At 54.3% G+C, this 181,349-nt stretch carries 147 protein-coding genes and 1 tRNA gene; 102 read left to right on the forward strand and 46 right to left on the reverse strand.

The genetic code is table 11. From position 1 onward, the window contains the following. Positions 1-150 precede the first annotated feature (150 nt). Positions 151-822 carry a tRNA (guanosine(37)-N1)-methyltransferase TrmD gene (gene trmD, locus EI77_RS19350; protein ID WP_133796961.1) on the reverse strand — a complete coding sequence of 224 codons (672 nt, stop codon included), beginning with the start codon at positions 820-822 and terminating at the stop codon, positions 151-153. A 335-nt stretch (positions 823-1,157) separates the two neighbouring features. On the opposite strand from trmD, the gene EI77_RS19355 reads away from it, so the two are divergent. The 4 genes from EI77_RS19355 to EI77_RS23630 all read left to right on the forward strand — a co-directional run bounded on the left by EI77_RS19355 (position 1,158) and on the right by EI77_RS23630 (position 4,051). Further along, positions 1,158-1,634, forward strand: coding sequence for a hypothetical protein (locus EI77_RS19355; RefSeq protein ID WP_133796962.1), 477 nt, complete (start codon positions 1,158-1,160; stop codon positions 1,632-1,634). Between the two features lie 55 nt (positions 1,635-1,689). Then, a complete protein-coding gene (locus tag EI77_RS19360; RefSeq protein WP_133796963.1) occupies positions 1,690-2,253 on the forward strand; it encodes a hypothetical protein in 564 nt (187 codons plus the stop codon). Positions 2,254-2,344: 91 nt separating this feature from the next. Continuing rightward, positions 2,345-2,911 (forward strand): hypothetical protein, encoded by a 567-nt coding sequence (locus EI77_RS19365; RefSeq protein WP_133796964.1) that lies wholly within the window; start codon positions 2,345-2,347, stop codon positions 2,909-2,911. Between the two features lie 651 nt (positions 2,912-3,562). Beyond that, a complete protein-coding gene (locus EI77_RS23630) occupies positions 3,563-4,051 on the forward strand; it encodes a hypothetical protein (protein ID WP_208300420.1) in 489 nt (162 codons plus the stop codon). Between the two features lie 211 nt (positions 4,052-4,262). On the opposite strand, the gene EI77_RS19375 is transcribed toward EI77_RS23630, so the two are convergent. Both EI77_RS19375 and EI77_RS19380 read right to left on the reverse strand, forming a co-directional pair. Then, positions 4,263-4,979 (reverse strand): hypothetical protein, encoded by a 717-nt coding sequence (locus EI77_RS19375; RefSeq protein ID WP_133796965.1) that lies wholly within the window; start codon positions 4,977-4,979, stop codon positions 4,263-4,265. 607 nt (positions 4,980-5,586) lie between these two features. Next, positions 5,587-6,036, reverse strand: a complete 450-nt coding sequence (locus EI77_RS19380) for a pyridoxamine 5'-phosphate oxidase family protein (protein WP_133796966.1) — start codon at positions 6,034-6,036, stop codon at positions 5,587-5,589. Between the two features lie 448 nt (positions 6,037-6,484). Between EI77_RS19380 and EI77_RS19385 the strand changes: the two genes are divergently transcribed. The 3 genes from EI77_RS19385 (at position 6,485) to EI77_RS19395 (ending at position 10,308) form a co-directional block, all read left to right on the forward strand. Beyond that, positions 6,485-8,875 carry a Tex family protein gene (locus EI77_RS19385; protein WP_133796967.1) on the forward strand — a complete coding sequence of 797 codons (2,391 nt, stop codon included), beginning with the start codon at positions 6,485-6,487 and terminating at the stop codon, positions 8,873-8,875. 91 nt (positions 8,876-8,966) lie between these two features. Beyond that, the gene (locus EI77_RS19390; protein ID WP_133796968.1) at positions 8,967-9,296 is read left to right on the forward strand and encodes a hypothetical protein; all 330 of its coding nucleotides are present in this window, start codon (positions 8,967-8,969) and stop codon (positions 9,294-9,296) included. A gap of 43 nt (positions 9,297-9,339) precedes the next feature. Beyond that, entirely contained in the window at positions 9,340-10,308 is a 969-nt protein-coding gene (locus EI77_RS19395) for an endonuclease/exonuclease/phosphatase family protein (RefSeq protein WP_166647376.1), read from the forward strand. 3 nt (positions 10,309-10,311) lie between these two features. Here the strand turns inward: EI77_RS19395 and sufT are convergent, their stop codons facing one another. Beyond that, positions 10,312-10,869 carry a putative Fe-S cluster assembly protein SufT gene (gene sufT / locus EI77_RS19400; RefSeq protein ID WP_133796970.1) on the reverse strand — a complete coding sequence of 186 codons (558 nt, stop codon included), beginning with the start codon at positions 10,867-10,869 and terminating at the stop codon, positions 10,312-10,314. Positions 10,870-11,217: 348 nt separating this feature from the next. On the opposite strand from sufT, the gene EI77_RS19405 reads away from it, so the two are divergent. Then, positions 11,218-11,535, forward strand: coding sequence for a 4a-hydroxytetrahydrobiopterin dehydratase (locus EI77_RS19405; RefSeq protein WP_133796971.1), 318 nt, complete (start codon positions 11,218-11,220; stop codon positions 11,533-11,535). On the opposite strand, the gene EI77_RS19410 is transcribed toward EI77_RS19405, so the two are convergent. The 3 genes from EI77_RS19410 to EI77_RS19420 are packed head-to-tail and all read right to left on the reverse strand — an operon-like array spanning position 11,532 to position 16,292. Next, the gene (locus EI77_RS19410) at positions 11,532-12,884 is read right to left on the reverse strand and encodes an AsmA family protein (protein ID WP_133796972.1); all 1,353 of its coding nucleotides are present in this window, start codon (positions 12,882-12,884) and stop codon (positions 11,532-11,534) included. The two genes, EI77_RS19405 and EI77_RS19410, sit on opposite strands and share 4 nt — an antisense overlap. Positions 12,885-12,929: 45 nt before the next feature. Then, on the reverse strand, positions 12,930-14,240 hold the full coding sequence (locus EI77_RS19415; RefSeq protein ID WP_133796973.1) for a c-type cytochrome domain-containing protein: 1,311 nt from the start codon (positions 14,238-14,240) through the stop codon (positions 12,930-12,932). Positions 14,241-14,267: 27 nt separating this feature from the next. Continuing rightward, the gene (locus EI77_RS19420) at positions 14,268-16,292 is read right to left on the reverse strand and encodes a DNA gyrase/topoisomerase IV subunit A (RefSeq protein WP_243838945.1); all 2,025 of its coding nucleotides are present in this window, start codon (positions 16,290-16,292) and stop codon (positions 14,268-14,270) included. Between the two features lie 234 nt (positions 16,293-16,526). On the opposite strand from EI77_RS19420, the gene EI77_RS19425 reads away from it, so the two are divergent. The 15 genes from EI77_RS19425 to EI77_RS19495 all read left to right on the forward strand — a co-directional run bounded on the left by EI77_RS19425 (position 16,527) and on the right by EI77_RS19495 (position 35,733). Beyond that, on the forward strand, positions 16,527-18,125 hold the full coding sequence (locus EI77_RS19425; protein WP_133796974.1) for a DUF1311 domain-containing protein: 1,599 nt from the start codon (positions 16,527-16,529) through the stop codon (positions 18,123-18,125). Between the two features lie 89 nt (positions 18,126-18,214). Then, complete coding sequence (locus EI77_RS19430; protein WP_133796975.1) at positions 18,215-18,619, forward strand: (R)-mandelonitrile lyase; 405 nt, start codon at positions 18,215-18,217, stop codon at positions 18,617-18,619. Positions 18,620-18,753: 134 nt separating this feature from the next. After that, positions 18,754-19,395, forward strand: a complete 642-nt coding sequence (gene paoA, locus EI77_RS19435) for an aldehyde dehydrogenase iron-sulfur subunit PaoA (RefSeq protein WP_133796976.1) — start codon at positions 18,754-18,756, stop codon at positions 19,393-19,395. Then, complete coding sequence (locus tag EI77_RS19440) at positions 19,392-20,351, forward strand: FAD binding domain-containing protein (protein ID WP_133796977.1); 960 nt, start codon at positions 19,392-19,394, stop codon at positions 20,349-20,351. Before paoA ends, EI77_RS19440 begins: the two co-directional genes overlap by 4 nt. Next, a complete protein-coding gene (paoC, locus tag EI77_RS19445) occupies positions 20,348-22,609 on the forward strand; it encodes an aldehyde oxidoreductase molybdenum-binding subunit PaoC (RefSeq protein ID WP_133796978.1) in 2,262 nt (753 codons plus the stop codon). Before EI77_RS19440 ends, paoC begins: the two co-directional genes overlap by 4 nt. Positions 22,610-22,680: 71 nt before the next feature. Beyond that, positions 22,681-23,232 (forward strand): sigma-70 family RNA polymerase sigma factor, encoded by a 552-nt coding sequence (locus EI77_RS19450; RefSeq protein ID WP_208300421.1) that lies wholly within the window; start codon positions 22,681-22,683, stop codon positions 23,230-23,232. Next, a complete protein-coding gene (locus EI77_RS19455; RefSeq protein ID WP_133796979.1) occupies positions 23,229-24,203 on the forward strand; it encodes a hypothetical protein in 975 nt (324 codons plus the stop codon). Before EI77_RS19450 ends, EI77_RS19455 begins: the two co-directional genes overlap by 4 nt. A 46-nt stretch (positions 24,204-24,249) precedes the next feature. After that, positions 24,250-24,846, forward strand: a complete 597-nt coding sequence (locus tag EI77_RS19460; protein ID WP_133796980.1) for a hypothetical protein — start codon at positions 24,250-24,252, stop codon at positions 24,844-24,846. A gap of 41 nt (positions 24,847-24,887) precedes the next feature. Continuing rightward, positions 24,888-27,092, forward strand: coding sequence for a c-type cytochrome (locus EI77_RS19465; protein ID WP_166647377.1), 2,205 nt, complete (start codon positions 24,888-24,890; stop codon positions 27,090-27,092). A gap of 37 nt (positions 27,093-27,129) precedes the next feature. Further along, the gene (locus EI77_RS19470) at positions 27,130-27,897 is read left to right on the forward strand and encodes a 3-keto-disaccharide hydrolase (protein ID WP_133796982.1); all 768 of its coding nucleotides are present in this window, start codon (positions 27,130-27,132) and stop codon (positions 27,895-27,897) included. Positions 27,898-28,066: 169 nt separating this feature from the next. Further along, positions 28,067-30,514 carry a DUF1592 domain-containing protein gene (locus EI77_RS19475; RefSeq protein WP_133796983.1) on the forward strand — a complete coding sequence of 816 codons (2,448 nt, stop codon included), beginning with the start codon at positions 28,067-28,069 and terminating at the stop codon, positions 30,512-30,514. 29 nt (positions 30,515-30,543) lie between these two features. After that, a complete protein-coding gene (locus tag EI77_RS19480; protein ID WP_133796984.1) occupies positions 30,544-31,926 on the forward strand; it encodes a DUF1552 domain-containing protein in 1,383 nt (460 codons plus the stop codon). A gap of 162 nt (positions 31,927-32,088) precedes the next feature. Further along, the gene (locus tag EI77_RS19485; RefSeq protein ID WP_133796985.1) at positions 32,089-33,351 is read left to right on the forward strand and encodes a hypothetical protein; all 1,263 of its coding nucleotides are present in this window, start codon (positions 32,089-32,091) and stop codon (positions 33,349-33,351) included. Between the two features lie 69 nt (positions 33,352-33,420). Then, positions 33,421-34,416, forward strand: coding sequence for a leucine-rich repeat domain-containing protein (locus EI77_RS19490; protein WP_133796986.1), 996 nt, complete (start codon positions 33,421-33,423; stop codon positions 34,414-34,416). A gap of 54 nt (positions 34,417-34,470) precedes the next feature. Next, positions 34,471-35,733, forward strand: coding sequence for a hypothetical protein (locus tag EI77_RS19495; RefSeq protein WP_243838947.1), 1,263 nt, complete (start codon positions 34,471-34,473; stop codon positions 35,731-35,733). A 20-nt stretch (positions 35,734-35,753) separates the two neighbouring features. On the opposite strand, the gene EI77_RS19500 is transcribed toward EI77_RS19495, so the two are convergent. After that, positions 35,754-36,107, reverse strand: a complete 354-nt coding sequence (locus tag EI77_RS19500; protein WP_133796988.1) for a cupin domain-containing protein — start codon at positions 36,105-36,107, stop codon at positions 35,754-35,756. A gap of 49 nt (positions 36,108-36,156) precedes the next feature. Here EI77_RS19500 and EI77_RS19505 point away from each other — a divergent pair, with 49 nt between their 5' ends. Continuing rightward, entirely contained in the window at positions 36,157-36,966 is an 810-nt protein-coding gene (locus EI77_RS19505) for an SDR family NAD(P)-dependent oxidoreductase (protein WP_166647378.1), read from the forward strand. Positions 36,967-36,990: 24 nt separating this feature from the next. Then, positions 36,991-38,667, forward strand: a complete 1,677-nt coding sequence (locus tag EI77_RS19510; protein WP_133796990.1) for a glycoside hydrolase family 75 protein — start codon at positions 36,991-36,993, stop codon at positions 38,665-38,667. A gap of 26 nt (positions 38,668-38,693) precedes the next feature. Here EI77_RS19510 and EI77_RS19515 read toward each other — a convergent pair whose 3' ends face one another. Then, positions 38,694-39,083: a hypothetical protein gene (locus EI77_RS19515; RefSeq protein WP_133796991.1), complete on the reverse strand. Its 390-nt coding sequence runs from the start codon at positions 39,081-39,083 to the stop codon at positions 38,694-38,696. Between the two features lie 200 nt (positions 39,084-39,283). Here EI77_RS19515 and EI77_RS19520 point away from each other — a divergent pair, with 200 nt between their 5' ends. Then, positions 39,284-40,714 (forward strand): hypothetical protein, encoded by a 1,431-nt coding sequence (locus EI77_RS19520; protein WP_133796992.1) that lies wholly within the window; start codon positions 39,284-39,286, stop codon positions 40,712-40,714. Positions 40,715-40,859: 145 nt separating this feature from the next. Continuing rightward, positions 40,860-41,810 (forward strand): hypothetical protein, encoded by a 951-nt coding sequence (locus EI77_RS19525; protein ID WP_133796993.1) that lies wholly within the window; start codon positions 40,860-40,862, stop codon positions 41,808-41,810. Positions 41,811-41,827: 17 nt separating this feature from the next. On the opposite strand, the gene EI77_RS19530 is transcribed toward EI77_RS19525, so the two are convergent. The 3 genes from EI77_RS19530 to EI77_RS19540 all read right to left on the reverse strand — a co-directional run bounded on the left by EI77_RS19530 (position 41,828) and on the right by EI77_RS19540 (position 45,547). Beyond that, positions 41,828-42,295 carry a pentapeptide repeat-containing protein gene (locus EI77_RS19530; protein ID WP_133796994.1) on the reverse strand — a complete coding sequence of 156 codons (468 nt, stop codon included), beginning with the start codon at positions 42,293-42,295 and terminating at the stop codon, positions 41,828-41,830. Between the two features lie 48 nt (positions 42,296-42,343). Further along, complete coding sequence (locus EI77_RS19535; protein WP_133796995.1) at positions 42,344-44,167, reverse strand: protein-disulfide reductase DsbD family protein; 1,824 nt, start codon at positions 44,165-44,167, stop codon at positions 42,344-42,346. A gap of 69 nt (positions 44,168-44,236) precedes the next feature. Next, positions 44,237-45,547 carry a hypothetical protein gene (locus EI77_RS19540; protein ID WP_133796996.1) on the reverse strand — a complete coding sequence of 437 codons (1,311 nt, stop codon included), beginning with the start codon at positions 45,545-45,547 and terminating at the stop codon, positions 44,237-44,239. A gap of 158 nt (positions 45,548-45,705) precedes the next feature. On the opposite strand from EI77_RS19540, the gene EI77_RS19545 reads away from it, so the two are divergent. Both EI77_RS19545 and EI77_RS19550 read left to right on the forward strand, forming a co-directional pair. Continuing rightward, complete coding sequence (locus tag EI77_RS19545; RefSeq protein ID WP_133796997.1) at positions 45,706-48,417, forward strand: AsmA-like C-terminal region-containing protein; 2,712 nt, start codon at positions 45,706-45,708, stop codon at positions 48,415-48,417. A gap of 464 nt (positions 48,418-48,881) precedes the next feature. After that, a complete protein-coding gene (locus EI77_RS19550) occupies positions 48,882-50,771 on the forward strand; it encodes a TonB-dependent receptor plug domain-containing protein (protein WP_133796998.1) in 1,890 nt (629 codons plus the stop codon). 54 nt (positions 50,772-50,825) lie between these two features. Here EI77_RS19550 and EI77_RS19555 read toward each other — a convergent pair whose 3' ends face one another. Next, a complete protein-coding gene (locus EI77_RS19555) occupies positions 50,826-51,863 on the reverse strand; it encodes a threonine aldolase family protein (protein ID WP_133796999.1) in 1,038 nt (345 codons plus the stop codon). Positions 51,864-51,876: 13 nt separating this feature from the next. Further along, on the reverse strand, positions 51,877-52,245 hold the full coding sequence (locus tag EI77_RS19560; RefSeq protein WP_133797000.1) for a Dabb family protein: 369 nt from the start codon (positions 52,243-52,245) through the stop codon (positions 51,877-51,879). A gap of 73 nt (positions 52,246-52,318) precedes the next feature. Here EI77_RS19560 and EI77_RS19565 point away from each other — a divergent pair, with 73 nt between their 5' ends. Beyond that, the gene (locus EI77_RS19565) at positions 52,319-54,268 is read left to right on the forward strand and encodes an ABC-F family ATP-binding cassette domain-containing protein (protein ID WP_243838948.1); all 1,950 of its coding nucleotides are present in this window, start codon (positions 52,319-52,321) and stop codon (positions 54,266-54,268) included. A gap of 167 nt (positions 54,269-54,435) precedes the next feature. Here EI77_RS19565 and EI77_RS19570 read toward each other — a convergent pair whose 3' ends face one another. From EI77_RS19570 to dnaA, 6 genes are read right to left on the reverse strand one after another with little or no spacing between them, the layout of a single operon-like run. Next, positions 54,436-55,275 (reverse strand): hypothetical protein, encoded by an 840-nt coding sequence (locus EI77_RS19570; RefSeq protein WP_133797001.1) that lies wholly within the window; start codon positions 55,273-55,275, stop codon positions 54,436-54,438. An 8-nt stretch (positions 55,276-55,283) separates the two neighbouring features. Further along, the gene (locus tag EI77_RS19575; protein WP_133797002.1) at positions 55,284-56,156 is read right to left on the reverse strand and encodes a metallophosphoesterase family protein; all 873 of its coding nucleotides are present in this window, start codon (positions 56,154-56,156) and stop codon (positions 55,284-55,286) included. A 6-nt stretch (positions 56,157-56,162) separates the two neighbouring features. Continuing rightward, entirely contained in the window at positions 56,163-57,452 is a 1,290-nt protein-coding gene (locus EI77_RS19580; protein WP_133797003.1) for a hypothetical protein, read from the reverse strand. 28 nt (positions 57,453-57,480) lie between these two features. Beyond that, entirely contained in the window at positions 57,481-58,464 is a 984-nt protein-coding gene (locus EI77_RS19585; protein ID WP_166647379.1) for an MDR family NADPH-dependent oxidoreductase, read from the reverse strand. Positions 58,465-58,511: 47 nt separating this feature from the next. After that, positions 58,512-59,609, reverse strand: coding sequence for a dienelactone hydrolase family protein (locus EI77_RS19590; RefSeq protein WP_133797005.1), 1,098 nt, complete (start codon positions 59,607-59,609; stop codon positions 58,512-58,514). Between the two features lie 43 nt (positions 59,610-59,652). Continuing rightward, positions 59,653-61,134: a chromosomal replication initiator protein DnaA gene (gene dnaA, locus EI77_RS19595; RefSeq protein ID WP_133797006.1), complete on the reverse strand. Its 1,482-nt coding sequence runs from the start codon at positions 61,132-61,134 to the stop codon at positions 59,653-59,655. A gap of 582 nt (positions 61,135-61,716) precedes the next feature. Between dnaA and EI77_RS19600 the strand changes: the two genes are divergently transcribed. The 9 genes from EI77_RS19600 (at position 61,717) to EI77_RS19635 (ending at position 70,101) form a co-directional block, all read left to right on the forward strand. Beyond that, positions 61,717-62,568 (forward strand): hypothetical protein, encoded by an 852-nt coding sequence (locus EI77_RS19600; protein ID WP_133797007.1) that lies wholly within the window; start codon positions 61,717-61,719, stop codon positions 62,566-62,568. Positions 62,569-62,577: 9 nt separating this feature from the next. Next, on the forward strand, positions 62,578-63,438 hold the full coding sequence (gene hpnD, locus EI77_RS19605) for a presqualene diphosphate synthase HpnD (RefSeq protein ID WP_133797008.1): 861 nt from the start codon (positions 62,578-62,580) through the stop codon (positions 63,436-63,438). A gap of 143 nt (positions 63,439-63,581) precedes the next feature. Next, positions 63,582-64,565 (forward strand): polyadenylate binding domain-containing protein, encoded by a 984-nt coding sequence (locus tag EI77_RS19610; protein ID WP_133797009.1) that lies wholly within the window; start codon positions 63,582-63,584, stop codon positions 64,563-64,565. Positions 64,566-64,711: 146 nt separating this feature from the next. Continuing rightward, on the forward strand, positions 64,712-65,089 hold the full coding sequence (locus EI77_RS19615; protein ID WP_133797010.1) for a DciA family protein: 378 nt from the start codon (positions 64,712-64,714) through the stop codon (positions 65,087-65,089). Positions 65,090-65,100: 11 nt separating this feature from the next. Beyond that, positions 65,101-66,540, forward strand: coding sequence for a DUF2868 domain-containing protein (locus EI77_RS19620; protein ID WP_133797011.1), 1,440 nt, complete (start codon positions 65,101-65,103; stop codon positions 66,538-66,540). Positions 66,541-66,587: 47 nt separating this feature from the next. Continuing rightward, positions 66,588-66,719: a hypothetical protein gene (locus tag EI77_RS24025; RefSeq protein ID WP_279586928.1), complete on the forward strand. Its 132-nt coding sequence runs from the start codon at positions 66,588-66,590 to the stop codon at positions 66,717-66,719. A gap of 1 nt (position 66,720) precedes the next feature. Beyond that, a complete protein-coding gene (locus EI77_RS19625) occupies positions 66,721-68,091 on the forward strand; it encodes a sulfatase family protein (protein WP_166647381.1) in 1,371 nt (456 codons plus the stop codon). Between the two features lie 72 nt (positions 68,092-68,163). Next, positions 68,164-68,724, forward strand: coding sequence for a 16S rRNA (guanine(966)-N(2))-methyltransferase RsmD (gene rsmD, locus EI77_RS19630; RefSeq protein ID WP_133797013.1), 561 nt, complete (start codon positions 68,164-68,166; stop codon positions 68,722-68,724). A 72-nt stretch (positions 68,725-68,796) separates the two neighbouring features. Beyond that, positions 68,797-70,101, forward strand: a complete 1,305-nt coding sequence (locus EI77_RS19635) for a 3-deoxy-D-manno-octulosonic acid transferase (protein ID WP_166647382.1) — start codon at positions 68,797-68,799, stop codon at positions 70,099-70,101. Between the two features lie 52 nt (positions 70,102-70,153). On the opposite strand, the gene EI77_RS19640 is transcribed toward EI77_RS19635, so the two are convergent. From EI77_RS19640 to EI77_RS19655, 4 genes are all read right to left on the reverse strand, one after another. Next, positions 70,154-73,270, reverse strand: a complete 3,117-nt coding sequence (locus EI77_RS19640) for an efflux RND transporter permease subunit (RefSeq protein ID WP_133797015.1) — start codon at positions 73,268-73,270, stop codon at positions 70,154-70,156. After that, complete coding sequence (locus tag EI77_RS19645; RefSeq protein ID WP_133797016.1) at positions 73,267-74,487, reverse strand: efflux RND transporter periplasmic adaptor subunit; 1,221 nt, start codon at positions 74,485-74,487, stop codon at positions 73,267-73,269. The genes EI77_RS19640 and EI77_RS19645 overlap by 4 nt, the downstream gene beginning before the upstream one ends. Positions 74,488-74,599: 112 nt before the next feature. Continuing rightward, positions 74,600-75,583 carry an SAM-dependent methyltransferase gene (locus EI77_RS19650; protein ID WP_133797017.1) on the reverse strand — a complete coding sequence of 328 codons (984 nt, stop codon included), beginning with the start codon at positions 75,581-75,583 and terminating at the stop codon, positions 74,600-74,602. A gap of 104 nt (positions 75,584-75,687) precedes the next feature. Continuing rightward, entirely contained in the window at positions 75,688-75,882 is a 195-nt protein-coding gene (locus tag EI77_RS19655) for a DUF4032 domain-containing protein (protein ID WP_243838949.1), read from the reverse strand. Positions 75,883-76,029: 147 nt separating this feature from the next. Here EI77_RS19655 and EI77_RS19660 point away from each other — a divergent pair. The 4 genes from EI77_RS19660 to EI77_RS19675 all read left to right on the forward strand — a co-directional run bounded on the left by EI77_RS19660 (position 76,030) and on the right by EI77_RS19675 (position 79,711). Further along, positions 76,030-76,104: transfer RNA gene (locus EI77_RS19660), tRNA-Thr, on the forward strand. Positions 76,105-76,183: 79 nt separating this feature from the next. After that, positions 76,184-77,017, forward strand: a complete 834-nt coding sequence (locus EI77_RS19665; RefSeq protein WP_133797018.1) for a hypothetical protein — start codon at positions 76,184-76,186, stop codon at positions 77,015-77,017. A gap of 4 nt (positions 77,018-77,021) precedes the next feature. Continuing rightward, positions 77,022-78,464, forward strand: a complete 1,443-nt coding sequence (locus tag EI77_RS24030) for a histidinol-phosphatase HisJ family protein (protein ID WP_279586930.1) — start codon at positions 77,022-77,024, stop codon at positions 78,462-78,464. 101 nt (positions 78,465-78,565) lie between these two features. After that, on the forward strand, positions 78,566-79,711 hold the full coding sequence (locus tag EI77_RS19675; protein WP_133797019.1) for a 6-phosphofructokinase: 1,146 nt from the start codon (positions 78,566-78,568) through the stop codon (positions 79,709-79,711). Between the two features lie 83 nt (positions 79,712-79,794). On the opposite strand, the gene obgE is transcribed toward EI77_RS19675, so the two are convergent. Next, positions 79,795-80,838, reverse strand: a complete 1,044-nt coding sequence (gene obgE, locus EI77_RS19680; RefSeq protein WP_133797020.1) for a GTPase ObgE — start codon at positions 80,836-80,838, stop codon at positions 79,795-79,797. A gap of 115 nt (positions 80,839-80,953) precedes the next feature. Here obgE and EI77_RS19685 point away from each other — a divergent pair, with 115 nt between their 5' ends. From EI77_RS19685 to atpC, 23 genes are all read left to right on the forward strand, one after another. Continuing rightward, positions 80,954-82,417 (forward strand): glycoside hydrolase family 183 protein, encoded by a 1,464-nt coding sequence (locus EI77_RS19685; protein ID WP_133797021.1) that lies wholly within the window; start codon positions 80,954-80,956, stop codon positions 82,415-82,417. Between the two features lie 86 nt (positions 82,418-82,503). Next, positions 82,504-84,201 carry an SGNH/GDSL hydrolase family protein gene (locus tag EI77_RS19690; protein ID WP_133797022.1) on the forward strand — a complete coding sequence of 566 codons (1,698 nt, stop codon included), beginning with the start codon at positions 82,504-82,506 and terminating at the stop codon, positions 84,199-84,201. Positions 84,202-84,285: 84 nt separating this feature from the next. Further along, positions 84,286-87,816 (forward strand): FAD-dependent oxidoreductase, encoded by a 3,531-nt coding sequence (locus EI77_RS23635; protein WP_208300423.1) that lies wholly within the window; start codon positions 84,286-84,288, stop codon positions 87,814-87,816. Further along, positions 87,817-89,298 (forward strand): right-handed parallel beta-helix repeat-containing protein, encoded by a 1,482-nt coding sequence (locus EI77_RS19705; RefSeq protein ID WP_133797023.1) that lies wholly within the window; start codon positions 87,817-87,819, stop codon positions 89,296-89,298. Then, positions 89,295-90,761, forward strand: a complete 1,467-nt coding sequence (locus tag EI77_RS19710) for a hypothetical protein (protein ID WP_133797024.1) — start codon at positions 89,295-89,297, stop codon at positions 90,759-90,761. The genes EI77_RS19705 and EI77_RS19710 overlap by 4 nt, the downstream gene beginning before the upstream one ends. An 11-nt stretch (positions 90,762-90,772) precedes the next feature. After that, positions 90,773-92,704, forward strand: a complete 1,932-nt coding sequence (locus EI77_RS19715; protein WP_166647384.1) for an FAD-dependent oxidoreductase — start codon at positions 90,773-90,775, stop codon at positions 92,702-92,704. A 3-nt stretch (positions 92,705-92,707) separates the two neighbouring features. After that, the gene (locus EI77_RS19720; protein WP_133797026.1) at positions 92,708-94,126 is read left to right on the forward strand and encodes a right-handed parallel beta-helix repeat-containing protein; all 1,419 of its coding nucleotides are present in this window, start codon (positions 92,708-92,710) and stop codon (positions 94,124-94,126) included. Further along, the gene (locus EI77_RS19725; protein WP_133797027.1) at positions 94,123-95,598 is read left to right on the forward strand and encodes a hypothetical protein; all 1,476 of its coding nucleotides are present in this window, start codon (positions 94,123-94,125) and stop codon (positions 95,596-95,598) included. The genes EI77_RS19720 and EI77_RS19725 overlap by 4 nt, the downstream gene beginning before the upstream one ends. A gap of 12 nt (positions 95,599-95,610) precedes the next feature. Beyond that, positions 95,611-97,479, forward strand: a complete 1,869-nt coding sequence (locus EI77_RS19730) for an FAD-dependent oxidoreductase (protein ID WP_133797028.1) — start codon at positions 95,611-95,613, stop codon at positions 97,477-97,479. Between the two features lie 209 nt (positions 97,480-97,688). Next, a complete protein-coding gene (locus EI77_RS19735; RefSeq protein ID WP_425606562.1) occupies positions 97,689-99,350 on the forward strand; it encodes an FAD-dependent oxidoreductase in 1,662 nt (553 codons plus the stop codon). 81 nt (positions 99,351-99,431) lie between these two features. After that, the gene (locus EI77_RS19740) at positions 99,432-100,937 is read left to right on the forward strand and encodes a glycoside hydrolase family protein (RefSeq protein ID WP_133797029.1); all 1,506 of its coding nucleotides are present in this window, start codon (positions 99,432-99,434) and stop codon (positions 100,935-100,937) included. A 30-nt stretch (positions 100,938-100,967) separates the two neighbouring features. Beyond that, positions 100,968-102,539 (forward strand): family 10 glycosylhydrolase, encoded by a 1,572-nt coding sequence (locus EI77_RS19745; protein ID WP_133797030.1) that lies wholly within the window; start codon positions 100,968-100,970, stop codon positions 102,537-102,539. Between the two features lie 78 nt (positions 102,540-102,617). Further along, positions 102,618-104,492 carry an FAD-dependent oxidoreductase gene (locus tag EI77_RS19750; protein ID WP_166647385.1) on the forward strand — a complete coding sequence of 625 codons (1,875 nt, stop codon included), beginning with the start codon at positions 102,618-102,620 and terminating at the stop codon, positions 104,490-104,492. A gap of 41 nt (positions 104,493-104,533) precedes the next feature. Then, complete coding sequence (locus tag EI77_RS19755; protein WP_133797032.1) at positions 104,534-105,823, forward strand: alpha/beta fold hydrolase; 1,290 nt, start codon at positions 104,534-104,536, stop codon at positions 105,821-105,823. A gap of 23 nt (positions 105,824-105,846) precedes the next feature. Next, positions 105,847-107,802 carry an FAD-dependent oxidoreductase gene (locus EI77_RS19760; protein ID WP_133797033.1) on the forward strand — a complete coding sequence of 652 codons (1,956 nt, stop codon included), beginning with the start codon at positions 105,847-105,849 and terminating at the stop codon, positions 107,800-107,802. Positions 107,803-108,173: 371 nt separating this feature from the next. Then, entirely contained in the window at positions 108,174-109,076 is a 903-nt protein-coding gene (gene atpB / locus EI77_RS19765) for a F0F1 ATP synthase subunit A (RefSeq protein ID WP_133797034.1), read from the forward strand. Positions 109,077-109,175: 99 nt separating this feature from the next. Next, positions 109,176-109,418: an ATP synthase F0 subunit C gene (gene atpE / locus EI77_RS19770; protein ID WP_208300425.1), complete on the forward strand. Its 243-nt coding sequence runs from the start codon at positions 109,176-109,178 to the stop codon at positions 109,416-109,418. Positions 109,419-109,487: 69 nt separating this feature from the next. Continuing rightward, positions 109,488-110,009 carry a F0F1 ATP synthase subunit B gene (locus EI77_RS19775; RefSeq protein ID WP_133797035.1) on the forward strand — a complete coding sequence of 174 codons (522 nt, stop codon included), beginning with the start codon at positions 109,488-109,490 and terminating at the stop codon, positions 110,007-110,009. Between the two features lie 21 nt (positions 110,010-110,030). Continuing rightward, positions 110,031-110,426, forward strand: coding sequence for a F0F1 ATP synthase subunit delta (locus EI77_RS19780; RefSeq protein ID WP_133797036.1), 396 nt, complete (start codon positions 110,031-110,033; stop codon positions 110,424-110,426). Positions 110,427-110,481: 55 nt separating this feature from the next. Further along, positions 110,482-112,011, forward strand: coding sequence for a F0F1 ATP synthase subunit alpha (gene atpA, locus EI77_RS19785; protein ID WP_133797037.1), 1,530 nt, complete (start codon positions 110,482-110,484; stop codon positions 112,009-112,011). A gap of 106 nt (positions 112,012-112,117) precedes the next feature. Further along, positions 112,118-112,999: an ATP synthase F1 subunit gamma gene (gene atpG, locus EI77_RS19790; RefSeq protein ID WP_133797038.1), complete on the forward strand. Its 882-nt coding sequence runs from the start codon at positions 112,118-112,120 to the stop codon at positions 112,997-112,999. Positions 113,000-113,035: 36 nt separating this feature from the next. After that, entirely contained in the window at positions 113,036-114,493 is a 1,458-nt protein-coding gene (gene atpD / locus EI77_RS19795) for a F0F1 ATP synthase subunit beta (protein WP_133797039.1), read from the forward strand. 99 nt (positions 114,494-114,592) lie between these two features. Continuing rightward, on the forward strand, positions 114,593-115,009 hold the full coding sequence (atpC, locus tag EI77_RS19800) for an ATP synthase F1 subunit epsilon (protein ID WP_133797040.1): 417 nt from the start codon (positions 114,593-114,595) through the stop codon (positions 115,007-115,009). Between the two features lie 96 nt (positions 115,010-115,105). Here the strand turns inward: atpC and EI77_RS19805 are convergent, their stop codons facing one another. The 8 genes from EI77_RS19805 to EI77_RS19840 form a co-directional block, all read right to left on the reverse strand. Then, positions 115,106-115,450 carry a VOC family protein gene (locus EI77_RS19805; RefSeq protein ID WP_133797041.1) on the reverse strand — a complete coding sequence of 115 codons (345 nt, stop codon included), beginning with the start codon at positions 115,448-115,450 and terminating at the stop codon, positions 115,106-115,108. Between the two features lie 43 nt (positions 115,451-115,493). Next, a complete protein-coding gene (locus EI77_RS19810) occupies positions 115,494-118,454 on the reverse strand; it encodes a PSD1 and planctomycete cytochrome C domain-containing protein (RefSeq protein WP_166647386.1) in 2,961 nt (986 codons plus the stop codon). Between the two features lie 70 nt (positions 118,455-118,524). Continuing rightward, positions 118,525-118,875 carry a gamma-glutamylcyclotransferase family protein gene (locus EI77_RS19815; RefSeq protein ID WP_133797043.1) on the reverse strand — a complete coding sequence of 117 codons (351 nt, stop codon included), beginning with the start codon at positions 118,873-118,875 and terminating at the stop codon, positions 118,525-118,527. Between the two features lie 16 nt (positions 118,876-118,891). Further along, complete coding sequence (locus EI77_RS19820) at positions 118,892-119,614, reverse strand: lipoyl protein ligase domain-containing protein (RefSeq protein ID WP_133797044.1); 723 nt, start codon at positions 119,612-119,614, stop codon at positions 118,892-118,894. Between the two features lie 9 nt (positions 119,615-119,623). Beyond that, complete coding sequence (locus EI77_RS19825) at positions 119,624-120,196, reverse strand: hypothetical protein (RefSeq protein ID WP_133797045.1); 573 nt, start codon at positions 120,194-120,196, stop codon at positions 119,624-119,626. After that, the gene (locus tag EI77_RS19830; RefSeq protein ID WP_133797046.1) at positions 120,180-121,526 is read right to left on the reverse strand and encodes a coproporphyrinogen-III oxidase family protein; all 1,347 of its coding nucleotides are present in this window, start codon (positions 121,524-121,526) and stop codon (positions 120,180-120,182) included. Before EI77_RS19830 ends, EI77_RS19825 begins: the two co-directional genes overlap by 17 nt. 491 nt (positions 121,527-122,017) lie before the next feature. Continuing rightward, positions 122,018-122,437, reverse strand: coding sequence for a thioredoxin family protein (locus tag EI77_RS19835; RefSeq protein ID WP_133797047.1), 420 nt, complete (start codon positions 122,435-122,437; stop codon positions 122,018-122,020). Between the two features lie 51 nt (positions 122,438-122,488). Next, the gene (locus EI77_RS19840; RefSeq protein ID WP_133797048.1) at positions 122,489-124,267 is read right to left on the reverse strand and encodes an ABC transporter ATP-binding protein; all 1,779 of its coding nucleotides are present in this window, start codon (positions 124,265-124,267) and stop codon (positions 122,489-122,491) included. 223 nt (positions 124,268-124,490) lie between these two features. Here EI77_RS19840 and EI77_RS19845 point away from each other — a divergent pair, with 223 nt between their 5' ends. The 3 genes from EI77_RS19845 to EI77_RS19855 all read left to right on the forward strand — a co-directional run bounded on the left by EI77_RS19845 (position 124,491) and on the right by EI77_RS19855 (position 128,011). Continuing rightward, a complete protein-coding gene (locus EI77_RS19845; RefSeq protein WP_133797049.1) occupies positions 124,491-126,101 on the forward strand; it encodes an NAD(P)/FAD-dependent oxidoreductase in 1,611 nt (536 codons plus the stop codon). A gap of 96 nt (positions 126,102-126,197) precedes the next feature. Beyond that, positions 126,198-127,409: an AAA family ATPase gene (locus tag EI77_RS19850; protein ID WP_133797050.1), complete on the forward strand. Its 1,212-nt coding sequence runs from the start codon at positions 126,198-126,200 to the stop codon at positions 127,407-127,409. Continuing rightward, entirely contained in the window at positions 127,406-128,011 is a 606-nt protein-coding gene (locus tag EI77_RS19855) for a DUF4276 family protein (RefSeq protein ID WP_133797051.1), read from the forward strand. The genes EI77_RS19850 and EI77_RS19855 overlap by 4 nt, the downstream gene beginning before the upstream one ends. A 35-nt stretch (positions 128,012-128,046) precedes the next feature. Here EI77_RS19855 and EI77_RS19860 read toward each other — a convergent pair whose 3' ends face one another. The 3 genes from EI77_RS19860 to EI77_RS19870 all read right to left on the reverse strand — a co-directional run bounded on the left by EI77_RS19860 (position 128,047) and on the right by EI77_RS19870 (position 131,192). After that, complete coding sequence (locus EI77_RS19860) at positions 128,047-128,583, reverse strand: DUF4112 domain-containing protein (protein WP_166647387.1); 537 nt, start codon at positions 128,581-128,583, stop codon at positions 128,047-128,049. A 132-nt stretch (positions 128,584-128,715) separates the two neighbouring features. Next, a complete protein-coding gene (locus tag EI77_RS19865) occupies positions 128,716-129,381 on the reverse strand; it encodes an RNA polymerase sigma factor (RefSeq protein ID WP_133797104.1) in 666 nt (221 codons plus the stop codon). A gap of 131 nt (positions 129,382-129,512) precedes the next feature. Continuing rightward, positions 129,513-131,192 (reverse strand): ribulokinase, encoded by a 1,680-nt coding sequence (locus EI77_RS19870; protein WP_133797053.1) that lies wholly within the window; start codon positions 131,190-131,192, stop codon positions 129,513-129,515. A gap of 112 nt (positions 131,193-131,304) precedes the next feature. Here EI77_RS19870 and EI77_RS19875 point away from each other — a divergent pair, with 112 nt between their 5' ends. Next, the gene (locus tag EI77_RS19875) at positions 131,305-132,078 is read left to right on the forward strand and encodes a HesA/MoeB/ThiF family protein (protein ID WP_133797054.1); all 774 of its coding nucleotides are present in this window, start codon (positions 131,305-131,307) and stop codon (positions 132,076-132,078) included. Here the strand turns inward: EI77_RS19875 and EI77_RS19880 are convergent. Further along, positions 132,075-133,232 (reverse strand): superantigen-like protein SSL4, encoded by a 1,158-nt coding sequence (locus tag EI77_RS19880; RefSeq protein ID WP_133797055.1) that lies wholly within the window; start codon positions 133,230-133,232, stop codon positions 132,075-132,077. The genes EI77_RS19875 and EI77_RS19880 overlap by 4 nt on opposite strands. Positions 133,233-133,492: 260 nt before the next feature. Here EI77_RS19880 and EI77_RS19885 point away from each other — a divergent pair, with 260 nt between their 5' ends. The 3 genes from EI77_RS19885 to xseA all read left to right on the forward strand — a co-directional run bounded on the left by EI77_RS19885 (position 133,493) and on the right by xseA (position 136,531). Beyond that, entirely contained in the window at positions 133,493-133,750 is a 258-nt protein-coding gene (locus EI77_RS19885; protein ID WP_133797056.1) for a hypothetical protein, read from the forward strand. Between the two features lie 564 nt (positions 133,751-134,314). After that, positions 134,315-135,145: a hypothetical protein gene (locus EI77_RS19890; protein ID WP_133797057.1), complete on the forward strand. Its 831-nt coding sequence runs from the start codon at positions 134,315-134,317 to the stop codon at positions 135,143-135,145. A 48-nt stretch (positions 135,146-135,193) separates the two neighbouring features. Beyond that, a complete protein-coding gene (gene xseA, locus EI77_RS19895; protein WP_133797058.1) occupies positions 135,194-136,531 on the forward strand; it encodes an exodeoxyribonuclease VII large subunit in 1,338 nt (445 codons plus the stop codon). A 28-nt stretch (positions 136,532-136,559) separates the two neighbouring features. On the opposite strand, the gene EI77_RS19900 is transcribed toward xseA, so the two are convergent. Then, entirely contained in the window at positions 136,560-137,465 is a 906-nt protein-coding gene (locus EI77_RS19900; RefSeq protein ID WP_133797059.1) for an RluA family pseudouridine synthase, read from the reverse strand. 97 nt (positions 137,466-137,562) lie between these two features. Here EI77_RS19900 and EI77_RS19905 point away from each other — a divergent pair, with 97 nt between their 5' ends. After that, positions 137,563-139,962, forward strand: coding sequence for a serine/threonine-protein kinase (locus tag EI77_RS19905; RefSeq protein ID WP_133797060.1), 2,400 nt, complete (start codon positions 137,563-137,565; stop codon positions 139,960-139,962). Positions 139,963-140,002: 40 nt separating this feature from the next. Here EI77_RS19905 and EI77_RS19910 read toward each other — a convergent pair whose 3' ends face one another. Continuing rightward, on the reverse strand, positions 140,003-141,670 hold the full coding sequence (locus tag EI77_RS19910) for a formylglycine-generating enzyme family protein (RefSeq protein WP_243838957.1): 1,668 nt from the start codon (positions 141,668-141,670) through the stop codon (positions 140,003-140,005). A 273-nt stretch (positions 141,671-141,943) separates the two neighbouring features. On the opposite strand from EI77_RS19910, the gene rfbA reads away from it, so the two are divergent. The 20 genes from rfbA to EI77_RS20010 all read left to right on the forward strand — a co-directional run bounded on the left by rfbA (position 141,944) and on the right by EI77_RS20010 (position 163,874). Beyond that, the gene (gene rfbA / locus EI77_RS19915; RefSeq protein WP_133797062.1) at positions 141,944-142,843 is read left to right on the forward strand and encodes a glucose-1-phosphate thymidylyltransferase RfbA; all 900 of its coding nucleotides are present in this window, start codon (positions 141,944-141,946) and stop codon (positions 142,841-142,843) included. Next, on the forward strand, positions 142,840-143,808 hold the full coding sequence (gene rfbB / locus EI77_RS19920) for a dTDP-glucose 4,6-dehydratase (protein ID WP_133797063.1): 969 nt from the start codon (positions 142,840-142,842) through the stop codon (positions 143,806-143,808). The genes rfbA and rfbB overlap by 4 nt, the downstream gene beginning before the upstream one ends. Before the next feature lie 12 nt (positions 143,809-143,820). Beyond that, positions 143,821-145,365 (forward strand): lipopolysaccharide biosynthesis protein, encoded by a 1,545-nt coding sequence (locus EI77_RS19925; RefSeq protein ID WP_133797064.1) that lies wholly within the window; start codon positions 143,821-143,823, stop codon positions 145,363-145,365. Next, positions 145,362-146,057, forward strand: coding sequence for an FkbM family methyltransferase (locus EI77_RS19930; protein ID WP_133797065.1), 696 nt, complete (start codon positions 145,362-145,364; stop codon positions 146,055-146,057). The genes EI77_RS19925 and EI77_RS19930 overlap by 4 nt, the downstream gene beginning before the upstream one ends. An 11-nt stretch (positions 146,058-146,068) precedes the next feature. Continuing rightward, complete coding sequence (locus tag EI77_RS19935; RefSeq protein ID WP_166647390.1) at positions 146,069-146,971, forward strand: glycosyltransferase family 2 protein; 903 nt, start codon at positions 146,069-146,071, stop codon at positions 146,969-146,971. Positions 146,972-147,036: 65 nt separating this feature from the next. After that, a complete protein-coding gene (locus tag EI77_RS19940) occupies positions 147,037-148,281 on the forward strand; it encodes a glycosyltransferase family 4 protein (protein ID WP_133797067.1) in 1,245 nt (414 codons plus the stop codon). Next, positions 148,278-149,048 carry an FkbM family methyltransferase gene (locus tag EI77_RS19945; RefSeq protein WP_133797068.1) on the forward strand — a complete coding sequence of 257 codons (771 nt, stop codon included), beginning with the start codon at positions 148,278-148,280 and terminating at the stop codon, positions 149,046-149,048. The genes EI77_RS19940 and EI77_RS19945 overlap by 4 nt, the downstream gene beginning before the upstream one ends. Positions 149,049-149,229: 181 nt before the next feature. Further along, positions 149,230-149,901 (forward strand): FkbM family methyltransferase, encoded by a 672-nt coding sequence (locus tag EI77_RS19950; protein ID WP_166647391.1) that lies wholly within the window; start codon positions 149,230-149,232, stop codon positions 149,899-149,901. 266 nt (positions 149,902-150,167) lie between these two features. Beyond that, positions 150,168-151,004 carry a glycosyltransferase family protein gene (locus tag EI77_RS19955; protein WP_133797070.1) on the forward strand — a complete coding sequence of 279 codons (837 nt, stop codon included), beginning with the start codon at positions 150,168-150,170 and terminating at the stop codon, positions 151,002-151,004. A gap of 1 nt (position 151,005) precedes the next feature. Then, positions 151,006-152,100 (forward strand): glycosyltransferase family 4 protein, encoded by a 1,095-nt coding sequence (locus EI77_RS19960; protein WP_133797071.1) that lies wholly within the window; start codon positions 151,006-151,008, stop codon positions 152,098-152,100. An 18-nt stretch (positions 152,101-152,118) separates the two neighbouring features. Further along, complete coding sequence (locus tag EI77_RS19965) at positions 152,119-153,393, forward strand: hypothetical protein (protein ID WP_133797072.1); 1,275 nt, start codon at positions 152,119-152,121, stop codon at positions 153,391-153,393. 49 nt (positions 153,394-153,442) lie between these two features. Further along, positions 153,443-154,636, forward strand: coding sequence for a glycosyltransferase (locus tag EI77_RS19970; protein WP_133797073.1), 1,194 nt, complete (start codon positions 153,443-153,445; stop codon positions 154,634-154,636). Beyond that, positions 154,636-155,829, forward strand: coding sequence for a glycosyltransferase (locus EI77_RS19975; RefSeq protein ID WP_133797074.1), 1,194 nt, complete (start codon positions 154,636-154,638; stop codon positions 155,827-155,829). Before EI77_RS19970 ends, EI77_RS19975 begins: the two co-directional genes overlap by 1 nt. 23 nt (positions 155,830-155,852) lie before the next feature. Continuing rightward, positions 155,853-156,419 (forward strand): LbetaH domain-containing protein, encoded by a 567-nt coding sequence (locus EI77_RS19980; protein ID WP_133797075.1) that lies wholly within the window; start codon positions 155,853-155,855, stop codon positions 156,417-156,419. Then, a complete protein-coding gene (locus EI77_RS19985) occupies positions 156,416-157,054 on the forward strand; it encodes a class I SAM-dependent methyltransferase (RefSeq protein WP_133797076.1) in 639 nt (212 codons plus the stop codon). The genes EI77_RS19980 and EI77_RS19985 overlap by 4 nt, the downstream gene beginning before the upstream one ends. Beyond that, entirely contained in the window at positions 157,054-157,893 is an 840-nt protein-coding gene (locus tag EI77_RS19990; RefSeq protein WP_133797077.1) for a glycosyltransferase family 2 protein, read from the forward strand. The genes EI77_RS19985 and EI77_RS19990 overlap by 1 nt, the downstream gene beginning before the upstream one ends. Continuing rightward, the gene (locus EI77_RS19995) at positions 157,890-158,630 is read left to right on the forward strand and encodes a glycosyltransferase (protein ID WP_133797078.1); all 741 of its coding nucleotides are present in this window, start codon (positions 157,890-157,892) and stop codon (positions 158,628-158,630) included. Before EI77_RS19990 ends, EI77_RS19995 begins: the two co-directional genes overlap by 4 nt. Positions 158,631-158,634: 4 nt before the next feature. Then, complete coding sequence (locus tag EI77_RS20000; protein ID WP_133797079.1) at positions 158,635-159,849, forward strand: glycosyltransferase family 4 protein; 1,215 nt, start codon at positions 158,635-158,637, stop codon at positions 159,847-159,849. Continuing rightward, positions 159,846-161,330 (forward strand): MraY family glycosyltransferase, encoded by a 1,485-nt coding sequence (locus EI77_RS20005; protein WP_133797080.1) that lies wholly within the window; start codon positions 159,846-159,848, stop codon positions 161,328-161,330. Before EI77_RS20000 ends, EI77_RS20005 begins: the two co-directional genes overlap by 4 nt. A 45-nt stretch (positions 161,331-161,375) precedes the next feature. Further along, on the forward strand, positions 161,376-163,874 hold the full coding sequence (locus EI77_RS20010; protein ID WP_133797081.1) for an O-antigen ligase family protein: 2,499 nt from the start codon (positions 161,376-161,378) through the stop codon (positions 163,872-163,874). A gap of 10 nt (positions 163,875-163,884) precedes the next feature. Here the strand turns inward: EI77_RS20010 and EI77_RS20015 are convergent, their stop codons facing one another. Both EI77_RS20015 and EI77_RS20020 read right to left on the reverse strand, forming a co-directional pair. Then, positions 163,885-164,586: a metallophosphoesterase gene (locus tag EI77_RS20015; RefSeq protein WP_133797082.1), complete on the reverse strand. Its 702-nt coding sequence runs from the start codon at positions 164,584-164,586 to the stop codon at positions 163,885-163,887. A 63-nt stretch (positions 164,587-164,649) separates the two neighbouring features. Next, positions 164,650-165,954 carry an SGNH/GDSL hydrolase family protein gene (locus EI77_RS20020; protein WP_133797083.1) on the reverse strand — a complete coding sequence of 435 codons (1,305 nt, stop codon included), beginning with the start codon at positions 165,952-165,954 and terminating at the stop codon, positions 164,650-164,652. Positions 165,955-166,069: 115 nt separating this feature from the next. Between EI77_RS20020 and queA the strand changes: the two genes are divergently transcribed. Further along, a complete protein-coding gene (gene queA / locus EI77_RS20025) occupies positions 166,070-167,047 on the forward strand; it encodes a tRNA preQ1(34) S-adenosylmethionine ribosyltransferase-isomerase QueA (protein WP_243838953.1) in 978 nt (325 codons plus the stop codon). 50 nt (positions 167,048-167,097) lie between these two features. Here queA and EI77_RS20030 read toward each other — a convergent pair whose 3' ends face one another. The 4 genes from EI77_RS20030 to EI77_RS20045 all read right to left on the reverse strand — a co-directional run bounded on the left by EI77_RS20030 (position 167,098) and on the right by EI77_RS20045 (position 170,698). Further along, a complete protein-coding gene (locus tag EI77_RS20030; protein WP_133797084.1) occupies positions 167,098-168,237 on the reverse strand; it encodes a DUF2156 domain-containing protein in 1,140 nt (379 codons plus the stop codon). 42 nt (positions 168,238-168,279) lie between these two features. After that, a complete protein-coding gene (locus tag EI77_RS20035; RefSeq protein WP_133797085.1) occupies positions 168,280-169,191 on the reverse strand; it encodes an alpha/beta hydrolase in 912 nt (303 codons plus the stop codon). Between the two features lie 122 nt (positions 169,192-169,313). Further along, entirely contained in the window at positions 169,314-169,661 is a 348-nt protein-coding gene (locus EI77_RS20040; protein ID WP_133797086.1) for a diacylglycerol kinase family protein, read from the reverse strand. Beyond that, a complete protein-coding gene (locus EI77_RS20045) occupies positions 169,658-170,698 on the reverse strand; it encodes a hypothetical protein (protein ID WP_133797087.1) in 1,041 nt (346 codons plus the stop codon). Before EI77_RS20045 ends, EI77_RS20040 begins: the two co-directional genes overlap by 4 nt. A gap of 173 nt (positions 170,699-170,871) precedes the next feature. On the opposite strand from EI77_RS20045, the gene EI77_RS20050 reads away from it, so the two are divergent. From EI77_RS20050 to aspS, 7 genes are all read left to right on the forward strand, one after another. Then, on the forward strand, positions 170,872-171,849 hold the full coding sequence (locus tag EI77_RS20050) for a type I phosphomannose isomerase catalytic subunit (RefSeq protein WP_133797088.1): 978 nt from the start codon (positions 170,872-170,874) through the stop codon (positions 171,847-171,849). A gap of 64 nt (positions 171,850-171,913) precedes the next feature. Then, on the forward strand, positions 171,914-173,224 hold the full coding sequence (locus EI77_RS20055; RefSeq protein ID WP_133797089.1) for a tetratricopeptide repeat protein: 1,311 nt from the start codon (positions 171,914-171,916) through the stop codon (positions 173,222-173,224). Between the two features lie 30 nt (positions 173,225-173,254). Continuing rightward, positions 173,255-173,767, forward strand: coding sequence for an LPS assembly lipoprotein LptE (gene lptE / locus EI77_RS20060; protein ID WP_133797090.1), 513 nt, complete (start codon positions 173,255-173,257; stop codon positions 173,765-173,767). Next, positions 173,767-174,663 (forward strand): 16S rRNA (cytidine(1402)-2'-O)-methyltransferase, encoded by an 897-nt coding sequence (gene rsmI, locus EI77_RS20065; RefSeq protein ID WP_133797091.1) that lies wholly within the window; start codon positions 173,767-173,769, stop codon positions 174,661-174,663. The genes lptE and rsmI overlap by 1 nt, the downstream gene beginning before the upstream one ends. Positions 174,664-174,825: 162 nt before the next feature. Beyond that, the gene (locus EI77_RS20070; protein WP_133797092.1) at positions 174,826-177,291 is read left to right on the forward strand and encodes a glycogen/starch/alpha-glucan phosphorylase; all 2,466 of its coding nucleotides are present in this window, start codon (positions 174,826-174,828) and stop codon (positions 177,289-177,291) included. A gap of 182 nt (positions 177,292-177,473) precedes the next feature. Next, positions 177,474-178,667 carry an NlpC/P60 family protein gene (locus EI77_RS20075; RefSeq protein WP_133797093.1) on the forward strand — a complete coding sequence of 398 codons (1,194 nt, stop codon included), beginning with the start codon at positions 177,474-177,476 and terminating at the stop codon, positions 178,665-178,667. Between the two features lie 157 nt (positions 178,668-178,824). After that, positions 178,825-180,651, forward strand: coding sequence for an aspartate--tRNA ligase (aspS, locus tag EI77_RS20080; protein ID WP_133797094.1), 1,827 nt, complete (start codon positions 178,825-178,827; stop codon positions 180,649-180,651). A gap of 8 nt (positions 180,652-180,659) precedes the next feature. Here aspS and EI77_RS20085 read toward each other — a convergent pair. Then, on the reverse strand, positions 180,660-181,349 hold a 690-nt coding region (locus EI77_RS20085), incomplete at its 5' end, for an IS5 family transposase (protein ID WP_133797095.1).

The raw sequence follows: 181,349 nt of genomic DNA on the forward strand, positions 1-181,349 counted from the left end.
CTCCAGCTCTCCAGCTCTCCAGCTCTCCAGCTCTCCAGCTCTCCAGCTCTCCAGCTCTCCAGCTCTCCAGCTCTCCAGCTCTCCAGCTCTCCAGCCCTCCAGCCCTCCAGCCCTCCAGCCCTCCAGCCCTCCAGCCCTCCGCCACCCCCCCTACTCCAGCAAATCCGGCCGCATCCTCCGCGTTCGCTCCAGCGCCTGCTGCTGCCGCCATTCCGCGATCTTCCCGTGATTCCCGCTCAGCAAAATATCCGGCACCCGCAGCCCCGCATACTCCGCCGGTTTCGTGTAATGCGGCGCCTCCAGCAGACCACTCGGGCCAAAGGACTCCTCCACCGCGCTCAGATCATCCCCCAGCACTCCGGGCAGCAGCCGCACGATCGCATCCATCACGATCACCGCCGCGATCGCCCCGTTCGTCAGCACATAGTCCCCCAGGCTCAGCTCCTCATCCACCCAGTGGTCCACCACCCGCTGGTCCATCCCCTCATAGTGACCGGATAGGAAAACCAGGTGCTCCTCCCCCGCCAGCCGCTGCGCCGCCGCCTGATCAAAACGCTTCCCCGCAGGCGACATCAAAATCACCCGCGCTTTCTCCGTATGCACCTTCTCCAGCGCAGCAAAGAGCGGCTCCGGCCTCAGCAGCATCCCTTGCCCACCGCCATACGGCGTATCATCCACCTGCTTGTGCCGCCCCAGCCCATGATCCCTCAAATCATGCACCCCCAGCGTCACTGCCCCCTTCTCCTGGGCCCGCCCCATGATGCTCGTGCCCATCGGTACAGTGATGAGTTCAGGAAAAAGAGTGATGACGTCCAGGCGCACAAACCAGCTATGCCGTGCAGGGCAGGGGAGTGCAAGTGATGGAAGCCGAACTCTGCCGATTGGCATCCTCACCACCGTCCTGGAAGGACGATGGAAAGTAGCCGGAGGTGGAGGTCGCGTAGCGACCGAGAACCACCGGATGCGAGTCGAACAAATCACCAACCTGCGTCGCGTCCCGGAGGGACGCCGGAAGCTTCCTCAAACCCCATGCCCAACCCGGCCGACCCATCCTGCTTCAAAAGTAGAGCGACGACTAAACTCCTCCATTGCTTCATCCTCGACATTCTATCCCCGGCGCGTCACACTTCCAGCGTTCATCCCCGAAAACCCCTTCTATGAAACGCTCGATCATATTCGCAACGTTGTCTATTCTGGCGCTCTTCAGCTTAACCCAAGCCAGCGAATTTTCCTCGGTCCCCGCCACGGTAAACGAGCTAAAAGACGTCATCGATCTAGATGTCAAAAAGTATAAAATCGATTTTGATCATACGGGAGAGATTTCTTTGGAGGTGAAAGGGCTTGGCGTATCAGAGACTTATAAACTCAAAGCGCCCTCCAAATCCGCAACTCTGACCTTATACTATGAGCGCGGCCCCAAATCTGCAGGCTCCACCATACCGGGCCATGGCACATTGCATTTCTGGATAGGCAATGATCAAGGCTCCACCTCCAGTTATCTCCCCTTCGAGGTGGCAAAGGCTCGGGTCACGACGACTGGCTTTCAGAACGACATTTTTCAGGTTCTTGCAACGTCTGCAAAAGACCGGCCAGACGATAGCGGCTATTCCCTCCGCGTGATCAACAAACCGTAAATGCCTAACAAGGCATCTTCAACTCCCCCTCTCTTACGCAACCCCTTTTCCCGGCATGCACCTCTCCAAAATAAGAACTGCTCTTCTTGGTCTTTCTCTCGTGGCCTCTCTATATGCCGGGGAAGTTCCTGCAGACGTGAGAACGACATCTCCAGACGGTGCTTTTCAGGTGAGCGTAGCCAGAGTGGGCGATACGAACACAACTCGGTTAGAGATAAAGGACAAGGAGGGGAATCTTCTTTTCACCTCCCCACCACAGATTGACGGAACTGACATTCTTCATTTCTATCCCGATCACCTCCGGTGGAACTCAGACTCAAAGATTCTGGCGATTGCAGCTGGCTTCCCTAAGTTATTCCAGACCTACCTCTTTGCTTGGGACGGCAGGAAATTTCAATCCATTGCCATGCCAAAAATAGCCTCAGGAGAAGACAATCCTTGGATTTATCCGGTTGAGTGGAAGGGAAATCATACTCTGCATCTGACCATCAGTGGTCCACATGCGGGTAAGGCTCATGACCGTGGCTACAACGGAACCGCTGTCGTGCAGGTTGATCTTGAAACGAAGACTTCACAGAAGATCTCAGAGAAAGTCACGCACGATGGCCCAACCCAATAACACCATCGAATGAGCCAGTGGTGGCAATGGCCGACAACGCCACTAATTTGTTTCGTTCGCGCCTCATCATTAACCGCCCCCCCCCAACACAATGCGATACCTCACCCTCTTCATTCTCTTCCTCATGCTGGGCAGTCTTTCTGCGACTGAAAAAGTGCCCGCAGGTTTTGTCATGCAGGTCATGGAGCCCACGGGTGGAAAGATCCTTCGCCCGAAGGGTTGGTTCTACAATGAAGGTCATCGTTCAAACGCCTGGATGTGGACCATTTCCAAGGAAGATACCCACGACGGGAAAGACCCATACGATACAGGAGTCAGGATTCAGGCAGTTGCTGGAGTGCAGGAAAGAACAGGCAAGTCTCCAGAGGTCTTCCTGAAGGAGTTTATCGCCCAGAAGAGAAAAGCCGCTGACAAAGTTCACAAAAACTGCGACGCGGTTGACCAAGGACTGTTTACCCGGACCTGCATTGAAGTCACTGAACGTGAATACCGGATTCTTTATTCCGTCTTCTGGAGCAACGAAATAGATATGATCGTCATCAGCATCGCCGGAGCCAAAACGACTGACTGGGAAGCGAATTCAAAGTTCTTCGACACGATGAGTGCCTTTGAACTTATCGATATGAAACGTTTTCCCGATGACCCCAAAAAGAAGTAGGAAAACACGGTGTGAGATCGATAAAATAACGGCAAATTCTACGCATCGCAAAACCAGCCGCAGAGCGGCGACCGTCCATTAGCCCGGCCTTTCAAGGCCGGTAATCCCGCCCCGTCCGCAACACCTGCCGGACAGTCGCAGAGCGAAGGCCGAACCCTTTCGGGACCCATGAGAGATCAGACAAACCACACATCTGAGCTGGATCCTTTTCAAAGAAAGAATCAGGCAAAAGTCAGCCAGCAGCGAGGCCAAATCGGAAGAGGCCTCAACTGTGTGCCGTTCTCGCCTGACATCTTATTTTGAAACGAGAATCTAAGTAAAAACTTCTACGCTTAGATTGAAAAAATAAAGATCGATGCTACAAACGTGCTATGGGATTTACTAGACCTTATAAAAGAACATGTCGTCAATTCGTGGGCGGTAGTTATGCCGAGGGCGGTCGTGCCGAATACATTCAGGATGAGCGTTACGCTGAGGTTCCTGGACACTATGTGAGAGCTTTCCTGATTATTTTAAAAGATCTGCAAGAGTTATTTGATTTCATTGAACCTGACGATGAGAATCTTGCATGTTATTCTTACCGGATCCATGCCTTACTGCTTCGTACGTGTGTAGAAGTGGAAGCAAATTGCGTGGCAATATTAAAAGAGAATGGATACCCGAAGCCTGAAAAAAAAACTAACGATGGAAGACTATAGGAAAATCAATAAGACCCATCGTCTCTCATCGTATCAGATTAAAGTCCCCCACTGGAGCGGGACGAAGAATATTCGAGCTCCTTTCGAAGCCTGGGGACAGACACCCCAACAGCGATTGCCATGGTACATTGCTTACAATGTGACAAAGCATGATCGGCAAAAGACTTTTAAACACGCCAATTTTGACCATTTATTGGATGCCTGCTGCGGGTTATTTGCGCTTTTAAGTTCTCAATTCTATAACAATGATTTTGGACCCGGTTTGGATTTTTATTCTGTTGAGAGACGGGCCGATGGTATGGAAAGCGGAATAGGAGAATATTTTCGGGTAAAATTTCCCGATGACTGGCCTGTGGACATGCTATACGACTTCGATTATCAAAAATGGCAGGTATTGAAATCGGAACCGGAACCATTCTTGAAATACGATTACACGAAGTGAAATTCACTTAGTTGCGGCCCGCTTACTGAAATCCAGATGTTCAATGAATTAGTGAACTAACTGGTGCTCAAATAAGATGTCAGGCGAATAGTATAGCTCCGCCTCATGTCTGAGGCCCGGCATTAAATGCTCGTCTGGTGAACGGCACCCACCTCGTCAAACCTGCCCAGATGCGTGCCGCCAGCCTCTAACTTAATGACCTCATTCGACCTTATTTCCAAAACTCCCACCAGCTATTCCGGCTAGGAAGGATGGGTTCCGGTTTGCCAGGCGAGCCGGGGTCATCAATGGACACGGTTTGCGTTTCCAGATGAAGAATGAAACTGGGATGTTTGAATGCGGGGTAGAAAGGGTTAATGGCTGCGCTGATGTGTACGCGGCGTTGTTCCGAATCAAACCAGGCTTCTCCCCGCCACTGCACGCTACTGGTTGATCTGGGAAAGGTATCAATCCTGGTTTGAGGCAGAAAATCTGCCAAATCCAGATGTCTGGCGGTCCCTGCTTTAAGGTCATGGATGACGATGGTGTTTCTGTCACCACGCCCGCCGTGCCACTCGGCGAAAGTGATCACACACCTTCCATCATCAGGGATCATCACATCCCCTGGAGCTATTCTGTTGGGCAGCAATTTTTCAAACTTCTTCTCATATTCGGAGGTTTTTTCATTGTAGAAATAGACCAGCGCCCTGCACCTTGCTGGAACTTGGGGATCCCCCATTCCAGCAGGCTCCACACGCACAATCGCTGTCCCTGAAGGAGATGCATAAGTTTTTGATCGTGGCGGAGCATAAGAGTCGGCCAGCAGAGTGCCCGCTGCTCCCAGCACGGACACAATAAGGAGGATTTTCATACCTCTATCCAAAATCATTCGCAGCACCATTGCAATCCGCCAATGAACCGTTACCTCCCAAAAAAATTCTCCTGCCATCGCCATTTGCCCGGTGATCCCAGCGCGTGGATCAAAACCTGCTCATTCTAAATTCTTCGGGGCCTCAAACAAAAGTTTTGCTTCCCCTCGGTCATGAGTTGCCCCGACTCCAAGAATCACCTGGATTTTGCCATATCCTATAATAGTGTTTACCACTATCAGAACAAGCCCTTCCTTTCGTGTTATACACGAGGCTTCAAAGCCTTCCGCCATCCTATGGATTCTATGAATAAACAACCCGTCCCATCCCCAGGATTTCCCCATGGGGAAATCGATCCCCACCAAATCCCCATCCACAATCGACTGAAAATGAACGGTAAACACCCTAAAATCCCCAAATGGGGAAAAATTGAATTTCATCCCCATGCCCTTTGAGGAGGTTTCTTTTCAATATCGAATGCCTTATCCATAATAACCATGATTTACCGATCAAGACCTCTTCGTGGAGCGCGCGCGTCTCGCGTGCAGACAGTCGCGTCCCGCGGCTGTCCGTTCTTGAAGGTCGCTCCATCTATGCAAAGCCGCCGACCGCTCATGCATCCTGGATGGGTTTTACCCGAGGACATGGAAACCGGCAGGCGAGACGCCGCGCACCCAATTCCTCATTTTAAATAGCTGCCTCCAAATCCACCTCATGATACTCCAGCGCCCATTCCTTCATGTACCGCACCCGGCTGGGAATGAAGCGGTAGATGATCAACTCCGGGTTGTTGATGTCCCGCAGATACGCGCGGAGCAGGGCATTTCCATTCCAGATCTCCTCAATCAACCCCCGGTCCGTGAGGATCTCGGCGCTGGCGGTGATGCGGACCTGGTTGTGATCGTCGTCCGTGTAGCACAGCTCTGCATTCGGGTTCGCCGCCAGTTCAGCCGTCTTGCCATACCGGCGCAGGTTGGCCACATAAACGACAAAACCGTCCGTTTTCACCGGCGATACCGGCCTCACCCGCGGCTGGTCACCGTCCATCGTCGCCAGCACAGGGAACTTGGCCGCTTTCATCGTCACCAGCGCCAGGGCAGGCAGTTCAGCAGGATCAATGGGGGCAGGCTGGGGCATGGGAAGAAAGAATGAGTCCGGGGAAACAAGGCACTGTTTTTTAACAGGATTTACAGGATGGCAGGATTAACAAAATTCAGAAAGGGGACAACTTAGGAAACGGCGCGCTGAAAGAGGATTGGCAAAAAGATGTTGGGTAAAAGATTTTGAATCCATGGAATGAATTGGATGAAGACCGCTTTGACCAGCTCTGCTCTTCCATCTTTAACCCAACATCTTTTTGCCAAAACGGTTTGGAAATCATAAACCCCCTCATCCCGCCACACCCCGAACGCCCTTGTCAAGCTTGAGGCACCAACAAAAGTTTCGCCGGAAACGTCCTCCAGGGTTGCCCCGCCTCCCCCCTTTCGTTAACTCACTTCTCAGTCACTGCCAGCCTTCCTCTTGACCTCTGCCTTGACCTTTGACTCTCTCCTTCTGACCCTTTCCCTCCGATCCTCTTCCAACCATGTCCGCAACCACCGAACTCAAGATCAACATCGCCCACGTCGAACGCGTCGCCAAGGAACTCGGCCTGCGGGCCATCCAGGTGGGGGCCACGGCCCAACTCTTCGCCGACGGTGCCACGGTGCCCTTCATCGCCCGGTATCGTAAAGAAGCCACCGGGTCCATGGATGAAGTGCAGATCCAAAACGTGAAGGAGCGCATGGACCAGCTCGTGGCCCTGGATGATCGCCGGGCCGCCATCGTGAAGTCGCTTGAGGAGCGTAACCTCATGACCGATGTGCTGCGCGCCAAGATCGAGAAGGCAGAGACGCTGAACACCCTGGAGGACATCTTTGCCCCCTTCCGGCCCAAGCGTCGCACTCGCGCCACCATCGCCAAAGAAAAGGGCCTGGAGCCGCTGGCAGATTTCATTGAGGCAAACCTCTTCACTCACGGCGTGGACCTGGACGGCGAATCCGCCAAGTTTGTAAACCCGGACGCGGAAACGGAAGAGTTGAAGGTGAAGGATGCTGCCGAGGCCCTCAGCGGTGCCCGCGACATCATTGCCGAGCGCATCAGCGACAATGCCGATGCCCGTGCTGCCCTGCGCAAACTGTTCAGCGAGCAGAGCACCGTGGTCTCCAAGGTGATGTATGGCAAAGAGAAGGAAGAAGACGCGCAGAAATTCCGCGACTACTTCGACTGGTCCGAGCCGCTGAAATCCATCCCCTCTCACCGCATGCTGGCCATCCGGCGTGGTGAAAAAGAAGGCTTCCTGCTCATGCGCATCAGCCCGCCAGAAGATGCCGGTACGCAGATCCTGACCAACCTGTTTGTGAAAGGCGCAAACGCCTGCTCTGACCAGATGAAACTGGCCTGTGCGGACAGCTACAAGCGCCTGCTCAGCAGCAGCATGGAGACTGAAACCCGCCTAGAGTCCAAAAAGAAAGCCGATGGTGAAGCCGTGCGCGTCTTTGCCGACAACCTCCGCGAGCTGCTGCTAGCAGCCCCCTTGGGCCAGAAGCGCGTGCTCGGCATTGACCCCGGCTTCCGCACCGGATGTAAAGTCGTCGTCCTGGATGCCCAGGGGCAACTCCTCTTCAATGATGTCATCTATTTGTTAGGCGAGGGCAACAGCCTCATGCAGGCGAAGACGCTCATCATGAACTTGGTGGAGCGTTATAAGATCGAGGCCTTCGCCATCGGCAACGGCACCGCTAGCCGTGAAACGGAAGCGTTTATCAACAAGATCGGCGTGCCCAAGGCCATCCCCGTGCTGATGGTGAATGAAAGCGGTGCTTCCATTTACAGCGCCAGTGAAGTGGCCCGCGAGGAGTTCCCGAATCACGACATCACCGTGCGCGGTGCCGTCTCCATCGCCCGCCGTCTCATGGACCCATTGGCCGAACTGGTGAAGCTGGACCCCAAGTCCATCGGCGTCGGTCAGTATCAGCACGACGTCGATCAAAACCAGCTCAAAGGCAGCCTGGACAACGTCGTCATCAGCGCCGTGAACGGCGTCGGTGTGGAGGTGAATACCGCCAGCAAGCAACTCCTTAGTTACGTGTCCGGACTCAATAGCACCCATGCGGGAAACATCGTCGCCTTCCGCAATGAGAACGGCCCTTTTAAGACCCGCAAGGACCTCCTGAAAGTACCGCGTCTGGGTGACAAGGCCTTTGAGCAAGCCGCCGGATTCCTCCGCATCCGTGGCGCGGCCAATCCGCTGGATGCCAGCTCGGTACACCCAGAACGTTATCCCCTGGTGGAAAAGATGGCCGCTGACCTTGGCTGCACCGTAGCCGACCTCATGCAGAGGGCCGAGCTGCGCCAGAAGCTGGATTTGAAAAAGTATGTCAGTGAAGATGTCGGTCTGCCGACCCTTCAGGACATCATGAACGAGCTGGCCAAACCCGGCCGCGACCCTCGTAAGCAGTTTGAGATCTTCAACTTCGCTGAAGGTGTCAACGACATGAAGGACCTCACTGTCGGAATGAAGCTGCCGGGCATTGTCACCAACGTCACCGCCTTTGGTGCCTTCGTGGACATCGGCGTGCACCAGGACGGCCTCGTCCACGTCAGCCAGCTCAGTGATACTTTTGTACGCGATGCCGCCGAGGTCGTGAAGGTGGCTCAAAAGGTCATGGTCACCGTCACCGAAGTGGACATCCAGCGCAAGCGCATCGCCCTCAGCATGAAGTCCAAGCCCGACTTCGAGAAGAAGACCGGCTCCGGCGGCCCCCGTCCCGCAGGCCAGGGTGGAGGCGGGCAGGGAGGTGGCGGCAACCGCAGCTTCAGCAGTGGTGGTGGCGGCGGAAACCGCAGCAACTCCGGCGGCGGAGGCGGCATGGGCAATCCCTTCGGCGGCGGTGGCGGCGGCGACTGGTTCACCGCAGCCACGAAGAAGAAATGAATACGGCTTTTGGTTCTTTATAACCAAGGGCTGCTGTCCGGCCTAACAAAATCTTATTCGCTACATGGCCTGCACTGGTTTATACCCGTGTATGGCCGACCTAACTCCAGATTACCATAAGCGGGATTGTTCACTACCGTTGGGTTGCAAGGATTTGCTCGATGTGCTCAACCTGCCACCCGACCCCAGTGGGGAGTCACTCCCCATCACGGAGGACATGGCGAAGCCGAAGACCATTGAGATTGCCGATGAGATCACTGTCAAGAAGCTGGCGGCCTTGCTAGGCTGCCCGCCCCATATGGTCATAGAAACCTTAGTCACGCTGAAGGTCTTCGTTCCAAATGCAGATACCCGGCTGCTGTTTGATGTCGCCGCCCAGGTCGCACATTTGCATGGAGTTCAGGTCCGCAGGGGAAACTGAATCCAGGCTTCACTTTCCGTCGGCCTTGTTATTAAATACCAGCATGCCGGATCAGCGTCGTTTCCTCTCCTCCAGTATCCACATCTCTGGGTGCGTTGATATACTGTTACTGCTGGCTCTCAGCGGCACCTGGCTGGGTCTGCTGGGCGGGCTGCATTGGGCATTGGATTTGTTCATCCACTTCCCCTGGCAGTATCTGTTCATCTGCGTGGCAGGAACAGTGTGGTGCTTTGGCATGAAACGTTCCATCGTCGTGAAGCTCGTGTGCATCTCATCGCTTCTGATGAATGGAACCTCCTTATACCGTGTGAAAGGCGATCCATCCTTTGCAGAGGTTGAAGGGGAGCGCTTGAGGGTCGTGAGTCTGAATGTACTCACGGGAAATCCGGATAAACAACGGGTGTTCGAATACCTGGTATCCGCGAATGCCGATGTCATCTTCCTCATGGAGGTGGATTCTGCCTGGGCCACCGCACTGGATTCGTTGAAGGAGACTCATCCGCATCACCTGTTGCGCACACAGGAGGATAACTTTGGTGTCGCGCTCTTTAGTCGGGTGCCTTTACTGCAAGCGGAGGTGTTTCAGACCTCGGATGAAGCAATGCCGTCTGTTATCGCTCGTCTGATGCATGCGGGCCGTGAGATGACCCTTGTGGGCACCCATCCACTACCCCCTATAGGCCCCCGGTTGTCCGCTAGCCGGGATACTCAGCTCCTGGCCATTGCCGGATACGTGAAGGAACTGAATACTCCGGTCCTTGTGATCGGCGATCTGAATGCCACCCCCTGGTCCCAGGGTATGCGTATGCTCCGCCGGGGCAATGCTTTGGGGTATAGATCGGCGACTTCCCCGAGCAAGCCGACTTGGAAAGTCGGGACGATCTTTGCTGTCCCTATAGACCACGCATTGTGTACACCGCCACTGACCATTCCACGGCGGGTGATCGGGCCGGATGTAGGATCCGATCACCGCCCGCAGGAATTGGAGGTAGGCTGGCAGCCGGGGGCCTGATCCTCAGATCATCCCCAGTTTCATTTTTCCTTCCACTGAGATCATGCCTTGGTTCCAGGCAGGTTCCCATACCAGTTCCACGGCGGCATCGTCCATGTCCTCAATGGTCATGATACGGCTCTGAGCATCCGCAGCAATGGTGGGACCCATGCCACAGCCGGGGGCGGTGAGAGTCATTTTGACCACGGCGCGATTTTTTCCCTCTTCAGTCTGTTCCACCGCACAGTCATAAACCAAGCCGAGGTCCACGATGTTGACCGGAATTTCCGGGTCGTAAACGTTCTTGAGCTGGTTCCACACCTGGGCTTCCAGGTCGCTTGCACCTTCAGGAATGTTGGATGAGGCACTTTCGGCATCCTTTTTGGAGGCTTCCGGGTCGATGCCGAGGGCATCCACATCTTTAGCACTGATCCGGGCGAGGCCGAAATCTGTTGCTACCGTATAGGTGCCGCCCAGAGACTGGGTAATGATGACCTTCATGCCCAGAGGCAGTTTGATGGCATCACCGCTGGGGATCTGGATGGCCTCAACTTCGCGTTTCAGTTCAAGAGAAGAATGCATGGAAAAAGGGGACTTGTGGTTCAGATGAGCATGGAGGCGGCTGGCGCAGTGTCAACTTTTGACCGAAAGGAACTCCTTTGTCTAAATTGTCAGATAAGCGGAATTACATGCCACTTAAATACATCTATGTTTGCCTATTAATATCACTAAGATATAAATTTAACATAATTTGATGGTTAAAAACATCATCATTGAGTCCACCATCAATTCCTGGTTTGATCGAAAATTGTTCTGGGAAAGTGGATACTTTTGATTCAAATTTTATAAATTATGAAATTTATCGTATAAAAGTCTCAACTTTACGATATTAGACAAATAGCACTCGAACTTCCTCCCCTCGAATTTTCCATGCGCTTGCTGCTCTCCCTTGATAATATTGATTCTGCACTCTCCTCCCTTCCTGGCTGGAAACGTGAGGGGGCTGAATTAGTGAAAACCTACCGCTTTTCAGCTTATTTGAAGGGCATCGAGTTTGTGAATCTATTGGCAAATTCCGCTGAATCTCTTAATCACCATCCAGATTTAGATGTGGGTTGGTGTAAGGTGAAGGTTCATTTGTCCACACACAGCGCCGGCGGAATCACTTCCTTGGATTTGGACATGGCTCAAGCGGCTGAATCTGCCAGTAAAGCGGTGGAATCCACCGCTACAGCCCCTGAAAGTTAAAGCTTTTTCAGGAGTCCTTCTAAGAGGTCTCCCAGTCCTTCTCCGCGCATCAGGTTTTTCAAGACCCGATCGGTCTTCGGTTTGACCTTCGGATCTGAAAGTGAGCCCGTGGATTCGATGTCAAAGGTCATGCGTCCCTGGTCATCTGATAAGGCCTTGGTGACGGCTCGTGCAATGGAATCGCCCAGTTTGGCGTGGGAAATACCGCTCAGCAGGCGGGCCTGCAAATCAGGTCCGCATGACAGCCTGAATTCAATTTCGTGTTTGTCCTGAGCCGCATTCAGCCAGGACTTCGGCTCAATGGCCACTTCATATTCCGGAAAGACAAACCGGGTAAGACTGCGAGTGATGAAGCGATCCGCTGCGAAATTTCCCATGACGGTGGCATCTTCCATGAGCGGCCCACCAATGACGACCGGGGCCAGATCAATGCCGTATTCTTCCAGCTTGCGGAGTTCTTTACCTGCCGCATCGCCGATGGTCATATGCCCAGCCAGGACGGAGCCTTTAGCCAGGGTGAGGGTCAACTGACTGACGGGTTCCCAATCCAGGGTTACGGGATGGATGGGGCGAATGTCGCCTGTGCCTGAAAGGACAAGATGCGCCAGTTCTGCGGGACGTTTGGCTCCGTCGATGCGTGCCATGCCGGTGACATCAATCCGACTGCTGAGTGTGGCCTGGATACGGTTGTGATTGGCCAGGTCGTTTTTGTCCACGTCAATGCCGGTCAGGTTGAAGTCGAGATCCTGGATCATGACCTGGGTGGTGCCTGTGGTGATGTCAAAACGACCCTTTTCAATGCTGGCCGAGCTCACCGCGAAAGAAAAGGCTGGGCTGGAGTCCACAGATGCATTGCTATCCACATCCGGGGGGAGTGGCTCGGTGCTTGGCGTGGCTGCCAATGCTTCCGGTGAGCCGGGTTTTTTGAACAGGGCCTCCAGGCTGCTGTTGCCCTGAGCATCCTGGATTTCTGTTACCGATGGCTCCACAATGCGCACATGCTCCACAAAAAGGCGACGGTTGAGCAGGTCGTCCAATTTTACCTCCAGAGTGATTTCTGGGATATCCACGATGGCACTGCCTTCAGGCAAAGGCGTTCTGCTGGCATAAGGTTTGGCCACTTCCAAATCGCGTGGTGCCAGACGTACGCCAGTGAATTTAAGGGTGGCCGGGCGTGTGAGCAGGCTCAGTTTGGCATCATCAATGTGGGCGCGGCAGTTCCAGTTTTTTTCTGCCATCTCCACCCAGGTTTCTGGCCCCATTTTCTGCATGATCCACCACGAAGCCGCTCCCAGGCATGCGCCTGCCAGCACAAAGAGGATAACAAAAACAAACAACAGCTTTTTCATGTCAACACCTTAGGCTGGATTCTGCCATGAGGCAAGAAACTGCTGCTAAGGGGGGAGGTGGCCGGATTGTTTGCCACTGCCATCCCATATCCATACTTTACCATCGTCAGCACCGGCAAAAATGAGCTTTGCATCATCTGTCAGAGCCACGCTGTAGAGCATCGTTCCTGTCCCGGCCAGTTTTGTCTGCTTGGCGGTTTCACTCCGCTGGGCACCATCATGTTTTTTGAGGTCGGTGAAGATACTGCCGCCGCCTTTTTCAGTCACCGCCACCAGCGCCTTGCCATTCTGCGTCCAGGCCAGGGCGGTGAATGCGGTCTTTTTATCGCCCAAAGTCACATCTTGCTCGCGGCTTTTCACATCCCAGACCTTGATTTCACGATCAGCTCCAGCGGTAGCCATCTGTGTAGCATCCTTGTTGAATGCCACGGATAGTACGTGGTTCGTATGCCCCTCATAGGTGGAGGTCAGGCTGCCTGTCGTTACGCTCCAGACGCGGGCCAGCTTATCCGCCGCAGTGCTGGCCAGCGACTTCCCATCGGGTGACATTTTCAGAGAATAAACCGTGTCATCATGGGCCTTCCATGAGGTGAGAGGTTTTCTGGTCCCTAGGTCTATCCGGTGGATGAATCCTGCGCCAACGGTTTCCCCATCAGCCGCAAACAGGGTGCTGCCATCTGGAGTAAGCGCCAGTGCGGTGATATTCCCCACGAAGGTGTCCGTTATCTTTCCAGATTCCTGCTGCGTCTCTGCATCCCAAAACCGGATCTGCCGAAAACCGCCCGTGATCACCGTTTTGCCATCGGGGCTCCAGGCCAGGGACTGCACGGCTTCGTCATGGCCTATCAGACTGCCTATTTGGGGACGTCCAGGCTTGGTGAGATCATACAAATGCACCTTTGATCCGGCGGAACTGGCCAGCCTTTTTTCATCTGGAGAAATCGCCAACGCCAGCACTGGCTGATAAGCGGAGGGCAGGGGAGACAAGGCCACTGGAGTGGCTGTGGGCAGTTCATCAAAAACCTTCGCGTCCCACGGTGCCCCCTCCCTGATCCATCCCTGCAAGGCTTCGACCTGCGTCTTGGATATTTGTTTTTTGGGCGGCATGTGAGGATCTGCGTCCTCCAGAACAAGCTGGTAGAGGAGGCTGTCCTCCGGTTGGCCAGCTATGATGGCCGTTCCGTTGTCACCACCCAGTACCATTTTTTCACGAGTGGTGAGCAGCAGCCCACCTTTGGCCTTGCCCGGCTTATGACAGCCCAGGCATTCATCCCGTAACACACGCATTGCCGTCAGGGTATCGGCCTGGCAGCAGAGGGTGGGGAACAGGATGAAGATCGATAAACAACGGCGCATAAAGGGCTACTGCCCTATACGCTGCGGTCAGGCGCTTTCTCCCGAGGCTTTGCGCTCATTCACGATCCGGTCCACCGCGTGTTTGGTCACGATGTTCCCTTGTGAATCACGGCCTTTGATGGCCAGGGCTGCCACTGGAAATTTCAGGGACAGAGTGCGCAAATAGAGGGCGGGTTTCAGATGGACCAGCAGGTTTTGCGCATCGCTCTCTGCCTCCGTTTCGTGGCGGGCAAAGAACAGGACCTTGGTGCCTGGAGTGCCCTTGGCGAGACTGTACGTTTTATCCCGGGTGATGCCGCCGATCCTGAAGCGCTTGGCCATCACTGGTCCATTTTTGCCATCGCGATAGATGAGTGTGTAAACTGCTTCCTCGTCCTTTTTGAAAAGATTGATGTATTCCAGGTTTTTGCCGACGTGGATCTTCGGTGCCACCTTGGAAACTGTCATCGTCCCCTCCTTATTGAAGTAGATGATGTCATCAAGGTGTGAGCACTTGCAGAGGGGTTCTCCTTCCTTCTTCAGGCCCGTGCCGGCGAAGCCTTCCTTGGCATCCAAATACAAGGTTTCATTGGCAATGATCACCTCTGCTGCCGTCACCCGGTCGAAACTGCTGACGACGGTCCGCCGTTCCCGCCCAGGACCATAGGTTTTTTTCAATCTCTCAAAGTGAGCGATCGTGAAACGTGTGAGCTGTTTCAAGTGTTTCTGCACCTGGTCAATGTCCTTCTCCAGCGAGCGGATATGGTCATCCGCTTCGAAGCTGTTGAATTTCGAAATGCGCTTGATCTTGATCTCTGTCAGACGGGCCACATCGTCATCGGTGACGGGCCTCTTTAAAACACTGAGGTGCGGTTTTAGGCCCTTCCAAATATTGGCCATCACCTGCTCCCAGGTCTCCGCCTCCTCGATCTTCCGGTAGATGCGGTTCTCAATAAAGATCTTCTCCAAGGAGCTGAAGTGCCATTTCTCCTCCAACTCATTGAGCTGAATTTGCAGTTCATCCCCAAGGATCTTTTTCGTGTTCTCCGCGCTCTCTTTCAGCAGGTCGTTGACGTTGACGAAACGGGGCTTGTCATTCTGGATCACCACCGCATTTGGAGCAATGGACACCTCACAATCGGTAAACGCATAGAGCGCCTGGATGGTCTGGTCCACATCCGTTCCCACGGGCAATTGCACGAGAATTTCGACAAATTCAGCGGTGTTGTCATCCACGCGGGCGATTTTGATTTTTCCCTTGTCATTGGCGGCCACAATGGAGTCCATCACACCGCCGGTAGTCGTTCCAAAAGGGATCTCTGTGATGCGCAGGGTATTCTTTTTCGGACCTTCTTCGATCTTTGCACGCACGCGAATACGGCCACCCCGGAGGCCACCGTTATAGTCGCTGGCATCCATGATGCCGCCCTGGATAAAGTCCGGCACGAGGTAAACTTCCTCCCCCCGCATCGCGGCAATGCTGGCATCGCACAGCTCATTGAAATTATGGGGCAAAATGCGGCAGCTCAAGCCCACTGCGATGCCTTCGACACCCTGCGCTAGCAGCATGGGAAACTTTACCGGCAGGGTCACAGGCTCCTTGTTGCGCCCATCGTAACTGGCCGACCAGTTCGTCACCTTCGGACTGAAGACCACATCCAGGGCAAATTTGGAGAGCCGGGCCTCAATGTATCGCGGAGCTGCGGCATTGTCCCCGGTGAGGATGTTTCCCCAATTTCCCTGCATATCAATCAACAGGTCCTTTTGACCGATCTGTACCATGGCATCGCCAATGCTGGCATCCCCGTGCGGGTGATACTTCATGGTATTCCCCACGACGTTGGCCACCTTATTATAACGACCGTCTTCCAGCTCATCCATGCTGTGAAGGATGCGCCTTTGCACCGGCTTGAAGCCGTCATTGATGTGCGGCACCGCGCGTTCCAGGATCACGTAGCTGGCATAATCCAGGAACCAGTCCCCATAGAGATCATCCACCGGCTTGATCTCAATAGGAGCACTGTCCGCCAGGATAGGGGAGGAATCTTCGGTTTTGGTTGATTTCTTGGCCACGATAAAAAAGAAAGGTTACGACAGGAGTCCCTGGTCACATGCATGCCCTCGGCACTCCTGTCAAAACGGGTTGCGAGAATAGACGCTCAGCCCCCGCTGGCAAGCCTGGGTCTTGATCACCCTGGTTTTACAAAGGTTAAAGCAGGCCTACAGATCCTGCATTTGCTTAATCATCAGGTCATCTCAAGATGATAATCAAGGAAGGTCTGCGCCATGAGTGGCGTTTTTGTTGGCATGATTCGCCGTCGCCATCTTTTGCTGACTTTCCTCGCCCTTTTACCATGGAGCCTGAATGCCCAGGCCTTTTCCCTGGATACACAGCTCATCCGGGAGGGGGCACCCGACGGGAGCCGCTGGACCATTCCACGAATGGCTGCAATCCCGACGGAGGGAAAGGACTCTGGGGCGGACCTTCTCATGACCCTGGCTAAACTCAGCACTACGGGGACGGATGTTTATCGCGGGATCGGCTTCTGCACCAGCCATGACGGTGGAAAAACGTGGTCCGCCCTGACTGAACTTCCTTATCAAGCCAAACCCCTGCGCGATGACATCCGGGGCATGTTTGGTGCGGTGGTCCCCGTTTTCCATCGCCAGACAGGTAAGATCCTCCTGCTGGGGAACTGTGTCGGATACACGAACTACGGCAATTCAAAAGTGAAGCTCACAGGGATGCGTTTCCCTGCCTATGCGGTCTATGATCCAGTGACGAAAAAATGGTCTGCCGACTATGCAGTGCTCATGGATCAAGAAGAGGCCAACACCACCAGTGGTATCCCCTGGATCCAGGAGGACGGCAGCCTGCTTTGGCCCTGTAATGGTGGGCAAGTGCTTCGGGCCACCTTTGATGGAACCAAGCTGTCCGTCATTGGCCGCAGCCCCCGGATCGAAGGTCTGGGCAAAGCTCCCAAAAACACGGGCGAATACCATCTGACGAAATCAGGAGACAAGTTTTTTCTCACCCTCCGCTGCCCGGATCAAAACCGCATCGCGGTGAGCCAGGATGGCCAGAATTTTCAGCCAGCTATTCCGCTCACCTGGGATGACGGAACTATTGTGCCCTCCGTGGCCACCCAGATGCGGTGGGTCCGTCAACAAGGCCGACTTTACCTGGTTTATACCCGTGCCGATGACAGCAGCAAAGGCATCTTCCGCAGCCGTGCGCCTTTATGGATGGCTGAGATGGATACGACGACTTTGAAATTGAAGAAAAAGACGGAGGTGATTGCGGTGCCGATCTCCCCTGCTCGTGATGACCTGGGCAATTTCGGAACCGCCTTCGTCAATGATGGCTTGTCCTATGTGACCACATCCGAATTTGGCCGCACCAAAGGCAGCAACAGCCGGGTATACATCACCCGCATTGAAGCAACGGGCCAGTCGTTGCCCAGCTCGACGCCAGATAAAACAACCGCAGTGGACATGACTCCCGCGCCATCTGCGGAGCCGGTCTATCCTTTGGATCTTCATGGCCAGACTCCTGAAGACTTTGATTGGAAGGCCCATTTTGCCAAAGGTGACGGCACCAGCAGTGACCAGCTGCAGCAGATGCTGGTGGCCTCCAGAATTTTCAGGAAACGGATGGATGAACTTAGCGGGCAGTATCGCAAGCTGATGACTGACCGAGGAAATGACGAGGGTGTGAAACTTTATAACGTCATGCAGGAGCATTGGGAAAATCTGGCCCAGGCGGAACTTGCCTTTGTGGGAGCCTCCTGGAGTGAAGGTTCTGGTAAAAAAGAGGCCCTCGCGAAGCATCGTTTTAAGATCTATCTTCGAAGGCTGAAGGAAATGAAGGAGCTGAAATCCGACAGCCTGTTCTTGAACGAATAAGCAAAGTAAATTCGGATTTCTGAACTGACGGGCCCGAGCTTACATGCGGCGGTCCCCGTGCGTTTTTTTATCCGTATCCATCATCTATCATGAACATCACCCGAATTGGCTCTCAACCCTCCGGCAAAGGCCCTGCCGAATGGTTCACTGGCACGGTGCGCTTGGATCCTCTTTTCCAGGCACCAGCCCCGGCACGCGTTGCAGGTGCCAGCGTCACCTTTGAGCCGGGTGCGCGCACTGCCTGGCATACTCATCCACTGGGCCAGACGCTCATTGTGACCTCCGGGTGCGGCTGGGTGCAGCGGGAAGGGGGGAGCATTGAGGAGATTCATCCCGGTGACGTGGTCTGGTTTCCACCTCACGAGAAACATTGGCACGGCGCAACAGCGACAACAGCCATGACTCATCTGGCCATCCAAGAAGCTCTCGACGGCAAGGTGGTGGACTGGATGGAGCCTGTGACTGAAGAGGAATATCTGGCGGGATCGCAGTGACTTGGGATGGCGCTTGTTTGGCTGATGATGGTGGCCCGAGGTCTGAATATTTTCAGAACCGATTTTGGAAACGCGGACGAATCGTTTTGTAATCCGACCCTTCTGTCACGTGAATTCAAACGGAGGCCCACCCTATGCAAGACCCTGACGCCACCGAGATCAGCCGCCGAGGATTCATCGTCCTTGGAAGTTCTACTGTCGCAGCGACAGCCCTCCCGCAGGCTGCCCAAGCCCAGAAAGCGGTGGCTGAACCATCATTACCACCCCCATGGAAAGTCTCTCTGAAGGTGAATGGAAAAGCCTGCGAACTGGAGTTGGATGCACGCACCACTTTGCTGGATGCTTTGCGGGAGCATCTGCACCTGACGGGTAGCAAAAAGGGCTGTGATCAAGGTCAATGCGGAGCCTGTACGGTGATCGCTGGAGGACGCCGGATTAATTCGTGTCTTACCCTCGCGGTGATGCATCAAGGAGATGAAATAACCACCATTGAGGGATTGGGCACGCCTGATGACATGCATCCGATGCAGTCTTCATTTGTGAAATGCGATGGCTATCAATGTGGCTACTGCACTCCAGGACAGATTTGCTCCTCCGTAGCGATGCTGGATGAAGTCAAAGCCGGTATTCCAAGCCATGCGACGGCGGATTTAATGGAGCCGCCGAAACTAACACCTGAGGAGCTGCGGGAACGAATGAGCGGGAATATCTGCCGCTGCGGTGCCTATTCCAATATATTTGATGCAATCAATGAAGTCGCGGGAGGAACGGTATGAAACCCTTTACTTATGAACGGGCTAAATCGCCTGCTGAGGCTGCTGCGGCAGCAACGCGCAACCCGGCTGCCAAATTTATCGCTGGAGGTACGAACCTTCTGGATTTGATGAAGCTGGAGATCGAAACGCCAACGCATCTCATTGATGTCAATGGTCTGGATCTTGATAAGATCGAGTCGATGGATGATGGCGGGCTGCGCATCGGCGCGCTGGTGCGGAACACGGACCTGGCTGCGGATGAGCGTGTACGGCGTGACTATGGAGTGCTCTCACGGGCGCTTGTTTCTGGGGCTTCGCCGCAGTTGCGCAATATGGCCACCACTGCGGGTAACTTGTTGCAGCGCACCCGGTGTCCTTATTTTTATGACACTAACCAAAGGTGTAACAAGCGGGTTCCGGGCAGCGGATGTAGCGCCATTGGTGGTTTCAGCCGACTGCATGCAGTCATAGGTGTGAGCGATGCCTGCATTGCCACGCATCCGAGTGACATGGCTGTCGCCTTGCGTGTGCTGGATGCGACGGTGGAAACCATCCACCCTGACGGCTCTGGCCGCAGTATCCCCATCGCCGAATTTCATCGATTGCCTGGGGAGAAACCCGAAATCGATACGGTGTTAAAGCCTGGTGAGTTGATCACTGCAGTGCAGCTGCCTAAGCCGGTGGGTGGTATCCATATTTATAGGAAAGTGCGTGATCGCGCCTCGTATGCGTTTGCTCTGATTTCAGTCGCAGCGATCGTGCAACGTGACGGCAGCGGGCGGGTCGCCTTAGGCGGCGTGGCGCATAAGCCATGGCGTGTCGAGGAGGCGGAGGCAGCGCTGCCGCAAGGTGCAAAAGCCGTGGTGGCGCGTTTGCTGGCGGAAGCAACTCCGACCTCTGAAAACGCCTTCAAATTAAAACTCGTTGAACGTGCGCTCAGTTCAGTGCTGGCGGAAGCGAAAGGATCACAGCTATGAAATTTGATTCTCCTGCAACGACCAATCCGATAGATCAAATGAAGGTCGTCGGCAAACCTGTTGATCGAGTTGATGGTCCATTGAAGACAACTGGACAAGCCCCCTATGCGTATGAGCGGCATGATGTGGTGCCTAACCAAGCGTATGGTTACGTTGTGGGATCGGCCATTGCCAAAGGCCGGATTCTATCCATGAATCTGGGTCCTGCAAAAGCGGCTCCAGGTGTGCTGGCCATTGTCACTGCCAAAGAAGCGGGCAAGCTGGCAAAGGGCCCGCGTAATATTGCTGCATTGCTCGGGGGACCTGAGATTCAGCATTATCATCAGGCTATTGCTGTCGTGGTGGCGGAGACTTTCGAGCAAGCCCGTGCTGCGGCTGGCCTGATCCGCGTGAAGTATGAACGTTCCAAGGGCGTTTTTGATTTGGCCTCGGTGAAGGATAGTGCCCCCTTGGCGAAGGCGGAACGTGATGCATCCGAGAGCAAGGTGGGTGACTTTGAGGGGGCCTTTAGCTCGGCCCAGGTGCAATTGGATGCTACGTATCAAACGGCCAACGAGTCGCATTCCATGATGGAGCCGCACGCTACCATCGCCGCCTGGGAAGGGGACCGGCTTAAGCTATGGACCTCAAACCAGATGATCGCTTGGGCAGTAGATGATATGGCGGAGACGCTGGGAATTCCAAAAGAAAAAATCCATGTCATGTCGCCCTACATCGGTGGCGGTTTCGGTGGGAAGTTGTTTTTGAGGTCGGACGTTTTGATGGCTGCGCTGGGGGCTCGTGAAGCGAAGAGACCAGTCAAGGTGACGCTGCAACGCGCATTGATCCCGAATAACACCACCCATCGCGCAGCGACAATCCAGCGCATCAGAATGGGAGCCGATAAGGCGGGCAAAATCACCGCCATTGGTCATGAGAGCTGGTCTGGGAATCTATCTGGCGGCGGACCAGAAACCGCAGTGATGCAGACTCGCTCCCTCTATGCCGGGGCTAATCGAATGACAGCTTTGCGTCTTGCTGAGCACGATTTGCCGGAGGCCAACGCCATGCGGGCACCGGGCGAGGCACCGGGCCTGGCCACTTTGGAAATCGCAATGGATGAGATGGCGGAAAAGCTGGGCATGGATCCTATCGAGTTTCGCATTCTCAATGACACGCAGGTCGTGCCGGATTCCCCGCCAAAATCGACTGCAGAAGGGGAGGCTCCCGAAGCTTCGAAGGCAGCTCCCAATCCTCATCCGCCTTTTTCCATGCGGCCACTGGTGGAATGTTTTCGAGTGGGCGCTAAACGCTTCGGCTGGGAGAAGAGACAACCCAAACCCGGTCAGGTGAAAGATGGAAATTGGCTTATCGGCATGGGGGTGGCCGCTGCCATTCGAGACAATTTGCTGATGAAGTCCGCAGCAAGGGTACGGCTGGATTCTCAAGGTGGCGTGACCGTGGAAACGGATATGACGGACATCGGCACCGGCAGTTATACTGTCCTGGCCCAGACTGCTGCGGAAACCATGGGGGTGTCTTTGGATAAAGTTACCGTGCGTCTTGGGGATTCCTCCTTTCCTGTCTCCTGTGGCTCAGGTGGCCAGTGGGGCGGCAACAATGCCTCCGCCGGTGTTTATGCGGCCTGCATGAAACTGCGCGAAGCCGTGGCACTGAAAGCTGGGATTAAGGCTGATGAAGCAATCTTTGCTGCGGGTCTTGTAAGCGCGGGGGAGGTGAGCTTGTCACTTGCCGAAGTTGCTGGTAAAAAAGGACTCGTCGCTGAGGACTTGATCGAATACGGAGACATCGACAAGCGTTTCCAACAAGCCACCTTTGGAGCTCATTTCGTTGAGGTTGGTGTGGACGCTTATACGGGTGAAACGCGTGTGAGGCGCATGCTTGCCGTTTGTGCAGCCGGGCGAATACTCAATCCCAAAACGGCACGCAGTCAGGTGATTGGTGCCATGACTATGGGAGCTGGGGCGGCCTTGATGGAAGAACTCAAAGTGGACAAAAAGCAGGGCTTCTTTGTGAACCATGATCTCGCAGGCTATGAAGTGCCCGTTCATGCTGACATCCCTCATCAAGATGTGATCTTTCTGGAGGAGACTGATCCCATGTCATCGCCCATGAAGGCCAAAGGGGTGGGAGAACTTGGCATCTGTGGTGTCGCCGCCGCTATCGCCAATGCCATTTACAATGCCACTGGAGTACGCGTCCGGGACTACCCAATCACTTTGGACAAGCTGCTGGATGGGCTTCCAGAAGTTATTTAGCAAGGGTTTGATCTTTTCCGAAAATAATTCGTTAAATTCACGGGTCAGAGGCAGCTATGAGATGACGACGAATGCCGATCATCGAACCTGTAATGCCCGCACCCGACCCTAACGAAGCTTTCCTGCGCTTGTGGACTCACCACGAGCCGGAACTGCGCGCATTCGTGCGGAGCTGTGTGCCACGTGCGCAGGAGGTGGATGAAGTGATGCAGGAGGTGAGCTTGGTGGCGTGGCGAAAATTCGCTTCGCTAGAGGATCCGGCGCTGTTTCCTCGCTGGGCATGCCTGATTGCACGGTATGAGATTCTGATGGCCCGTCGGCGAAATGCCCGGGACCGGCTGCTGCTGGATGATGACATCATTGAGCGCCTCGCTGAGGAAGGCGCGGAAGAGATGTCCCTTCGTCATCATCAGCTCAATGCGCTGGATGACTGCATAGACAAGCTGCCGTCAGAGCGTCGTGAACTGGCGCTCGCCGCTTATGCAGTGGGGACTTCGATGAAGGCCCTTGCGGCGCGTTTAGGGCGCTCGGAAGGCTCTCTCTATCAGTTGCTAGCACGCATCCGTCTGGATCTGCTGCGCTGCGTTGAACGTTCGCTTGCACAGGAGGCGCATACACCATGACCCAAGACGAACTCAAACTTCTCAATGGCTATCTCAATGAGACGATTTCGGATGAAGAGCTGCCAGTTCTGCAATTTCTTCTTCGTGAAAGCGTAGAGGCGAGAAAGATGTTTCGATCCCTTTGCACGGTGGATGCAAAGTTGCAGGAACGTGCGGCAGGTGATCCGGCAACATTGCATCTTATTGGCGTGTCAGCAGCTAAGTCACCCGCGTATAATTCCCGCGCCAGTTTGCGAAGTTGGCTTGGTAAACTGCGTCCGTTGACTGCTGCCGCAGCAGGACTGGTGATTGGTTTGTTCAGTGCCACGATGGTGTTTGCGTATGCATCACCGTCATTCAATCCCGTGAAGACTGCGGTGCGGCGGCTGTGGAGTGACAGCTTCGAATCCGGCACCCTGCGGACCTTGCCAGGGCTCCCGCGTCAGACGGGTGTCTGGACAGGTGACGAAGCCAGTGTGGTGGAGGCGGAGATGGGTTTGAAACCCAAGCGCGGCGTTAAAATGATGCGCTTTATCAATGCCACCTTTACTGGTGAAAATGCTGAACACAGTGTTTGGGGGGATGTGTATCGCCTCGTGGATGTGAGTGGACAAGTGAGCAGCGGGAAAGGGGTGTTAAGACTTGCCGCAGTCTTTAATTGTGTGCCTTTTCCCGAGGGTGAAGAATATTCTGGCAAGCTGGAACTTTGTGCGCTGGAAGATGATCTGAAGGAAGCACCTCAGCCGCTGACACTGCCATGGGTACATGAAAACAGTGCTGCCATTGGATTGCGAAAAATTTCACTAAAAGGTGATGGTTCCTGGCAGGGCGGAACGGTGGAGGTGCCTGTGTCGCCGAGAACACGCTTCGTGCTCGTGCACTTGGCCGTGCATCGCCAACAGCCCCTTCTTCCTGGCAAGACCGCACATTTCAGTGGCCATTATCTCGACGACGTGAAGATCGATCTGCACGTCCAGCCCATTCAAGAATGACTGGCCTGTGATTGCCCAGTCATCCTAATCCCGTTTAATTCTTTCCATGAATCGCCGCCATTTTCTAACCGCCGCTGCCACTGTGCCTTTGAGTACCTGGGCATTGCCTTTCGACCCTGAGGTCATCAGCCGATTGAGCCTTGATGGCAAGCCCAGGTCGTTGTCGGTACGTCAGGGGGCGGATGTGTGGTTAGGTTATGATTTGGAGCGGGCTACGGTATTCAAGGCGTGGCAGGCACCGAAGGCGAAGACTGGCTTGATCAAAAACGGGTTTATGACGCGTTCGGCTGGAACAGTCTGGTTTGAGGATACCACGAATGATCAATGGACTTTGCAGCGCGGAGAAAAACATCTGCCGTTAATCATTCGTTACCTTGGGTGCACTCACGTACAGGATCACATCGACCTGCGCTGGGATCTTGGTCATGACGGTGGTGTGCTAAAGCTGTATGAGCGCATCCCGCTTGGGGCTGCCCCCGCTTCGGACCGCGTCGTGCGAGAACTGAGGGTGGAGTCACTGGATGCAGGAGACGCGGTCGTGCTCCCGGCCTCAATTCAAAAGGCGTGGAAACTCCAGACGAACCAGGGTGATGCCAAGCCTGCTCTTACCAGCACCGCACTTTATCGCCTGACACTTCCATGAAGAACACGATTTTTTATTTCTTGTGCGGGTATGTATCATGCATGTCCGGACTGAACGGGCTGGTTGCCGCACCTTCTTCAGAGCTCGATTTGCCAGCCACTCTGATCTTCTCCAAGGGATCAAATGAGTATGCTGGAGAGGTACTGGAGATAACAAAGGGCAGGGGGGCTAACCTTGGATGGTATGTGCAGGCGAAAGAAGCGGAAGAGGTCAGGATTTCTATTGAGTATGCCTGTGAGAAGCCGCTGGATCAGCCTTACCAGCTTTCCTTTGATGGTCAGGATCACTTTTGGGATGTGCCAGTAACAAAGAAGGGCGAATGGGGCCGGGCCGACCTCGGTAGGTTTCGTGCGCGTCCAGGGTTGCCCTTGCTGGTCATGCTCGTGCCGCCTTCGAATCGCAAGTACGATCATCCATTGAGCTTTCGCAAGCTGGTGCTGAAGGGCAGCACCCTTGGTAATCTGTCGCTGATCAGCATGCCGGTGGAGCCTGCTGCGCCGGATGCCAAGAGCGGCTTTGGCCAAAAACTGGCTTCACTGCACCCGGCGCTCGAATCCCGGGATCTGCGTGATGATCCGAGGACCCTTCGCGTCAGCGGCATGGCGATGAGAGGAGAGCGAGAGTTGATCTTTACCACGTGGGATGGGGATCTGTTTGCCTTGGATCTGGAGGCAATTCCAGTCACTGGCCCGCCGCCACTCCGTCGCATTGCCCAGGGGCTCTCGGAGCCGATGGGCTTGGCTGTTGAGAATGGGCGTATCTTTGTCACCGAAAAGAATGAGGCCACCGAGCTTATTGATGAGGATGGTGATGGTATCTTTGAGACTTACCGCTGTCTGTCGCACGACTGGCCCTGCACCATGGACAGCCACGAATACCTGTTCGGAGCAGTGGTGCAGGATTCCCACCTTTATTTTTCCTCAAGTACGGCCATGGGTACGCGCAACAGTGACAACCGTCAGGCCCCCTTGCGGGGCAGTGCCATCAAGGTGCATGTGGACACGGGTAAAACTGAGATCGTGGCTGGCGGTTTGCGCACACCTGATGGCATCGGCCTCGGTCCGCGCGGGTCCATCCTCATCACTGACAATCAGGGGGAATGGCTCCCTGCGGACAAGCTCATCCATTTGCAAAAGGATGCCTTTTATCAGTTCCGCAGCCGCGAGCCTTGGCATCCTTTCGACCGTCAGGAGCCTACACCTCCCGCTGTCTGGCTACCCCATGGAGAGATCGCCAATTCGCCTACCGAGCCGTTTCTTTTACCATCGAGCTGGGGTCCTTATGCGGGGCATGTCATGTTTGGCGATGCGACCTTTGGAGGCTTGCAACGGGCCTGTTTGGAAGAAGTGGATGGGGTAATGCAAGGCGCGGCATTTCCTTTTTCACAAGGTTTTCGGCATCTGTTTCATCGATTCGAATTTGCACCTGATGGCACTCTTTTTGCCGGTGGCATCGCGCGGGGCAGTGACCATGAATTCATCAACCGGGTAAGCGGTCTCACTCAGATCCGCTACACGGGGAAGGCGGTCTTTGAACCCCTGTCTGCCAGTCTGCGCACGAACGGATTGGAACTCGAATTTACGCAGCCTCTGGCACCCGGCACGGGTTGGAATCCAGCCGCCTATCACGTCACGCAGTGGGGTTATCAAGGTACCCAAACCTACGGTGGGCAAAAGGTCCGGCATCGCTTGTCTGAGGTACGCTCGGCAACAGTGTCCGCAGACCGTCACCGTGTCTTTTTGGAGCTCCCCGGCCTCGTCACGGGTGAAGTCGTCCATGTGCGTCTGCCTAAATCATTTACTTCAGAAACGGGGCTGAAGCTCTGGGCCGGGGACATCTGGTACACTGTTAATCGTATCCCTAAAGACCGCTTGGGTGAAGTGCAACCAGCTCCGGTAGGGGCTCTGGCAGAGGCTGCCTTTTTCACTTATTCGAAAGGGGATGCAGGTCGTGTGCTTTACCAAAATTTCTGCGCTGCCTGCCACAGCCTTGACGACACCAAACTGGTGGGCCCCAGCTTTAGAGGCCTGGCGGGTGCCACCGTGAAAGTACGCGACCCCGCCACCGGAAAGACAAGCGAAGTGAAAGCCACTTCCGACTACCTTCGCCAGTCCATTCTCGAACCCAACGCACTGCTTGTAGATGGATACCCAGAGAACCTCATGCCACCCATTGGTGCGGTCCTTACCCCTGCTCAAATCGACGAGCTGGTGGACTACATTGTCAAAGCCTCAAAAAAGAAGTGATCCAACTCTTCAACACCTCTCCCTTTTTTCCAATACCATGAATCTTCCAGCCACACTCGCTCTTGTCACCCTTCTCATTCCCCAATTCACCTCCGCGTTGGAGCCGGAGGAAACACGTCTCGGTTTCATCGCCCTGTCCGATGGCAAAACCTTCGATGGCTGGAAACAGGATGGCAACTGGGAGATCCAGGATGGGGCCTTTGCCCGCGTTCGTCCGAAAGGGGGGATGGTGTATGAGAAAGCACTCGTCCCGGATGACTTCGAACTGCGCTTTGAATGGAAGGTTTCCGCCCTGTGCAACAGCGGTGTTTACTACCGTCCTGGACAGGTTGAGTATCAGATCCTCGATGATGCGCATCCCGGTCATGGTGATAACCCGCGCCAGTCTGCCGCCTCCATTTTCTTCTGCATGGGGCCGAGCAAGCGCGCCACCCGCCCTGTCGGCGAATGGAACACTGCCCGCATCATTTGCAAAGGCAGCGTTATCGAACATTGGCTCAATGAAGAGCGCGTGATCTCCTTTGATTATAACGATCCTAAATGGGCGGAGGAAGTCGGGCTGCTACGCATCCGTGGTGGCGACCTCACCGGGCGCGGCGGTAAACTTTCCCTGCAAGACCACGGTCACGATGTGGCCTTTCGCAACCTCCGCATGCGTACCATACCAGCCGAAGAAAAGCTCACCCCAGATCCAGCTTTCAAGCCCTTGCCCGTGACGGGTGCAGCTTTGGAAAAAGAACAGGGCAGGGTCCGAGGCATGTTGGAGAAGGCCAGTAAATCCAACGCCGATAAAAAAGCTCAATAGGCCCTCTGCAGATTCTACGCCTGAGGAATGAGCTTTTAGGACGCTTGTCATGTTGAGAAGGAGAGCATTCGGGTAACCGTCGTTGCAACTCTGCTGCTGCCTGCCCCACCCCCGAGAACTCGGGGTCGGTGCACGAACGTTGCGTGAACTGCGTATTGCTCCCTATACCATGATACGTTGCTTTTACAGCCTGCCAGCCATCCTCGTCGCAAGTCTTAGCGTTAGCTTTGCCGATGTCGTCCGTGCAGCCGAGCCCTTTGATCTCTTCTTGGAGAAGCACTGCATCAGTTGTCATGGCCCTGAGAAGACGAAGGGTGACTTGCGGATCGACCAGCTTTCGCGCGATTTCAAGCTGGGCGCGGATGCTCATCATTGGGCGGAGGTGATCGAGCAGGTCAACTCCGGCGAGATGCCTCCGAAGAAAGAGAAGAAACCGACGCAGGAGGAGATCGAGTCGTTCGTCACGAATCTCGACTCACGAATCAAAGAGGGGCGGGCGGGGAGAATGGCGGCGCGACCAGCGGTGTCTCATTACCGCCTGAGCCGGAAAGAGTATCAAAACACGGTCTATGACCTGCTCGGTGTACGATACGATCCGGCCAAGCCAGGGGAGCTGAATGAAGACACGCTGTGGCATGGATTTGAGCGCATCGGTTCGGAGCTGTCACTTTCGCCGTCGCATATGGATCGTTATTACCGCGCAGCGGGGACGGTGCTCGACCGCGCCTTCCCCGTCACGTCAGGCGAGGCTCGCAAAGTACGCAAGACTGCGGCAGACCTGCGGTACAATGGTGGGAAGGAACAGCAGGCGGCGCTGGACCGGTTCGGCATCAAGCGTCCTTTACGGTTTCTGCTCTTCCCCGGTTCTATCCAGAACGCGCTCTCCCCCAATTGGTTCGAGAAGGCAGGGCAGGAGTATAGCGGGCTCTACAAACTCCGCATCCAGGCCAGCGGTATCCGTCCTCCCGGTGGCCAGCCAGCGCACCTGAGCATTGGCAAACGCACTGGTGAGGAGACGGTGGATGGCATCCTCGACATGGACATCACAGCACCTGAGGACAAGCCGCAGGTTTATGAATTCGAGGTGTTGCTGGAAATGCCCACGACGCTGGAATTTTGCATCGTGGCTACCGATGTGGTGGACCGAAGGAGTGGTGCGGCCTTCCGTAATGCGCTCTCCAGCAGAGGTGGCTACATTTTTACCCATAGCAGCGAGACCCTGCTCCTGAACCCGAACGCCCCGCAGATGTTCGATGACAAAGGCAACGGTCTTTTCTCAACAGTCCTCCTCGATTGGATCGAATGGGAAGGTCCGCTGGAAACAGAGGCGGAAAAATCCCGGCGCAAGGATTTCGTGCCTCCCGATGACGCGACACCTGAAGTAGTCGCTGAGCATCTGCAACGCTTTGCCGAACGCGCCTGGCGGCGGTCGGTCAACAAGGAGGAGTTGGACGGGTATCTGCAATCTTACCGCGACGAACGTGAGGCCGGCGAAAAGCCGACTGATGCCTATCGGGTGGCGATGCAGGGCGTGCTGACCTCCCGGAATTTCCTCTACATCGTCGAGGGCGATCCCACGGCCCGCGAGCATCTCACTGATTTGGAGCTTGCATCGCGGCTCTCTTATTTTCTTTGGAGTTCGATGCCGGATGACGCCCTCTTTAGCGCAGCCCAGAGCGGCACCCTGAACGGTGAAGGACTGAAGAAGGCGGTGAATCGGATTTTGGCGGACAGCAAAATCAACCGCTTCGTTGACGACTTTTCACGGCAGTGGCTGCAACTGCACCGCGTGGGCATGTTTCCGCCGGACAAGAAGCTTTACCCCAAATATGACCGGTGGCTGGAGACGAGCATGCGGGCCGAGCCGGTGGAGTTTTTCCGCGAAATGCTCACGAAGAACCTGCCTATGGAGAGCTTCATCGATTCGGACTGGACCATGGCTAATACACGGCTCTGCGATTTCTACGGACTGCCAGAGCCAAAGACGACCCGCTTCCAGCGCGTCTCCCTCAAGCCTGAAGATCGTCGCGGCGGGCTTCTAACAATGGGCGCGACGCTCGGCCTGACCTCGGACGGAACGCGTCATCGGCCAGTGCATCGCGGCGTTTGGCTCAGCGAAGTGATCTTGGGAAAGACGCCTCCGCCGCCGCCAGCCAACGTGCCCGCCATCGAACCCAATCCGCCCCAAAGCCCCAAGGCCACTCTCCGGGATAAACTGGAGGCGCACCGCAACGATGTGAACTGCGCTGCCTGTCACGCGAAGATTGACCCCCTAGGACTCGCCTGGGATAACTATGATGCCATCGGGCAGTGGCGCACTCATGAAAATGTCGCAGCGGGAGTCGGGGCAAACCCATTGGTGAATCCCAGTGGCGAGATGCCTGACGGACGTTCCTTCAAGGATGCCAACGATTTTAAACGGTTGCTGATCGATGATCGTGAAAAGTTCGTGCGCGCCTTTATCGAACATCTCTGCACCTACGGCCTCCGCCGCGTGCTGACCGTTGATGACGAGGAAGACATCAATGCCATCGTCGCAGAAGCGAAGAAAAGTCAATACCGGGTCAAGGACATCGTGCGGACGGTGGCTTTGTCTGAACTCATGCGCAAACGCTAACAAGCTCCAGCACTCCAACTATCCATTCTATGAGCAACTACCTTTCCCAATCCTGGCTAATCGACCGTCGGCATGCCCTCAAAGCACTGGGCTCGTTTATCTCTCTGCCACTGCTGGAATGCATGGTGCCGCTACGTGCGGCAGCGGCGGAGAAGATTACTGCCACACCTAGGCGCAGCGCGTTCATCTATTTGGCGAACGGCGTGCATTCGCTGAATTACCAGATCACTACAACAGGGAAGGACTATAAGTTTTCCCGCTCACTCATGCCTCTGGAGAAGCATCGCCAAGTGATCACGCCCATCAGCGGTCTGCATCATCCGGGAAGCCTCAGCCATCATCATAATTGCATCAACGTTTGGCTGACGGGTGGAAAGCTTGGGCCTTCTGATAAAAACACCATATCGGTGGACCAGAAGATGGCCGAAATCACCGCGTTGCATACTCGCTACCCGTCTCTGGAAGTCGCTATCACCCAGGAATCTCTCGCCTGGACTGCGGATGGGGTGAGGCTGCCAGCGATGCGCCGTTGCAGTGAGATCTTTGCGTCCATGTTCGAGGAACCGAAAGGCGGCATCGCAGCCCAGCGGCGGGCCTTACGCCGTAAAGGCAGCGTCCTGGATGACAACCTCGCCGAGGTGCGTCGGTTGGAGAAAAAAATGGGTTCCCAGGACAAAGGCCGCATGGATCAATACCTCACCTCCGTCCGCGAGGCGGAGATCCGCACGCGGAGGGCCGATGCTTGGCTGGACACGCCGCTGCCCGCCGTCTCCGATGAAGATCGCAAACGCACGAACCGCGATATCGCTGCCACCATGGCGGGTGATTATTTCCGCACGGTTTATGACCTTATGGTGCTGGCGTTTCAGACGGATATGACACGTGTGGCCACATTCAGCTTAGGCGGCGAGGGCCAGGCCATTGCCATCCCTGAAATCGGCATCACGGAATCACGTCATCAGCTCAGCCACCACGGTGGAGATCAGGGCTACATCGAAAAGCTCACCAATTATGACACCTTTGCCATCGAGCAGTTCAGCTACTTCCTTACCCGGCTGGCGGAGACCAAGGACCTGAATGGCAAGTCCTTACTCGGTTCCACCATGGCACTCTTCGGCAGCGGCATGTCTTACGGCCATAGCCATGGTAACGCCAACCTCCCTCTGGTGCTCGCCGGAGGCTCGGACCTCGGTCTGAAGCACGGGCAGCATCTGGATTTCAACAAGATGGCCCCAGGGTTCCAAGGCTACGCGCTCGGCGAGGACGGTGCGCTCACCACCGCGCATTACCAGCTCTGCAGCCGCCCTGCGAACACTGATGCCCACATGAGCAATCTGCTCCTGCTGATGGCCCAGCGCATGGGTGTGGAGACAGACCAATTTGGCGACAGCAACAAGGTGATCGCGTTATGAGTTAGGCCGTGAAGGACGGGGAATGGAGCGATGGAGTCGTGGAATGTTGGAGTAATGGAAACTTCTCCGACTCATCTCTCGCACCCCTTCATTGCTCTCGTCCCATCCACGCCCCGCACTCCATTATTTCAATACCTTATCACTCCTTCCTTCTACCCTCCCATGAACCGAGCTCCCTGGCTGGTGGCCTTTTGCATTAGCCTCTTCTTCTTCACAAATACCATCGCCGCAGATGAACCGTATCGTCCCGAGGCGGGGAAGTTTCCCCCAATCGAAAAGGCGCACTCCTACCGGGGGGAGCTTGTGTTTGTGGACCATGCCAACCGTCGTGGCAGCCTCCGGGTGGAAGGGGCAGGTACGTATTTTCGTAACGCCCCGCACCCCTTTGCCATGCTCCCTTACGGCGTGGTTCGCTATCATGGCGCACCGGCGGATCTTCGGGATATTCCGCTCGGCACTGTGCTGCACGTCCGGGCCTTTCTTCCCCCAGACCCAAAGATCTCTGCCGTGCCGGTCCTCCCGGTGGATAACAAAATGAAAACTGCGGGCTATAGTGGTGCCGGTATTGCACCGGCTGAGAACCATGTGCTCCTCCTCGAAGATGAGCCCAGCCACTGCCAGCGCGAGGGCTTGGTCTGGAAGCTCAAAGAATTGGACCTCAAAAACAACGCGGGGATGATCATCGCCAGTCGCGAACCGAAGGACGGCGACGACAGCAAGGCTAGCGAGGAAAAGCTGACCATTGATGCAGCCACGCGTATCTGGCGTGGTCGCGAATGCCTCGCAGTTGCCGATATGATCACTGACGGCATTTGGCCTGCCAGCGGCAAGAAATCGCTCGGGGACCAGGCCGTCCTGTTGGGCATTACGTGGAAGCCCACGCCGGATGGTGTGTTCACCCGCTTTCACATTTCTGACATCTGGTTGGACGACGCTGCGATGCAACGCGCCGCCCACATCCAGACCGAGACGCATAAGGCCTTTATCCGCAGCCGTTGGATGCCTGCCTGGGTCGATTCTGTTGAGTATGGCAAGTTTGGCCGCGCCATTGTGACCGCGACCTTATTCGGCGGCATGGACGCATCTCTGTATGCCGATTTCCAGAAAGACAGCCCGGTGCTGATGAATGGAGCGGAGAATACCCTGAAGCATGCCGGAGGCGGATACGGTCCCGCGCATATGGCTTCGAAAGGTCCCATCCTCAACGTCATGAAGGTGTCTGGAGAACCCCCTCTCGGCAGCAGCGGCATCCAAATCCAATTTGAAACGGACCTCGTCATCGAAGGCATCCGCTCTGCCAGAGTCGTCCGCGTCCGCCCTGCGGCCTGGCCCCAGGTGCAAATACCCCGCGAGGAATATCTGGGCGATGGCAATTTCAGCCACGAAGACCGTTTCCCGACCCCGGCCATCTTTCCCAAATACTAATCACCGAGTGAGTGATCTTCATTCCCCCATCACTCCAGTCTTCCATCATTCCACCACTCCGTTCCTCCCATGAGACCCGTCATTACACTGTTTACTATCCTCGCTTTCTCGGTCCCAGCCTTCGCCCTAGATCCGCATGTCGAAGCCGTGATTCGTACCGTCGAAGCTGCCAAAGGCAAAGTCGTAAAGACAGAGGATGGCCAGAGCCTCAAGCTTGTCGATCTCTCCGTGCCAAACGCCGGCCCGCATGACCACCGCAAAGAAGATCCCTATGACGCGGCTTTTTTCGAGCACCTCGGCCACATCACTCCGCTCGAGTCGCTGAACGTCATTTCCACCAAGTTCAACGATGAGTGGATGCCGCACATTGCGAAGCTCATTCATCTCAAGTCCCTGCGTTTCACCAACAATGGCAAGCTCACGGATGCAGGCATGGTGCAACTCGCTGGCTTGAAGGATCTGGAGAGCTTCTCCTTCGTCGGCACCACCATCACTGGTCGGGCGTATGCGAAGTTTGAGGGCTTCACCAAGCTCACACGTGTCAGCCATCGCGGTAGCAAAATCGATGACGAAGGACTCAAAGAACTCTGCGATCACCTGCCTAACCTCGAAAGCCTCAGCCTAGCACACGCGAAGTTTACCGATGCCGGGGCTCCGAACCTTGCAAAGCTGTCCAAGCTGAAGGGACTCGAACTGGGAGCGCATGCCACGCCTGCCGCGCTGAAAAACATCACCGCGCTGCCGATCGAAAGTCTCCAACTCGGCGAAGGTTTCAACAAATCGGAATCACTGCCCATCATCAAGGAGATCAAAACGCTGAAGCGGCTCACGCTTATCAACTTCAATGTCACCGATGGGGATCTCGACTTGCTCGCCACCATGACGCATCTCGAATCCCTCGAACTCGGTGGCTTCGAGAATCCCGAGGCACATCTGCCGCAACTGGCGGCCTTCTCCTTTCTTAAAGAACTGAAGTTCTATTTCCCCAAACGTTACTCACCTGAGACACAGGCCAAAATCAAAGCCCTCCTGCCAAAGGTCGAGGTGAAATTTACTCCGCTCTAGTTTTCGGCCCTTGGTTGCCCAAAAAGACGCCTAACCAAGAAGCATGACATGAACATGAAACTTACCCTGCTTACCGCCCTTTTGTGTGTGCTCACCACCGCCACACCTGCCGCAGACGAGCCATTCCGGCCCGAAGCAGGGAAGTTTCCCCCTTTGGAAAAAGCGCACACCTATCGGGGCGAGCTGGTATTTGTGGACCACCCCAATCGCCGCGGCAGCCTCCGCGTGCAAGGGCAGGGCGTATTTCGCCGAAACGATCCGCATCCTTTCGCCATGCTTCCTTATGGTATGGTCCGCTATCATGGCGCACCGGCGGATCTCCGGGATATTCCGCTCGGCACCGTGCTGCACGTCCGGGCCTATCTGCCACCCGACCCGAAGATCTCCTCCGTGCCTGTGCTGCCGGTTAACAACAAGGATAAGGATGCAGATCACAGGCGTGGTGTGGGTGTTGCACCCGCCGAGAACCACGTCCTCCTCCTTGAGGACGAGCCCAGCCATTGCCAGCGTGAGGGAATGGTCTGGAAGCTCAAAGAATTGGATATCCAAAGCAACGAGGGGATGATGATTGCCACCCGCGAACCGAAGGCTGGGGCAGACGGCAAGACCAAAGAGGAAACGCTGACCTTCGATGCGGCAACTCGCCTCTGGCGCGGTCGCGAATGTCTCTCGCTTGCGGACATGATCAGCGAGGGCCTCTGGCCTGCCAGCGGCAAGAAGTCGCTCGATGGCCAGGCCGTCCTGCTGGGGATCACCTGGAAGCCAACGCTAGGCGGAGTGTTTACCCGCTTTCACATTTCAGACATCTGGCTGGATGACACTGCCATTCAACGCGCCGCCCATCTCCAGGCTGAGACGCACAAAGCATTCATTCGTAGCCGCTGGGTGCCAGGTTGGGTAGATGCCGTCGAGTATGGAAAGTTCGGTCGCGCGACCGTGACCGCCACCTTGTTCGGCGGCATGGATACCTCCCTCTATGCCGACTTCAAGAAGGGTAGCCGGGTTCTGATGAATGGGGCAGAGAACACACTGAAGCATACCGAAGGGGGCACTTCCGGACCCTCACAAATGGCTTCACAAGGGTCCATTCTCGAAGTCACAGACACGTCTAGAGACGCCCCTCCTCTTGGCAGCAGCGGCATCCAAATCCGTTTTGAGACAGACCTCATTACCGAAGGCATCCGCCCGACTCGAGTCGTCCGCATCCGTCCCACAAACTGGCCCGATTTCCACATGCCCCGAGAGGAATACCTCGACAGCGGAAAATTCAGCCACGAAGACCGCTTCCCGACGCCCGCCATCTTTCCTCAATACTGAAGAACCGATGAATGCGGGGTTTATACAAAAAACGTGTCCTCATGCGCATACGGCGGGGCGCAGCAGCAGAGGAAACGTAGTGTCTGCGTGGCGGTGATCTGGTGCCAAGTGCCGGGCGGGATGAGGATGGCATCACCGGGGGCCACGGGTTTTTCTTCGCCATCGATTTCCATGGTGCCGGTGCCTTCCAGGATGAAATAAAATTCTTCGCTCAGCTTGTGAAAATGGCGTTCGGTCGGCTGCCCTACAGGGACGGTGGCCTCGGCCAGGGACTGGTTTTGCACGGGGGCATTGGTCCGGTCCAGGATGCTGCGGATGGTGCTGCCGTCCTTCGTGGTGAAGGGTACTTGTTCAGAAAGGGAGTTGATGGTCATGCGGATGCACGCATGGTCAGTCAGCGTGCGCCTCGCGCAAGTCCTTCGCATGAACTTTGATACCCAACATTGCCGGGCCCTGATCACGGGCGCATCCTCAGGCCTCGGTGCGGAGTTTGCCCGCCAGCTTGCGCCTGGAGCCAACGCCCTTTTTTTGACGGGGCGTCGTGTAGACGCTCTGGAGGCCGTGAAAGCTGAATGTCTGGTGCTGAATCCGGCCCTAAAGATTTATCTCCATGCCTGCGATATCGCTACCGATGAGGGCAGGGGGACCTTGCTGGAAAGCGTGCGTCAGAATGGTTTCCAGCCCAATCTGCTGATCAATAATGCCGGGATGGGTGACTATGGCACAGTGGCCAGTGCAGAGGCAGGAAAGCTGCGTGCACAAATGGATCTGAACATGACGTCCCTGGTTCTGCTGACACACGCCTTCATTCCGCTTCTTCAGCGGCCCGGCGGCATCATCAACATCAGTTCTCTGGCCAGTGCGCTCCCCCTTCCGGCGATGGCTGTTTATGCGGCCAGTAAGGCTTTCGTCACCAGTTTTTCGGAGGCCCTGGCGGTCGAATTGGCTCCAGAGCGGATTGTCGTCACGTGTGTCTGTCCCGGCCCCACACCCACCGGGTTTGGCAAAACGGCCCGCCGCCCCGAGGGGGAGGATACAGATCGCGATGGACAGGACTTCTTGCGTATCCTCCCGCAGCAGGTCGTGGCTGAAGCTTTGAACGCTTTGCATTCTGGCAAGGCTTGTGTTTACCCTGGCCTGGGAGTCAAAATAGCGTCACGACTTTTTCGTTATCTACCTCGTACACTCCTGCGTCCTTTGTTGCGGCGTCGGTATGCCAAAGGTACAGTCTAAAAATTTCACCCCCTTTTTTCTGGTATGTTTAAGCGCCCCGATCCCTCTCTGACGCCTATGGACCAGCGCGGTCCCAGCCCCTGGCAGTCCAAGAAGCAATCTCAGCGTGGCAGCGTCTTGGGAAACCTCATTCGCTTCCTGCTGCTGTCCATCATTGCTATTCTGCTGGTGCTGCCGTTTACCCCTTTTGCAGGAAGGATCAAAAATGGGCTCAAGGAACTCATTGCCGCCGCCCAGGAGGAGCGTACCAAGATCATCACCCAAGAGGTGGAAAAGCGTGTCGAAGTGCCCACTCAAATCATCAAAGAGGTGGTCAAGGAGGTCATTAAAGAGGTGCCGGCACCGCCGCCGCCTCTGCCTGAGGGGTATATTCCTCGCAAGGAAGTGGATGTTTCCACTTTCTACAATGGCATCACTATCGAGACCGAATTGCTGACAGAGCAGGGGACCTATGCCAGCCTTGAGCGGTTGGATCCAGATGCCTACAAAGCCGAATTCAAGCTCTCAGTTCGCGTCCCCAAGGCCAATCAGGAATTGAAGGAACTTTCGCGGATCAATTCACAGTTGCCGACCCTGCTGCCAGGACTCCAGGCAATGCTGCCGACGGCCAAAGTCTCCGGATTCTACCATCGGCTGTATGAAAACAAGACGAACGGCATTCAGCGCGATATCACCCGTCTTAACCGCATTCTTGATCGGCATAATTTCTTCGATTGCGAGACGATCCTGGAGATGACCCATCCCACCACCAGCCGCAAGGTGCTGCTCATCCAGTCCGAGATGGATGTCGTGGCCGACGGTTCCGATGGGGATCGTATGGCGACATTGGACGAGTACATCTACATGTCTGATTATTATCAGCCGTTCACCAGCTATGCGTGGGCTAAAAAAACTCAAACACCGAATCCGCTCCTTGCGCGCTGGGAAGAGCGTCTGAAAAAGGCCAAGGAACAGTTTAACGTCAAAGGACTCAGTGCTGACCGTAACCGTGAACTCAAAGCGCTCATCAGCCAGCTGGGTCTTGAGATCGGGGAAATGAAGGCCCGCAGCAGTCTTATTGCTGAAAAGGATCCCTTCATCGTTCTTTCCCTCCTTTTCCGCGGTTATCCGGCCAATAAGCACACGCCAAACATGGGGGATTATGCTGTCGTGATTCATGAGGGAAAAATGTATCCCGCCATCTGTGGTGACTATGGACCCAGCCAAAAGATGGGTGAGGCCTCTCTCATGATGGCCAAGACCATCAATGCCAAAGCCTCTCCCTACCGGCGGCCAGAAAGTGATCTCAAGGTAACTTATGTTGTCTTTCCAGGCACTGCTGAAAAGCCCAATAGCCCGCCAAACCTGGACCGCTGGCATGAGAAGTGTGCTTCTTATCTCCAGGAGATCGGAACCGACAATGCCGGTCAAATGCTTCATCGTTGGGAGGATCCCTTCAAAAAACCTGAGCCTCCCCCTACGGCTCTCGGTGGTGTTGCCACCGATCCGGCCACCACGCCTCCTGCAACTCCAGGTGTGGATACGACCGCTCAGCCGGGCGTGGGCACTACCCCCGCAGCAGGTATGCCTGCAGTTCCTGCCCCAGCGACACCTCCACCAGCGGATTTACCGGCGGTACCTGCCACTCCCACAACTCCGGCCTCTCCTTCTACTGGTGAGTCTGGAGTTACTCCTGTTACTCCTGCTCCCGCCAATCCTTAAGCGGACTTGCGGCATCAAATAACGCTTTAACCCGCCCACTGATGTCGCCCGGAAATCTGGGCGAATGCTTTGGACAGCGCACTGTTGAGCTCCTCCAGAGTGGCCTGTTCTAGCTCAGGTGACAGCGCCATGGGGGAAGTGGCTTCCAGGATAATGCTGGTGGTGGGCTGGTTTTGCCAGTTTTTGGCTGGAACTGGGGCAGGTTCTTCAACAGGAGGAAGCGGCTCAGTTTCAAAAAGATTTAACGTCGCTTGTGTTGGAGAATTGCTAGGTCCGATGTCCTCCAGGGCTTTGATTTGCAGATCCAGCTCCTGGCAGGCTTTTTGCAAGGAGGCACGCACGGCAAGGAGCCGAGCACGCACCACAGCGAGGTCATCGTCGGGCGCGGTGAGATCTGGCAAGGCAGGCAAAGTCATGAATATTTTGAAATTTAAACGCTGATTCCATAAATTTCAAAATTTATATAATGTTTTGAGGTGCAATTTAGTACTTGCCTGCCATTGCCGAGGACTTGGCTGTTTGATGTGCAGATCAACGACAGGTAAAAAATGCCAGCTTGTCCGCACCTTTTGACTTGGGCTTGTCTCCGGGCATAAGGCAAAGTGAAATGAACGTCATGAGCGCATTCAACTATCAGCCTTATCATGGTCTGCCACCCCTGGCAGGGCTGGCCTCATTTGAGGATGCGGCGCAGCCAGGACTGGGCGTGGAAGAAAGTGTGGACCGTATCAAGCGCTATCACTTTTCCCTGAAGAGGCTCATGCAGATTCTCCAGGCCCGTCTTACCGCAGAGCCGCTGTATGAACTGAAAATGGCCTTTAGCCTGCATAGCCATTATTGTGCGGAGCATTGCACCGCCATGAGGGAGCGTGTGGCGGAGATGCGTACACCGCCTCTCGGGTTGGAGAAGATACCAGATCCGCATCTGGAGACATTGTATAATGAGATCCAAAATGCGCCGGATACTCAGGCTTTGATCATAGGCCTTTATGAATACGCTTTCCCGTCTCTTTTGCGGGGGCTGCGGCGGCACATGGAGCAGACAAATCCTTTGAGTGACCATCCCAGCCTGCGGATTTGCCGCTTTGCAGCACTGGAAATGGAAGAGACGGTGCAGTATGGAAAGGCGGCCGTCGCATGCCTGGTCACGGAGGAATACCGTCAGCAGCATCAGCCATGGACGGACTGGTTACAGAGCCTGCTGGAAGCGGCCGGTGACCTGGATGGATCACAACAGCGTACGATTCTAGTTGGCCAGCCGGTCTATAGCCAGAATCCACCGGTGTATAGCCACGTGCCAAAACGCGATGAGCGCTTCCCTGACCCTTATAATATGGGCGTGCATGCCGAGGAGTTTTTATACGACCCTCGTTTCCAAAGCCGGGACAAGACCCTCATGATGTATTACAAGCGGCTACGCGAGATCGATGTGCCGGAGATGATGGCCACGATTTTAACGGAGACGTCAGGCAAGCCTTGGGGATATTACAAAGACATGACCCGCCAGCTTTGGGATGAGGCGCGCCATGCGATGATGGGAGAAGTGGGTTTTGTGAAATTAGGCATCGACTGGCCCCAGCATGTGATGGTGAACTTCACTTGGTCTCTCGGGCTCAATACCCAACTTCAGCCCTGGGAGAGACATGCGGTGCTCTATTTCATTGAGCAGGGCCTGATGACAAAGACAGGCAAGCGCTTCGAATGGGAAGTCGGAGCAGATTCGGGGGACTCACTCAGTAAACTGTTTCAAGACTATGACTGGGCGGATGAGGTGCTACATGCCCGTATTGGCCGTGACTGGTATGTGAGCGCCTTTGGGGACCAGAAGGAGGCCATTGATTTTGGCAGTTCCTGCTGGAGCAAAGTGCTCAGCAATTGGAGCGCCTGGAAGGAGGAGGGAAAGACCCAGCATCGCAATTGGTGGCCAGGTCTTTATGCGAGCTTTTGTGAAAGGCAGGGCATCCAAGCTGATCCGCTTGCCCTTGAATTTGCTACCACCTATGAGGCGACACGGGCAGATTTGGAAAAGCTTGCGGCCAGTTCTTGAGTTGTTAAGCCCTCTTTGACTTGTTAAAGGATGACCGGATGTCAGGAAGATTTCCTTCGAAGGAAAGATGATTGATCTGTTTCCATCTTGACCAATAAGGTTTATCTCCTGCATTGTCCGATACCCTCTGTCACTCCGCTGTGGAATGAACCTGCGCGAACAACTTCGAAACATCCTCCCGGACATCCTCCCTGATGACCCTGAAGAGGCCATTAAAGGCACTGAGCTTATCCGCCTGGTGCGTTTGCGTTTAGGCGATGATTACAGCGATGCCACTTTGCGGTATCACTTTTCCATCCTGAGCTATGATTCCACCTCCCCCATCGCAAAGGTGGACCAGGGGCAGGGTTATTATCAGCGCCTCAGCAAGCCACATCTAGCTAACGGCACTGGCCGCTTCCTTTTTGGCGGTGAAGTGGAGGGGGATGTCTTGCAGTCACGCTTTCTGCGGCTGCTGACCATTTATGAGCGGCTCTGTCTGCTGCGCTCTCATTTCCCCTTCCGTCTGAATGGTCGTGTGGATACGCCGTTGGATGAACGCGGGTTTTGGGACATTCCAGACTTGGTCACGGCTGAGTGGGATCTGGAAACAGGGGCGGATGAAATCACTCGTTTTGATTCTGGAATGCTGGACCTGCGCCGTCATCTAGGTGGACCCGAGGTGGGGCTGAGTGGAGTGCAATTGAAGATTGGGCTCACCCTGGACAATTACACGGCTGAGTTCTTTCAGGCGCTCAGCGCGACGCGCTGGACTTTGCAGAGCGAGCTCGTCATCGCCGAGCCATTGAATGACGAAGCTCTGGTGGATGCTTTACGCAGTCTGGGGAACCAGTTTGGCGTGGGCATCAGCAGCCTTGGCATCAACAGTGCACAACTGGATGATCTGCCGAGCGCCGCAGACCTGCGCGCCATGAGCGCGGCGGAATTTGAAATCGTGCAGGGAAAGCTGCGTATCCAAAAGATCACCGTGCCTGCGCCACGTCAGCGCATTGACTGGACTTCACTCTCAGCTTTGCGGAAGAAACATGAATGTGTTTCAGATCTCGTCCGCTGGTTGAGCGAGTGCCTTCACCAGCGCAAGCCGGAGTGGAAGTAATACAGCCGGCTCCTGGCTTACAACAACCCCTGGGTGTCATTCAATTTGGCACCTGTGAGGATGATGCCTGATTGCACCGCGTTGGTGAGATTGGCGGCGATCAAGTCGGCGTCCGTGAAATCGGCCTGGCTGAGGTTGCATCCGTCCAGACGTGCACCGGAGAGATCGGCACCATTGACCTTGGCTCTGGTCAGGTTGGCTCCGCTCAATGTCACACCCGCAAGATCGGCTCCGCGCAGGTCGGCTTCAGTCAGGTTTGCCCCTGTAAAAGTAGCACCACTGAAGTCAGCTCCCGAAAGATTGCTTCCACTGAGGTCCGCGCCATCGAACACCGTGCCGACAAACTGGCCGCGAGAGAGGTTAAGACCAGACAGATTAGACTGACTGAGGTCCAGCCCCGTTTCATCCAGTTGCTTACCTTCGGTGCCTTCGGATTGCAGCCAGAGTTGATGCGCTTCGACTTCTTGAGGTGTGATGGAGGCCATGGGAGAATGAAAAACCGATTTGGGGGTGTTGTGCAAACTTAAAAAGCATCACAGGCCCTGGAAGGCTGCGGAGACGTTATCCACTGAAAGCAATTCAGGCAGGATGAGGGGTTCAGACTGGTTGGGGGTATAGAGCACATTGACCGGCACAGCGGCTTTGCCTAATTCGGACAGGGCTTTGGTGATGCGCGGGTCTTCATTGGTCCAGTCTGCCTTTAAGAGGACAACCTTCTTGTCGGTGATGAGCTTCTGCAAACTGGTGTCTTTATAGACGCGTTTGTTCACCTGACAGGTGAAACACCACTTGGCTGTATAGTCGATATAAACGGCCTTGTTCGCTGCGCGCAGTTCTGCAACTTTCTCAGGGGACCAGGCCTCCCAGGTGAGTCCGCCTTCGACATGGGCACCCGCATTGACGGGACCTTTTTCGACCTGTGGCCAGCCAAAGGCGAGTCCTCCGCCAATGCTGACAAGAGTAAGGACAACGGCGATGGTGCGGGTGCGGGCTGGTTTATGAGGCAGGGACCAGCGTCCATAAATCCAGCAGCCGAGCGCAATGATGACGAGGCTGAAAAGGGTGAAAAGCATGGGCTGGCCTTCGATCATCCCTGTCAGCACCCAGGCCAGAAAGGCGACGGTGCCGAAGAGCAGGAAGGACATGGCTTGTTTAAAGCTTTCCATCCATGCACCGGGACGGGGCAGGGCGGAGACCAATTTCGGAAAAAGCGATAGGACAAGGAAGGGGCTGGCGAGGCCGATGCCGATCATGGTATACATCAGCATGGCCTGGGCGGGTGGCAGAGTGAGGGTATAGCCCAGCGCGGAACCGAGGAAGGGAGCGGAGCATGGCGTGGCGACGACGGTGGCCAGCAGGCCAGAAAAAAAGGAGCCGCTGAGACCGTGCTTGGATTGTAAATTTGCACCTACACCAACGGCGGAGGCACCGATCTCGAACAACCCTGCCATATTCAGGCCAAAGATAAGGAAGAAGGCACAGAGGCCATAGACGAAGCCAGGGGACTGCAATTGAAAGCCCCAGGCTTTGCCCAATGAAATCACCAGTCCGCCCAGCGCCCAGAAGCAGATGAGGATGCCCAGGGTATAGGCCAGTCCGTGCAGCAGCACCTGGCGTTTATCCTCGCCAGCCTGCTGGACGACACTCATGATTTTGATGCCGAGGACGGGGAATACGCAGGGCATGATATTGAGGATCAGGCCACCGATGAAGGCGATGAAAAGCCCGCTTAGAAAGCTCGTGACTGCGGGTTTGGCCGGGGCATTGGCGGGCTTGATGAGGGAGCTGCTTTCGATGGATGGGATCTGACTGAAAATCTCCGTGACTGAGGGATCCGTCTCGGCTTTTTCTGCGAGCGTGAGGCTGATGCGGGCTTCAGGTTTAGCTGGCATGCAGTTCTGGGGATCGCAGACGAGTGCATCCACTTTGACGATGATCTCAGCGGTGCCCTCAGCGTTAGCTACGGGGGTGATTTTGGCAGGCAGGTAAACAATGCCATCGTAGCCCTCGCTTGTTTTGCCATCCGTCGAAGGAACTTCATGGGTGTCTGGCCAGGGCATTTCCTCGACAGTCCATCCCTCGGGCAGGGTCCATTTAAGACTGGTGGGTTTACCGATGACATCGGCGGGGAGCACCTTGCCGTAAGTGTGCCAATGCGGTTGGTGATCCAGCTTAACGGCAATACGAAACGGTTTCCCAGGTTCAGCGACCTTCAATTCCGACACCAGACTGGCCGTGACCTTGGCACTGGCGGCTCCAGTTGTGCCAGAGGCCAGATCGAGCTGAGCGGATAGCGGAGACGATACCGCCGTGAGCAGCAGGAGGCTTAACAGGAAACGCAAGGTTGGGTGGAGCATGGTGAGGATACGAGACAGAACGGGCGAAAGTATTCCAGGGGGTGCGGTTTAGACAAGATCCGCAGTATGTTATAACCTGACTTGGTTGATGACATCCTGGATAAACATCCAGTTTTTGGTGATCTGAGCGGCGACGAAAGCGGCGAGGAGGATGGTGATGGGGAATTTGATTTTTGGCCAGTGGTCGAGGCTGCGTTCGAGGCCAAGTCCGGTGGCGATAACGACGGCCGGCGTCCACAGGCAAGCGAAGAGGAGCAGCCGATCCGGAGTGGCGTACCAGGGTAAAACGGCGATATTCCAGACGATGATGGCAACGATGCCGAGGCTGAAGGGGTCCAATTGGGCACGCCACACAAGGCCAGCAAAGGCGAGGGCCAGAAGGAGAAACCAAGCGGCTCCGATGCCTTTTTGAAGGTCGAGCCGGGACCAGGAGGCTTCGGGCAGGATGACACGACGGCGGTTACCGAAGCCGGAATCGGGTTCAGTGGCGACTGAGGAAGGGGCAACGAGGTTGGAGAGAAAGACTTCACGGGCCACTCGGCCAGCGTTTTCACGGTTAGCGGACCAGGGGGCCTCCTGGATTTTCCAGGTGAGGAGTGATGGGGGCAGAGGCGCGGACAGGGGATAAATGATGCGCTGAAGGTTAGCGAGGCCAAAGGTAAGGGTGACGGCGGCCAGTGCGATCAAAAGAGGCTGCGGGGTGAAGCGCTGCTGCTGGGTACTGTCATGGGCACAACGGGCGATGGCGAAAAGAATAACGGGGATGATGCTGCCGACGAAACAGCTCATGGCATAGGTGGCGACGAGGGTGTGCAGCCACCAGGGGGCCAGGGAGCCCCGGGCGGAAACGGCAGCGAGTGTTGCAACCCCCAGGCCTGCGAAGATCCAGACCTCCGGCAGAGGAGCCGTGAGCCACAGGCAGGGGCCGGCACCGCAGGCCATGGCGAGGAGAATGGCACGAAGAGACGCAACGCAGTTCCAGAGCATGGCATGATAAACCATGACCACGATGAGGGCACCGGCCAGGCAGGTGAGCAGGGCGATGCCGTGTTTGCGCGCACGGTTATTGTCCTGCCCCAGGTATTCCCAACCGCGGATGAGGAGCTGGGCAGGCGCGTGATGAAGCAGGATGAAGGCTGGATGCTCTGCGCTGATGCTGCGATGATCATCCATGCGGGAAGCTGTGAGGCTGCGAAAGACTGTCTGCGTCTCGGCACCGAAAATGACTGCATCCCGGACATAGATGGGAGTATCCTGCAACTGCTGGTGGGCGGCAAAGAAGAGACTATAAAAGGCGACGGCAAGAATGGCCCCCATGCCCCGCCAGCGTGTGATGACACGACTGGTGCGGGAGGCATGAACATAGGTGGAGGCACGCATTCCGTGAAAGGTCCATGAGAGTGGAGGGAGCAGCAATGATGAATGATGATCCTTTTGCAGATGGCATCGTCTATTGCTGCGCAGAATCTTGCGTATCTTCTTTATCTGAGAAGGCTTGGCCTTGTCTTGCTGACGATGAAGGTTAGCATGGGTATCTGATGAAAAAGCTGATCCGAGGCGTGATCAAGCTCTGCGTGGCGAGCGCCGTGCTGAGCGCGGTGATCTATGCCAGTTCGGAATCGTTCTCGCGGAGGTGGCGGGAATTTATTATCGGCCAGATGGCTGAGCGGGGGCTCCATATGGATTTAAAGCGGCTGATGCTGAATCCGTTTGGCGGACTGATTGCGCGCGATGTGAAGGTTTTTACAGGAGCAGACCGCCTGCATGTACTGGCATCGGTGGACGAGTTGAACCTGGATTTTGACTACGGAAAGCTGCTGGAAAAAATGTTTGTGGTGGATGGGCTGGAACTGAGCCATGCCAGTGTATCCCTGCCGGTGGATGACCCTGAAGGCGGTGAGCACACGGTGATCACATTGGAGGATCTGAGCGCGCGGGCTTTTCTCAGAGAGGGAGTGTTGGAAGTTCGGCAGGCACAGGGGACGCTGTCCGGCATCCGCCTGAACATTACAGGATTGCTGACGCTGCCAGGAAAAAAGGTGGATGAGCCGCCGAAGGCCAAGGTGGACAGCCTTTCCGTGAGCGAGCAAATCAAGGTGATCAATGCACATCACCGGCGCATCCAGCGGGGGGTGGAGTGGCTGAACCGCTTTGAATTTGATACCCCGCCGCAGGTGAGGCTGGAGGTGAACGGCGACCTGGGGCGACCGCAGGAGCTTTCAGCACGGTTGTTTTTTGAAGCGATGGGCCTGCGATACGGTACGTATGTGTGTGAGGACCTGCTGGCAGAGGCGGAATATAAAGCGGGCTTGATCGACCTGACGCGGCTGATTATTAAAGATCCGACGGGGCAGGTGAATGGCAGTGCGACGTGGCGGATGGGGACGCCGGATCTGAGATTCCAACTGACCTCAAGTGCGGATTTGCCCGGACTGGCGCAGGCATTTCTAAACAGCGACAACTTGCGCGAAATTGTGTTTTACGGGACGCCGCATTTGGCGCTGAATGGTGTCTGGTATGTAGACGGTCCAATGGCGCAAGGGAAGCGGCCTGTGCAGGCGACTGGAAGGCTGGATTGCGGACGCTTCAGCACCCGGGGGGCGGTTTTTGACGGGCTGGAGGCAAATATAGGGGTGTCTCCAGAGGGTGTGTATATTCGGGACATGCTGTTGAAGCATGAGACTGGGACGTTGACGGCGCAGGCACTGTCCCATGAGGCGGAGGGATTTCGTTATAGGGCGGTCTTGAGGATGGATCCCAATGCGTTTCTGCCCTTTGCGAAAATGCCACAGACCCGGGAGATCATCAGTCGCTTCCAGTTTAATCCAAAGTCAAACATCTACTTTGAGGTGGAAGGGTCCGGGCCGAAGGCTGACCTCCAGCTATGCCTCAACAAGGGCAGGGGAGATCTGCGGAATTTTCGCTATCGTGGGGTGGACATGGAAATGATGCAGGCGGATGTGGAGTTCCAAGGGCCAATTCAGCATTATCGGAATGCGAAGATCCAAAGAGCCGAAGGCGTGGGCGAGGTGGCTCATGTGCATGTGGACGACAAAGAAAAATGGGTGCGTCTGGAGGGTATTCGTTCGAAACTGGATCCGGTGGCGGTGACAAGCTGCTTTGCGCCGAAAGTAGCAGATATCATTGCGAAATACCGGCTGCCAAAAACGACCGCAGTGGAATTGGACGGGCTGATTTACTACAAGGACCCCACGCGGAATGACTTTAATGTGAGCTTCCGACATTCGTCAGGAACGGGGCGTTATGTTTTGTGGGGGGAGGATTACCTTATTTCTGCGCCTCAGGGGGAGTTGAGTTTTAAGGGCCATGACATGAAGTTTGACATCCGTGGACGCCTATTTGGAGAGGCACTAAGCGCGAAAGGTCGTGTCGATCTGGCTCCGGGAACGAATGATTTTTCAGTGCTGGTGAATGCAGGGGAGTTTCCGTATGAGATCTTTGGCAAGGATCTGCCTTTTGACCAAGTGAAGGCAGATGTCTCCAGCCGTGGCAGCACGACGTATTTCGATGTGAAGTCCTCCTTATTAGGAGGAGCCTTTTCGCTGAAGGGAACACTCAATGAGCGGCTGCAGCCGCAGTCGTATGAGGGGGAACTGATGCTGGATGGGGTGAGCTTTCTGCGTCTCACCCAGATCTACTCGAAGACGAATGATACGGAGGGAGATATCACCGGACATTTCCGCTTCGCCGGGCGCATGAATGACTGGATGTCACTCAAGGGAGGCGGTGCTGCTACGATCCTGAATGGCAACCTGTACGCCGTTCCCATCCTGGGGCCTCTGACGCCGATCTTGGGAAGTGTGCTGCCAGGACAGATCAAGGGATACAATGTCGCAAAGGCGGCGGACTGTACCTTTGAGGTGGCAGATGGTTTTATCGTGACCAAAAATATCGAGGCAACCACGAGTGTCTTCAGGATTGCGATGGGGGGTAAGATCGACTTCATCCGCGATGCGGTGGACCTGACTGCGCAGGTACGCATCAGGGGTATTCCTGGGCTGGTGTTTTTGCCATTCAGTGAGCTACTAGAGTACCGTGGGACCGGGGCCATCAGCGATACGCAGTGGAAGTCCAATCTGCTAAGTGGGAACCGCAAAACGACTGAGCGTGCGCCGCCGAGTGCCGCGAATATGGAAGAGGCAGAGCGAATCGCGAGAGACTCGTTGCCCCTAAAAAAAGAAGAGCCGAAGAAGTCAGGGTCCATTTTTAACCGACCTGGAGGACGGTGAATCTTTGGTATTGCGCAGCCTGCCAGGGCGCTTTATGAGCAATGCATGGCAGGGGTGTGCGAGAGCACAGGTCCTGTTTTCTTTATCAAGCCCGGAGTCATGATGATGACCCGGCAGCCATTCGCAGATGCAGGGAAGACCGTGAAAACCGGTCACAGTGGCGCTGCGGTATCGGGTCACAATTTCACAACGTGGCCGTCAGTGATGACGGCCAGGCAAAGTCAATCGGAGAGCGATCTCCGGTGAAGGCGAGTGAGAGAGGCGGGGAATTTATTCCCCACAAACCCGGAGTCCGAATATCTCGCTGCGAATGCTCACACCCGCACCTCCATACGGAGACACGTGGGTTCACACTTCATCGCAACAATGAAGGGTGGGACCGAATGCCCAGGCCATGTCCGCTTTGCCCAAAAGCGGATAATCTGGCGTGAGTGCTCGTTCTTGCCGCAATCAGCAAGACATCAATGACATCTATAAAAAAAGCCCTCCGTTCCGCTCTCGGCACGGCAGGCATCGCCATCACTATCACACAGAGCCTGATCTCTGCAGAACCTCCTGCGGAGACTCCTCCAACCAAGGACAATAACCAACTGCCACAGGTCGTGGTCACGGCCACCAAGACTGAGACGGAGGCGTGGAAGACGGCCTCTTCTGTTACGGTCATCAACCGTGAAGAAATCGAAAGAGAGCATTACCGGATGCTTGCGGATGCCCTGCGCCGTGTGCCAGGACTGACGCTAGCGGACCGGGGCGCCCCGGGCACCCTGGCCACGGTCCTGATGCGCGGGACGAAATCCGAGCATACGGCCGTGCTGGTGGATGGCAGGCCTGTGCCGATGAACTTAGCAGGGACCTTCAATCTAGAGACGACGCCACTGGATAACATTGAGCGGATTGAGGTGCTGCGCGGCCCTGCATCCAGCCTATATGGGGGAAAGACCATCGGCGGGGTGATCAATGTCATCACACGCAGCGGGCGCGGTCTGGCGAAACCCCAGACCACGGCTTTTTTCGAAGCGGGCAGCTACGGTAGCTTTCGTGAAGGTATCAGCACTCTTGGCTCTTCAGGGGATGTGGACTGGGCCTTCGACTTCAATCGTACGGATCTCCAAGGGCAGCGGGTCAACAGTCAGTTTCAGCAGACGGGGGGTGCAGGAAGACTGGGTTATCAGGTCTCGGAGACACTGCGCCTGGAGCTGGATGCGCGTCACTATGAGTCCATCGTTGGAAATCCGGGCAACACCCTGAGCAATGATAATGATGATCAGACACGTACGGAATACTTCAGCATCTCCCCCCGCGTGGTCTGGGACACGACGGAGAACTGGCGGCAAACGCTGACTTATTCCTTCAGTACCTTCCGCCAGGTGGCCACCGGCTTCACTAGCCCTTACTTGGTAAATAATCGGATCACGGTGCAGACTCATTTCCTGGAATACATGAATGAGATCAAGGCCACGGACTGGTGGACTCTTACCGCAGGTCTATGGTTGCAGGATCAAGGGTATGAGCGCTTCAATGATACTGACGGTATCCGCGACATTGCACAGAACGGTACCAATTGGGCCGTGTATGCGCAGTCACAGATGGAGGTGGTCAAAGGATTGAACCTGATCGCAGGCCTAAGGCACGACAGTTACTCGGACTTTGAAGATGCGACGACTTGGCGCGGTGGTGTGAGCTACCGTGTGCCCGTGACGGAGACGCTGCTGCATGCTAATTATGGCACCGCGTTTTCCCCTCCGAGTCCACAGGACCTCGCTCCGGCCCTCTCCGGCAATGCGCTGCTGGTCAAGCCTGAGCGCAGTCGTGGATTTGAGTTTGGTATTGAGCAGCCGATCCCGGCAGCGAAGGCCCGAGTGAGCGCCACTTTTTTCCAGAATGATCTGGAGGATACCCATCAGTACGATATGATTTCTGGAGTTGTTCAGCCTATCGGAGAGGCGCGCACGCGCGGTGTGGAGCTGGGGGCTGACTGGCAGCCGTGTAAAGAGGTGACGGTGTATGCTTCCTATACCTATCTGGATGCTGATGACCTGAGTGGAAACGTCAGGCTTGTGCGGCGTCCGAGGCATTCGATGGCTGGCGGTATCGCTGTGACTCCTGTAGAGGATGTGACGGTGAGCCTGTCCGCTGTCTATGTGGTGGACCGGGAGGACTTTGACCCGGCCACCTTTGCACAGACGGATTTGGAAGACTATCTGGTGGCGCGTCTGTCCATGAACTGGCGTGTGCATGCGAATGTGGAACTTTTCGCCCGCATCGAAAACCTGTTTGGTGAAAGCTACGAAGAGGTGGCAGGTTTTCCTGCTTATGACACCGGGGTCTATGCAGGTGTGAAAGTCCGATTCTAATTACAGAACAGTTTAGCGGGGGCGGAGGCTGTGAGGTCTCCGCCCTCGTCGTGTTCACGAATAAGCTGCGGCATCCGCCAAAAAGGCTTCAACATCTGCCTCAGTGGTGGCCCACGAACACATGAGCCTTGAGCCGCCACCGATGAAGCTATAAAACATCCAGCCGCGTTCCTTCAGGCCGACTTTGATGGAATCTGGCAGGCTGGCAAAAACGGCATTGGCATCCACGGGATAAAGGATATCCACATCAGGCAGACTGCGGAGGCCATCGGCAAGCTTACTCGCCAGGGTATTGCCATGTGTGGCATGCTTGCGCCAGGTTTCGTTGCCTAGCATTTGCAGCCACTGGGCGGAAATAAACCGCATTTTGGAGCAGAGTTGACCGGCTTGCTTGCACCGGTATTCGAAGTCACGGGCAAGGTCGCGATTAAAGAAGACGACAGCCTCAGTGACAGCCATGCCTAGCTTGGTCCCGCCACAGCAGAGCACGTCCACTCCCGCCTTCCACGTGATCTCTGCCGGGGTGGTGCCAAGGGCAGCCAGGGCATTGAAAAAACGTGCGCCGTCCATGTGGACATGCAGGCCGTGTTTTTTCGCGATTTGGCAAAGAGCGGTGATCTCATCTGGACGGTAAGTCGTGCCCAGTTCCGTACTCTGGCTGAGGCTGAGAGCGCGTGGACGCGGGTAATGCAGATCCGTGCGATGGGTGATGAGGCGCTCCACATCGGCAGGGTCCAGCTTGCCTAACGAACTTTTTGCCAAAAGGAGTTTGGAGCCGTTGGAGAAAAACTCCGGTGCGCCGCACTCGTCCGTTTCCACATGGGAGACATCGCTGCAAATGACGCTGTTGTAACTCTGGCAAAGGGTGGCCAATGAGAGTGAATTCGCAGCAGTACCGTTGAAGACAAAGAAGACCTCGCAGTCCGTTTCAAAGAACTGACGAAAGGTTTCGCATGCCTGCTGGGTGAGGGCATCCGCCCCGTAGCTGGGCTGGTATCCAGCATTGGCCTCGGCCATCGCCTGCCAGGCTTCAGGACAGACGCCGGAGGTGTTGTCTGAGGCGAAGTGATATTTCACAGGAACCGTGCTCACATGGGGGACGGGTTTATTTGGCCACGTAATCGAGCACGCAGACTTTGTCCAAAAGTGGCTTTAGTTTGGCGACAAAGGCCTCATGTTCAGGATGAGGCAGATAGGTTTCCAAACCGGCTTTATCGGCAAAGGTGACGAGGAAACAGTGGGTAAAGCCGTCGTTGAGATTTTCGGGACTGACGTTCGTACCCCATTCGAAGGCTTGGACGGTATCCACTTTTTTTGACAGCTCGATGAAGGCTTTTTCGATGCCCTGCACCTGCTCAGGAGTGGCGCTGTCTTTGAATTTAAAAAAGACGACGTGGCGGTAGGGTGCTTCGGCGGCGGGGGCGGATGTCATGAGGATAAAGACGGTGGCGAGGGTGAGGAGCAGGCCTTTCATGGTGGATAAAAACGTGATTCGCCCCTTTCATGATGCATAAGATATCCGGTGTCGAGCCTGCATTCGCTCTGGCATGAGAACTACAGCGCGGTATGTCTTCTGCCCCCTCTTTGCCATGCCTCCGCCGACCGCTGCCCTCCTCTCCGCCAATGAACTTGCTCTTTCCTATGGCAATCAACGCCTGCTGGAAGAGGTGACCCTGGCCGTGGCTGCGGGGGAAAAAGTGGGGCTTGTGGGCCGCAATGGCTGCGGGAAGACGAGTCTGCTGAAGATCCTGGCGGGTGTGGAAAGACCGGATTCTGGAGAGCTGTCTATCCGGCGTGGACTGCGCATGGGCTATCTGCCCCAGGAATTCGAACTGGACATGGAGCGTACGGTTTTGGAAAACATCCAGGCAGGAGCGGCGGATCTGGTGAGCTGGATCAACCGATATGAAGCGGGGGAAGGCAGCGATGCTGAACTGGCTGAGATGCTGCACCAGATCGAGGCGGCGGACGGGTGGAATCTGGATGCTCGTATCCGGGCGACAGCCACTGCTCTATCTTCCCCGCCGCTGGATGCCATCGTGGCTCCGCTATCCGGAGGTGAGAAGCGCCGTGTGGCTTTGTGCCGTGCGCTGGTGGCTCAGCCGGACCTGCTGCTGCTGGACGAGCCGACCAACCATCTGGATGCAGACTCCATCCGCTGGCTGGAAGACTGCCTGCGCGGTTTCCCCGGTGCGACGATCTTCGTCACCCATGACCGCTATTTCCTGGACGTCATCGCGACGCGTATCATTGAACTTTCCGACGGGCGGTGTTACTCGCACCCAGGAAACTACACGGCCTTTTTGGAAAGCAAGGCTGCACGCCAAGCTATCGCTGAGCAGTCAGAGCGCCGTCGTCAGCGCTTCCTGCGTACGGAGCTTGAATGGGTGCGCGCGGGTGTGAAAGCACGCGGGACGAAACAGCGCAGTCGGCTGGAAGCATTTTATGCGATCGAAGGGCAGGAAGCCCCTCCGGAGGAGCGTGAAATGGATCTGCTGCTGCCTCCTCCTGCGGAGATGGGAGACATCGCGGTGAACCTGGAAAACGTCGGCGGCATGGTGGAGACGGATGCGGGTGAGCGGTGGTTGTTTAAAAATCTGGATGTCATTTTTCGGCCGGGCCAGTGCACGGGCATCGTTGGTCGTAATGGCGCAGGAAAGACGACGCTGCTGCGTATCTGCATGGGCCAGAGGCCGCCGGACATCGGCAAGGCGACGGTGGGCAAGAAGGTGGTGTTTAACTACATCGACCAGACCCGCATGCAACTCTCCGGCGATGGCACGGTATTGGCGGAAGTGGCTGACCAGGATGATGTGGTGTTCTTTGGCCAGCAGCGGATGAGTGCCCGTGCGTACCTGCGGAGGTTTCTTTTCAATGATGACCGCACGAATGAACGTGTGGACCGCCTCTCAGGGGGCGAACGCGCCCGACTGATGCTGGCTAAAGTGCTCAAGCGCGGCGGCAATGTGATCGTGCTGGATGAGCCGACCAATGACCTGGATTTGCAGAGTTTACGTATCTTGGAAGAAGCCCTGAGCAACTTCCCCGGCACATCCATCGTGGTCAGCCATGACCGTTACTTTTTGGACCGGGTGTGTGATCAAATCATCGCCTTTGAAGAATCCGGCGTGCATGTGCAGGTGGGCAATTACAGCTACTATCTGGAGAAGCGCAAGGAGCGTGAAGCGCGTGACAAACTTTGGGCCACTTCTGCAAAAGCGGAGAAAACCGCCACCGCAAAAAACCAGGCGAAACCGCGTAAGCTAAGCTTCAAGGAGATCCGTGAGTTGGAAGAGATCGAGGCGGTGATCCTGGAGTGTGAAGGCAAAGTGGAAGAGATGGATGCCACTTTAAACGACCCTTCCTTTTATGTCACACGCTCAACGGAAGCGGAGGGCATGATCAAGCAGTTAGAAGATGCAAAAACCCGTGTTGCGCGCCTCTATGCAAGATGGGAAGAGCTCGAAGCACTGAAGGCGGCGAGTGAAGTACAGTAGCCATCACGCTCCGCGTGATGCGTTATTGAGGATAGAAACTTTGTGAATTGCCAATCAACGGACACGTATGTCCAGCCGCGTCAGCGTGGGTTGGGAGCCGGGCAGATTTCGAGGCGCGAGAACGCATCACGCGGAGCGTGATGGATACTGTACTGCGTCTCCCCGCTCTACTTTTTCTCGACCTTCTCGATCTTCGAGATCACCACTTCCTTCGTCTTCTTCACAATCCCGTAGAAAATGCCCGGTTTCACGGGATCCCAGGAAAAGGCTTGGCCCTCGGCACTGATGGATACGGTATCCACCCAGTCCATGACGGAACCGGCTTTGGGAAAGCGAAGCACGAAGAGTTGTTTGGCATCGTGTCCGGTGATGAAGACGGTGCCTTCAGGGGAGATGCTGCCGCCTGAGCAACTGGAGCCGCCGAAGATTTCAATGATCCGAGGCGGCAATACCCAGCCGCCAGTGCGACGCCATTCGGTATCAAAACGCACCAGTTCCGTCCACATGGGATCCCTGCCTGTTTGGGGGCTGCTCTTGGAATAATGGGCGAAGCAGGCATACCAATGGTCTTCATGCCAGGCGATCCAGGTCAACGAACCGGAGGCAATGCCGAGGCTGTAGGTGCCGATGTGAGTCATCGTTACCGGATCAAAGGTCTCGATGGAACTGGTCATCGGTGTGCCGGGGAAATTGGAATGCGCACACATGAGTTTCCCTTCATGAATGATGCCGGAGTTCATGTGGATGAAAGGACCATTTTTCTCTTCCTTCCATTCGCCCACACGTTCCAAGGTGTCTTTGCGATACTTGCCAATGGCGGTGTTGGTGATGACGTAAATGAATTCGCCATCGGCTACGACACCCTGATTGGCTTCAGGGGAAGTGAAGCGTTTAATCTCTTCGTGATGCCACTTGCCAGTGGAAACAGGTTGCTCTTTCGAATCGGCTTTCTCCGCGGCAAAAGCACTGGTAAGGCCGAACAGAGAGAGGAGCCAAAGCGTTTTCATGAAGGGCATCAGGATGTGAAAATGTGGCTGGTTTGTTTGCGGAAACCATTCAAGCGTAGGGAGCTGTCGGGCAGGACGTCGAGGAGGGTATAGCCGTTGTTTTCCTGTCCGCTGCCTTCGATCATGGCCACCAGTGTGCAGTAGGGAATGCCATTGATCTGTTGCAGATCGTTCTTGTGTGAATGTCCCTGAAAGACGGCGAGAACTTTTTTGGACTGCTCCAAAATCGCACGCACTTCAGCCGCATTTTTTACAGCGTGAGCCACGTCCATGTCCAGGCGCTGGTGGGCCATCACAATGACAGGGCCGGTAGCGCGAGCGAGTTCATCCTTCAGCCAGGAAAGTTCCTGGGCGGGGATGTGGCAGTCCTTCCAGTGGAAGTTGCTGCGGCCATAGGCGATGCCGTCTTCCCGGAAGCACGCATCCAGCAGGATAAAGCGAATGCCGTTTTTCTCGAACGAACTGTAGCCTGAGAGGGCAGCACCCGTGTGGGCTGCAAATTCGGCCTTGGTCAGTGTACCTACACAGTGATTGCCTAACACATAGTGTCGCGGCATGGCCAGCTTGGCGTAATGCTGCTCCATCGTTTTCAACCATTCCAGCTCCTGCTCCACGGTGGGAGCCTGATCAATGAAATCGCCCAACTCGATGACGGCGGCGGGTTTTTCGCGGTTCATGAATTCCACCGCCTCATCCAGCTTGCTCAGGGCCTCGCGATAGAAGCGGGTCTTGGTAGCTTCCTTGTCGGCATAGTGGAGATCGGTCATGAGTCCTACCCGGAGGATGGGCTGGGCCTCCGTTTCAGCGGCAAGAATTTTGCCTGCCCCGAGGCCGGCGAGGCATAAGGAACCCTGGTGAATAAAAGCGCGACGGGAATTCATAAAGCATCATGGGTTTACTGCATGTTCCTTCAGCCGCCACCAGGCGGACTCGAGCGGAAAGAATTGGGAGAGATAGACTTTATCGAACCGGTAGTGGGTGATCACCCTCTCAATGGCTGGGACATGTGTTTGGACAAAGGCGGTATCAGGACAAAGTGTAACCACCCAGGCGGCGAAACACGGTTCCCGTAGATAATTCTTTTCGATCTTTAACCGTGGTGAATGGAGGGCCTGCACACGCAGCCCGGCACGAGCCACGTCTGCGGCATCCTTCTCGCTATGCTGCGGCTTCCAGGCTTCGTTCATTACTCGCCAGTCGGTATTAAAAACCTCGGTGCCGTTGACATCAAATTGGTCAATGAGTGGCAGGCTTTGGGCGGCTAATTCCGCACTGTGTCGCAGGCCCTCCGCATAGGCTGCTTTCATGGCCGGGTCCGTCTCCATTTCCCACAGGGCATGTAGGCAGACGACGCCTTCGCTGCCAGTCCATGAATAGCGTGGCCCCTGGCTGCCATCGAAGATCATGCCCACACGACAGGTTTCGATGCGAGAAGGGTGGTTATCGCCAAGCTTCTGGTTAGCCGCCTCCAGGTAACGCTGCTGCCAGCTTTCATCCCTGGTGAAGTGATGCATGGCTTTCATCACAAAAAGAAGACGTGGTGCGCCTTCCCAGCCGGGTTTGGCAAAGGTGCCACGATGAGGACATGGCGGCCCGTCTGTGGGCATCTTCCAGCCGTTTAGATCGAGGATGCGGATGTTTTCGACAAACGCTGCGGTCAGCTTTGCTTCCTCTTCAGGTGTGGCGAGACCATCGATGATAAAACGCCAGATTCCATAATGCCATGGGGTTGTTTGGTCATTTGAGCCAAGCGGATAGGTGGTGCCGCCATCCGTGGCAATACCACGGGCGATGAAGCCGGGTGTCTTGCCAATGGTGGAAACTTTCAGCAGACCCGCGATAAGACGCCGGGCTTTGCTGCGGGCTTCCTCGTCTTTGGTGAGCTTCCAGCGTGTGCACAGGGCATCCAGGTAGAGGCCATTGAACATGGGGCCGTCCTCATTGGGCACGCCCCAGCTCAGCGCACTGGGTTTGAGCGCAAGGCAGTCTTCGGGAGTCGGGCGGATGATCTTTCCATCCAGGTCCGTGTAATCCAGGACGAGGTTGTGCTCATCCATGAAGCGGCTCCAGATTTCCTGGTGGGCTTTTTCGACAGCCTGCTCGGCGTTGTCAGCGACCACAGGGCAGGGGAATGCGGCCAAGAGGCCGAAGACCAGTAAAAGTGACGGGCGGATCATGAGGCGGGTATCAAAGGACGCGACCTTATTAGGCCAGATCCAGGATGACTTTGCCGGAACGTCCGCCTTCCTGGGCGCGGAGGATGGCTTTGCGAAAATCTGTGATCGGGAAGATTTCATCCACGGCGGTCACGATCTCACCATGGGCCACCATTTTGGTGAGAGGTTCCAGCACTTCGGCCAGTTCAGCTGTGCCAGATTCCTCAAACCAACGGCTGATCCACAAGCCATGGAGCTGAAGGTTTTTGAAGATTAAAAATTTGTTAGGCACTTTCAGGCTGCGGCGGCTCATGGCTCCGTATGTCACCAGGCTGCCTCCAGGAGAGAGGAGATCCATCAGGCGGATGGCGCTGTCACCGCCGACCGCATTGGTGGCCAGGGTGATCTTTTCATCCTTCAGCATCTGCTTCGCGGCTGCCAGGCCACCCTCATCATCGATGAAGACGAAATCAGCTCCCAGGGCCAGCAGTTCTGGGATCAATTCCGCACGCCGCACGAAATTGACCGTGCGGATGCCGAGACCTTTGGCGATCTGAATGAGAGCGCGGCCGACACCTGAGTTGGCCGCGTTTTGTGCCACCCATTCACCTTCGGTCACAGGAACGTATTTTTTTAACAAATGCCAAGCCGTGACAGGATTGACGCGCAGCATGGCTGCCTGCACCCGGTCAATGCCAGGCGGCAGTTTGGCGAAATGCAGTTCAGCCGCAGTAAGGTGCTGGCTCCAGCATCCCGTGCCGAGAAGGGGAATGACGACATCACCTTTCTGCAGCGAGGTGACTAGAGGCCCGACTTCCTCCACTTCACCACAAGCTTCGTGGCCAGGCACGGCAGGGGGATGGGCGGCCCGGCCATAAGTGCCCTCAATAAAATTAAGGTCAGCCGGATTGATGGGGGCATAACGCATGTGTACGCGCACCTCATGACCGGTGAGCGGGGCAAGCGGACGCTCGATAAGTTCGAGGACATCGGCAGGATTGCCGGTTTTGGAGAAGGACAGGCAGAGAGACATGGTGTTTTGTGACACAGAAAGGGAGGATTGCCAAGACAGAGTCGTCATTACTCATGGGAACCCAACGCCCATTCAAGGAAACGGTACACGTGCTCGTTGGAATCGGCGGTGGGGGAGTGGTCAGGCCGGTTGGTCATGGAGACACCGTATTTTTGGCCTAACAAATGATTAACTGTGATGATGTGGTTTAGCGGTATCCAGCGCTTGGGAGGATCTTCAATGCCGCCGGAGACGAGGAATGGGCGCGGGGCCATGAGGGACTGGAACTCGACGAGGTCGTGACCTTGCTCAATCAGTGCCTTGTAGGCACCCGTGCGCGGGCTATCGGGCCGGACGAGGCCGCGCTTGCGGGTCATTGTGCGATCAAAGCCGAGATACCAGGGCTCCTGGTAATTAATGCTCTGGCGGGTCTCGTCAAAAACGATACCGGGATCCGACCAGACTCCGCATGCATATTTGTCCCAGAGACAAGCACCGAACATGGCCCATTTGCCCCCATACGAATGGCCCATGATGCCGATGCGTTTGGCATCCACTTCGGGTCTTTGGGAAAGGGTCGTCCAGGCATTGGCGGATATGTAAGCCAGATAACTGAGAGGCTGGCACTTGGCCCCGGCAGTGAGCACTGGTTTACGCGCATCCCCACCTGGGGAGCCTATAGAGAGAGTGACAAAGCCACGCTTGGTGAGTTGATAGGCGAAGTCTCTCAGGGGCTTGTCCGAAAGACCGATGCTCGTTTCCGGATCATAAAAAGGCACGAACACCGCAGGAAAGGGCCCCTTGCCTTCAGGGATGAGCAAATAGCCTTCACCTGTCTGCTCCTGGGCGATTTGCAGGCGGATGTGGTGCTGGGTGAAATTGTCCCTTTGAGTGGTTTCGAGAATCTCCAGCTTTGGCCTCTCAACGAGCGGCGGCCATTCACCCATGAGTGCATGCCAGTTATGAAGGATCTCCAGACGGCGCTGCTGCCATTCAGTGGCTGTTTTGACCTCGCTGCCGTCATTGAACTTCAACGGTGAAGCATAGGCGCCCAGTTTTCCGGCATATTCTGCAGGTGGCTGGAAGGATGCGGCGATGGACTCCCAAACCGGATCGGCCGCAAAGGAAGTGGAAACAAAAAGGGCGAAGAGATAGGCACGAGTCATGGAGAGACTCAATACGCATCGCTTCACCCTTTTCTGGCGTGGGTCAGGCTTCCTTCAGCTTGGCACTGAGGCGGTCCACCATGGCGCGGAAGTCATGGGTCTCGCTCATGCGCTGGGTGATGACTTTGCAGGCATGGATGACGGTGCCGTGATCACGGCCACCGAATTCTTCGCCAATCTGAATAAGAGGCAGCTTCACCATGTGACGGGTGAGGTACATGGCCACCTGGCGGGCTTCGGCGATGTTTTTGGGACGGCGCGGTCCTGTAAGGTCACTCACGCGAAGATCATACTGGTTGGCCACAGCGCGCTGCACACGGTCCACGGTGATGGACTTGGTGGGCTCTTCATCAATGACATCGTGGAGGAAAGCAGCAAGGGCGGACTCATTGAGCATGGTGCCTTCCAGGGAAACATGGGCGGCAACGCGCATCAGCGCACCTTCCAGGCGGCGGACGTTGGTGCGCACGCGTTGGGCGATGAATTCAAGAATCCAAGGATCCAGGGCAACATTAAAATCGCTCATCTTGCGACGCAGGATGGCCACACGGGTTTCAAAATCCGGTGTCTGAATCTGCGTCGTCAGGCCCCATTCAAAACGCGAGACAAGGCGGCTTTCCAGGTTTTTGATGTCGCTCGGTGGCCGATCACTGGCCAGCACGATCTGCTTGGCGTTGTTGAACAGCTCATTGAAGGTGTGGAAGAATTCTTCCTGAGTGCTGTCCTTGCCTTCAAAGAAGTGCACGTCATCGATCAGCAGCACATCCACCTTCCGGTACTTCTGGCGGAATTGAGTGAAGCTGTGCTTTTTGATGGCCTCGACGAATTCATTGGTGAACTGTTCGGAGGTCACATATCGCACGATCGCCTTCTTTTTGCGCATCAGCACTTCCTGACCGATGGCCTGCATCAGGTGGGTTTTCCCCAGTCCGGTCGCACCATAAAAGAACAGGGGATTGTAAATGCGACCCGGTTTTTCAGACACGGCACGGGCCACCGCGGCCGAGTAGCTGCAATTCGAACCCACGACGAAGCTGTCGAAATTGAATTTCAAATTGAGACCGGCATCGGCAAAAGAGCGGCTCGAACTGACATCCGCCATCACGTGAGGGCTGGCTAGTGGGCGATCACCGTCCTGGCGGGTATTGATGACACGTGCGGCCTTCAAGACTGGCTGAGCAGTCACCGGGAACCCTGGTTGGGAATCATTGGCGATGCTGTATTCAATGCAAGCCGCGGTACCGAGGACTTCTGCCGCTGCATCCGCAAGAGTTCCTGCAAAGTTGCTTTCGATCCAAAGTTGATGGATCGGGTTGGGGACATTGACGATGAAACGATGACCATCGGCAATGCGTGCGGTGGTGCCTGAGAAGCAGCGTTGGAAATTGTCTTGCCCGAGCTTTTTCAGCAGGATGGTGCAGATCTGGTCCCAGGCTGTGGGCTGCAAGCGCAGCATGTCCGACCCTTCGTTTTCTTCAGCGGGTATGGAGAGGGGGGCGGGGTGTTCTTCATGATCGGTCTCCATAAGTGATTGTTGCGTGTCGGAAAAGTTCGGGAGGGGACAAACGCGGCGCTGATTCGGGGGGGAATGCAGCGCCGCGTTTGTTTTTAAAATCTGTCTCTGTGTATGTCGAAACTGACACGGTTCACAAGCAAATCTTGAGCTATTTTTGAAACTTTAAAAGTTGCATCGCGCAGGATGATAAAATTTTTCATACCCATTGCTTAACGATCTCTGCATAACCCGTGAATAAGCTGTGAAAATCCTGTGAGCAGTTGTGTGCAAGTGCTTCTTGGCACGGTTCGTGAAAACCGATCCTTGGCAGCAGGCTTACTATGCAGCAGGGGTAATGATCATCACATGACGGACCCTTCCACTACTCTTTGGCTGCAGACCCTGCTGGTTCTGGCGGTGATGGGTGCGGGCCTGATGCTGCATTTAAAATGGCATCCTCTGCGTGAATGCTTTTCGGATGCGTGGGACATGCTGCAATCCTTCGGATGGCTGGTCCCGCTACTGGCTGCGCTGCATTTGCTGTCCGGCATCGCGCCACCTTGGGGAGTCGCGGATGCAGTGGCTTGGGATGGACTCACTGCCTGGCGACAGATGCTTGAGCTGGTGCCTATGGCTGCACGGGATATGGCGGTATTGACGCATGGTTTTTTCCCTCCCTGGCCATCTTCTCTGGCGGCCCCGGTGCTCCTCTCCCTGTTGGTTTGGAAGACCACCCGGCTCCCTTATCGTTATGGTTCAAGGCGCAAGAGACCCGCGCTATCCAGGTTGTTAATATCTGCGGTCATCGTGGCTTGGTGTTGGATGATTTTGGAGGGGGTGGCCAGCGTGCAAGTGATGCCTGAGTGGCTGGAGACTTTGCGGGTAATGCTGCGCTGGTTGATGGAAGCGCTGACGGTGGCTGGACTTCAGGTTTTCATGATCCGCCTCGTCATGGGATGGGATGAGCCGACACTGCCCAGTGATGAAAAAGATCTGATGCTGGCTCTGGAGCAGACGCTTGCATGTCGATACGGAATTCTGGCTTTGGCAGCGCTGGATTTGCTTTGGCTGATGGCCTGGCGTGCCCTCGACGTGCCTGGATATGGATTATCTGACTGGCTGATGGTTGAATCCTCTTTGCTTTTCGCGGGCGTTCCAGTGGTGGTAGCGCGTGTTCGCGGTTCCTGGACCCAAATGACAGAGGTGCTGGCGCATGTTTTTTTGAAGACGTGGCTGCCCTTGATTGGCTTTGCCCTCACGGCGACGGTTGTGCTGATGCTGGTGCATTTTTCTATGCGCAGTCTTTTTTTCCTGCTGCCCGATGGGCCGATTTGGGGGGGCATGATTCGCATCTTGGTCGCATTGGTGCTTGCCACCGTGCGCAGTTGGCTATTTCTAACTCTTGTGCTGACCCTTATTCGTCATGGTTTAAAATCCTCTGCCTCTTCAGGAGGGGAGAATTGACGTGTTCTCATGACTGACCCCACACTTTCATCCGCCGAAATCGCGCAGCGTGCGAAGTCCAATCTCGCCCTGGCACTGGCCTGCCTGCCTGAGGAGCGGCGGCGTGATATGACCGTCTTTTATGCATTCTGCCGTGTGGTGGATGACATTGCGGACAGCACCAGTCTTGGAGAGGAAGAAAAAGAGAAGGAACTGGCGCACTGGCGTCACTGTGTGAGCACCGGTCAGGCACCGGGCCATCCCGTGCTGGATGAAGTGGTGCCACTACCTCGCAAATATGGTTTCCCACGTGCCTGGCTGGCGGAAATCATCGACGGCGTGGCCAGCGATGTGGTGCACGTGCGCTATGAAACCTATGAGGAACTGCTGGCCTATTGCTATAAAGTCGCCTCGGTTGTCGGCCTCGTCAGTGCTGAGATTTTTGGTGCCACTCAGACCCAGTCACGCGAATACGCGATTCAACTCGGCTATGCTTTGCAACTGACCAACATCATCCGCGATGTGGGACAGGATGCGCGGGAAACTGGCCGCATCTACCTGCCATTGGAGGATCTAAAGCGCTTTGGGGTGACTGAGCAGGAGATCCTGGAAGGGCGTCACAACCAGCGGTTTGTGCAGCTCATGGATTTCGAATATAAACGTGCGCGTGAGATGTATGATACCGCAGCTAAGATGCTGCCTCGCGAGGATCGGGATGCCCTCCTGCCAGCCCGCATGATGGGGCAGGTGTATTTTGAGATTCTGGAAAAGCTGCGTCGTGAGCGCTATCCAGTTTTTGCAAAACGTTGCCGTCTGCACCCCCTTCGCAAGATCTGGATCCTGGGCACCTACATGGCGCGCTCATGGATAGCACGCTTCCGGCGAAAATAAGAAGAACGGGCCTGAACAATTTTGTCGGCCCAGCCGTCAGAGATTGGTAAGGGCTGTCATCCTCCGTGACCAGCCCTTTTGGCTGCTGCATCCAGCCAAAGAAACCTCTTGATCCAGACTAAAACTTAAGAAACCTTAACGTTATGAAGACGCATCTACTCCTTGAGCATGGAACTGGCTCGTTATGGCGAGTCCTGGCTCTGGCCTGTGTGGCGGTGTCTGCCCAGGCTCAGCAGCAGCCCAATTATAACTATCCGCCCCAAGGCGGGTATGCTCAGCCGCGCTACCAGCAGTATCCCTCCCAGGCACCCGCCTATTCTCAGCAGGGCTATCAGGAGCCCGTGTATCAAACGGAGTATGTGAGTCCGATCGAGTTTCTGCCAACTGTTGGCCGCAAGTTTGGCAGCATGTTCCGCCGCGTTTTTTACGGCGACTCCCAGCCGCAGGGGTATTCCCCGCATGGTTATCCGATGCCCGGATCAGGGGGGAATCTGGACAGTGCGCCGCCTTCCTACCAGAGCCACTATGGCCAGCCGCAGACAGGGATCAACCAGCCCCGTTATCAGCAACCGCCAGCCTATGCCCAGCCTGGATACCAGCAGCCGCCATCTTCTTACCCGCAGCAGCCCAGATATCAGCAGGCCCCAGGCACCCAGGCACCGCAGTATCAACTGCCCCCACCGCCGACAAAATCACAAACTCCGCCTCCCAGTGGAAGGGTGAGTAATCCCCCAACTTCCAAATCCACCCCGGCACCCAAGACCAGTCAGGCACCGCCGAAGAAATACACTCCACCCACGCTTTCTAAAAAGTCCACACCTGCCATGGAGGAAATGCCTCCGCCTGTAGAAAAAAAGGATACGGCTGCTGCTTCCAAGACTGAATACTACCCCTTGCCTGGAGGGAAACCCAAGACAGAAGATGCCAAACCTTCCAGCGCGCCGAGCAAACCGGCCACGGACAAGACCGCTGGTAACAATGGCTCCTTTCTCAAGGGCAAAAGGGCCAGCAAAGAAGGCCGTGTCATCAGTCCTTATCCTCCTTATCAGGAGCTCGACGTGACCGGACTCAGCAGCGGTTCCTTAGCCCTGGACCCGACGACCCAAAAAGTCTTCGAGGTGCCGTAGCGGTGATTCGGTGGGGAGGCTGGATTCCAGCCTCCCTTCACCCTGTCAGGAAATGAGTTCGTGAGAACGCGTGCCAGAGTTCACGTAAACTGCGGCATGGTGATTTCCTTCTCGCATTTCTGTCATCTCCTGCGCATCTTGCTTTCATGTCTAACCGCCTCCCCACCGCCTACCAGCGCCGTAGGCATGCCCTCGTCACGGCATGGCGGCGTATGGATGAGGGGCCTGTGCTGGACTCACCGCTCAGATCCGTGGCGGACCTCGTCGGCCCCATCGTGGCTCAGGCAGGGATAGGCGACCGCATGAAACTCGAGGAAGTGCTCGGTGCCTGGCGTGAGATCGTGGGAGATTTTCTTTTTCAACATTCGCGTCCGGATTCCATCCAGCGCGGAGTCCTGATGGTGCGTGTTTTGCAGCCCACCGTCCATCATGTGCTGGCCATGGAGCGCCCGCGCATCTTGAAAAGGCTGCAGGAGAAGCTGAAGAACTCCGGCATCAAGGACGTAAGGCTCAAGCATGGCTGAACAGAACGCGCATGGACTGGAATGACTGGCTGAGCATCCTGCGTTGGCGCGCTCTCGAAGAGGGGGATGCGGATGGCGCGATCTTGTCTGAAGACCGGCGCCGGGAGGCGACTGCGCGCACACGTGGCGGCTTGACTGCCGATGAGGTGAAGGGCGATCCCGTCACAGAGCGCGAAGCCGTCTTCCTGCGTAAACGTTCCCAGTGGCTTGAGCGCGAGGTCATCGGCTGGAGTGGCTCCTTGGTTCGTATCATGGACCGGCTGGTCACCTTGCAGGGCCGCTGGTCCTGGGCATTCATCGGCTGGGCTGTGGCGTTAGTGGTGGGATATGCACTTTCGGGGCTGGGACAGGCGGCTGAGTTTAATCTTCTGGCTCTGCCGCTCGTCGGTGTCCTTTTATGGAATGCCATTATCATGGTTCTATCCCTGGTTTGGGAGCTTTGGCCTGCCCCTCAGGCGAGCCGGGGCAGCAGCCTGATGGAGTGGCTGGCTCAACGCGTTTCACCCGTGGGCAATGAGCGCACGGCCGAAGGCGAAACATTGACCGGTCTGACGGTGGATCAACGATTTGCCTTGCTGGCGAATGCACCGGCCATGGAGCGTTTGCAACGCCGTCTGCGTTCGTGGATGCACATCGCTGCTGCATTGCTGGCACTGGGCAGCATCATCGGACTCTATGCCCGCGGATGGTCTCAGGAATATCGGGCTGTCTGGGAGAGCACGCTTCTTTCTGAATCCGGCGCTCAGAAGTTCTTTGGAACCCTGTTTGGGCCAACGGCGGATACGTTGAATCTTGCCTTGCCGTTGGAAGACCTGCCGCAGATGCATCGCACTGGGGGGACTACCCTTTCTCCAGCACCGGCCTTACCGTGGATTCACCTGTATGCGGGGACACTATTTTTGTTTGTCATGGTGCCCCGCATCGGACTGGCAGGGCTTACTCTATGGCGTGCGCATCGCGTCATGAGCAAGCGACTGCGCAAGCTGGGCTGGCGGACCTATCTGAAGCGTACACTGCGTGCGGTTGAAGGCGGCCAGGAAGTCATCCCCATCCTCATTCATGCCACCGATGCCACCCCCACTCATCGGGATGTCTGGGCACGCGGAGTCAGAGAGCGCTTCGGGGCGATGATTGAGCCAGAGATGATTCATATTCCTTTGGGGGATGAGGATGATTTTGTCGCCGGATGGAAGCCTGCCAACGCCCGTGTGGTGGTCATTTTTAACCTAGCCACCACGCCTGAGCAGGAGGTGCAACGCCAGTTCGTACTAGGTGTCAAACAGGCCCTTGAAACCCATCATCGTGATGCCGATCTCATCGTCCTGCTGGATGCCACCAGCATCGGCAACCGCTGGTCTCCAGATAAGGTCGCCAGCAGAGAAAAGCTCTGGACCGATATGCTCCAGGGAGTCGCCAGTGAAGTCATCATTGCTGCGCAGCGGGGGCATTAGGTTGCCGGTGGTTGCGGCTGTGTGTTTTAAAATGGGATAGGCATGTGGTGAAACATATCACTTTCAGCCTCGTTGAGATGAGCACGTATGAAGCGGTTTGTTATTACATGGATGGGTTTAATCGCAATGCAGGTGGTGCAGGCCGCGAGTCCAAATTTTGTCTGGATTATTGCGGATGACATGTCCCCTGATATCGCGGCGTATGGTGCGCCAGGGGTAAAGACACCGAACCTGGATCGGCTGGCCACGGAGGGGCGGAGATATACCCGGGCGTATGCCTCGGCACCTGTGTGCAGTTCCTCCCGTTCGGCTTTTATTCTTGGGTGTTATCAGACTACCACCGGTTTGCAGGCGCATGATGTGGAAAACCCACAGCCACTGGCGGCACCTTATAAGCACCTGCCTGGGCTGCTCCGGGAGGCGGGTTATTATGTCACCAATGCTTCGGCACCCGGCGGCAAGAAAAAGAATCCTAAAACGCACTATAACTTCGCCCACGATGCGAAGGTGATGTTCGATGGCAATGACTGGACTCAGCGGAAGTCTGGACAGCCCTTTTTCGCTCAGTTTCAGATATCCGAGCCGCATCGTCCGTTTCCGATTCCAGAAAGTTTTGATGAAGAGGTTCTGCGCCAGATCAAGCTGCCGCCGAACTACCCTGACCATCCTCTGACCCGGCGGGATTGGTATGCATACCTGCGGAGTGTGGAGGTGGTGGACCAGCGGGTCGGAGCCATCCTTGATCAATTGGAAAAGGAAGGTGTGTTGCAGGATACAGTGGTCATGTTTTTCGCTGACCATGGTCGCCCCATGCCCTGGGGGAAACAATGGCTCAGCGTGGAGGGCCTGCAAGTGCCCCTGCTGATTCGCGGACCAAACGTGGCTAAAGAAACCGTGGAGGAGCGGCTTGTCAGCCTGATTGATCTGGCTCCATCCATGCTCTCCCTGGCCTCGCTGCCTGTGCCTGAATGGATGCAGGGGAGTGACGTCCTCAGCGGCAGCTTTCCTGATCGCCCGCAGATTTTTGCCGCCCGTGATCGCTGTGGAGACGCCCAGGACCGCATCCGTGCGGTCATTACGCCCCGTCAGCTTCTGGTGAAGAATTTTAACCCCGAACTGCCGTACCTGAGCTGGTCCAGCTACAAGGAGACCAGTTATCCAGGCATGCCTCTGCTGCGTGAATTGAAAAAGACAGGTGTGCTTTCTCCCATGCAGGCCCGTTATGCTGGGGATGACCGTGCGGCTCTGGAGCTATACGACCTGGAGTCCGATCCCACAGGGCTCGTGAATGTGGCCAAAGACTCTCAGCAGAAAGACAATCTCATTCATCTCACGACTGAACTGGATGCCTGGTTGGAAAGCAGCAAGGACAAAGGTGCCCTGCCAGATGCAGCCACTGAGCCGACCATGGAGCAAATCCGGCATGATAAAAAACAGGACTACCTGAAGACCTGGACAAAGCGTGGCTTCAAGCAAGAGCCAACAGATGCGCAACGCCTCACTTGGTGGATGCTACAATACGGACTGCCTGAAACGATGCAGGTGAATTGAGCCCAAGCTTCTGTGTGCTTGAGCATTGACTCAAGCCCTCGACAAACCCAGTGCTGCCAGCTAGCATCTTGCATGCGGCTTATTTCAGGCAGTGCCGGGGGCATCCCCCTGGAAGTCCCCAAAAACGTCACCCGTCCAACCCAGGACCGGGTTAAACAGGCCATTTTTAACATGCTGGGGGAGCTTGTGGACGGAGCACGCGTGCTGGATGTTTTCGCGGGGTCAGGTGCACTGGGACTTGAATGCCTGAGCCGTGGCGCTGCCAGTGCGCTATTGATTGAGCAGGACCGTGCGGCTTGCGAAGTGATCCGTAAAAACATCACCAAGACCCGGCTTGAAAATGCTGCTGTGCGCCAGGGAGATGTCTTCAAGGTCCTGCCACAACTGGCGGAGCAGGGGGGCATCTATGATCTGGTTTTTGCGGACCCTCCATACGCCAACAAACCGGGGGAAGAGGACCTGAGTTTAAAACTGGCCCTGCTGCCGGATCTGCATCTGCTCATGGCTCCCGGTGGCAGTTTCATCCTGGAATGCCGCGCCAGCCGCAATTCACCAGCGGAATGGGGGCCGTGGGAGATGGTGCGGGACCGGGAATACGGCAGTACCCGTATCCTCTGGTTGAGAAAGCGGTAGCGTCCACGCTGGCTGGTGGCATGGAATTGCCGCCGTTTTTATTCTATGCCCATTGCCGGGCCGACCTCACGCATGTCCAAAATCTTCAGTCTTTGCTTTTACAATTTACTGCTCCCAGTCGGGCTGCTGTTCATGTTGCCGAGTGCCATTCGAAAGATGCGCCAGCGCGGCGGTCATTGGCGGGATCTGGCTCAGCGGTTCGGGTTTCTTTCTTCATCGCAGATGCAGGCGGTCAATGCCCTGCCTCAGGGGGCAAATCGCTTGTGGATTCATGCGGTCAGTGTGGGCGAGGTAGGCATTGCCACGAAACTCATCGCGCAGCTTTTAAAATCACGTCCGGAGTCTGGCATCGTCCTCACAACCACCACGCCGACGGGTTATGCCCAGGCCCAGGAGTTTGCGGTTCGGCAGATGGGGAAGATGGTCGTTCTATACTCGCCGCTGGATCTGCCCGGCGTGGGCTGGAAGCTTCTTCGTCTCCTGGCTCCTGCTCAGTTAGTTTTAGTGGAGGCCGAAGTGTGGCCAAATCTCGTTTTCGCGGCCTATCGCAGGGGCATCCCCGTTTCGCTGGTGAATGCCCGTCTTTCTCCTCGTTCCGCCCGTCGTTTTCAAAAGCTGGGTTTTCTCGTTAAACCCATCTTCGGCATGCTGCACCAAGTAATGGTGCAAGAGCCTGAAGACGTGCAGCGCTGGCTGGGACTGGGGATCATGCCAGAGCGTGTCCATCACACAGGCAGCATCAAGTTTGACCCTCAAGGCGGGGCAGCAGACCCTGCCCAGGTGGAATCTCTTCGCCGAGTTTTGCAGGCCGCTGGCATCGGCTCGGATCAGCCCCTCCTGCTGCTCGCTAGCACTCATCCTGGGGAAGAGGTGCTTTTGGCAAAGGTGGCACAGCGATTACGCATGAAGCATCCTCGTCTGGCTTTGCTAATCGTTCCTCGCCATGTCGAGCGAGCCGCGGCATTGATGCAAGAACTGATTTCTATCGGCCTCCACCCTCAACGTCGCAGTCTGATCCAAGCTCGAACGTTAGACCTTCTCATTGATACCACGGGCGAGCTGCGCGCCTGGCAAGAACTCGCTACCCTGGTCGTGGTGGGCAAAAGCTTCCTGGCCACCGGCGGGCAAAATCCAGCGGAAGCCGTCATGGCGCGGAAACCCGTGCTTTTTGGCCCTCACATGGAGAACTTCCAGTCGCTCATTGAGTTGTTGCTCTCTCGCAAAGGTGCTGTGCAGGTGGCTGATGCGGATGCTTTAGAACCGGCTCTCGACACCCTGCTGAGTGATCCTGCTCAGTGTCAGGAGCTCGGCGAAAATGGTGAGGCTGCTCTCGCGCTACATGAAGGCGCTACCTCGAAGACTGTAGCACTTTTGTAATCGGCTTGGGAAGATTGTAGGTGGGTCTCCGTCTGCCCAGAGCAGTCTCTGTTTACGCAGCGACTGCTGTAGCCGTGCCTGCATCTGCAACAGGCTCCTTTTTCTTCCGTTGGAAATAAACACTCATCTTCTCCATGTAGATGTAAAACACCGGAGTGATGTAAAGCGTCAGCATTTGCGATAATAGCAGGCCACCCACAACAGCCAGGCCTAACGGACGCCGGGCTTCTGCTCCTGCACCGAGCCCGAGAGCGATAGGCAGCGCCCCCATGATGGCCGCGAAGGTCGTCATCATGATCGGCCGAAAACGTACCAGACAGGCTTCGTAGATCGCATCCGCTGGTTTCTTCCCCTCATTCCTTTCGGCCTCCAAAGCAAAGTCGATCATCATGATGGCGTTTTTCTTCACAATGCCGATGAGCATGAGGACCCCGACGAAACCATAAAGATTGAGTTCGTAACCAAACACCCAAAGCGTCAGCAGAGCACCCACACCTGCTGAAGGAAGTCCGGAAAGAATGGTCAGCGGATGGATAAAGCTTTCATACAAAATACCCAGCACCAGATAGATGACCACTACTGCCATGACGAGCAGCATGCCCAGCCCTTGCAGAGAGGATTGGAAAGCCTCAGCCTCACCTTGAAATGCCGTGCTAATGCCTGCAGGCAAGTCTTTGCCCACGGCTTGATTGATGGCGCTTACTGCTTGTCCAATGGAGACACCCGGTTTGGTCGCAAAGCTGATGGTCACGCTCGGCAACTGCCCGGAATGCGTCACCGTCAAAGGACCAACGGTCCGGGTAATGTCAGCCACACTGGACAGTGGAACGAGTTCACTGTTGGCTCCCCGGATGTATAGCAGGCCCAGGGATTCCATGTCCGCACGGTAATTCGGATCCACTTCCAGAATGACGTAATATTGGTTAGTCGGGGTATAGATGGAGGAGACCTGACGTGAGCCGTAGGCATTATAGAGAGCATTTTCGATCTCCGTCGCCGTCAGTCCCAATGAAGAGGCTTTGTTTCGATTCACCTCCACATAGACCTGGGGACTGGTGATCAGCAAATCACTCGTCACGTCCGCAAGTTCAGGCAGTGCCACTAAGGCTGCCTCGATTTTCGGAGCCACTTCAAAGAGCTGTTTCAGATCCACACCGGAGAGTGTGTATTGATACGGGCTTTTGCTGCTGCGACCGCCGATGCGGATGCTAGTCGGCACCTGGGGAAAGGCGCGTATGCCCGGGATGGCGGCTAGTTGCGGACGCAGTTGATTCACGACTTCTTGTGCAGTCGGTCGTTCACTGCGTGGCTTTAAACTCACGAACATGCGCCCGCTATTGCCCGTGGAGCTTGGTCCGCTGGCCCCCACGCTGGAGCTGAAAGCTTGTACATGAGGATTCCTGGCCAATACTTCGGCCACGGCTTTTTGATGCCGTTCCATGGTCTCAAAGGAGGCATCTTGAGCACCTTCCGTCATGACCTGAATCTGCCCGGTGTCCTCTGTTGGGATGAATCCCTTGGGAAGATGAACAAAGAGCCAGGCCGTTCCAGCCACCGTTCCCAGCGTCACCAGCATCATGCTGAAACGATGCCGGAGGCTAAACTTCAACGTGATGTCATAGATGTGGAGCAGGCCGTCAAAGAAACGCTCCGTCGTGCTGTAAAACCAGCCATGATGTTCTTTTTCGACGTGCGGCTTTAGAAAGCGGCTGCACAGCATCGGAGTCAGTGTCAGCGAGACAAACCCGGAGACCAGAATGGCCACCCCAATGGTGACGGCAAATTCATTGAGGAGCCGCCCCATAATGCCGCCCATGAACAGTACCGGAAGGAACACCGCCGCGAGTGAGAGGGTCATTGAGATGACTGTGAAGGTGATCTCTCGTGATCCCTTGAGCGCCGCGTCCCAGACTGATTCACCTTTCTCAATATGCCGGACGATGTTTTCCAATACCACAATGGCATCATCTACAATGAAGCCGACACTCAAGGTCAAGGCCATCAGCGAGATGTTATTCATGCTAAAGCCCAGCAGATGCATGACAGCAAAGGTCCCCACAATCGAAAGCGGGATGGCAATGCTGGGGATGATCGTTGCGCGAAAATTGCGCAAAAACATAAAGATGACCACAATCACCAAACCGATGGTCAAAATAAGTGTGAGTTGCACATCGTGTACGGACTCACGGATGGCATGGGAGCGGTCAATAAGCACGCTCAACTCCATGGCTGCGGGCATTTGAGCATTGACGGAGGGCAGCAGTGCTTTCACTGCATCCACCACTTGCACCGTATTGGCTCCTGGCTGCCTTTGTACCGCTAGAAGGATTGATCGCTTTCCATCGGTGGCATAGTTGGAGATCTGATTGTCCTCCACACTGTCCAGCACTTTGGCCACCTGCTCCAGCCTTACGGGTGCACCTTCACGGTAAGCCACGATAAGCGGCCTGAAAGCCTCTGCCGTGACCAGTTTACCACTGGTTTGCAGCGTGAAATTTTGCTCCGTGCCCTGGAGGACACCTGCAGGAAGATTGCTGTTTCCTGCGGCGATGGCATCCCTCACTTCATCCAAGCTGATGCCAAGCGAGGCCAATTTCAGCGGGTCCGCCTGCACTCGCACCGCATACTTTTGAGAGCCGAAAACACGCACCTGCGCCACTCCTTCCACCATGCTGATGCGCTGGCCCAAGGCCGTCTGCGCATACTCATCCACGGTAGAGATGGGAAGCGTATCTGAGCTCAACTGCATGATCAGCACTGGGAAGTCAGCCGGGTTCACCTTTCTAAACGACGGTGGGCTCGGCATGTCATCCGGGAGGTTTCGTTGAGCGGCGGAAATGGCAGACTGCACATCCAGTGCGGCTCCATCAATGTCGCGGTCCAGATTGAACTGGATGGTGATGTTTGTATTTCCGAGAGCACTGGTGCTGCTCATCGAATCAATGCCCGCGATGGTGGAAAACTGCTTCTCCAGCGGAGTGGCCACGGAGGCCGCCATCGTTTCTGGATTGGCACCTGGAAGTGTGGCCGTGACTGACAATGTGGGGAAGTCCACATTGGGCAGATCATTGACGGGTAACTTTTGAAAAGCCAGCATCCCAAAGGCGAGGATGCCCGCCATGATGAGAGTGGTCATCACCGGCCGGTGGATGCAGCGCTCGGGTGTCATGGGATTTCAGCGTGGGACAGTTTTCCTTCTGCTTCTTCAGCCTGTGGAACGACGCCCACCGGTGGTTTGATTTCCACCCTGCTGCCAGGAATGAGCCGCAACTGGCCATCAATGACCACGACATCTCCCTTTTTGAGCCCCTTGCGGATGATTGCCATGGTGCCCAACGTGCGGTCAAGTTCCACTGGCTGCATCTCAACGGTGTTGTCTGCTGTAACAAGAAAAACATACTGGCCATTTTGGCCGGTTTGTACAGCCGTGGCGGGGGCCACGATCGCATCCGCCTGGGTGGTCAGGGTCAGGGCAATTTCACCATACTGGCCTGGCCACAGGGCCAAATCCTCATTCGGCATCGTGGCCTTCACCTCCAGCGTGCCTGTGGTGGGTTTGATGGCATTGTCTACGAATGAAAGTACCCCTGGAATTTCTTTGGCTGTGCTCCCGCTCGGCGTGATCGTGACCTTGAGTTCACCCCGGCTCATGTAGCTTTGAATGTCCGTGAAATGCTGCTCAGGCACGGAAAAAATCACCTCGATAGGGCGGAGTTGATTGATGACCACCAAGTCGGTTTCGTCCGCTTTGACCACATTTCCCGCATCGACCGCCCGCCGTCCTGCACGGCCAGTGATTGGCGATAAAACGGTGCAAAAACTGAGCTGAAGCTCGGCCTCCTTGACCATCGCTGCGGCGGCTTCGGTGTTTGACCTCGCTGCATCTGCACTGCTTTTAAAGTTGTCCACCTCCTCACGGGAAACACCTCCGCTTTGGGATAGATTGGCGTATCGATCTGCCTGTTTTTTTGCGATATCGGCCTGGGTTTGCGCCTGGGCCAGTCGTGCTTTGGCTTGCGCGAGCACCACTTCAAAAGGTGCCGGATCTAATTTGGCCAGGATGTCACCTTCTTTAACATCTTCGCCTTCATTGAAAAACACTTTGGCGATCTGCCCTGTCACCCGTGGTTTCACCGCCACTGTGGATTTAGCTCGGACATTGCCGATAGCCATTAACTGCACCGGAACTGCCTTTTGCTCCACGGTTGCTGCTACAACTGGTACGGCTGGAGGCGGACGTTTGTCGGCTGAGGCATCGGAATCCTTGGAGGGTGAGCAAGCCGCTAAAAAAGCAGCTAAGCTAATCGTGACCAGAACTGGCGGGTAAAGATGCATATCGTAAAAAGAAAAAGGAAGCTTTTTAAAAGTGAGGGGTGTGGATTCCATAGAACTGCACTCCGCCTAGCTTTCATTGGGACTGCTTCAACTCGATCTCTATTCATTCGCAGCCCTGTTCTTTTACGCGCGGATCATCGTGAAATTATGCCTAAATTACTTTTCACCCAGGCCTGTGGATCAGATATTTGAAAGCTTCCCCTGCGCCATGTAGATCCATGATAAAGGCAGTCGCTGGATGTGGTGATAATTTCTTTAGATAAGTCTGTATAAAGACTGATTGGTTTCCATAAGAGATCTCTTTCCAATTTAGCTCCGCAGCCCAGTTTCGGTAGTCGCTGAAGTTTATATCAGCAGTAATGTCTTGCCGCCCGGGATTCATATAAACAGCCTCTCCTTCCAGTCGTTGCTGGTGCAAATAACCTCTCAGGGTACCGACAGGCCTCCGGTAATAGAGGGCAGGGAATACATCTCCATAATCTACTGTCAGCATTGCTCCTTGCTTCCAGGCAGGAGCCCACTCCAGCATCCAGTTACGCACGGCCGCATGGATCTCGATGCGTTGCCGAGCAGCTTTGCCAGGCCAAGCTTGGAGCGCGGTGAAAGGTGCACGCATCGTTTCGTCCCATTCCAGGGGGAGGGATATTTCTCTTCCAGCAGGGGTAATGTGGACTTCTTGCCATAAACCCTCTTGCCATTGAAGGAGCATCACAGGAAACGCATCCAGCAGTTCATTGTGGTAAAGGAATGCCTTGCCTTCACAGGTCTCCAAAGCTGCCTTTAAATTTTTATGCCAGGTGACGGAGTCGCCTAAAAGGAGCTTTTGCTGCTTTTGTAAAACTTCAGAAGTTTCAACCACATGCCAGTGAAACTGCCGCCTTTTCCACCACCCGAGGCTTCGTTTTACGCTTTCCATGAGCACCCCGCTGCCTGCCCCAATTTCGATGACATGCCGCACATTGGTCTGCAAAGAAGATTCGCTTTTTAGCCAGTTCGCCACGGCTGCTGCAAAATCTGGGGACAAAGTCGCTGAAGTGGAAAAGTCCCCTCTTTTGCCCACGGTCTTGATCTGGCGCGAGTAGTAACCACGTTCAGGATCATACAAAGCTTGAGCCATGAAAGCGGAAAAGGGTGATGCGCCGGACATATCGCCACATCCTAGCCGAAAGGAATACTGTCGCCAGTGGATGCAATGGTCTTCTGCACTGTGCCAATCCAGGCACGCAGTCGCTGGATAGGCGTAAACTTCGCCTATCCCTTCGTGCGACTCATCTTTTTATTTCGCTCGCATCTCCACTCTCCACGGTGGCGTTGTGCCCATTCGTTGAGCGCTCGCTCGAAGCCGATGTCGCGATTCTCTTTTTCACTCATCAGCCACTTGTGGCGCAGGATCTGCTCGAGTTCGGCTTTGAACTCGATGTAGGCATTCGCTGGGATGGCTGGCATGATTGGGATACGCAGTCTCGTTCCATCCATGTCGATTGCAAGCTTTCCACGTCCAAGGGCTGCTTCAAAATGGGTTCTGCATGCAGAAACCAAATGACAAAAGCGCATTTTGGGATATAACGTCCCTGCTCACCGAAACGTGCATGTGCCGAAGTAGCTCAGGGGTAGAGCATCGCATTCGTAATGCGAGGGTCGCGGGTTCAAATCCCGCCTTCGGCTCCACTCGTGTCAGGCAATGACTCCAGTTCCAGACAAGCCCCGCGCCAGCCGTAACCGACGGCGGGGTGACACGGTTAATCTTATGCCCCGCCTCGCGGGAGCCGCCGCTGTGGTAGTGATCGTGGCCGTCGCATTTAACATTGCCATCCACAGCCTGGAGCGCAGCCCACCCGTGCAGCCTGAGTATCAGGTCAAAAAAACATCGCTCTTTTCCCCCGCACCCGCGAAAGTCGTCCCGGAGCCTCGCGAGGTGCCCGTGCAGGGAATTTTAAGCATCGAGGAAAAGCGCCCGTTGATTGAGGCTGCATTGCGCTCTTTTTTCCAAGCTACGACGATTGAGGGGAAATTGGCGTTTTCGCGAGATCCAGACCGCGTGCGCCCTCTCATGCAGCAGTATTATGCCGCAAGCCGCATTCAGCCACGGCAGGTCAGCGGTCTCGGCAACTGCCAGTCGGTTTCGGAAAAAGGCCATCGCTTAGGATACATTCAGGTCCGTTTTTCCCCTGGGGAACCGCTCAGCATCATCGTAGAAGAGGACGCTGAGGGGCGCTTCCGTGCGGATTGGGAAAGCCTCGTTCTTTACGGAGAGATGACCTGGCAGGACTTTCTCAGCCAAAAACCGCAAACCCCCACTTTGCTGCGTGTGCTGGCATCACATCTCCCGGTTCCCATTTCCGACCAGCGCGAGTGGCTGGAAATCACCGTCCCAGGGCAGGCCCGGAGGCTAAAAGCCTATTTTGACCGCAAAGACCCCCAGTTGCAGCCTTTGGTGGAGCAACTTCAGCTTGGAAGTTGGAAAAATGTTCCGCTAACGCTAAGAGTGTGTTATTCGGAACCAAAATTAAACGCTGACACTGTTCAAATCGTAAGCAGTGAAGGCAAAGGCTGGTTGATACTAACAGATAGGAGGAGCTAACCACGTGAGCAAGACCCACCCAAACAAGTCCAAAGCGGCGAAAAAACTGGCCTCAGCCAGCAAGCCTACAGGGAAAACAGCAGCCAAGAAAGCCGCTGTAAAAGCACCTTCAAAGAAAACGGCTGCTAAATCCGCTTCCACGCCCAAGACCGTTACCAAAAAGCAAACTGCCAAAAAGGCTCCTGTCGCCCAGAAAGCACCTGCCAAAAAAGCACCGCCTGTAATAAAAAAGGTAGCCGCCAAGAATGCCGTCCCAGTCAAAAAAGCTGTGGTTGGAAAAAAAACGGCTCCCGTCAAAAAGTCCGCGCCCACGAAAAAAGCGGCTCCTCAGGCAAAGAAAGCTGCCGCCCCACCGCTGCCGGCCGCAAAAAAGCAAGTCGCTAAACCCGCCTCCACTAAAGCGGCTGCACCCGCCAAGCCAGCCATCGCTCCTGTTGAAAGTGCCAAGCCTGTAGTTCCGTCAACTTCCAATCTCCCAACTGCGCCCACTCCTGTCGCTAAAAGCTCTGCCAAAACCACGGCTAAGCAGGCTCCGGCTGTTGTCATCCAGGAGCCCATTGCTCCCCCTAAACCCCCCGTGATCTCGGATGAAAAGCCGGTTGCTAACAAATCGGGGGCGCTGTTTTTCGATTCACACATGCACACTCCGCTGTGCAAACATGCCGCTGGCGAACCTGAAGAATACGCAGCCCAGGGTCTGAAATCCGGCCTCAAAGGCATCATCTTTACCTGCCACTGCCCGATGCCTGATGGTTTTTGGCCCAGCGTTAGAATGTCCGATAGCGAATTCGATACCTACGTTTCCATCGTGGATCGTGCGGCCCAGGCCTATCGCGGGAAACTGGATGTCTGTCTGGGACTTGAAAGCGAGTTCTTTCCTGGTCATGAAAAGTGGATCGAGAATCTCCACAAACGCGCAGATTTTGATTACATCCTCGGCGGTCTGCATTGGCAGTCGAAAGATTACCTGGCCAAGTTCGAGACAGGCACCATCGAAAACTTCCGCCGCAGTTATTTCGAGCATTTGGCCCAGAGCGCCGAAAGCGGTCTGTATGATTGCCTCGCGCACCCAGATTTGGTGAAAAACTATCACCCGGATTCCTGGTGCTTCGCCATCATCAAAAACACGGTGACAACCGTCCTGGATCGCATTGCGAAAACCGGTGTTGCGATGGAACTGAATTCATCGGGTCTCAACAAGAGCTACTCCGAGATGAATCCCGGAAATGAAATGCTGCGCATGATGGCCGAGCGTAAAATCCCGATCGTTATCGGCAGCGATGCCCACAAGCCTTCACGCGTGGGGGAACACTTCATCACCGCATTGAATAACTTGAGTGAGTCAGGCTACGAAGAGGTCAGTTATTTCCAAAAGCGGCAGCGTATTGATCTGAAGATCAGTGATGTTCTCGCCAGCATTCGGAAAGCAATTGATAACAACTCCTGATTTGTAGTGGATAATTTAGGTATGGGTTCGAATGCGTGAAAAGTGTGCCAGCCGTTGCTTGCGGTTGCCCTTCTCATCGCTAAGGGCACCTGTTCCCAACCATGACTTCTTTCCCTGACAGTCCCGTAGCCGTCCTTTGCAGTGGCGGTGATGCTCCCGGCATGAATGCCTTCCTTCGCGCCATCGTGCGTTTGGGGCTAAATCGTCATCACGTCCCGGTTCTCGGGATCCGGGATGGCTACCGTGGCTTGGTCCGCGCGGCCAAACTGGTGAACGGAGAATCCGGAGAACTGGTGAGACTGAAGCAAGAAATCACCGCGCATGCCGGAAACCGCGGCCTGATCGACGCGCAGCAATGCATCATCCAGATGGATCACGCGAGCGTCAGCGGCATCATGGGGAAGGGGGGCACGATCCTAGGCTCCGCCCGGTGCATGGATTTTCATAAGCCCGAAGTCCGTCGCGGTGCCATTGACCTGCTCGAAAAACTCGGTGTCAAAGCCCTCGTTGTCGTCGGAGGAGACGGCTCCCTAACCGGAGCGCGCTTGCTGGCCGAAGAAAGCAGCCTGCGGGTCATCGGCGTGCCCGCCACCATTGATAATGACCTCCAGTTTACAGAAATGGCTTTGGGGGTGGATACGGCTGTTCACACCCTGGTGTGGGCAGTGGACCATTTCATTGATACAGCTCGCAGCCACCGCCGCGTGATGGTGCTGGAAACGATGGGCCGTGAAAGCGGTGACCTGGCCCGCATGGCTGCTCTGGCATCCGGTGCGGAAATGGTCATCACGCCTGAGAGCGGTCCGCTGACTGAGCAGGCCATGATGAGCTATGCGGAAGAGATTGAGGGTGCCATGACCCGTGGGCGTGGTCATGCCATCGTGCTGATCGCTGAAGGCGTCCAGTTTGACCCTCCTCAGACCCGCAATGGCGCCTATGTCCTGCGGGATGCTTTTCAGAAATACTTCCAGCGTGAAGGTGCTCCTTTCCAGGATCTCGAGGTGCGTCCTTCCGTCCTGGGTCACCTTCAGCGCGGTGGCCATTCCACTCCAGGGGATTGCATCCTTGCCGCCCGTTTTGCGGAAGAAGCCTGGAAAGCCATTCTGGATCCTGCCGGGGCCAATGGCATCACGGCCTTGCAGCACAACAAGGTCCAGATCGTCCCGTTTGGCTGTGAAGACCTGCCTGAGCGTGCCCTGCATTCCCAGGCCATGGATCGTCTTCATGACGACCTAAGCTCCTGGTGACCGGCTAGATGAAGCCAGCATAAAAAATGCTTCTCCCAGATCTGGGAGAAGCATTCAAAACTGAGGGCTCCGCTCTTCGGTGCTTATTTCAGCACTTCAAAACGCTGGCCGATTTTCTTATCCAGGAAGTCGCGCAGCTTATCCAGGCCGAGTCCAGTCTCAGCAGAGACGGGAAAGATTCGCACGCGCTTGAAGCGCTCTTTAAGACGCTCCACGTTTTCCTCGGCACCTTCCACGTCGATCTTGTTGGCCAGGATATGCCAGGGGCGCTTGGAGAGTTCCTTGGAGTACAGCGACACTTCCTTGCGCACTGTTTCCAGGTCTTCCACGGGGTCGCGACCTTCCGTGCCGGCGGCATCGACTACGAAGAGCAGGATGCGGCAGCGCATGATGTGACGCAGGAAATCGTGGCCCAGACCGATATTCTGGTGAGCACCTTCGATGAGTCCAGGAATGTCTGCCAAGGTTCCCCGGCGATGGTCGCCAAAGTGAATCACTCCCACCATGGGTTGCAGGGTGGTAAAAGGATAGTTCGCAATCTTTGGCTTGGCCGCGCTTAGCTTGGATAGCATCGTGGACTTGCCCGCATTCGGAAAGCCGACAAAACCCGCATCAGCAATGCTGCGAAGTTCAAAGTGGAAGTAGCCTTCATCTCCGTCTTCACCAGGGGTAAATTCCCGTGGAGCCTGGTGGGTACTGGTTTTGAAGTGGACATTCCCTTTGCCGCCCTTGCCGCCCTTGCACAGGGTGAAGCGTTGTCCCACTTCCGTGAGGTCCGCATAGGGTTCGTAGCGGGTCACCATTTCGCCTGTCTCGGGATCTTCCTCCTCAATGACTTTTGAAATCACGGTTCCACTGGGTACTTTATAGATCACTTCATCCGCACTGATGCCAGAGCACATGTTTCCACCGCCCTTGTGTCCATCTTCGGCGATGAGCTTGGCATTGAAGAAGTACTGGCGCAGACTGTTGGTGCTGGAGTCCACAAGCAGGATGATATCTCCTCCCTTGCCTCCATCCCCCCCGTCAGGGCCGCCTTTGGGGCGAAATTTGCCCCGGTGAAAGTGCATACTCCCATCCCCACCTTTACCGGCGCGGGCATAGACTTTGATTTGATCAACAAACATGAACCGGGCATGTAGCCCGAAATTCCACCCGATACAAGCCGTTCGCTAATGAACTTACCTGTTTGAGGCCCGTTTCCTGCTTTTGTGTGGGCAGATCGGGTGGTAAATTTCTCGCATGCGAGCTTTTTGCCTCAGTTTTTTCATACCTCTGACGGTCTGGGCCGCACCTGAGGACTGGTTTGGAATCCAAGTGGTGGATGCCAAATCTGGGCGCGGAGTACCCCTCATCAGTCTCACGACAACCAATCACCAGACCTATGTGACGGACAGTGCGGGCTGGATCGCCTTTCAGGAGCCGGGCCTCATGAATACGGAGGTGTATTTCCACATTCATGGCCCTGGATATTCAGTTCCAAAAGATGGCTTTGGCTATGCTGGAATTCGGCTGAAGCCCAAAGCGGGTGAAAAGACGGAGATCAAAGTGCTGCGTCATAACATCGCCGAGCGTCTTTATCGCGTCACCGGTCAGGGCATCTACAGGGACTCCACTCTGCTAGGCCTGGATAGCCCTCTCCCACGTCCCAACCTCAATGTGGGGGTGACTGGCCAGGACAGTGTGCAAGCTCTGTCATGGAAAGGCCGTCTCTTCTGGTTATGGGGAGATACCAACCGCGCCAGCTATCCGCTGGGGCATTTTCACTGCACATCTGCTTGGTCAGACCTGCCGACAGCAGGCGGTCTGGAACCCAGCCAGGGAGTGCATTTGGAATACCTCACCGACGGCTCAGGCCAGATGCGTAAAATGGCCCCTTCACAGGAACCCGGTGTCGTCTGGATTTTTGGCCTAGTCACCGTTGCAGATCCCGGCGGAACGGACCGTTTGTTAGGCCATTACGGCCGCTATGCCAGCCTGGATAAACGGGTGGAACATGGCCTCGTCGAGTTTGATGAGGCCCAGGGCTGCTTCGTCCCGATGCTGCAACTTGGCGATGAATTTACCTGGCAACATCCTGAGGGTAACTCGGTGCGTGTTACCCTGCCTGAAGGTGACTATGTCTACTTCACCGGCAGCTTTGCGGTCACTCGAGTCAAGGCTGACTACGGCAGCATCTTGAACCCGGGTGCTTATGAGGCCCTGGCATGGTCTGAAGAGACCGGGCAATATCAGTGGCAGAAAACACTGCCTCCCGCCACCCAGGAAGGGGAAGCTCAATTGATCCGCGCAGCCAAAATTCCCGTGGAAAAGGCGCACTTCCAAGTCACCGACGCTGCTTCTGGCTTACCTGTGATCATCCATCGCGCCAGTATCCAATGGAATGCCCACCGCCAGCGCTGGATCATGATCGCCACGCAGAACTTTGGCCAGCCCTCCATGTTGGGGGAGGTCTGGTATTCTGAAGCATCTTCTCCCCAAGGCCCTTGGAAAAAAGCAGTCAAGGTGGCCAGCCATCCCAAATACAGCTTTTACAATCCACGGCAGCATTCCTTCTTTGATGAAGAGGGTGGACGCATCATCTATTTTGAGGGCACCTATGCTGAAACCTTTTCAGGAAATCCAGTCCCCACCGCACGCTACGACTATAACCAGATCATGTATCGTCTGGATCTGGGGGATGAACGGCTGGCAGTGTTTGAATGATACCTGAGTGCTGTCTTGTCAGCGCTTTTCCGACTCATACTTTCCTGATGAGTTGTGCACTCTGGTCTCGTATAGCCTCTCCCACCATGCGCGCTTTCCTGTTTTCTTGTCTCTGTCTTTGCCTGCTTCCCCTGCACGCCGCCTTACCGGAGGCTCAACGCATCCTTTTCCTTGGGGACAGCATCACCTATGGAGGAACTTATGTTCAGATCGTCGAGGCTGCTCTCATCGCCCAGCATCCTGAAAAACATTATGAGGTGATGAACCTGGGACTGGCCAGTGAAACTGTCTCTGGCCTTTCCGAGGATGGACATGCCGGCGGAAAGTTCCCTCGTCCCGATCTGCATGAGCGTCTAGACCGCGTGCTCGCCAAGACCCGGCCACAACTCGTCATCGCCTGCTATGGCATGAATGATGGCATCTATTATCCACTCAGCCCCGAACGGATGAAGGCCTATCAGGATGGCATGATCAAGCTCCGGGCCAAAGTGGCTGCTATGGGCGCAGACATCATTCACCTCACTCCTGCCGCTTTTGACCCACAGCCTATCCAGGTCCGTCTGCTCCCAGCCGGTTTGAAGGACTATCCCCAGCCCTATGCCGGTTATGACGAAGTGCTCACCGCCTATAGCGAATGGCTGCTAGATCAGCAAAAAGACGGCTGGCAGGTGCTGGATGTCCATGGTGCCATGGTCCAGGCGCTCGCTCAAAAGCGCGAGAAAGATCCTCAATTCACTTTTTCCAAAGACGGTATTCATCCCAATGCAGAAGGCCATCTGGTGATGGCCGGCCCGCTGCTGAAGCATTGGGGACTCAATGCTGCTCCTGACGGCAAGCCCGAACATGCCGAGGGCGCTGCCATCTATGAAGTTGTGCAAAAGAAGGTTAATCTTTTGCGTGATGCGTGGCTGACTGAAACTGGACACATTCGTCCAGGTGTCAAAGCTGGGCTACCTATGCCGGAGGCACAAAATCAGGCCACCCTACTGGATGCCAAGGCAAGGGATCTTGCCCTGGGCAAAGCCTCCGTTTCACCACAGTCCGCCTTTCCAGGCAAACCCTCCGATTGGAATGGTTACGCAAAATATGATTTCACAGTGGATGGCGTAGCCGCCCTGGTTGTCGCGCCCAAGCAGGCGGCTGCTGGGATGCCCTGGGTCTGGCATGGTGAATTTTTTGGCCACAAGCCTGCGCCGGACATCGCCCTCCTGGGAAAAGGATATCACATCGCCTATTTGAAGGTGCAGGACATGCTGGGTTCACCACCTGCGGTGAAACATTGGAACGCCTTTTACGCAGAGCTCACCAACCGTTATGGGTTCAGTAAAAAGCCTTGTTTAGTGGGGCTTAGCCGAGGCGGTTTATACTGCTATAATTGGGCCGCAGCGAATCCTGAAAAAGTCTCCTGCATCTATGCCGATGCCCCTGTGTGTGATTTTAAAAGCTGGCCGGGCGGCAAAGGGAAGGGGAAGGGCGATCCGAAAAACTGGGCGCGGATTCTTTCCCTGTGGGGATTTAAAGACGAAAAGGAGGCGCTATCTGCCAAGGTGAATCCCGTGGACCAACTGGCTCCCCTGGCAAAAAACCGCGTGCCTTTGCTGCACGTTTATGGAGATGCGGATGAGGTGGTGCCCTGGGAGGAGAATACCGGCGTCATCGCTGAGCGCTATAAAGCCCTGGGGGGCAGCATCACACTCATCGTCAAACCGGGCGTCGGGCATCATCCACACGGGCTGGATGACAGTGCTCCCATCATAGATTTTATTGTCAAAAATACGCGGTGAACTGCCAAATCATCGCTCGGTAAAGGACCACTGGTATATTGAAATGACCAGATAGCACTATACTAGCGGCCGCGTGTTTAATACATGCTCCGTTCGTTCGCTGCCTTACCAACCCTGTTTGTTTCACTGGTCGCCAGTTCCATGCTTCATGGAGCAGATCACCCGCCAGTCCTTGATCTTTCTTCGGATACCTCGCGCCATGTCATCATTGCCCAGGGAACGCCTGAGGTTTATCAGGGGCACCCCACCACTTTGCTCCTCCCTGATGGCAAGACCATGTATGTGGTGTGGACCTACGGTCATGGTGGCGGCTGCGGGCCCATGAAGCGCAGTGATGACGGCGGCAAGACTTGGAGTGATCTGCTGCCCGTTCCGGAAAACTGGAAGGACACCCGCAATTGCCCGGCTCTCTATCGTCTTACGGATCCGCAGGGCGTTTCACGCCTGTTCGTCTTTGCCGGGCAGGGGCCTGGCGGGACTCGCCAACCGGACAATGGCACCATGAACCAGTCTTATTCCATGGATGATGGAAAAACCTGGACCCCCATGAAAAGCAATGACCTGAACTGTGTCATGCCTTTTTGCACCATCATGCCCGTGGATGGTGGCAAGCGCCTCATTGGCCTTTCTAACATTCGCCGCCCTGGTGAAACCAAAGACACGAAGTCAAACATCATCACACAAAGTGAATCCACCGATGGCGGCCTCACCTGGAGTCCCTGGCGCGTGCTTGTGGACCTAGGGGATCTGAAACCTTGCGAGCCAGAAGTCGTGCGTTCTCCGGATGGCAAACAGCTCCTCTGCCTCATCCGCGAAAACATCCGCAGTCACGACAGCCACTACATCATCAGCAATGATGAGGGCCGCAACTGGTCGGATGTGAAATCTCTGCCTCCTGGCCTGCATGGCGACCGCCACAAGGCCCAGTATGCCCCCGATGGTCGCCTGGTGGTCACCTTTCGCGACATGGGGGCCAAGAGTCCTACACGCAATCACTTCGTCGCCTGGGTGGGCCGTTACGAGGACATTCAGTCAGGCAAAGACGGCGAATATAAGATCAAGCTGCTCCATAGCTATGCTCGCAGTGACTGCGGGTATCCAGGACTCGAAGTGCTGCCGGATGGCACCTTCGTGGCCACCACCTATGTCAAATATCGCGAAGGCCCTGAAAAGCACTCCGTCGTAAGCACACGTTTCTTGCTGAAGGAGACGGATGCCATGGAAAAAAAGGTGATCGAAGTCCCCGCAGGAAAAACTTCCAAAGTGGCTGGTATTCTCCTGGATGACGATAAGGCGAAATACACGGGCAAGTGGATCAATGGCGGAGACAAACGGGACCTTCTGGTGGGCGGTGGTTATCGCACCACGAATGGCGATGGTGCCGCTACATTCACTCCTGACATTCCTGCTGCGGGTCGCTATGAACTGCGCCTGCTTTATGTGCCTTCTGGCAATCGGAGTGATGCTGTGTCAGTGACCATCCACAGTGCAGAAGGTAAAAAAACAGTAACGCAGAATCAACGCGAGAATTGCTTGGAGGAAAGCATTCCCCGCTCACTGGGAGTGTATGAATTTGCCAAAGGCAAGGCGGGTTCTGTGCAGATCGCAGCCAAAGCCAAGGCCGGTTTTGTGGTCGTGGATGGCCTGCAGATCGTGCCTGAGGCGGATGCCAAAGTGGAACGCAACACACGTGCGGACGCCGGTTTCCCGGTCATGATCGAGACACCGAAACCCACGGTCAAAATACCGGCCCCTATGACCCTAAAGTCAGCTGCCAAAGCTGCGGATGTGGATGGCAAAAGCTATGATTTGGTCGTCATCGGCGGCACACCTGGAGGTATTGCCACGGCCGTGCGTGCCGCTCGCGAAGGACTCAAAGTGCTTTTGGTAAACCACACTCAGCATTTGGGTGGTTTCATCACCAGTGGGGCTGGTGGCTGGGAGGCTCCTTATGACGGCCTGCGCGCCCCATTGTATGGGGAAATGCTCACGGGCGCGGCCTCCTATTACAGTAAGACATACGGTGAAAATTCGCCCCAGCATCTGGCCTCCATGCCGGACGCCAAAAGCAGGGCGCACATTGACCGGCCAAAAGTCGAGCCGCGCATCGCTGAGATGCTTTTTAACCAGATGGTGGAAAAAGAAAAATCACTGACTGTCTTGTTAGGTCACACCGTCAAGGATGCCGTACGGGATGGCGCATTGCTAAAGAGCGTGACCCTCCAGCCAATGCACGGCAAAGGCAGCGTGAAGGTCAGTGCCACTCTCTTTGCCGATGGCATGTATGAAGGGGATCTCATCGCAGCCGCAGGTGTAAAATCACAGATCGGGCGTGAGGCTCGCAGCCAGTATAATGAACCTCATGCCGGAGTCATCTATACCGCAGAGCGCAAGAAGGAACCGGGCCAGCGTGGCTTTCCCAAGGATGCGGACGAAGGCCGTTTGAACATCCGTTACAACAGCCACGCGACAGCAGAAATCATTGAAGGACCGCAGAGCGGTGAGGCGGATGGCTCCGTCATGGCCTACAATTATCGCCTCATTCTCACCCGTGACCCGGCCAATAAGATCATGGTGGAAAAGCATCCCAAGTATGATGTGGAGATGGCCAAAATGGCTGGCGGCAGCGGATTTGTGCCGAATCTGCCTAACAATAAAGTCGCCTGGAATGGCGGGCGTCTCATCGGTCCCCAGAATGAGTATCCCGGCGGCGACTGGCCCACTCGTGAAAAAATCAGCCGACTGTACATGGACACCATGCGCATGCGCCTTTGGTATTTTCAAAATGACCCAGCCGTCCCGGAGAAAGAACGCAAATACTGGGAAGGTTGGGGACTGGCTGCTGATGAATTCCCGGATAACAACCATGAGCCTTATGAGATTTACGTCCGCGAAGCGCGCCGCTTGGTAGGCCGCGCTGTTTTTACCGAGCATGACAATAAGGTCCCCGCAGGCATCGGACGCACACCCATTAATACGGACAGCATTGCCATCACTGATTGGCCGGTGGACTCCGTCGCCTGCTTGAAACGCAAGGTTCCTGGTGGACATGAGGATGGCATTTTTTTCCTGGGAGAGGAAAGCCGCCCAGCTCAGGTCCCTTACCGCTGCCTGCTGGCCCAGGATTTGGATAACCTACTGGTGTCTGTGGCCATTTCAGCTTCGCATGTCGGCTGGGGATCCATCCGCTTAGAACCGGTGTGGATGCAGATGGGAGAGTCCGCCGGTTTTGCCGCCGCCTTGGCGATTAAAAACAAGACCACACCAGGAAAGCTTAATCCGGATTTGCTCATCCGTGCCCTGGTTAAAAACAGGGTCATGATCAGCTTCTTCAATGATGTCGATGTAACCTCCGATGATCCTCGTGTACCTGCTGCGCAATACTTCGGCAGCAAAGGTTTCTTCAGCACTTATGACGCGCGATTGGATGAGCCGCTCAGCGAGAGTGAAAAGGCGGTCTGGATGGACGGCTTTGAGCAACTCCAAAAAGGCACTTTGGATCCGATGCAACTTGCCAAAGCTGTGCACGCCTCAAGCACAAACGCGACTCCTCAAACGAAACAAACACGTGGAGCGGCTTTGCTGGCTATGTGGAACGAACTGGAGGCTCAATAAATGATGAAGCAAGCTATTCTCACTATCCTTTTCGGTGCCACACTTTGTTCGGCATCTGCCGCAGGCCCGACGGACTCTAAAGCCCCTACGGAGGGTGCCACCGGTTTTGAATTGCGGGTTCCGGCTCCCGGACCGGATTCCATTGCTGATGCCATACTTCAGGAGGCTATCGACAAAGTCGCCTCGGCTGGCGGTGGCGTGGTGCTGCTTGGGGCCGGAGATTTTATGCTCTCACGCCATGACGATGACGAAACAGTCGTGATTAAAAGTAACGTGACTTTGCGCGGCCAGGGCTACGCAACGCACATCTACCTTGATCCAAAAACTCCGCCCAATGACCTGCGCTACTTCCCGATGAGAATCGGTAGTGCAAAGGTGCCTGCTCACAATGTGGTCATTGAGCATCTGCGCTACACGGGCAATGACAATGCCATCGGCGGCGGCTCTATCATGGGCTTCAATGCCCGTTTAGATGAACCTGAATCGCTCTTGCTTTCTTGCGACAACATTACCGTCCGCAATTGCTGGATCTATGATGCCAAACAGGCCGCTGGCTGCACCAAGGCTGCGACTGCGATGTACCTGGTCAAGCATGTCATCAGCCCGGAGGAAGCGAAGATCGCTGCCGGTGAAACTGAAAACATTCGCACGGGTTATTTCGATGCCAACCGCATGGACTCCCAGTTCAAAAATTGGCAGGTTTATAACAACTACATCGAGACCTGCGGCAACAAAGGAATCGAGCTCGCGGAATGCAATGGCGGTCTCATCGCAGATAACCACATCGTTAATGTCGTTGATGGACCTCAAGTGATCTTTGGCAGCCGCAATGTGCAGATCCGTGACAACATCGTGTATTTCACCAAGAGCGGCATCAATATCACCGAGGGCTCGCATCACATCCGCGTCAGCGGCAATCATGTGGAGCCTATGCCGGAGGTTGCTGAGAAAGCGCTTGTGCCCTGCCTGATCTTCCGGACGGAACCGCTGGCCCTTCATTCAAAGATCAGCGATGTGGTGGTCACTGGAAACACCTTCCGCAAGCACAATTGCACAATGCGTTTTGTGACCCGTCCAGAGGCTCTCTCTTGCGTGTATGAGGGCATCGTACTCACGGGCAATGTATTCGACGGAGATGTCCAGTTTTTCGACGAACGCAATCCAGCCCGGACCACTATCCGGGACATTCATTTTTCAGACAATGTCTGTGAAGGCATGCTGCTCTCGGATCCCCAGGAAGCGATGGCTTCGAGCCATATCGTGGTTCGAGGTAACATGCTTCGCCGACCTGGAACCATGATCTTGAACGCAAGCAACTGGATTTGGACTGGCAACACCCATGTGAACGGATCACTCGAAATCGCCGCAGGTGCCAAGGGGAACATCGTCCGCGACAATGTCACCTCTGCTCCCATCACTGACAAGGGCGCGGAAAATGTACTGTCGGGCAATGTTGTACTGAAAAAAGCCGACGCTCCATGAGAAATTGGCCATACTTTCTCTTGGTGCTGCTGACCTGTCTTCCTTCGTTGGCCGGACAGGCTTCGGCGCAGCCATTGCGTCATCTTTTTCTAGATCCCGCTTTCCTCGTGGAAACGTCTGGAAACGTCACGTTGCGTGTGAATCCGCCGGAACGGCGCGAAACGGTCATCCGTGCGGACAAGCCTTGGGAACAACTGATGATCAGTTTCTTCCTCACTGTGCGCGAAGAGGAAGGAAAGCTGCGGATGTGGTACATCTGTCGCGACAAGGAGAACCTGCCTAATCTTGCCTATGCTGAATCCACCGACGGGGTCACGTGGATAAAACCCAACCTGGGGCTGGTCACTTATCACGGCTCCACTGACAATAATCTGGTGGGAGTCCCCGGCGTAGAAGGTGTCGTTTTTCAAGATCCCAAAGCGCGCACCCCGGAGGAAAAGTATGTCTATGTCACACGCCTGAAAAGGTCGTCCATCTATCGCTACTTTTCGCCGGATGGATTGCGCTGGCAGCGGGATCCCCAGGCTTTTCTTGGCATTTCCAGCGATACACAGAATGTGATCTTCTGGGATGAAAATATCGGTCGTTATGTGATCTACCTGCGCGGCATGGGAAAGAAATCTGGCGTAGAAGGACTGTGGAGGACGGTCACCCGCGTAACCGCTGATGACCTCACCAAGCCGCTACTGCTGGATTTTCCAAAGGACAAAGAAGCACTTAAACAGAAGGGGAATCTACCGATGGTTCTACAAGCCGATGGGGCCGATCCCGAGGAAAGCGATGTCTATAATATCTCGGCCCAGCCCTACCCCCTTGATCCCCGTTGGTATGTGGGATTTCCATCCTTCTTCCAGCGCCAGACCAATCCGGCCAACCGAGACGCGACCAACTATGGTCGTGTGGAGGTCCAGTTTGTCGGCAGCCGTGATGGTATTCGCTGGGAGCGCTATGACCGCCAGTCCTATGCCCGTCCCGGCCTGGTCGGTTCCGAAAACGCCAACGTCATTTTCATGGGGACGGGCATGGTTGTCCGCGGAAATGAAATCTGGCAATACGGGACCGGGTATCACTCGCATCACGGCGATGTCGAGGCCAGGAAGAAAAAGACCGACGGCGTCATCCAACGTTATGTGCAGCGTGTGGATGGTTTTGTCTCACTGGACTTCGATGCCGAAGCGGGCCGCGCTATCACTAAGCCAGTGAAGGTGGAAGGATCGCAGCTTGCACTGAATCTCGATGTGGCCGTGCTGGGTCATTTACGCGTTGGCTTATCTGACGCCGAAGGCAAGGCAATGGAAGGTTTCAGCCCTGAAGATTGCCAGATTCTGCGCACCAATTCAACCCGTGCACTCGTCACATGGAATGGCGCTGCCGACCTGACTGCATTAAACGGTCGTGATGTTCGGCTGACCTTCAAGGGTGCACGCGCCAAGCTCTACAGCTTCTATTTCACTCAAGAATGAGTGCCAGTTTCATGAAGCCGCCCCTCATCCTCATTCTCGCTTTTATTGTCAGCATCGCCTCTGCTGCTGAACCGGTGCGCACTTATGACCTCGTGGTCTTTGGCGGCACCGCTCCAGGCATTGTAGCGGCGGTCAGGGCAGCCCGAGAGGGGCTGAATGTCGCGCTCGTTTCTCGCAGCAAGCATCTGGGTGGCAGCCTGCCTTCACTCGGCGCGGTGGAGACGCACTATGCGGGAAATCGAGCCCCCTTGCTTGATGAGTTTGTGGCTAAAGTGAAGGCCCATTACCGAGCCAAGGATGGCGAGGATTCAGATAACTACCGTGCATGTGCTGGTGGACGCATGATCACTTATGAACCTCAAGTGGCGGAGGCGATCCTTGAGCGAATGCTTGCCGCAGAATCGCGCATCAAGGTATATCGCGAGTTTACTCCCACCAAAGTGGAGAAAGAGGGCAAACTCATCACCGCCGTGCAGTTTGTCGCCATGAATAAAAGCGAGACGCTAAGATTGGCTGCCCGTTCATTCATGGAAGCTGGTTACGAAGGTGACCTCATGGCCGCTGCCGGGGTGAAATATCGCGTCGGGCGCGAATCCCGCTCTGAATATAATGAGCCACGTGCGGGGCGGGTCTTCACTCATTGGCTCACCGGTCAGCATCCTCTCGCCGCAGTGGAGGGACGTCTGAATCTGGTCATCTCTGGAGCCACGACTTCTGATCCTCTGCCAGGGAGCACGGGCGAGGGAGACGATAACATCCAATCCTACAGCTACAGGCTCTGCATCACCGATGATCCCGCGAACCGCCGCCTTCTCGATTCTCCTCCTGTCGGCTATGACCGCGCTCGCTTTGCGCCTATCCTGCTGAGCGTCGAAGAAAAAGCGCGCCTGTCACTGCCGTTTCATCATCGTTTCCAGATCTATCCCCTCCAGGAGATGGTGGAGCGTGACCACATTTTCCATGGGCACGCTTTGCCTAACCGAAAGCGCAGTTGGAATGCTACCAATCTCACAGGTGGCGGCAAAGCCTATCCTGAAGCGGATGAAGCGACGCGCCGACTGATCGAAAAGCAACATCGCGACCATGCGCTTGGCCTCATGTGGTTTTTGCAAAACGATCCTGGCATGCCCGATGCACTGCGGTCCAAGGCCCGTGAGTGGGGGCTGGCTAAGGACGAGTTTGCCGATACGGACAACATTCCTTCACAACTCTATGTGCGGGAAGCGCGGCGTCTGGTGGGCCGTGCTGTTTTCACAGAAAACGATGCACTGCTATCCCCAGGCCTTGGGCGCGCACCGGTTCATACCGACTCCATCGGCATCACCGAATTTTCTCTCGACTCATTGGCCTGCACCACCGAGCGCCTCGGCGATTCGCTTTGTGATGGGCAGCTTTTTCAAATGGAAGTCTCCCGTCCCGGCCAAGTGCCGTGGAACTCGCTCCTCCCTCAGGAATATGAAAATCTGGTCGTCGTCACCACGCTATCAGCCACTCACGTTGGCTGGGGAGCTATCCGTCTCCCGCCCACCTGGATGCATCTCGCAGAATCGGCTGCCTGGGCCATTGTTCTCGCCAATCAGGCAGACATAGCGCCAGCCCAGGTGAGCGTGGATCAACTCCAACAGCGGCTCGCCATCAGCCATGTCATGATCAGCTTCTTCAATGATGTGGATGTGGCCTCGGACGATCCTCGGGTGCCGGCTGCGCAATACTTCGGAACGAAGGGCTTTTTCAGCGATTACGATGGGCGTTTGGATGACATGCTTACCGAGGGTGAAAAAGCTGCTTGGGACGGCGGGTTTGAGCAGCTCAAAAAAGGAATACTAAAATCCATACAACTCGCCAAAGCCGTTCACGTCGCCGCAGCGAAACAAACTCCCAAAACAAAACAAACACGCGGCGCGGCGCTGCTGGAGATGTGGAATGCCCTGAATCCGCAGTAAGTTATGAAAAAAGCCATCGTCCTTACCTCTTTATTCGCCTTCATTGGCAGTCCCATTGGAGCCGTCGGTCCGACCGAATCTGACCCAATCTTGGCTCAACCTGCCAGTGGGTTTGAAGTGCGGGTCTCAGCACCCGGACCCGATGTCAGCGCCGACGATGTGCTTCAAGCTGCCATCGACAAGGTCTCCACAAGAGGCGGCGGGGTGGTGCTGCTCGGGGCAGGGGACTTTAAGCTGTCCCGCAAGCAGGGGGAGCAAACCGTTGTCATCAAAAGCAACGTGACCCTGCGCGGCCAGGGGCACGCGACGCACATTTATCTTGATCCAAAGACGCCCTCTAATCCTGAGCGTTATTATCCCGTGCGTATCGGCACGGACGCGGTGCCAGCACACAATGTCGTCATCGAAAATCTGCGTTACACCGGCAATGACAAGGCCATCGGCGGCGGCTCCATCATGGGGTTCAACGCGCGCCTGGATGCCCCTGAATCGCTCCTGCTGTCCTGCGACAACATCACCGTCCGCCACTGCTGGATCTATGATGCGAAACAGGCGGTCGGCTGCACCAAGGCGACTGCCTTTTACATGCAGGCTGACCGGATCGTCGCCCAGTTCAAGAACTGGCAGGTGCATCACAACTTCATCGATACCTGTGGCAACAAGGCGATTGAACTGGGCGAATGCAATGGCGGACTCATTGCGGACAATCACATCATCAATACTGTGGACGGGCCGCAGGTGATCTTCGGCACCCGTAATGTGCAGATTCGCGATAACGTCGTCTTTTTTACCCGGACCGGTATCAACGTCAGCGAAGGCTCCCATCACATCCGCGTCAGCGGCAACCACGTCGAGCCGATGCCGGGCCGCGATCATGCCCAGATGGCGACCTGCCTCCTCTTGCGCACCGAACCGAAGCGGCTTCACACGAGAATCTCGGACGTTGGGGTGACTGGAAACATCTTCCGCAACCAGAGCACTCCTTCTAAATGTACGGTCTCTTTCCTGACGAATATTGACGCCCTTTCTTGTGTCTATGAAGGCCTCACTTTCACCAGCAATGTGTTCGATGGTGATGTCCAGTTATTTGATAAGCGCATGCCCGACAAGACAACGATCAAAGACATCGTCTTCGCTGACAACATCTGTGAAGGGGATCTTCTTTCCGAATCACAAGGGAAGATGATGTCCAGCCATGTGATGGTCCGGGCCAATGTGCTGCGCAAGGCTGGAGTATGCACTCTCAATGCGAGCCAGTGGATCTGGACAGGCAATACGCATGTGAACGGCACGCTTAAAATCGCTCCTGGTGCCAAGGATAACATCATCCGTGACAATGTGACCGCCAGCCCGATCACGGATCAAGACGATGGAAATAGCCTCGTCGGCAATGTGGTGATGAAGAAGACTGTTACCCCATGAAAAAATACTCCCCCCATGTGTTTATGATTTTGTTAGGCTGCCTTCACGGGCTGGCTGGACAGATGACTGCGCAGCCACTTCGCCACCTGTTTCTGGATCCCGCTTTTGTGGAGAAGTCGGAAAAAGTGGCCTTGCATGTGAATCCACCGCAGCAGCGGGAAGTCGTCATCCGTCCAGACAAGCCCTGGGAGCAGCTCATGATCAGCCTTTTCCTGACCGTCCTGGATGAAGGCGACAAGGTGCGCATGTGGTACATCTGCCGGGACAAAAATAACGTGCCCAATGTGGCCTATGCAGAGTCCACCGACGGAGTGAACTGGATCAAGCCTAACCTGGACATTGTCGAATACGAAGGCAGCACGGATAACAATCTCGTCGGCATGAGTTCCCTGGAGGGCACGGTTTATCGCGATGAGCGCGCGCCTGCGGATGAGCGCTACATCTACCTGACCCATCTCCTCGAGAAAGACGGCGGCATGGTCCGGTTTTATTCTCCCGATGGTCTGTGCTGGAAACGCGATGCGGAGCCGTTAGTAAAATTCGGTGCCGATAGCCAAGCCGTGACGTTCTGGGATGAGCGGGTAGGAAAATACGCGCTCTACTTGCGGGGCTGGGAGCAGCGTGCAGACAGTTACCTCTATCGTACGGTGGTGCGTGTTGATCTACCCAGCCTCACTTCCCCACTGGCGGTGGTGCCCACTGAAAAAAGCCGACGTTTGTGGGGAAAAGAAAATCCGGCTGTGATCGATACCGAATTCCCCAAGGTACTCGCCACCGACGAAGCAGATCCACCCAACAGCGATGTCTATACCATTTCAGCTCAACCCTATCCGCTGGATCCGCGCTGGTATGTGGGCTTTCCTTCGTTTTTCCAACGCATAGACGCCCGTAAAAAAGGCCGGTTGGATGTCCAGTTCGTCGGCAGTCGTGATGGTTTCCAGTGGCATCGTTATGATCGTCAATCCTATGCCAATCCAGGCATCGTGGGGAGTGGCAGCGAAGGCATGGTATTTATGGGACCTAACCTCGTCGTGCGTGGTGACGAACTCTGGCAATACGGCACAGGTTTCTACTCGATTCACGGTGACAGTGAATCTCGCAAACAAAAAGCTGACGGTCTCATTTTCCGTTATGTCCAGCGTGTGGACGGATTCGTTTCATTGGACTTTGAAGCCGAAGGTGGCCGTGCAATGACGGCACCAGTGAAGGTGGACGGCTCGCAGCTTGCACTCAATGTGGACACGTCAGTTCTTGGCACCCTACGCGCTGGATTGGCTGATGCGGAAGGCAATGTCATCGAAGGATTCAGTGCTGAAGATTGTGAAATTTTACGCACCAATTCCACCCATGCACGGGTGACGTGGAAAGGCGGCTCTAATTTGGTTTCTCTTCAAGGCCGCGATGTCCGACTCATCTTCACAGGCGCACGCGCCAAGCTTTACAGCTTTTATTTCACCTCAGACCAACAGTAAATTTTTCCCCACATGAAATTAATCACACTTCTTTTTGCCTTTCTAGGCAGCATTGCCACTGCGGCGGATCCTGTTCGCAGTTATGATCTCGTCGTCATCGGTGGCACACCTGGAGGCATCGCCTGTGCGGTGCGTGGTGCCCGCGAAGGTCTGACCGTACTTTTAGTTAACCGTCACGAGCATATCGGAGGCATTATGTCTAGCGGCTTAGGCGTTTGGGATTCGCAATGGGAGGGGAAACGCTCGCCTATTTACGATGAGACACGCGCCGCTTTTCTTGAGCATTATCGCACGACTTATGGTGAGGATTCGCAGCAGTATCGCGATGCATTGCCAGGCAAGACAGGTCATACAAATGGCCGCTATGAACCGCATATTGCGGAACAGTTTTTCAACGGCCTTGTGGCCCGTGAAAAGAACATCACGGTTCTGAAAAACTTCATTCCCGCGTCAGTTTCGGTTGAAGGCGCTTTGGTGAAATCAGTGACCCTGAAAGCAGTGGGCAGCCAGGACGAGCTTACCGTCCAGGCACAAACCTTCGCTGATTGCACCTATGAGGGCGATCTTGCGGCACTGGCCAAAGTTCCTTATCGCATTGCGCGAGAAGCACGCTCCGAATTCAATGAACCTCACGCCGGTCTCATTTTTATGCGGCCGGTGATGGAGGCTCCAGATGCGGAAACAGCCAGGCTGTCGAAGCTGCGTGATGCCTTGAATCTGCGCAAGTTCAGCGGCTTTCAGCAGATCCTGTTGCCGCAGAGCACCGGCGCTGCGGATCCTGCGGTGCAGGCTTGCAACTACCGCACCATGCTGACAACAGATCCTGCCAACCGCGTGCCGATTGAGAAGCCGGCGAATTATGATCAATACTTTCTCAAATCGCTGGAGATCTTTTCTGGCGTGGAGTCCATACCTAACGGAAAGTTTGGTTGGAACCGTCCGCAGATCGTGGGCCGTCAAACGGCGTATGTAGATGCCACCTGGGAGGAGAGGCAGCGCATCATGGACGAGCATTGGGAAGCCACTCTGGGACTGCTGTACTTTTTACAGAATGACCTCACTGTGCCTCTGCTTGTGAGGAAGGCATGGTTGGAATATGGACTGGCCAAAGACGAGTTTGCCGATAACGGCCATCGCCCTTATGAAATGTATGTGCGCGAGCTCCGTCGTATCAAAGGCCGCGCGATTTATACCCAGCACGATGCCACGTTGCCCCCTGGCCTGGATCGTGCCCCGGCACATGCTGACAGTGTGGCAATGACGGAGTGGTACATGGACAGTCATTCCTGCACACCAGCCCGCATCGCTGGAATGTTGGAGGAGGGTAAGGTCATGTTGCATCAAGAGACATTCCCCGGTCAGATTCCTTACCGCTGCTTGTTGCCGGAGCAACTGGACAATCTCATCGTTCCCATCTGTATCAGCGCCACCCATGTGGCCTGGGGCACCGTGCGGCTTGAGCCAGTCTTTATGCAGCTGGGAGAAAGCGCCGGATACGCCGCCGCACTTGCAGCGCAGGGAAATACCACTCTAGGCGCACTGGACCCTGACCTTTTGGTCCGCAAACTCGCGACCAGCCACACCACCATCAGCTTTTTCAATGATGTGGACATCACCTCCGATGCTCCCCAGGTGGCCGCGTCTCAGTATTTCGGAACCAAGGGCTTTTTTGCCGGTTACAATGCCAGACTGGAAGCCCCTCTTTCTGAGGCTGTAAAGGCTGTGTGGCAGGACGCTGCCACGAAGCTCCAATCAGGTGCCTTGGACCCAATACAACTGGCCAAGATCATTCAGGTGGCTGAGGCGCAGGAGTCGCCCGCCACCTCGGAGACTCGCGGGGCGTTTTTGAGCGCATTGTTTGCTAAACTCACCCACCCCTAATATCGCCCTCTCCCCACCACTTCGTTCGTCGTCTTGGGGATCTCGGACTCCTTTGTATTTCCGCTTTTTAACCAGCCATGACTCTTTCTCGCCACTCCCGCCGCAACTTTTTGCAGACCCTGATGACAGCCGCTCCAGGCATGGCTTTTCTGCCGCAGCTTGGTGCGCAAATTCAGTCTGAGATTCCCGGAACGACCATCGGTCGTGAAATGCAGGCGGATGTAGTCGTGATTGGCGGCAGCCTCGGCGGAGTGGCCGCGGCGCTGGCTACCGCCCGTATGGGCAAGCGGGTCATTCTCACTGAGGAAACCACCTGGATCGGCGGTCAGGCCACCGCCCAGGGTATCCCTCTTGATGAACATCCCTGGAGCGAGAAATTTGGTCGCACTCAAAGTTATGCAGATTTCAGGGAAGGTGTGCGTGACTACTATCGTAGCCATTACCCTCTCACTGCGGAAGCGCGGGCCGACCGCTACCTCAATCCAGGTGCGGGTTGGGTCAGCAAGCTTTGTTTTGAGCCGCGCGTCGGTCTGGCGGTGCTTTACGAAATGCTGGCTCCACATCTTTCCGCCGGGCGCATCGTGATCCTCCTTCGCCATCTGCCAGTCTCTGTGTCGATGGACGGTGATTACGCCCGCTCTGTCACAGTAAGGGATGAGATTCAGCAAGTGGATCGCACGCTCACGGCCCCTTACATCCTGGATGCCACCGAGCTGGGAGATTTGCTGGAACTGGGTAAGATCGAATCGGTCATCGGCGCTGAGTCACAGTCTGAGACCGGAGAGCCACTGGCTGTGGACGGACCTGCCGAGCCGCATGAGCAAATGGTCTTCACCCATGTCTTTGCACTCGATCACCTCCCTGGCGAGGAGCACATCATCCCGAAACCACGCGACTACGATTTCTGGAAACAGGCGAAGAGTCATCGCGGCGATTTTCCAAAGCTGACCCTGCCGGATCTTTTTGGGGCTCAGCATGACCACCTGGGCCGCGTTCCTAAAGCAGGAAGCTACGTAGCCAGCACCTGGAATTTTCGCCGGATGCTCTGCCAGAGCAATTTTGTGCCTGGCGCTTTCCCGAGCGATGTGACCGTGGCCATCTGGCCGACCAATGAGTATCATCTCGGTGTGCTTTGCGGCGTTTCTCCTGAGGAACGGCGCAAGCATCTCGATGCCGCACGCCAGTTGAGTCTCAGCACCATTCACTGGCTTCAGACGGAAGCCCCCAATCCTGCGACCGGGGGGCAGGGTTATCCTGGTTTGCGTCCACGTGGTGATTTCTTCGGCACCGAGGATGGTCTTGCTCAGGCACCGTACATTCGCGAATCACGTCGCATCAAAGCGGAGTTCACCGTGCTGGAGCAGCATTTCCGTACGGATCAGCCAGAGACGAAAGATGGCCCTTTAAAGTACCATGATAGCGTCGGCCTTAGCGGCTATCGGGTGGACATTCACAAGCCCACAGCTCCGGGTAAACCCAGCATTACGGAGGTCGCTCATGGTAAACATTGGTTACAGCAGATTCCGCTTGGTGCGCTCATCCCTGTCCGGGTGGAAAACCTTCTGCCCGCCTGCAAAAACCTTGGGGTCACCCACATCACCAACGGTGCTTTTCGCGTCCATCCAACGGAGTGGAATATTGGCGAGTCCGCCGGTGCTCTGGCTGCCTTTTGTCTGGACCGTAAACTCTCACCACGCCAAGTCCGCAACACCGCAGCGCATCTCACCGATTTCCAGCGGGAACTGGAGCGCCAGGGAGTGGAACTTGACTGGCCGCGAATGGAGACGTCGCGCTCCTATTACAGTCATCACAACCTCGACCTCAAAGATGCCGATACCTTCCATTTCGGCGAAGCTTGGCGCTTAAAATAGCTGTTATCCAAGGCCACAACCTTCCTTTCCATGATATTTCCTCCATCACTAAAAATCCCGGTTCTAAGCTTCGGCTTAGCCATGTTAAGTCCCGTGCTTTTGTTTTCTCAACAGAGCACATCCACCCGTCCGGCTGCGCCTTTGCTCAAAAAGGGAGAAAAGCAGCTTTTCGTTGACGATCTGATGATCAAAAAGAAACGAGGCCTAACAAGAGTTGTTCATCCTGCAAAGAAGCTTGAACGTCCTGTCCTGGAGGCGGAAATGCCTTGGGAAATAAAGGATAAAGAAGGTTTCCTGGACAAGCGCGTCAACATTTATGGGACGGTGCTGCGCGATGAAAAAACAGGGTCCTTCAGGATGTGGTATGCTGACTCCGGCAGCGTGCTTTTCGCCACCTCCCAAGACGGCGTTCAGTGGGAACGGCCTATTCTCAAGATCATGGGAAAAAATAACGAAATAAATCTTCACCTGCACAGTCACAGCATCATTGAGGACAAATTCGAAACCGATCCTCAAAAGCGATACAAGGCAGTCGGCAATGCAAGCAAGGGTGTCGATGAAGCCAAGCTTCAAAGACTGAAGGATAAGTTTGAATTGGTCGATTGGTATCGGGACAAAGACCATCGTCTATATTATTCGGCGTATTCAGCCGACGGCCTGCGTTGGACAATTGAACCCGAACCTATTTTGCTTGGCTGCGACACCATCACCCTGTCGCAGGATCCGGTGACTGGCGAATACCTCGCCTTTCACAAGCGGCAGGGCGATCCCCGAGTGCTGGGCATACGTCAGGTCTTCCTATCGGTCAGCAAAGACATGGAAAACTGGTCCGAACCTCAGCCCGTCATGGTGGCAGATGAAATGGACAACCGTGCTGCTCGTAAACTCAAAGGCGGTACCTATTCAGAATTTTACAATCTCTCTGCCTTTGCCTATGCCGGTCAGTGGCTTGGGTTTGCCACGCCTTTCCGAAGAGTTGAACCACCCTCGGCTTTGTTTGGCAACGATGAGGTCGATGGACGGAAAAGATCCGCCACTGGAATCCTGGATGTGCAGTTGGTCCATAGTCGCGATGGTCGCCATTGGCACCGGTGTTCGGATCGCAGTCCAGTCATTCCTTTGGGACCGCATCCATATGATTCAGGGAGCATCTTTGGCCTCTGCAATACACCCGTTTTTGTCGGCGATGAAATGTGGATGTATTACACCGCCGTGACCACGCCTCATGGAGGTCTTGGACCTGAAAAACAACAGTCCATCGCCCGGGCAGTCTGGCGTATCGATGGCCTGGCTTCGTTGCAGGCAAAAGAGAAATCAGGCACCCTCGAAACTCACGCTTTTATCCCAGAGGGACAGCGCCTTCACATCAATGCCGATGTAAAGAATGGCAGCCTCATGGTGGAAGTCCTGGATGCTGCGGGTGAGGTCATCGCAGGTTATGAAAAGGAAATCAGCCTCATTGAAAAGCAGGATTCCGTAAAGCTGCCCGTTCAATGGAAGCAGACGGAAGCCCTTCCTGCGGGTGTCCCCATTCGCCTCAGATTTCATCTCAACAATGGGGATCTGTTTAGCTACGTGATTAATTGATCTCGCCGATCACAAGCAAACTTTCCAACCATGACTCCTTCCCGCCGAAGCTTTCTCAAGCTTTCTTCAAGTGCGCTCGTGACCAGCGCTTTGCCTGCCATTGCTCAAAGTGACGAGAATGCCCCGCGCTTTCATCCCACAGTAGCGTCAACTAACTACAAGTGTATCTTCAATCACGAACTGTTGGTCGTCGCGGGAAAAAAGGACAACAACCCGGAATACATCGGCTCATTCATTGACAAGTTGAAGGACACCGATGTGGATGCAGTCATGTGCTGCCCGACCATGTGGCGCACCAATTTGTATCCTTCGGAGATTGATCCTCAGTGGAAAAAATACACGCCAGGCCAGTCATCCAAGTTCCCGTCCTTCGACAGGATGATGGCCTACATCCACGGCGGTGGTGATCCGGTGAAGGAGACTCTGGAAGCCTGTCGGCGTAACAAAAAGGATTTTTTCATCTGCTATCGGATGAATGATCAGCACTACGTGGCTGATCTCGCATGGCCAACTCACAATGCCATCTGGCGGGAGCATCCCGAATACTGGCTAGGCGATTCTGAGATCCCTCCAGCCAAGGGCGGAGACAATGTCCGGCTCTTCAACTACATGGTCCCAGAAGTGCGTGAATACTTCTTCTCCATTGTGAAAGAGCTTTGCACAAACTACGATGTGGATGGCGTCGAACTCGATTTCCAACGTTTTCCCAAGTTCTTCCGCAGCGCTGATCTGGAAGAAGGACGCGGCGTAATGACCGCATTCGTAAAGCGAATCAAGACCATGATGAACGATATCGGTCGCGAGCGTGGAAAATCCCTCAAGCTAAGCATCCGCATTCCGGAAACATTGGCCAAATGCGAGGCCGCCGGGCTGGACATCCCCGAGTGGGACAAACAGCATTTGGTGGAGATGATCAATATTTCCTCGTTCTATGTCCACACCATCGAACTGGGCATCGAAGGATTCCGTGCTGCCACCAGCTATGGCAAGCTTTACGGGGAAATGAACTACCTCACCTTCCAGGAGTCAGGCCAAGTCAAAGGTTCCGGCCGCCGATATACGACCTTCGAAACTTATCGAGCTTCGGCGCTGAATCTCTTCACCCGAGGTGTGGATGGATTGAGCCTCTTTAATTACGATTACGTTCCCTCCGACAAGCGGTTGGCGATGGCGGAAGGCCTCAAGCAGATCACGGATCTCGATTTCCTCAGGCAGGCGTCGAAAAATTATGTGATCTCTCCCGGCTTCGGCACTTTCCCCGCGAAGAACGACAAAGAAATCGACCTCATCATCCCAGATGACACCACTCAGGTCCACTTTGATCGAGCCATCCTGCGCATAGAGACCAAGCTGGATTGCACCAAACTGCAAATAGGTGTCTGGCTGAATGGCGAAGCCTTGGAGCCCCTGGCTCATGAGGGAACCGAACTCTTCGTCCCGGTGTCGCAAAACTCCGCCTATCCCACGCCCCAGGTATTGAAGTTTTATACCGTTCCTCTGGCCCGCATCATCGCAGGAAAAAACACCATCAAGATCAGCAACCTTGATCGGAAAAAAGGCAACTGTGATCTTCGCTCGATGGAGCTCGCCCTTTATCGTTAAGCCCTATTTGTATCCTGTATGACCATTCATCTGCGCCTTGCCTCAATCTTCCTGTTTTCATGCGCGGCCTTGCTATCCTTGCCTGCCGCCACGCCCGCGCCGCAGCGAAAACCTCTTCAGGTGGAGCCTGTGCGTGCTGCGGAAGCGGGGCAGGTGAATGGCCAAGCGTACGATCTCATCGTCATCGGAGGAACTCCCGGCGGCATTGCCTGCGCCGTTCGTGCTGCGCGTGAGGGATTATCCGTTCTCATCGTTCAGCACAACCGTCACATCGGCGGCATGATCACCAATGGGCTTATGCAATGGGATGCACTATACGCAGGCCACCGCGCCCCCATTTTCAATGAAGTCGCTGGCATGATCGGCGACTATTACTTGAAGACCTACGGCGAGGATTCGCCTCAGTATAAAACCGCGCGTTTCACCCAGACTCATTATCCGATGAGCCTGTTTGAGTCCTCAGTGGCAGAGCACCTGTTTAACAAACTGGTCTCGGCTGAAAAGAACATCACCACACTGCTTTCTCATTACCCTGTGGACTCCTCTCGGGATGCAGCCATTCTCACAGGCCTCACCCTTCGTAAATATGGCACATCAGAAGACATCCAGGTTAAAGGCAAAGTCTTCGCAGATGCCACCTATGAAGGGGATCTCGCCGCCCTGGTTAAGGTGCCTTATCGTATCGGTCGTGAAGGCCGTGACGAATACGGTGAACCGCACGCAGGGAAAGTATTCACCAACATCTCTTCCGAAAAAGGTCCCAAAGAAGCGTTGGATGGCACTCTCAATATTCACCCTTACGGCCACGTCCAGGGGACCATTGATCCCAATAGCCCCTTCACCGCAGATGGAGCCGTACAGGCCTACAATTATCGTTTCTGCCTGACCAAGGAAGAGGGCAACCGCCTGCTTCCCGAAAAGCCCCCGGGTTACAATCGCGAAGAGTTTGTGAACTACTATCGCAAGGGCCTTGGCGGCGGTCGTCTCAATGGCAAAGGCACGTTTAATAACCCCATCCTCCCCGGAGAAAATCACGCCTATCCCGATGCCTCCTGGCCGGAGCGTGAGAAGATCATCGAGCGCCACAAGAACTTCGCGTTAGGCCTCATGTATTTCCTTCAAAATGACGAATCCCTGTCCGAGGCCAAGCGTGCCGGTTATCGCCAGTCAGGTTTGCCTCTCGATGAATATCCAGACAACGGCCACATCCCCTATGAAATGTATGTCCGTGAAGGCCGTCGCATCGTTGGGCGTTACGTGTTCAAGGAACAGGACAACCGCCTCGCCGCAGCTTATGGCCGCTCTCCTGTAATGACCGATAGCATCGCCATCACCGACTGGTCCATGGATTCCCACGACTGCACCTGGGACCGTAGCCCTGGCTATGCATATGATGGCAAGCTCATCCTGACAGAGGAATCCCGACCTGCGCAGATCCCCTGGCGCAGCCTGCTGCCACAGGGCGTGGACAATCTCATCGTCCCTGTCTGTCTCAGCGCCACCCATGTCGCCTGGGGCGCAGTCCGCCTGGAGCCTGTGTGGATGCAGCTCGGTGAATCCGCCGGTTTTGCCGCCGCACTTTCCGTCAAAAAGAACCAAGCACCAGCTTTCCTAGATCCCGCACTGCTGATCCAGTCACTCGTTAAAAACCGCATGATGATCACGTTCCTCAATGACGTGGACGTGGCCTCCAATGATCCTCAGGTGATGGCCGCGCAATACTTCGGTAGCAAAGGTTTCTTCAGCGATTACAACGCGGGGTTGGACCTACCCTTATCCACCCACCTCAAAACCGTTTGGCAGGGTGGATTTGATCAACTTCAAAACGGCACGCTTGATGTGGAAAAGCTCGCTATTGCCGTTCATCAAGCTTCTGCCGAAACATCGGAGGATACGGGAATGAAACGTGGCGAGTTTCTGGTTCAGTTGTGGTCAAAACTCACACAGCCCTGACCCCCACACCACAACCATTGTGTAAAAGGCATTGCGTATTTATGAAATTGTTCACCGTTCTTTTGACAGGTTGCTTATTGTCATCTGTCTTGTTAGCCCAGCCTGGCGTCAGCCATGCCGACGGTCTCTTTCTTGAGCTACCGTTGCAGCCTGGGGAAGGGGATCGCTTCCAGCTCGCCGATTTTTCTTTTTGGCTCGCGGACCCTTCTCAGCCTGTTCGTGGTGTCATCATTCACCAGCACGGATGCACCAATGCCTCACCGGCCAAGCATCCGCCTGTCACCCATGATTTCCACTGGCGTGCCTTGGCCCGCAAGCATCATTTCGCGCTCCTGTCACCGCAATATCAAGTCGCTGGCAAGTGCGATGAATGGAACAATCCCGATAGCGGCTCCGAACGTGCGCTCCTGACAGCTCTGAGCGATTTCGCCACACGTTCCAAGCGCCCGGAGCTCTCCGATGTTCCCTGGGTCCTGTGGGGGCATTCCGGTGGCTCCAGTTGGTCCGCGCAGATGATCACCCGTCATCCACAGCGCGTGCTTGCTGCCTCCTTTCGCGGTGGATGTCACAAGCAGTTTGGTGATCCAGCCTTTCGCGCCAGTTTTGCACCACTGGCCAAGGATATTCCCATGCTTTTTGTTTGGGGAAAACGGGAGACTGCCCGCACTTCCAGTCACTATGTTTCCTGGGAGCCCATGAATGCCATGCGTCAGGACCTTCGCTCCCTCGGTGGCCACGTTGCACGGGTCATTGATCCACGCTCTGAGCACGGTTGTGATGACTCCCGTCTGCTCGTCATCCCGTTCTTTGATGCGGTGCTCAGCGCCCGTTTGTCGGGTCAGACAATGCCCGGTGCGCTGGTGGACATGGCCTCCATAGAAACTTTACCGGTCACTCCTGAAAACACCCGGAATCCTGAGCTGGGCTGGCTGCCCAATCGTGAGATTGCCGCCTTGTGGCAAGAGTTTTCCAAAACGGGCACGCTTAGCCCCTCCACCCCTCCTCATATCGCCCCCACCCTCACCGCCACCCGCTTGGCAGACGGCACTGTCAGCCTGAACTGGGGTATTGTTCCAGAACTCGCAGGCGGCCTACGCGCCATCCGTCTCAATCGAGATGGCAAGCTTTTGAAGGAACTCGGTGTCAAGCCCGATGCCTATATTGCCACCAGCCGCGATGCTCCGCCTGAAGGCCTGCGTGCACCTTCCTTTATCGATGCCTCCCCCGCTTCAGGGACAGATCCTGTTTACACCCTCACCTTTCTGGATGCTGCGGGTCATGAGTCACCACCTAGCCCGCCTGCTAAAGTCATGCCGGCTTCCCACCAGTGACCAGCCTCCCTCTTCGCTTCATTATGAAACATCTTTTGGTTAGCCTGTTTTTAAATATGACGCTCTGGTTTTTACCGGCGTCCACCATCCATGCAGCGGAGCCGCCTGCCGCCACTTATGATCTCATCGTCATTGAGGCCACCCCCGGCGGTATAGCCACTGCCGTCCGTGCTGCGCGTGAAGGCTTGAACGTCCTCCTGGTCAATCGCACCCAGCATCTGGGCGGCATCGTCGCCAACGGTCTCGGTGTTTGGGACACATTATATGAAGGCAGGCGCTCCCCCATTTATGATGAAGTGCGCCGCTCCATCATTGAGCACTATCGTCTGACCTACGGTGAAGGTTCATCTCAGCACATCGCCGCGCTTCCAGGTAAAAGTGGGCACACCAATGGGCGTTTCGAGCCAAGCATCGCAGAAAAGTTTCTGACGGAGCTTGTGGTTAGGGAAAAGAACATCACCCTCCTGAAAGGTTACGTCCCCGCATCGGTGATGCGTGAAGACCGCATGATCCAGGGCATCACGTTCCAGCAATTTCAAGGAAGAGAAACTCGCACCTTCGTTGCGCGATTTTTTGCCGACTGCACTTACGAAGGAGATCTGTTGCCCCTTACCGGAGTGACTTACCGGGTCGGACGCGAATCTCGGGCTGAATTTAACGAACACCACGCCGGTAAAATCTATCTCCGCCCTGTCAAAGACGCCCCCACACCCGAAGCTGCCTCAATGGCTGCCATGCATGACCGGTTAAATCTGCGCAAGTTTCCCGGTTTCCAGGAGATCGTCTCGCCCGCAAGCACGGGGGAAGGGGACCTCAATGTCCAGGCGTTTAACTACCGCACCATCCTCACTTCAAATCCTTCCAATCGTCTTCCTGTGGAAAAACCGGCAGACTACGATCCCGAATTCCTCAGCACTCTGGAGTTTGGTTCGATTGTCTCACCGTTGCCTAACAAGAAGATCGGCTGGAACCGCCCTCAACTCGTCGGCCCTCATCAGGCCTATGTAGAAGGGGACTGGCCCACACGTCTGAAAGTGATGGAGCAACACTGGCAGGCCACCATGGGCCTTCTTTACTACCTGCAAAACGATCCCGCCGTGCCGGAGGAGCGCCGCCGTTTTTTCAGCACCTATGGCTTGGCCAAAGACGAATTTGCGGACAATGCCCACCGTCCACATGAGTTCTATGTCCGTGAAGCCCGTCGTCTAACGGGTCGTCACATCATCAGCCAGCACGATTTCACCCCTGTCAAAGGAACCTCCCGCACTCCCATCCAACATGACAGCATTGCTTTCGCCGATTGGTACATGGACGCCCATGCCTGCACGCTAGGTAAATCCCAGGGCAGCCTTGATGAAGGTAAAATGATGCTTCACGCCGAAACATTCCCGGCCCAGATCCCTTACCGTGCACTTCTTTCCCCAGACCTGGATAATCTCCTCGTCCCCGTTTGTCTCAGCAGTACACACGTCGCCTGGGGAGCCATCCGTCTTGAACCCACCTGGATGCAGGTGGGAGAATCCGCCGGTTACGCCTGTGCGCTCGCCAAAAACACCGGGACCACTCCCGCATCCCTGGATTCTGCGCGACTCGTCCGCACACTTTCTGCGAATCACTCCATGATCACCTTTTTTAATGATGTGGATATCTCCCTGGATGATCCCTCCATCGTCGCCGCGCAGGTTTTCTCCACACAGGGTTTTTTTCACGATTACGATGCCCGGCTGGACCATCCATTGAAAACAGCCACGGCTAAAGTCTGGCTACAGACTTTACAATCTCGTGTCTCAGGTCCTGATGCAGTGCAAAAGACCGCAGCGGCCGTTGCCAGCGCCGAGGCCGGATATTCGTCGGCGATCACACCCGAAGCTTGGCATGAAATGCTGGTCCTTTTGGGTCACAAAACGGCCCCAGTCCCAGCAGGCTCTGAAATCACCCGTGGCAGGGCACTTCGGGACTTAAACAGCGCAGGACAATGACTTGCCTCATTGTTAGACCGTCTTAGGCAACCAACCTTATCCTGAGATCCCAACTCCCTTTGTCATGCGCCCCTTGGTGGTTATGGAGAAATAGTCGCAATAACCGCTTCAACGATAACGCATTCGCAAATCAGGGCTAAACTTTTCGCTGAGTGCTGCGCGGGTTCCTTCACCAGATTTCATCATCCCAAGGCCCCTCAAATGACCACTTAGCGAGCCGTTTTTTTGGAATTTATTCACAAAGCCGAAAAGTCGTCGGAACCCTGTAAAATAAGGGCACGGATGACTTTGTGAAATTTTTCACAAATAAGTCTTGCCTCTCCCCGCCCGGCTGCTAAAACACTCTCCGCCGACCCGGCCCGTTTTTTGCTATGGACGTAAGTTTTACCTTTCCCTCATCCGCCATTGTGCTCGCTGAAGTGAGCCGCAAGGCCGTGTCTCTGCTTGGTGGCGAGCGGGAGAGTTTCTGGCATTTCGTCACCAACTCCTGTTTCGTGGCTGCTATTGTCACTGGCATCATCATTTGGATGGCTAACAAGGCCACCTCCAAAATGACTCTAATTCCGCACCCGTGGCAGAACTTCTTCGAGTCGATCATTGAGGCTGTCTATAATCAGGTGGAAGCCATCGTTGGGCCCAAGCAGGCGCCCCGTGCTTTCCCTCTGTTGGCGACTCTTTTTATCTTCATTCTTGTTTCTAACTATTTCGGCCTCCTTCCAGGCGTTGGGACCATTGGCTGGGGCCATGGCCACGGCATGTTCAGCCTGGACCATATCACGGCTCCTCTGCTTCGCCCCGCAACTGCTGACCTCAACATGACGCTTGGCATGGCTTTGTGCTTCATGCTCATCTGGCTTTATCTCACCATTCGTGAACTGGGTGTCTGGGGTTTCATCAAGCATACATTCGGGCCAAAAGGTGGCGCAAAGGGGTTGATGGGCGTCTTCATCGCTCTCGTCTTCCTTCTGGTGGGTGCGATTGAAATCGTCTCCATCATGTTCCGTCCGGGTTCGCTTTCTCTTCGTCTCTTTGGTAACATCTATGCGGGTGAAACTCTCCTGCACACCATGATGACCCTGGGTGATATGTTTGGTTTGGGCAGCGTGGGTAAGTTCATCATCGCCACCATTGCTCCGATTCCCTTCTACTTTATGGAGCTCCTGGTCGGCCTTCTCCAGGCTGCCGTTTTCACCCTCCTTTGCGCCGTTTATATCCAGCTCTCCACCACTCATGATGAACATCATGATGAGGGGCACGATCACGATCACCACTGAAGCCTTTGGCCGTCGGGACCATGCCTATGAGTGTGGGCGGCGGCCAGATCAACCAAATACAAAAAAGACTAATACACTATGATGATGGAAATCATGTCCATGGCAGCTGAAGTTGCTGCCGTCGTTCCTGCCGCTCCTGTCGGCATCTCCGGTTCCCTTACCCTGGGTCTCGCCGGTGCTGGTGCCGCTATCGGCATCGGTCTTATCGGTGGCAAGGCAGTGGAAGCTGTCGGCCGTAACCCAGGCGCTGCTGGCAGCATCCAGACTCTGGCCATCATCGGCATGGCGCTGGCTGAAGCCGTCGCTATTTACGCTCTGATCATCGCGTTCCAGGGCCGTTAATCCTCCCCCGGAGGTGGCGGTCACTCGCTGGCCGCCACCTCCACCCCCGCTCACTCATTTGATTTTGTCATGACCACGACCTTCCTCGCAGCCTCCGACATTGCAGACCAGTTTGGCCTCGAATTGCCAAAACTGATCGCGCAGGTCCTGATTTTCCTTGTCGTGTTTTATGTCCTCAAGACCAAGGCCTTTGGTCCTATCCTGGCCATGCTTGAGCAGCGTCGTCAGCGCATTTCCGATGGTGAGTCCAAGCTCGAAAAAATCGCTCGTGACCTCGCTGAAGCTGAGAAGAATGCTCAGGCCATCGTGGATAAGGCCAACGACGATGCCAACCGTCTCGTTAAAGAGGCTGGTGACAGCGCTAAATCCCTCGCTGAAAAGCGTCAGCAGGAAGCCATTCAGGAAGCTGGTCAGATCCTCGCCAAAGCCCGCGAAGCCGCCAATCTGGAGCACGCGCAGCTCATGGCACAGCTTAAGAGCGAATTCGGCCGCATGGTTTCGGATGCCACCACCCGCGTCACTGGCAAGGTCCTTAACACCGACGACCAGGCTCGCATCAACCAGGAAACCTCCACTCAGGTCAGCCTGTAATTTTTCCTCGCCCTCACGATCATGAAAATCAGCAAGGAAGTCCGCCGCACCTCTCGCCAGCTTTTCCGCGTCTGCCTTGTGGACGGCAAGCTGGATGAGTCCCGCGTGCGTCTGGTCGTGAACAAAATCATCACCAGCAAGCCGCGTGGCTACCTTGGGATGCTGGATGCTTTCGCTTCCCTGATCCGTCATGAGACAGAAGGTCAGCGCGCCATCGTTGAGAGCGCTACTTTCCTGACCGCCGACATTCAGGCCGGCCTCAAATCCAGTCTTTCCCAGAAATACGGTCGCGAACTCGCTCTCGAATTTCACATCAATCCTGATCTTCTTGGCGGCATTCGCGTCAAGGTTGGTAGCGATGTCTGGGACGGCTCTGTCAAAGCCCGTCTCGAAGCCCTCAAGGCCTCTCTTTCCTAAGCGTTAACGTTCGGCACCCGACCCTCACTTTCCCTTTTCAAAACCAGCAGTTATCATGAGCAACATCCTCCAGGAGATCGAATCCCAAATCGCCGGACTCAAGACGGCGGTCACCAAATCCAATGTCGGCGTGGTCCGCGAGATCGGTGACGGCGCAGCCAAGATCGAAGGCTTGAGCGATGTCATGCTCAATGAAATGATTGAGTTCTCGAACGGTCAGTTCGGTCTCGCTCTTAACCTTGAAGAAACCGAAGTCGGCTGCGTGCTTCTCGGCTCCTCCGAAGGCATCAAGGCTGGTGACGAAGTGAAGACCACCGGTCGTCTCCTTTCGGTCCCTGTTGGCAAGGCCCTTCTTGGTCGTGTCGTCAGCACCCTGGGTGAGCCTCTGGATGGCAAAGGCCCGATCAATGCCGATGCCCACTACCCGGTTGAAAAGCTTGCTCCTGGCATCATTACCCGTAAGTCCGTGTCCGTCCCTGTGCAGACTGGCATCATGTCCATCGACGCCATGATCCCGATTGGCCGTGGCCAGCGTGAGCTCATCATTGGTGACCGCTCCACCGGCAAGACCACCATCGCGGTGGACACCATCATCTCCCAGGCCCAGCAGAACAAAGCAGCCGAGCAGGGCAAGCTGGCCGGCCACAAGCCTCTTTACTGTATCTACGTCGCCATCGGCCAGAAGCAGTCCAACGTCGCCCGCGTCGTCAAGACTCTCGAAGACGCTGGTGCAATGGAATACACCGTCATCGTGAACGCTTCGGCTTCCGATAGCGCTGTGAACCAGTATCTCGCCCCATACACAGGCTGCTCCATCGGTGAGTGGTTCATGGACCAGGGACAGGATGCCCTCATCGTTTTTGATGACCTTTCCAAGCAGGCTGTTGCTTATCGTCAGGTTTCCCTCGTGCTGAAGCGCCCTTCCGGTCGTGAAGCCTATCCGGGTGACGTGTTCTATCTCCACTCACGGTTGCTTGAGCGTTCCGCTCGTGTGAACGAAAACTACGGTGGTGGCTCCCTGACCGCTCTGCCGATCATTGAAACCCAGGCTGGTGACGTCTCTGCTTACATCCCGACCAACGTGATCTCCATCACGGACGGTCAGATCTTCCTTGAGACTGATCTTTTCTATCAGGGGATCCGCCCCGCTATTTCCGTCGGTCTTTCCGTCTCCCGTGTGGGTTCTGCCGCTCAGACGAAGGCCATCAAGAAGGTTTCCGGTACCACCAAGCTCGACTTGGCTCAGTTCCGCGAACTCGCTGCTTTCGCCCAGTTCGGTTCAGACCTCGACGCCGCTACCAAAGCCAAGCTTGATCGTGGTGCCCGCATCGTGGAGCTCTTCAAGCAGCAGCAGTATCAGCCGAAGAGCCTGCCTATCATGGTCATCAGCCTTTATGCCATGCAGAAGGGATACTTCGACAGCGTCTCCGTTGACCGCGTGAAGGAATTCCAGGCTAAGCTGGAAACCTACCTCACCGAGCGCAAGTCTGAGCTGGTTGAAAAACTCGCGAATGAAAAAGCTCTCGACAATGTTGAAGCTGACATCAAGACCACTCTTGAAGACTTCAAAGCCGCCTGGAAGTAATTTGTCCGTTAACTGGTAACGCCCTGCAACAGCACTCTTTTTCATTCTTTGGTTCCCGCCATCAGTGTCCATAAGTGATAATTAGTGGTTTAAAGTCTCTTCTCCCATGCCCTCCACCCGCGACATCCGCCGCCGAATCAAATCGGTAAAAAACACGGCCCAGATCACCAAGGCCATGCAGCTCGTCGCGGCTGCAAAGATGAAGAAGGCGCAGGACCAGGCCTCCAATGGCCGTGCCTATGCCGAGTTGATGAACAAGATTCTCGTCAGCCTCAAAACCAGTGCAGAAGAGGGGATTCATCCTTTCTTCTCTGAAGGTGCGGGCAACAAGACCCTCGTTCTTGTCATTGCTACCGACAAAGGTCTTTGCGGTGCTTTGAATACCAACCTTCTCAAGAAGCTGGTCAATACCCCGATTGAGGGTGAGGTCGAATACGTCACCATCGGTCGTAAAGCCAGCATGGGACTCAGCCGTCTCCGCAAGACCCTGATCGCCGATTTCCCGATCAAGGATCCTGCCAAATTTGTTGAAACCCGCGTCGTCGGGAAATTTCTTCAGGAAAAGTTTCTCACTGGTGAATACAAGAAGGTGCTCGTCGCCTTCAACAACTACATCAACGTCGTCACCCAGGTGCCTTCCATTGAGCAGGTCCTGCCTGTCAATCCGGTGACCCTGGGCGGTAAGCGTAACTTTGATGAAACCTCGGCAGAGGTTAACGCCGCAGACGTTCCAGATTATACCTTTGAGCCGGATGCAGCCACTGTCTTTGAAACCGTGCTGCCTCAGTATGTCAATGGCACCATCTTCCAGATGGTCCTCGAAGCCCGCGCTTCAGAGCACAGCAGCCGGATGGTGGCCATGAAAAATGCCACCGACAACGCCAAGCAGATGCTCAAGGATCTCAGCCTCGAATACAACAAACTGCGCCAGGCAGCGATCACCAACGAACTTCTCGAAATCACCACCGCCAAGATGGCTCTTGAGTAATCTCACCTCTTTCAATCTTCTATTTCAAATCAACCCATGAGCAACATCGGCAAAATCGTTCAAGTCATCGGTCCCGTGGTGGACGTAGATTTCTCCGCCACAGGAAAGCTGCCTGAGATCTATAACGCGCTGGAGATCAATTTTGATCTTGGCGGCAAGACCACCAAGCTTACCTGCGAAGTGCAGAGCCACATGGGTGATGGCTGGGTCCGCTCCGTCGCCATGTCCTCCACAGAAGGTCTGAAGCGCGGCATCGACGTCACCGATACTGGCGCTCCGATCACCGTCCCTGTGGGTGAAGAAGTTCTGGGTCGTATCTTCAACGTCACTGGTGACGCTATTGATGACCAGCCTGCTCCTGTCACCACGAAGCGTTACCCGATTCACCGTCCGGCACCCGCCCTGGTGGACCAGAACCCTTCCGCTCAGATCCTTGAAACAGGCATCAAGGTCATTGACCTGATCTGCCCTTTCACCAAGGGTGGTAAAGTCGGGGCCTTCGGTGGTGCTGGCGTGGGTAAGACGGTGGTGATCATGGAGCTCATCAACAACATCGCCAAAGGCCACGGTGGTTACTCCGTGTTCGCCGGTGTGGGTGAGCGTACTCGTGAAGGCAATGACCTTTACCATGAAATGATCGAGTCCGACGTTATCAAGGTGAAGAAGGAAGGTCATGACATCGTCCGTAACGCCCAGGGCGGTTACATCAGCGAGCCAGGATCCAAAGTGGCTCTTGTATACGGACAGATGAATGAGCCTCCAGGTGCTCGTCTCCGCGTTGCTCTTTCCGCTCTCTCCATGGCTGAATATTTCCGTGATGAGAAGAACCAGGACGTGCTTCTCTTCGTGGATAATGTCTTCCGTTTCTCCCAGGCCGGTTCCGAAGTGTCTGCCCTTCTGGGTCGTACACCTTCCGCTGTGGGTTATCAGCCAACACTGGCCGCCGAAATGGGTGCCATGCAGGAGCGAATCACCTCCACCAAGAGCGGTTCCATCACTTCTTTCCAGGCCGTTTACGTTCCTGCGGATGACTTGACTGACCCAGCTCCGGCTAACACCTTCGCTCACCTTGACTCCACCGTGGTGCTTGAGCGCTCCCTGGCTGAGCTCGGCATCTACCCGGCTGTGGATCCTCTTTCCTCTGTGTCCAAGGCCCTCGCCCCAGACATCGTTGGTGAAGAACACTACCGCGTCGCCCGTGGCGTCCAGCGCGTGCTTCAGCGCTACAAAGACCTTCAAGACATCATCGCCATTCTCGGGATGGACGAACTGTCCGATGAAGACAAACTCATCGTCTTCCGTGCTCGTAAGCTTCAGCGTTTCCTCAGCCAGCCCTTCCACGTGGCCGAAATCTTCACCGGCACCAAAGGCGAATACGTTTCCGTCAAAGACACCGTCAAAGGCTTCGCTGAAATCCTGGACGGCAAGCATGACGACGTGCCTGAAGCCAACTTCTACATGAAGGGCGGCATCGACACTGTGCCGAAGGCGTAAGCCGGCCCGGTCAAAGGTCAAGGTGGTCACCCCGTCAAGACAGTTCACCACCTTGACACCCTTTGGCCTCCTGACCCACTTGATTCTCCGACCTTTCCCATGCCCATCAAACTCGAAATCGTTACTCCTGAAGCTCGCATCTTTTCAGATGAAGTAGATTCAGTCGTGCTCCCAGGATACGATGGGGAGATCGGCGTCCTGCCTGCTCATGCCCCGCTGGTGACGACTCTTCAGTATGGCGAACTGCGCTACACAAAAAGTGGCAAGACCACGGAACTCGCCGTCGGCGAAGGCCTCGTCGAAGTGACCGGCAGCACTGCCCGTGTGCTCACCGACATGGCCGTCAATAGCGACGACATTGATGAGAAAGCCGTCGAGGAAGCTCTGGCCCGCGCCAAGCAGTCCCTCGATAGCATCAAGCCAGGCGAACAGCAGGAAGAAGTTGCCGCCGTCATGGCCATGATCCAGCGCAGCACCGCTCAGTTGAACGTCAAGCGTAAGCGCAAGACCATCTGATCCATCCCCTGGGTTGAACTAACCAATTATTAAAAAACCTCTGTGCGGTCTGTCCGCCCAGAGGTTTTTTATTACCTTTGCAAATCGAACTCAGAGCTACCTTTTTCGGGTGAGCATGATCTCGTTGCCTTCTGGATCCACGCACATAGCCAGATGCGGCGGCTCGTCATCCTCGGGCTGCGGTTCACGAGTCAACTGGCCACCTGCGGCGACGATCTCGGCGGCTCCTGCGATCACATCCGGGACTTGGAAGGTGAGTCCAGTCCAGGTTTTTGCTCCTTCGCCGCCGCCATGGATGGACAGGATGCCGTTGCAGATCTCCATTTCAATGATGTGGGCGTTCTGCTTGATGACTTTGGCTCCGAAGACTTCTGTATAGAACTTCATGGCTCGCGTCATGTCAGCGGCCCAGATGGTGTATTTGAATCGTTCAACTAGCATCCGCGCTGATAGTGTTGCCTATACTCCGTTTCCACTGCGAATATCATTCACGGGTGATGAATTCGTCCATGTTCAGGAGAATACGTGTCGTGGCGATCCAGGCTGCGGTTTCAGAGTCCGGTATATCCTTAACTGTATAGGCTCCCACAGATGTTTTGGCCTCTTCGGCTGAGGATTGATAGTGGTATCGGGCTTCCTTCAGCAGTTCAGAAAGTGCATTCAGTTCATGAGGGGCTGGTATACGGCTGACACAGAGGCGGAAGGCGCGGGTCAGACGCTCTGCATCGGTCGTGTATTCCTCTTGCAGCACCCTTCGCGCCAGGGCCTGCGCGCTCTCGTTGTAGGGTTGGGCATTCAAGGTGGTCAGTGCCTGTAGCGGTGTATTCGATACGGTGCGTTTGACGTTGGCCACATTGGAGTCTGGGCAGTCAAAAGTGGTCAGGTCCGGGTACGGGGAGGTGCGTTTGAAAAAGGTATACAGCCCGCGCCGGTAACGGTCTTCTCCAGGGCTCGTCGTCCACTTGAAGTTATTGGCATAACTCAAAGCGGCGACATCCGCGGGCATCGGTGGAAACACGCTAGGGCCACCGACTTTCGGGGCCAGCAAGCCGCTGGTTGCTAACCCTAGATCTCGCATGATTTCGGCTTCTACACGCAGCCGGTTCTGCTTCCATAGCAGTTCATTCTTCGGATCTTTCGCAGAGGCTTCCTCCCGGTCTCTGGACTGCTGACGATAGGTGTCGCTCATCATGATGTTTTTGATCAGCGTCTTTCGGCTCCATTTCTGGTCCATAAAATCAGCAGCCAACCAGTCCAGCAGTTCCGGGTGAGTCGGGCGGTCACCGCGCACCCCAAAATCGGCTGACGTTTTTACCAGTCCTTCACCGAACAGCTTGCCCCAGATGTGGTTTACCGTGACCCTAGATGTCAATGGGTTATCCCGGCTGACAAGCCACTTGGCCAGATCCAGCCGAGTCCCATTTGCGGCCTTCTTTTTGGGAAGGACATCAAGCGTGGCTGGCACGACTTTGTTCGTCGGTTGCAGGAAGTCGCCGCGATAGAGAATATGGGTCTGCCGAGAATCCTTACGCTGAGCGAGAACGCGAACATCCATCAGGGGCGGTGCGGGCAGTTTGTCCTGGGCTGCCTTCAAGGCGGAGGCGGCAGCGATGACTCGCGGATCCGTCTTCTCCATCCAGTCATAGAGAGCCTGAATCACCACGGGATTTCGGCGGCGCGGTTCTTCATCCAGGATCTTCACTACCGCTGCTGGTGCGATGGAATCTTCAGTTTCTACACTGGAAGCAAGAACTCGGAAGCAACCTAGATTATGGTCGTTTCGCCCGTAGTTTTGATCAAGGTGCAGGGTGATCTTGTGCTTGGGGGGAATGGGTTCAGCCAGTTGGATGGTCAGGGTGCTGGACTTGCCGAGCTTGCCTTTAACAGCCCAGCCTGTGTCTGGCTTGCCGTCAATCGTAGCAGTTGCCTTGAAGCTGCTCTGCTCAAAGTCCGCCGAGGGCGAATGAAGGAGCCATACTTTGCCAGCCGAAGAAAGACTAACTTCACTGAGCACAAAGTTTCCGCTTGGGCTGCGTCCGGGGCCTTTGCCAGGGAGGGTATCATGAGCGAGGGCCTGTATTTGGATGGCGTACACTGGCTGGTCGGTGGCCTGTATTTCCAGGGTGTAGCGGTCTGAATTGGCCTGCTTACCAGAGGCCAGCACGGAGCCATCATCCAAGATCTTGAAAGTACTTCCTGCTTTGCTTTTGACCGTTGTAATCTTGACTGGTGCAAAGGCGGCTATGGCCTGGTTTTCGCGGGCTTGCTTCAGTCGTGTCTGGATGGCGGGCTCCCATTGGGGCAGGGTTTCTGGCACATGGGTCCTGGCTTCATCCAGCGCCTTTTGAAGAGGGATCAGTTTGCGGGTGGATGCTCCGTTTGCTTTTTCATAACGGCTCCATTCCTCAGGAGAAACGGGAGCCTGCCGCACCACCTCATCGCCATTGTTGAAGTAAGCGAAGAGCTGGAAGTACTCCCGGTGGGTGATCTGATCGTATTTGTGCGTGTGACATCTTGCACAACCGACGGTTAGGCCGAGCCACACGGCTCCCACGGTTTCGGTGCGGTCCATGCAGGCTTCGATCCGGAATTGCTCCTGGTCCGTGCCGCCTTCGGTATTCGTCAGTGTCTGCCGGTTAAAAGCGGTGGCCACGATTTGCTCCGGGGTTGGGTTTGGCAGCAGGTCACCGGCGAGCTGCTCAATGGTGAACTGGTCAAAGGGCAGATCGTTATTGATGGCACGAATCACCCAGTCACGGTAACGCCAGGCATCGGGGCGTGGGCGGTCCTTTTCATAACCGTCGCTATCTGCATAGCGGGCCATGTCCAGCCAGTGGCGGCCCCAGCGCTCACCAAAATGCGGGCTGGCGAGCGCCTGATCAAGCATGGACTCATAAGCTGCGGGTGACTTGTCAGCCACAAACGAATCCACCTCTTCCGGTGTGGGTGGCAGGCCTAACAAATCATAATGAACGCGCCGGATGAGGGTGATGCGGTCGGCCTCAGGCGAGGGTTTCAATCCTTCAGCCGCAAGGCGGGTGCGGACAAAGGAATCCACCGGGTGATCAAACTTCGGCACGGCTGGCTTGACGACCGGTTTGTAGGCCCAATGCAGTTCATACTTTGCCCCTTCGGCGATCCATTGGCGAAGCAGTTCCGTCTCACGTTGGGTGATGGGTTTTTTGGCCCGATGTTTGGGCGGAGGCATCTGCTCATCCGGGTCATCGCTCGTCACCCGGGCGACCACTTCGCTTTGTTCAGGCTTGCCCGGAACGATGCCGTGCGCTCCGCTTTCAAGGGCTTTCAGGGCTTGTTCTCGGGAGGTCAAGGTAAGGCCGCCCTTGGAGTCATCCGGGCCATGGCATTCCAGGCAATGCTCAGCAAAGATGGGCTGAATGTCACGGGCATAGTCCACCGAAGCGCCTGCGAGGGGCAGGGCCGACATGCAGGCCAAAGCGAGGGCGGATCGAATACAGAATGCCATGGTTGTCTAAACGTTCACTGAAGTCGCGACTTTACCAACTCCTGCCAAGATCCCGACAGCCAGTCACGGGAAAGAGGTAGCGGTATCCCTCCACTTGCAGTTCATCATGAGGTGGAAGCATGGGGATACGCTCTCGGGCATACTCCCCGCCTTCAATGTCCTCAAGCGCATCCAGCCGGCCCAGACCATCGGTATTCACCTCCCAGATCTCACCGCTGATGCTCAAGCCATCGGACTCCGCGGCTACCATGCCCGGATATCCGCCCAGGTCATAAAGTCGATACTTCGGGAGCGTATCCGCTTCAGCGATGAACTGCTGTCCGCGCATGTATCCATGGTTGGATCCGCCGCGTTTTAAGGTGCCGTACACGAAGATGAGCATGACAAGGGAGAGTGCTTCAGCGGCCAATCAGATCATCCCTTTCCGCAAGCCACTGCGGCAGGGAATAGCGTTTCTGTTCCAGCTCAATGGCGCGTGTCATTACCGGTTGAGGCGCGGTATTCACAATGAGTACTTCCTTAGCCAGACGGGAGGCCCATTGAGGCCAGAACTCGGGCGACAGGATGACCTGCTGTACGCTGCCCTGATGCAATAGACCCAGCTTACCCCGACGCTGGCCGGCCCCGGCCACCTTTGAGGTGCCCCGGATGACATCATGCACAGCAGGGGCGACAAAACAAAAGGGTGCCTCAATGACATCCTCTTGAAGGGCTAGCCTACACCCAGGATGGTCATTGGCACTCAACGCTTCTGCAAGGGAGCCATGGATACGTCGATAGCTCTCCAGAGCAGTAGTTTCCGACCATGGGTCCGCAGGCGGTACGATGACTGAATAGGTATAGTCTTCCTGATGCAGGACCACACCGCCCCCTGTCCAGCGCCTCACCACCGGCCAACCAGGAAGGGCATCCTGGAGTTTCGGCAGGCTCTGCGCATACCCCAGCGTCACTGTCGGCTGATCCCAGGTATAAATCCGAAGTACGGGGACCGTGCTATGCTCCAGCCAGGCCTGGTCCACCGCCATATTCATCGGCCCGGCATGAGTGCCGTCGAGATGGAGAATGAGTTGGTTAAAAAAGGGTTCGCCGAAGCTTTTGTTACATTCTCCTGGTATCATCATCAGGCGTTTCTACATCCCTCTTGGCAGGACCTCAACCACATCAGCGAGAACACGGCCGGTGCCGTGGCGGAGTTCGTTGCAGCGGCCGAAGAGGATCTGGCCGCTGGTGGCACCGAGGAGTTCAGCGAGGCGGGCATCCACGGCGATGCGGAAGAACCCGCGAGGGTGGCTGCTGTGGGGGACCTGGTAACGTTCCAGAATAGCCCCGAAGGGAACACGGCCTTCGATGACGAGGGCCTGGGCTTCTTCCGGTAACAGGTCGAGGTGAATGCCGATGGCACCAAATTCAACGGGCTTGCCATCGCTGCGGCGGTTGAGGACGCTGGCACGGACGAGGTAGTTGCCAATGCGGGCGCGGGCATGGACGTCGAGGTCAATGTCGCAGCCATGACCGTCCCGAAGGCGGGGAGTCATGTCAATGTCATGAACGAGGAGCCAGCGCTCGTGCTCTGGAAGCTCCTCCGGCTCCACAAAGGTCACACGGGGGCGGGCGCTGCCGATGCCATAAAAGAACACCAGCGGTGCCAGATCATCTTCACGGACGGCTTCAGACCGTTGGGGAGCATCAAGTGTAGCGGGCATACTGGCGGTGCTGGGGCAGGAAGAAATCGTGCAACAGACGGTCCACTTGCAGCAGGCCGTCGCGAGTCAGCGTGATGTCTTTATCGGTGAGCTTGGCAAAACCCTCGCTCTGCAGGTAGTTCAACTGAGGGGCGAAGAAGGTTAAAGGATCCTGGCCAAATTTCTCCTGGTAGTATCCAAATTCACTGTGGCCGAGCTTCAGCTTGAGGATGAATTCGCGGACGAAGCGTTCTTCGTGGCTGGTTTCATAGGCCCGGAAGATGGGGAGCTGGCCAGCATCCACAGCTTGCATGTAGGGTCCCACTTCAGCCTGATTTTGATAGTGAACACCGCCGAGGTGGCCAAAAGAGGCAACGCCACAGCTCAGCAGATCAGCACCTTCCCAAAGGGCATCGCGGTAAACGAATTTGATGCGCTCAGGGTCTTTGACCACGGTATAGGCACTGGTGACGGTATAACCATTTTTGACGAATTCATCAAAGGCGTAGCTGACCCAGTCGCGCTTGGTCTGCCAGTCGGCCACCGGGGCGGTGACTTTGCCCTCCTCCTTCATCTGCTTATACATGGTGGTGTTATAAGGCACCTCCATCTGATAGATGGTGACGGCATCAGGCCCGAGAGCGATGCCCTTAGCGACGGTATCTTTCCAGTTTTCCCAGGTCTCATTCATCATCCCGGCGATGAGGTCGATATTGATGTGTTCGAAACCAAGGGTGCGGGCGAAGTGATAGGCTTTATTTACCTCACCACTGCGATGGGCTCGGCCATTGCTTTCCAGGATGTGATCATCAAAGTTCTCCACGCCGAGGCTCAGGCGGGTGACGCCGACTTCACGAATACCGGTGAGCTTTTTCTCGTTGAGAGTACCCGGCTCAGCTTCGAAGGCGACTTCCGCAGCGCCATCCCAACTAACGAGATCCTTCATCCGGTTGGTGAGGTCGTTCAGTTGGGGGATGCTCAGGTAGCTGGGGGTGCCACCGCCGAAATAGACGAAGTGGGCCTTGCGCCCGGAAATGTAAGGCTGCTTGGCGAAGCGCTCCATCTCACGCATGCCTGCATCGATGTAGGCCTTGATCTCGGAGGCGTTCTTATCGGTATAGACCTTGAAGTAGCAGAAGTGGCAACGCTTGCGGCAAAAAGGGATGTGGAAATAGACTCCCAGGGGGATGTCTGTGGGCGCGGGTCTGGCGAGTACGCCCTCAACGACAGGCACCTGGTCCGGCTTCCAAAAGGAGAACGGGGGATAATTGCTGACGAAATAATTGCCGGCTTCGGTCTGCTCGACCTTTTTCTCAGCGGTGTGAGGGGGGGATTCCAGGGTGGTGGACATGACAGAGGTATGAACAGGGAACGCGGGATGTCGTTCACTTCTAAGCGTTAAACGTGCCGGAGACCAGTCTCTGCACAGAGGTAGGACGTTGGAATGGGTGATTTATTGCTCTGAGGGTTGGAATTGGGGGATGGGGAAGCGAATTTAATTTTTCCCCATATGGGGATTTTTCAATGTATGTCTTTGATAATGAAGGGTTTGTGATGGGGATTTGATGGGGATGGAGTTCCCCATGGGGGGGTGATTTTCCCCACGCGGGGATTTTTTCCCCATGGCATGAGTTGTCGTTTGGCGTGGGGTGAGATGAGCAACCAGCATCCTGACCCACATTCGGTGCGGCCAGGGGAGGTGGCAAGGGAGTGGGATGCCGAGTTGGGCCAAGTGGCGAAAATGCTTTCTTGCCGACACTCTTTGGATAGGACAGGCCCCGATATGAAAAAACCCACCTGCGAATGATCACAGGTGGGCCAGGTGGGAAGAATGAGCTGGGATTATTTGGTCTTGCTCAGGACTTTTTCCAAAGTGCCTGCGAATTCAGGGGAACTGCTGCTGCCGACCTGGTTACCCAGGTCTTTGCCATCGGCTCCGACGAACTGGATATGGGGGATGCCTTCGACATTGTATTTAGTAGCAGCCGTGGAATTGGCTTCTTGATCAATGTCCAGGTAAGCCCAGACGAATTTGTCATGAAGGGGGGTGACTTCCTTGCTCGGATAAACCGTCTTTTTCATGGACTGGCAAGGGCCACACCAAGCGGCAGAGAAGACCAGGATGACGGGTTTGTTTTCCTTTTTGGCCTGTTCCAGCGCAGCATTGTAGTCTGTGCCGAATTTTGGGCTGCCTTCAGGGAAATCAGCGGCGAGCAGAGGAAGGGCAATCGCGGCGGCTAGGAGAGTGATCAGTTTTTTCATGGGTTAGGAATGTGTGTTCAGCACGCTCATAAGACGGGGCATGCTGTCTTTTTATTCCAACTGTAAACGAGCCAGGGTACCGTAAAGGCTGCCTTCTTTGCCAACGAGTTCTTCATGAGTGCCACGCTCGACGATGGTCCCCGCGCTGAGGACGAGGATCTGATCACACCGGCGAACGGTGGAAAGGCGGTGGGCGATGATGATGGAGGTACGGTTTTCCATGAGCTTGTCCAAGGCATCCTGGACTAGGCGTTCGCTCTCGGCATCCAGACTGCTGGTGGCTTCATCGAGGATGAGGATAGCTGGATCCGCGAGAATGGCGCGAGCGATGGCGATGCGCTGCCGCTGACCACCGGAGAGCTGGGTGCCGCGCTCGCCGACGAGGGTGTCATACCCTTCCGGCAGCTTTTCAATGAAGAGATGAGCATTGGCCTTCTTGGCCGCTTCGATGATCTCCGCTTCACTGGCATCAGGTTTGCCGTAAGCGATGTTTTCCCGGATGCTGCCACCAAAGAGGAGCACCTCCTGAGGGACGAGGGCTAGGTTGCGCCGTAAAGTCGGTAGAGGCATGGTTGCAATGGGCTGACCATCCACCATGATGCGACCGCTGGTCGGCTCGTAAAAACGATAAAGCAGGGCAACGGCGGTGGTCTTGCCGCTGCCGCTGGGGCCGACGAGGGCAATGCGCTGGCCGGCTTTGGCATTCAGTGAAAATTCTCTTAAAACGGGCGCATCAGGACGGGTGGCATAAGCAAAGCTGATGTCCTCCATGGCGATCTCCCCCCGGAAACGAGTTTTGGGTGCATCAAGTGCTTCCGGCTCGGTCGGCTCCTGAAGAATCTCGCGCACACGATCTGTCGCCCCCAAGGTGCGCTGGAGTTGGGTGAAGAGTTCAGAAAACTGGGCAAAGGAGGCACCGATCAAACCGCTGAGGGCGGCGAAACGGGAAAGCTCCGCCGCAGGAATTTCGCCTTTGCTGAGCATGGTCAAGGCAACCCAGGTGACGACGATGAGGGCGAGGCTGAAAGCAAAAATGATGAATGAAACGAAAGCTGCCCGAGGAGCGGCGGCGCGAATGGCCGTGGTGAGGAAATTGCCCAGATTTTGGTTATAGCGGGCGATCTCATGGCTTTCATTGGCAAACGCTTTGACGCTGATGATGCTCTGAAGGCTTTCTTCAACGATGACCTGAGAGGTTGCCAGATTGTCCTGCGCTTTGCGCGTCAACTTACGGATGCGAGCGCCGAAGATGGCGATCATGACAATGACGACCGGGATGGTGCCGATCATAACGAGGGCCAGCTTGACCGAGATCTGTAATACCAAGATGAGACAGCCCAGTAGCATCACGGTATGGCGGATGAGCATCGGGATGGTTAGGACCAGCGTCTCGCGCATGGACTCCACGTCATTGGCAAGGCGGGAACCGAGTTCACCTACACGCCGCACATTTAGCGTGCCCATTGGCAGCCGAATGATGCGGCTAAAAGTCTCCATACGCAGGGCCCCGAGGGCTCGCTCGCTGGCTTTGGCGAAAAGCATGATGCGCCAAAAGGCGATGAAGGCCTGTGTGGCGACGATGGCGACCATGATGAGGACGGATTGCTTCAGCTCCGCCATCCATTCGGGGCCCTGGGCACCGCCGAGGCCTTTGCCTGCCACTTCTGCCAGGAGATTGATAAAAATGACCGTCAGAACTGCCGTGAGGGCAAGAGCGATCAAGGCTGGAATGAACACATTGAAGTGAGGACGAAGGTAGCGCAGGAAAAAGGCGGCATCCTTCCAGGCGGTGCGGTCCCAGAGTTTCTTGGTGGTGGTAGGTTCGGGCATCGTTGAGCGGAAGGGTCAGAAAATGAATCGGCAGATACTCAAGATCGAGTTATTCACCCGCCAAAGACGAATTTTTGCAAGGCAGGCATTCGCCCTGGATGGCGGGTTTGGAAAAAAGGATCATGAGGGGCGGCAGTGTGGAAGGGAAGAGCCGCAATGGCAAGGACGTCAGTCATCTGGTTGCAACAATGGCAGGAATGAACGAACGGAACCGCCGCCCCTCATGCTGCAAGTTTCTCAACTCAATCTCCCTGTGGACCATACCGATGCCGACCTGCGTGCGGCCTTGCTGAAACGTCTTGGAGTGAAGGAGGCGAACTATACGGTGAAGCAGCGTGCGATTGATGCCCGGCGTGGGCATGTGAATTTCAGCTATACTCTCCTGGTGGAGGTGGCGGATGAGGCGCGGGTATTGAAAGCGCTGAAGGAGGACACGAAGGTTATTTTGGCACCGGATGAGACTTATGTGGAGGTCAAGGTTGGTCAAGGCGGTCAAGGCGGTCAAGCAGCGGGGGGGCAGGGGAGGCCGGTGATTGTGGGGACGGGGCCTTGTGGATTATTCGCGGGGCTGCTGCTGGCGCGGGCGGGTTTAAAACCGATCCTGCTGGAGCGGGGCAAGGCGGCGGGGGACCGGGCACGTGATGTGACGGGCTTTTGGCGGCGGGGCTGGGACTTTAATCCAGAATCCAATGTGCAGTATGGGGAAGGGGGCGCGGGTACCTTTTCCGATGGAAAGCTGTATACGCAGATCCGTGACCGGGAGCATCGTATCCCCTGGCTGCTGAAGGAGATGGTGGCGGCGGGTGCGCCTGAGGATATTTTGATCAAAGCACGGCCGCACATCGGCACGGACCGGCTGATCAAAGTGGTGAGGCATGTGCGGGAGGAGATCATCTCCCTGGGAGGCGAAGTGAGGTTCGGCTCGCGGGTGAGTGATGTGGTGATCGAAAACGGTGTGATGCGCGCGGTGGTGCTGGCGGACGGGGCGGTGATCGAGGGCAGCCCAGTGGTCTTTGCCATCGGCCATAGCAGCCGGGATACCTTTGCGATGTTGCATGAGCGCGGGATCCCTTTTGACCCGAAGCCGTTCTCGGTGGGGGTGCGCATTGAGCATCCGCAGCGGCTGGTGGATAAGATGCTGTTTGGCAAATGGGCGGGGCATGAGCGGCTGGGCTCGGCACCGTATAAGTTTGTGGCGCACTGCGATACTGAACGCAGCGCGTATAGCTTTTGCATGTGCCCAGGGGGGCTGGTGGTGGCGGCGACGTCAGAACCGGGAACGGTGGTGACCAATGGCATGAGCAGCTATGCGCGAGCTGAGGCGAATGCGAATGCGGGATTCATGGTTGAGGTGGGACCCCAGGACTATGGGCAAGCGCACCCGCTGGCGGGCATCGAGTTCCAGCGGCAGATCGAGCGTCGGGCCTATGAAGCGGGTGGCAGTAACTATCACGCCCCGGCGCAGCTTTTGGGGGATTTCCTTGCCGGGCGCGCCTCGACCAGCCAGGGATCAGTGAAGCCCTCGTATGAGCCTGGGGTAGTGTGGACAGATCTGCGTGAGGTGCTGCCCGAATCCGTGATTGCGACGCTGAAGGAAGCGGTGCCTCGCATCAACAAAAGTCTGCCCGGATTTGACCTGGAAGATGCGGTACTGACGGGCGCGGAGACACGCAGTTCGGCCCCGGTGCGCATTCCGCGGGATCCGGTGAGCTATGAGTGTGTCTCGCTGAAGAATTTTTACCCGGCCGGTGAAGGGGCAGGATATGCGGGAGGCATCATCTCCGCCGCAGCTGACGGGATGCGGGTGGCGGAGGCGATCTTGAGGGCGCGGTGAGGAGCTCAGGACCTGCTTGAAAAAAGCTTTGGTTCATCTGGGCAAGAAAGCAGCCGAATATTGCGAATACTGTCCAGATCGTCTAATATACCTACAATGTTAATTCAAAACCTGAAAGTTTCCGGACTGTTATCCTTCGGCCCAAATGGAGTCGATTTGGACATGCGGAAGCTGAATGTGCTTATCGGGCCGAACGGGTCAGGAAAAAGTAATCTATTGGAGGTTATTAATCTTTTCCGTGAAGCTCCTTCACCGCGGCGTTCAATTGCCGGACCCATTATGGATAATGGTGGCATTGATGAATGGATGTGGAAGGGAGATTGGAATCTCGATGATGCACCACCGCCTGCTTCAGTCTCATGGGTAGTTTCCAAGCCTAATGGTAGTGGAGTGCTTCACGAAATGCAGTTTTATGCATCTAATCACATGCTTAGAATGGCTAATGAGCGCATTGAAAGTATTCAATCTGTAGATCAGTCTAATTCTCCTTGGTGGTTCTACAGGATGAATGTCAGTAAAAAACCTTTTGTCGCCCATTTTCACGATTCAACGGGTCCCGATGGATTCGATGTCATAAGGACTATTCCCCACGACGAGCTAAATTCTAGCGCCTCAATTTTGGCACAGATTCGTGATCCGGGTCGGTACAAAGTTTTCGAATATTTAGAGAAACTGTATTCAGGCATTCAAATGTATAGAGACTGGTGTTTTGGGCCACAGTCAGGTATTCGCTCCCCATCCAGAGGTGATGGTCGAATCGATGTTCTTAGTCGGGCAGGTGAAAATCTTGCCTTAATGGTGGCGGATATGCCAAGTGCTGTGGAAGCCCGTGTAATTCTTGAGTTACAAACTTTGTATGAGGATGTTCAAGGCATCAAGGCACGGCCAGTTGCCGGAGGGAATTTACAACTATTTTTAACTGAATTGGGGGAACGGGAAATTCCTGCTAGCCGACTTTCGGACGGAACGCTGCGATATCTGGCTTTGCTTATTATTCTTCTGGATGCAAAGCCACCTCCGTTAATAGTCATCGAAGAACCTGAGCTTGGATTACATCCTGATGTCATTCCTCAGATTGCAAAGTTGCTAAAAGAAGCTTCTGAAAGAACACAACTGGTGGTAACAACCCATTCCCGAATGCTTGTAGACGCATTGGGGGATGATCCAGAAAGCGTAATTGTCTGTGAGAAACATAATGGGGAGTCAGTGTTTGAACGCCTCAACGCAGAACGTATGGCTGTCTGGCTGGAAAAATATTCGCTGGGAGATTTGTGGAGTAAAGGCGAATTGGGAGGGAATCGCTGGTGAAAATTAAACTCTACATTGAAGGAGGGGGAGATTCGCCACTTCAAGATACAGATTTCCGATCTGGGTGGGCAACGTTTTTCGAAAAAGCAGGGCTTAAGGGGCGTATGCCTGCTATAATCCGAGGTGGAGGCCGTAATCAAACGTTCGATGCTTATAAAAGGGCTTTGCAAATCCGCAAAGCAGACGAACTGCCCTTACTGCTAGTAGATAGCGAGGACTTGGTCGCGGAGGGCTGCGACGCATGGAAGCACCTTAAGTCCAGGAAGGCTGACAACTGGGAGAAGCCACCCCAAGCCGGGGACCAGGATGCGTATCTAATGATTACTTGCATGGAAACATGGTTTCTTGCAGATCGGGAAGCTTTACAGAAATATTTTCATGACTGCTGGAGAGACAGTGCTATACCGAAATGGGCTAATCTAGAGGAGATTCCAAAAGAGTCTGTTTTTCAAGCATTGTCTAAAGCAACGGCTGACTGTGGAAAGAAAGCTTATTCCAAAGGTAAAGCAGCTTTTGATCTACTCAAAGCCATTGACCCCAGCAAGGTGGAAAGCGTTTGTCCGTCGGCAAAAAAACTATTGGACAGGTTACGTAACAAATAACCATTTCTTGGATATGTCCGGATCGATAATTCACTTCACTTCACTAAACCGGTAGCCTTGAGGAGCCAAACATAGAAGGCGAAAAGGCCGAAGAGCATGGCCACGAGAAATATCATGAGCACGCCGAGCATGATGAAGAGACGGGTGGTGCTGCGGCGGATGGTCTGCTGATGCCCGGCCTGCCAGTCCTGGAGTAGGCGGAGGTTCCGCATGTTGGACTTGAAGAACGCGCTGACAACGGGACCGCCGATGGGAAGAAAATCGAAGAGGGTATTGAGCAGCATGTTTCCGCCCATGCGAATGAGGACGGGGACGCTAATGCCAGAGCGGATGGCCTCGGCGAGGATGATGAGGCCACCGCCGGAGGCGACGGTACTGCCGACGCCTGGGAAAAGGGCGAGGATGGGGTCCAGACCGATTTTGAAATTGGTGCCGGGAATGCGCAGCCAGTTATCCAGCCATTTGGCGAGGAAGCGCGCGATCTCGGACTCCTGGGCGAGCTTTGCAGGGGGCCTGCCTGCGACTCTGGGGGGCAGGACTTCATCGATTTGGATGCGGTCAGGGGCGGGCATGGGGGGAGGAAGGGTAAAAGATTTTGGGTAGAAAAATTCTTTTGGATTCCTTTCCCAAGCATCATGAATGGGGCGATATCTGTTGCCGCCCTTATGATTCGTGTCTGCCGGGGAGGCTACGGGCATAAAATTTTAGAGCATGGTATGCTCCAAGGCCTGCACTTCTTTTTTGACGAGTGCTCCGACGCGATGCTTGGCCAGATAAACCTGGGCAGCATTGATGCCGAGGGCTTCGCTGGTCTTTTTGACCCCCCAGCCTTTCATAACGTAACAATCGAAGATCTGAAACTGGCGGGGGGAGACTTTGGCCTTCACCCGCTCCAGGGCGGCTGCGGTAATGTTGTCCCGCCATTCTTTGTCCCAGATGTTTTCGAGGAGGTTATCCTTGTCGTTGGAGAGACGGTCGAGGGCGAGGTTGCTGGTTTCTTCGCTGTCAGAATTTCCTTGGTCGGCAAGGGAGGGTTGGCGCTTGCGAGCGCGGAAGACATCTAGGACGCGCCAGCGGGTCATTTGCAGGAGCCAAGCTTTGAAGGAGCCAGCACGGGGGTCATACTGACCCTTTTGTACCTGACGGGCGATGGCAATGATGGTCTCCTGGATGACATCGAATGCCTCCTCACGGGTAAGCCCGGCTTTGGTGGCGACGCTGTAGATGAGGCGCCAGTAAGTCTGGTAGAATTCGTTCCAGGTTCGCTGGTCCTCCCAGTTATTCAGGCGCTCAATAAGGCTCTTGCGGGTTTTTTCCCACAAGCCCTTATCTTTCTTTGCATCTTCGGGGATGTCTGGCAGTTCCTCCATCGCTTTGATTGTCAGCGTTGGAATCGTACTGTCAAACACCGTGTGAGAGGGGCGGGACCCCCGTTTGAAAAAAAGAGGTCTTTCGGAAAATGTGAATAACTTTGGCGATGAGAGCCGCTGATGAGATCCGTTCAGCTCTGACGGGAGCGGATTTCCAGGAGCTTCTTCATCACATGGGCGAGGTTGCCATTCCAATGAGCGGTGCCGAAAGCATCGTGCAGGGTGTGATAAAGGGCATACAATTCGGCATATACGGCCTGATTTTCCGGGATGGGGTAATAGACTTTTTCGCGGGTGGCGGTGACGCGATTCTGGAGGGTGCCGATATCCGCGATGCCTGCGGCGGCGGCTCCGAAGATGGCGGCACCGAGGGCACAGGTTTGCTCGCTCTGGCTGACTTTCATGGGCTTGCCGATGATGTCGGCATAACACTGCATGAGGGTGGCGTTTTTGATGGAGAGGCCGCCGGTGTTGATGATTTCCCGGACTTCGACGCCGTATTCTTCGACGCGCCGGATGATGGTGAGGGCACCGAAGGCAGTGGCCTCAATGTAGGCGCGGTAGATCTCATGCGCCTCCGTGTGGAGGGTCTGGCCTAACAAGAGGCCTGTCAGACGCACATCCACGAGGACGGTGCGGTTGCCATTATTCCAGTCGAGTGCGAGCAAGCCTGAAGCGCCTGGTTTTTGGGCGGACATGGCTTTTTCCATGGCACTGAATTTATCCCCAATGGTGCTGCCGTAACTTTCAGGAACGAGGTTCTTCACGAGCCAGAGGAACAGGTCACCGACAGCACTCTGGCCTGCCTCAATGCCATAATAACCGGGGAGGACGGAGCCATTGACAATGCCGCAGACGCCGGGGATATCTGCCAGGGGCTGATTGGCCGGAGTGATCATGAGATCGCAGGTGCTGGTGCCGAGGATCTTCACCAACGTGCCTTCTTTGATGCCAGCCCCGACAGCGCCCATGTGGGCATCAAAAGCGCCTACAGAGATGGCGATGCCTTCGGGCAGGCCGAGCTTGGTGGCCCATTCGGCACAGAGGCTGCCAGCTTTGACGTCGGAGGTATGGGCTTCCTCATAGAGGCGATCCCGAAGGTCGGCGAGGGCGGGATCAAGCTTGCTGAGGAATTCCTTATCCGGCAGGCCGCCCCATTCGGTACTGAACATGGCTTTATGGCCAGCCGCACAGACGCTGCGCTGCAAGGTAAGAGGATTCGTATTGCCAGTGAGAACGGCGGGGAGCCAGTCGCAGTGCTCAACGAAACTATAAGCAGCCTCAAAGACTGCGGGGTCGGTGCGGCGGAGGCGGAGGATTTTACTCCAGAACCATTCGCTCGAGTAGATGCCGCCGCATTTGGCGAGGATGTCTGGCCGGATCTCACGGGCAAGCTGAGTAATCTCTGCTGCTTCAGCATAACCCGTGTGGTCTTTCCAGAGCCAGACCATGGCATTGAGGTTATTTTTGAACTCCGGCAGGAGGCCAAGTGGGGTGCCCTCTTGATTTACGGGAATGGGAGTGCTGCCGGTGGTATCAATGCCGATGCCGACGACCTGCGCGGGATCAAAGCCGGGAATCTTTGCTGCCGCCTGCTCCAATGCGCCGCGGGTGATGGCGACGAACCCATCCAGATAGTCTTGAGGATTTTGGCGGGCAACGTGTGGATTCTTGGGATCTAAAAGAACGCCCATTTCGCCGGAGGGATAATTGAAAACGGTACTTCCTATTTCGGTTCCATTTTCGAGATCGATGAGGAGGGAACGGCAAGAGTTGGTGCCGTAGTCAATGCCAAGGGCGTGCTGTTTCATGGTCGGGAGATCGGAAAGATAATGAGTGTAGAGATTGCAACCCGCAGGGCCAGCAAAAACCGGACAGAAGACCGAATGAAGGTGGGAGCGGTATGCGTTACCGCTTGGCTCCATGTCTGAACTGCCTGAACTCACTGAAACTGACCGTGCCCTCTATCAATGGCAGATGTGGGTGCCTGGAATGGGTGAGGAGGGGCAGCGAAAACTCAAGGGTGCCAGCGTTCTGATATCTCGAGTGGGCGGGCTGGGGGGGCTGGTGGCAATGGAGCTAGCAGCAGCAGGCGTAGGCCGGATGATCCTGGCACACGGCGGCAGTCTCAAGTTGCCAGATCTAAACCGGCAGCTTTTGCAAACACGCAATCACGTGGGGATGGAACGGATGGAAAACATCGTGAAGCGACTGAAGGATCTGAATCCGGACTGTGAGATAGTGGGGGTGGCGAAAAATATTGATCCAACGAATGCGGAGGAACTGGTGGCCCAGGCGGATATCGTGGTGGATGCGGCTCCTTTGTTTCAAGAAAGACTGGCGCTGAATGCTGCGGCATGGCGGTTAGGAAAACCGATGGTTGAGTGTGCGATGCATACACTGCAAGCAACCGTGACCACTTTTATCCCAGGCCAGACGGGTTGCCTGGCGTGTTATGTGCCGGAAGTCCCTGTGAACTGGACGCGGCAGTTTCCTGTCTTCGGTGCAGTGTCTGGTACGGTGGCCTGCCTTGGAGCGATGGAGGCCATCAAGCTCATTACTGGCATCGGTAGCCCACTGGCTGGTGAGATGCTGAGCATGGACCTGGGAATGATGCAGTTCCGTCGGGTAAAGCTACCGCAGCGGCAGGATTGTGAGATTTGCAGCGAGAGAAGTGGAGAACCAATGCCTGCTTAACGCCCGACCGGAACGGCGCGTTGGATCTCATTGGGCAGTTCACTGGCTTTGCCCGATTTGCCCTTGGGCGTTGCCGGGACTGAATACCAGTTTAACTGGGGGACGCCAACAAGCTGCACCCATTGCTGGGAACCGAGTTTGACCCATTCGAGATCCACGATGGCCCAGACCTGGGCACCCCATGGGATACGGTCTTTGAGATCACGGCCGAGCTGGGAGTCTTTTTCGACAAAAACGGTGGTTAGATATGGGTTTGGAGGGGCAGGACCGATGTTGAATGCATCTTTGTTATCCGTATTGGGCACTTTATCCTCAAAGTAATGAGTGCGGGTGATACCGACGTGGAATCGTGCGGCACCTTCCTGATAATTTTCAAAGAACTTCTCCAGGATGCGGTCCTTGAATTCGACAAAGGAAAGCCAGTCCACTTGGAAACCATCATTGGTTTCCTCAAGCATCACCGGGACAGGGTATTCCCATGCACGGCTTTCGACTCCAAACACTGCGTGAGCGCCGCCACCCATTTGAGGCTTTGGATCAAGTCGTACGAGTCCTGCGGCATCAATGGAAATGGGACCATCCGGCTGGGACTGATAATAGCGCTCCATGAGCGGCTTCATGGAAGCAGCGGCAAGGGTGTAGTTAAGGCGCTCCTTAAGGTTTTTGGCATTGAGGAATTTCAAGAGAGCATCTGCTGCGGGTTTGCCCTCTTCAGAGACTTCGACCTGCACTTCTTTGGCTGGCATGGCGAGGCTGTTTGCTTCAGGCGGGTTGCTGTCGTTTTGCAGTCCAGGTGCCATGGGTTTCGAAGGGACCTCTAACAAACCATCTGGAGGAGTCGAGGGTGACGGGAGAGGCTTAAGGGCGGCTATTTCAGCCGGAGTGGGGGTGAGTGCGCGAGGCGGGGCGGGCTCATCGGGATCGAAAACCGGTTTCACCGTGGGTTCTGCGGCGACAGCCTCTGGCGAGAGGTCCGGGGCAGAAATTTCTGCAGACAGTGGCTCTGGAGATTCATTGGGCTCTGGCAGGACGAATAACGGAGCTTCATCCTTGGGAGGCATGTACCGGTTCACCAGTTCCATGATGGGTTCACGGAACATCCATCCGGCGGCAGCGATGAAGCCGGCCAGAAGGATAACCGACAGGGCGAACATGAAAATGTTGGAACCGCGGGCTGGCTTTTTGAGGGGCCGCACTGCGCGCGGAGCCGCAGCTGGAGCCGGGGCTTCTCGCCGAGCTTCCGGCAGATTAAGCGGTGCGGGGGCAGGGGCGGCAGCGGGTATGTCGCGAGAGAGCAGTGACGTGGCTGGACCCTCTGGACCCTTGTTGTTAAAGAGCGGTAGCGAGGGGGAGCCTGGAATCAGGTTGCTGTGAGAGGGAGCTCCTGAACTGGAGCGAGGCTGGGGAAACAAGGATGCACCTGGATTTTGTCCACCCTGTGGAGCTGCCTGCTGTGGAGGTGGTGTCCCCCATGGAGCCATGGGCTGCTGGGAAGCGGGTGCAGTCGTATGGGGTGGCTCTTCCTGGCGCTTTGGTGGCAGCCCCAGTCCAGAGGCCAGGGGCTGCTGGGCTTGAGGAGAAGGAGGAAGGTTTCCAAGAAGAGTCTGGCCAAGGCCAGGCTGCTGCCAGGGTGATTGAACCGGAGGCTCTGGAGTATGGCCGCCTCCCATAAATCCTCCACCCTGGGCAGGTGGCTGGATTGTTTGAGCGGACTGTGAGGGCGCTGGCTGCGAATGCCCCATGGGTCCCAGATGCTGGGAAATGGAATGAGGCATCGGCATCACTGGGCCGGTGGCTGGCTGACGCCCTGGGTGCAAGGAAGGTGCAGCCGCAGGTTGTGGAGGAGCGGGAACGGAGAACAGAGAGACGGGCGGGGCTGCTACTGCAGGTGCCGCATTGGGAGAGGTCACTGTCTGCCCACATATTGGACAAGGACCGGTCACCCCAGCCATGTGGGATGGCACGGTGAGCACGCTTTGACACGCACTGCACTGGAACTGGAGCACATCCGGATTCATGAAAGGAGTAAAAAGGATTTTCTCAGGATTAAGAAACTATCGCCGACCAGATGCCTCTCGACAAGTGAGCTTTGAGGATTGTTTGAAAAAACTAGAATTAAATAGGGCTTTATGAGGGTAATCGCGATTTTCGGCAAAAGTTATACCCCAAAGTTATGCACATATAAACATCTTCGATTGTTAAAATGTTAAGATTTGCTAAATAATTGGGATTCTCCATGTCACAGAACACTTTCCGTGCCAGCACCAAAGATCGCGCTCTGAAGCGGATGGACCGGTCCCAGCTCACCAACGTGAGACGACATCCCCGTCAGCAGAAATTGAAACGCACTAAAAGTGTGAAGCGCGCCGTGGCGGTGACGCTGCTGCTGCCCTTGGGGCTGGTGACGGCATTTACTTTGTTTGAAATGCTTTGGCGCGCCGTGATCCGCCTGGAATTTTGGAGGACAGAAGAGGTCGTTTTTTTTGTGGTGGGTGGCGTGGCCTGGGCGGTGACCTACGCGACTGGTTGGAGGCCGGTGCGCAGTTATGTTTTTGGTCATGAGGTGAGTCATCTGCTGGTGGCCCGTGCTTTTGGTGGAAAAATTCTGGATTGGGATTTTTCCGCAACTGGAGGTTATGTGGAAACGAACAAGTCGAACACGTGGATCACGCTGGCTCCTTACCTGCTGCCGTTTTATTCGCTGATCGTGCTTTTGCTTTTTGGTCTCGTGGGAACGATTTGGAACCTGCATGCGATGCAGCATCTCTCGGTGGGGGCAGCGACTCTCAATTTCAAACCAGTGTGGTTCTTTTATGCGATGCTGGGTTTGACCTGGTGTTTCCATGCGACCTTCACCTGGAAAACGGTGTTCATTGAGCAGAGTGATCTGGAGACAAATGGGGAGTTCTTTTCCATGCTGCTGATTTTTTTGGTGAATGTGCTGCTTTTGGTAGGCTTATTTATTGCGGCATCACCCTCTCCAGGCTTGGGACTGGCGGAAGTCGGCCGGTGCTGGCTGGCCATGGCGGGTTCCGTCTGGGATTTTCTGCTGGGAAGGTTTTGGTGATGATTTCCTGCTGGCAGTGAGGACGTGCTTCGCTACAGGGGCAGGAGTATGCAGCCTGAGAATGTCCTGTCCGTAACCCAACTCACCCGCGAGATCCGCGAGGTGTTGCAGGGACATATCGGTACGGTGTGGGTGGAGGGGGAGATCAGCAATCACCGGCTGCAAGGCAGCGGTCACCAATACTTTACCCTGAAGGACGCGGGTTCCCAGCTCTCCTGCGTGATGTTTCGCGGGGCGGCACGTAGCGGAGTGAGGCTGGGTGATGGTGTGCAGGTGATGGTGCAGGGGGACATCTCCGTCTATGAACCCCGCGGGCAGTACCAGATGGTGGTGAAGCAGGTGCAGATGAAAGGCCAGGGTGGACTGCAAGCCAAGTTCGAGGCGCTGAAGCGCAAGCTTTATGAAGAGGGCTTTTTCGATCAGGAGCATAAGCAGTCTATTCCCAAATACCCGCGTGTGGTGGCTCTGGTGACGTCTCCCACAGGGGCGGCCATTCAGGATATGCTGAACATCCTGACGCGGCGTGCACCGTGGATTCATGTGCTGATTTTTCCCGTGCGTGTACAGGGGCAGGGGGTGGAGAAGGAAACGATCCGTGCGCTGGAGATGCTGAACGCGGCTGCACAACACGGTCTGCCAGTACCGGATACCATTGTGATCGGCCGGGGCGGCGGCAGCATTGAAGATCTATGGGCATACAATGAGGAGACCCTGGCACGGGCGATCTTTGCATCCCGGATCCCGATCATCTCGGCCGTGGGGCATGAAATTGATTTCACCATCGCGGATTTTGTGGCGGATTTGCGTGCGCCCACTCCAAGTGCTGCCGCCGAGCTATTGGCTCCTGATGTAACAGAACTGAAACGGCATTTTGACGCCCTTTCCCGAAGATTGACCGGACAGCTCACGGTGCAACTGGACCAGCATGAAAAGGTCCTGGATTTCATGAGACGTGGCGGTTTGAGGACGGAGCCTGTCCGGCAACTGCAATCGGCTGAGCAGGAAGTGGATGAGGCTGAATACCGCCTCAAAGACGCGGTGCGGGAACAATTGCGTGCGAGAATGGATGAGGTCAGTGAGCGGCAGCAGGTCATCGCCGCGCATCATCCGCAGGTGATGCTGACGGAGATCACGCACCGACTGGAAAACCAAGGTCAACATTTGAGACAAAGCCTGTCCCACCGCCTAGCGCGGTTGGAGGACCGGGTCTCATCACGAGCGGATGTACTGAAAAATCTAGGGCCTGAATCCATCCTGGCCCGTGGCTTTTCATACACCACGGATGTGCAAGGGAAGGTGATCAAAAGTGCGGAGGAAATCCGTGCTGGAGACCTGCTGGTAACCCGGCTCCAACAAGGAGTGGTGAAGAGCATTGCCCAGCCTTGAGAAAGGGATTCTGCGCCAGATCAGGGGCTTACTTGCACATCCATGGCCCATATTCCACGGGAACGGCGGCTTCAAAGCTCATGGGCTGATCATGAACTGGATGATTCAGACTGAGCTTCCAAGCATGAAGCATAAGACGTGAGGACGGGATCTTTTGACGGCTCGGGTGCCCGTAAATAGGATCTCCCAGAATGGGGGAACCGAGGCCCTCCTTCATATGCACACGAATCTGGTGGGTGCGACCCGTGAGGAGCTTGCAGCGGATGAGGGCGCATTCTTTATAAACGGAGAGCTGTTCCCATTCGGTGACGGCTTCTTTGCCTGCGCCGTCATAGAGTGTGGCCATGCGCTTGCGGTCCACCGGATGACGGCCGATGAGGTTCTGAATGCGCCCACTTTTCTCCTTGGGCACACCATTGATGGCTGCCAGGTAGATTTTGCTCATGCGGCGCTCCGCAAAGGCTTCCGAGAGCCGCCGGTGGGCAATGTCGTTCTTGGCGACGACCATGCAGCCGCTGGTATCTTTATCCAGACGATGAACAATCCCCGGACGCATTTCACCGCCGATGCCGCTGAGATCATCGCAATGATGCAAAAGAGCGTTGACCAGCGTGCCGTCTGGATTTCCTGCTGCGGGATGGACAACGAGGCCCGGTGGCTTGTTGAGCACCAGAATGTCTTTGTCCTCGAAAAGAATCTCCAGGGGAATGTCCTGGGCCACAACAGCGACGGCGGTAGCCTCCGGAATGATGAGTGAGATGGCATCTCCCGGTTTTAACGAGATGCTGGCTTTAGCAGGGCGACCGTTGAGCGTGACGTGTCCGTCGCGAATCAAATCTTGCAAACGTGAGCGTGAGAGGTCAGTCAGACGTCCTGTCAGATGTTTGTCCAACCGCTGTCCAATATCGCTCTGCTCTGTGATAATCCAGTCCACTCCATATAGTCATGATTCGAATAAATTAGGCAATCTGTAATTTCTGGCATTTCATTTGCGATGGAAGTAAAGAAGTAGTGCAATTCTAACCCCCGAAGTGACCCTCACCCCCGAACAGTCCTATTTAAGCACCTGTCCCGTCTGTCAAAATCAGATTGATGTGACATCCCTGGAGCCGTTTACGAAGCTGAAATGCCCGTTTTGCGGCCAAATGGTACGGGTGCGGAGGAAGTTCGACCACTTCATGATCGTGCGCCAGATCGGCGAAGGTGGAATGAGCCGGGTGTTTGAGGCTGAGGATGAGACACTAGGACGTAGGGTGGCTCTGAAGATTCTGAATCGGCAATATTCCCGTGATGCCGCCCGGGTGGAGCAGTTTCGCCAGGAGGCGCTGATCACCGCCAATGTAAATCACCCGAACGTGATCAAGCTGTATTCCGTGGGCTATGACCAGGGGTATTTTTACATTGCCATGGAACTGGTGAATGGCGGCAGCCTGGAGCAGCGCATCCGCCGTGAAGGGACGATCAAAGAAGAGGAAGCATTGCGGATCGGTCGTGAGGTGGCGGAGGGTTTGCGAGCAGCGCAGCAACTGGGCCTGATCCACCGCGACGTGAAGCCGGCGAATATTTTGTTTACCGAGACGGGGACTTCCAAGGTGGTGGACTTTGGTCTGGCCTTGTTTGTGGAACGCGGCCCGGATTCCTCCAGTGAGATCTGGGCGACGCCCTACTACGTGGCACCGGAGAAGATCATTGATAACCGTGAGGACTACCGAAGTGACATCTTCAGCCTTGGAGCCTCCATTTTCCATGCACTGACAGGCCGTCCGCCGCACAAGGCAGAATCCAACAACATCCAGGAACTGCGGATGATCAAATGTCGGCGTGTGGCGCTGGAGGATAGCGGACTGCGTTTTGCCCCCCGGACGATCCATGTGATCAACCGGATGGTGGCCTTTCGTCCGCAGGAGCGCTGTGCCAATTACGATGAAACGGTGGAGGAACTGCGCCTGGCGGAAGGTTTGGTCGGGCAGGGGTATAAAACGCGGTTCAGTGGGCGAAAGCTGCGCTGGCTGGGTGTGGCCGCAGCCGCCCTAGTGGTGGCCTTCATTGTGGGCTGGATGGTGCGTAGCACCGGAGACCGGGCTGCGGTAGCTATCACCGAGACGGTGGATGAATCCTATGAGGACCTCAATGGTGAAGGTGTGACCCTGCAAGCGGGACGCAAAACGGTGGCGGAACGTTTCCTGGAAGCGCGTGAGACGATGCTGGAGAAAAAGCGCTTTGCCGAAGCGAGGCAGCAGTTTGAAAAGTTAATCGACTCCGGTGATGCGCGGCAGCCGACTCTGAACTGGGCGCGATTTAATGCGGCGCTGTGCTGCATTGTGATCAACCGCAAAGAGGAGGCTGAAAAGCACCTGAAGAAAATGACGGAGGACACAGGTGAGGGAAGCAGCCTGGTTTCTGACGAGATCGCTGGATTTTTCAAAAACCTGGGAAGTCTGATGGGGAGCAACCTGGGGCTGGGAACGGCGCTGGACAAACTGCAGTATGATACGACTCAAGAGCCGTTGCTAGGCTATCTGATGCAAGGTCTGGCCGAATGGCACTTTGGTGATGCAATGCTGGGTATGTCAGAAATGGAGCATTTCTCTGTGCACCTGGCGGATGTGAAATCGGGGCCGAACGCTGCGGCGCTGGACTGGGTGCAGGGATACGCGGCCGTGTATGCGGTGTATCAATCAGATATCGAGGTGGCGCGCAGTGTTCAAGACTTAGCCACCCCACAGGATCTGGAGAGCTGCCGAAGAGCTCTGGCCACGGTCAAAAAAGCTCGTGAAAAGTTGCGTAACACGGGTGCTTTAAAACTGTCCCTCACCAGGAAAGAGGAGGAGTTGAAACGGGAGCTGGTCCGCCTGCGAATGAATGAGCAGAGGCAGCAAATGGCAGCAGACCGGATCCAGCGCGAGCGGGAGCTATCTCAACTGGCTGAGATCACGACCGTGCTCCCCTCCTTGGTTCAAGGGTATGATTACTCACGGGTGGTGGAACTGCTGAAGGATGTGCGCTTTGAATCCCCGGAGGTGCAGTCCGCCCTGGAGGGAAGGCGCTATCTGTATGAACAAGGGCAGGCGTTTTTGACCCAGCTTTTTGCAGACATTGCTCAGTCTGGATACCAGGGAAAACTGCAGCGCGTGAGCGGAAGCACCCTGGAAGGAAAGGTCACCGCCGCAGACCTGACCCAGGTAACGGTGACGCTGGACCGTGGTGTGCTGACGGTGCCGCTGGATACGCTGGCCCCGGAGTCCCTACTGGAGGCTGCGCAGTTTTTCGCGGAACAGACAACGGACAGCAGCGAGTATTATAAGCGGCAGGAGCGAATCGCTGTTTTTGCCAGGGTGACCGGCTTGCACAATCTATCTGCAACGGTGGCCGCACAATTGATGGAAGAAAATCGCAGTTTTCGCTCCCGCTGGATGAAGGTGGTGCAATAAGCGAAGGTGGAAAACCTGCACTTATTGTCCTGCCAGAATTTTAAGGGGCCGGCATTTCCAGGACCACACGGAAGCCGAGGCTGCTATTGCTGCTGCTGGCTGCGGCATGCTGGCGTGCGCCGGTGCGGAGCTGGTCTTTGTCCCGGCTGAGCCAGGAGCCTCCGCGAATTACCCGGTCTGCGGGGATTCCTGGCCAGACGTCCAGGCACCATTCGGAAGCATTGCCCCCCAGTCCCATGATGCCGTATTCATTGGGACGCTCGCTCGTGACAGGGGCGGTATAGGAGTGGCTGTCCCGATAACCTTCAATATTGAGGGCATCCAGATTGGTCGTGGAGGCTGGGGGAGGGAAGACGCCTGAAGCGGACCAAGGGTAGTGAAGGGCGGGATTTTGTCCACGTTCGGCAGGATCCATACCGGATTCATCGGCCAAACCAGCCGCGCGGCTCCATTCCAGATCTGATGGCAATCGATAGCTGGCCTCCTGAGGTATAAGCTGGGCGGCACGATCACGGTCTGTCAACCAAGTGCAAAAAGCAGTGGCATCTTCCCAAGTGACTCCCACAGCGGGATGCTCAACCGTAAGGAGGAATCGAGGCTTGTTTTCCCATGTGCGACCTGCGTCCTTCAGCCATGTTTCGAAATCCTGCACCCTCACCTCGGTGCTGCCGAAGAGCACATTCGTGCCCTGGAGCGGGATGAAGTTCATTCCCAGAGCATTGGCAAAGGGCTCTCCATTTTTTGCAGCTACCAGCGGAGTTTGCGAATCTTGTGACGAAGGCAACTGGCCCGCGGCTCTCAGTTTTTCCTTCATGGCGGCGAGTTCTTCTTTTTTGACCTCGCCCCCCGTGATCTCTTCGCGCCGTTGGGTGCGAATCTCCGCTTTGATCTTTTCTGCGGCAGCGAGCATGACTGCGGTGCGTTGCTTGTCCTCAAAGACGCAACGAAATCCGATGGTGGGCATCCTCATGTCCACAGGCACGGTATAAAGATAGGATGAGAGAAGGCACTCTGGACGAAAGTAGGCCCAGGAACCCCCGCGCAGAACGCCGATCTGCTCAGCGCGAATTTCCGGATCCCAGCACCATTCCCAAACATTGCCTGAGAGGTCGTAAAGGCCTTCGGCACTGGGTTTAAACTGACCCACAGGAGCCGTGAAAGGATAATCATCCTTATAGCCAGCAATTTCTCCTTCAGCCAGATTGGCCGACTTGGCCGGTGGTGGCCAGGCTCCACCCCAAGGAAAAGAGCGCTCATCAGCCACCTTTTCCTCCACGGTGAGATCTGGTTTTCTCGTTCGTAACAGACCAATAGCCGCGTCCCAGTCGGCTCGCGTCGGCAAGCGGTAAAGCTGGGAAGAGTTTAGTCGTCCCTCCAACCGGTCTTTTTCTGTGAGCCAAGTGCAAAAAGCCCGAGCATCCTCCAATGTGATTCCCACCACGGGATGATCTGGCCCCTGCTGAAAATGGGGGCGATATGACCACGCATAACCGCTGACCGCCAGAAATGCCTGCCATTCAGATAAACGCGTTTCATGCGTGGCGAACAGGCTCGGAGTTCCTGGAATGGTAACAAATCGCGTTCCCAGAGAACTTGTATGTTCCAAAGGCTCAGGGGCGCTCTGTCCAAAAATGGATGCCCAACTGAAGCAAAGAGAAAAGAAAGCCCAAAGGGGGGCAAAGGGGGGATGGCGCACAATCACGGTCATTGCATAGATCAGCCAACGGCCAGGTTCATTCAAAAAGAATGTGGCTGAACCTGCCAGAGCTGCGTTTCATCTGAAAGCCAAAGTTGTTCGTCACGCTGATTTCAAGAATGTAGAGATTGAGCTTTGCGCTGATAATGAGCATGATACAGTCGGCCTCCTTCATGCCGAATAAGGCTGAAAATTCCCTCGTCAACACCCCGATTGGTGCTCCCCATCCAGCGACCAATGGCGGCAGCTTGGCCGAATGTCAAAACCGAGCCTCTTTAGACTGATATGAAGGGTATTCTGATGGCGGGCGGGACCGGATCAAGGTTGTATCCATTGACACTCGTCGCCAACAAGCAGCTTCAGCCAGTCTATGATAAACCGATGGTGTATTACCCGCTCACTGTTTTGATCGCAGGTGGAATACGCGAAATTTGTGTCATCGCTTCTCCCGATGATTTGCCCCGCTTCAGGCAATTGCTGGGCGATGGGAGTCAATGGGGGATTCATTTGGAATACAGGCAGCAGGATAGGCCCGAAGGTATCGCTCAGGCGTTTCTAATCGCCGCAGACTTTATCGGCACAGGCCCCATCACCCTCATTTTGGGCGATAATCTCTTTTTTGGTGGAGACGCATTGCCTCGTGCGCTGGCTGACTTTAAATCAGGGGCGACCATTTTTGCCTATCATGTGACCAATCCTGAATGCTATGGGGTGGTCGAATTTGATGCACACGGCCGGGCCAAATCGCTGGAAGAAAAACCGGATAAACCGCGCAGTCACTTCGCCATTCCTGGAGTGTATCTGTATGATCAGCAAGTCGTCGATATCGCTCATGCTTTACAGCCTTCTGAGCGCGGTGAACTGGAAATCACCGAAGTAAACTTAGAGTATCTTCGACGGAACCAATTGTGTGTGACCCGACTCAGCCGTGGATTTGCCTGGCTGGACGCAGGCAGTAGCACTAGCTTATTTGAAGCAGCCGCCTTCGTGCAAACCATCGAAAAGCGGCAGGGAATCAAACTCGGCTGCCCGGAGGAAGCCGCCCTCAGACGTGGATTTTTGTCCTTGGAACAATTTGAAGGGCTGGTTCAAAACATGCCGTCTTGTGAATACCGCGAATATTTGACGGGCATCAGTGCAGAGATCCGAAGACACGAATCAAACGAGATTTCAATGCCCGCATGAGATTGCTCGTCACTGGCGGAGCAGGTTTTATAGGCTCCAACCTCATTCGCCACATCATTGACCTTCCTGGTATTGATCAGCTTATTAATCTGGATGCACTGACCTATGCGGGAAATCTCCAGAATCTGGAAGGCATCCATGAAATACATCCCAAGTATGCATTCGAGCATGTCAACCTCACGGATGTGGATGAAGTAGAGCGGGTAGTGCGAACGCACGCCATCACCCATGTGATCCACCTCGCTGCCGAATCCCACGTGGACCGCTCCATCCAAAACGCCAGCCCGTTCATGCAGACCAATGTGATGGGCACTCTACACCTGCTGGATGCATGCCGGGCGGTATGGAAAAATCCAGAAAGTCATCGATTCATTCAAGTCTCCACTGACGAAGTCTATGGAAGCCTAGGCCCCGCCGAAGCCCCCTTTACCGAAGATAGCCCCCTTCAGCCCAACTCCCCTTACGCGGCAAGCAAAGCCGCTGCCGAGTGCCTCGTTCGTAGCTATGTGAAGACCTACGGTTTTCCCGCCATCATCACCCGCAGTTGCAATAACTACGGTCCCAATCAGCACCCGGAAAAACTCATCCCCACCGTTCTAACCTGTCTCCGCGACCGCTGCCCCATCCCCGTCTATGGGAATGGCCAGCAAACCCGCGAATGGATCCATGTAACAGACCACGCCGAAGCGCTGTGGCAAGTCCTGGAAAAAGGCGTGACAGGGGAGGTCTATAACATCGGTACCGGTGATGAATGGACTAATCTGAAACTCATCGAACATCTATGTGATATCTGGGATGAAACTCATCAATCCAGTTCATCCCGGCAACTCATTTCCCACGTCACCGATAGGCCTGGGCATGATCAGCGGTATGCTATAGATGCTTCGAAGATAATGCGGGTGACAGGCTGTGGGCCTTGTGGGGATTCGAAGCAGGTAATCCGAAAGCTAACCGTTACCGGTTAATTTGATATTGGAATGTCTCTCACTCGACGCATATTTTTTGGTTCGGCCGCCAGTTGGTTCAGCCGAGGCACAAGTATATTTTTGGGACTTATATTATTGCCTATATTGTTTAGAGCGTTGCCAAAAGAAGAATTAGGAATTTGGTTATTGCTTGGACAATCATGGGCAACATTAGGCATTTTAGACTTAGGCTTTGGAGTTACTTTGACTCGCCAAATTGCTTTTGCTAAAGGGAAAAGTGGAAGTGACCCGGAATGTGATTTAAATGAGACGAGCTTGCAGGAAATAGCAGATTTAGTGATGACGGGCCAAAGAATATATAGGTATCTATCCGTGATATCTTTTGTGATTGCCTTTGGATTGGGGGCATTGTATCTAAATAGCCTCACATTGGAGCATGTGCCGGTTCAGAGAGTATGGATTGCTTGGGGCATTCTTTGTTTGAGTTTTAGCATCAATACATTAGCCACACCATGGGCTTGTCTTTTACAAGGAGTGGGATACGTAGGCTGGGACGCTATTATCGTTTCATTTGTCAATACACTTACCCTCATAGGACAAATTGCAGTCGCTCTTCTGGGCGGAGGGCTTGTAAGCCTAGCTGTTGTGGCTGTAGCAGGGGCATTTACTCAGAGGTTGGCCATTTATACTTTTGCATTTAAAAAGCGCCCAGAGCTGCTTAAAATGCAAGGAATGTGGAAACATAATCAGTTTAAACTAATGGTTCCTCTAGCCAGTCGTGCTTGGTTGACCGCCTCAGGTGCCGCGATGATTCTGTATACTGATCAATTCATTATTGCATCCTTTCAGGGAACGGCCGAGTTACCTGTGTACCGAGCTTCATGGATTCTGGTCCACAACCTTACTGTGCTAGCAGTAACTTTTGCCATGGCTTCAGGTGTATTTATTAGCCATCTTTGGCAAGATAAAAACTATACCCAAGTGCACCGGATTCTAGAAAGGAATACACGCATTGGGTGGCTGATCATGCTAACCACGACTGCTGTGCTGGTATTTGGTGGTGAAGAACTATTCACATTGTGGTTGGGGCCAGGTAATTTTGTTGGATACGGAGTTTTGATGGTTTTTGTTTTAACTGAAACACTGGAAACCCAGAGTTATGTAATAGCCAGCACATCTCGCGCTACTGGAGATGAAGCTTTTGCCTTTAGTTCCCTAGCTGCTGGAGTAATTAAAATCACTTCATCAGTTTATTTGGCGCACCAATTTGGGCTTTTGGGTATTGCTTTAGGGACGACAATCGCACTGTTATTAACGAATCACTGGTATATACCTAAAAGGGGTTTAGAGCGCCTTAATTATTCCAAAAAAAGCTATCTAGCCAAGGTGGTTTTACCTTGTATCGCAGTATTTTGTGCGCTCAGTGGTTTACTTTCATTGATGAAGTTATGGACGCATGTAAATTCACCAATGATACACCTTTGTTTAGTTTTGGTCATTAGTGGAGTCTGTTTTATTGTTGCCCTGTGGTTTTTGGTGATGGAACCGATGCAACGATCAAGTATAATCAGCAGAATACAGACATTTCACGCATGAGTATTTTTGACCAATGGCAAAAAATAAGGGGGCATTCAATCTGGACAGCCCCCTTGAACGCGAATTCTGTGGTTGTCGATGCCGGGGCACACAAGGGCGAGTTCAGTCAGACAATGAATAAATTATTTGGCTGCCGATGCATCTTAATTGAGGCCAATCCTGATTTAGCCAAAGATCTTGTTGCGCCATCCAAAGGGGAAATTGTCCACGCTGCACTTGCCGCTACAGATGGTGTCAGCCAGTTTGTATTTCGTGAAAACCAAGAGAGTGGCAGTATATGCACTCGCTCTATTGATCGTCTTAATCCTACTGCATCAGTTCAAACAATCTCACTTAAGACCCTTCGCCTGCAACACGGGATTAACCAGTTAGACCTTCTAAAGCTTGACATCGAAGGCGCGGAATTTGAACTCATTGAAGCCACGCCTGATGATGTTCTTAGTGACATCGGCCAAATCACCGTGGAGTTTCATGATTTCCTCTCAGACTATCAGAATAAGGGATTATACGAAAAAGCACGCTCACGCCTTGAACGGCTAGGCTTCACTTGCATCAATATGGCATTCAGAACGCATGGTGATGTGATTTTTCTAAACCAACGTAGGTGGGCCGTATCTTTTGCTAAAATAAAGTTAATGCAATTTACTGCCAAATGGGTTTTAAAAGTGAAGTGGGGATTTCTTGATCAATGATTATTTCGGTTATGATCACCTCGCGGAATCGACATGATGATTTGCGTCGGACATTAGAAAATTTGCGCGGGATGGATCCACTGCCAGATGAAGTCTTGATCACTCTCGATGGTTGTACAGACACAACGGTAAGTATGGTGGAAAGGGCCTATCCAAATTGTAGGTTGTGGATAAATCACCCTGGCGAGGGTTCAGTGCCTTCACGAGATCGAATGTTACGGGAAGCCAGTGGCGATGTCATATTAAGTTTGGACGATGATAGCTATCCTGTGCAAAAAGACTTTTTTGCTAGGCTTCCATCGTTATTCAAAATGCATCCAGATGCGGCCGTGATCAGTTTTCCCGAAGTTCTTGATAATGGCACATATTTGAATTCCACTAAAACCCCAAGTTCTCCCGGTCATTACTTATCTGCTTATCCAAATAGTGCAGCGGCAATGAGACGAGATGTTTACCTTAAAACTGATGGATACCCTCGTTTTTTTGTACATGCCTACGAAGAGCCCGACTATGCCGTTCAATGCTATGCCGTTGGTTCTACTGTGTGGTTTGCGCCAGAACTTGTGATTAAACATCACTTATCGCCAGTTAATCGCAATAAACTGCAAACTCATCACTATAATGCCAGGAATGAGCTGTGGAGTGTTTGGTTACGCTGTCCTCTTTTTTGGGTACTTCTTGTTTCCATGTTTCGTATAACCCGACAGTTTATATATGCATGTAAGAATGGAATATTTTGGGTGATTCGTGAACCCATTTGGTGGTGGGCTTCTCTAAAGGGTATCCGTAAGTGTATTACTAAAAGAAAACCCATACAATGTTCGATATACTTAGGCTGGATGGTTCTGGCTCGCCAATCTATAACAGAAATAAAAAAGTTAGAACACGAATTTAAAATTAAATTTTATTTCTAACTTTACATTATATATTATTCAGGCGTCGTGGATTCTTGTGAAAAATATTGATTTAAACTAAATTAGTGCATAAAGATTCAGCCAGGCAACTTCGCTTTATTATCGCCCAGACAGGAGCGCGGCGTAATTATGCAGTTCCTCTTATTTTGCAAAAAGCACAGCTCTTGGAGAGTTTTTTTACAGATGTCTGTGGGAATGTCGGGTGGGGACGTTGGCTGGCATGGGGAAAATTTCTACCGTTAATCGGTCCTAAATTAGAACGACTTGCCAAACGTAAAGTTCCTCTGGAAATCAAATGTAAAACCTACACCTTTTGGTTGCCAAACTTTCGATGGTTCTGGGATAGTCTTTGGTCAGAAAACAACAAACTTGGTAAGTTCCGAATCGATGTTCGCCGACAAAAAGCTTTGGCGGATGCAGCCTTAACTATTGGATTTGGTGAAGCTACACATCTATATGTAATGCTCAGCGAATTCACGCCTTTATTAGCATATGCTCAGGATAAAGGACTCAAAGTAGTTTCTGAGATTTATATTTTGCTTAGCACTAATCGGTTGTTAACTGAGGAAAGGCGGCAATTTCCAGGATGGGAACCGGAGTCACCTGACTTAGATGTCGTGCTCAGAGAGTTTGGATACGAAAACAGCCTGTTTAATCATGTAGACTTTTATATTTGTCCGTCGGAAAACGTCGCGCTTGATCTAGTGGAGAATTGGAACATCGAACGTGCAGTCATAACAGTTGTGCCTTATGGCATGAGTCCAGAGTGGCTCCAGCTGGTGCCTGCAACGATACCGGGTCGTATTCTCTTTGTGGGAACAGCAGATCTGAGAAAAGGTATACATTATCTGGCCATGGCTGCAGATATCCTTGTGAAGAGGGGTAAAAATTATGAGTTTAGGGTGGCGGGTCATGTCAGTGACCATGTTCGCTCCCAGCCCATGTGTCGTCATCTGACCTTTCTGGGGCGGGTTCCACGCGACTTGATCCAAGAAGAGTTTCGGCAGGCAGATGTATTTACACTTCCGTCACTGGCAGAAGGTTCAGCCGAGGTAACTTACGAGGCCCTAGCGGCAGGTATTCCTTTGGTGATTACTGCCTCAGCTGGATCTGTGGCTAGAGATGATATTGAGGGCAGGATTATTGCTGAGCGTGATCCCTGTGCACTTGCGGATGCCATTGAGAGCATAATTGAGAATCGCCAACTGCGAGAACGATATTCGACATCGGCTCGTCGCCGTGGAGCCGAGTTTACGAGAGATAAGTATGGTGAACGTCTGCTGGCTGCTCTTCAAGCTTTACCTGTATGAGTATATTCAAGGAAATATTGCGCCCTTTTATACCTTTTGGCATACTGGAGCGGCATCGGAGAAAGTTTCAAATGACTAGTCTTGGATTGAAAGGCACTCGAGAGTATGAGAAAGCTGCGTTAGCATGCCGCTATGAATTGTGGCCTTTAGAGTTACGTCATCCAGTAAAGCCATGGACGTTAGTTGATGTAGGGGCCAACACTGGAGAGTTTTCAGCTGCGGTGGCAACTTTGGTTCAACTGGAGAGTGTCCATGCTTTTGAGCCGCAGCCCTCTTGTCATGTCCAACTAAGCAAGATTCTTCAAAGTATCCCAAACAGTCGACTCCACCCTGCTGCTGTAGGAGCAAATACTGGGGAGATTGAACTCTTCTGCACTGCAAATTCGAAGCTGTCAAGTGTATTAAGTCCCGCTCATAGCGTATCAAATAGTTATAAAAAAAATGATTTTTTGTTAAAAAGGAACATGATGGTGCCGTTAGTCCGCCTTGATGATGTAATTCCTAGGGGAACCGAAATAGGGTTAATGAAGATAGATGTTCAAGGTTTCGAGCTTTCGGTATTAGCAGGAGCTGAGAGGAGTCTTCGCTCTACCTCGGCACTTTTAATGGAGGTTAACTATGTGAAGCACTATGAAGATGGTGCCGTATTTGACGATCTTTATAATGCTGTCCGCAGTCATGGCTTTCATCTAGCAGGGATTTCCTCACCATACTCTGGCCATCTCGGTCCTCTGTGGGCGGACGCAATGTTTATTAAGGAAGTTTAAAGGGATAATGGCAATGAAGTTTTTTAAAAATTTACATACTCTATTTACGACTAGAGGCATGCCATTACAATGGATGCGCTGGTGTCTTCGGTGGTTAGGAATTATGCCTAGCGTGAGATTTGGCGACGGCAACCTAGTTTGTAACTTCCGAAACTTTAGCGAGTATAGAAGCGTGCTCAGTATGATTCCGCCCACATCAGAGACAAGCTATATTTCTGCAAATGCGGGCTCCACTGGGATTATACTGGACGTAGGAGCGAATATTGGCTGCATGTCCTTAACTTTATCAGATCTGCGACCAAATTGCATCGTTTACGCGTTTGAGCCTTCACCTGAAACATTCAAGCACTTAAAGTCGAATGTTAGCAATAATAAGGCGAGTGACCGGGTGATTCCCTTGCGCTTAGCTGTGGGACGTGAAGACACAATACTTCAATTTCTCAATGACAGTGGTTCCCCCGCTACTAATCGTCTGATTTTACCAGGTGAGCATTTGAGTGGGCCGTTGGTTGAGGTAAATGTTGTTAGTTTAGACAGCTTCCTTGTGGATAAGAGAGGGCCTGAAGTGGCCTTCCTCAAGATTGATGTTGAAGGACATGAACCGGCTGTGATTCAAGGTGCTATACAATTATTGAGTAGCGGTACTTGTCGGTCTGGGCTGGTAGAATTATGTCCAGCAAATCTCCACCGTGTAGGCTATACAGTCGAAGACCTTCTATGTTCTGTTGAATCGGCTGGATGGTGTCTTCGTCACCTTAATAATGTGGGAATTCCGTGTTCAATTGTCAGTCTTGAGAGCGCATCTTTAGTGACTCTTGAGAATGTAGCATTACTCCCTAAATGCATTGAATGATAGCCGTTGCGGACACAAACACCTTGTGGCGCTCTAAACCTTTTGAGGCACTGGGGAAATCAACCCGGGTTGTAGGTCTACGTCCACGAGACATAGGTGCTGCGTGGCGTCAGCGAAAAAGGAAGAGCACACTCATTCCGGGTTTTGAATGCCAAAGTGTAACACTACCGTATGGGTGGGCTTCCCGTTGGCCCAGTTGGACTGCATTTTGCCTATGGGCAAAGATTCAGCGAGAAGCAAAAAAAGAGGGGGGGCTACAAGCAGTGGTGGTAACTTCACCGCATTATTTGGAATTAGCAAGAAAAGCCTCCCCCTATGCTCCAACATTTTATTATTGCTCCGATGACTATGAGCAATATGAACGTTGGGGTGGAAAAGCTATTCTCAGTCAAGAGGCTCAATTAGTGCGCTCTGTAAAACATTCTTTTTTTGTCTCACAAGTCTTGGCTAATCGCGCAATTTCAGATTATGGAATATCACAGGAGCGAGTTAGTGTATCCCCTAATGCTACAGATATTAATTCTATTGAAGAAATTGATAAGAAACGAATAGAACAGCTAATCCAGGCATTTCCAGGACTGCATCATCCACTTGTTGGAGTTGTGGGCGCAATTAATGACCGACTTGATTTTGAGGCTATTTATTCTTGTTTAGAACTTCCTCAGGTTGGTAGTCTAGTCATGGTGGGGGGGGTGCAAGGGTCCTGTGAAGATGTAATTCCATGTCAGGTGCGTAATCATCCTAAATGTATAATTACAGGGCATCAGCCACATTGTATGATACCCATCTGGATGCAGGCGATAGATGTGGCTTTGATTCCATATCGTTTTACTCCTCTGAATCACGCTTGTTCCCCAATGCGCTTATATGATCATCTGGCGGCAGGAAAGCCAGTGGTAGCTACAAACGCATGTGATCAGGTCAATTTATTTAAAAAGCTGATTGATGTCACTACAACGACAGAAGAGTTGAAATATCAAATTGCACTATTATGCCAACAAGCCGAATTAGGAAAGCGTCATATTTCTTTAATACAGGCAGCTCAGGGAAATACTTGGGATACAAGAGCTCGACAACTTGCAATTGCCATGTTTACACCATAGTATGAGGATACTGCATGTTGTTCAAAGTTGGAACACCAATATCGGAGGGTCCTTGATTGTAGCAAGAGCATTGGTGAAGGCCCAACGAAATTTGGGTGTAGATGCACGAGTTGTTAGCCTCTACGTAAACTCGGTTGATGCAGAAAAGACGAGCCGAGAATCTTATGAGATATCATGTGCCATTCCTCGTAAAGCACGCTGGACGCGTGGGATAGTGAGTTTGCGACAAGTAATCAAAAAATTTCAACCAGACCTTATTCACCATCATGATGGCATTATGTGGCCACGACTTGCTTGTATAGGACTGGGGATACCCAGGGTTAGTCATGGGCATTTAGGGGCATGTGTTTCCAATCCATTTTCCTCTTCATGGTGGACTCACCAGTTAGCCAAGTTGACTACGAATCATCTGATTGCTATTTCTAAATGGGTTGCGCAAAGTTGGACTGATAGCGGAATGTCTGAAAGTAAAATTACGCTTATACCAAATGGTGTTGATACGGAGCGATTTTACAAGCGCCCAGATAGTGTGCGGTCGATCATCCGGAAACGTTATGGGATAATGGATGGAGAAACTTTACTTGTTTGGGCTGGTCGTCTAGATATGAATACGAAAGGTTTAGACCGGTTGGTAAAGTTATCGAAAGATCTTCCTTGCCCTGTGAGATTAATTATCATAGGGGATGGCCCCGACGGACCCTGGCTTAAAAATAGCTTTCTAGACCTAGCATTATCCCCACCCCCTATTTTTACTGGCTTGCTTGAGGATCCTTCTGATATTTTTGGTAGTGCTGATGCTTTTGTATTAACTTCAAGAACTGAGTCTTTTGGACTCGTTCTTCTTGAGGCTGCCAGCAGCAGCCTGCCAATTTATGCGTTTCCATGTCAAGGGGGAGGCAATGAGCTCCTAGACGAACTTCAGGCCTACCGTGCGGCAGATGCTGACTATTCGGGACTTGCCGATGCAATCTCGCACAAGCTCGGGATACTACCATCGAACTGTCAGGCAATGATTCAAGAGCGATATTCATGGAAAACTGGTAGTATTGCTTCTCTTGAAGTGTACAAAAAAGTGCTTGCTGCCTCAGCTCGGTGAGCCACCATTTTCATTCACATGGCAAGTTTTTATTTCACTTTGCTACTGGTTACAATAGTTATTTTACTGATTAAAGTAGCCTGGAATCCAGTTCTAATATTTGAATACCCATATTTTATGGGGGCGGTTTTTGCCGTATTCATTGTACCACAGGCTCATTCGTTAATTCTTTTTCCAGGAAAAGTCTCTGAACAAGCTGTTGATGACGTGATGCTAATGTCACTACTTTGTATGCTCGCCTGTGTTTTGGGCTACAAGCTCAGTCCCTCAATTGCAGTTTTTAAACGTATTGCTATTCCTGTCGTTATGCATAAGCTTTTTCAAGTTGGAATTGCATTTGTTTTAATCAGTTTTATCTTTGCCTACCAGTTAGCAAGGAGTTCGGTGGGGCTTGAAGTGCAGACTCAAATGTCGGGCATAACAACTGTTTACTTGTTTTTTGTCGGTCTTATTTTTCCAGGTTTCGCCATTTGTGTAATTGTTTTGTTGCGAGGTTTTACCCTAGCCAGACTAATTATTACGCTTATTGCTGGTTCAATTCCATTAATTAATGTCTTAGGTATTCGGCGTGAACCAACGGTGATGCTTGGTTTGATAATATTTCTCAGCTGGTTTTACTTAAGGCGTCGACAACCTTCCCGCATATTGATTTTCAGTACGCTATTTTCGGCTATGCTGATGATTCCTGCTACAGGAGCTCTGAGAGGTTACTCTGAAAGCAATCAGTTTAATAAAATCAGCAGTTTTGACTTTATTGGAAATTTTAAGGCATATTTCGGAAGAGAGTCTACGCTAGAGTTGCGTAACGCAGCCGCGCTGATTGAGTCTACTAAACGATTTGGTGGTTATGATTTTGGTGCAGGTTATTGGAACCAGATCATATTTCGGTATGTGCCCGCACAATTCATAGGGATAGAAAGAAAAAATGCTATGATGATTGGCTCCTATGATGAGAATGATAAAAGTATGGGGAGTATTGGGTATGAATGGTCCACCGGATCTACTTTAACGGGTATGGGAGATTCGTTTCAACACTTTGGCTGGTTCGGTTGTTTGTTTTTCTTAATTTTGGCTATCTTTTTTCGGTCGGTTTGGTTGGCTTCACTGCATCAGCACGCAATTATAGCTCAACTGCTATACATTTTGATTTGTACTTCCGCAATGCGCGCTGTAACACACCAAACGACAGATTTTTTACCGGGCTTGATTTACAAAGGCGTCTTTCTTGCTGTTGGTATGTGGTATGCAAGCGTGGGAAATCATAGTAGCCCTACCAAGTTGGCGAAGCGCTAATAAATGGTGGATCTAAGCGATTGGTCTCGTTTGTGACATATTAACGTTCATGAGAGTCGCTCTTCTATTTGATCATTTTGGTCCATATCACATTGCGCGGCTTTCTGCTGCTGGTAAGTTCTCGGATATTCAGGCGGTGGAGTTTTATTCGAAAAGTTCTACTTACGCTTGGAATCGATGCGATCTGCCTGAGACGGGATGGCATCAAATATTCAAAACAGTGGATCGTTCAACTGTGGCATTTTCTGAATTTCGCGAGGTGTTGTGGCGCACCTTGGATTCATTGAATCCAGATGTAGTTGCCATTCCTGGGTGGGGGACTAAAGAGTCTTTGGCAGCGCTACAATGGTGTTTGAGGAATCAAATTCCATCAGTGCTGATGTCTGAGAGCACTGCGCATGACGAGCCGCGAAGGTTGCTGAAAGAAACTCTGAAGAGACGAATTGTGTCTCTATCTAGTGCAGGTTTGGTTGGCGGAAGTTCCCATCTTAGTTATCTTCGCGCGCTTGGGATGGCTGAAAGCCGTATTTTTCTCGGCTACGATGCTGTTGATAATGATTATTTTGTGAGGGGAGTACTCACGTCTTCTATAGAGGCTGGCGAATCGGCCACGGTGCCCTCTTTTCTTGCGAGTGCGCGATTTGTTACAAAGAAAAATTTACCGAGATTGATCCAGGCGTTTGCACGTTATCGCAACTTATGCTTGGAGGGCGATGGAAGTCAAGATCCATGGAATTTGATCTTGCTTGGTGATGGGGCAATACGTGATCAATTAGAGAAATTGGTGTTTTCTCTAGGATTGCAGGCGTTTGTTAAACTTCCGGGCTTCAAGCAGTACGGTGAACTTCCTCAGTATTATAAAAGTGCCTCAACTTTCATTCATGCAAGTACCTCCGAGCAGTGGGGATTGGTAGTGAATGAGGCGATGGCTTGCGGACTGCCGGTACTAGTCTCCAATCGCTGTGGGTGTGCGCCTGATTTAGTGCAAGAAGGTGTGAATGGTTTTATTTTTGATCCCTGGAATATTGAGGAAATCGCCAACAAGATGAAGATGATTTCATCTAAGTCTGTTTTGACTTTACATGAGATGGGACAGGCTAGCCGAGATATTATTGCGAATTGTGGACCTGAGCGTTTTGCAGATGGATTGTTGAATGCTGCAGAGGCGGCTGTTAGACATGGGCCCCGTCATGGCTGGTATCTTGATTATCTTTTACTCGGGGGGCTAACGAAACTTCAATAATGAAGGTGACTTGTCTCATTGGTAGTATATCCAGAAAAGCGGGTGGATTACATACGAGCGTGAGATGTCTGATGCAGGCTTTGAAAGGGACTGGAGTTCAGGTGGATGTCCTAACACTGGAGGATGAGCACACTCAAACTGATCTATCGTCATGGCTACCGATTGAAGTATTTTCTTTCTCGGCAAAGGGCCCGCATCAATGGAGATATTCCCCAGGAATCAGGCAGCATTTGAATTTGCATCCTCCAGATTTAATCAGCATTCATGGGTTATGGAGCTATCTATCATGGGTGTCTTCTTGCTGGACTAAAAGGAGTGGTTGTCCGGTGATTATTCATCCTCATGGGATGTTGGATCCATGGGCTTTGGCGAACTCTGCTTGGAAGAAAAGGGTGGCCCTAGCGCTTTTTGAGCGGACTCATTTACGCCAAGCGACTTGCCTGAGAGCTTTGTGTTTTTCTGAGTTAGATGCAATGAGGGGATTAGGACTCACAAATCCAATTTGTGTCATCCCTAATGCGATTGATCTTCCCTTACTTCATTTGTCTAATTTTTCGGATCTAGTTTCTTCCTCCCAAAAAAAATTGCTGTTTCTAGGGCGCTTGCATCCGAAGAAAGGTCTGATGAATTTGCTCCGTGCTTGGAGCTCTGTGAAGGATTCTCAATGGGGACAAGGCTGGGTGCTTGAGATTGCTGGTTGGGATGAGTTGGGACATGCAGAGGAGCTAGAGCAGCTTGCCATTGAACTGGGGTTATTTTTTTCCGAAAATGATGAATCGAAGGATTCGGTTTTAAGTTCAGTCCGATTTCGCGGACCGCAATTTGGGACGGGTAAAGATCTCTGTTTGCGCGAATGTGATGCTTTTGTACTTCCTTCTTTCAGCGAGGGGCTCCCGATGTCGGTCCTTGAAGCTTGGGCTTATGGAAAGCCTGTGGTTATGACCCCGATGTGCAATCTGCCAGAGGGATTTGCGGTAGGGGCGGCGATCGAGGCTAATCCTGAGGTGGCTAGTCTTAGCAATGGGCTATTGAAACTGATGGCTATGACCGATGAGGAACTTTTTGAAATGGGACGCCGAGGGAGACAGTTAGTAGAAAGCCAATTTACGTGGTCGGAAGTGGGGTCTAAAATGAAAGAGGTTTATGAATGGATGGTTCATGGTGGGACTGTTCCTTCGTGTGTGGTGGTCTGATATAAAGGTTCCAAACTTAATTTATGGCACTGCCGGACATTAAGAAAAATAGAGCTTCAACAAAGTATGGCTTTGGGGAAATTGGGCTGCGTATCGCGTGGATGATCGGAATGTGGGTGTTTCGGTTTAGTCCGCGGCCATGCTTTGGGTTTCGTAGATGGTGGTTGCGGTTGTTTGGTGCCAGGGTGGGAAAGCATGTGCACTTATATCCTTCTTCACATGTCTATTATCCCTGGAATTTGGTGATTGGAGACTGGTCTTCTATCGGAGAATGGGCTTTGGTGTATAATCTGGGCAAGGTCAGCATTGGTGAGAGGGTAACTATTTCGCAGAGAGTTCATCTCTGTGCGGGGACTCATGATTACAAGGATCCGGCCATGCCTTTGATCAAGTCGCCGATCACTGTTGGTTCTGCGGTATGGATCTGCGCAGATGCCTTTATTGGCCCTGGTGTATCCGTAGCTGATGGGGCGGTGGTCGGGGCTTGCAGCGTGGTTGTGAAGGATGTGCCGGAATGGTGTGTCGTTGCTGGGAATCCGGCAAAACTGATTAAACAGAGGAAAATGGGTCAGAACGATTTGAGTCTATGAGTGAAGGAGTAACTATCGACGGATATTCTTATCAAAACAGTAAATGCGGTCATATGCACTCCTTGCTTGTGCCTGCTTTGCTTCAAGAACTTGGTGCCTGCAGTGGGACTAAATCCGTGTTTGATCTAGGATGCGGAAATGGTAGCGTTGCTTCCAAGGTGGCTGAAGCAGGTTATTCTGTGACTGGTTGTGATCCATCAGTGACGGGTATTGAAAAGGCCAAGCTGAGCAACCCGCTTTTGAAAATTGAAACAGGATCCGGCTATGAAGATTTGGCCTCTCGATTTGGTGTGTTTCCGATGGTCTATTCGTTGGAGGTCATCGAACATGTCTACGACCCGCGAACTGTGGTAAGACGAGTTTATGATATGCTGGAGCCTGGGGGGCGCTTTATATTAAGCACGCCTTATCACGGGTATCTGAAGAATCTCGCGCTGGCTTTGACTGGAGATATGGACAAGCATTTCACAGCTCTTTGGGATCATGGGCACATCAAGTTTTGGTCACGAAATTCAATTACTACGCTGTTGCAGGAAGCAGGCTTTAATGTACTGAAAATCCGTCGGTTGGGGCGTATACCGGCGTTGGCCATGACGATGATGGTGGTTGCACAAAAACCTATAGGCAAAGCGTGATGATGGGGCTTCCTGTTTCTGTTTGTATTCCTGTTAAGAATGAGGAGGTAAATCTTGCGGCATGCCTAGCTGCGCTGGCGGAATTTGATGAGGTGGTGGTGGTGGATTCTGGTAGCAAGGATGCGACGGTGAGGCTGGCGCGTGAGGCTGGGGCTACGGTTTTGCAGTTCGAGTGGAATGGCAAGTTTCCGAAGAAGAGGAACTGGGCACTCCAAAATCACCGGTTTAAACATCCATGGATACTTTTTCTGGATGCAGATGAGCGGATGAACCCGTCTTTTGTGGCGGAACTGAAGGACACACTACGCAATACTACGCATGTTGGTTTTTGGATCACATTTAACAATTGGTTCATGGGGGTGCCTTTGCGGCATGGTGATGTGTTTCATAAGTTGTCCTTGTTTAAAGTGGGGGCAGGGGAGTATGAGCGGTTTGAGGAAGATTCATGGTGCCATCTTGACATGGAAGTGCATGAGCATCCGGTATTGGATGGAACGACAGGTGAAATGAAAGTGCGCCTGGAGCATCAGGACTATCGAGGTTTGAAGCATTACCTTTCCAGACATAATGAGTATTCATCGTGGGAGGCTAACCGTTATTTGTGGCTTCAATCAGCAGGTGAGGATGAATGGAAGAACCTGACGGGCAGGCAGCGGTTTAAATACCAGTGTTTGGGGCGGTGGTGGCTGGCATGGCTTTATTGGGGGATATCGCTTTGGGCTATGAGGGGTTTTTTGGATGGCCGGTTGGGATTTCGATTTGCTGAACTTAAGCGTCGCTATTTCCAAGAAATCCGCCTGAAGATCATGGAGGCAAAGCGGACGGGAAAACCGGCATGACGACAGTCCATCTAGTTATCCCGTGTTATCGTGAAAGTGCGAGAATCGGGGGATTCCTGCCAGAGCTGTGCGCTGAAATGCAGCGGCTAGGTGGAGTTGATGTGTTAGTTGTTGAGGATGGATCTGGGAATGAGGAGCAGGGGTTGATGCGGGAGCTGATCATAGGCTGGAGTGAGCGGTTTCCGTGTCTTAGCGAGCCTTTGATGCTATCTGATAACTTGGGGAAGGGGGGGGCGGTTTATGCAGGATGGTCACGTGCGGGGGCGGCTGAATGGCTGGCTTTCGTGGATGCGGATGGGGCATGTCCTGTCCATGAAGTGATTAGGTTGGTGAAACTGGCGAAAAAGCAGGAGACCGCAAAAAAGGCGCTGTTTGCTTCACGGGTGAAAATGCTCGGCAAAAAAGTGGATCGGCTGTTGAAGCGGCATTTGTTAGGCCGGATTTACGCGACACTGGTTTCTGAAATGTTGGACGTTCCTGTGTATGATTCGCAATGTGGATTGAAACTTGTGCCAGCTAAGGCGTTTGCGGCGGTGGCCGAATCTCTGCGAATCCACGGGTTTGCGTTTGATGTTGAGCTGATGGTGGCACTAATCGATGATGGTTGTGCGGTAGAGGAGGTGCCTATCGACTGGACTGAGATACCAGGGGGAAAGGTGAGTTTGATCAGGGATTCTTGGAGGATGGCGCGGGATGTCTGGGGAATCCGGAGCCGGAGACGAATGGGGATAGCCTAACCAAATGCGCGTTTTACTGCTGAACCAGTGCTTTTACCCTGACCATGTCGCGACGGCGCAGCATCTCACTGACCTTGCATTAGGATTGAAAGGTGCCGGGCATGATGTGACGGTCGTGGCATCATCGCGCGGTTACGACAATCCGCAGAACAGATACGCAAGTCATGAAAGCTGGCAGGGAATTCAAATTCACCGGATTTGGACCCCAGGCTTGGGGAAAACGGCAAAGTGGCGCCGCCTGGTGGATTTTGCGTGTTTTTGGTTGAGTGCCACGCTCATCCTCCTGCGCTTGCAGCGATTTGATGTGACAGTGTGCCTAACATCGCCGCCTCTGATTTCTACGTTAGGCAGTATTGTAGCATTATTCAAGGGGGGGGAGGTGGTTCCCTGGGTGATGGATTTGAATCCTGATGAAGCTGTTGCAGCAGGCTGGTTGCGTGCCGGGGGATTGGCTGAACGTATTTTAAGCGGTCTTCAGAACTGGGGGTTTAGACGCGCGGCACGTATTGTGGCACTGGATCGTTTTATGGCTGCCAGGCTGATGGCTAAGGGAGTGCCTGCGGAGGTCATCCACACAGATCCACCTTGGTCGCATGATGAGAAGGTGCGATATGATGCGCTAGCCAGGGAGGATTTTCGCGCACAGCATGGGTTGAGCGGGAAGTTCATTGTAATGTATTCTGGGAATCACAGCCCTTGCCATCCTCTGGACACATTGCTGGAGGCCGCGAAGGAATTGCGGGAGGATGGACATGTTCATTTTCTCTTTGTCGGCGGAGGCAGTGAATTTGAAAAAGTGAAGCTATATCGCGAACGGCATCATTTGGAAAATATCACGACCTTGCCTTACCAACCCATGGATCGTTTGGCCGGTTCATTGTCGGCGGCAGACTTGCATTCTGTGGTACTAGGGGAGGCGTTTGTCGGAATCGTGCATCCATGTAAAATTTACAATATCCTCACTCTGGGCATTCCTTTCCTGGCTATTGGACCTGTAGAAAGTCATTTGAGCGATCTTGCTGACAGGCTTCCCCGTGGAGAAACTTTCAGAGCGGATCATGGGGATGTACCCGCAGTGGTGAAAATTCTAAAAATAATGTCGCAGCGAGAACAGTCAGTGCCGTCTGTCAGGGCGCAGGAGCTCGCGCTGAAGTATTCCATGGAAGTCTTGCGTTCCCGGCTGATCCAAGTGATTGAAGCTGCAAGCGTGGTGAAATGATGACGATGAATGTAATGATGGGCTTTCTTATGGGAGCAGTCGAGTCCTCTGAATTTATGGGGCCCCGCCAGCCGCTGCTATTTAACTGGCTAGCGGTTCTACTGTTTTATTCAGGCGCTTTGCTGGTGACTTACGCGGGGACAAAACTGATCATCAGTTACAAAGGAAACTTGGGAATGGATGCTCCAGATGGCCGGAGGAAACTGCATGAGAATCCAGTTCCTCGGTTGGGAGGTGCGCCTATTTATCTGACCTTGATGCTGGGCATTGTTGCCGCATTTTGGCTTGGAGAGGTGACATTTGACGGCTGGCTGCCGCTCATTTTATGCAATGCTCTCATCTTTTCTGTGGGAATAGCTGATGATCTTAAGCCCTTAGGGGCGAGGGTGAAGTTGGTGGGGCAGATTGGTGCGGCCCTTATTCTTTACTCTTCAGGGCTTTCCATTGATGTATTGAGTAACCCATTTGGTGATGGTGGCCTACAACTTGGATGGTGGAGCCTGCCGCTGACGCTGCTCTGGCTGGTGGCGATCCCAAATATTATCAACTTAATAGACGGGATGGATGGACTTGCGGGAGGGTTCGGTTTGTTTTTGTCTCTGACACTGGCTTTTGTCGGTTTTGTAGCCGGATTCCAGGATGTCATGATCGTCTCGGTCATTATGGCTGGGGCACTGTCAGGTTTTTTGTTCTTCAACTTTCCACCTGCAAAGATTTTTCTTGGAGATGGCGGGGCTTATCTCATCGGTTTTTTCATTGCGTCGGTCTCTTTAAAATGTTCAAACAAAGGGTCTATCATCGCTGCGCTTTTAGTGATCGTGATTGCACTTGGTGTTCCGATTTTGGATACGGCCTTTGCGATTCTTCGTCGCGCGATCCGTGGTGTGCCTATCTTTCGCGCGGATGCGGAGCATATCCATCATCGGCTGATTCTGCTGGGCTATAGTAAAGGGCGCGCGCTGGTGGCCATGTATTCGGTTTGTGTTGTGCTGAGCTTGGTTGGCATCAGCATCTTGTTGACGAAGGGGGTGGCTTTACCTGTAGCCGGGGCTGTATTGTTTTTGCTGGCGATCGGCGCGGCGCGCTATTTGGGATATGTGCGTAGTTGGTCGAATTTACGTCAGCAAATGGATCTGGCTATGCAGCGCCGACATAGGCTGGAGCATACTAGGGCTCATGCGCGGGTGCTGGACTTTGATATTGAACTTTGTAACTCACTCATTGAATTTGAAGATGTATTCAGCCAGCGACTGAAGTGGATGGGTTTTCTGCCGCCAGAGAGTAAGCAATCCCTGCCTGTGAAGGTATATTTGTCTGATGGAAGCTTCTGTATACTATACCGGCCCACCGAGGAATATGAAGAAGGAGAGTGGCAGCGCCGCGCAGATGAGCTGGTGACGGTTCTAGAGCGGTGTCTGGAGCGCTGGGAGGCATTACCCTCACTGCTCGGTCAGCTGCGTCCAGTAAAAACAGGGGCGTGAGTATCGCTGTTATGACAATGAATTTTCGAGTGACTGATTAATCTGATGTCTTCTGCTATTCCTACGCCTCCTCAAGATTCTGAAGATCGCACGCCTGGACCGCTGGTATCTACCAGGAAGAAATCCAGCAGGCATGAAACGCCAACAATTGAACCCGATGTCGCGCCAGTCTGGAAGATGGTCTTGCTGGCTTGTGTTGTCATCACCGGGATTTTGCTGGGTGCGGGACGCAGCACTTGGTCTTTAGGCGTCATTAGTTGCATGGCCGGGCTGGCAATGATCTGTGCTCCGCCGAAAGCTAGGCTGCCTAAAATTGCGTCCCTAAGTTTGTTGATGGTAATGGCGGTCCCACTCTTGGGCTTGCTCCCCGTTTCCTGGTTCGGTGGGCCTGCGGATTGGCGTAGCAAGCTAACAGAATCCTGGAGCTTATATCTGCCGCAGACACTTTCGCCTGATCCCCATGGTACGTTTGAGTGCTGGTTGGTGATGATGGTGATGCTGCTTTGGTTATGGACATGCCTGGGGCAGAAAGGCTCGGATGATGGCCGCCGCTGGTGCATTTATACGTTAGCTTTTGGCGGCGCATTGGTTGCCGCCCTTTCATGGATCGATTATTCATCAGGATCGATTGCCTGGTGGTCTGATGGTGAACCTAATTATGGAGACAGGTTTGGTCCATTTTCCAACCGCAATCATTCATCTAGCCTGAGCGCGATCAGCACCATTCTCTGTGCTGCATCAGCCTACGATGCATATAGGCGGCGCTCTAAGCTCAGTTGGTTTTTCGCGATTTTATTCTGGGTGCCTTTTTCGAGTATTTTTGTGAATACTTCCAGAGGGGGGCTCGGGCTCCTGTTTATGGGGTTGATTGCCTGGGTGACGACGGTGGCAATGAAGAAAGGGTTTGTCCGGAAGATCGCTGTCGGAGCCGCTGTCCTCCTCGTCGTGGCTTCGGTGGCCACCGTTTCCAGTGGCAGATTAGGATCACGTTTGAGGGCGATGATGTTTGAGCAGCAGGTATCTCCGCTGACTTCTTCCCTGAGATTTGATCTGGCTAAAGAAACGCTGGCGTTGGTAACGACGCGACCTCTTCTCGGGCAGGGGTTCGACACCTTTGTCCCGGTCTTTCCATTGGTCTCCAACATGGAAATGTCCAGATACAGGTTTATGCATCCTGAGAGCGATCTGCTCCTTCTGCTTTTCGAGGGAGGACTGCTAGCGACTGTGCCTTGTGTGGTGCTGCTTTTCTGGATCGGCCGCTCAACGGGAGGCTGGGGGCAGGCAATTCATGAAAAAAGTCATGAGAGACCCGGTCGCAGACTTCGGCAGGCCGCGGCTATTGCCGCTGCTATGGCCTTAGTTCACTCTATTTTTGATGTGCCCAATCATGGGGTGGGTTATGGGCTAAGCACGGCTTTGTTGCTGGGCTTGTCCATACGCCCACGCCGGTTAAAAGTACCGGGCGGGTGGATTCAAGCATGGGCGTTCAGACTTGCCGGAGTTGCCGTCATCGCGGTCGGAATCATGTGGTGGGGTATTGGCACCAGCCGCTGGACGCCTGAAGTGCCGACTGCGAACCGGGTTTTGCGAGATCGTATCTCCACTGAAGTTAAAGGCGGGCGTTACCGTGAGGCCCTGATGTTGAGCAATCGCACCATCCAGATAGCTCCGCTGGACTATAAGCTATACTATTTGCGGGCTCAGTTGCTGCTGCTGCTCCGGCAGGAACCTGAACGTGCATTGCTGGACTTTGGACGTTCACGCGCTTTAGAGCCACGTTATGCAAATACCTGCTATAAGGAAGGGGAATACTGGTTGGGATTTGTGCCGGAGCTGGCAATGATCCCCTGGCGTGAGTGTTTACGCCGCCGATCCATCGACCCTGCCCTCATGAAACAGACCTATGCCAGTATGTTAGGCAAGGCGATGGTTTTTCCTGAATTGAAGCCGCCACTTTGGGGATTGGCGGAAAGTACGGAGATGCAGCTCACCTTCCTCATGTACACACGCAAAGGGGAGGATTGGGAGAAATACTTGGCTAAGTTTTTGGAGGCACATCCCAAGCTGGAAATCTTGGAGTCCAAAGATTTACGTTTGCTCATGCGACAGTGGCATCAGAAGGGCGACAGGCATGCATTAGTGCAATTGCTGGAAGAGAATCCCAGCCTACAGTCTTATGGCTGGCGTACGATGTGTGCAGAACTGGCGCTAGAGGGGCGTTATGAAGAGGCATACTTTGTAGCAAGCAAGTTCATGAAGCGTCAGGACCGGCCTATGCGCATAGAATCCAATAGTATTCAGAGGCTGGAGCGGATTTTTGTATTCAATTCTAGCGATATGCGTTCAGGGATTGAACTGTATTATGCGAAGCGCGCATCTGGAGATCTCAAGGGGGCCAGGGCTACAGCTGAAAAGGTGGTGGCTCTGCCCGATGCCCCTGCCTACATGAAACTGGAGCTCGCCTATCTGCATGCGGAGCTGATGGATTTTCGTCGTGCTTGGGAAATGATGGAATTGGCGATGCTGGCCATCCAGGATGTTTAGTCCCCGCTTCCTAGCGCAGCTTCCAGACGCGCCCTGGCGAACATACCCACGTGGTCTGAGGATGATTTGGGGAGGTGTGAGCTCCTCCTGCTGCCCATGGAGAAAAGGCCGGTAAAACCCAGTTCTGCCGGTCGTGTGATGTGCGTTGTTGGATGAATGCCGGTAGTTTCAGCTTCAGTCCGGCACCATCCCGCAGCGTTACCGCTGGGTGTTCATGCCCGGTGATGTAGGTCTCTTCGACCTCATCTCGAAGGGCGGGTTGTGAGATTGATGGCAGAGCTATGTCCAGATGACCATGATGAAAGACAAAGGAGCCTTCACGATGATACCGGAGGAATGGCCAGCCTTTCTTTAAAGCTGTCCGGTCATGATTGCCCTCAATGAGGATCAGATCCGCGACATGATTGCGCAATTCATCCAAAAAGGCACCGGTTTGCGCGACTGAGCCGCTGCCATCCATGATATCCCCCACCAAGATTAATCTTCGGGGCTGATGATCATGGATGAGGGCCAGCAGTGTGGTCCGGCACTGGTTCATTCCCCAGTCGGGCAGGAGGGCACCCTGACGGCTGCGATGGATTTCGTAGCCGTAATGCAGGTCAGTTACTGCCATCCAACCTTCCGCCGGGTGGATCAAGGCGCGCCGAGCATCCAGCAGGATACCGGGGGATATCTGGGCGGTGATGACAGAAGGGGATGCAGGCACTTTCATGCTACGCCCGGTCTAGTCTCCTCATGCTCCAAAATCCTGGATGGTCATGCAAGTTTTTGAGACTTACTTTTCGGTGCCTTCCTGGATAATTTCGCCCACGAGCAAAATGGCTCCAGGATAGATCGTGGTCGCGTTATAACGTTCAGGCTTGTCCATGACGTTTTTGTTGATGGCCAGGATGGCCGTTTTATCCGGCTGCTCCGGGTGAATTTCGATCTTCACCGTGTGGACGGTATCTTCCAGGCCGCTGCCGATGAGCATAGTAGAGAGTCTGTGATAGGTGCAGTGGGCATCAAACCGGGGAACAATCTTCGGGGGCATGCTGTCCAGGGTGACAATCACCTGTCCACCGTCTGGTCCGATGACGTCAAAGATGGCACAACGAGTACCCTTGAATTTAAAAGTGATCGTTTCGCCAGGCTGGCTGCCTTTGTGTAGAGCTTTCATGCGCTTCGCCCAGCGTTTGCCAAAGGGATCCGTCACTGCATCCAGGGCGATGAAGCCAGGAGAAAGCTTGGCTTGGGTGATGGGCAGCATTTGGGCGCGTTCATAATGAGTTTCGATGAAAGGTTCTGGGATCACATGCTGCCCCGTGCTTTTCGAAGCGGCTTTGATCGGGTCCAGTGAACGAACAATGGCTGCAAGATAGAGCTCATGTCCAGTCTCCACATGAGGATGGACACTGTCCCGGGAGAAGACGACTTTATCTTTGTAAAGAGCCTTTTCTTCATCGGTTTTCGGCAAAGGACCCCGCCAGACCAGGGTGCCTTCTTTGGCCAGACGGGTCACTTCCATACCCATGTGGATGCTAGGAATGCCGTAGTGGTCGGCGATCTTTTCCATCGCGCTGGCTGATCTTTGGAAGTTCCCCTCTTTCATGGCAGGGTACAGCGCCTCTGTCAGCGTATAGACAAAGCAAATGTCACACTCTGGCAAGGCGCGCCACGTCTGGCGGACGATGCCTTCCATGCAGCGGTAGATCTGATCGGGTGATGCACCGCCATCATTGACGGCAAATTCGACAAACAGCAGATCCGGTTTGTGATCTAGAACATCCTGTTTAACTCGAAAGACGCCTAAATCCGACCCTGTGCCCCCGATAGCGGCATTGATCTCACTGAATTTGGCCTCTGGAAAGGTCTTCTGAAAGTGGGCCAGAGTTTTCGGACGCCAGCCATTTTGTGCGGTGATGCTGCCACCCAGATAACCAATGCGAACTTCCGCTCCTGGTGTGGCGGCTTTGGTGAAGAAATGAGGCAGGCCAGTCCTTGGACGGCATTCCTGAGCAGGGACAAGGGTAAACTCTTTTTCGACAGCGAAGAGTGGGATTGCCACAATAGCAGATAGAGCGAGGGAGAGCAGGCGCATGAGTCCCTTATCCTGGAAGCAGGATGCCTCTATGGCAAGCGGATGCCTTCAGGACCGCAGGATCATTTTTCACTTTCTTGCGCTGGCTGCCTCCCGTAGATCTGCACTCCCCACCGTGCTTACATCTGATTTCGATTACTCTCTCCCGCCTGAACTCATCGCCAGCGAGCCGCTGCCAGATCGGGCAGCATCGCGGATGCTAGTTGTGCATCGGGAGACGGGGACACTGGAGCATCGGCTGTTTTCAGACCTCCCGAAGTTTGCCAGGGCAGGGGATTTGTGGGTCATGAACAACACACGGGTTGTGCCGGCACGCTATTTTTCCAATGATGGATCCCGTGAGGTGCTGCGGCTGGAGCCATTAACGGAAACCCGCTGGCGATGCATGGTGAAGCCTGGGAAAAGATTCCGTGTGGGTCATACCGTGGAAGTGGGAGAGGCTACCGGAACAGTGATTGAAATACTCGAAAATGGGGAGCGCATCATTCAGTGGGATCGGGTGGTGGATGAGGAGGCTCACGGACATCTGGCATTGCCTCACTACATGGGACGTGATGACCAGCCTGCAGACCGAGAGCGCTATCAGACGGTGTTTGCCCAGGCTGCTGGGGCCATTGCTGCCCCCACTGCCGGACTGCACTTCACCCCGGAAATATTGGCTGGTCTGCCCCATGCCTTCGTGACTCTGCATGTGGGGGTGGGAACCTTCCAACCGGTAAAGGTGGATCATATTCAAGAGCATGTCATGCACCGTGAATGCTACGTCGTTCCTCCAGAGACAGCGGTCGCAGTACAAAATGCGCAGCGGGTCGTCGCAGTCGGCACCACCGCGATGCGTACTTTGGAAACAGTGGCTCGGGATAACAATGGCCAAATCGTGGCTCAAAGCGGCAGTACGGATATTTTTATCTATCCTGGTTTTCAGTTCAAAGCAGTCGGTGCAATGCTGACAAACTTTCACCTTCCAAAGTCCACGCTGATCATGCTAGTCAGTGCCTTTGCTGGCCGGGAGTTGATCATGCGTGCCTACGAGGAGGCGATACGTGAACGCTATCGATTCTTCAGCTATGGAGACTGCATGCTGATCCTCTAAAGGATAAGCCCTCCACCTGCCCCGGCCGCGATCAGGTACTATATTGGAGTTCAGCTTTGAGCCGTTGGTACAGCCGCTTTAGCGGGCTTTGGCTTGCGCTTGTAAAGCTCCTTGATGACGCCGATCCCCAGCAGTTTCATCGTGGCAAAGTAACTCTTCGCAATGTCGGCCGTGAGAAAGGCCAGATAGACATCATTGGAGGGCAGGGCACTGTTGGAGGCATAGTAAACGGGCTTTTCGTATCCGCGATACTTGGACTTGTGAAAAGCCAGGCCTTTAAAATTATAGATTTCTCCACCAAAACGCTGGCTGATCTGGAAAAACCATTTCGTCATCAAGTCGTCTGCGTAAATGCCTTTATCCAGGTTTGTGAAAGGGCAGAGCAGGAGGTTCAGCACTTCGATGCCTTCCGTCTTAAAAGTCTCCATGGCCACCATGTGAACAGTTGTGGCCAGCCGTCCATATTTGGCCTCGTCACAGCGGACAATGTTGGCGGAATAGCCATAGACCTTCCCATCACGATACATGGGATCATAAAAAACATACCCGACTGCCGTTCCAGCTTTGTCGAAGGCCACAAACTTCCTGACATCTGGCTCGTGCTGGTAAACGGGCCGGCGGGCGTAGATCCAGATCTCCCGGTCATTCACTTTTTTTCCCTGTAGCCATTTGGAGGAAAGGGCATGAAGCTGGTCAATGGGCACCGTGGCAATATCTACTTCACGGATGGTAAGGCCCTCGCGCTTCGCTTCGTTGCGAGCGCGTTTAATCATGTCCAGCTCCTTCCAATTGCCCTGAGTATTGTAGGTCTGGACTGCCAACTCGGGCTCGTAGCCCACACAGTTCACCTTAAATCCGATCTGACGAAGGATGCCCGCGCAGTGTTCTGAAACCACACCAAAGACCGCTGCGGGATACTCCTGAAGAAATGCGGTAATGAGAGCGGAGAGGTCACTGGGATCGCAGACCGGATCCGTTAAAATAATACGCTTGGGCTTTCTGGCGAATACTGGGTGGGTGGCCGTGATGAAAGCAATGTAGCCTAGCTCATGAATGAAATATTCCATGCCCTGCTGTAAGGTTGCATAAGAAAGCGATCCCGCCCCATACCGCTTAAGAGACGGGGAGAGGAGATTCCATTTGGCTACAGGGTCAATCGATTTAGCTTCTTTACCTAAGATTGAAGGCATGATGGTGATACATCGACATTATAGAGCCTCGCGGGTAAAAAGCTAGTCCATATGTTTGATCAGCCAGTCTGCGGTCAGATCAAAAACTCGCAGACGGTTCCGATCCAAATGTCCGGCGTGACCGTTTCCCTTGACGATTTCGAGTCCTTTTGTACATGTCAGCGTCTGGTGCAGCTTATGTGCTGTGCTTACAGGATCCAAATGGTCATCCTCCCCCCAGATTACCAGGGTGGCTGCTTTTATTTGATCAACGCGCCGGATGGTATTCACGAAGAAAGCCGCAGCTGCTCCAGGCAGGGGAAAATTTTGAAAGGCGCGAATCTTACCTGGATCGACCCTCAAGCGGGCATTGATTTCGGGATCGGACGCCAGTTCGACTTCTTCGAGCAGTTGCACAATGGAGATGCGCAGGTCCTTGCCGGTTATCAATCGCTTCAGATATCCCAAAAATGACAGGGAACCCATTGAAAGGGTGATGGACCAGGGCAGTGTATTCATAACCGTGGCATCCAAAGCGACCAAGGCCCGAAGCCTTGGTTCGATAACCGCAGCTTCCAAGATGGCGGTGCCTCCAGAGGATAGACCGAAAGCCCCGATTTTTTGCGGGTCCACATCTTTCCGGGTCACTAAATAATCAATAGCCGCCTGCAAATCTGCCACCCAGTCTTTTATTCGTACATGGTATGGATGCCCCCCGCTGGCACCATGGCCATGCATGTCCAGTAAAAGGCATGAAATGCCTCTCTTGGACAAATGGCCTGCCATTTCCAAGTAGTTTTCTTTGAATTCACCAGCACCGTGGGAGACGATTAATACTGGGCTGACGGTTCCTGTAGCTGCCGGAATGAAGTAAGCATAAATATCCACCCCCAAGGAGGAGAAGCGCACCAATTCTCTTCTGTCATCTTGGCTATCAGAAGACTGAGAGGAGCTGGAAATTGTGGGTGTATGCATTATTTATTAAACGCATTAATAACCCAATAATTAGATTATTCAAAAATTCATTGTTCAAAATGAACGATTTATGGAAATTATAAGCGTTAAACTTGTTGTGTCGTTTTTCGAAACAACGCGCGCTAACAGAAAATGATGAACGCAACGCCGACGGCGCTGAGTGCCATGATGAGCACGGCTCCGGCTGACATATCCTTGATTTTGGCAATCTGGGGGTCTTCCTCTGTCGTGATCCTGTCACATAGGCACTCCATGGCGCTGTTGAAAATTTCAGCCATCCAAACCAGGGCAATGGTGATGCAGAGGCAACACCATTCCCAAGAATGCAGGCCTTGATATAGGCCGAGAACGATACTGGCGATGGTTGCTGCCATGTGGATGCGCATATTCCTCTGGGTACGCAGCGCGTACCAGATGCCTTGAATGGCGTGGTGAAAACTGTTCAGCAACTTAGCCAGCCAGGAAATCATTGTTCAGAACTGGAAGCTGAATCCAAGTTTTCGCTTTTCTGCGTGGGGGCGGAATGGTTGACGAGCTGGCGTAGTTCAGTGACCCATTTTGGAGCGTCAGCATGGGATTGATTTTCCTTGATGACTTTGAGCATGTCCGCCAGTGCATTGATGGGGGAGGGGCCTTTTTGGTAAAGATACATGGCGCGCTGCCAGCGCATGGTTGGCAGTTCATTGCGTGTCCATAATTCGAATTCAGGTGCAAACATGTTTTCCTTCCTGAAAACTCCTTCGGCAGTGATTCGTGCATCCCAGAGGCCCGGCAGCAGTTCCTTATTTTCCTGCTCCGCCAGGGGAAGAAGAGTTTGTGTATACATGCTGCCGATGTCCATCGGGCGCGTGCTCCATTCTTTGCGGTTGAGGTATCGGCTAAGGCTGAAGGCATCCACGATGGGATTACTGGGGCTTAGTGCGTTATTGAGGTAACCGCTGGCCCGGCCCTTGAGCTTGGGTGCAGCCGCCACCACTGTTTGGATATACTCCTGTAGTTTCGGGATCATTTTATTGAAGTCCTCATCTTTGGCCTCATGGGCTTCCAGGGTGAGAATGAGGTATTGCAGCCCAAGTTTGACGGCGAACCCAAAGTCCCCTGTCTCTTCCGGCGCGCCACCGCCGCCTTTTGGGCGTCGGTCCATTTTCTTTTCAATGTCTTCCTGACGTTTGCGAGCTTCTGACTTGTCCGCTTCTTTGCGTTCACTGTTAACGATCTTGTCGCATTCTAAATACAGGTTCATGGCAGCCTGGTCACTGGCCATGCCTTGTCGCAGCCGGGCCATGACCGTGGAAAGTGTGCTGCCACGCATTTCCAGGATCTGGCCTTCTAGCTCCTTCAATTGTGTCAGCACCGTGGTTACTTGGGCTTCGGTCAGGCTGACGGCGGGATTTGGAATCGTCACCGTCGTTTCTTCCTGTCCCGGCCGTGGACGAGGTCCCTGCGCCATCGTTGTGGAAATCATGCAGGTAAAGAATACAGCGGAAGGGAGAATCAGTGACTTCATGGTGATGGATCAGTTGGTGAGCTGGAGCGGTCAGTATGCGGTGGCGGAATTTCACCACGGCACGCTGCAACAACGTAGGAGGTGGGAAGTTTCATTGATAGAAATCTCCACAAAAGAGAAATAGGCAATTCTTAGCCTTGCGCCTTTGGGTTGGGCTGTGGCACAGGGGGCTCATGATTTGGAACCGGCCGCTACGCTTTGCCCCCATTTATCAGACCCGTGTGTGGGGGGGGCGGAATTTGGAAGTCTTATTTGGCAGGTCTTTGCCAGATGCAGAACAGCCTTATGGCGAGTCTTGGGAGATCAGTGACCGGCCGGAGGCCCAAAGCATCGTCACTGATGGCGGTGAGCTTGGGATGTCATTGAATGAACTTTGGCAGCAGCATCGCGTGCCTGTGTTTGGCTCAGCCCTTGAATTGCATCCCTCAGACAGGTTTCCACTGCTGATGAAAATTTTGGATGCTTGTGATGATCTTTCTATCCAGGTGCACCCGCCGGCCTCTGTGGCGCAAGAGCTTGGTGGCGAATCCAAGACGGAGATGTGGTTCATTACTCAGGCTCAGGAAGGAGCCCGCCTGTATGCAGGCTTGCGGGCAGGAGTGACCAGGCAGCAGTTTAAAGATTCGCTCTTGCAGGGTACGGTGGCCGATTTGATGCATTCCATGGAGCCGGTTGCAGGGGACTGCCTGTTTCTTCCCAGTGGTCGTGTTCATGCCATCGGCGCAGGGCTTGTGATCTTCGAAATCCAGCAAAACAGCGATACAACCTACCGAGTTTTTGACTGGAATCGGACAGGACTGGATGGAAAACCCAGGGCTTTGCACATAGAGGAGTCCATGCGCAGCATTGATTTTCAGGATCACGAACCCGAAATGCAAATCCCTCAGGCCAATGGTGCCTTGGTGAGCTGTGAAGATTTCCATGTCAGCCACGTCTTCGGCGATGCTGAAAAATTGGGCCATTCGGGGGAAAATCTCACGGTGGCTGTTGTCGAAGGCGGGTTCACAATCCAGGGAATGGAATTGAAGGCAGGTGATTTTGCCGTGATTCCGGCTGCCCTGAAGAACGACGAGCGGCAGCTTTCAAGGGTTGCGCACGGCAGCCAATGGCTTGAAATCCGCATTCCACCTCCCATTATCATTTCCGAATAAAGCGCAAAACGCGTTCTTCGGTCTGCTTGACGTGTCCTTTACACTCCCTTAGTATCCCGCTCCGATGAGAGACCCTGCCATTTCCAGACTCAGCCTGTCCGCCTGTGCCCTTGCGGCAGTTTCGTTGTGCGTTCTGCCCAGCAATGCCCATGCTTTTTTGGGGTTGTTTGAAAAGAAACAGAAGGAAGCACCAGGTACTGATGAACGTCAGGCTCAGGAGGCCCAGGCGACTGCCCTGCTAATGGCTGCACGCCAGGATCAGAATGACGGCAAGAGCGGACGCGCACAGAGCCAATACCTGGCCATCGTGAAGCAGTTCCCTTTCACCACCGCTGCTTCCGAAGCTGCTTATGCCAGTGCTCTCATCACCCGGGCTAACAGTGATGTGACAACGGCATTCGATGCCTTCCAGAAATTCATCAACGACTATCGCTCCAGTCCACGTTTCAATGATGCCCTCCAGCAGCAGTATGAGCTGGCGGAAGAAGCCCGAGGTGGACGCAGACAGCGCGCCATGCTTATCCTGCCAGTCAAGATGGGTGGTGAGGATGTCATCAAACTTTATCAGCAAATCATCAAGAATGCTCCTTTCGGCAATCTTGCCCCGCTTGCTCAATTCAGCATTGCTGAAATTTATCAGGATCTCGGCGAAAAAGACCGCTCCGTGCTGGCCTACCAGACCGTGGCAGAAAACTACCCGAATACCAAGCAGGCCAGCGAAGCCCAGTTCCGTATCGGCTCCATCAGCAGCGTGGCCGCCAGCCGCAGCGAGGACAAATCCAACCTCGTCGCTACTCGTGATGCCTTGACCACTTATATGACGACGAACCCGAAAGGGGATCGTGCAGGTGAGGCGGAAGTGATCCTCCAGCAAGTGAACGCCGCTGAAGCCACCCAGTCCCTTTCCGTTGGCAAGTTTTATCAGCGCATGGGCAAAACCAAGGCGGCTGCCATTTACTTCAATGAAGCCCTCAAATATGGCTCGCCCGAAGCCTCAAATGAAGCGCGGGAATTGCTGGCACAATTGGCTGCGGCAGATCCTGAAGCCGTGGCAGATGCTAAAAAGGGCCAGCCTGACCAGGACTACACGGTGCCAGGTGCACGCAATCTGAAAACACGCGATGACTACATTGGTCCACTTTCGCCTGAATTGACTCGCCTCGGTCAAAAGCCGAAGATGCGCACTGGAGATGATAACTTCCTGCCCATCCCCATCCAGGAGCCTACTCTTCCTTTGACCCCCGGTATGGCACCGACTGGAGGCAGCCTCCTGCCGCCTGTGCAGGAAGAGAAACCAGCCCTGCTGCCAGTGCCAGAAGCACCCGGCATCCCGCCGCAGCTACCTGTGCCGCCGAAGCCTACCCCAGCTCCCTGATCTCCTTTTCGACCGCCATCTTTCTCCCGGATGAATACCTCACTCCTCGCCTGTGCTCTTGGGTTGGTTGTTACGCTTACAGGTTGTACAGGCTATAGCCTGGGTAACCAAAAGCCTGCGCACCTCAGTCATGTGACTAAACTGGCCGTGCCGACTTTTGAAAACCAAACTTTGGAGCCACGTCTTGGCTCTTTGGTGACAAACGCCATCATCAAGCAAATTCAGAACAGCGGCGGATACGAGATTGTCTCAATCGATGATGCTGAAGCAGTTTTGGATGGTCGGGTCGTCAACGTCAGCCGCTCACAGTTCCGTGCGGATCGTGACAACGTCCTGCGCACATCGCAGCTTTTGATGACGCTGCGTGTGGATTATGAGATCAAGGATGCAGGTAGCAGTTCCATCATCCATCGTGGTCGCGCCTCGGCGGATTCTTATACCATTTTGGATTCCAACATCCAGAATTCTGAAGCTCAAGCTCTTGAGGATGCTGCTCAGCGTTTGTCCGTGAACGTCGCATCAGACATTACCGAAGGCTGGTAATGGCAGACCCAGAAGATTTTGGACAGGGCGGGGGATTATCTCCCGCCGCCGACCATACTGTGGACACTCAGGCGGAGGTAAATCTAGGTGTTGATGCCACAGAGGAAGACATTCTCGAGTCTGAAGAAAACATTGGGCCAAAGGGGGATGACGAAGCTGAAACGGATGAAGAGGCTCTCTCCGACCTTTTGCCCAGTTCCCTGCCGCCGGCGCTCTATTTAGTCGGCACACCCATTGGCAACCTGGCGGATATTACCCTGCGGGCTTTGCATATTTTAAAGACCGTCAGCGCGATAGCCTGTGAGGATACCCGCCACTCCGGGAGGCTGCTTTCCCATCATGGAATTCGCTCACGCCTGATCAGCCTGAATGAGCACAATGAAGCGCGTCGGATTCCCGATATCATCGCTCATTTACAACAGGGCAGCAGTGTGGCGCTGATTTCCGATGCAGGTATGCCTACGGTTTCAGATCCTGGTCAGCGCCTTGTTCAGGCTGTCGTCGGCGCAGGTCTGCGGGTGGAAGGTATTCCTGGGCCCAGTGCGGTTTTAACTGCGCTTGCCGCTTCCGGACTGCCCACCACACCCTTTTATTTTGGTGGATTTCTCCCGCATAAAAAAGGGCAGCGCAATACGGAATTAACCCATGCGCTGAACCGAGACTCCACAAGCGTCTATTTTGAGAGTCCCTACCGGATTGTGGATACTCTGGCGATGATCGCTGAGCAGGCCCCTGAGCATCGCGTGGTCGTAGCACGCGAGTTGACAAAGAAGTTTGAGGAATTCCAGCGCGGTCCGGCCCGGATTGTGCTTTCTCATTACCGTGCCAAGCCACCCAAAGGCGAAATTACGCTGGTCATCGCCCCGCGTGAACTCCCCAAGTGGATTACTTGGTGATCCCAACCGCCTCCAATGACGAATGCTCAGATCCGAATCACGAATGAAACCCGGATTATTTGCTCCATAAAATGGTGCATAAATTCTCGGCTTTCTCGATGAGCCGGATTCTTTGATGCTCACTAATCACTGGTCTATACCTTCTCAGCCACACTTATTCCCATGACACCCGCCCCCTGCGATCTAGGCAACTCCACGGACAGCCTCAAAAACTCCATCATCAATCATCTTCGCTTCACGCTGGGTGCTTATGTGGAATCCGCCAGCCAGAACGACTGGTGGGTGGCGACCTGCCTTGCCGTGAGAGACCGTGTCATGGAGCATGCGACGAAGTCCCGCACTCTCCATCGCCAGTCGGGTGTCCGTCGCGTTCACTATCTGTCTCTCGAATACCTCATGGGGCGGCTGCTGGAAAACAATCTTCGCAATTCCGGTCTGTATGATGCCACCAAACAGGCCCTGGGTGAGATGGGCAAGGACCTGGATGTGCTGCTGGATAGCGAGCCTGACATGGGCTTGGGCAACGGCGGTCTTGGGCGTCTGGCAGCCTGTTTCATGGACAGTCTCAGCACGGTGAACCTCCCGGCCATCGGCTACGGTATCCATTATGAATTTGGGCTTTTCAGGCAGGAATTTGTGAATGGCAAGCAGGTGGAGCATCCAGATGCTTGGATGCGTGATGGCAGCCCTTGGAAAATCGCCCGCCCCAGCTACCGGCAGACTGTCCAGTTGTATGGTCGCGTGGTGCAGAAGTTTGATGATTATGGTCATCCGCGCAGTGAATGGATCGAAACCAAAAGCCTGCTGGGGCTTCCTTGGGATATCCCGATTGTCGGATATGACAGCCACACCGTAAACGTGCTGCGCCTCTGGCAGGCCCAGGCCGATGAAGATTTTAATTTCCAGGTCTTCAACGAGGGCAGCTATGTGGAAGCTCTCCGCGATAAAGCTATCGCTGAGACTGTTTCCAAGGTCCTTTATCCCAATGACTCCACGGAAAACGGCAAGGAACTGCGTCTGGTTCAGCAGTATTTCTTTGTAGCCTGCTCATTGGCAGACATCGTTCGCCGTTTCAAAGTCGGCTATACCCTGCCTTGGAGTGACTTTCCGTCGAAGGCCGCCATCCAGCTTAACGATACCCATCCAGCGGTCGCCATTCCTGAATTGATGCGTATTCTGGTGGACCTGGAAGGACTACCTTGGGATGAGGCTTGGGCCATCTGTCAGGAGACGTTCTCTTATACCAACCACACCCTTCTTCCAGAAGCTCTGGAAATGTGGTCAGTCGGTCTCTTTGAGCGTGTCCTCCCGCGCCACTTGCAAATCATCTACCGGATTAACCACAGTTTCTTGGAAGGTGACGTGGAAGCCAAGTGGCCTGGAGATGCAGAAAAGAAACGCACCCTCTCCCTCATCGAAGAGCGTGGTGGTAAATATGTGCGCATGGCCAATCTCTCGGTATTGGGCAGTCACGCGACAAACGGCGTGGCAGCTCTCCACACTCGCCTACTCTGTGAGCGCCTTTTTGCGGACTTTTACGCCCTTTATCCTGACCGGTTTCTCAATCTGACCAATGGAATCACTTTCCGGCGCTGGCTGGATGTGTGCAATCCGCAGCTCTCCGCTCTAATCACCGAGACTATCGGTGATAGCTGGAAGAAGGACGCCGCCCTACTCCGTCAACTGGATCCGTATGCCGATGATCCTGCTTTCCGTGCAAAATATGCCAAAATCAAACGCGACCACAAAGTCGTTTTGGCTGAGATCATTCAGGAAGAGTGCGGTGTCACCGTCAGCCCTGACGCTCTTTTTGATGTGCAGATCAAGCGTCTTCACGAGTACAAACGCCAGCATCTTAACTTGCTGAATATCGTCACTCTCTACCGCGAAATTCTGGACAATCCAGATGCGGATTTCCATCCTCGCGTATTCATTTTTGGTGCCAAGGCCGCCCCGGGTTACTTCCTGGCCAAAAACATCATTCACGCGATCAACTCGGTAGCAGCCAAAGTGAACAACGATCCTCGGGTGGGGGATAAACTGAAGGTCGTTTTCCTCCCAAATTATCGTGTGTCTCTGGCTGAGAAAATCATCCCGGCATCGGATCTTTCTGAGCAAATCTCCACTGCGGGTAAGGAGGCATCGGGCACTGGAAATATGAAGCTGGCACTCAACGGTTCTCTGACCATCGGCACTCTGGACGGTGCCAATGTGGAAATCGAAGAAGAAGTCGGTTCCGAAAACATCTTCATCTTTGGTCTGACAGTCGAGGAAGTCACCGAACTGCGTGCCAAGGGATACAACCCATGGGACTATTACTGGGCCAATGAAAAACTCCGCAACACCATTGACTGGATCAGCAGCGATTACTTCACTGGCAATGCTGAGGAATTCCAGCCGCTGCGTCAGAGTCTTTTGGACCATGGCGATCCCTATCTCTGCCTGGCGGATTATCAGCCTTATGTGGATGCGCAGGCTCGCGTGGACGCAGCTTATAAAAACCAGGACCATTGGGTGAAAATGGCCATCCTGAATACAGCCCGTGTTGGCAAATTCAGCAGTGACCGTACCATCCTCGAGTACGCCGAAAAAGTCTGGAAACTTCCCCAGGTTGTCATCGACGGCTAACAGGGAAATAGAATGATATCTCTTGGATGTCAGGTAGTTAGGCTACTTGGCATCCAAGTAAAGCAGGTTGAAAATGTGGCTATTTGCACGATTTGAGGCTGGGAATAGTTAAAAACCATGCAAGATGGCCAAAATGCAGGTTGGAGTGAACAAAGGACAGGGTTTTTCCCTCCAACTTAGGTATGAAACGAATACTCCCAATCGCTCTGTTAACCTTTGCCCTCATCGGGCATGGTGAAACACCTGAGAAAAAGACCACGGTTTCTGAGTCCGAACAGATCAAAGAAGGCCCCGCTACTGATGGTCCTCCCGTAGCTGCTGTCAGCAGCATTGAGGTAGATGATATCCAGGGTTTTGAGTATTATGCTCCCCAGATTCAGGAATTGATTCGCCAGTCACTGGCCCTGACCAAGCTCAACCTCACTTATTCATTTGGATCCGCTGACCCAAAGAATGGCGGAATGGACTGCTCTGGAACCATCTATTATGTGCTTCACGATTTTGGATTTAAAGGTGTCCCTCGGCAATCCAATGAAATGGCAGGATGGGTACAGGATAAAACTCTCTTGCACCGGGTCCATGAAGCGGATGCGCTGACTCACCCTGAATTCTCCGCCCTCCAGCCGGGTAATCTGCTGTTTTGGTCAGGTACGTACGATGCCGGTCCTCGCAAGATCCCGGTGACGCACGTGATGTTATACTTGGGCAAGCTGAAAAAAAGCGGCAAGCACATCGTCTTCGGTGCCAGTGATGGCAGGTCTTATCAGGGCAAGCGCCGCAGCGGTGTGAGCGTCTTTGATTTCTCTCTTCCACGCTCCACCAGTTCGGCCAGTTTTTATGGTTACGGGATGATTCCTGGCGTGGGAAAGATTGAGGCTAAACCTGAGCCTGTTGCGCCCAAAGTCATAGCTGAAGCAAAGACGGTCGTTTCTGAGTCCATCAAAACGATCACAGAAGCCAAGCCAACACCGTCCATGGTGAAAGTAAGTGAGCCGGTCAAACCTACGCCGACGCCTGTTAAAGAGGAAACCTCCACGAAACCTGTGAGGGGACCCATTGTCGTGGTTGCCCCGCCTCAGACTGAAGAGGTGAGATCTGCCATCCGTGTGGAGGACAAGCCCGCCTCTGTCCCAGAAAAACCCAAAGTTGCTTCTCCTGCCAAGCCACAGCCAACTCAAGTGGCCAGTGCATCGAAAACTTCGAACACGAAACCCAAGACAACGTCAACAACCAAATCCAGTTCGACCAAGTCGAAACCCGTAGTTCGCAAAAAAGCTCCACCTCCGCCGCCAACCCCATTGGCCCGGGCCAAGCAAGCTGCGAGCTCATTCTTCAATGACGTCCGTCGTTCACTACCCCAGGGTGTCGGAAGGTAAGTGGAAAGTTGGAGTGATCGGTAGAGGGACTGTTTGGGGATTTTAGCGCGTTTCATCGCTTTTAAGGCGACATGGAATTAGGCATTACGTCAGTCATGGAGCCAAGTAGCTCTTGCACTCTGGCGTTTTCCTCCGAATTTCAGCCCCCCTTTTAGCCATGATCCCGAACGCCTACCGATCCCTTCACTGCAACGCCGTACGCCCTGAGCATATTGGCCAGACCGTCACACTCTGTGGCTGGGTGAATTCGGCCCGTGACCACGGCGGCGTTATCTTCATTGACCTTCGCGACCGGGAAGGATTGACCCAAGTGGTCTTCCGCCCTGAGGAGAACGCAGATGTTGCAGCCCAGAGCCATGTCCTTCGTGATGAAGACGTGGTGCAGATCATTGGCAAAGTATCTGCCCGTCTCTCCGGTACGGAAAACAGCAAGCTGCCTACAGGTGAAGTCGAAGTGGTGGCCCTGGAATTGAAGGTGCTGAACAAGTCCGATGTCCTGCCATTCCACTTGGACCGCGAGCTATCCAATGAGGACATGCGGATGAAGTATCGTTACTTGGACCTGCGCCGCGAGCGCATGAACAAAAACATCCGCACCCGTCACAAGATCACCAACGCTGCGCGCAACTACCTGGACGGAAATGGTTTTGTGGAAGTGGAAACCCCCATCCTTTCGAACCCGACGCCGGAAGGTGCTCGCGACTTTCTTGTGCCAGCCCGTCTCAGCCCCAGCAAGTTCTTTGCCCTGCCACAGGCCCCGCAGCAGTATAAGCAGCTGCTCATGGTGGCAGGTCTGGAGCGTTATTTCCAAATCGCCCGCTGTTTCCGCGATGAAGACCTACGCGCTGACCGCCAGCCTGAGTTTACCCAGATTGATATCGAGGCCAGCTTCATTGAGCAGAATGACATTGTGAACCTCGTGGAAGGTTTGCTGGCCAGCATGTTCAAGGCAGGCCAGGGCGTGGACATCCCGCTGCCTTTCCCGCGCATGACCTATCAGGAAGCCATGGACCGTTACGGCTCTGACAAGCCCGATACGCGTTATGGTGTCGAGATCGTGGACATGGCCGACGTATTCGCTGAAAGCGGATTCAAGATCTTCCGCAGCACGCTGGAAAACGGTGGTGTCGTGCGTGCCATCAATGCCAAAGGTTTTGCAGGCATCACCACCGGCCAGATGATCCGCCTCAACGAGCTGGCCATCCAGGCCGGCATGAAGGTGAAGCAGCTTGCCTTCATCAAGATTGAAAACGGCGAGTATAAATCTCCGCTGTGGAAGTTCTTTGGCGAAGTCGAGCAGAAGGCTCTCGTTGAGAAGATGAATGGTGAAGAAGGCGACATCATTTTCTTCTATGCCGGCACCTGGGAAGACGCCTGCAACATCCTGGGCAAGGTCCGCCTGGAAATCGCCAACATGATGAACCTCACGAAAGACAGCACCGCGCTGAACTTCCTCTGGGTCGTCGATTTCCCATTGCTGGCCTTCAGCCCCGAAGACCAGAGCTGGGTCGCCGTCCACCATCCATTTACCCGTCCCAAGTCAGAAGACGTGGCCCTTCTGGAAGCTGGTGAATACGGCAAGGTGCGTGCCGAGGCTTATGACGTGGTCCTGAACGGCTACGAATTGGGCGGCGGCTCCATCCGTATTCACGAAAGCGACCTCCAAGCCAAGATGTTTAGCGTCCTCGGCGTCACCCCGGAAGAGCAGGAACTGAAGTTCAGCCACATCCTGGAAGCCTTCAAATTTGGCGCTCCACCTCACGGTGGTCTCGCTCTGGGCCTGGACCGCATTGCCATGTTGGTTTGCGGTGAAGACAGCATCCGCGAGGTGATTGCCTTCCCGAAAAACAACAAGGCCTGCGACCTGATGACCGACAGCCCCACAAACGTTGACTTCAAATCCCTCCGCGAGCTTTACATCCAAAGCACTTGGAAGGAGAAGAAGCTAGAGGCCGCTACCGTGCCAGTGACGCCGATTGTCTAAGGCGTGTTTTAAAATTGATTTCTGAGGGATAAAATGCAGATGCCAAGGAGGACAAAAGCCATGAAGGAGACGTCGGTTTTGTCGTAGCGCGTGGCGATGCGCCGCATCCTTTTGATCTTCTCAAAGAAGTTCTCCACGCAGTGCCTTTTCTTGTAAAGCACCTTGTCGTAAGCCGCCGGGGCCACCCGGTTGCTGCGCGGCGGAATGCAGGCTTTCATACCTTTGCTTGCGATGAGCTCGCGCAACCCATCGCTGTCATAGGCCTTGTCCATGAGCACCCGCCTGCCCTCCACAGATTCAAGCAAAGCTGGCGCATGCAAGACATCAGCTTCCGTCCCTGCCGTCAAAATCAAGGCTTGTGGCTGGCAGCGCCCGTCCACCGCAGCATGCAGCTTCGTGTTGAGTCCGCCCTTGGTGCGGCTCATGGCCTGTTGTTCCTGGCCTCCGGCGGGGTTGGCCCCGTCCCGGTGGACCTTGATGTGGGTGGAGTCAATCATGCCGAGGTTCTTGCCTGCATGCCATTTCATCTGCTGCATGGCCTGATCCCAGAGACCGGCCTTGGCCCAGCGGCGGAAGTGGCCGTAAACAGTTTCCCAGGCAACGCCAGGGACGTCCAAAGCACGCCAGGAGCCGCCTTCTTTGAGCACGTGCAGAACACCTGCGATGACCAGCTTCAAATCACTGAGAGGCCGACCTGG

The sequence above is a fragment of the Prosthecobacter fusiformis genome (assembly GCF_004364345.1).
GTDB lineage: Bacteria > Verrucomicrobiota > Verrucomicrobiia > Verrucomicrobiales > Verrucomicrobiaceae > Prosthecobacter > Prosthecobacter fusiformis.

Bases quoted from the DNA above. Each gene is read 5' to 3' on its own strand.
- EI77_RS19545 (WP_133796997.1), top strand. From the start codon at position 45,706: ATGAAAAAGCTGATCCGAGGCGTGATCAAGCTCTGCGTGGCGAGCGCC.
- atpB (WP_133797034.1), top strand. From the start codon at position 108,174: ATGGACGTAAGTTTTACCTTTCCCTCATCCGCCATTGTGCTCGCTGAA.
- aspS (WP_133797094.1), top strand. From the start codon at position 178,825: ATGATCCCGAACGCCTACCGATCCCTTCACTGCAACGCCGTACGCCCT.
- EI77_RS19840 (WP_133797048.1), bottom strand. From the start codon at position 124,267: ATGCCCGAACCTACCACCACCAAGAAACTCTGGGACCGCACCGCCTGG.
- EI77_RS19600 (WP_133797007.1), top strand. From the start codon at position 61,717: ATGCTTGAGCTGGTGCCTATGGCTGCACGGGATATGGCGGTATTGACG.
- EI77_RS19635 (WP_166647382.1), top strand. From the start codon at position 68,797: ATGTCCAAAATCTTCAGTCTTTGCTTTTACAATTTACTGCTCCCAGTC.
- rfbB (WP_133797063.1), top strand. From the start codon at position 142,840: ATGAGATTGCTCGTCACTGGCGGAGCAGGTTTTATAGGCTCCAACCTC.
- EI77_RS19970 (WP_133797073.1), top strand. From the start codon at position 153,443: ATGAGAGTCGCTCTTCTATTTGATCATTTTGGTCCATATCACATTGCG.
- EI77_RS19705 (WP_133797023.1), top strand. From the start codon at position 87,817: ATGATGAAGCAAGCTATTCTCACTATCCTTTTCGGTGCCACACTTTGT.
- atpD (WP_133797039.1), top strand. From the start codon at position 113,036: ATGAGCAACATCGGCAAAATCGTTCAAGTCATCGGTCCCGTGGTGGAC.
- EI77_RS20075 (WP_133797093.1), top strand. From the start codon at position 177,474: ATGAAACGAATACTCCCAATCGCTCTGTTAACCTTTGCCCTCATCGGG.
- EI77_RS19375 (WP_133796965.1), bottom strand. From the start codon at position 4,979: ATGGCAGGAGAATTTTTTTGGGAGGTAACGGTTCATTGGCGGATTGCA.
- EI77_RS19880 (WP_133797055.1), bottom strand. From the start codon at position 133,232: ATGTTCGCCCTGTCGGTTATCCTTCTGGCCGGCTTCATCGCTGCCGCC.
- EI77_RS19580 (WP_133797003.1), bottom strand. From the start codon at position 57,452: ATGATCCGCCCGTCACTTTTACTGGTCTTCGGCCTCTTGGCCGCATTC.
- atpC (WP_133797040.1), top strand. From the start codon at position 114,593: ATGCCCATCAAACTCGAAATCGTTACTCCTGAAGCTCGCATCTTTTCA.
- EI77_RS20010 (WP_133797081.1), top strand. From the start codon at position 161,376: ATGTCTTCTGCTATTCCTACGCCTCCTCAAGATTCTGAAGATCGCACG.
- EI77_RS19835 (WP_133797047.1), bottom strand. From the start codon at position 122,437: ATGAAAAAACTGATCACTCTCCTAGCCGCCGCGATTGCCCTTCCTCTG.
- EI77_RS19465 (WP_166647377.1), top strand. From the start codon at position 24,888: ATGTCCGGACTGAACGGGCTGGTTGCCGCACCTTCTTCAGAGCTCGAT.
- EI77_RS19470 (WP_133796982.1), top strand. From the start codon at position 27,130: ATGAATCTTCCAGCCACACTCGCTCTTGTCACCCTTCTCATTCCCCAA.
- EI77_RS19860 (WP_166647387.1), bottom strand. From the start codon at position 128,583: ATGCCCGCCCCTGACCGCATCCAAATCGATGAAGTCCTGCCCCCCAGA.
- atpA (WP_133797037.1), top strand. From the start codon at position 110,482: ATGAGCAACATCCTCCAGGAGATCGAATCCCAAATCGCCGGACTCAAG.
- EI77_RS19820 (WP_133797044.1), bottom strand. From the start codon at position 119,614: ATGATGATACCAGGAGAATGTAACAAAAGCTTCGGCGAACCCTTTTTT.
- rsmD (WP_133797013.1), top strand. From the start codon at position 68,164: ATGCGGCTTATTTCAGGCAGTGCCGGGGGCATCCCCCTGGAAGTCCCC.
- EI77_RS19745 (WP_133797030.1), top strand. From the start codon at position 100,968: ATGACTCCTTCCCGCCGAAGCTTTCTCAAGCTTTCTTCAAGTGCGCTC.
- sufT (WP_133796970.1), bottom strand. From the start codon at position 10,869: ATGCATTCTTCTCTTGAACTGAAACGCGAAGTTGAGGCCATCCAGATC.
- EI77_RS20000 (WP_133797079.1), top strand. From the start codon at position 158,635: ATGCGCGTTTTACTGCTGAACCAGTGCTTTTACCCTGACCATGTCGCG.
- EI77_RS19815 (WP_133797043.1), bottom strand. From the start codon at position 118,875: ATGCTCATCTTCGTGTACGGCACCTTAAAACGCGGCGGATCCAACCAT.
- EI77_RS19690 (WP_133797022.1), top strand. From the start codon at position 82,504: ATGCGCGCTTTCCTGTTTTCTTGTCTCTGTCTTTGCCTGCTTCCCCTG.
- EI77_RS19500 (WP_133796988.1), bottom strand. From the start codon at position 36,107: ATGACCATCAACTCCCTTTCTGAACAAGTACCCTTCACCACGAAGGAC.
- EI77_RS19950 (WP_166647391.1), top strand. From the start codon at position 149,230: ATGATTCCGCCCACATCAGAGACAAGCTATATTTCTGCAAATGCGGGC.
- EI77_RS19935 (WP_166647390.1), top strand. From the start codon at position 146,069: ATGATCACCTCGCGGAATCGACATGATGATTTGCGTCGGACATTAGAA.
- EI77_RS19685 (WP_133797021.1), top strand. From the start codon at position 80,954: ATGCGAGCTTTTTGCCTCAGTTTTTTCATACCTCTGACGGTCTGGGCC.
- EI77_RS20040 (WP_133797086.1), bottom strand. From the start codon at position 169,661: ATGATTTCCTGGCTGGCTAAGTTGCTGAACAGTTTTCACCACGCCATT.
- EI77_RS19540 (WP_133796996.1), bottom strand. From the start codon at position 45,547: ATGCGTGCCTCCACCTATGTTCATGCCTCCCGCACCAGTCGTGTCATC.
- lptE (WP_133797090.1), top strand. From the start codon at position 173,255: ATGAATACCTCACTCCTCGCCTGTGCTCTTGGGTTGGTTGTTACGCTT.
- EI77_RS19550 (WP_133796998.1), top strand. From the start codon at position 48,882: ATGACATCTATAAAAAAAGCCCTCCGTTCCGCTCTCGGCACGGCAGGC.
- EI77_RS23630 (WP_208300420.1), top strand. From the start codon at position 3,563: ATGGATACCCGAAGCCTGAAAAAAAAACTAACGATGGAAGACTATAGG.
- EI77_RS19520 (WP_133796992.1), top strand. From the start codon at position 39,284: ATGAGCGCATTCAACTATCAGCCTTATCATGGTCTGCCACCCCTGGCA.
- EI77_RS19830 (WP_133797046.1), bottom strand. From the start codon at position 121,526: ATGTCCACCACCCTGGAATCCCCCCCTCACACCGCTGAGAAAAAGGTC.
- EI77_RS19415 (WP_133796973.1), bottom strand. From the start codon at position 14,240: ATGCGCCGTTGTTTATCGATCTTCATCCTGTTCCCCACCCTCTGCTGC.
- EI77_RS19385 (WP_133796967.1), top strand. From the start codon at position 6,485: ATGTCCGCAACCACCGAACTCAAGATCAACATCGCCCACGTCGAACGC.
- EI77_RS19910 (WP_243838957.1), bottom strand. From the start codon at position 141,670: ATGACCGTGATTGTGCGCCATCCCCCCTTTGCCCCCCTTTGGGCTTTC.
- EI77_RS19530 (WP_133796994.1), bottom strand. From the start codon at position 42,295: ATGGCCTCCATCACACCTCAAGAAGTCGAAGCGCATCAACTCTGGCTG.
- EI77_RS19675 (WP_133797019.1), top strand. From the start codon at position 78,566: ATGACTTCTTTCCCTGACAGTCCCGTAGCCGTCCTTTGCAGTGGCGGT.
- EI77_RS19775 (WP_133797035.1), top strand. From the start codon at position 109,488: ATGACCACGACCTTCCTCGCAGCCTCCGACATTGCAGACCAGTTTGGC.
- EI77_RS20045 (WP_133797087.1), bottom strand. From the start codon at position 170,698: ATGAAGTCACTGATTCTCCCTTCCGCTGTATTCTTTACCTGCATGATT.
- EI77_RS19380 (WP_133796966.1), bottom strand. From the start codon at position 6,036: ATGCCCCAGCCTGCCCCCATTGATCCTGCTGAACTGCCTGCCCTGGCG.
- EI77_RS19505 (WP_166647378.1), top strand. From the start codon at position 36,157: ATGAACTTTGATACCCAACATTGCCGGGCCCTGATCACGGGCGCATCC.
- EI77_RS19720 (WP_133797026.1), top strand. From the start codon at position 92,708: ATGAAAAAAGCCATCGTCCTTACCTCTTTATTCGCCTTCATTGGCAGT.
- EI77_RS19440 (WP_133796977.1), top strand. From the start codon at position 19,392: ATGAAACCCTTTACTTATGAACGGGCTAAATCGCCTGCTGAGGCTGCT.
- EI77_RS19945 (WP_133797068.1), top strand. From the start codon at position 148,278: ATGAGTATATTCAAGGAAATATTGCGCCCTTTTATACCTTTTGGCATA.
- EI77_RS20030 (WP_133797084.1), bottom strand. From the start codon at position 168,237: ATGCCTTCAATCTTAGGTAAAGAAGCTAAATCGATTGACCCTGTAGCC.
- EI77_RS19480 (WP_133796984.1), top strand. From the start codon at position 30,544: ATGAGCAACTACCTTTCCCAATCCTGGCTAATCGACCGTCGGCATGCC.
- EI77_RS19475 (WP_133796983.1), top strand. From the start codon at position 28,067: ATGATACGTTGCTTTTACAGCCTGCCAGCCATCCTCGTCGCAAGTCTT.
- EI77_RS20020 (WP_133797083.1), bottom strand. From the start codon at position 165,954: ATGCGCCTGCTCTCCCTCGCTCTATCTGCTATTGTGGCAATCCCACTC.
- EI77_RS19640 (WP_133797015.1), bottom strand. From the start codon at position 73,270: ATGACACCCGAGCGCTGCATCCACCGGCCGGTGATGACCACTCTCATC.
- EI77_RS19980 (WP_133797075.1), top strand. From the start codon at position 155,853: ATGGCACTGCCGGACATTAAGAAAAATAGAGCTTCAACAAAGTATGGC.
- EI77_RS19995 (WP_133797078.1), top strand. From the start codon at position 157,890: ATGACGACAGTCCATCTAGTTATCCCGTGTTATCGTGAAAGTGCGAGA.
- EI77_RS20015 (WP_133797082.1), bottom strand. From the start codon at position 164,586: ATGAAAGTGCCTGCATCCCCTTCTGTCATCACCGCCCAGATATCCCCC.
- EI77_RS19755 (WP_133797032.1), top strand. From the start codon at position 104,534: ATGAAATTGTTCACCGTTCTTTTGACAGGTTGCTTATTGTCATCTGTC.
- EI77_RS19645 (WP_133797016.1), bottom strand. From the start codon at position 74,487: ATGGAATCCACACCCCTCACTTTTAAAAAGCTTCCTTTTTCTTTTTAC.
- EI77_RS19490 (WP_133796986.1), top strand. From the start codon at position 33,421: ATGAGACCCGTCATTACACTGTTTACTATCCTCGCTTTCTCGGTCCCA.
- EI77_RS19985 (WP_133797076.1), top strand. From the start codon at position 156,416: ATGAGTGAAGGAGTAACTATCGACGGATATTCTTATCAAAACAGTAAA.
- rfbA (WP_133797062.1), top strand. From the start codon at position 141,944: ATGAAGGGTATTCTGATGGCGGGCGGGACCGGATCAAGGTTGTATCCA.
- xseA (WP_133797058.1), top strand. From the start codon at position 135,194: ATGCAGCCTGAGAATGTCCTGTCCGTAACCCAACTCACCCGCGAGATC.
- EI77_RS19780 (WP_133797036.1), top strand. From the start codon at position 110,031: ATGAAAATCAGCAAGGAAGTCCGCCGCACCTCTCGCCAGCTTTTCCGC.
- EI77_RS20055 (WP_133797089.1), top strand. From the start codon at position 171,914: ATGAGAGACCCTGCCATTTCCAGACTCAGCCTGTCCGCCTGTGCCCTT.
- EI77_RS19495 (WP_243838947.1), top strand. From the start codon at position 34,471: ATGAAACTTACCCTGCTTACCGCCCTTTTGTGTGTGCTCACCACCGCC.
- atpG (WP_133797038.1), top strand. From the start codon at position 112,118: ATGCCCTCCACCCGCGACATCCGCCGCCGAATCAAATCGGTAAAAAAC.
- EI77_RS19355 (WP_133796962.1), top strand. From the start codon at position 1,158: ATGAAACGCTCGATCATATTCGCAACGTTGTCTATTCTGGCGCTCTTC.
- EI77_RS19655 (WP_243838949.1), bottom strand. From the start codon at position 75,882: ATGCCAGCCATCCCAGCGAATGCCTACATCGAGTTCAAAGCCGAACTC.
- EI77_RS19365 (WP_133796964.1), top strand. From the start codon at position 2,345: ATGCGATACCTCACCCTCTTCATTCTCTTCCTCATGCTGGGCAGTCTT.
- dnaA (WP_133797006.1), bottom strand. From the start codon at position 61,134: ATGGAGACCGATCATGAAGAACACCCCGCCCCCCTCTCCATACCCGCT.
- EI77_RS19725 (WP_133797027.1), top strand. From the start codon at position 94,123: ATGAAAAAATACTCCCCCCATGTGTTTATGATTTTGTTAGGCTGCCTT.
- EI77_RS19650 (WP_133797017.1), bottom strand. From the start codon at position 75,583: ATGTCCGGCGCATCACCCTTTTCCGCTTTCATGGCTCAAGCTTTGTAT.
- EI77_RS19360 (WP_133796963.1), top strand. From the start codon at position 1,690: ATGCACCTCTCCAAAATAAGAACTGCTCTTCTTGGTCTTTCTCTCGTG.
- EI77_RS19885 (WP_133797056.1), top strand. From the start codon at position 133,493: ATGCACCTGGATTTTGTCCACCCTGTGGAGCTGCCTGCTGTGGAGGTG.
- EI77_RS20070 (WP_133797092.1), top strand. From the start codon at position 174,826: ATGACACCCGCCCCCTGCGATCTAGGCAACTCCACGGACAGCCTCAAA.
- EI77_RS19585 (WP_166647379.1), bottom strand. From the start codon at position 58,464: ATGTCTCTCTGCCTGTCCTTCTCCAAAACCGGCAATCCTGCCGATGTC.
- EI77_RS20005 (WP_133797080.1), top strand. From the start codon at position 159,846: ATGATGACGATGAATGTAATGATGGGCTTTCTTATGGGAGCAGTCGAG.
- paoA (WP_133796976.1), top strand. From the start codon at position 18,754: ATGCAAGACCCTGACGCCACCGAGATCAGCCGCCGAGGATTCATCGTC.
- EI77_RS19715 (WP_166647384.1), top strand. From the start codon at position 90,773: ATGAAGCCGCCCCTCATCCTCATTCTCGCTTTTATTGTCAGCATCGCC.
- EI77_RS19510 (WP_133796990.1), top strand. From the start codon at position 36,991: ATGTTTAAGCGCCCCGATCCCTCTCTGACGCCTATGGACCAGCGCGGT.
- hpnD (WP_133797008.1), top strand. From the start codon at position 62,578: ATGACTGACCCCACACTTTCATCCGCCGAAATCGCGCAGCGTGCGAAG.
- EI77_RS19875 (WP_133797054.1), top strand. From the start codon at position 131,305: ATGTCTGAACTGCCTGAACTCACTGAAACTGACCGTGCCCTCTATCAA.
- EI77_RS19430 (WP_133796975.1), top strand. From the start codon at position 18,215: ATGAACATCACCCGAATTGGCTCTCAACCCTCCGGCAAAGGCCCTGCC.
- EI77_RS19665 (WP_133797018.1), top strand. From the start codon at position 76,184: ATGCCCCGCCTCGCGGGAGCCGCCGCTGTGGTAGTGATCGTGGCCGTC.
- EI77_RS19395 (WP_166647376.1), top strand. From the start codon at position 9,340: ATGCCGGATCAGCGTCGTTTCCTCTCCTCCAGTATCCACATCTCTGGG.
- EI77_RS19460 (WP_133796980.1), top strand. From the start codon at position 24,250: ATGAATCGCCGCCATTTTCTAACCGCCGCTGCCACTGTGCCTTTGAGT.
- EI77_RS19990 (WP_133797077.1), top strand. From the start codon at position 157,054: ATGATGGGGCTTCCTGTTTCTGTTTGTATTCCTGTTAAGAATGAGGAG.
- EI77_RS19925 (WP_133797064.1), top strand. From the start codon at position 143,821: ATGTCTCTCACTCGACGCATATTTTTTGGTTCGGCCGCCAGTTGGTTC.
- EI77_RS19740 (WP_133797029.1), top strand. From the start codon at position 99,432: ATGTTAAGTCCCGTGCTTTTGTTTTCTCAACAGAGCACATCCACCCGT.
- EI77_RS19410 (WP_133796972.1), bottom strand. From the start codon at position 12,884: ATGAAAAAGCTGTTGTTTGTTTTTGTTATCCTCTTTGTGCTGGCAGGC.
- EI77_RS19825 (WP_133797045.1), bottom strand. From the start codon at position 120,196: ATGCCCGCTACACTTGATGCTCCCCAACGGTCTGAAGCCGTCCGTGAA.
- rsmI (WP_133797091.1), top strand. From the start codon at position 173,767: ATGGCAGACCCAGAAGATTTTGGACAGGGCGGGGGATTATCTCCCGCC.
- paoC (WP_133796978.1), top strand. From the start codon at position 20,348: ATGAAATTTGATTCTCCTGCAACGACCAATCCGATAGATCAAATGAAG.
- EI77_RS19455 (WP_133796979.1), top strand. From the start codon at position 23,229: ATGACCCAAGACGAACTCAAACTTCTCAATGGCTATCTCAATGAGACG.
- EI77_RS19850 (WP_133797050.1), top strand. From the start codon at position 126,198: ATGTTAATTCAAAACCTGAAAGTTTCCGGACTGTTATCCTTCGGCCCA.
- EI77_RS19865 (WP_133797104.1), bottom strand. From the start codon at position 129,381: ATGGAGGAACTGCCAGACATCCCCGAAGATGCAAAGAAAGATAAGGGC.
- EI77_RS19515 (WP_133796991.1), bottom strand. From the start codon at position 39,083: ATGACTTTGCCTGCCTTGCCAGATCTCACCGCGCCCGACGATGACCTC.
- EI77_RS19805 (WP_133797041.1), bottom strand. From the start codon at position 115,450: ATGCTAGTTGAACGATTCAAATACACCATCTGGGCCGCTGACATGACG.
- atpE (WP_208300425.1), top strand. From the start codon at position 109,176: ATGGCAGCTGAAGTTGCTGCCGTCGTTCCTGCCGCTCCTGTCGGCATC.
- EI77_RS19615 (WP_133797010.1), top strand. From the start codon at position 64,712: ATGTCTAACCGCCTCCCCACCGCCTACCAGCGCCGTAGGCATGCCCTC.
- EI77_RS19845 (WP_133797049.1), top strand. From the start codon at position 124,491: ATGCTGCAAGTTTCTCAACTCAATCTCCCTGTGGACCATACCGATGCC.
- EI77_RS19760 (WP_133797033.1), top strand. From the start codon at position 105,847: ATGAAACATCTTTTGGTTAGCCTGTTTTTAAATATGACGCTCTGGTTT.
- EI77_RS19810 (WP_166647386.1), bottom strand. From the start codon at position 118,454: ATGTCGGCCCTGCCCCTCGCAGGCGCTTCGGTGGACTATGCCCGTGAC.
- EI77_RS19625 (WP_166647381.1), top strand. From the start codon at position 66,721: ATGTCCCCTGATATCGCGGCGTATGGTGCGCCAGGGGTAAAGACACCG.
- EI77_RS19730 (WP_133797028.1), top strand. From the start codon at position 95,611: ATGAAATTAATCACACTTCTTTTTGCCTTTCTAGGCAGCATTGCCACT.
- EI77_RS20035 (WP_133797085.1), bottom strand. From the start codon at position 169,191: ATGCATACACCCACAATTTCCAGCTCCTCTCAGTCTTCTGATAGCCAA.
- EI77_RS19620 (WP_133797011.1), top strand. From the start codon at position 65,101: ATGGACTGGAATGACTGGCTGAGCATCCTGCGTTGGCGCGCTCTCGAA.
- EI77_RS19735 (WP_425606562.1), top strand. From the start codon at position 97,689: ATGCAGGCGGATGTAGTCGTGATTGGCGGCAGCCTCGGCGGAGTGGCC.
- EI77_RS19975 (WP_133797074.1), top strand. From the start codon at position 154,636: ATGAAGGTGACTTGTCTCATTGGTAGTATATCCAGAAAAGCGGGTGGA.
- EI77_RS19425 (WP_133796974.1), top strand. From the start codon at position 16,527: ATGATTCGCCGTCGCCATCTTTTGCTGACTTTCCTCGCCCTTTTACCA.
- EI77_RS19870 (WP_133797053.1), bottom strand. From the start codon at position 131,192: ATGAAACAGCACGCCCTTGGCATTGACTACGGCACCAACTCTTGCCGT.
- EI77_RS19960 (WP_133797071.1), top strand. From the start codon at position 151,006: ATGAGGATACTGCATGTTGTTCAAAGTTGGAACACCAATATCGGAGGG.
- EI77_RS23635 (WP_208300423.1), top strand. From the start codon at position 84,286: ATGCTCCGTTCGTTCGCTGCCTTACCAACCCTGTTTGTTTCACTGGTC.
- EI77_RS19570 (WP_133797001.1), bottom strand. From the start codon at position 55,275: ATGAAAACGCTTTGGCTCCTCTCTCTGTTCGGCCTTACCAGTGCTTTT.
- EI77_RS19450 (WP_208300421.1), top strand. From the start codon at position 22,681: ATGCCGATCATCGAACCTGTAATGCCCGCACCCGACCCTAACGAAGCT.
- EI77_RS19710 (WP_133797024.1), top strand. From the start codon at position 89,295: ATGAGAAATTGGCCATACTTTCTCTTGGTGCTGCTGACCTGTCTTCCT.
- EI77_RS19525 (WP_133796993.1), top strand. From the start codon at position 40,860: ATGAACCTGCGCGAACAACTTCGAAACATCCTCCCGGACATCCTCCCT.
- EI77_RS20050 (WP_133797088.1), top strand. From the start codon at position 170,872: ATGATTTGGAACCGGCCGCTACGCTTTGCCCCCATTTATCAGACCCGT.
- EI77_RS19575 (WP_133797002.1), bottom strand. From the start codon at position 56,156: ATGAATTCCCGTCGCGCTTTTATTCACCAGGGTTCCTTATGCCTCGCC.
- EI77_RS19485 (WP_133796985.1), top strand. From the start codon at position 32,089: ATGAACCGAGCTCCCTGGCTGGTGGCCTTTTGCATTAGCCTCTTCTTC.
- EI77_RS19930 (WP_133797065.1), top strand. From the start codon at position 145,362: ATGAGTATTTTTGACCAATGGCAAAAAATAAGGGGGCATTCAATCTGG.
- EI77_RS19535 (WP_133796995.1), bottom strand. From the start codon at position 44,167: ATGCTCCACCCAACCTTGCGTTTCCTGTTAAGCCTCCTGCTGCTCACG.
- EI77_RS19390 (WP_133796968.1), top strand. From the start codon at position 8,967: ATGGCCGACCTAACTCCAGATTACCATAAGCGGGATTGTTCACTACCG.
- EI77_RS19610 (WP_133797009.1), top strand. From the start codon at position 63,582: ATGAAGACGCATCTACTCCTTGAGCATGGAACTGGCTCGTTATGGCGA.
- EI77_RS19965 (WP_133797072.1), top strand. From the start codon at position 152,119: ATGGCAAGTTTTTATTTCACTTTGCTACTGGTTACAATAGTTATTTTA.
- EI77_RS19560 (WP_133797000.1), bottom strand. From the start codon at position 52,245: ATGAAAGGCCTGCTCCTCACCCTCGCCACCGTCTTTATCCTCATGACA.
- EI77_RS19890 (WP_133797057.1), top strand. From the start codon at position 134,315: ATGTCACAGAACACTTTCCGTGCCAGCACCAAAGATCGCGCTCTGAAG.
- EI77_RS19405 (WP_133796971.1), top strand. From the start codon at position 11,218: ATGCGCTTGCTGCTCTCCCTTGATAATATTGATTCTGCACTCTCCTCC.
- EI77_RS19565 (WP_243838948.1), top strand. From the start codon at position 52,319: ATGAGAACTACAGCGCGGTATGTCTTCTGCCCCCTCTTTGCCATGCCT.
- EI77_RS19590 (WP_133797005.1), bottom strand. From the start codon at position 59,609: ATGACTCGTGCCTATCTCTTCGCCCTTTTTGTTTCCACTTCCTTTGCG.
- obgE (WP_133797020.1), bottom strand. From the start codon at position 80,838: ATGTTTGTTGATCAAATCAAAGTCTATGCCCGCGCCGGTAAAGGTGGG.